181 protein-coding genes and 1 riboswitch (2 of these 182 running past the window's edge) are annotated in these 230,686 nt (G+C 66.6%); of the genes, 93 read left to right on the top strand and 88 right to left on the bottom strand.

The genetic code is table 11. The annotated features are described in order from the left end of the window. Nucleotides 1-1,285, bottom strand: partial view of an MFS transporter gene (locus ABV408_RS05210; protein WP_353981401.1) — the 5' portion only. 80 nt of this gene lie to the left of the window's left edge; only the first 1,285 of its 1,365 coding nucleotides appear in the window; it begins with the start codon at nt 1,283-1,285; its stop codon lies beyond the left edge, outside the window. A 544-nt stretch (nt 1,286-1,829) separates the two neighbouring features. Between ABV408_RS05210 and ABV408_RS05205 the strand changes: the two genes are divergently transcribed. From ABV408_RS05205 to ABV408_RS05190, 4 genes are all read left to right on the top strand, one after another. Beyond that, nucleotides 1,830-3,170, top strand: coding sequence for an MFS transporter (locus ABV408_RS05205; protein WP_353981398.1), 1,341 nt, complete (start codon nt 1,830-1,832; stop codon nt 3,168-3,170). 221 nt (nt 3,171-3,391) lie between these two features. After that, nucleotides 3,392-4,675 (top strand): 3-dehydroquinate synthase, encoded by a 1,284-nt coding sequence (locus ABV408_RS05200; protein ID WP_353981397.1) that lies wholly within the window; start codon nt 3,392-3,394, stop codon nt 4,673-4,675. Then, the gene (gene eboE, locus ABV408_RS05195) at nt 4,662-5,879 is read left to right on the top strand and encodes a metabolite traffic protein EboE (protein WP_353981396.1); all 1,218 of its coding nucleotides are present in this window, start codon (nt 4,662-4,664) and stop codon (nt 5,877-5,879) included. Before ABV408_RS05200 ends, eboE begins: the two co-directional genes overlap by 14 nt. Beyond that, nucleotides 5,822-6,718: a UbiA family prenyltransferase gene (locus tag ABV408_RS05190; RefSeq protein ID WP_353981395.1), complete on the top strand. Its 897-nt coding sequence runs from the start codon at nt 5,822-5,824 to the stop codon at nt 6,716-6,718. The genes eboE and ABV408_RS05190 overlap by 58 nt, the downstream gene beginning before the upstream one ends. Nucleotides 6,719-6,804: 86 nt before the next feature. Here ABV408_RS05190 and ABV408_RS05185 read toward each other — a convergent pair whose 3' ends face one another. After that, nucleotides 6,805-8,235 carry a nucleotide pyrophosphatase/phosphodiesterase family protein gene (locus ABV408_RS05185; protein WP_353981393.1) on the bottom strand — a complete coding sequence of 477 codons (1,431 nt, stop codon included), beginning with the start codon at nt 8,233-8,235 and terminating at the stop codon, nt 6,805-6,807. Nucleotides 8,236-8,685: 450 nt separating this feature from the next. Here ABV408_RS05185 and ABV408_RS05180 point away from each other — a divergent pair, with 450 nt between their 5' ends. The 9 genes from ABV408_RS05180 (at nt 8,686) to ABV408_RS05140 (ending at nt 16,347) form a co-directional block, all read left to right on the top strand. Continuing rightward, a complete protein-coding gene (locus ABV408_RS05180) occupies nt 8,686-9,588 on the top strand; it encodes an EboA domain-containing protein (RefSeq protein ID WP_353981392.1) in 903 nt (300 codons plus the stop codon). 3 nt (nt 9,589-9,591) lie between these two features. Continuing rightward, nucleotides 9,592-10,509, top strand: coding sequence for a TatD family hydrolase (locus ABV408_RS05175; RefSeq protein ID WP_353981390.1), 918 nt, complete (start codon nt 9,592-9,594; stop codon nt 10,507-10,509). Nucleotides 10,510-11,130: 621 nt separating this feature from the next. Next, nucleotides 11,131-11,808: a LuxR C-terminal-related transcriptional regulator gene (locus tag ABV408_RS05170; RefSeq protein WP_353981389.1), complete on the top strand. Its 678-nt coding sequence runs from the start codon at nt 11,131-11,133 to the stop codon at nt 11,806-11,808. Between the two features lie 9 nt (nt 11,809-11,817). Beyond that, nucleotides 11,818-12,339, top strand: a complete 522-nt coding sequence (locus tag ABV408_RS05165) for a CsgE family curli-type amyloid fiber assembly protein (RefSeq protein ID WP_353981388.1) — start codon at nt 11,818-11,820, stop codon at nt 12,337-12,339. A 1-nt stretch (nt 12,340) separates the two neighbouring features. Then, nucleotides 12,341-12,763, top strand: a complete 423-nt coding sequence (locus ABV408_RS05160; RefSeq protein ID WP_353981387.1) for a curli assembly protein CsgF — start codon at nt 12,341-12,343, stop codon at nt 12,761-12,763. A 32-nt stretch (nt 12,764-12,795) separates the two neighbouring features. Continuing rightward, a complete protein-coding gene (locus ABV408_RS05155; RefSeq protein WP_353981386.1) occupies nt 12,796-13,629 on the top strand; it encodes a CsgG/HfaB family protein in 834 nt (277 codons plus the stop codon). Between the two features lie 127 nt (nt 13,630-13,756). Beyond that, nucleotides 13,757-14,494, top strand: coding sequence for a hypothetical protein (locus tag ABV408_RS05150; RefSeq protein WP_353981384.1), 738 nt, complete (start codon nt 13,757-13,759; stop codon nt 14,492-14,494). 62 nt (nt 14,495-14,556) lie between these two features. Continuing rightward, the gene (locus tag ABV408_RS05145) at nt 14,557-15,270 is read left to right on the top strand and encodes a hypothetical protein (RefSeq protein WP_353981383.1); all 714 of its coding nucleotides are present in this window, start codon (nt 14,557-14,559) and stop codon (nt 15,268-15,270) included. 159 nt (nt 15,271-15,429) lie between these two features. Continuing rightward, nucleotides 15,430-16,347: a lysophospholipid acyltransferase family protein gene (locus ABV408_RS05140; protein WP_353981382.1), complete on the top strand. Its 918-nt coding sequence runs from the start codon at nt 15,430-15,432 to the stop codon at nt 16,345-16,347. Nucleotides 16,348-16,532: 185 nt separating this feature from the next. On the opposite strand, the gene ABV408_RS05135 is transcribed toward ABV408_RS05140, so the two are convergent. The 3 genes from ABV408_RS05135 to ABV408_RS05125 all read right to left on the bottom strand — a co-directional run bounded on the left by ABV408_RS05135 (nt 16,533) and on the right by ABV408_RS05125 (nt 19,411). Further along, nucleotides 16,533-17,417 (bottom strand): NAD(P)-dependent oxidoreductase, encoded by an 885-nt coding sequence (locus tag ABV408_RS05135; protein ID WP_353981381.1) that lies wholly within the window; start codon nt 17,415-17,417, stop codon nt 16,533-16,535. Between the two features lie 162 nt (nt 17,418-17,579). Then, nucleotides 17,580-18,443, bottom strand: a complete 864-nt coding sequence (locus ABV408_RS05130) for a pirin family protein (RefSeq protein ID WP_353981379.1) — start codon at nt 18,441-18,443, stop codon at nt 17,580-17,582. A gap of 83 nt (nt 18,444-18,526) precedes the next feature. Beyond that, a complete protein-coding gene (locus tag ABV408_RS05125) occupies nt 18,527-19,411 on the bottom strand; it encodes a LysR family transcriptional regulator (RefSeq protein ID WP_353981378.1) in 885 nt (294 codons plus the stop codon). Nucleotides 19,412-19,522: 111 nt separating this feature from the next. Between ABV408_RS05125 and ABV408_RS05120 the strand changes: the two genes are divergently transcribed. After that, nucleotides 19,523-19,948 (top strand): VOC family protein, encoded by a 426-nt coding sequence (locus tag ABV408_RS05120; protein ID WP_353981377.1) that lies wholly within the window; start codon nt 19,523-19,525, stop codon nt 19,946-19,948. Between the two features lie 138 nt (nt 19,949-20,086). Here the strand turns inward: ABV408_RS05120 and ABV408_RS05115 are convergent, their stop codons facing one another. Then, nucleotides 20,087-21,388, bottom strand: a complete 1,302-nt coding sequence (locus ABV408_RS05115; protein ID WP_353981376.1) for an MFS transporter — start codon at nt 21,386-21,388, stop codon at nt 20,087-20,089. A gap of 142 nt (nt 21,389-21,530) precedes the next feature. On the opposite strand from ABV408_RS05115, the gene ABV408_RS05110 reads away from it, so the two are divergent. From ABV408_RS05110 to ABV408_RS05095, 4 genes are all read left to right on the top strand, one after another. Next, nucleotides 21,531-22,421, top strand: a complete 891-nt coding sequence (locus tag ABV408_RS05110) for a LysR substrate-binding domain-containing protein (RefSeq protein ID WP_353981375.1) — start codon at nt 21,531-21,533, stop codon at nt 22,419-22,421. A 137-nt stretch (nt 22,422-22,558) separates the two neighbouring features. Next, nucleotides 22,559-23,701 carry an anhydro-N-acetylmuramic acid kinase gene (locus ABV408_RS05105; RefSeq protein ID WP_353981374.1) on the top strand — a complete coding sequence of 381 codons (1,143 nt, stop codon included), beginning with the start codon at nt 22,559-22,561 and terminating at the stop codon, nt 23,699-23,701. 67 nt (nt 23,702-23,768) lie between these two features. Further along, a riboswitch (TPP riboswitch) is annotated at nt 23,769-23,901 on the top strand. A 103-nt stretch (nt 23,902-24,004) separates the two neighbouring features. Next, complete coding sequence (thiC, locus tag ABV408_RS05100) at nt 24,005-25,882, top strand: phosphomethylpyrimidine synthase ThiC (protein WP_353981373.1); 1,878 nt, start codon at nt 24,005-24,007, stop codon at nt 25,880-25,882. Between the two features lie 180 nt (nt 25,883-26,062). After that, complete coding sequence (locus tag ABV408_RS05095) at nt 26,063-27,313, top strand: dicarboxylate/amino acid:cation symporter (RefSeq protein WP_353981372.1); 1,251 nt, start codon at nt 26,063-26,065, stop codon at nt 27,311-27,313. Nucleotides 27,314-27,407: 94 nt separating this feature from the next. Here the strand turns inward: ABV408_RS05095 and ABV408_RS05090 are convergent, their stop codons facing one another. From ABV408_RS05090 to ABV408_RS05045, 10 genes are all read right to left on the bottom strand, one after another. Further along, nucleotides 27,408-27,596: a CsbD family protein gene (locus tag ABV408_RS05090; RefSeq protein WP_353981371.1), complete on the bottom strand. Its 189-nt coding sequence runs from the start codon at nt 27,594-27,596 to the stop codon at nt 27,408-27,410. Nucleotides 27,597-27,773: 177 nt separating this feature from the next. Further along, on the bottom strand, nt 27,774-28,052 hold the full coding sequence (locus ABV408_RS05085) for a peptidylprolyl isomerase (protein ID WP_035475297.1): 279 nt from the start codon (nt 28,050-28,052) through the stop codon (nt 27,774-27,776). Nucleotides 28,053-28,132: 80 nt separating this feature from the next. After that, on the bottom strand, nt 28,133-28,441 hold the full coding sequence (locus ABV408_RS05080; protein WP_353981370.1) for a glutathione S-transferase N-terminal domain-containing protein: 309 nt from the start codon (nt 28,439-28,441) through the stop codon (nt 28,133-28,135). Nucleotides 28,442-28,617: 176 nt separating this feature from the next. After that, entirely contained in the window at nt 28,618-29,172 is a 555-nt protein-coding gene (locus tag ABV408_RS05075; protein ID WP_353981369.1) for an EF-hand domain-containing protein, read from the bottom strand. A gap of 47 nt (nt 29,173-29,219) precedes the next feature. Beyond that, complete coding sequence (locus ABV408_RS05070; protein ID WP_353981368.1) at nt 29,220-29,906, bottom strand: transglutaminase-like cysteine peptidase; 687 nt, start codon at nt 29,904-29,906, stop codon at nt 29,220-29,222. A 60-nt stretch (nt 29,907-29,966) separates the two neighbouring features. Beyond that, entirely contained in the window at nt 29,967-31,886 is a 1,920-nt protein-coding gene (locus ABV408_RS05065; protein WP_353981366.1) for an EAL domain-containing protein, read from the bottom strand. Between the two features lie 31 nt (nt 31,887-31,917). Continuing rightward, nucleotides 31,918-33,261: a TolC family outer membrane protein gene (locus ABV408_RS05060; protein ID WP_353981365.1), complete on the bottom strand. Its 1,344-nt coding sequence runs from the start codon at nt 33,259-33,261 to the stop codon at nt 31,918-31,920. A gap of 44 nt (nt 33,262-33,305) precedes the next feature. Next, a complete protein-coding gene (locus ABV408_RS05055) occupies nt 33,306-34,703 on the bottom strand; it encodes an HlyD family type I secretion periplasmic adaptor subunit (protein WP_353981364.1) in 1,398 nt (465 codons plus the stop codon). Further along, complete coding sequence (locus ABV408_RS05050) at nt 34,693-36,894, bottom strand: type I secretion system permease/ATPase (protein WP_353981363.1); 2,202 nt, start codon at nt 36,892-36,894, stop codon at nt 34,693-34,695. The genes ABV408_RS05055 and ABV408_RS05050 overlap by 11 nt, the downstream gene beginning before the upstream one ends. 67 nt (nt 36,895-36,961) lie before the next feature. Next, a complete protein-coding gene (locus ABV408_RS05045; protein WP_353981362.1) occupies nt 36,962-59,512 on the bottom strand; it encodes an Ig-like domain-containing protein in 22,551 nt (7,516 codons plus the stop codon). A 267-nt stretch (nt 59,513-59,779) separates the two neighbouring features. Here ABV408_RS05045 and ABV408_RS05040 point away from each other — a divergent pair, with 267 nt between their 5' ends. Both ABV408_RS05040 and ABV408_RS05035 read left to right on the top strand, forming a co-directional pair. Next, nucleotides 59,780-60,988, top strand: coding sequence for a pyridoxal phosphate-dependent aminotransferase (locus ABV408_RS05040; protein ID WP_353981361.1), 1,209 nt, complete (start codon nt 59,780-59,782; stop codon nt 60,986-60,988). Nucleotides 60,989-61,020: 32 nt separating this feature from the next. Further along, the gene (locus tag ABV408_RS05035) at nt 61,021-62,139 is read left to right on the top strand and encodes an aminotransferase class V-fold PLP-dependent enzyme (RefSeq protein WP_353981360.1); all 1,119 of its coding nucleotides are present in this window, start codon (nt 61,021-61,023) and stop codon (nt 62,137-62,139) included. 268 nt (nt 62,140-62,407) lie between these two features. Here ABV408_RS05035 and ABV408_RS05030 read toward each other — a convergent pair whose 3' ends face one another. Together ABV408_RS05030 and ABV408_RS05025 are read right to left on the bottom strand one after the other, a co-directional pair. Next, on the bottom strand, nt 62,408-63,400 hold the full coding sequence (locus tag ABV408_RS05030) for an adenosine deaminase (RefSeq protein WP_353981359.1): 993 nt from the start codon (nt 63,398-63,400) through the stop codon (nt 62,408-62,410). 125 nt (nt 63,401-63,525) lie between these two features. After that, nucleotides 63,526-64,167: a LysE family transporter gene (locus ABV408_RS05025; RefSeq protein WP_353981358.1), complete on the bottom strand. Its 642-nt coding sequence runs from the start codon at nt 64,165-64,167 to the stop codon at nt 63,526-63,528. Nucleotides 64,168-64,213: 46 nt separating this feature from the next. Here ABV408_RS05025 and ABV408_RS05020 point away from each other — a divergent pair, with 46 nt between their 5' ends. Continuing rightward, nucleotides 64,214-64,780, top strand: a complete 567-nt coding sequence (locus ABV408_RS05020; RefSeq protein WP_353981357.1) for a DinB family protein — start codon at nt 64,214-64,216, stop codon at nt 64,778-64,780. Here the strand turns inward: ABV408_RS05020 and ABV408_RS05015 are convergent. The 5 genes from ABV408_RS05015 to ABV408_RS04995 all read right to left on the bottom strand — a co-directional run bounded on the left by ABV408_RS05015 (nt 64,769) and on the right by ABV408_RS04995 (nt 70,785). Next, nucleotides 64,769-65,488, bottom strand: a complete 720-nt coding sequence (locus ABV408_RS05015) for a haloacid dehalogenase type II (RefSeq protein ID WP_353981356.1) — start codon at nt 65,486-65,488, stop codon at nt 64,769-64,771. The genes ABV408_RS05020 and ABV408_RS05015 overlap by 12 nt on opposite strands. Nucleotides 65,489-65,541: 53 nt before the next feature. Then, complete coding sequence (locus ABV408_RS05010) at nt 65,542-67,122, bottom strand: PucR family transcriptional regulator (protein ID WP_353981355.1); 1,581 nt, start codon at nt 67,120-67,122, stop codon at nt 65,542-65,544. Then, complete coding sequence (locus ABV408_RS05005; RefSeq protein WP_353981354.1) at nt 67,122-68,573, bottom strand: NAD-dependent succinate-semialdehyde dehydrogenase; 1,452 nt, start codon at nt 68,571-68,573, stop codon at nt 67,122-67,124. The genes ABV408_RS05010 and ABV408_RS05005 overlap by 1 nt, the downstream gene beginning before the upstream one ends. Nucleotides 68,574-68,817: 244 nt before the next feature. Next, the gene (locus ABV408_RS05000; RefSeq protein WP_353981352.1) at nt 68,818-69,594 is read right to left on the bottom strand and encodes a DeoR/GlpR family DNA-binding transcription regulator; all 777 of its coding nucleotides are present in this window, start codon (nt 69,592-69,594) and stop codon (nt 68,818-68,820) included. A 243-nt stretch (nt 69,595-69,837) separates the two neighbouring features. Next, complete coding sequence (locus ABV408_RS04995; protein WP_353981351.1) at nt 69,838-70,785, bottom strand: nucleoside-specific channel-forming protein Tsx; 948 nt, start codon at nt 70,783-70,785, stop codon at nt 69,838-69,840. Nucleotides 70,786-71,110: 325 nt separating this feature from the next. On the opposite strand from ABV408_RS04995, the gene ABV408_RS04990 reads away from it, so the two are divergent. From ABV408_RS04990 to ABV408_RS04955, 8 genes are all read left to right on the top strand, one after another. Then, nucleotides 71,111-72,382, top strand: a complete 1,272-nt coding sequence (locus tag ABV408_RS04990) for a NupC/NupG family nucleoside CNT transporter (protein ID WP_353981350.1) — start codon at nt 71,111-71,113, stop codon at nt 72,380-72,382. A gap of 255 nt (nt 72,383-72,637) precedes the next feature. Further along, complete coding sequence (deoC, locus tag ABV408_RS04985; RefSeq protein ID WP_353981349.1) at nt 72,638-73,411, top strand: deoxyribose-phosphate aldolase; 774 nt, start codon at nt 72,638-72,640, stop codon at nt 73,409-73,411. Between the two features lie 73 nt (nt 73,412-73,484). After that, the gene (gene deoA / locus ABV408_RS04980; RefSeq protein WP_353981348.1) at nt 73,485-74,816 is read left to right on the top strand and encodes a thymidine phosphorylase; all 1,332 of its coding nucleotides are present in this window, start codon (nt 73,485-73,487) and stop codon (nt 74,814-74,816) included. Continuing rightward, complete coding sequence (locus ABV408_RS04975; protein WP_353981347.1) at nt 74,813-76,054, top strand: phosphopentomutase; 1,242 nt, start codon at nt 74,813-74,815, stop codon at nt 76,052-76,054. Before deoA ends, ABV408_RS04975 begins: the two co-directional genes overlap by 4 nt. A 1-nt stretch (nt 76,055) precedes the next feature. Next, nucleotides 76,056-76,787, top strand: a complete 732-nt coding sequence (gene deoD, locus ABV408_RS04970; protein WP_353981346.1) for a purine-nucleoside phosphorylase — start codon at nt 76,056-76,058, stop codon at nt 76,785-76,787. Next, entirely contained in the window at nt 76,780-77,214 is a 435-nt protein-coding gene (locus tag ABV408_RS04965) for a cytidine deaminase (protein WP_353981345.1), read from the top strand. Before deoD ends, ABV408_RS04965 begins: the two co-directional genes overlap by 8 nt. Nucleotides 77,215-77,369: 155 nt before the next feature. Next, the gene (locus tag ABV408_RS04960; RefSeq protein ID WP_353981344.1) at nt 77,370-78,485 is read left to right on the top strand and encodes a J domain-containing protein; all 1,116 of its coding nucleotides are present in this window, start codon (nt 77,370-77,372) and stop codon (nt 78,483-78,485) included. Further along, nucleotides 78,478-78,882, top strand: a complete 405-nt coding sequence (locus tag ABV408_RS04955; protein ID WP_353981343.1) for a hypothetical protein — start codon at nt 78,478-78,480, stop codon at nt 78,880-78,882. Before ABV408_RS04960 ends, ABV408_RS04955 begins: the two co-directional genes overlap by 8 nt. Here ABV408_RS04955 and ABV408_RS04950 read toward each other — a convergent pair. After that, entirely contained in the window at nt 78,879-79,094 is a 216-nt protein-coding gene (locus ABV408_RS04950; protein WP_353981342.1) for a DUF3820 family protein, read from the bottom strand. The two genes, ABV408_RS04955 and ABV408_RS04950, sit on opposite strands and share 4 nt — an antisense overlap. A gap of 217 nt (nt 79,095-79,311) precedes the next feature. Between ABV408_RS04950 and ABV408_RS04945 the strand changes: the two genes are divergently transcribed. The 3 genes from ABV408_RS04945 (at nt 79,312) to ABV408_RS04935 (ending at nt 84,137) form a co-directional block, all read left to right on the top strand. Next, nucleotides 79,312-80,901, top strand: a complete 1,590-nt coding sequence (locus tag ABV408_RS04945; protein WP_353981340.1) for a BCCT family transporter — start codon at nt 79,312-79,314, stop codon at nt 80,899-80,901. Then, nucleotides 80,898-82,970, top strand: coding sequence for a CocE/NonD family hydrolase (locus ABV408_RS04940; protein ID WP_353981339.1), 2,073 nt, complete (start codon nt 80,898-80,900; stop codon nt 82,968-82,970). The genes ABV408_RS04945 and ABV408_RS04940 overlap by 4 nt, the downstream gene beginning before the upstream one ends. Nucleotides 82,971-83,204: 234 nt before the next feature. Beyond that, the gene (locus ABV408_RS04935) at nt 83,205-84,137 is read left to right on the top strand and encodes a LysR substrate-binding domain-containing protein (protein ID WP_353981338.1); all 933 of its coding nucleotides are present in this window, start codon (nt 83,205-83,207) and stop codon (nt 84,135-84,137) included. Nucleotides 84,138-84,414: 277 nt separating this feature from the next. On the opposite strand, the gene ABV408_RS04930 is transcribed toward ABV408_RS04935, so the two are convergent. Together ABV408_RS04930 and ABV408_RS04925 are read right to left on the bottom strand one after the other, a co-directional pair. Continuing rightward, nucleotides 84,415-84,573 (bottom strand): hypothetical protein, encoded by a 159-nt coding sequence (locus ABV408_RS04930; protein WP_353981337.1) that lies wholly within the window; start codon nt 84,571-84,573, stop codon nt 84,415-84,417. 288 nt (nt 84,574-84,861) lie between these two features. After that, complete coding sequence (locus tag ABV408_RS04925; RefSeq protein WP_353981336.1) at nt 84,862-87,099, bottom strand: mechanosensitive ion channel domain-containing protein; 2,238 nt, start codon at nt 87,097-87,099, stop codon at nt 84,862-84,864. A gap of 229 nt (nt 87,100-87,328) precedes the next feature. Between ABV408_RS04925 and ABV408_RS04920 the strand changes: the two genes are divergently transcribed. Together ABV408_RS04920 and treF are read left to right on the top strand one after the other, a co-directional pair. Then, nucleotides 87,329-88,093: a 3-oxoacyl-ACP reductase family protein gene (locus ABV408_RS04920; protein WP_353981335.1), complete on the top strand. Its 765-nt coding sequence runs from the start codon at nt 87,329-87,331 to the stop codon at nt 88,091-88,093. 38 nt (nt 88,094-88,131) lie between these two features. Further along, entirely contained in the window at nt 88,132-89,691 is a 1,560-nt protein-coding gene (gene treF, locus ABV408_RS04915; RefSeq protein ID WP_353981334.1) for an alpha,alpha-trehalase TreF, read from the top strand. A gap of 220 nt (nt 89,692-89,911) precedes the next feature. Here treF and glgB read toward each other — a convergent pair whose 3' ends face one another. The 10 genes from glgB to ABV408_RS04865 all read right to left on the bottom strand — a co-directional run bounded on the left by glgB (nt 89,912) and on the right by ABV408_RS04865 (nt 109,409). After that, nucleotides 89,912-92,134 (bottom strand): 1,4-alpha-glucan branching protein GlgB, encoded by a 2,223-nt coding sequence (gene glgB / locus ABV408_RS04910; RefSeq protein WP_353981333.1) that lies wholly within the window; start codon nt 92,132-92,134, stop codon nt 89,912-89,914. Nucleotides 92,135-92,179: 45 nt separating this feature from the next. Continuing rightward, the gene (glgX, locus tag ABV408_RS04905) at nt 92,180-94,402 is read right to left on the bottom strand and encodes a glycogen debranching protein GlgX (protein ID WP_353981332.1); all 2,223 of its coding nucleotides are present in this window, start codon (nt 94,400-94,402) and stop codon (nt 92,180-92,182) included. 117 nt (nt 94,403-94,519) lie between these two features. Next, on the bottom strand, nt 94,520-94,972 hold the full coding sequence (locus ABV408_RS04900; protein WP_353981331.1) for a DUF2934 domain-containing protein: 453 nt from the start codon (nt 94,970-94,972) through the stop codon (nt 94,520-94,522). Nucleotides 94,973-95,088: 116 nt separating this feature from the next. Beyond that, nucleotides 95,089-97,740: a malto-oligosyltrehalose synthase gene (gene treY, locus ABV408_RS04895; protein ID WP_353981330.1), complete on the bottom strand. Its 2,652-nt coding sequence runs from the start codon at nt 97,738-97,740 to the stop codon at nt 95,089-95,091. Continuing rightward, complete coding sequence (gene malQ / locus ABV408_RS04890) at nt 97,737-99,839, bottom strand: 4-alpha-glucanotransferase (RefSeq protein WP_353981329.1); 2,103 nt, start codon at nt 99,837-99,839, stop codon at nt 97,737-97,739. Before malQ ends, treY begins: the two co-directional genes overlap by 4 nt. Continuing rightward, nucleotides 99,836-101,662, bottom strand: a complete 1,827-nt coding sequence (treZ, locus tag ABV408_RS04885; protein WP_353981328.1) for a malto-oligosyltrehalose trehalohydrolase — start codon at nt 101,660-101,662, stop codon at nt 99,836-99,838. Before treZ ends, malQ begins: the two co-directional genes overlap by 4 nt. Then, nucleotides 101,659-102,948 carry an alpha amylase C-terminal domain-containing protein gene (locus tag ABV408_RS04880; protein WP_353981327.1) on the bottom strand — a complete coding sequence of 430 codons (1,290 nt, stop codon included), beginning with the start codon at nt 102,946-102,948 and terminating at the stop codon, nt 101,659-101,661. The genes treZ and ABV408_RS04880 overlap by 4 nt, the downstream gene beginning before the upstream one ends. After that, nucleotides 102,945-104,450 (bottom strand): glycogen synthase GlgA, encoded by a 1,506-nt coding sequence (glgA, locus tag ABV408_RS04875; RefSeq protein WP_353981326.1) that lies wholly within the window; start codon nt 104,448-104,450, stop codon nt 102,945-102,947. Before glgA ends, ABV408_RS04880 begins: the two co-directional genes overlap by 4 nt. 481 nt (nt 104,451-104,931) lie before the next feature. Then, nucleotides 104,932-108,111, bottom strand: a complete 3,180-nt coding sequence (locus tag ABV408_RS04870; protein WP_353981325.1) for a multidrug efflux RND transporter permease subunit — start codon at nt 108,109-108,111, stop codon at nt 104,932-104,934. After that, a complete protein-coding gene (locus ABV408_RS04865) occupies nt 108,111-109,409 on the bottom strand; it encodes an efflux RND transporter periplasmic adaptor subunit (RefSeq protein WP_353981324.1) in 1,299 nt (432 codons plus the stop codon). Before ABV408_RS04865 ends, ABV408_RS04870 begins: the two co-directional genes overlap by 1 nt. Nucleotides 109,410-109,588: 179 nt before the next feature. Between ABV408_RS04865 and ABV408_RS04860 the strand changes: the two genes are divergently transcribed. Then, nucleotides 109,589-110,215, top strand: a complete 627-nt coding sequence (locus ABV408_RS04860; protein ID WP_353981323.1) for a TetR family transcriptional regulator — start codon at nt 109,589-109,591, stop codon at nt 110,213-110,215. 86 nt (nt 110,216-110,301) lie between these two features. Here ABV408_RS04860 and ABV408_RS04855 read toward each other — a convergent pair whose 3' ends face one another. From ABV408_RS04855 to ABV408_RS04845, 3 genes are read right to left on the bottom strand one after another with little or no spacing between them, the layout of a single operon-like run. After that, nucleotides 110,302-111,144, bottom strand: a complete 843-nt coding sequence (locus ABV408_RS04855; RefSeq protein WP_353981322.1) for a fructosamine kinase family protein — start codon at nt 111,142-111,144, stop codon at nt 110,302-110,304. After that, nucleotides 111,113-112,957: a monovalent cation:proton antiporter-2 (CPA2) family protein gene (locus ABV408_RS04850; RefSeq protein ID WP_353981321.1), complete on the bottom strand. Its 1,845-nt coding sequence runs from the start codon at nt 112,955-112,957 to the stop codon at nt 111,113-111,115. Before ABV408_RS04850 ends, ABV408_RS04855 begins: the two co-directional genes overlap by 32 nt. A gap of 33 nt (nt 112,958-112,990) precedes the next feature. Continuing rightward, entirely contained in the window at nt 112,991-114,199 is a 1,209-nt protein-coding gene (locus ABV408_RS04845; protein ID WP_353981319.1) for a GNAT family N-acetyltransferase, read from the bottom strand. A 164-nt stretch (nt 114,200-114,363) separates the two neighbouring features. Between ABV408_RS04845 and ABV408_RS04840 the strand changes: the two genes are divergently transcribed. Beyond that, nucleotides 114,364-114,657, top strand: coding sequence for a DUF4190 domain-containing protein (locus tag ABV408_RS04840; protein ID WP_242495500.1), 294 nt, complete (start codon nt 114,364-114,366; stop codon nt 114,655-114,657). 62 nt (nt 114,658-114,719) lie between these two features. Beyond that, nucleotides 114,720-115,892: a nicotinate phosphoribosyltransferase gene (gene pncB, locus ABV408_RS04835; RefSeq protein WP_353981318.1), complete on the top strand. Its 1,173-nt coding sequence runs from the start codon at nt 114,720-114,722 to the stop codon at nt 115,890-115,892. Between the two features lie 56 nt (nt 115,893-115,948). Here pncB and ABV408_RS04830 read toward each other — a convergent pair whose 3' ends face one another. The 4 genes from ABV408_RS04830 to gap all read right to left on the bottom strand — a co-directional run bounded on the left by ABV408_RS04830 (nt 115,949) and on the right by gap (nt 120,138). Then, nucleotides 115,949-116,755: a dienelactone hydrolase family protein gene (locus ABV408_RS04830; protein WP_353981317.1), complete on the bottom strand. Its 807-nt coding sequence runs from the start codon at nt 116,753-116,755 to the stop codon at nt 115,949-115,951. Nucleotides 116,756-116,975: 220 nt separating this feature from the next. After that, entirely contained in the window at nt 116,976-118,256 is a 1,281-nt protein-coding gene (locus ABV408_RS04825) for a PAS domain-containing protein (protein WP_353981316.1), read from the bottom strand. Nucleotides 118,257-118,311: 55 nt separating this feature from the next. Continuing rightward, nucleotides 118,312-118,620 (bottom strand): hypothetical protein, encoded by a 309-nt coding sequence (locus tag ABV408_RS04820; protein WP_353981315.1) that lies wholly within the window; start codon nt 118,618-118,620, stop codon nt 118,312-118,314. Between the two features lie 516 nt (nt 118,621-119,136). After that, nucleotides 119,137-120,138, bottom strand: coding sequence for a type I glyceraldehyde-3-phosphate dehydrogenase (gene gap / locus ABV408_RS04815; RefSeq protein ID WP_207031336.1), 1,002 nt, complete (start codon nt 120,136-120,138; stop codon nt 119,137-119,139). A 244-nt stretch (nt 120,139-120,382) separates the two neighbouring features. Between gap and edd the strand changes: the two genes are divergently transcribed. From edd to ABV408_RS04790, 5 genes are read left to right on the top strand one after another with little or no spacing between them, the layout of a single operon-like run. Beyond that, nucleotides 120,383-122,245, top strand: a complete 1,863-nt coding sequence (edd, locus tag ABV408_RS04810; RefSeq protein WP_353981314.1) for a phosphogluconate dehydratase — start codon at nt 120,383-120,385, stop codon at nt 122,243-122,245. Further along, on the top strand, nt 122,242-123,201 hold the full coding sequence (glk, locus tag ABV408_RS04805) for a glucokinase (protein WP_035476040.1): 960 nt from the start codon (nt 122,242-122,244) through the stop codon (nt 123,199-123,201). The genes edd and glk overlap by 4 nt, the downstream gene beginning before the upstream one ends. After that, the gene (locus ABV408_RS04800) at nt 123,198-124,106 is read left to right on the top strand and encodes a D-hexose-6-phosphate mutarotase (protein ID WP_353981313.1); all 909 of its coding nucleotides are present in this window, start codon (nt 123,198-123,200) and stop codon (nt 124,104-124,106) included. Before glk ends, ABV408_RS04800 begins: the two co-directional genes overlap by 4 nt. Further along, nucleotides 124,099-124,974 carry an aldo/keto reductase gene (locus tag ABV408_RS04795; protein WP_353981312.1) on the top strand — a complete coding sequence of 292 codons (876 nt, stop codon included), beginning with the start codon at nt 124,099-124,101 and terminating at the stop codon, nt 124,972-124,974. The genes ABV408_RS04800 and ABV408_RS04795 overlap by 8 nt, the downstream gene beginning before the upstream one ends. 57 nt (nt 124,975-125,031) lie before the next feature. Further along, nucleotides 125,032-126,000, top strand: coding sequence for a carbohydrate kinase (locus ABV408_RS04790; RefSeq protein ID WP_353981311.1), 969 nt, complete (start codon nt 125,032-125,034; stop codon nt 125,998-126,000). Here ABV408_RS04790 and ABV408_RS04785 read toward each other — a convergent pair. Beyond that, nucleotides 125,974-126,870 carry a LysR family transcriptional regulator gene (locus tag ABV408_RS04785; protein ID WP_353981310.1) on the bottom strand — a complete coding sequence of 299 codons (897 nt, stop codon included), beginning with the start codon at nt 126,868-126,870 and terminating at the stop codon, nt 125,974-125,976. The two genes, ABV408_RS04790 and ABV408_RS04785, sit on opposite strands and share 27 nt — an antisense overlap. A 143-nt stretch (nt 126,871-127,013) precedes the next feature. Between ABV408_RS04785 and ABV408_RS04780 the strand changes: the two genes are divergently transcribed. From ABV408_RS04780 to ABV408_RS04770, 3 genes are read left to right on the top strand one after another with little or no spacing between them, the layout of a single operon-like run. Then, nucleotides 127,014-127,751, top strand: coding sequence for a CoA transferase subunit A (locus ABV408_RS04780; protein WP_353981309.1), 738 nt, complete (start codon nt 127,014-127,016; stop codon nt 127,749-127,751). Nucleotide 127,752: 1 nt separating this feature from the next. After that, complete coding sequence (locus tag ABV408_RS04775) at nt 127,753-128,400, top strand: CoA transferase subunit B (protein WP_353981308.1); 648 nt, start codon at nt 127,753-127,755, stop codon at nt 128,398-128,400. Beyond that, on the top strand, nt 128,393-129,586 hold the full coding sequence (locus ABV408_RS04770; RefSeq protein ID WP_353981307.1) for an acetyl-CoA C-acetyltransferase: 1,194 nt from the start codon (nt 128,393-128,395) through the stop codon (nt 129,584-129,586). Before ABV408_RS04775 ends, ABV408_RS04770 begins: the two co-directional genes overlap by 8 nt. Before the next feature lie 176 nt (nt 129,587-129,762). Here ABV408_RS04770 and ABV408_RS04765 read toward each other — a convergent pair whose 3' ends face one another. The 4 genes from ABV408_RS04765 to zwf (ABV408_RS04750) all read right to left on the bottom strand — a co-directional run bounded on the left by ABV408_RS04765 (nt 129,763) and on the right by zwf (ABV408_RS04750) (nt 133,542). Next, entirely contained in the window at nt 129,763-130,533 is a 771-nt protein-coding gene (locus tag ABV408_RS04765; protein ID WP_353981306.1) for a 3-hydroxybutyrate dehydrogenase, read from the bottom strand. 93 nt (nt 130,534-130,626) lie between these two features. After that, nucleotides 130,627-131,292, bottom strand: a complete 666-nt coding sequence (locus ABV408_RS04760) for a bifunctional 4-hydroxy-2-oxoglutarate aldolase/2-dehydro-3-deoxy-phosphogluconate aldolase (RefSeq protein WP_353981305.1) — start codon at nt 131,290-131,292, stop codon at nt 130,627-130,629. A gap of 72 nt (nt 131,293-131,364) precedes the next feature. Beyond that, entirely contained in the window at nt 131,365-132,039 is a 675-nt protein-coding gene (gene pgl, locus ABV408_RS04755) for a 6-phosphogluconolactonase (RefSeq protein WP_353981304.1), read from the bottom strand. Nucleotides 132,040-132,057: 18 nt separating this feature from the next. Continuing rightward, nucleotides 132,058-133,542 (bottom strand): glucose-6-phosphate dehydrogenase, encoded by a 1,485-nt coding sequence (gene zwf, locus ABV408_RS04750; RefSeq protein ID WP_353981303.1) that lies wholly within the window; start codon nt 133,540-133,542, stop codon nt 132,058-132,060. 235 nt (nt 133,543-133,777) lie between these two features. Here zwf (ABV408_RS04750) and hexR point away from each other — a divergent pair, with 235 nt between their 5' ends. The 18 genes from hexR to ABV408_RS04660 all read left to right on the top strand — a co-directional run bounded on the left by hexR (nt 133,778) and on the right by ABV408_RS04660 (nt 151,838). Next, complete coding sequence (gene hexR / locus ABV408_RS04745; protein ID WP_353981302.1) at nt 133,778-134,638, top strand: transcriptional regulator HexR; 861 nt, start codon at nt 133,778-133,780, stop codon at nt 134,636-134,638. Between the two features lie 118 nt (nt 134,639-134,756). Continuing rightward, nucleotides 134,757-135,608 carry a putative selenate ABC transporter substrate-binding protein gene (locus ABV408_RS04740; protein WP_353981301.1) on the top strand — a complete coding sequence of 284 codons (852 nt, stop codon included), beginning with the start codon at nt 134,757-134,759 and terminating at the stop codon, nt 135,606-135,608. A gap of 6 nt (nt 135,609-135,614) precedes the next feature. Continuing rightward, nucleotides 135,615-136,307, top strand: coding sequence for an ATP-binding cassette domain-containing protein (locus ABV408_RS04735; protein WP_353981300.1), 693 nt, complete (start codon nt 135,615-135,617; stop codon nt 136,305-136,307). Continuing rightward, nucleotides 136,304-137,800 carry an ABC transporter permease gene (locus tag ABV408_RS04730; protein WP_353981299.1) on the top strand — a complete coding sequence of 499 codons (1,497 nt, stop codon included), beginning with the start codon at nt 136,304-136,306 and terminating at the stop codon, nt 137,798-137,800. Before ABV408_RS04735 ends, ABV408_RS04730 begins: the two co-directional genes overlap by 4 nt. A 698-nt stretch (nt 137,801-138,498) precedes the next feature. Next, nucleotides 138,499-139,188: a beta-ketoacyl synthase chain length factor gene (locus ABV408_RS04725; RefSeq protein ID WP_353981298.1), complete on the top strand. Its 690-nt coding sequence runs from the start codon at nt 138,499-138,501 to the stop codon at nt 139,186-139,188. A 197-nt stretch (nt 139,189-139,385) separates the two neighbouring features. After that, a complete protein-coding gene (locus ABV408_RS04720) occupies nt 139,386-139,652 on the top strand; it encodes a phosphopantetheine-binding protein (protein WP_353981297.1) in 267 nt (88 codons plus the stop codon). 10 nt (nt 139,653-139,662) lie between these two features. Continuing rightward, nucleotides 139,663-140,244: a hypothetical protein gene (locus ABV408_RS04715; RefSeq protein WP_353981296.1), complete on the top strand. Its 582-nt coding sequence runs from the start codon at nt 139,663-139,665 to the stop codon at nt 140,242-140,244. Next, complete coding sequence (locus ABV408_RS04710) at nt 140,231-141,961, top strand: AMP-binding protein (RefSeq protein WP_353981295.1); 1,731 nt, start codon at nt 140,231-140,233, stop codon at nt 141,959-141,961. The genes ABV408_RS04715 and ABV408_RS04710 overlap by 14 nt, the downstream gene beginning before the upstream one ends. Beyond that, entirely contained in the window at nt 141,951-142,715 is a 765-nt protein-coding gene (locus ABV408_RS04705; RefSeq protein WP_353981294.1) for a glycosyltransferase family 2 protein, read from the top strand. The genes ABV408_RS04710 and ABV408_RS04705 overlap by 11 nt, the downstream gene beginning before the upstream one ends. Next, nucleotides 142,712-143,719, top strand: a complete 1,008-nt coding sequence (locus ABV408_RS04700; protein ID WP_353981293.1) for a glycosyl transferase — start codon at nt 142,712-142,714, stop codon at nt 143,717-143,719. Before ABV408_RS04705 ends, ABV408_RS04700 begins: the two co-directional genes overlap by 4 nt. Before the next feature lie 49 nt (nt 143,720-143,768). Beyond that, a complete protein-coding gene (locus ABV408_RS04695; RefSeq protein WP_353981292.1) occupies nt 143,769-144,359 on the top strand; it encodes an outer membrane lipoprotein carrier protein LolA in 591 nt (196 codons plus the stop codon). Beyond that, the gene (locus ABV408_RS04690) at nt 144,356-146,707 is read left to right on the top strand and encodes a hypothetical protein (RefSeq protein WP_353981291.1); all 2,352 of its coding nucleotides are present in this window, start codon (nt 144,356-144,358) and stop codon (nt 146,705-146,707) included. The genes ABV408_RS04695 and ABV408_RS04690 overlap by 4 nt, the downstream gene beginning before the upstream one ends. Continuing rightward, complete coding sequence (locus ABV408_RS04685; protein ID WP_353981290.1) at nt 146,700-147,959, top strand: NAD(P)/FAD-dependent oxidoreductase; 1,260 nt, start codon at nt 146,700-146,702, stop codon at nt 147,957-147,959. The genes ABV408_RS04690 and ABV408_RS04685 overlap by 8 nt, the downstream gene beginning before the upstream one ends. Further along, on the top strand, nt 147,956-148,540 hold the full coding sequence (locus ABV408_RS04680; protein WP_353981289.1) for a DUF3261 domain-containing protein: 585 nt from the start codon (nt 147,956-147,958) through the stop codon (nt 148,538-148,540). The genes ABV408_RS04685 and ABV408_RS04680 overlap by 4 nt, the downstream gene beginning before the upstream one ends. Then, on the top strand, nt 148,537-149,721 hold the full coding sequence (locus ABV408_RS04675; RefSeq protein WP_353981288.1) for a beta-ketoacyl-ACP synthase: 1,185 nt from the start codon (nt 148,537-148,539) through the stop codon (nt 149,719-149,721). Before ABV408_RS04680 ends, ABV408_RS04675 begins: the two co-directional genes overlap by 4 nt. 66 nt (nt 149,722-149,787) lie before the next feature. Further along, nucleotides 149,788-150,264 (top strand): hypothetical protein, encoded by a 477-nt coding sequence (locus ABV408_RS04670; RefSeq protein WP_353981287.1) that lies wholly within the window; start codon nt 149,788-149,790, stop codon nt 150,262-150,264. 73 nt (nt 150,265-150,337) lie between these two features. After that, entirely contained in the window at nt 150,338-151,114 is a 777-nt protein-coding gene (gene fabG / locus ABV408_RS04665) for a 3-oxoacyl-ACP reductase FabG (RefSeq protein ID WP_353981285.1), read from the top strand. Nucleotides 151,115-151,232: 118 nt separating this feature from the next. Beyond that, on the top strand, nt 151,233-151,838 hold the full coding sequence (locus tag ABV408_RS04660) for a hypothetical protein (RefSeq protein ID WP_353981284.1): 606 nt from the start codon (nt 151,233-151,235) through the stop codon (nt 151,836-151,838). Between the two features lie 86 nt (nt 151,839-151,924). On the opposite strand, the gene ABV408_RS04655 is transcribed toward ABV408_RS04660, so the two are convergent. The 7 genes from ABV408_RS04655 to ABV408_RS04625 all read right to left on the bottom strand — a co-directional run bounded on the left by ABV408_RS04655 (nt 151,925) and on the right by ABV408_RS04625 (nt 158,767). Then, nucleotides 151,925-152,281 carry a RidA family protein gene (locus tag ABV408_RS04655; RefSeq protein ID WP_353981283.1) on the bottom strand — a complete coding sequence of 119 codons (357 nt, stop codon included), beginning with the start codon at nt 152,279-152,281 and terminating at the stop codon, nt 151,925-151,927. Nucleotides 152,282-152,355: 74 nt separating this feature from the next. Continuing rightward, nucleotides 152,356-153,213, bottom strand: a complete 858-nt coding sequence (locus tag ABV408_RS04650) for a universal stress protein (RefSeq protein WP_353981282.1) — start codon at nt 153,211-153,213, stop codon at nt 152,356-152,358. Between the two features lie 105 nt (nt 153,214-153,318). Then, entirely contained in the window at nt 153,319-154,806 is a 1,488-nt protein-coding gene (locus ABV408_RS04645) for a SulP family inorganic anion transporter (RefSeq protein WP_353981281.1), read from the bottom strand. A gap of 463 nt (nt 154,807-155,269) precedes the next feature. Continuing rightward, nucleotides 155,270-155,698, bottom strand: coding sequence for a manganese-binding transcriptional regulator MntR (gene mntR, locus ABV408_RS04640; RefSeq protein ID WP_353981280.1), 429 nt, complete (start codon nt 155,696-155,698; stop codon nt 155,270-155,272). Between the two features lie 75 nt (nt 155,699-155,773). Then, nucleotides 155,774-157,051, bottom strand: a complete 1,278-nt coding sequence (locus ABV408_RS04635; protein WP_353981279.1) for an Nramp family divalent metal transporter — start codon at nt 157,049-157,051, stop codon at nt 155,774-155,776. A 205-nt stretch (nt 157,052-157,256) separates the two neighbouring features. Beyond that, the gene (locus tag ABV408_RS04630; protein ID WP_353981278.1) at nt 157,257-157,961 is read right to left on the bottom strand and encodes an HAD family phosphatase; all 705 of its coding nucleotides are present in this window, start codon (nt 157,959-157,961) and stop codon (nt 157,257-157,259) included. Nucleotides 157,962-158,071: 110 nt separating this feature from the next. Beyond that, nucleotides 158,072-158,767 carry an HAD family hydrolase gene (locus ABV408_RS04625; protein ID WP_353981277.1) on the bottom strand — a complete coding sequence of 232 codons (696 nt, stop codon included), beginning with the start codon at nt 158,765-158,767 and terminating at the stop codon, nt 158,072-158,074. A 181-nt stretch (nt 158,768-158,948) separates the two neighbouring features. Here ABV408_RS04625 and ABV408_RS04620 point away from each other — a divergent pair, with 181 nt between their 5' ends. Next, entirely contained in the window at nt 158,949-159,956 is a 1,008-nt protein-coding gene (locus ABV408_RS04620) for a GlxA family transcriptional regulator (RefSeq protein ID WP_353981276.1), read from the top strand. Here the strand turns inward: ABV408_RS04620 and ABV408_RS04615 are convergent. From ABV408_RS04615 to ABV408_RS04605, 3 genes are all read right to left on the bottom strand, one after another. Further along, nucleotides 159,940-160,410, bottom strand: a complete 471-nt coding sequence (locus ABV408_RS04615) for a thioesterase family protein (protein ID WP_353981275.1) — start codon at nt 160,408-160,410, stop codon at nt 159,940-159,942. The genes ABV408_RS04620 and ABV408_RS04615 overlap by 17 nt on opposite strands. Next, on the bottom strand, nt 160,410-161,381 hold the full coding sequence (locus ABV408_RS04610) for an L-carnitine dehydrogenase (protein ID WP_353981274.1): 972 nt from the start codon (nt 161,379-161,381) through the stop codon (nt 160,410-160,412). The genes ABV408_RS04615 and ABV408_RS04610 overlap by 1 nt, the downstream gene beginning before the upstream one ends. A gap of 100 nt (nt 161,382-161,481) precedes the next feature. Beyond that, on the bottom strand, nt 161,482-162,363 hold the full coding sequence (locus ABV408_RS04605; protein ID WP_353981273.1) for a 3-keto-5-aminohexanoate cleavage protein: 882 nt from the start codon (nt 162,361-162,363) through the stop codon (nt 161,482-161,484). Nucleotides 162,364-162,667: 304 nt separating this feature from the next. Here ABV408_RS04605 and argC point away from each other — a divergent pair, with 304 nt between their 5' ends. Beyond that, nucleotides 162,668-163,612: an N-acetyl-gamma-glutamyl-phosphate reductase gene (argC, locus tag ABV408_RS04600; RefSeq protein WP_207031432.1), complete on the top strand. Its 945-nt coding sequence runs from the start codon at nt 162,668-162,670 to the stop codon at nt 163,610-163,612. Between the two features lie 15 nt (nt 163,613-163,627). Here argC and ABV408_RS04595 read toward each other — a convergent pair whose 3' ends face one another. Both ABV408_RS04595 and ABV408_RS04590 read right to left on the bottom strand, forming a co-directional pair. Then, nucleotides 163,628-164,131, bottom strand: coding sequence for a cupin domain-containing protein (locus ABV408_RS04595; protein ID WP_353981271.1), 504 nt, complete (start codon nt 164,129-164,131; stop codon nt 163,628-163,630). A 137-nt stretch (nt 164,132-164,268) separates the two neighbouring features. Further along, nucleotides 164,269-164,964 carry a DUF4396 domain-containing protein gene (locus ABV408_RS04590; protein ID WP_353981270.1) on the bottom strand — a complete coding sequence of 232 codons (696 nt, stop codon included), beginning with the start codon at nt 164,962-164,964 and terminating at the stop codon, nt 164,269-164,271. Between the two features lie 473 nt (nt 164,965-165,437). Here ABV408_RS04590 and fucP point away from each other — a divergent pair, with 473 nt between their 5' ends. Both fucP and ABV408_RS04580 read left to right on the top strand, forming a co-directional pair. After that, nucleotides 165,438-166,727: an L-fucose:H+ symporter permease gene (gene fucP / locus ABV408_RS04585; RefSeq protein ID WP_353981269.1), complete on the top strand. Its 1,290-nt coding sequence runs from the start codon at nt 165,438-165,440 to the stop codon at nt 166,725-166,727. Nucleotides 166,728-166,862: 135 nt separating this feature from the next. Further along, complete coding sequence (locus ABV408_RS04580) at nt 166,863-167,474, top strand: LysE family translocator (RefSeq protein WP_353981268.1); 612 nt, start codon at nt 166,863-166,865, stop codon at nt 167,472-167,474. Here the strand turns inward: ABV408_RS04580 and ABV408_RS04575 are convergent. From ABV408_RS04575 to ABV408_RS04565, 3 genes are all read right to left on the bottom strand, one after another. Next, nucleotides 167,392-168,297, bottom strand: a complete 906-nt coding sequence (locus ABV408_RS04575; RefSeq protein WP_353981267.1) for an AraC family transcriptional regulator — start codon at nt 168,295-168,297, stop codon at nt 167,392-167,394. The two genes, ABV408_RS04580 and ABV408_RS04575, sit on opposite strands and share 83 nt — an antisense overlap. An 88-nt stretch (nt 168,298-168,385) precedes the next feature. Beyond that, nucleotides 168,386-169,183 carry an MBL fold metallo-hydrolase gene (locus ABV408_RS04570; RefSeq protein WP_353981266.1) on the bottom strand — a complete coding sequence of 266 codons (798 nt, stop codon included), beginning with the start codon at nt 169,181-169,183 and terminating at the stop codon, nt 168,386-168,388. A gap of 90 nt (nt 169,184-169,273) precedes the next feature. After that, nucleotides 169,274-170,242 (bottom strand): DMT family transporter, encoded by a 969-nt coding sequence (locus ABV408_RS04565; RefSeq protein ID WP_353981265.1) that lies wholly within the window; start codon nt 170,240-170,242, stop codon nt 169,274-169,276. A 94-nt stretch (nt 170,243-170,336) separates the two neighbouring features. Between ABV408_RS04565 and ABV408_RS04560 the strand changes: the two genes are divergently transcribed. Continuing rightward, nucleotides 170,337-171,248: a LysR substrate-binding domain-containing protein gene (locus ABV408_RS04560; RefSeq protein WP_353981264.1), complete on the top strand. Its 912-nt coding sequence runs from the start codon at nt 170,337-170,339 to the stop codon at nt 171,246-171,248. Between the two features lie 51 nt (nt 171,249-171,299). On the opposite strand, the gene ABV408_RS04555 is transcribed toward ABV408_RS04560, so the two are convergent. The 5 genes from ABV408_RS04555 to ABV408_RS04535 form a co-directional block, all read right to left on the bottom strand. Then, entirely contained in the window at nt 171,300-172,571 is a 1,272-nt protein-coding gene (locus ABV408_RS04555; protein WP_353981263.1) for a PIG-L family deacetylase, read from the bottom strand. 184 nt (nt 172,572-172,755) lie between these two features. Then, nucleotides 172,756-173,697, bottom strand: coding sequence for a DNA/RNA non-specific endonuclease (locus tag ABV408_RS04550; protein WP_353981262.1), 942 nt, complete (start codon nt 173,695-173,697; stop codon nt 172,756-172,758). 82 nt (nt 173,698-173,779) lie between these two features. Further along, complete coding sequence (locus ABV408_RS04545) at nt 173,780-175,489, bottom strand: thiamine pyrophosphate-dependent enzyme (protein WP_353981261.1); 1,710 nt, start codon at nt 175,487-175,489, stop codon at nt 173,780-173,782. 266 nt (nt 175,490-175,755) lie between these two features. Then, the gene (locus ABV408_RS04540; protein WP_353981260.1) at nt 175,756-177,147 is read right to left on the bottom strand and encodes an amidase; all 1,392 of its coding nucleotides are present in this window, start codon (nt 177,145-177,147) and stop codon (nt 175,756-175,758) included. A 147-nt stretch (nt 177,148-177,294) separates the two neighbouring features. Beyond that, a complete protein-coding gene (locus tag ABV408_RS04535) occupies nt 177,295-177,621 on the bottom strand; it encodes a YrhK family protein (protein WP_353981259.1) in 327 nt (108 codons plus the stop codon). A 155-nt stretch (nt 177,622-177,776) separates the two neighbouring features. Here ABV408_RS04535 and zwf (ABV408_RS04530) point away from each other — a divergent pair, with 155 nt between their 5' ends. The 3 genes from zwf (ABV408_RS04530) (at nt 177,777) to ABV408_RS04520 (ending at nt 181,670) form a co-directional block, all read left to right on the top strand. Then, entirely contained in the window at nt 177,777-179,375 is a 1,599-nt protein-coding gene (gene zwf / locus ABV408_RS04530) for a glucose-6-phosphate dehydrogenase (RefSeq protein ID WP_353981258.1), read from the top strand. A 156-nt stretch (nt 179,376-179,531) separates the two neighbouring features. Continuing rightward, nucleotides 179,532-180,491, top strand: coding sequence for a Gfo/Idh/MocA family oxidoreductase (locus ABV408_RS04525; protein WP_353981257.1), 960 nt, complete (start codon nt 179,532-179,534; stop codon nt 180,489-180,491). 39 nt (nt 180,492-180,530) lie between these two features. Continuing rightward, nucleotides 180,531-181,670, top strand: coding sequence for an MFS transporter (locus ABV408_RS04520; protein ID WP_353981256.1), 1,140 nt, complete (start codon nt 180,531-180,533; stop codon nt 181,668-181,670). A gap of 44 nt (nt 181,671-181,714) precedes the next feature. On the opposite strand, the gene ABV408_RS04515 is transcribed toward ABV408_RS04520, so the two are convergent. Next, the gene (locus ABV408_RS04515; protein WP_353981255.1) at nt 181,715-182,545 is read right to left on the bottom strand and encodes a LysR substrate-binding domain-containing protein; all 831 of its coding nucleotides are present in this window, start codon (nt 182,543-182,545) and stop codon (nt 181,715-181,717) included. A 156-nt stretch (nt 182,546-182,701) separates the two neighbouring features. Between ABV408_RS04515 and ABV408_RS04510 the strand changes: the two genes are divergently transcribed. Beyond that, nucleotides 182,702-183,310, top strand: coding sequence for a glutathione S-transferase (locus ABV408_RS04510; protein WP_353981254.1), 609 nt, complete (start codon nt 182,702-182,704; stop codon nt 183,308-183,310). 130 nt (nt 183,311-183,440) lie between these two features. On the opposite strand, the gene ABV408_RS04505 is transcribed toward ABV408_RS04510, so the two are convergent. From ABV408_RS04505 to ABV408_RS04480, 6 genes are all read right to left on the bottom strand, one after another. Further along, complete coding sequence (locus ABV408_RS04505; RefSeq protein ID WP_353981253.1) at nt 183,441-184,610, bottom strand: iron-containing alcohol dehydrogenase; 1,170 nt, start codon at nt 184,608-184,610, stop codon at nt 183,441-183,443. Nucleotides 184,611-184,737: 127 nt separating this feature from the next. Then, nucleotides 184,738-185,328, bottom strand: coding sequence for a GNAT family N-acetyltransferase (locus ABV408_RS04500; RefSeq protein WP_353981252.1), 591 nt, complete (start codon nt 185,326-185,328; stop codon nt 184,738-184,740). After that, nucleotides 185,325-186,272, bottom strand: coding sequence for a cyclodeaminase (locus ABV408_RS04495; protein WP_353981251.1), 948 nt, complete (start codon nt 186,270-186,272; stop codon nt 185,325-185,327). The genes ABV408_RS04500 and ABV408_RS04495 overlap by 4 nt, the downstream gene beginning before the upstream one ends. A gap of 58 nt (nt 186,273-186,330) precedes the next feature. Continuing rightward, nucleotides 186,331-187,317 carry a hydroxyectoine utilization dehydratase EutB gene (gene eutB, locus ABV408_RS04490; RefSeq protein WP_353981249.1) on the bottom strand — a complete coding sequence of 329 codons (987 nt, stop codon included), beginning with the start codon at nt 187,315-187,317 and terminating at the stop codon, nt 186,331-186,333. A gap of 133 nt (nt 187,318-187,450) precedes the next feature. Next, entirely contained in the window at nt 187,451-188,851 is a 1,401-nt protein-coding gene (locus ABV408_RS04485) for an aminotransferase (RefSeq protein ID WP_353981248.1), read from the bottom strand. A gap of 211 nt (nt 188,852-189,062) precedes the next feature. Continuing rightward, nucleotides 189,063-190,526, bottom strand: coding sequence for an NAD-dependent succinate-semialdehyde dehydrogenase (locus ABV408_RS04480; RefSeq protein ID WP_353981247.1), 1,464 nt, complete (start codon nt 190,524-190,526; stop codon nt 189,063-189,065). A gap of 410 nt (nt 190,527-190,936) precedes the next feature. Between ABV408_RS04480 and ABV408_RS04475 the strand changes: the two genes are divergently transcribed. The 4 genes from ABV408_RS04475 to ABV408_RS04460 are packed head-to-tail and all read left to right on the top strand — an operon-like array spanning nt 190,937 to nt 195,226. Further along, the gene (locus ABV408_RS04475; protein ID WP_353981246.1) at nt 190,937-192,031 is read left to right on the top strand and encodes an aromatic ring-hydroxylating dioxygenase subunit alpha; all 1,095 of its coding nucleotides are present in this window, start codon (nt 190,937-190,939) and stop codon (nt 192,029-192,031) included. A 13-nt stretch (nt 192,032-192,044) separates the two neighbouring features. Beyond that, entirely contained in the window at nt 192,045-192,764 is a 720-nt protein-coding gene (locus ABV408_RS04470; protein ID WP_353981245.1) for a GntR family transcriptional regulator, read from the top strand. A 28-nt stretch (nt 192,765-192,792) separates the two neighbouring features. Continuing rightward, nucleotides 192,793-193,803 carry a PDR/VanB family oxidoreductase gene (locus tag ABV408_RS04465; protein WP_353981244.1) on the top strand — a complete coding sequence of 337 codons (1,011 nt, stop codon included), beginning with the start codon at nt 192,793-192,795 and terminating at the stop codon, nt 193,801-193,803. Between the two features lie 34 nt (nt 193,804-193,837). Further along, nucleotides 193,838-195,226, top strand: coding sequence for an MFS transporter (locus tag ABV408_RS04460; RefSeq protein WP_353981243.1), 1,389 nt, complete (start codon nt 193,838-193,840; stop codon nt 195,224-195,226). Between the two features lie 127 nt (nt 195,227-195,353). Here ABV408_RS04460 and ABV408_RS04455 read toward each other — a convergent pair whose 3' ends face one another. The 3 genes from ABV408_RS04455 to doeA all read right to left on the bottom strand — a co-directional run bounded on the left by ABV408_RS04455 (nt 195,354) and on the right by doeA (nt 198,197). Continuing rightward, nucleotides 195,354-195,827 (bottom strand): Lrp/AsnC family transcriptional regulator, encoded by a 474-nt coding sequence (locus ABV408_RS04455; protein ID WP_353981242.1) that lies wholly within the window; start codon nt 195,825-195,827, stop codon nt 195,354-195,356. Further along, entirely contained in the window at nt 195,824-196,849 is a 1,026-nt protein-coding gene (gene doeB, locus ABV408_RS04450; RefSeq protein WP_353981241.1) for a N(2)-acetyl-L-2,4-diaminobutanoate deacetylase DoeB, read from the bottom strand. The genes ABV408_RS04455 and doeB overlap by 4 nt, the downstream gene beginning before the upstream one ends. Nucleotides 196,850-196,997: 148 nt before the next feature. Then, the gene (gene doeA, locus ABV408_RS04445) at nt 196,998-198,197 is read right to left on the bottom strand and encodes an ectoine hydrolase DoeA (RefSeq protein WP_353981240.1); all 1,200 of its coding nucleotides are present in this window, start codon (nt 198,195-198,197) and stop codon (nt 196,998-197,000) included. A gap of 249 nt (nt 198,198-198,446) precedes the next feature. On the opposite strand from doeA, the gene ABV408_RS04440 reads away from it, so the two are divergent. The 6 genes from ABV408_RS04440 to ABV408_RS04415 all read left to right on the top strand — a co-directional run bounded on the left by ABV408_RS04440 (nt 198,447) and on the right by ABV408_RS04415 (nt 206,440). Beyond that, nucleotides 198,447-199,853 (top strand): PLP-dependent aminotransferase family protein, encoded by a 1,407-nt coding sequence (locus tag ABV408_RS04440; protein WP_353981239.1) that lies wholly within the window; start codon nt 198,447-198,449, stop codon nt 199,851-199,853. Nucleotides 199,854-200,280: 427 nt separating this feature from the next. Next, nucleotides 200,281-201,594 (top strand): MFS transporter, encoded by a 1,314-nt coding sequence (locus ABV408_RS04435; protein WP_353981238.1) that lies wholly within the window; start codon nt 200,281-200,283, stop codon nt 201,592-201,594. A 609-nt stretch (nt 201,595-202,203) separates the two neighbouring features. Beyond that, nucleotides 202,204-203,136, top strand: a complete 933-nt coding sequence (locus ABV408_RS04430) for a glyoxylate/hydroxypyruvate reductase A (protein WP_353981237.1) — start codon at nt 202,204-202,206, stop codon at nt 203,134-203,136. 201 nt (nt 203,137-203,337) lie between these two features. Further along, nucleotides 203,338-204,621, top strand: a complete 1,284-nt coding sequence (locus ABV408_RS04425; RefSeq protein ID WP_353981236.1) for an MFS transporter — start codon at nt 203,338-203,340, stop codon at nt 204,619-204,621. 118 nt (nt 204,622-204,739) lie between these two features. Beyond that, a complete protein-coding gene (locus ABV408_RS04420; RefSeq protein ID WP_353981235.1) occupies nt 204,740-205,414 on the top strand; it encodes a hypothetical protein in 675 nt (224 codons plus the stop codon). 99 nt (nt 205,415-205,513) lie between these two features. Further along, nucleotides 205,514-206,440 (top strand): lysine exporter LysO family protein, encoded by a 927-nt coding sequence (locus ABV408_RS04415; RefSeq protein ID WP_353981234.1) that lies wholly within the window; start codon nt 205,514-205,516, stop codon nt 206,438-206,440. A gap of 151 nt (nt 206,441-206,591) precedes the next feature. Here ABV408_RS04415 and ABV408_RS04410 read toward each other — a convergent pair whose 3' ends face one another. Next, complete coding sequence (locus tag ABV408_RS04410; protein WP_353981233.1) at nt 206,592-208,181, bottom strand: carbohydrate porin; 1,590 nt, start codon at nt 208,179-208,181, stop codon at nt 206,592-206,594. Nucleotides 208,182-208,653: 472 nt separating this feature from the next. Between ABV408_RS04410 and ABV408_RS04405 the strand changes: the two genes are divergently transcribed. From ABV408_RS04405 to ABV408_RS04370, 8 genes are all read left to right on the top strand, one after another. After that, a complete protein-coding gene (locus tag ABV408_RS04405; RefSeq protein WP_353981232.1) occupies nt 208,654-209,919 on the top strand; it encodes an ABC transporter substrate-binding protein in 1,266 nt (421 codons plus the stop codon). Nucleotides 209,920-209,958: 39 nt separating this feature from the next. Beyond that, a complete protein-coding gene (locus ABV408_RS04400; protein ID WP_405049938.1) occupies nt 209,959-210,945 on the top strand; it encodes a carbohydrate ABC transporter permease in 987 nt (328 codons plus the stop codon). Then, on the top strand, nt 210,942-211,784 hold the full coding sequence (locus tag ABV408_RS04395) for a carbohydrate ABC transporter permease (protein WP_035470798.1): 843 nt from the start codon (nt 210,942-210,944) through the stop codon (nt 211,782-211,784). The genes ABV408_RS04400 and ABV408_RS04395 overlap by 4 nt, the downstream gene beginning before the upstream one ends. A gap of 86 nt (nt 211,785-211,870) precedes the next feature. Further along, nucleotides 211,871-212,995, top strand: coding sequence for a sn-glycerol-3-phosphate ABC transporter ATP-binding protein UgpC (locus ABV408_RS04390; RefSeq protein ID WP_353981230.1), 1,125 nt, complete (start codon nt 211,871-211,873; stop codon nt 212,993-212,995). Beyond that, a complete protein-coding gene (locus ABV408_RS04385) occupies nt 212,992-214,287 on the top strand; it encodes an ABC transporter substrate-binding protein (RefSeq protein ID WP_353981229.1) in 1,296 nt (431 codons plus the stop codon). Before ABV408_RS04390 ends, ABV408_RS04385 begins: the two co-directional genes overlap by 4 nt. Before the next feature lie 52 nt (nt 214,288-214,339). Further along, nucleotides 214,340-215,953, top strand: a complete 1,614-nt coding sequence (locus ABV408_RS04380; RefSeq protein ID WP_353981228.1) for a glycoside hydrolase family 13 protein — start codon at nt 214,340-214,342, stop codon at nt 215,951-215,953. A 150-nt stretch (nt 215,954-216,103) separates the two neighbouring features. Beyond that, a complete protein-coding gene (locus ABV408_RS04375) occupies nt 216,104-217,123 on the top strand; it encodes a LacI family DNA-binding transcriptional regulator (RefSeq protein ID WP_353981227.1) in 1,020 nt (339 codons plus the stop codon). Between the two features lie 173 nt (nt 217,124-217,296). After that, a complete protein-coding gene (locus tag ABV408_RS04370) occupies nt 217,297-218,307 on the top strand; it encodes a LacI family DNA-binding transcriptional regulator (protein ID WP_353981226.1) in 1,011 nt (336 codons plus the stop codon). 21 nt (nt 218,308-218,328) lie between these two features. On the opposite strand, the gene ABV408_RS04365 is transcribed toward ABV408_RS04370, so the two are convergent. Further along, complete coding sequence (locus ABV408_RS04365; protein ID WP_353981225.1) at nt 218,329-218,874, bottom strand: gluconokinase; 546 nt, start codon at nt 218,872-218,874, stop codon at nt 218,329-218,331. A 360-nt stretch (nt 218,875-219,234) separates the two neighbouring features. On the opposite strand from ABV408_RS04365, the gene ABV408_RS04360 reads away from it, so the two are divergent. After that, nucleotides 219,235-220,581, top strand: coding sequence for a gluconate:H+ symporter (locus ABV408_RS04360; protein WP_207031529.1), 1,347 nt, complete (start codon nt 219,235-219,237; stop codon nt 220,579-220,581). Between the two features lie 194 nt (nt 220,582-220,775). Here the strand turns inward: ABV408_RS04360 and ABV408_RS04355 are convergent, their stop codons facing one another. The 8 genes from ABV408_RS04355 to ABV408_RS04320 all read right to left on the bottom strand — a co-directional run bounded on the left by ABV408_RS04355 (nt 220,776) and on the right by ABV408_RS04320 (nt 229,037). Next, nucleotides 220,776-221,915 (bottom strand): polynucleotide adenylyltransferase, encoded by a 1,140-nt coding sequence (locus ABV408_RS04355; protein ID WP_353981224.1) that lies wholly within the window; start codon nt 221,913-221,915, stop codon nt 220,776-220,778. 8 nt (nt 221,916-221,923) lie between these two features. Next, the gene (gene glpE, locus ABV408_RS04350) at nt 221,924-222,250 is read right to left on the bottom strand and encodes a thiosulfate sulfurtransferase GlpE (protein WP_051895652.1); all 327 of its coding nucleotides are present in this window, start codon (nt 222,248-222,250) and stop codon (nt 221,924-221,926) included. A gap of 20 nt (nt 222,251-222,270) precedes the next feature. After that, on the bottom strand, nt 222,271-223,104 hold the full coding sequence (locus tag ABV408_RS04345) for a symmetrical bis(5'-nucleosyl)-tetraphosphatase (RefSeq protein ID WP_353981223.1): 834 nt from the start codon (nt 223,102-223,104) through the stop codon (nt 222,271-222,273). 81 nt (nt 223,105-223,185) lie between these two features. After that, nucleotides 223,186-223,569, bottom strand: coding sequence for a Co2+/Mg2+ efflux protein ApaG (gene apaG, locus ABV408_RS04340; RefSeq protein ID WP_353981222.1), 384 nt, complete (start codon nt 223,567-223,569; stop codon nt 223,186-223,188). Further along, nucleotides 223,566-224,387 (bottom strand): 16S rRNA (adenine(1518)-N(6)/adenine(1519)-N(6))-dimethyltransferase RsmA, encoded by an 822-nt coding sequence (rsmA, locus tag ABV408_RS04335; protein ID WP_353981221.1) that lies wholly within the window; start codon nt 224,385-224,387, stop codon nt 223,566-223,568. Before rsmA ends, apaG begins: the two co-directional genes overlap by 4 nt. A gap of 70 nt (nt 224,388-224,457) precedes the next feature. Further along, the gene (gene pdxA / locus ABV408_RS04330) at nt 224,458-225,510 is read right to left on the bottom strand and encodes a 4-hydroxythreonine-4-phosphate dehydrogenase PdxA (RefSeq protein WP_353981220.1); all 1,053 of its coding nucleotides are present in this window, start codon (nt 225,508-225,510) and stop codon (nt 224,458-224,460) included. Between the two features lie 12 nt (nt 225,511-225,522). Beyond that, the gene (locus tag ABV408_RS04325; RefSeq protein WP_353981219.1) at nt 225,523-226,482 is read right to left on the bottom strand and encodes a peptidylprolyl isomerase; all 960 of its coding nucleotides are present in this window, start codon (nt 226,480-226,482) and stop codon (nt 225,523-225,525) included. 92 nt (nt 226,483-226,574) lie between these two features. Then, nucleotides 226,575-229,037 (bottom strand): LPS assembly protein LptD, encoded by a 2,463-nt coding sequence (locus ABV408_RS04320; RefSeq protein ID WP_353981218.1) that lies wholly within the window; start codon nt 229,035-229,037, stop codon nt 226,575-226,577. 325 nt (nt 229,038-229,362) lie between these two features. Between ABV408_RS04320 and ABV408_RS04315 the strand changes: the two genes are divergently transcribed. Continuing rightward, complete coding sequence (locus ABV408_RS04315; protein WP_353981217.1) at nt 229,363-230,397, top strand: phosphotransferase; 1,035 nt, start codon at nt 229,363-229,365, stop codon at nt 230,395-230,397. Next, nucleotides 230,394-230,686: the beginning of an N-acetylmuramate alpha-1-phosphate uridylyltransferase MurU gene (gene murU / locus ABV408_RS04310; RefSeq protein WP_353981216.1), read on the top strand. 376 nt of this gene lie beyond the right edge of the window; the window shows 293 of its 669 coding nt (coding positions 1-293); its start codon is at nt 230,394-230,396; its stop codon lies off the right edge, out of view. The genes ABV408_RS04315 and murU overlap by 4 nt, the downstream gene beginning before the upstream one ends.

Raw genomic sequence — 230,686 nt, 5'->3', positions numbered from 1 at the left:
TCTCCACCTCCGGGACGACCTGGGACAGATCCTCCTGCTGTTCATGCTCGGTCGCCCCCTGCACCAGCGCCGCGGTCACTACCAGCTCGGCCCCGACCACCGACTGCGGCGGGTTGGAGGTGAAGGGTGCCACCGGTGCCGGCGCCGGACGACGGCTACGCCGCCAGACGAAGAACACCACCAGACAGCCGCCCAGACCGAGCAGCGCCACGAACAGCCCGGCATCGCCGACATGCGTCATCAGCGGGGTGATCAGCGGCGGGCTGAGGGTGGCGCCGAGGGCGTTGATCAGCAGCAATCCCTGGCTCATGCGCACCAGGGCACCGGCCGGGGCGCGGTCGGCGGCGTGGCTCACCGCCACCGGATAGAGCGCGAACACCCCGCCGCCGAGCAGAAACAGCGCCCCCGCCAGCAGCCACGGTAGCGGCGGCAGCAGCATCATGCCCAGACACAGCGCGGTCATCGCCACACCGATCAGGATCAGCACGATCTGGCGGTCGTGGCGATCCGACCAGCGGCCGATTGGGTACTGCAGCAGCATGCCGCCCAGAATCAGCACCGCCATCATCTCGCCGATCTTCTGCACGTCGAGGCCGCTGCGCTGCAGATAGAGCGGCAGCAGACTGTAGATCGCCGAGATCGCCAGCCCCGAGCCGAAGCAGCCCACCACACCAGTGGGCGTAACCGTGATCAGACGCCACGGCGAGAGCGGTTCGGCGTGCTCGATCAGCGGCGATACCCGGGGGATCATGCCCAGCGGCAGCACCGACAGCGACGCCAGGATGGCGATGATCATGAACGGCTGGCTGGCACCGGCACTGTCGGCCACGCCGAGCAGCAGTTGGCCGATCACCCCGGCGCCGTAGAGCGAGATCATGTAGAGCGCCAGCAGGCGCCCGCGGACGCGGGTATCCGCCGCCGTCAGCAGCCAGCTCTCGATCACCAGATAGACGCCCAGGGTAGCCCAGCCGCCGATCATGCGCAGGGTGAACCACAGCCCCGCATTGAGCCACAGCCCCTGCAGCAGCACGGTCACCGCCACCAGCGAGGCAAAACAGGCGTAGGCGCGAATATGGCCGATGCGCAGCAGCAGGCGGTCGTTGAACAGCGCCCCGATCGCCAGGCCGATGTAGTAGGCCGCCGAGACCCAGCCGATGGTAGTCACCGACTCGCCGGCGGCGTCCAGGCGCAGGGTGATCAGCGAGGCCAGAAAGCCATTGCCGATACCCAGGATGAACAGACCCAGAAGCGGCGCCAGCGCCATGGAGAGCAACTGCGGAGACATCGACGAACCCACCTTGCAACCGGTTCCGGCCCGGCGGCACAGGTGACGCCGCCGGCGACCGAAGAAGCCATAGAATGAGACACTCTGTAATGCGAAACCCTGGACTGAGAAGCCTTGGAAAGCAGGCGTCCGGGCAGTATCGGGCGAGCGCACTATACGCCGCACCCGGCAGCCGAAAAAGCCGAATAGCGGCAAAAAATCCCCCTAAGGCGGCGGCTGAGAGGGTGTTTACAAATTCGGCGAGCGAAGGCAAGACAAGGCAAAATCGGTCGAAAAAGCGGAGTTTACACGGGGTAAATGAGCATTTTACTCGCTCCGCTCGCCCTTCGGGCCGTCCTTCGGACGTTCTGAACGTGGTTCAGTGAGCCGATTTTAACGCCGTATCGCCGAGCGCAGACATTTTGTAAGCACCCTCTGACATTGACCAGGGTCGTTCTCCCCACGCCCAAGCGAACGTCGGCGCAGGTCGAGAAGAATCTGCGTATACTATTCTGTTAGCGCGCTAGCTAGATAGCTTCTCCCCGCATCGACCGCAAAGGACACCATGCCCACCGCCGACAGTGCCGCATCAACCCCCGACGATCCGTCACGCGTCGATCGCACTACTACCGATGATGGCCACGCCGCGGCAGCGGTCTACCGTCAGCCCGGCTTCGCCGCCTTTCTAGTCTCGCGCCTGGCCGCGGTGTTCGCCATGCAGATCCAGGCAATCGTGGTGGCCTGGCAGGTCTACGACATCACCCGTGACCCGCTGACGCTGGGCTATGTCGGCCTGGCCCAGTTCCTGCCGATGGTCGTCCTGCTGCTGCCGGCGGGTGACCTGGTCGATCGCTTCGACCGCAAGCGCATCCTGCAGCTCAGCTGGCTGACCCAGGGCGTGTGCAGCGCCTGTCTGATCGCGCTCTCGCTGCAGCGCCCCGAGAGCGCACTGCCGTTCTACGCCGTACTGGTGCTGTTCGGCGCAGCGCGGGCGTTTACCGGCCCCACCCTGCAGAGCCTGCTGCCGCAGATCGTGCCACGGGCGCAGCTGGGCAAGGCGATCGCGCTCAACTCCTCGATCATGAAAATCGGGGTCATTGGCGGCCCGCTGCTCGGTGGGTTGCTCTACACCTTCGGTGCGCCGCTCACCTACAGCGTGGTACTGACCTGTTTCGTGACCGCCCTGCTCGGCCTGTTCGCGGTGCCGGTACGCTACGCCGTCGAACGCCTGCCGCGGGATGACACCGCCTGGCAGCGCTTTACCGCGGGCATTCGCTATATCCGCAGCAAGCCGGTGATTCTCGGGGTGATCTCGCTCGACCTGTTCGCGGTGCTGTTCGGCGGCATCGTGGCGCTGCTGCCGGTCTACGCTCATGAGATCCTGCACGTCGGCCCCGAGGGGCTGGGCGCGCTGCGCAGCGCCATCGCCATCGGCGCCCTGCTGATGGGGCTCTATCTAGGGGTACGTGCCATCAACCGCCATGCGGGGCTGACGATGTTTGCAGCAGTGGCAGTGTTCGGCCTGGCCAACCTGGTGTTCGCGCTGTCGCACTGGTTCTGGCTCTCGTTCGGCGCCCTGCTGATCGCCGGCGCTGCCGACATGATCAGCGTCTACGTGCGTCTGACGCTGCTGCAACTGGCAACGCCAGACGAGATGCGCGGCCGGGTCAATGCGGTCAACATGCTGTTCATCGGCGCCTCCAACGAGCTGGGCGAGTTCGAATCCGGGGTCACCGCGGCCTGGTTCGGCACCGTGCCGGCGGCGGTGATCGGCGCTGTCGGCACTTTGGGGATCGTCGGGCTATGGATGTGGGCCTTCCCGGTGTTGCGCCGCGCCGACCGGCTCGATGATGTCGAGGAGGAAAGCGCCGAATCCAAGCCCGCCGCGCCGGCCAGGCAAAGCTGATTCGGCGGCGGCTCGCTGGCCAGGCAAGGCTGATTCGGCGGCGGCTCGCTGGCGCTCTCTCATGCCGTGGCACCATGCGCGGCTCATCCTGCGTAGCAGAAGAACCATTCTTGTCCCGCCTCGGGTCGAACGCGGAAGCTAGGCGCTAACCCGGCGAGGCCGCCCTGGAGGACAAGACGGCCCGCCGATGTCGTGTCGACTCTCTACGCAGGCACCGCCCCATGAACCGCCCCGCAGTCTCCTTCTCTCCCGGTGGCGGCAGCGCCATCGATGCCTTGTCGCTGCCGCTGGTCGACGCCGCTCGCCCCACCGATCACGGTCTTGAAGCCAGCGTGATCCACTGGCAACACTTTCAGGTCACCTACGACTATCCGGTGGCCTTCACCCGCGAGCTGCTCTCCCCCGACAATCCGCTCCTGGCGGAGGTTGTCGCGCGCCGAGAGCCGGAGCTGCGCCACCGCTGCCTGGTCTATGTCGATGCCGGCGTGGCCGCCGCCTGGCCGGATCTTGGCCGGCGTCTGGCGCGCTACTTCGAGGTCCATGCCACGCGCATGACGCTGATCGCGCCACCGATCACAGTGGCCGCGGGGGAAGCGATCAAGGCGAGCCTGGCAACGGTAGAGCGCATGCTGGACGACCTGCGTCAGCATGCCGTCGATCGCCACGCCTATGTGATCGCCATCGGCGGCGGCGCCGTACTCGATGCTGTCGGCCTGGCCGCCGCCGTGGCCCACCGCGGCGTGCGCCTGATTCGTCTGCCGACCACGGTGCTGGCACAGAACGACAGCGGCGTCGGGGTGAAGAATGCGGTCAATTTCCGCGGCACCAAGAACTTCACCGGCACCTTCGCCCCGCCCTGGGCGGTACTCAACGATCTCGACTTCCTGGCCACGCTGCCGCGCCGCCAGCGCCTGGCCGGGATCGCCGAGGCGATCAAGGTGGCCCTGATCCGTGACGCCGCCTTCTTCGACTGGCTCGAGGCCAATGCCGAGGCGCTGGCGACCTTCGATGCCCGCGCCGAGGCCTACATGATCCAGCGCAGCGCCGAGCTGCACCTGGCGCAGATCGGCCGCGGCGGCGACCCCTTCGAACAGGGCTCGTCACGGCCGCTGGATTTCGGCCACTGGTCGGCCCACAAGCTGGAAGCGCTGACCCATCACGGCGTCAGCCATGGCGAGGCGGTGGCGATCGGCATTGCCCTCGACACCCGCTACTCGGTACTCGCCGGCCACCTGGCGGCGAGTGATGCGCGGCGAGTGATGCAGCTACTCGAACGTCTTGGCCTGCCGCGCTATCACCCGCAGCTGCTGGAGCTCGATGACCTCGGCCAGCCGGCGCTGCTCAGCGGTCTGCGCGAGTTCCAGGAGCACCTGGGGGGCGAATTGACGGTCACCCTGCTGGCCGCGGTCGGACGCGCTGTCGACGTCCATTCGATGGATCACGCCCTGGTCGTCTCGGCGATCGAGTGGCTACACACGGAGATCGCCCAGCATGCAGCTGCCTGACGATCTGGGTCAGTTGACCTACTGCCTCAACGTGCACCCGACCCAGACCTGGGATGAGGTGCGCCGCGCCCTCGAGGGGCCGGTGGCCTATGTGCGCCGTACGCTGGCGCCGGATGTCTCTTTCGGGCTCGGCCTGCGCCTCTCCGCCCAGGCGCTGGAGGAGCTGCGCGCGCCGGAAGCCCGTGCCGAACTCAAAGCGATCCTGAGGCGTCACGATTACCGCCTGGTCACCATGAACGGTTTCCCCTTCGGCCCCTTCCACGGCGTGCCGGTGAAGGCCGCGGTCTATCAGCCGGACTGGAAGCAGCGGGCACGCCTCGACTACACCTGCTGGCTCGCCGATCTGATGACGGAGCTGGCCCAGCCCGGCGACATGCTCAGCCTGAGCACCGTACCCGGCACCTATGGGCCACTGACCGCGGGCGCCGAGGCGGCCATGGCCGACAATCTGCTCAAGTGCGTGGCGCACTGCGTGGGGTTGCTCGAACGTACCGGCGTCAGCGTGGCCATCGCGCTGGAGCCGGAGCCCTGCTGCTTTCTCGAGACCATCGAGGGGACACTGGCGTTCTTCCATAACTACCTGTTCTGCGACAGCGCCGCCGCCCGCGTGGCCGAGCTGAGCGGACTCTCCCTGACCCAGGCCCAGGCGGCGCTGCCGCGCCACCTCGGGGTGTGCTACGACGTCTGCCATGCGGCGGTCGAGTTCGAGGACCCCACGACCAGCGTCGCCGCTCTGCGCGACGCAGGTGTGCCCATCCATAAGCTGCAGTTGAGCGCGGCGCTGCGCGTGCCGGCGCTCGATACGGCGACCCGTGAAGGGCTGGCGAGCTTCTGCGAACCGACCTATCTGCATCAGGTCGTGGCGCGCAGCGCGAGCGGGCTGATTCGCTACAGCGATCTTCCCGAGGCGCTCGCGGACCCGCAACGATCCGATGGCGAAGAGTGGCGCGTGCACTTCCACGTGCCGATCTTCGTCGCCGACATCCCGCCCTTCTCGACCACCCAAGACTTTCTCGTCGAGATCCTGGCCCTGCATCGCCGTCAGCCGATCTCGACGCACCTGGAAGTGGAGACCTATACGTGGCAGGTACTACCCGAAGCGCTGCGTCGCCAGCGGCTGGAAGTGGCAGTGGTGAAGGAGCTCGAGTGGGTGCGACAGCAGTTGGGCGTCAGCGTCGACGCCGAGGCGCTGACGTCTGGCTGAGGCTGGGCCGGGTCTCCAATCTACCCACGGTATGGAGCAATGCCCTGGCCGGTGCGCTGCTGGCCGGGGCCAGCGGATCGTTCGCATCCGGCCTGGTGGTGCTGACCGCACTGACGCTGTGCTATCTCGGCGGCATGTATCTCAACGACGCCTGCGACGCCACCATCGATGCGCGGGAGCGCGCCGACCGCCCGATCCCTAGTGGCGAAGTCGGGCGCGCCACGGTCGCGCTGATTGGCCTGGCGCTGCTGGCCGCTGCCGTGCTGCTGCTGTTCACCACCGGCGCCGCAGCCGGCACGGCGGGCCTGGCGCTGGCTGCGGCGGTGCTGCTCTATGACCTGCGACACAAACGCGTGAGCTGGAGCCCGCTGGTCATGGGGGGCTGCCGCCTGCTCTGCTATCTGGTCGCAGCGCTCGCGCTGGGTGGCCAGCTCGGCGCACCGCTATGGCTGGGGGCGCTGGGGCTGGCTTGCCATGTCATCGGCCTGACCTATGCCGCACGTCAGGAGGCCTACGACCGTCTAGGCGCGCTGTGGCCCCTGGGGGTACTGGCGGTCCCGCTGCTGCTCACGCTGGCCGCGGTACTGTGGATGCCGGGCACCGCGCTGCTGGCCACGCTGCTGTGGCTGGGCTATCTCGCCTGGGGGTTGCGCTGTCTCACCTGGCTGCGCAGGCGCGCCCCCGGCGACGTGCCGCGGGCGGTGGTCGGCCTGATTGCCGCGATCTCACTTTACGATGCGGTGCTGATCGCCACCCTGGGTCAGCCGCTGCTGGCCCTGCTCGCGGTCTGTGCCTGGGCCGCCACGCTGCAGTTGCAGCGTCTCTCTGCCGGCACCTGAGCCGAGCGCAGTGAATCACCGCGCCCGGCCTGGATCATCACTGGCCGGTGCGCTGGCCGTCTCCTCGACCAGCACACGGCGCCGGATCAGATCGTGGTCGCCGCCGACTCGCGTTCATCCGCAAGGCGGGCCTCGGTGCCGAACACGTGCGCCAGCATCAGCGCCTTGAACTCGGTCGCCTTGACCGATCCCGTCGGCAGCAGCCCGGCCTCGGAGGAGATCACCAGCGGCCCCATCCCCGGGTCGTCGGTCACCCTGCCGTGGGAGCCCTTGACCAGCGTCGTCTGCGTCGACGAGATCACGTCCAGTAGCTGGCGCATGCCGAGCTTGCGTTTGAACACCCGCCAGCCCGCCGCCAGTTTGGGCGCGCGCAGCGCCGGATCGAAGAACAGCTCCACCGGGTCGTAGCCCGGCTTGCGGTGGATGTCGACGGTACGCGCATAGTCAGGCGCCCGCGCCTCGTCGAGCCAGAAGTAGTAGCTGAACCAGCGGTCCGGCTGGCTGATCGCCACCAGCTCGCCCGCATTGGGGTGGTCGAGCCCCTCCCGGCGTTTCTCGCGGTCGCCCCACACCGCTTCGACTCCTGCCAGCCCTTCGAGCAGCGCCCTGACCCGGGGCAGATCCTGCGGGTCGCGCACATAGACGTGAGCCACCTGATGATCGGCGACCGCAAACGCGCGCGAGGCGCCAGGGTCGAGCTGCTCCTGCTTGCCCTCGCGTCTCACCGCGAGGTGGCCGGCCTGGCGCAGCGCCCGATTGATATGAACCGCGTCCTGCACCGGGGTGATGCCGTACTCGGAGACCACGATCACACGGCGCCCATCGCGCTCGGCGTCCGCGATCAGCTCGCCGCACAGGGCATCGACCTGAAGCAGATCGCGCTGCAGCTCGGGGTGATCGAGATCCGGCCCGAGACGCTGCAGGTTGTAGTCGAGATGCGGCAGATAGGTCAGCGTCAGCGTTGGATCACGCGTTGCCATCACGTGGCGAGTCGCATCACTGATCCAGCGGCTAGCGTCGATGTTGGCCAGCGGCCCCCAGAAGGAGAACAGCGGAAAGGTGCCCAGCCTGGCGTCGAGCTCGTCGTGCAGTTCGGGGGGGTAGGTGTAGTGATCCGGCAGCTTGCGCCCGTCGGCGGGATAGCGCGGCCGCGGCGTCGCGCTCCAGTCCGCCGAGGCGTACATGTTGTACCACCAGAACAGCTTGGCGCAGGTGAAGTCGGCATTGCGCAGCCGCCCCGCCTCCCACACCTTCTCCCCCGCCACCAGACGATTGGATTGACGCCACAGCCAGACCTCGGCGAGATCGCGAAAATACCAGCCGTTGGCGACGGCGCCATGCGCTGCCGGTGGCAACCCGGTGAGCAGCGTCGCCTGGACACTGCAGGTGACCGCCGGGGTAACCGTCTCGAGTGGGCGTAGCCCGCCCCGGCGCGCCAGACGTTGCAGATTCGGCGTATGTTCCCCCACCAGATGGGGGCTCAAGCCGACGACCAGCATGACCAGTGTCTTGTGCATTTTCGTTCTCTCTCGAGGGCATTCCCGCCGCCGGAACCGGCCCCTATCCGTGTCTCCCCGCGGCGGTGACACCCGACATGTCGATATTGCCGAAGCGCGCTATCGCACTCCAGCGTGCTCGCCGAGGCTGCGATCGAGACTGCATATCAGCCCGCCGACTCGGGCTCAATCGACAACCGCCGGGGCGAGGCAAATTGAGCCTTCGGGATGAAGAAAGGCATGCCAGGGCAGCGCTTTCGGCTCACGCCATTAGCCAAAAAACATGGTCACCGGCCGCCTCGATTCGGCACCAATTCTCCAGATAATTGAGGTAGGGGCTCGCCGCGACAATCGATAGAGTGATTGTCGACATCGAACCGAGGCGATATGCGCCTGCCCGCCTTCTCCCAAGCCATAGTCACAAAACAGAGTCACAAAACAGAGTCACCAACCACCGCCAACAGGATGCCCATGACCGAGCCCCTCCACAGTCGAGCGACGACAGCGTTATCGCCTTCGGCAGCAGACCTGCTGTGCCGCTGGGTCGTGCGTCAGGCGGCGGCGCAGGAGACCTGGTTTCTCGACGCGCTCGAGCGTCTGCAGACGAGTGCCGACGAGCGTGCGCTGCACCTCTTCCTGGGGCAGGTGCCCCGACGCCTGGGCAAGGCAGATCTCGAGTTGACCCCCCAGGACCTGACCGCTGCGCATACCGTGCTGCCGGGCTGGTCTCCGCTCGGCTGGAGTCTGGATGGCGCGGCGCGGGTCGCCGGGCTGCTGACGTTCCGCGGCCAGCGCCCGTTCGCGGCGCTGTTCGAGGATCTCGTGCGCACTGCCGACGCCCGGGAGCTGATCACCCTCTATCGCGGCCTCTCGTTCTACCCCGAACCGGCCTCATTGAGCACTCTGGTCGGGGCCGGGCTGCGTTCCAACATGCGTGCCGTCTTCGAAGCGATCGCCCATGGCAACCCCTATCCGCGTGACCATTTCGACCTTCACCGCTGGAACCACATGGTGCTCAAGGCGCTGTTCATCGGCAGTCGGCTGGCCCCGATCGTGGGTATCGATCAGCGCAACAACCCGGAGCTGGCGCGCATCCTGCTGGACTACGCCGACGAGCGCTGGGCCGCCGGTCGCGTCGTCACGCCCGAGCTGTGGCGCTGCGTCGGCCCCTGTGCCGATGCGCTCGGCGCCTACGCTGCGCTGCAGCGCGCCCTGACGGGATCACCCGCCGAGCGGCTGGCCGCCGGGCTGGCGCTCTCCCAGACCGATACGCCATCGGCCCGTCATCTACTGACCTCCGTGCCGGAGACTGCGGCCCTCATCGGTACCGGTCGTGTCGGCTGGAGCAATCTCCACCACTACGAGGCAATCTGAACGATGTATATCGACCCGCATGCGCATATGGTCTCGCGCACCACCGACGATTACGAAGCGATGGCCGCCGCCGGCGTGGTCGCCCTGATCGAACCGGCATTCTGGGTCGGCCAGCCGCGCACCTTCGTCGGCACCTATGTCGACTACCTGTCGTCCTTGGTGGGCTGGGAGCGCTTCCGCGCCGGACAGTTCGGTATCCGCCACTACTGCACCATCGGACTCAACTCGAAGGAGGCCAATAACGAAGCGCTGGCAGAGGGCGTGATGGAGTGGCTGCCACGCTTCGCCATGAAAGAGGGCGTGGTGGCGATCGGCGAGATCGGTTACGACGAGCAGACGCCGCTGGAAGAGAAGTATTTTCGCGCCCAGCTGGCCCTGGCCAAGGAGCTGGCGCTACCGGTGATGGTGCACACCCCGCATCGTGACAAGAAACGCGGTACCTCGCGCTCGATGGATGTGTGCGAAGAGATGGGCCTCGACCCCAGTTGGGTGGTGATCGATCACAACAACGAAGAGACCGTTCGCGAGACGCTCGACCGCGGCTACTGGGCCGGCTTCTCGATCTACCCTTCGACCAAGATGGGCAATGCGCGCATGGTCGAGCTGCTGCGCCACTACGGCGGCGATCGGATCATCGTCGACAGCGCCTGCGACTGGGGCATTTCCGACTGCCTCGGGGTCGCCAAGACCGCTCGCCTGGCACTCGCCAGCGGTATCGACGCACAGGTGGTGCGCCAGGTCACCTATGCCAACGCCCTGTGCGTCTACGGCAAGAGCGGACAGATACACGAATCCGATTGGCTCGATCCGCCGGAGATCGACCAGCGCACGCTCTACGAGGGCAACTCGATCCTGCGTGGCGGCCGTGAACCCCGCATCGAACACCCCCGGCAGGCCGCAGACGACCTGCTGATCGACTGACACCACGACAGCCCCGCGCATCGGCCCGCCCGCGCATCCCGCGCTGGCGCGCCGACAGTCTGGCAACCCGCGCAGGGTCAGCCGCATCCCCCGCTCTCGACGCCCTTCATCTCCGCCTCACCCCACTACGGAGACTATCGCCTCGCGCCGTAAACGCTCCGACCACGCTACGGTGACGCCGTGTCGAGCCATTGCATCGCCTATCTCGCACTTCGATCGCACAGACACCGACGCCCCGCCAAGACTCGCCTCTCTCTGCTGTGTGGAGTACGGCCGAACACCATCCTCCGGTCCCAGCAGATCACGCCGGCGACTCAGGTGATACGCATTGAAACAATTAGGCGATTAATTCGCACCAGTGAAGAAATGCAACCAGGGAGAATTCTTTGAATATCGACTAAGGTCGGCATCGAGCGGCTGCCCGAATTTACCTCAGGAAAACCACAACCAGCGGTATCCAAAGGGAAAAAATGATACTTAGGACGGAAAGTACTAGAAAAATACCAATCCGCGGAACTTTATCTTCCTGAAAGCCGGTGCAACAATTCGAAACACAAAAAGCCAGCCACACAAAATAACCAGAATATTTACCGTCTAGGCGACGTACGCCAGGGGAATATCATGTCAAGCCCAGAAGCCTCGATGCTGATCGTGACCAGCGAGACAGCGCAGTCGACCCTGCTCGCGATGAGCCTCTCTTCTCATACCGGGATGAGCTATCGCCTGGCGGGCCCACAGGAGCCGCGCAAGGTCTCTGGCGCCAGCTTCGACATCGTCCTGATCGATCTGAGCCAGGTCGATCCCATTCTGTTCCAGAAATGGGAAGAGAGCCTGGCCGGCCAGGGCGACGGTGAAGCCCAGATCTGCGCCTTCAACGCCAAGAACGACACCCACGCGCTAGACGCGGTCTCGCTGTCACATATCCGCGGTGTGTTCTTCCAGCAGGATACGCCAGAGCTGATGGCCAAGGGTCTGAAGCAGATTCTGCAGGGTCAGATCTGGCTTTCGCGCAATCTGATGAGTCTGCTGATCGACAAGCTGCGCCGTCAGAGCATGGACGCCTACCGCATGGAAGGCTATCTGACCCACCGCGAGCGCCAGGTAGTCGGGCTGGTCGGGCTGGGCGCCACCAACGCGCAGATCGCCGAGAAGCTGTTCCTGAGCGAGCACACGGTCAAGACCCACATCTACAACATCTTCAAGAAGATCGGCGCACAGAATCGGGTCCAGGTGGTGTGCTGGGCGCGCGACCATCTGGGCGCGCTGCCCAACCTGTCACGCCCGCGAACCAAGCATTGACCACGCGCCATGAACGCCTACCGCCATACTCCCGGAGCAAGACTTCTGGGTCTGGGCCTGCTGGGGCTTCTGGCGCTGAGCGCGGGCAGCCTGGCCCAGAATGGGGTCGAACCGGACGCCGCCAAGGCCCCCGACACTCCTAGTGTCAGCATCGATGAGAAGAACCCGCAACGTGCGCTCGACAAGCAGTTCAACCTGCAGCGCCCGGAGCTCTCCGGCATCATCATCGACCGCACCCTGACCATGGCAGGCCGCACCTTCTACCGCAGCTTTTCCCAGGCGGCCATGCGCGACCCGATCGTCGCCAGCGCCGAACTCACTGTCAGCGAGCGCCCGGACCCGCGCTGGGGTAGCCAGCTGTGGATCGCCGAGCGCAATCAGATCTACTTCAGCACCCAGCTTTCCCCACGGATCAGCGAAGCGGATCGCTACGCCGACGAAGCGGTCCGTGTCGTCCAGGAGGCGATATTGCGCCGTCGCATCGCACAGTCGCTCCAACCCAGCCTAGACCTCTCAGATGAGGAGTTGTGACATGCGCAATCTCGTTCCGCTCTCTCTCGCCCTGGCGCTGGGCGCACTCGCGGTCACCTCGACGAGCAGTGCCGGTGAGCTGATCTATCGCCCGATCAACCCGTCGTTCGGCGGCGACCCGTTCAACGGCAGCTACCTGCTGGGCAAGGCACAGGCCCAGGATACCCACAAGGATCCCAGCCTCGATGACTTCGGCGGCCTGTCGCCCACCGACCGCCTGGTGCAGAGCCTGCAGAGCCGGCTGATCTCGCAACTGCTCTCGGATGTGAGCTCGGGGGACGTCAGCACCGGCTCCTATGACAGCAACGATTTCGGGGTCGTGGTCAGCGACGAAGGTGGGCAGCTGGTGATCACGGTCACCGACAAGGCCACCGGGGACATCACCAATATCAACGTGGGCGGGCTGTCGGCTGGCGGATTCTGAGCCATCACGACACGACGCAGGGGAACCACAATATGTACAAGCTCATCGCTGCGGTAGCGACTGCCGCACTGCTCTCCGGCTGCGCCGGTATGGTCGCCAATGTCGACGGTCTCGAGGGTAAACCGCCCACACTGACGCCCCGCGGGGCGACCTGGCAGGATCTCAAGGCGCTGCCTCGCCCCGCCGGCAAGATTCTCGCTGCGGTCTACGATTTTCGCGATCAGACCGGGCAGTACCGACCGGCACCCGCCAGTACCTTCTCTACCGCAGTGACCCAGGGCGCCGCGGCGATGCTCACCGGTGCGCTGGCCAATTCGGGCTGGTTCACGCCGCTGGAGCGGGTCGGCCTGCAGAACCTGTTGACCGAGCGCCGCATCATCCGTGCCGAGCAGGAGCGCTTCAACCGGCCGGACAATCTACCCTCGCTGCGCTCCGCGTCGGTGCTGCTGGAAGGCGGCATCATCGCCTACGAATCCAACGTGCGCACCGGCGGGCTGGGCGCCGAGTACTTCGGCATCGGGGCCTCGGGGCAGTATCAGGTCGATCAGGTAACGATCAATCTACGCGCGGTCGAGATCTCCAGCGGAGAGGTACTGGCCAACGTCACCACCACCAAGACCATCTACTCCAAGGAGATCCGCGCCGGCGTCTTTCGCTTCATCGACTTCCGGCGCCTGCTCGAGGCGGAAGCCGGCCTGACCACCAACGAGCCGGTACAGATGGCGGTGATGTCGGCAATCGAGTCCGCGGTCATTCATCTGATCGCCGAGGGCGTGCAGGACCGACTCTGGAATCTCGCTGACGGCGTCCCCCTGGAGAAGACCGTACTCGCCGACTATCTGAACGAGAGCGTACCGATGATGTAAGTCCGGGTCATGGGCTGGCGCGGCTTGTCAAGTCGCGCCAGCCAAGACAATCAGTACGATTTAGCCTCCCGACGTCGCATCGATGCTCCCAAAACCTCTTCTATTACTCACTTTTTATGACACGCTATTGACAGCCGCCACCTGGCGGATTTTTTATTATCACTTCTCTCAAAAAATCCCCGATTCATCCCCCCAAAGACACCAGAATTATCATACCGCCAAATCCCTCCGCATCCCGATGTATCATCTTTGGACTTGCAGCGATATTGCTTCTACGGATTCACGCGACATCGCACGAAAAATCCAGGCCATCGAGGGTGCCATCATGCGTCATACAGCATTCATCACTCACCCGATTTTCAGCATCTCTATCTTGCTGATTCTGGCCACATTACCGGCGATCTCCATGGCATCCGAGGCGGGTGAGCTCGATGACAACCTCTCCCGAAACCGTTATGAAAAACAGATCATTTCTCAGTCGGATTCGTATAGTGAGGCCATCGCTTCGCCAGGCGTCAATCGTGCATCAGTGGTGCAGTTCGGTGGCGATAATCGCGCCCGCATCGAACAGCAGAATGGCCGCCGCGAAGCAGCCAACGCGGCCAGTATTCGTCAGTCCGGCTACGCCAACGATGCCCTGATCGACCAGCGCGGCGGTTTCAACGACGGCGCGATCGATCAGGCCGGGCACTCGCTCGACGCCAAGCTGCTGCAGCAGGGCAGCGGCTACGACGCCAAGATCAATCAGCGCGGCGCCAACGGTGCCGTGACGATTCAACAGTCGGGAACAGGCCACCGAGCCATCACCGTCGACCAGCTGTCGCGGTCGGGTAGCGGCGCAACGGCCACCATCGTGACCTACTGATGGCTGCCTCGGCAGCCGTACAGGGGAACGCAAGGCGGTACTCAGAGAACCAGGGGAAAATCATGAAAATCAAGATGTCACTATTCGCAGCTTCCATCGCCATGGCCATGAGCGCCGCTGCCCTGGCGGACGCGACGCAGCAGCATTCTGATGGCAATACCAACCCGTCCAACACCTTCCAGTCCTCGCGTGACGCGATCGACGCCATGGCCGGCTTCAACGGCAATGCCAGCAATGCCGCCGAGTCGTTCATCGATCAGAACGGTGACGGTAACGACGCCAACGTGGTGCAGAGCGGCAATCAGTGGTCGCGCGTCACCCAGCAGGACGACAACAACGTGGCCCGCGTGCGCCAGGAGAGCGGCACCGAGAACGAGTCGAGCATCAGCCAGAAAGACCCTGCCAACCTGGCCAAGGTCACCCAGGCCGGCTACAGCAACGACTCGATCGTCAGCCAGCAGGGCTTTGCGGGCCACGCCTACAACGACGCCTACGTCACCCAGAACGGCGACCTCAACGACAGCTACATCATGCAGCGTGGCTGGGCGAACGAGTCGAACGTGAACCAGCAGGGCGACCAGCTGGATAGCGACATCCTGCAGGGTGGTGGCTACAACAAAGCCGTCGTCACCCAGACCGGCTATGGCCACGACTCCTACGTCAGCCAGACTGGCTGGAGCAACAGCGTCAACCACAGCCAGTCCGGCGGCTGGCAGAACTTCGCCCAGACGGCACAGAACGGCAACGGCAACGTGGCCAGCGTCACGCAGTACTGAGCCCCGCTCCCGCAGCGCGCCAGAACAGCCCAGCCGGCAGCCGCCGGCTGGGTTTTTGCGTTGGAGATCATCCGGCTATTCTCACCAGGCCCTAGAACCCCGGCGGTGCCACAGGCAAAATGCACGGCCACACTCGCCGAAAGATCGACCCTTATCCGGATGAAGAGATCGTTCAACGCCACTGCCATTCATGGGCTCTGGCGACTACTCTCGAGCTGGCGCCCGAGCACACTGTGGCGCCTGGCGGGCATTGCCAGCCGCGTGCTCTACGCCGTGTCGCGCCGCGAGCGCCACGTGTCGCGGCGCAATCTGGAGGTCGCCTTTCCCGCGGACACGCCGGCCGAGCGCCGCCAGCGCGTTCAGCAGAGCCTGCACCACTCCGCGGCCACCATGCTCGAACTCGGCTTCGCCTGGATTGGCGACCCGCAGCGCGTCGAGGCGGCGATCGTCGACGTGCACGGGCGCGAACTGCTCGATGACGCACGGGCGGAGAACCGCGGCGTGATCGTGCTGGCGCCCCACTTCGGTAACTGGGAGGTGCTCAACTTCTGGCTCTCCAGCCACTTTCCCTTCACCGCCATGTACGAACCGCCCAAGATCGCCGATCTCGATCCGGTGATTCGTCACGGCCGCGAGCGCATGGGCGCCGAGCTGGTGCCGACCAATTCTCGCGGTGTGGCCGCCCTGCTCAAGGCGCTGAAGCGCGCCGAGGCGATCGGCATTCTGCCGGATCAGGAGCCGGACTGGGGCAGCGGCGTCTTCGCCGACTTCTTCGGCCGCCAGGCCTACACCGCCACCCTGCTGCCCAAGCTGGTGGCTCGCACCCAGGCGCGAGTGGTCACCGGGGTGGCGCGCCGGCTACCTGAAGGGCGCGGCTTCGCGATCCACTTCCTGGCCGCCGACGAGCGCGTCTACGCCAGTGACGAGGCGACCTCGGCGACCGGCGTCAACGCCTGCGTCGAGACCGCCATCGCGCTCGATCCGGTGCAGTACCAGTGGGAGTACAAGCGCTGGAAGAAGACACCGGAAGAAGAGCAGAAGATCCCCGACTTCCGGCGTTTTCGGCTCTATCGCTAGGCTTTGTACGAAAACTACCTGCGCTCGGCAATACGGCGTTAAAAATCAGCTCAGAATGCTCATTGACACCCCGTAAACTCCGCGTCTTCGCCGATTTTTGCCTTGTCTTGCCTTCGCTCGCTGACTTTTCGTACAAACCTAGTCCTGAATCGCCCATATCGGCAGAGTAGCGGATAGAGAAACGCCTAGCGCGCGTCGAGATTACCGCGCCGCGCCGCAGTCTCGGCCAGCGCCGCCCAGTCCTTGTCGGCATCGCCGTGGGCCATGGCGTCGAGCAGGCTGTCACGCAGCACGCCGGCGAACGGCAGCGGCACCTGGCGCTCCTGCGACGCTGCCAGCGCCAGGCTCACGTCCTTGAAGCCCCACGCCATCTTCATCCCCGCTGGCGTATAACGTGCCTCGCGAATCATCTTGCCGTAGCCCTGATAGGCCGGCGCAGCGAACAGCGTGCTGGTGACGATCTCTAGAAAGGTATCGGCCTCGATACCGTAGGCACGGGTCAGCGCCGAGGCCTCGCCCATCGATTCGATCGCCGTGGCCAGCATGAAGTTGGCCGCGATCTTGACCACGCAGCCGCGCTCCGGTGCCTCGCCCACCGGCCACAGCCGCTGCCCCAGCGCCTCCAGGACCGGCGCCACACGTTCCTGCGCCGCCGCCGCCCCGGCCACGATGATGTTGAGCTTGCCCGCGGCAGCCACGTCCGGACGACCCAGCACCGGGGCCGAGACATAGTGCGAACCGAGACCTTCATGCAGCGCACTCATGGCCCGCGCCAGGCCCGGTGATACCGTGGCCATGTTGACGTGCACGCTGTCCCGGGGCAGCGCTTCGAGCGCCTTGGACGCCACCAGCACCTCGTGCACGCTGTGGTCATCGGGCAGCATGCTGATCAGCACTTCACACTTGGCGGCCAGTGCCCGCGCCGACTTGGCCGCCTTGGCGCCTTCGGCCACCAGCGCCTCTACCGGCGCCGGCGAGCGGTTCCACACCGTCACCGCATGGCCGGCCTTGAGCAGCTGCGCTGCCATCCCCTGGCCCATGGCTCCCAGACCCACGAATCCTACGTTCATTGCTGTCTCCCGATACGCGATTGACGCTGAACACTCGCTCGATGCCCGACCTTCGAGGGTGTTTACAAAATGCCTGCGCGACGCGCCCGATGGCAGCGCCATCGCCCCGTGGCCGAGCCCTCACCGGAGCCTAGACAGCCGGCGCACCATCCGCCATGCCGATCACGCCAGACCGCCGAAGCGCCCGGCCTGGTAGTCATCGATAGCCGCCACGATCTCCTCCCGGGTATTCATCACGAACGGGCCATGGGAGATGACCGGCTCATCGATCGGGTCGGCGTGACCGAAAAGTAGCCGGGTGCGCCCCGAGGCGGCCAGTGCGACGCCATCACCGGCGTCATCCAGCTCGATCAAATGCTGCGGTTTCACCACGCTTCCGGCCACCGCCACCTCCCCGTCGACCACGTAGAGAAAGATCTGGCGTCCCGCTGGCACCGGCAGCTCGACCTCGGCGCCCGCAGCGAGCGTCAGCGTCGACATGAACACCTCGGTCAGGCTCTCGATAGGCCCGCAGTGGCCCTCGAACTCACCGGCTATCAGGTTCAGCTCAACGCCAGTGGCCGGGGCAATCGTCGGAATCGACTCCCGCTGCAGCCCGGTGTAACGCGGCTCGCTCATCTTCAACCTGGCCGGCAGGTTGATCCACAGTTGCAGGATCTCCAACGGCCCACCGTCACGCAGGAACTCGGGCGGAGAGATCTCGGCGTGGACGATGCCGCTGCCGGCGGTCATCCACTGCACGCCGCCAGCGTGAATCACGCTCTGGTGGTCGGCACTGTCGGCGTGGGCCAGCGAGCCTTCGAGAATGAAGGTCACCGTTTCGAAGCCACGGTGCGGATGCGGGCCGAACGGCAGCCCCCGGTTGTGGGCCGGATAGACCTGGGGCCCGTGATGATTGAGAAACAGAAACGGATCGAGCTGCAGCAAGCGCGGCCCCGGCAGCGGGCGCCGAGTGGTCAGATCGCCGATATCGTCACGGATGGCCGGGTGCTGGACAACGACGCCGCGGGGAACGAGGGTAGACATGAGAAGCTCCTGAATGGCGTTAGAGGGCAGTCTAGGCCACAGATGGGGCGAAAAAAGCGAATGATTTTCTCCCAATCATTGCATCAGTTCGTCGACAGCGGCGTGCCAGCCTCGGCCAGCAGCGCCTCTTCGACCAGCGCCACCAGCGCGGACTGTTCCGGTGGCAGACGCGACACCATCACCAGCTCACGGTGGAAGACACGTTCGCCGAGCGACAGCACGCGCACCGGCAGCGGCGACTGCAAGCACCACATGCCGGTACGCGGAATCAGCGCCACGCCCAGACCACAGGCCACCAGACGCGCAATGGCATCGATCTCGTCGAGCTCGAGCCGAATCTCAGGGCGCAGCCCCTGACGCTCGAGAAAGCGCACCACCTGACGCCCGCCGAACGAGCCGCGGTCGTAGAGCACCAGCGGATGGCGCATCAGCAGTGCTTCCAGGGTCGTTTCCTGGCTGGCCGGCGGGGCAATGAGCACGAAGGGCTCGCGGGCGACGACGCAGGCGTGCAGGTCCCGCGGCAGCGCGAACGGCGGTTTGACGATCAGCGCCATGTCCAGATCGCCCTTGTCGACCTGATCGAGCAACGCCAGCGACACCCCGGGTACCACCCGCGTCATCACGCCCGGTGCACGCGCCGCCAGCGTCGCGAGAATCGCCGGCAGGCGTCCGCTCTGGACGCTGGCGATGGCGCCGAGATGCCAGTCGCCGCTCAGTTCGTCGCCGGTGGAAGCGCGAATGCGCGCGGCCAGCTCGAGCATGCTCTCGGCCTGCGGTAGCAGGCGCCGCCCCGCCGCGTTGAGGCGCACGGCACGCCCGGTGCGCTCGAACAGTGGCTCACCGATGTCCGCTTCCAGGTTGCGAATCTGCGCACTCACCGCCGACTGGGTCAGCCCCACCGCACCGCCGGCGGCCGAAAAGGTGCCGTGGCGCACGACCGCCAGAAAGGTCTTGAGTTCGCGCAGCATGATGTCGCCCTGAATCCATGATTTTCGATATCAGACTGCAATATTATCCGCTTTCCATCGATTTTTTTCGCCATCAAACTGAGCCGACACACAACACGAGGAGCGCACACCATGTCACTGTCCCCCTTCCACCTCGCCATTCCGGTTCACGACCTGCCCGCCGCACGCAAGTTCTACGGCGAAACCTTCGGTCTGAGCGAAGGCCGTTCCAGCGAGCAGTGGGTGGATTTCGACTTCTACGGCCACCAGCTGGTGATCCACGAGCACCCGCAGACGCCTTCTCAGCAGGCGGCACACACCAACCCGGTCGACGGCCACGATGTACCGGTGCCGCACTTCGGCATCGTCTTGAGCTGGGATGAGTGGGAAGCCCTGGCCGAGCGCCTGAAAGGCTTCGGCACCGAGTTCGTGATCGAACCCTATGTGCGCTTCAAGGGGCAGGTCGGCGAACAGGCCACCATGTTCCTGCTCGACCCCTGCGGCAACGCGCTCGAGTTCAAGGCCTTCAAGGACATGAGTCAGCTGTTCGCCAAGTGAACCTGGCGGCATCGGTCTCGCCGGTTAGCCTCATTCGAGTGAACGCCCGAACGAGATAGCCAGAGAGAGATAGCCCGGATGAAACAGCCCGGATGAAACAGCCAGGGGCCGGTCAGTGACCGGCCCCTGGCGTTGGTGTCACCCGGCCGCGCCGGGCGCTTCCAGGCGGCGCAGGCAGAGCACGCCGATCATTAGCGCCACGAGCAGCAGTCCCCCGATGAACAGCGCCACGCCGTGCCAGCCGCCCCAGTACCAGAAGGCACCGCCGAGGGTGCCGGCGACACTGGAGCCCAGATAGTAGCTGAACAGATAGAGCGAAGACGCCTGTCCCTTGGCTTGCCGGGCACGCTGCCCGACCCAGCCGCTGGCCAGCGAATGGGCGGCGAAGAAACCGAAGGTAAAGATCAGGATGCCGACCAGAATCAGACTGATCGACTCGAGCAGGGTGAGCGCCAGCCCCACCAGCATCATCACGATGAACAGCCAGAAGATGCGCGGCCGCCCCAGGCGATCGGCCAGCGAGCCGGCCCAGGCCGAGCTGTAGGTGCCGGAGAGATAGGCGATGGAGAGTAGCCCCACCAGCGCCTGACTGACCTGATAGGGCTCCGCCAGCAGACGATAGGCGATGTAGTTGTAGAGGGTGACGAAGCCGCCCATGAGCAGGAAGGCTTCGAGGAACAAAAGCGGCAGCCCGCGATCCTTGAAGTGCACCGCGAAGCCGGAGAGTACGCTGCGCGCATTGAACGGCCGCGGCGTGAAGTGACGCGACGGTGGCAGCCAACGAATGAACAGCAGCGCGGCAAGCAGCGCGACCAGGCCGATGATCGCCAGCGTCCAGCGCCACGGCACCCAGTCCACCATCACCCCGCTGATCAGGCGTCCACTCATCCCGCCGATGCTGTTGCCGCTGATGTAGAGCCCCATCGACAGCCCCACATAGCGCGGATGGATCTCCTCGTTGAGATAGGTCATCGCCACCGCGCAGAGCCCCGACAGTGACAACCCCGCCAGCGCCCGCATCACCAGGACTCCGGACCAGCTCGGCATCAACGCCGCCAGCAGCGTGCAGGTCGAGGCCGCCAGCAGTGCCACCGACATGATCGACTTGCGCCCCACGGCATCCGAGATCGGCCCGGTGATCAGCAGACCGATCGCCAGCATGCCGGTGGCGACCGAGAGCGACAGACTGCTGGTCGCGGCGTCGATGCCGAAGGCGTCGGAGAGAATCGGCATGATCGGCTGCACGCAGTAGAGCAGCACGAACGTCGAGAAGGCGCCCAGGAACAGTGCCAGCATGGTGGGCCGATAGCCGCGCCGGCCGCGCTCGATGAAGGCGCCCTCGGCGGCCTCCGCCTCGAGACGCTCGGCGGTGTCGTTCAGCGATCGGTTGGCATCCAAGGTGGCATCGCGCAGCGGCGCAAGGGGGCGGTGGCGGGGCAAGTCGAGACTCCTGATGAAAGCGGCCGCGCGCTGGCTGCCGCGCGCCGGTGCAGGCCTCAGCATAAGCCCGCGCAAGCCTTATTTCGAATATATGATTCGTAGTTTTTGATAGGCTATAAGTATCATTCCCGCGGACGAGACCATGGAACTGCGAACCCTGCGCTACTTCGTCGCCGTGGCCGAGGAGCTGCACTTCAGCCGCGCCGCCGCCCGTCTGGGCATCTCCCAGCCACCGTTGAGTCAGCAGATCAAGGCGTTGGAGGAGGAGCTGGGGGGGCGGCTGCTGGTACGCACCAATCGCCGTGTGGCGCTGACCGCCGCGGGCGAGCTGTTCCTCGTCGAGGCGCGCGAGGTGCTCGCCCGCGCCGAGCGTGCCTCGCGGCTGGTCTCTCGCATCGGCCGCGGCGAGAGCGGCCAGTTGCGTATCGGCTTCACCACCTCGGTGCCGCTGACCCCGCTGCTGCCACGCACGCTGACGCAGTATCGCCAGCGCTACCCCGACGTCGACCTGCGCATGCACGAGCTCAACAGCCAGCGCCAGATCCCCCCGCTGCTGGAGGGCGATCTGGATATCGGCATCATGCGCCCGGCCACGCTTCCGCCGGAGCTTTCAGCCTTCACCCTGATCCGCGAACCGCTGGTGGCCGTGGTCAATGCCCAGAGCGAGCTCGGCGCGGCCGATACCCCGCTGAGTCTGGCCGAGCTGGCCACCCAGCCCTTCGTCTACTTCTCGCCCGCGGCCGGTACCGGTCTGCTCGACCAGTTCAACGTGCTGTTCGCCCAGCGCGGGCTGACGCCGCGTCTGGTCCAGGAGGTCGGCGGCCCCAATACCATCATCAGCCTGGTCGCCAGCGGACTGGGTGTCTCGCTGCTGCCCGAGTCGTTCCGCCATATCCATATCGATAACGTGCGCTACCGTCCGATCAGTGATGCCGACGCGCGCTCCGAGGTGTGGCTGACCCATCCGCGCCATCACCTGACGCCACAGGCGCAGCACTTCATTCAGATCGTGCGCGATGCCATCGCCGGCTGAACCGCCGCGCGCCGGCTTTGCGCGGCCGCCCGCAGCCGGTAGAGTCTGCGCCAGACCCGCTCGCGCCGAGCCAGCTCATCACGACGCGTGCGTCATACCGTCGTCATACCCGCTTCATGCACACAGGAGACGCCACCATGCAATCCGGCTGGAGCCTCGGTCTCATGACCGGCACCGTGCTCGATGGCAACATCGATATCGCCATGCTGCGCAGCGATGGCGATACCATCGACGAGTTCGGCCCCTACGAGCTGGTGCCCTACGCCGAGGATATTCGCCCGCTGCTGGCCGAGGCCCTCGAGGCCGCCCGGGCGTGGAACTTCGAAGGCCCCGAGCCGGCGATCTTCCGCCGCGCCGAGGCCGCGCTGACCGAGGCGCAGTCCACCGCCGTGAGCGACTTCCTCGCCCGGCACGGCTTCCGTCCCGAACAGCTCAGTGCGGTCGGCTTCCACGGCCAGACCGTGCTCCACCGCCCGCCGGTGGCGGGGCGCCGCGGCGCCACTCGCCAACTGGGCGATGGCCAGCTGATGGCACGCCTGGTGGGCAGCGACGTGGTCTACGACTTCCGCAGTGCGGACGTCGAGCGCGGCGGCCAGGGGGCACCGCTGTCGGCGGTCTATCATCGCGCGCTGCTGCAACGCCTGGGTGCCGGCGCCGAGAGTCTGGTGCTCAACCTCGGCGGTGTCGCCAATCTCTCCTGGTGGGACGGCGAGCCATCCGACCAGGGGCGTCTGATCGCCTTCGATACCGGCCCCGCCAACGCGCCGATCGATGACTGGGTGCGCCAGCACACCGGCGCGGCGATGGACCGCGACGGCCTCATCGCCGCCCGCGGGCAGGTAGATGAGCAGCGGCTTCAGACACTGCTCGAACACCCCTACCTCGCCGCGCCCTACCCCAAGTCGTTGGATCGCTTCGACTTCCAGGCGGAGATGGCCGCAGGGCTGACGCTGGAAGATGGCGCCGCCACCCTGACCGCCTTCACCGCCGCCGCCGTGGCCCGGGCAATGGCCCTGCTGCCGCAGCGGCCCGAGCGGATCGTGGTGTGCGGCGGCGGGCGCCGCAACCCCACGCTGATGCGCGAACTCGCCCACCGCACCGGTGCCGAGGTGCAGCTCGCCGATGCCGTCGGCTGGCGCGGGGACGCGATCGAGGCCGAGTGTTTCGCCTACCTGGCCATGCGCTCGCTGCGCGACCTGCCGCTGAGCTTTCCGCTCACCACCGGCGTGGCCGCGCCCCAGCCCGGTGGCAGGCTGGCACGGGCCAACGCACCCGCTTGACCCGCTCTCTGCGCTCCCCCAGACTGGCCGGGATGTCTGCGCCCGGCCACTCGCCGGGCGCCGGCATCGACGCTTGACGGGGTGCCGGTGGAACCGGCTGAGATCGTCCTGCGCAGTGCCCTCCCGGGCCCGGCGCCACGACGGATCCCGACGAACCTGATCCGGCTAGTACCGGCGTAGGGATCAAGCGGAGGTCGGTGCTATCGGTCCACGCTCTCGGTCCGCGCTCACGCCCCATCCAACCTCCCCCCGCCTACGCTGTGCGCCGGCCTGACTTGAGTCATGCACTGGAGCACGCTCGACATGAAATCTCCCCAGTTCCTCTCGGATACGGCCAGGGTCGACAGCGCCGCCATCGCCCCGCTGCCCGCCTCGACCAAGATCTACGTCGCCGGCTCACGCCCGGACATTCGCGTACCGATGCGTGAGATCGCGCTGTCACCGACACCGACCCGCGACGGCTTCGCGCCCAATGCCCCACTCGCGGTCTATGATACTTCCGGTCCCTATACCGATCCGGAGATCCAGATCGACATTCGCCGCGGGCTGCCGGAGGTACGCCGCGCCTGGATCGACGAACGCGGCGATACCGAGTGGCTCGAGGGCCCCAGCTCCACCTTCGGGCGCCGGCGCGCGGAGGACCCGCGGCTCTCGACCCTGCGCTTTCAGCTCGCACGCACCCCGCGCCGTGCCCGCCCGGGCACCAACGTGACCCAGCTCCACTACGCCCGCCGCGGCATCATCACCCCGGAGATGGAGTTCATCGCCATTCGCGAGAACCAACGCCGGCGCGAAAGCCAGGGCGAGGCAGCCGACCCCAGCCTGGATCACCAGCACCCCGGCGAGGCGTTCGGCGCCCATCTGCCCGCGGAGATCACCCCGGAGTTCGTGCGCCAGGAGGTGGCTGCCGGGCGTGCCATCATCCCGGCCAACATCAACCATCCCGAGAGCGAGCCGATGATCATCGGGCGCAACTTTCTGGTGAAGATCAACGGCAACCTGGGCAACTCAGCGGTGACCTCGTCGATCGAAGAAGAGGTCGACAAGATGACCTGGGGCATCCGCTGGGGGGCGGACACCATCATGGATCTCTCCACCGGGCAGAACATCCACGAGACCCGCGAGTGGATCCTGCGCAACTCACCGGTCCCGATCGGCACCGTGCCTATCTATCAGGCGCTGGAAAAGGTCGATGGCGTGGCCGAGAACCTGACCTGGGAGATCTTCCGCGACACCCTGATCGAGCAGGCGGAACAGGGGGTGGACTACTTCACCATTCACGCCGGCGTGCGTCTGCACCACGTGCCGCTGACCGCCAGGCGCGTCACCGGCATCGTCTCGCGCGGTGGCTCGATCATGGCCAAGTGGTGTCTGCATCACCACCAGGAGAGCTTCCTCTACACCCACTTCGCCGAGATCTGCGCGATCATGCAGGCGTACGACGTCGCCTTCTCGCTGGGCGACGGTCTACGCCCGGGATCGATCGCCGATGCCAACGATGCCGCCCAGTTCGCCGAGCTGGAGACCCTGGGCGAGCTCACGCAGATCGCCTGGCAACACGATGTCCAGGTGATGATCGAAGGCCCCGGCCACGTGCCGATGCAGCTGATCAAGGAGAACATGGACAAGCAGCTCGCCTGCTGTGCCGAAGCGCCCTTCTACACCCTGGGCCCGCTGACCACCGATATCGCCCCGGGCTACGACCACATCACCTCCGGCATCGGTGCGGCACAGATCGGCTGGTACGGCTGCGCCATGCTCTGCTATGTCACCCCCAAGGAGCACCTGGGCCTGCCCAACAAGGATGACGTCAAGACCGGCATCATCACCTACAAGATCGCCGCCCACGCCGCCGATCTGGCCAAGGGCCACCCCGGGGCCCAGCGCCGCGACAACGCACTCTCCAAGGCGCGCTTCGAGTTCCGCTGGGAGGATCAGTTCAATCTCGGCCTCGACCCGGACACGGCGCGGGCCTTCCACGACGAGACCCTGCCCAAGGCATCCGCCAAGGTGGCGCATTTCTGCTCCATGTGCGGGCCCAAGTTCTGCTCGATGAAGATCACCCAGGAGGTGCGCGAGCGCTTCGGCGACGCCGCGCCGCCCAGCGATCGCGAAGCCGGCCTGCAGGCGCAGGCGGAGCGCTTCCAGCGCGAGGGCGGCGAACTCTATCGCGAGGTGTGACGACATCGCTGCTGCCACGCGCCGAGCGGCGCGTGGCAGCAGCGGGCGCCACACGCGACTTTGGTCGCAATCGGGTTATAGCGTATCCCGGTTGTGAATGGACGGATCGCAAACGTCTGCGGGATGGGTAGAATGCGCGCTTTTGCCCCCGGCAATCTGGCCTGCGCAAGGAGCCCGTGAATGACAACGAACAATGCCCGACCCAACCTGTGGCGACGTATTCCGCTGTGGCAGAAGATCATCGCCGGCCTGCTGCTGGGTATTCTCGCCGGCGCCCTGATGGGCAAGGACGCCAGTCTGTTCAAGCCGCTCGGCGACATCTTCATCAACGGCATCAAGATGCTGATCGTGCCCCTGGTGTTCTCCACCCTGGTGGTGGGGATCACCGGCATGCGTGACCCGCAGAAGATGGGCCGCGTGGGTGCCCGCACCATCGCGCTCTACTTGATCACCACCGCTTTCGCCATCGCCATCGGTCTGGTCGCGGCGACGCTGTTCCAGCCGGGGGTCGGCGCCGACGCCTCGATGAGCGCCCCACAGCAGGCGGGCGAGGCGCCCTCGCTGATCGACATCCTGGTCGGTCTGGTGCCCAACAACCCGCTGCAGGCGATGATCGAGGGCAACATCCTGCAGATCATCGTCTTCGCCATCGGCCTGGGTATCTCGCTGATGCTGATCGGCGACAAGGGCGAGCCGGTGGTGCGGGTATTCGAGAGCTTCGCCGAGGCGATGTACAAGCTGACCGCGATCGTCATGGCGTTTGCGCCGTTCGGCGTGTTCGGCCTGATCGCCAACGTCTCGGGGCAGTACGGGCTGGACGTGCTGCTGCCGCTGGCCAAGGTGATCGGCGTGGTCTATCTGGCCTGCGTCGTGCACGTGCTGGTGGTCTACAGCGGCCTGATCGCGCTGCTCGGCCGACTCAACCCGAGCCGCTACCTGCGCGGAATCGTCGACGCCCTGGTGGTGGCGTTCTCCTCGGCCTCGTCGTCGGGCACGCTGCCGGTCTCGATCCGCTGCGCGCAGAAGAACCTCGGCGTCTCAGAAGGGGTCTCCAGCTTCGTGCTACCGGTGGGCGCCACCATCAACATGGACGGCACCGCCATCTATCAGGGGGTCGCTGCGCTGTTCGTCGCCCAGCTGGTGGGCGTCGATCTGTCGATGACCGATTACGGCATGATCATCCTCACCGGCACTCTGGCCTCGATCGGCACCGCCGGGGTGCCCGGCGCGGGGCTGATCATGCTCTCGATCGTGCTGGCCCAGATCGGCCTGCCGCTGGAGGCAATCGGTGTGGTTGCCGGGGTCGATCGTATCCTCGACATGGCGCGTACCAGCGTCAACGTGGCCGGCGACCTGATGGTCACCACGCTGGTCGGCAAGAGCGAGCAGGAGCTGGACCTGGCCATCTACAACAGCGACAACCGTATTTGACGCGCGAGCGCCCGGCGCCCACGCCTGTCACAAGCACCCTCCATAAACGCAACGGCCCCGACAGATGTCGGGGCCGTGCTGATGACGGGTCGGATCAGTGACGCGGTTTGGCGGCGTCCTTGAGATCGCCCTTGGCGGACTTGAGATGCCCCTTGGACTGCTGGGCCTTGCCCTTGCCCTCCAGCTCGCGATCCTTGGTCGCCTTGCCGGCCACTTCCTTGACCTTGCCGGCGACCTTGTCGATGGTACCTTCGGCCTTGTCGGCTTTCGAACGCTGAGTCATGACATTCACCTCGCTGACGTGGGACTTCCCTTTCACGCCGCGAGCAGCGACTGCTCGCTGCCTCGCGTTCTCTGAAGATAGACCGATATGGACGTCGTCAAGATGAAATACGCGTAACGTTTTGTGCCGCCCCGTCGCCGCCGGGAGACGTATGCCACCCGGCGGGGCGTGCCATGCTCAACCGCGCGAGGTGACTTCCAGCAGGTGATAACCGAACTGGGTCTTGACCGGGCCGTGGACTTCGTTGAGGGCGCCGTTGAAGACGACTTCGTCGAACTCCTTGACCATCTGGCCACGACCGAAGGTACCCAGCTCGCCACCCTGGCGGCCAGAGGGGCACTTGGAGTGCTGGCGTGCGACCTCGGCAAAGTCGCTACCGGCTTCGATCTGCTGCTTGAGCTCGAGACACTGCTGCTCGCTGTCGACGAGAATGTGGCGGGCGCTGGCCTGTGCCATACGGTCACTCCTGGAACGATGAATGAAGATCGTTCATTTTACGGAAAGCCGAGGCGCCGCGTCACCGCCCGATTGCGTTCTCAGCCACCGAAGCGCTGCTCGAGGTAACGATTGATATCCGCCGACTCGTACATCCACTCGATACGGCCATCCTCGTGGGCGATACGCAGACACGGCACCATGCCGCGTCCGCCGCCGGCGATCAGATCGCGCCGGTGGTCGGGGTCGCGTTGAATGTCGCGCAGCTCGATCGGCACGTCCAGGCGTTCGATCTGGTGGCGCACGCGCACGCAGAAGGGGCAGCGCTGGAAGTGGTAGAGCGCCAGTCGTGTCGCGGCCTCGTTCACTGCCGCCTGGTCTTGTGCCGAGCGTGTTATCGTCGCAGACATGGGGTGCAGCCACCTCCTGAGCCATTGGAACATCGTTATTCCCATCGCTGACCGGCCTCTCGTGTGGGGCCGTCCTGCGATAGCGTAGCCGCTGACGACCTGCCTGCGACAGCCCTCTCGCACACGCCTGTCGTCTCCTCTATCGCACCGTACTGGCGAACGCCCCCGGATCGGAATCAGTTGGCACTGCCGCTGGCGGTGCCCTCGCCGTCGCTCATGCCATCGCCGGCTGCCGCGTCATCGTCGATCAGTAACGGCACCTCGATAGGCGCGTTGTCCGGCACGCTGATGGTCGCCGGCGTCGGCGCGTCGCTCGGCGCCGGGTGGTAACGCTCGGACGCTGGCTCCGGTGGCAGGCGGTAGCTGTCATCCACCACCGGTTGAGTGGTGCGCAGATCATTGGGCAGCGTCAGCGTCGACTGCACCAACGGCGTGGCGAATTGGGCCCGGAACTCCTGGCGTGACAGATGACCGTCACCGTTGAGATCCAACGTGTGCCAGTTGCCGCCGAGCCCCAGCGGCTCGACGTCGAGCGGGGTCAGATAGCCGTTGCCATCATGATCGGCGGCATCGAACAGCTGGTCGGCACTGACCGCCACCGGCCCCTGTACCGACGGGCGTTCGACCACCACGTCGTGGCCGACCTGCGGCGACGCGCAGGCGCTCAGCAAGCCCGCGGTAGAGACCAGCGCCAGGCTGGCCCAGCACGACCGATTCGTTCCCTTGTTCATCGTTTTCTCCCTCGAAACTTGCTATGGATCTAACGCCAGATGGGTGATCACTGCCGCGGATCGCGCAGCGTGCCCCGCTCCAGGCGCTGCTGCCAGTTCTGCCACAGGCTCAAGCGACTGGCATCGCCGACCTGGCGCCCGCCGCCCCCGAGTTTGCTGATCCACAGATGACTACCATTGAAACTGTAGATAGGTAGCAGGTCGTTACGTTGCGACGCCGGCTCGATCCGCTTGTCGATATTATCGAGCACCACCGGGGGCGTGGTCGGTGTCGGTGCCCAGGTCACGACCATGTGAAACTGGTCGTAGGGGATGTACTTGACGTAGTGCAGCCGCAACTGGTCTTCCGGCACCCCCAGCTCGCGCAGGGTCAGGTACTTGGCCATGGCGAAGTCCTCGCAGTCGCCGGCGCCCACCCCCAGGAACTCGAACGGCGTGGCCCAGTAGTCCTTGACGTGCCAGACATCGATATCGTCGACGAAGCGCAGCTGATTGAAGAAATCGTTGACGCCCTTGAGCTGGATCTCGACCGATCGCCCTTGCAGCCGGTCGATCAGCACCGGCCACTGCCGGATACGCTGCCAGCCCGCCGCGCCGTAGAGCCTGACGACCTCCGACTGTGGCGGCAGACGCGGCAGCGCCTCGACCGCGGCCTGGCCGCCGAGCAGCCCGACCAGGCACGCCAGCACCAGCCAGGTGGCCACGCTGCCGGCCCGGCGAGGCTCGCCAGCCATGCCCCGGTAACGTCTCTCGCCGCGCCGGCGGCACCATGCCGCCCACTGTGTAGCCACGCCTCAGTCCAGTACGAGCGGTGCGGTCGGCGCCAGGTACCCCTGGTAGCCGTCGGCCCCCACCTCGCTGACCCGCTGCCGCTGCTCGTCGGACTCGACGCGGGTCACGATGACTCGCGACTCCACCTGGTGCGCCGCCATGCAAAGACTGCGCAGGAACTCGGTATCGACCTCGTCGCGCACGAAGAAGCCCTGGTCGATCTTGACGTAGTCGGGCCGCAGCCGTGACAGATAGGCCATCGCCTGGAGGTTGCGCGCGAAGCGGTCGACCCCGCACCGGGCGCCCAGCCGGTGGGCGAGGCGGAAAAGCTGCTGCACCACGTCGAGGTGCTCCAGGGCGATCTCCTCGCTGACCTCCAGATCGAGCATCGCGGCGACCCGCGGATGCCCTTCGAGCCAGGCGACCAAGGCACGATACGCCTCGGGCTCCGCCAGCGAATCGGCGGTGAGGTTGACCGCCAGGCGCCCGCGCACCCTACCGGCCAGACCGTCGAGGCTATCGAGTACGCTGCGGTCGAGCCGGGCGCCCAGGCGGAAATGATTGAGCACCGGCAGGAACACATAGGCCGGGTGCTGCTTGTCGCCCTCGTTGAGACGCACGAACACTTCCCGATGCAGTTCGCTGCCATCGGCCAGCAGCACCGGCTGCGCCACCAGGCTGAGATCACGCTCGACCAGCGCGCGCTCGATCACCTGTCGCCACTCCTGACGCCCACGCGCAGCCAGGGTGTTCTCCGGACGCACCACCACCCAGCGCTGACCCAGCTCGATGGCATCGCGCAGGGCGCTGTCGGCACGGGCCAGCACACCCTCGCGGTTCATGCCGGCGTCGCGCAGCACCACCCCGGCACGGGTGTAGTGCTGGCGCGTCTCGGAGAGCGGGTTGGCATCGACCAGATCATCCACCCGGTCGAGGGTGTCCGCCAGCCAGCGTTCGCGCGTGTCGTCATCGCAGTCGGGGAGCACCAGCGCGAACTCCTCGGCCGAGAGCCGCGCGGCCTGAACCTTGCGCCCCCCCAGCTGCTCGCCCTTGAGGCCGTGGCCGATCGCCCGGATCGCCTGGTCGCGCGCCTCGAAGCCGTCGCGCCGGTAGAGCTCCTGGAGGTGGTCGATGCGCAGGATCACCAGCGCACCGCCCTCGGGGGCCGATAGCCACTCGTCGAGCACCCGGGTCAGATAGGCACGATTGCCCAGCTGCGAGACTGCGTCCTGCTCGGTCATGCGCTGCAGCCGCACCACCTGCTCGGCCTGCTGGTCGAACTGCTGGTTGAGACGCTCGCCGAGCCGGTTGACCGCCTCGGTGATGCCGCGCAGCTCATGGACACGGCTGGGCGCCAGGGGCTCGTCGAAGCCGTCGATCTGCATGTCGGAGATACGCCGTGACAGCCGGTTGAGCGGCCCCAGCAGTCGCTTGAAGCCGATCACGCAGAGCACCACCACCCCGAGCATGCCGATCGCCAGCCAGCTCAACAGCTTCAACGCCAGTGACCACAGCTGGTCGTAGGCGCCAGCGCTGTCGGAGACCACGCGGATACTACCCAGCGCCGACCAGCCGCCGCTGATCTCACGCTCGCTGATCGCATTGGGCAGTGCTACCGCCCGCTGGAACCAGGTCGGCGTGGTACTGACTCGCTCAGTGGAGATCACCAGCGGCTGATCGCGCCCCACCGCTTCCAGTCGCAGCTCGCGCATCGCGCCGCCGTCGGCCGCGGCGCGCATCAGGGTTTCCGCACTGGTCCAGTCGCCGATCTCGACGAACGGTACCAGCGACAGACTCAGCGCCTGAGCCAGATTGTCGACGTCGGCCTGCTGGCGCTCGGCCAGCGAAGCGCGGGTCTGATGGACTTCGATGGCGAAGATGCCCGCCGAGAACAGCAGCAGCAAGCCCACCATGATGGCAACCGAGCGCCGAAACAGGCTCATAATATCCTCTCCTTACTCAATCCTGAGGTACTCAACCCTGAGCCCCGGATGCGGCGGTGCTCGGATAGCGTTCCCCGACATCGGCGATCAAGCCGACATCCACCTCCAGCGTATCCAGCAACTGGCCGGTGGCGGCGAGCAGGCGGTAGTTAGCGCGGCGCAGCGAGAATTCGGCCTCTACCTGGGAACGCTCGGCGTCGTAGAGTTCGGTCTCGCTGTCGAGCATGTCGAGTAGCGTGCGCCGGCCGATGTCGAACTGCTTGCGGTAGTTGATCCGGGTCTGCTGACTGGCGTCGACGTGACGGTCCAGAAACGGCAACTGGCTGGAGAGATAGTCGCGAGCATTCCAGGCCAGGCGTAGCTCGTCGCGAATCTCGCGCAGCGAGCGGTCGCTGTCGTAGCGCACCGCGCGCAGGGCATCCTCGCGCGAGCGCATCTGGGCCAGATCGATGCCGCCGCGATAGAGGTTCCACGACATCACCAGGTCGGCGTTCCAGTCGTCGGCGCTGTCACCCTGGAAGTCGTAATCGCGGCTGGCCAAGCGGCTCGCCTCGGCACGGAAGGTGGGCAGGAAATCCCCACGCTCGGCGGCCACTTCGTGCTGAGCGGCGGCGATCGAATGCGAGGCGGCGACGACCAGCGGATTCTGCGCCGTGGCCATGGCCATGGCGGCATCGAACGACTGCGGAACCCGGCTCATGTCGGCCGCCGCTGGCAGTGTCAGGTTGCGCGGCATCTCCCCCACATAGCGCAGGAAGGCCGAGGTCGCGTCGTCGAGGTTGTTGCGTGCGGCGATCAGGCTCGCCTGCGCCTGGGCCATGCGCCCCTCCACCTGGATGGTGTCGGTGGCCGTGCCCGCGCCCAGATCGGAGCGGCGGCGAATATCGGCGGCGATACGCTGATGGGTGTCGACGTTGCGCTGCGCCAGTTCCACCAGACGCTGGCTACGCAGTACGTCGAGATAGGCCTGGATCGTGGTCAGCCCGACCTGATTGGCTACCGCTGCCACCTGCCAGCGCTGGTAGTTGCTCTCTTCGTCGGCCTGACGAATACGCTCGATGGTCGTGTTGCCATCCCAGATCAGCTGCGACAGTGTCAGCTGTGCACGCCGGTAGCTGTGGGCGTCGCTATCCCGGGAGACGCCGCTGGTCTCGCTCTCGTTGGCGCCGTACCCGACACGCCCTTCGAGGCTCAGCGACGGCAGATAGGCACCGCGCTGGGCCCGCGCATCGTCGAGATTCTGCTGGTAGCGTGCCATCTCGGTGCGCGTGGTGGGGTACTGCATGACCGCTTGGGTCACGGCTTCAGTCAGGCTCTGCGCCTGCACGCTGCCCGCCAGTGCGGCTACCCCGACGCCTAGGATCCATTGCCTCATGATTATCATGTCTCTCCGTTGTAATGTCCCCTTCCCGGGCACCCTCAGCGCTCGCGCATCGCGCTCTGCTGGGCCCGCAGAATCGGCTTGAGCAGATACTGCAGAATGGTCTGGCGGCCGGTGATGATATCCACCGTGGCCTGCATGCCGGGAATGATCGGTAGGTCGTCGCTGTTCTTGCCGAGATGATTGCTGTCGGTGCGCACCGTGACCACGTAGTAGGTATTGCCCTTGTCATCCTCCTCGGTATCCGGGCTGATCCGCAGCACCTTGCCCTTGAGCCCGCCGTAGATGGTGAAGTCGTAGGCCGAGAGCTTGACCGTGGCTGGCTGCCCCGGCTGGATGAAACCGATGTCGCGCGGCGCCACCTTGGCTTCGACCAGCAGCTTGTCCTCGATCGGCACGATCTGCATCAGGCTGGCACCGGGATCGATCACCCCGCCGATGGTGTTGACGTTGATCGACTGCACCTTGCCGCGGACCGGGGAGGTGATCAGGGTACGGTCGACCCGGTCCTGCAGACTGGCGCGCCCCTGCTGCAGGCTGTCGAGCTTGCCGCGCGCCTCGCTCAGGGCATCGGCACTGCGCGAACGGAACTGCTGGGCCACGTCACGGCGCTTGCTGATCGCCTCCTGCAGCTCAGACTGCTTGGCCGGGATGGAGAGCTGCGCCGACTCCAGCTCGCCGCGCTGGTCGTTGACCTGGCGCTGCAGATTGAGCAGATCCACCCGCGAGACCACGCCCTCCTTGACCAGTGGCGCGGTGATGCCGAGCTGCTGGCGCGAGAGCTGGTAGCTGCGCGACAGCGACTCCGCCTTGGCACGCAACTCCTGCAACTCCTGCTGGCGCTGCTCGATCTGCGCCGCGGCCTGGTCGAGCTGCGAGCGCAGGCCATTGATGCGTGCGCTGTAGGCATTATCAGCGGCGGAGTAGATGTCCGTGTTGGTCTTCTGGAAGGTGTCGCTGACCGGCAGCGGCTGGGTCGACACCGAGACCTGGTCACGCCAGCTATCGGCACCGGGTTTCACCGTCACCGAGGCCATTTCGGCTTGATACTGCGCCACCGTCGCCTGCAACCCGGCCAGGGTCGACTCGCGTTCAGCGAGATCGGAGCTGGCCCGGGTCGGATCGATGCGCGCCAACGGCTGGCCGGCATCGACGAGATCCCCCTCCTGCACGTAGATATCGCGCACGATGCCGCCCTCGAGGTTCTGAATCGTCTGCAGCCGCGACGAGGGCACCACCTGCCCCATGCCGCGGGTCACCACCTCGATACTCGAAAGCCCCGCCCACACCAGAAAGGCGACGAAGAACGCCAGCAGCAACCAGATCAGGATGCGCGAGCGCCAGGGCGTGGCCAGCAGCGTCGCGGCGCTGGCGTCATCGGCCAGCTCCAGCTCCTGGGCCGTCGGTCGCGGCCACTTGAGCACGTTACCCGCCATGTCTGACCTCCGACGCCCGCGCCGAGGCCATTTCTGACGGCGCCTGCACACGTCCTTCGTTGAGCGCCTTGAGCACCGTCGGCTTGGGGCCGTCGGCGATCACACGGCCGCTGTCGAGCACGATGATGCGCTCGGCGACCTCGAGCATCGCGCTCTTGTGGGTCACCAGCACCAGAGTCTGGCTGCGCGGCAGCTCCCTCAGCGTGCGCCGCAGCAGCGCTTCGGCGCGGTTGTCCATGTAAGAGCCAGGCTCGTCGAGCAGCAGCAGCGCCGGATTGCTGAGAATGGCGCGGGCCAGCAGCACCGATTGACGCTGGCCGCTTGACAGCAAGCGCCCGCCCTCGCCCACCTGGCGATCGAGCCCGTCCGGGTCACGCCGGGTGAAGTCAGACACCCCGCTGATGTCGGCCGCACGCTGGATCGCTTCGTCGCTGGCATAGGGCTGGCCGAGAATGAGGTTGTCGCGGATCGAGCCGAAGAACAGCGTACTGTCCTGACCGGCGAAACCGATATGCCGGCGTACATCCGCCGGATGGACCTGATTGATGTCGAGACCATCGATGCGCACGCTGCCTTCGGAGGCGCGATAGAGGCCGCTCATCAGCCGCTGCACGGTGCTCTTGCCCGCGCCCATGCGACCGATGATCGCGACCCGCTCCCCCGGCTCGATGGTGAACGAGACATCGCTGAGCACCTCGGGGGAGTCCTCGCCGTAGCGGAAACCGACATGATCGAACTCGATCCGCATGCTGAGGCGGTCACGATGGACATAGTTCTTGTCCGCCTCGACCTCGTCGGGCAGCTGCATGATCTGGTCGATCGCCGCCATGGCACTCCGGGTCTGACCGAACCGCGTGATCAGCAGCGCCATCTGCGCCAGTGGCTGCAGAGCTCGCCCGGTGAGCATGACGCCGGCGATCAGACCGCCCATCGACAATTTGCCTTCACTGATCAAGTAGACCCCGAGCACCACCAGACACACGGTGGAGAGCTGGTTGATCGTGGTGGTCAGCGACGATACCGAGGTCGAGAGATTGCGGCTCTTGACCCCCCACTTGGCGATCTCGCCGACGGCGCGCTCGTAGCGCCGCTGGGTCTCGCCCTGGGCGTTGGCGAGCTTGATACTCTCCAGCCCGGCCACGCTCTCGACCAGCCGCGCGTGCTTCTCGGTGGCCAGCCGCGACCCCAGCTCGATCGAGCGCTTCAGCGGCCACTGGATGGCGATCGCATAGCCGATCAGGATGATCAGCGCGACCAGTGGCACCAGGACCAGGGGGCCGCCGATGATCCACACCACCAGCAGGAACAGCAGCGCGAACGGCAGATCCACCAGAGTGGTCATGGTCATCGAGGTGAAGAAGTCGCGTACCGAGTCGAACTCCTGCAGGTGCTTGACGAAAGCCCCGACCGAGACCGGACGCGCATCCATGCGCAAATTCATCACCTTGGCGAAGATCTTGGCCGACAGCAGCACCTCCGATTTCTTGCCGGCGGTGTCCAGAAACCAGGCGCGCACTTGCCGCATCAACAGGTCGAAGCCGACGATGATGCCCATCCCGGTGGCCAGTACCCAGAGGGTGTCGAAGGCCAGGTTGGGCACCACCTTGTCGTAGACGTTCATGGTGAACAGCGGCGCCGCCAGGGCAAACAGATTGACCAGCAGCGAAGCGATCAGGACGTCGCGATAGATCGGCGTGGAGAGCTTGAGCGTCGACCAGAACCAGTGGCCGTCGGCCAGCTTGACCGTCTCCGGCGCGCGCGCGTCGAAACGGTGCTCGCGGCGAACATAGATGAGCTGCCCGGCGGCCTGTTCGCACAGCGAGGCCATGTCGACCTCCTGGGTGCCATCCGCCTCGGGCAGGTAAACCGTCGCCTGTTGGCGCTTCGCATCGCGCTCGAGCAGCACCGCGGCACGGCGCCCCTTGAGCACGACGATACACGGCAGCAGGATGTCGGCGACCCGATCAGGGCGCTGGCTGACGAGCTTGGCCGACAGCCCGGCGCGCTGCGCCGCACGCGGTACCAGAGCGAGCGTCAGACGCCCTTCGTCCAGCGGCAATCCATCGCTGATCACGTCGCCCGAGCGCGGGACGCCATGAAAGCGCGAAAGGAACACGAGCGACCCCAGCAGCGGGTCGCTCTCTTTCTCGCCTAGCGGATCGGGACGAAGGGGTGTCGGTTCATCAACCAAACCTCGAATCTCCTGTGATGCCATGGCCGTGACCATTCATTATGGCACGCCTCAACTTGTTGCCCCCTTAACCGTCCATGTTCGTCTTCAGGTTGCCGTGATCCAGCAGCGTCTTGATGATCTCGGTATCGGAGCCGCCCAGACTGGTCATATCGACGTTGCTGAAGACGATTTTCTGGGTCACTGCCCCGTTGGGCCCGTCGGTCTTGATCTCCAGCGTCGAGCCACCGCCGGTGGCATTACCCGGCGCACCGCTGGCCTCACCCTTGACGAAGTGCAGCTGCTGGGACGCCAGCGACGCCAGATCGGCGTTGGAGAGGCTCGAACTGCCGATATCGAGCATGTCGGAGAGATCCAGCCGGTCTCCACCGTCGCCGCCCTTGAAGTCGGTAATACGGTCAACCGCCGGAACGCTCGAGGAGCCCTGGTCGCCACGCATCCAGGCGAAGGTATCGCTGCCGTCCCCACCGGTGAGAATGTCGTTGCCCTTGCCGCCCTCGAGGCGATCGGCCCCTGCACCGCCATCGAGGATGTCGTTGCCGGCGCCGCCGCTCAAGGTATCACGACCGACACCGCCGCTCAGGGTATCGTTGCCTTCGCCGCCGCGCAGGATGTCGTTGCCGTCGCCACCGGTGAGGATGTCGTTGCCCTTGCCGCCGATCAGCACGTCGTCGCCCTTGCCACCATTGAGCGTCGTACCGCTGTCGTTGGCCATCAGGGTGTCGTTGCCGTCGCTGCCGGTCAGCGTCTGCCCGCGATGATAGTCGACGGTGACCGCTGCCGTATCGGTGGTGCCATCACTACCGGTGAGCGTGTAGTCGGTCCTCAGCGTCGTGGTCATGTCAGCGGCGTTGGCATAACCGATCTTCATCGATAGGTCGTAGGTCTCGGCACCATAGCCGTCGAGTAGCCCCGAGCCGCTATCCTTCACGTTCATGACGGCAACGGTATAGCTCTTGTCGGCGCCGCTCGTATTGGTGAAGGTGCCGCCGTTGGCCAGCGCGCTGAAGTAGTTATCTCCGGCGCCCCTATAGGCCAGCGCCACACTGGCAGCGACATTGGTCGCCAGGGTCAGGGATTCACCGGCACGCAGGGTCAGCGTCATGAGATCGTTGGCGTTGCTGCCGAATCCGAACAACGCACTACCCGCCGCCAGGCTCCCTCGCACCACGGTCGCGGCGGTGTTGGTCGCCTGGGCTGCGGTAGAGAAGCTGCCACGATCGAGCGCGAAGCTGTCGACGCTGCGCTTGTCCTGAACCTGTACGCTGGCCGCGGTGAAATCGGATGCACGATCCTTCCAGCCGGTGGTCAGTGTCAGCCCGTTGGTGGTCGCCGTGGTACCCGCCGCGATGGCGTCATTGGCGAGCAGCACGTCGGCACCGATGCTCAGGCTCGGGCTCAGGATATTGGTGATGATGTGGTCATCGTGCGCCGAGGTAACCCCGTTCTTGACGTTGATGTTCATCACCCCGCTGGCGGTGTCACCATCGGCGTCACTCAGGGTGTAGCGAATGGCATCGGTGCCGAAGCTGCTCAGCTTCGCCGTGTAGCGATAGCTGCCATCGTCCATGTCCATGATCAGCTTGCCGCCCAGCTCGGTGGTGATACCGAGCTTGTGCGAACTGCTGTCGTAGGTGTAGCTGACAGTGCTCGACGAGGCGCTGATGGCGCCGCTGCTCTTGTCGAAGGTGAAGGTCACGCCGTCGACCGCCAGGCTCTTGACGAAACCGCCATCGCCGCCCATCAGCGACAGCCCGTGAGCGCTACCACTCAGCAGGCCGTCCTGCAGCAACGGCATCTGCACCGTCCCCGAGACAACGTCATCGAGCGCATTGAGATCGCGGATGATCACGGCATTGGTATCGTCTCCGGTGCGGCCATCGTAGGCCACCGGATTGAGATAGGTCTGACTGACGTCACCACCGATCCCCAGCGCCAGGGAATCGATACCGTTCTTGCCAAGGAACGCCTTCCAGGCGGCCTCTTCGCTGGCATCGATACCATCGCCCAGATTGACGTTCACGGTATCGCCCGGGTTGGTCTGTGATGCCGTCGGATAGGCGCTCGACAACGTGGGTTGACCGTCGGAGAAGAAGTAGGAGACGTTCTGCACGTCGCCAGTCAGCTTGCCGCTGCCGTTCCAGGCGTTCTGGGCGTTGCTCAGCGCATAGTCGTAGTTGGTGCCGCCATTGGCCTGCAGCGCGTCGACGACCTTGAGCGCATCGGCGACCGTCATCCACTGTTTGGGCGAGCTGTCGAGCTGATCGGAGAACGGCGCCAGCGCCACCTTGACGTTACCGATGTCATCGTAGCGGCCGAGCATGTCGCGAATCGACTGCTGCAGCACCTGCAACCGCGTCTGCTCGACACCATCCACCGTGACTCTGTCGTTCATGCTGGCCGACGTATCCACCACCAGCAGTACGTTGGTGTTGATCGCCCCCTGCACGAAGTTGACGTCACGCGTGCTGGCTATCGGCGAGTCGTCCTCGACGGTGACGCCGATGCTGCTGTTGGCGCTCAAGCTACCATCGCTGACCTTGACCCCGAGATTGAAGCTCAGGGTGTCTTCGCCGCTCTTCGGGTGATCGACCCCGGCTTTCAGCGTGACCTGATACTGGCCATTGGCGTCGATGGTGGCGCGAATCACCTCCTTACCACCGGCCGAACCAATCAGCGTGCCACTGTCGCTGCCACTCCAGGTGATCGCGGTGCCTCCGGAGGTCAACGCCGTGGTCGGCGCCGTCAGCGTATAGGTCAGCTTGTCGCCATCGACATCGGTGGCGACCACACGGCCACTGGCGGTCGCTGAATCGGTCGTGTCGGACGTGCCCTGGGTATCCGGCGCACCGCCCGGTAACCCCTCTTCGGAGACGGTGGCGCTGTAGCCCTGCGCCACGATCACCGGCGCGTCGTTGACCGGATGCACGGTGACCGGAATGGCCACGCTGGTCGTCGCGCTGTCGCCGTTGCTGCTCTCGGTCGACGTGACCGCAGCGGTCAGGTTGATCGTGCCGTTGTAGTTGGCCGCCGGTTTGAGGGTCAGCGTATTGAGATTCCAGCCACTCAGATCCACGCTGGTGCTGCCGCTGCCGCCGATGAAGGTATGACTACCATCGCTCAGCGTCGCGCCTGCCGGAATACCGCTCAGCCTGACGCCGCTGAGCGTCTCCGAGCCATCGGTGTCGGTCAGTGCCGTGGCGATCTTGGACAGATGGATCACCGAGTCCTCGTCACCTTCGTTCATGGCGTAGAGCTGGTAGTAGCCATTGCCATGGCCATCGCTGCCGAGCAGCCCGGAGTGGTTGACGTTGGCGGCGTCGAGCGCGCTGACATCCTGCATCAACACGTAGTTGGCGGTATTGAGAGGCTGCGGGGCACTGCCGTTGACGCCGACGTTGAGACTGTAGTTACCCTCGCCAGCCTGGTTGTGATGATAGAGATCCAGGGTGTAGTAACCGCTCACGCTGGGCTGGAACGAGCCCGAGTAGGCACCAGCGGAACCGCCCCAGGTCGCCTGGGCAACCACGTTGCCACCGACCAGCAGGCGAATACTGTCGTCGCCGACCCCGCTGAAGGCATAGGTCTTGCCCGCTTCCAGATACATCAGCCCAGAGAGATGCGTCGCGGTTCCTACGGCGACGTTGCTATTGGCAGCGTTGGTGGTATTGCCACTGCTCGCCGGCGTGCCGGCAGCGTCGATCGTCGACTGCAGTGTCGCCGGATTGGCACCGCTACCGTCGCTCCCCAAAGCAAGGTTGGTAAAGGTCTCCTTGAGCAGCCCACTACCGTTGACGTTGTTACCACTCAGCGTCAGCGAGGGTGCATCGGCCACTGCCGTCACATTGATCATGGCCGTCGCCGGCGTGGCGTCCTTGCCCCCCAGGTTGTCGATCGCCGTGTACTTGAGTGAAGTCGTGCCAGACCAGTTGCCATCGGGTTTGAAGTAGACCGTCGCCCCATTGTTGCTGGCTGACAGTGTTGCACCGGTGGCCAACTGCTGGGTGCCCGCGGCATCGCTGTAGAACTTGCCGTTGGCCCCCAGAGCCGTGAGCTGGAAGCTCGCGATCGTGCCATCGGCATCCGTACCCGACAGATTGACCGCGATCAGGGGTGACGGATCTTCACTACCCGTGACGCTGACATCGCGTGCTTCCGGCAGCTCGTTGGTACCCGCGATAGTCACCGAAATCGTCTTGGTGGTGCCGTCGAGGGTGTTCACGGTGAAGTTCTCGACCTTGGTCTCACCCGCCTTCAGATACTGCACGGCACTGTTGGCCACGCTGTAGCTCCAGTTGCCTCCGGCGGTGATGGTGAGTGTGCCCAAGGTGCCGGCGGCAGCACTGGCATTACCCGGCACGAAGGCACTCTGCGCATAGTCGGCATCGGTGACCGTCAAGGCCCCGTTGGTCGTCAGATTACCTGCGGCGTTGACGTTGGTATCCTCGGTCACCGAGCCGGTGGCAGCACCGCTGATGACCGGAATGTCGTTGGTGCCGGTCACCGTCACGGTCAGCGTCGAGGTGGCAGTGCCGCCCTGACCGTCACTAACGGTATAGCTGACCTGTGTGGTGTCCTGCTGACCCGCGGCCAGGCGATCGAACGCCGTGCCCGGGTTGAAGCTGTACGAACCGTCCGCGTTCAGCGTGAAGGTGCCGCCGTTGGAACCGGCGATGGCCTGGCCCACGCTGCCCGACACGCCATTGACCGCGCTGACGCTCAGGGTGCCGCCATCGACATCGCTGTCGTTGGCCAGAACGCCCTGGGCCGCGGCAACATTGAGCGCCACGTTCTCTCCGGTGGTGCCTGTGTCAGCGCGGGCGACCGGCGCGTCGTTGGTACCGGTCACTGTCACGGTCAGCGTAGAGGTGGCAGTACCGCCCTGACCGTCACTGACGGTGTAGCTGACTTGGGTGGTGTCCTGCTGACCCGCAGCCAGGCGATCGAACGCCGTGCCCGGGTTGAAGCTGTAGGAACCGTCCGCGTTCAGCGTGAAGGTGCCGCCATTGGAACCAGTGATCGCCTGGCCGACGTTGGTGTCGCTATCGTTCACCGCACTCACCGTCAGCGTCCCGCCATCGACATCGCTGTCGTTGGCCAGCACGCCCTGGGCGGCGGCAACATTGAGGGTGGCGTTCTCACCGGTGCTCTGCGTATCGGCCACCGCTACCGGCGCATTATTGGTGCCGGTCACGGTGATGGTCACCGTCTGCGGGGCACTCACCCCACCGTCGTTATCAGTGGCGGTATAGGTGAAGGTGACGTTGCGGCTTTCACCCGCGGCCAGGCCATCGAAGTCGGTACCCGGATTGAAGGTGTAGCTACCGTCGCTATTAAAGCTCAGCGAACCGTTGTTGTTACCAACACCATTGACCAGTTGGTAGCTCTCGACCGTACCGTCGACATCGGTGGCGGCCGGTACCTGAGCGCTCAGGGTGGCGTTTTCACCGGTGGTCTGGGTGTCGGCCTTGGCGACCGGCACATCGTTGGTGCCAGTGACGGTGATGGTCACCGTCTGCGGTGCGCTGACGCCACCATCGTTGTCGGTGGCGGTGTAGCTGAAGGTGACGTTGCGGCTTTCACCCGCGGCCAGACCGTCGAAGTCCGTGCCTGGAGTGAAGGTATAGCTGCCGTCGCTGTTAAAGCTCAGCGAACCGTTGTTGTTACCAACACCATTGACCAGTTGGTAGCTCTCGACGGTGCCGTCGACATCGGTGGCCGCCGGCACCTGGCTAGTCAGCGTGGCGTTTTCACCGGTGGTCTGGGTATCCGCCTTGGCCACCGGCACGTCGTTGGTGCCAGTGACTGTGATCGTTACCGTCTGCGGTGCACTGACACCGCCATCGTTGTCGGTCGCGGTGTAGGTGAAGGTGACGTTACGGCTCTCGCCGGGGGCCAGACCATCGAAGTCGGTACCCGGGGTGAAGGTATAGCTGCCGTCGCTGTTGAAGCTCAGCGAACCGTTGTTGTTACCAACACCATTGACCAACTGATAGCTCTCGACGGTGCCGTCGACATCGGTGGCTGCCGGTACCTGAGCGTTCAGGGTGGCGTTTTCACCTGTGGTCTGGGTATCCGCCTTGGCGACCGGTACGTCATTGGTGCCGGTTACCGTCACGGTCAGTGTCGAGGTGGTAGTGCCGCCCTGACCGTCGCTTACGGTGTAGCCGATCTGAGTAGTATCGGTCTGGCCCGCGGCCAGACGATCGAACGCCGTACCCGGGTTGAAGCTGTAGGAGCCGTCCGCGTTGAGCGTGAAGGTGCCGCCGTTGGAACCAGTAATCGCCTGGCCGACGTTGGTGTCGCTATCGTTCACCGCACTCACCGTCAGCGTCCCGCCATCGACATCGCTGTCGTTGGCCAGAACGCCCTGGGCCGCGGCCACATTGAGGGTGGTGTTCTCACCGGTATTGCCAGTATCGGCTTTGGCCACCGGGGCATCGTTGGTGCCGGTCACGGTGATCGTCACCGTCTGCGGCGCACTCACCCCACCGTCGTTGTCGGTCGCGGTGTAGCTGAAGGTGACGTTACGGCTCTCACCCGCGGACAGGCCATCGAAGTCGGTACCCGGGGTGAAGGTATAGCTGCCGTTGCTATTGAAGCTGAGGCTGCCGTTGCCCTGGCCCACGTCGGTCGCCAGCTGGTAGCTCTCGACCGTGCCATCGACGTCGGTAGCCGCCGGCACGCTACCTTGGAGCACCTGGTTCTCACCGGTGGTCTGGGTATCGGCCTTGGCGACCGGCACATCGTTGGTGCCGGTCACGGTGATGGTCACCGTCTGCGGGGCGCTGACGCCACCATCGTTGTCGGTGGCGGTGTAGCTGAAGGTGACGTCACGGCTCTCACCCGCGGCCAGGCCATCGAAGTCGGCCCCCGGGGTAAAGGTGTAGCTGCCGTTGCTGTTAAAGCTCAGCGAACCGTTGTTGTTACCAACACCATTGACCAGCTGGTAGCTCTCGACGGTGCCATCCACATCGGTCGCTGCCGGGACACTGCCTTGGAGCACCTGGTTCTCACCGGTGGTCTGGGTGTCGGCCTTGGCGACCGGCACATCGTTGGTGCCAGTGACGGTGATGGTCACCGTCTGCGGTGCGCTGACGCCGCCGTCGTTATCGGTGGCGGTATAGCTGAAGGTGACGTTGCGGCTTTCACCCGCGGCCAGGCCATCGAAGTCCGTGCCCGGGGTGAAGATGTAGCTGCCGTTGCTATTGAAGCTCAGCGAACCGTTGCCATCGCCGACGCTCTGCACCAGCTGGTAGCTTTCGACCGTGCCGTCGACATCAGTGGCTGCCGGAACCTGGCTAGTCAGCGTGGCGTTCTCACCGGTGCTCTGGGTATCCGCCTTGGCGACCGGCACATCGTTGGTGCCGGTCACGGTGATGGTAACCGTCTGCGGGGCACTCACCCCACCGTCGTTGTCGGTGGCGGTATAGCTGAAGGTGACGTTACGGCTTTCACCCGCAGCCAGGCCGTCAAAGTCCGTGCCCGGAGTGAAGGTGTAGCTGCCGTTGCTGTTAAAGCTCAGCGAACCGTTGTTGTTACCAACACCGTTGACCAACTGATAGCTCTCGACCGTACCGTCGACATCAGTGGCCGCCGGGACACTGCCTTGGAGCACCTGGTTCTCACCGGTGGTCTGGGTATCGGCCTTGGCGACCGGCACATCGTTGGTGCCGGTCACGGTGATGGTCACCGTCTGCGGTGCGCTGACACCGCCATCGTTATCGGTCGCGGTGTAGCTGAAGGTGACGTTACGGCTCTCACCCGCGGCCAGACCGTCGAAGTCGGTACCCGGGGTGAAGGTGTAGCTGCCGTTGCTGTTAAAGCTCAGCGAACCATTGTTGTTACCAACACCATTGACCAGTTGGTAGCTCTCGACGGTGCCATCCACATCGGTAGCAGCCGGCACTTGGCTAGTCAGCGTGGCGTTTTCACCGGTGGTCTGGGTATCCGCCTTGGCGACCGGCACATCGTTGGTGCCGGTCACGGTGATCGTCACCGTCTGCGGGGCACTCACCCCACCGTCGTTGTCGGTGGCGGTATAGCTGAAGGTGACGTTACGGCTTTCACCCGCAGCCAGGCCGTCAAAGTCCGTGCCCGGAGTGAAGGTGTAGCTGCCGTTGCTGTTAAAGCTCAGTGAACCGTTGTTGTTACCAACACCGTTGACCAACTGATAGCTCTCGACGGTGCCATCCACATCGGTAGCCGCCGGAACCTGACTAGTCAGCGTGGCGTTTTCACCCGTGGTCTGGGTGTCGGCTTTGGCCACCGGCACGTCGTTGGTGCCAGTCACGGTGATGGTCACCGTCTGCGGTGCACTGACGCCGCCATCGTTATCGGTCGCGGTGTAGCTGAAGGTGACGTTACGGCTTTCACCCACGGCCAGACCATCGAAGTCGGCGCCCGGCGTGAAGGTGTAGCTGCCGTTGCTGTTAAAGCTCAGCGAACCGTTGTTGTTACCAACACCATTGACCAACTGATAGCTCTCGACGGTGCCGTCGACATCGGTGGCTGCCGGTACCTGAGCGTTCAGGGTGGCGTTTTCACCTGTGGTCTGGGTATCCGCCTTGGCGACCGGTACGTCATTGGTGCCGGTTACCGTCACGGTCAGTGTCGAGGTGGTAGTGCCGCCCTGGCCGTCGCTCACGGTGTAGCCGATCTGGGTAGTATCGCTCTGACCCGCGGCCAGACGATCGAACGCCGTACCCGGGTTGAAGCTATAGGAACCGTCCGCGTTGAGCGTGAAGGTGCCGCCGTTGGAACCAGTAATCGCCTGGCCGACGTTGGTGTCGCTATCGTTCACCGCACTCACCGTCAGCGTCCCGCCATCGACATCGCTGTCGTTGGCCAGAACGCCCTGGGCCGCGGCCACATTGAGGGTGGTGTTCTCACCGGTATTGCCAGTATCGGCTTTGGCCACCGGGGCATCGTTGGTGCCGGTCACGGTGATCGTCACCGTCTGCGGCGCACTCACCCCACCGTCGTTGTCAGTGGCGGTGTAGGTGAAGGTCACATCGCGACTCTGGCCGGCGCCCAGACCGTCGAAGTCTGCACCCGGGGTAAAGGTGTAGCTACCGTCGCTATTGAAGCTCAGAGAGCCATTACCATCGCCGACGCTCTGCACCAACTGGTAGCTCTCGACCGTACCGTCGACATCGATGGCCGCCGGGACACTGCCTTCGAGCACCTGGTTCTCACCGGTAGTCTGAGTATCCGCCTTGGCGACCGGCACATCGTTGGTGCCGGTCACGGTGATCGTCACCGTCTGCGGGGCACTCACCCCACCGTCGTTGTCGGTGGCGGTATAGCTGAAGGTGACGTTACGGCTTTCACCCACAGCCAGGCCGTCAAAGTCCGTGCCCGGAGTGAAGGTGTAGCTGCCGTTGCTGTTAAAGCTCAGCGAACCATTGTTGTTACCAACACCGTTGACCAACTGATAGCTCTCGACCGTACCGTCGACATCAGTGGCCGCCGGGACACTGCCTTGGAGCACCTGGTTCTCACCGGTGGTCTGGGTATCCGCCTTGGCGACCGGCACATCGTTGGTGCCGGTCACGGTGATGGTAACCGTCTGCGGGGCACTCACCCCACCGTCGTTGTCGGTGGCGGTATAGCTGAAGGTGACGTTACGGCTTTCACCCGCAGCCAGGCCGTCAAAGTCCGTGCCCGGAGTGAAGGTGTAGCTGCCGTTGCTGTTAAAGCTCAGTGAACCGTTGTTGTTACCAACACCGTTGACCAACTGATAGCTCTCGACCGTACCGTCGACATCAGTGGCCGCCGGGACACTGCCTTGGAGCACCTGGTTCTCACCGGTGGTCTGGGTATCCGCCTTGGCGACCGGCACATCGTTGGTGCCGGTCACGGTGATGGTCACCGTCTGCGGTGCGCTGACACCGCCATCGTTATCGGTCGCGGTGTAGCTGAAGGTGACGTTACGGCTCTCACCCGCGGCCAGACCGTCGAAGTCGGTACCCGGGGTGAAGGTGTAGCTGCCGTTGCTGTTAAAGCTCAGCGAACCATTGTTGTTACCAACACCATTGACCAGTTGGTAGCTCTCGACGGTGCCGTCGACATCGGTGGCCGCCGGCACCTGGCTAGTCAGCGTGGCGTTTTCACCGGTGGTCTGGGTATCCGCCTTGGCCACCGGCACGTCGTTGGTGCCAGTGACTGTGATCGTTACCGTCTGCGGCGCACTGACGCCGCCATCGTTGTCGGTCGCGGTGTAGGTGAAGGTGACGTTACGGCTCTCGCCGGGGGCCAGACCATCGAAGTCGGTACCCGGGGTGAAGGTATAGCTGCCGTCGCTGTTGAAGCTCAGCGAACCGTTGTTGTTACCAACACCATTGACCAGTTGGTAGCTCTCGACGGTGCCATCCACATCGGTAGCAGCCGGCACTTGGCTAGTCAGCGTGGCGTTTTCACCGGTGGTCTGGGTATCCGCCTTGGCGACCGGTACGTCATTGGTGCCGGTTACCGTCACGGTCAGTGTCGAGGTGGTAGTGCCGCCCTGGCCGTCGCTCACGGTGTAGCCGATCTGGGTAGTATCGCTCTGACCCGCGGCCAGACGATCGAACGCCGTACCCGGGTTGAAGCTGTAGGAACCGTCCGCGTTCAGCGTGAAGGTGCCGCCGTTGGAACCAGTGATCGCCTGGCCGACGTTGGTGTCGCTATCGTTCACCGCACTCACCGTCAGCGTCCCGCCATCGACATCGCTGTCGTTGGCAAGCACGCCCTGGGCCGCGGCCACATTGAGGGTGGCGTTCTCACCGGTGCTACCGGTATCGGCCACCGCTACCGGCGCATTATTGGTGCCGGTGACGGTGATGGTCACCGTCTGCGGGGCACTCACCCCACCGTCGTTGTCAGTGGCGGTGTAGGTGAAGGTCACATCGCGACTCTGGCCGGCGCCCAGACCGTCGAAGTCTGCACCCGGGGTAAAGGTGTAGCTACCGTCGCTATTGAAGCTCAGAGAGCCATTACCATCGCCGACGCTCTGCACCAACTGGTAGCTCTCGACCGTACCGTCGACATCGATGGCCGCCGGGACACTGCCTTCGAGCACCTGGTTCTCACCGGTAGTCTGAGTATCGGCCTTGGCGACCGGCACATCGTTGGTGCCGGTCACGGTGATGGTCACCGTCTGCGGTGCGCTGACACCGCCATCGTTATCGGTCGCGGTGTAGCTGAAGGTGACGTTACGGCTCTCACCCGCGGCCAGACCGTCGAAGTCGGTACCCGGGGTGAAGGTGTAGCTGCCGTTGCTGTTAAAGCTCAGTGAACCGTTGTTGTTACCAACACCGTTGACCAACTGATAGCTCTCGACCGTACCGTCGACATCAGTGGCCGCCGGGACACTGCCTTGGAGCACCTGGTTCTCACCGGTGGTCTGGGTATCGGCCTTGGCGACCGGCACATCGTTGGTGCCGGTGACGGTGATCGTCACCGTCTGCGGTGCACTGACGCCGCCATTGTTGTCAGTGGCGGTGTAGCTGAAGGTGACGTTACGGCTCTCACCCACGGCCAGGCCATCGAAGTCGGCGCCCGGGGTAAAGGTGTAGCTGCCGTTGCTGTTAAAGCTCAGCGAACCGTTGTTGTTACCAACACCATTGACCAGTTGGTAGCTCTCGACGGTGCCGTCGACATCGGTGGCCGCCGGCACCTGGCTAGTCAGCGTGGCGTTTTCACCGGTGGTCTGGGTATCCGCCTTGGCCACCGGCACGTCGTTGGTGCCAGTGACTGTGATCGTTACCGTCTGCGGTGCACTGACACCGCCATCGTTGTCGGTCGCGGTGTAGGTGAAGGTGACGTTACGGCTCTCGCCGGGGGCCAGACCATCGAAGTCGGTACCCGGGGTGAAGGTATAGCTGCCGTCGCTGTTGAAGCTCAGCGAACCGTTGTTGTTACCAACACCATTGACCAGTTGGTAGCTCTCGACGGTGCCATCCACATCGGTAGCAGCCGGCACTTGGCTAGTCAGCGTGGCGTTTTCACCGGTGGTCTGGGTATCCGCCTTGGCGACCGGTACGTCATTGGTGCCGGTTACCGTCACGGTCAGTGTCGAGGTGGTAGTGCCGCCCTGGCCGTCGCTCACGGTGTAGCCGATCTGGGTAGTATCGCTCTGACCCGCGGCCAGACGATCGAACGCCGTACCCGGGTTGAAGCTGTAGGAACCGTCCGCGTTCAGCGTGAAGGTGCCGCCGTTGGAACCAGTGATCGCCTGGCCGACGTTGGTGTCGCTATCGTTCACCGCACTCACCGTCAGCGTCCCGCCATCGACATCGCTGTCGTTGGCAAGCACGCCCTGGGCCGCGGCCACATTGAGGGTGGCGTTCTCACCGGTGCTACCGGTATCGGCCACCGCTACCGGCGCATTATTGGTGCCGGTGACGGTGATGGTCACCGTCTGCGGGGCACTCACCCCACCGTCGTTGTCAGTGGCGGTGTAGGTGAAGGTCACATCGCGACTCTGGCCGGCGCCCAGACCGTCGAAGTCTGCACCCGGGGTAAAGGTGTAGCTACCGTCGCTATTGAAGCTCAGAGAGCCATTACCATCGCCGACGCTCTGCACCAACTGGTAGCTCTCGACCGTACCGTCGACATCGATGGCCGCCGGGACACTGCCTTCGAGCACCTGGTTCTCACCGGTAGTCTGAGTATCCGCCTTGGCGACCGGCACATCGTTGGTGCCGGTCACGGTGATCGTCACCGTCTGCGGGGCACTCACCCCACCGTCGTTGTCGGTGGCGGTATAGCTGAAGGTGACGTTACGGCTTTCACCCACAGCCAGGCCGTCAAAGTCCGTGCCCGGAGTGAAGGTGTAGCTGCCGTTGCTGTTAAAGCTCAGCGAACCATTGTTGTTACCAACACCGTTGACCAACTGATAGCTCTCGACCGTACCGTCGACATCAGTGGCCGCCGGGACACTGCCTTGGAGCACCTGGTTCTCACCGGTGGTCTGGGTATCCGCCTTGGCGACCGGCACATCGTTGGTGCCGGTCACGGTGATGGTAACCGTCTGCGGGGCACTCACCCCACCGTCGTTGTCGGTGGCGGTATAGCTGAAGGTGACGTTACGGCTTTCACCCGCAGCCAGGCCGTCAAAGTCCGTGCCCGGAGTGAAGGTGTAGCTGCCGTTGCTGTTAAAGCTCAGTGAACCGTTGTTGTTACCAACACCGTTGACCAACTGATAGCTCTCGACCGTACCGTCGACATCAGTGGCCGCCGGGACACTGCCTTGGAGCACCTGGTTCTCACCGGTGGTCTGGGTATCGGCCTTGGCGACCGGCACATCGTTGGTGCCGGTGACGGTGATCGTCACCGTCTGCGGTGCACTGACGCCGCCATTGTTGTCAGTGGCGGTGTAGCTGAAGGTGACGTTACGGCTCTCACCCACGGCCAGGCCATCGAAGTCGGCGCCCGGGGTAAAGGTGTAGCTGCCGTTGCTGTTAAAGCTCAGCGAACCGTTGTTGTTACCAACACCATTGACCAGTTGGTAGCTCTCGACGGTGCCGTCGACATCGGTGGCCGCCGGCACCTGGCTAGTCAGCGTGGCGTTTTCACCGGTGGTCTGGGTATCCGCCTTGGCCACCGGCACGTCGTTGGTGCCAGTGACTGTGATCGTTACCGTCTGCGGCGCACTGACGCCGCCATCGTTGTCGGTCGCGGTGTAGGTGAAGGTGACGTTACGGCTCTCGCCGGGGGCCAGACCATCGAAGTCGGTACCCGGGGTGAAGGTATAGCTGCCGTCGCTGTTGAAGCTCAGTAAACCATTGTTGTTACCAACACCATTGACCAGTTGGTAGCTCTCGACGGTGCCATCCACATCGGTAGCAGCCGGCACTTGGCTAGTCAGCGTGGCGTTTTCACCGGTGGTCTGGGTATCCGCCTTGGCGACCGGTACGTCATTGGTGCCGGTTACCGTCACGGTCAGTGTCGAGGTGGTAGTGCCGCCCTGGCCGTCGCTCACGGTGTAGCCGATCTGGGTAGTATCGCTCTGACCCGCGGCCAGACGATCGAACGCCGTACCCGGGTTGAAGCTGTAGGAACCGTCCGCGTTCAGCGTGAAGGTGCCGCCGTTGGAACCAGTGATCGCCTGGCCGACGTTGGTGTCGCTATCGTTCACCGCACTCACCGTCAGCGTCCCGCCATCGACATCGCTGTCGTTGGCAAGCACGCCCTGGGCCGCGGCCACATTGAGGGTGGCGTTCTCACCGGTGCTACCGGTATCGGCCACCGCTACCGGCGCATTATTGGTGCCGGTGACGGTGATGGTCACCGTCTGCGGGGCACTCACCCCACCGTCGTTGTCAGTGGCGGTGTAGGTGAAGGTCACATCGCGACTCTGGCCGGCGCCCAGACCGTCGAAGTCTGCACCCGGGGTAAAGGTGTAGCTACCGTCGCTATTGAAGCTCAGAGAGCCATTACCATCGCCGACGCTCTGCACCAACTGGTAGCTCTCGACCGTACCGTCGACATCGATGGCCGCCGGGACACTGCCTTCGAGCACCTGGTTCTCACCGGTAGTCTGAGTATCGGCCTTGGCGACCGGCACATCGTTGGTGCCGGTCACGGTGATGGTCACCGTCTGCGGTGCGCTGACACCGCCATCGTTATCGGTCGCGGTGTAGCTGAAGGTGACGTTACGGCTCTCACCCGCGGCCAGACCGTCGAAGTCGGTACCCGGGGTGAAGGTGTAGCTGCCGTTGCTGTTAAAGCTCAGTGAACCGTTGTTGTTACCAACACCATTGACCAGTTGGTAGCTCTCGACGGTGCCATCCACATCGGTAGCAGCCGGCACTTGGCTAGTCAGCGTGGCGTTTTCACCGGTGGTCTGGGTATCCGCCTTGGCGACCGGCACATCGTTGGTGCCGGTCACGGTGATCGTCACCGTCTGCGGGGCACTCACCCCACCGTCGTTGTCGGTGGCGGTATAGCTGAAGGTGACGTTACGGCTTTCACCCGCAGCCAGGCCGTCAAAGTCCGTGCCCGGAGTGAAGGTGTAGCTGCCGTTGCTGTTAAAGCTCAGTGAACCGTTGTTGTTACCAACACCGTTGACCAACTGATAGCTCTCGACCGTACCGTCGACATCAGTGGCCGCCGGGACACTGCCTTGGAGCACCTGGTTCTCACCGGTGGTCTGGGTATCGGCCTTGGCGACCGGCACATCGTTGGTGCCGGTGACGGTGATCGTCACCGTCTGCGGTGCACTGACGCCGCCATTGTTGTCAGTGGCGGTGTAGCTGAAGGTGACGTTACGGCTCTCACCCACGGCCAGGCCATCGAAGTCGGCGCCCGGGGTAAAGGTGTAGCTGCCGTTGCTGTTAAAGCTCAGCGAACCGTTGTTGTTACCAACACCATTGACCAGTTGGTAGCTCTCGACGGTGCCGTCGACATCGGTGGCCGCCGGCACCTGGCTAGTCAGCGTGGCGTTTTCACCGGTGGTCTGGGTATCCGCCTTGGCCACCGGCACGTCGTTGGTGCCAGTGACTGTGATCGTTACCGTCTGCGGTGCACTGACACCGCCATCGTTATCGGTCGCGGTGTAGCTGAAGGTGACGTTACGGCTTTCACCCACGGCCAGACCATCGAAGTCGGCGCCCGGCGTGAAGGTGTAGCTGCCGTTGCTATTGAAGCTGAGGCTGCCGTTGCCCTGACCCACGTCGGTCGCCAGCTGGTAGCTCTCGACCGTGCCGTCGACATCAGTGGCTGCCGGAACCTGGCTAGTCAGCGTGGCGTTTTCACCGGTGGTCTGGGTATCCGCCTTGGCGACCGGTACGTCGTTGGTGCCGGTCACGGTGACCGTCAGCGTGGCTGTAGCAGTACCCCCCTGGCCGTCGCTGACGGTGTAGCCGATCTGCGTGGTATCGCTCTGACCCGCGGCCAGACGATCGAACGCCGTACCCGGGTTGAAGCTGTAGGAGCCGTCCGCGTTGAGCGTGAAGGTGCCGCCGTTGGAACCAGTAATCGCCTGGCCGACGTTGGTGTCGCTATCGTTCACCGCACTCACCGTCAGCGTCCCGCCATCGACATCGCTGTCGTTGGCCAGAACGCCCTGGGCCGCGGCCACATTGAGGGTGGTGTTCTCACCGGTATTGCCAGTATCGGCTTTGGCCACCGGGGCATCGTTGGTGCCGGTCACGGTGATCGTCACCGTCTGCGGTGCGCTGACGCCGCCATCGTTGTCGGTGGCGGTGTAGCTGAAGGTGACGTTACGGCTCTCACCCACGGCCAGGCCATCGAAGTCGGCGCCCGGGGTAAAGGTGTAGCTGCCGTTGCTGTTAAAGCTCAGTGAACCGTTGTTGTTACCAACACCGTTGACCAACTGATAGCTCTCGACGGTGCCATCCACATCGGTAGCCGCCGGTACCTGAGCGTTCAGGGTGGCGTTTTCACCGGTGGTCTGGGTATCCGCCTTGGCGACCGGCACATCGTTGGTGCCGGTCACGGTGATGGTCACCGTCTGCGGGGCACTCACCCCACCGTCGTTGTCGGTGGCGGTATAGCTGAAGGTGACGTTACGGCTTTCACCCGCAGCCAGGCCGTCAAAGTCCGTGCCCGGAGTGAAGGTGTAGCTGCCGTTGCTGTTAAAGCTCAGTGAACCGTTGTTGTTACCAACACCGTTGACCAACTGATAGCTCTCGACGGTGCCATCCACATCGGTAGCCGCCGGAACCTGGCTAGTCAGCGTGGCGTTTTCACCCGTGGTCTGGGTGTCGGCTTTGGCCACCGGGGCATCGTTGGTACCGGTCACGGTGATGGTCACCGTCTGCGGTGCGCTCACCCCACCGTCGTTGTCGGTCGCGGTATAGCTGAAGGTGACGTTGCGGCTTTCACCCGCGGCCAGGCCGTCAAAGTCCGTGCCCGGAGTGAAGGTGTAGCTGCCGTTGCTGTTAAAGCTCAGCGAACCGTTGTTGTTACCAACACCATTGACCAACTGATAGCTCTCGACGGTGCCGTCGACATCGGTGGCTGCCGGAACCTGGCTAGTCAGCGTGGCGTTTTCACCGGTGGTCTGGGTATCCGCCTTGGCGACCGGCACATCGTTGGTGCCGGTCACGGTAACCGTCAGCGTGGCTGTAGCAGTACCCCCCTGGCCGTCGCTCACGGTGTAGCCGATCTGGGTAGTATCGGTCTGACCCGCGGCCAGACGATCGAACGCCGTACCCGGGTTGAAGCTGTAGGAGCCGTCCGCGTTGAGCGTGAAGGTGCCGCCGTTGGAACCAGTGATCGCCTGGCCGACGTTGGTGCCGCTATCGTTCACCGCACTCACCGTCAGCGCCCCGCCATCGACATCGCTGTCGTTGGCCAGAACGCCCTGGGCGGCGGCCACATTGAGGGTGGCGTTCTCACCGGTGCTACCGGTATCGGCCACCGCTACCGGCGCATTATTGGTGCCGGTGACGGTGATGGTCACCGTCTGCGGGGCACTCACCCCACCGTCGTTGTCAGTGGCGGTGTAGCTGAAGGTGACGTTACGGCTTTCACCCGCGGCCAGACCGTCGAAGTCCGTACCCGGGGTGAAGGTATAGCTGCCGTTGCTATTGAAGCTGAGGCTGCCGTTGCCCTGACCCAAGTCGGTCGCGAGCTGGTAGCTCTCGACCGTGCCGTCGACATCGGTCGCTGCCGGGACACTGCCTTGGAGCACCTGGTTCTCACCGGTGGTCTGAGTATCCGCCTTGGCGACCGGCACATCGTTGGTGCCGGTCACGGTGATGGTCACCGTCTGCGGTGCGCTGACACCGCCATCGTTATCGGTCGCGGTGTAGCTGAAGGTGACGTTACGGCTCTCACCCGCGGCCAGGCCATCGAAGTCGGCGCCCGGGGTGAAGGTGTAGCTGCCGTTGCTGTTAAAGCTCAGCGAACCGTTGTTGTTACCAACACCATTGACCAGCTGATAGCTCTCGACGGTGCCATCCACATCGGTGGCTGCCGGGACACTGCCTTGGAGCACCTGGTTCTCACCGGTGGTCTGAGTGTCGGCCTTGGCGACCGGTACGTCATTGGTGCCGGTGACGGTGATCGTCACCGTCTGCGGTGCACTGACGCCGCCATTGTTGTCAGTGGCGGTGTAGCTGAAGGTGACGTTACGGCTTTCACCCGCAGCCAGGCCGTCAAAGTCCGTGCCCGGAGTGAAGGTGTAGCTGCCGTTGCTGTTAAAGCTCAGCGAACCGTTGTTGTTACCAACACCGTTGACCAACTGATAGCTTTCGACCGTACCGTCGACATCAGTGGCCGCCGGGACACTGCCTTGGAGCACCTGGTTCTCACCGGTGGTCTGGGTATCGGCCTTGGCGACCGGCACATCGTTGGTGCCGGTCACGGTGATCGTCACCGTCTGCGGTGCGCTGACACCGCCATCGTTATCGGTCGCGGTGTAGCTGAAGGTGACGTTACGGCTCTCACCCGCGGCCAGACCGTCGAAGTCGGTACCCGGGGTGAAGGTGTAGCTGCCGTCGCTATTGAAGCTCAGTGAACCATTGTTGTTACCAACACCATTGACCAGTTGGTAGCTCTCGACGGTGCCATCCACATCGGTGGCGGCCGGTACCTGAGCGCTCAGGGTGGCGTTTTCACCGGTGGTCTGGGTGTCGGCCTTGGCGACCGGCGCATTGTTGGTGCCAGTGACGGTGATGGTCACCGTCTGCGGCGCACTCACACCACCGCCATTGTCGGTGGCGGTATAGCTGAAGGTGACGTTGCGGCTTTCACCCGCGGCCAGACCGTCGAAGTCGGTACCCGGATTGAAGGTGTAGCTGCCGTTGCTGTTGAAGCTGAGGCTGCCATTGCCCTGACCCACGTCGGTCGCCAGCTGGTAACTCTCGACGGTGCCGTCGACATCAGTGGCTGCCGGAACCTGGCTAGTCAGCGTGGCGTTCTCACCGGTGCTCTGGGTATCCGCCTTGGCCACCGGCACGTCGTTGGTGCCGGTTACCGTCACGGTCAGTGTCGAGGTGGTAGTGCCGCCCTGGCCGTCGCTCACGGTGTAGCCGATCTGGGTAGTATCGGTCTGACCCGCGGCCAGACGATCGAACGCCGTACCCGGGTTGAAGCTGTAGGAGCCGTCCGCGTTGAGCGTGAAGGTGCCGCCGTTGGAACCAGTGATCGCCTGGCCGACGTTGGTGCCGCTATCGTTCACCGCACTCACCGTCAGCGCCCCGCCATCGACATCGCTGTCGTTGGCCAAAACGCCCTGGGCGGCGGCCACATTGAGGGCGTCGTTCTCACCGGTGCTACCGGTATCGGCCACCGCTACCGGCGCATTGTTGGTGCCAGTAACGGCGATGGTCACCGTCTGCGGTGCGCTGACGCCGCCGTCGTTATCGGTGGCGGTATAGCTGAAGGTGACGTTGCGGCTTTCACCCGCGGCCAGACCGTCGAAGTCCGCACCCGGGTTAAAGGTGTAGCTGCCGTTGCTATTGAAGCTCAGCGAGCCGTTACCATCGCCGACGCTCTGCACCAACTGGTAGCTCTCGACCGTACCGTCAACGTCGGTCGCCGCCGGAACCTGAGCGTTCAGGGTGGCATTTTCACCGGTGGTCTGGGTATCGGCCTTGGCGACCGGCACGTCATTGGTGCCAGTGACTGTGATCGTTACCGTCTGCGGTGCGCTGACGCCGCCATCGTTGTCGGTGGCGGTATAGCTGAAGGTGACGTTACGGCTTTCACCCACGGCCAGGCCATCGAAGTCTGCGCCCGGGCTGAAGGTGTAGCTGCCGTTGCTGTTGAAGCTGAGGCTGCCGTTGCCCTGACCCACGTCTGTCGCCAGCTGGTAGCTCTCGACGGTGCCGTCGACATCGGTAGCTGCCGGGACACTGCCTTGCAGCACCTGGTTCTCACCGGTGGTCTGGGTGTCGGCTTTGGCCACCGGGGCATCGTTGGTACCGGTCACGGTGATGGTCACCGTCTGCGGCGCGCTGACGCCGCCATCGTTATCAGTCGCGGTATAGCTGAAGGTGACGTCACGGCTCTCACCCGCGGCCAGACCGTCGAAGTCGGTACCCGGATTGAAGGTGTAGCTGCCGTTGCTGTTGAAGCTGAGGCTGCCATTGCCCTGACCCACGTCGGTCGCCAGCTGGTAACTCTCGACGGTGCCGTCGACATCAGTGGCTGCCGGAACCTGGCTAGTCAGCGTGGCGTTCTCACCGGTGCTCTGGGTATCCGCCTTGGCCACCGGCACGTCGTTGGTGCCGGTTACCGTCACGGTCAGTGTCGAGGTGGTAGTGCCGCCCTGGCCGTCGCTCACGGTGTAGCCGATCTGGGTAGTATCGGTCTGACCCGCGGCCAGACGATCGAACGCCGTACCCGGGTTGAAGCTGTAGGAGCCGTCCGCGTTGAGCGTGAAGGTGCCGCCGTTGGAACCAGTGATCGCCTGGCCGACGTTGGTGCCGCTATCGTTCACCGCACTCACCGTCAGCGCCCCGCCATCGACATCGCTGTCGTTGGCCAGAACGCCCTGGGCGGCGGCCACATTGAGGGTGGCGTTCTCACCGGTGCTACCGGTATCGGCCACCGCTACCGGCGCATCGTTGGTGCCGGTGCCGGTGCCGGTTCCGGTTCCGGTTCCGGTTCCGGTGACGGTGATGGTCACCGTCTGCGGCGCACTCACACCACCGCCATTGTCGGTGGCGGTATAGCTGAAGGTGACGTTGCGGCTTTCACCCGCGGCCAGACCGTCGAAGTCCGTGCCCGGGTTGAAGGTGTAGCTGCCGTTGCTGTTGAAGCTGAGGCTGCCGTTGCCCTGGCCCACGTCGGTCGCCAGCTGGTAGCTCTCGACCGTGCCGTCGACGTCCGTCGCCGCAGGGACAATGCCTTGGAGCACCTGGTTCTCACCGGTGCTCTGGGTATCCGCCTTGGCGACCGGCACATCGTTGGTGCCGGTCACGGTGATGGTCACCGTCTGCGGCGCGCTGACGCCGCCGTCGTTGTCGGTCGCGGTATAGGTGAAGGTGACGTTGCGGCTTTCACCCGCGGCCAGGCCATCGAAGTCGGTACCCGGGGTGAAGGTGTAGCTGCCGTTGCTGTTAAAGCTCAGCGAGCCGTTGCCATCGCCGATGCTCTGCACAAGCTGGTAGCTCTCGACCGTGCCATCCACATCGGTAGCTGCCGGCACGCTACCTTGGAGCACCTGATTCTCACCGGTGGTCTGGGTATCCGCCTTGGCGACCGGCACGTCGTTGGTGCCGGTCACGGTAATCGTCACCGTCTGCGGCGCACTCCCCCCTCCGTCGTTGTCGGTCGCGGTGTAGGTGAAGGTGACGTCGCGGCTCTCACCCGCAGCCAGACCATCGAAGTCCGCCCCCGGGTTGAAGGTGTAGCTGCCGTTGCTATTGAAGCTGAGGCTGCCGTTACCCTGGCCGACGTCGGTCGCCAGCTGATAGCTCTCGATGGTGCCGTCGACATCAGTGGCTGCCGGAACCTGGCTAGTCAGCGTGGCGTTTTCACCGGTGGTCTGAGTGTCGGCCTTGACCACCGGCGCGTCGTTGGTGCCGGTGACGGTGATGGTCACCGTCTGCGGCGCGCTGACACCGCCGTCGTTATCGGTGGCGGTATAGGTGAAGGTGACGTTGCGGCTTTCACCCGCGGCCAGACCGTCAAAGTCCGTGCCCGGGGTGAAGGTGTAGCTACCGTTGCTATTGAAGGTCAGCGTGCCGTTGCCGTCGCCAACGTTCTGCACCAGCTGGTAGCTCTCGACCGCGCCGTCGACATCGATCGCCGCCGGCACCTGGGCGGTCAGGGTGGCGTTCTCACCGGTTCTGCCGGTATCAGCCACCGCTACCGGCACGTCGTTGGTACCTGTGACTGTGATCGTCACCGTCTGCGGTGCGCTGACGCCGCCGTCGTTATCGGTGGCGGTGTAGCTGAAGGTGATGTTACGGCTCTCACCGGGGGCTAGAGCGTCGAAGTCGGCACCAGGGGTGAAGGTGTAGGAACCGTCGCTATTGAAGCTGAGACTGCCGTTGCCCTGCCCCAGGCCGGTCGAGAGCTGGTAACTGACAATAGTACCATCGGCATCGGTCGCCGCCGGGACCTGGCCATTCAGCGTCGCGTTCTCACCCGTAGATTGGGCATCGGCGCTCGCTACCGGATTCTGATTGGTTGCCGGCCCCTCGAGATCCCCTGACGCATCAGCAGGTGCAGGCGAGAAACTTGCCGGCGTGACCCCCGGCGCGCCGGGGTCCGCGAAGGCAGCGTTATAGCTATAGCTGCTGCTCTCCTCACGACCCACCCGAGCGATATCGAACGAGTTGGAGAAACCGCCCTCACCCGAGAGGCTGCCGCCACCGCCGCCACCACCGCCCGCATTACCGGCGGCCGGCGCCTCCTGAATGGCTGTCGGGTCGACACCCGCCGCGATAGCGGCCTGCAGCGCGGCGACATCACTACCGACGCTGCCGGCATCCGTCACCATCAGCGTGGGAACGTCCTCGACGACCTGGAGAATCAGCGGCTGTCCCGCATTGAGCGGCAACACCGTACCGTCCGCCAGAATCAGCCTGCCACCATCTGGCGCCACCAGGGTCGCGCCCTCGGGAATTGCCATGCCCGGGATCAGCAGCTTGCGCGGATCCAGCTCAAAGACATTGCCATCAACCCGAACCACGGTGAGCAGAGCGGCCATCGAACTTCCCCCAATTGTAACCAGACTCGATCGCGCAACCCGTGGTTACGCTATTTTGGCGAAATGTAACTCTTCTGTGCGCGCACGCAAGACTAATTTATTAATCATTTGCCATGTTTTCATTAATCTTAGCCTAGAATTTGTAAAATGCAGGAAAACCAATTTGTTATAGCTTGTTAGCGGGCGAACGCTCGAGGCGATTAGTTAGCCAGCTCGCGACTTCCTCGATATGATCGAGCAAGACGACTCCAAAAGGCGCCCAACACCATGCCCGACGTGATTCCCGCTGCCCTGCAGCCGTTCTGTTCCTCCCGGGTATGCGATATGCCCGACAATCAGATCGTGACCGTGGCGGACCTTGCGCGGCATGACGACAGCGTGGTCCGCCTGTGGATCGGCGAAGGCGATCTGCCCACGCCCGCTCCCATTCGCGATGCCGCCATTGCTGCCCTCGAAGCGGGCGATACCCGTTATGGCTACTCCCAAGGCACGCCTGGCCTGAGACAGGCACTGTCGGACTATCACCGGCGTCACTGGAATGTGGAGGTGTCCCCCGAACGCTTCTGCGTCTCGATCGGCGGCATGAACGCGGTGGTCATGGCCATGCAGGCCATACTCGACGAGGGCGACGAGGTAATCATGCCCTCGCCGGCCTGGCCCAACGCCAAGCAGGTGGTCGCGATCTGCGGCGGCGTCAATGTCGCGGTCGCGTTCGACTTCCATACCGATGGCGCCATCACGCTCGATCTCGACACCCTCTTCGCCGCGGTCACCGAGCGCACGCGGGCGATCTTCATCAACTCGCCCTCCAACCCCACCGGCTGGCGCATGCCCCGGACGGACATGCAGCGACTACGCGACTTCTGCCGCGAGCACGGGCTGTGGATCATCGCCGATGAGGTCTACAACCACTTCGTCTACGATGGCCAGGGACCGGCACCTTCCTTTCTGCAGCTGTGCGACGACACCGACCGTCTGCTGGTGACCAACACCTTCTCGAAGAATTGGTGCATGACCGGCTGGCGTGCCGGCTGGGTCGTCTGCCCCAGCGGCATGGAGACCCTCTTCGCCCGGCTGTGTCAGTACAACACCACGGGTGTCGCTCCCTTCGTGCAGTACGCCTGCCAGGTGGCACTCGAGGCCGGGGATGACTTCATCGCCTATCAAATCGCCCGCTGCCAGGCATCGCGGGATATCCTGGTCCAGGGGCTGGAAGCGCTGGACAACGTCACCGTATTCGCACCCCAGGGCACCTTCTATCTCTTCTTCAAGGTGCACGGGCTGCCGGGCACCAGCCTCGAGCGCGCAGTACAGTTGCTGCGGGACGCCAAGGTCGGCGTGGCTCCTGGCAGCGCCTTCGGCCCCGAAGGAGAGGATTACCTGCGCATCTGCTTCGCCATCGACCCCGCACTGGCCGAGGAGGCGCTGGCGCGCCTGGTGCCTTATCTGCGCACGCTGCCCGCCGTCGCGCGCTGATTTCCATTCATTCTCTATCAAGGAGCCCGCCCATGCCGGCACTTCGCCCGGACGTCGACCCCGATGGACTGCTGGAATACTCGGTCGTCTATACCGACCGCTCGCTCAACCATATGTCACAGAGCTTTCAGCAGGTCATGCGCGAGCTCTCACGCCTGTTGAAGCGTACCTACAACGCCCACAGCAGCATCATCCTGCCCGGCAGCGGCACCTTCGGCATGGAGGCCGTGGCGCGCCAGTTCGCCACCGATGCCCGCTGTCTGATCGTGCGCAACGGCTGGTTCAGCTACCGCTGGACCCAGATTCTCGACCAGGGCCGCATCGCCGCCGCCACCCAGGTACTCAAGGCCCGGCGCCAGGGCAGCGAGTCTCAGTCGCCGTTCGCCCCAGCGCCGATCGACGAAGTGGTCGCCGCCATCCACGCAGAGCGCCCGGCCGTGGTCTTCGCTCCGCACGTCGAAACCTCAGCCGGGGTATTGCTGCCGGATGACTATCTACGCCAGCTGGCCGAGGCGGCGCACGCGGTCGACGGCCTGCTGGTGCTCGACTGCATCGCCTCGGGCACCGCTTGGGTCGATATGCAGGCGACCGGTGTGGACGTGCTGATCAGCGCCCCGCAGAAGGGCTGGAGCGCCTCGCCCTGCTGCGCCATGGTGATGCTCAGCGAACGTGCGCGGGCGCACATCGAGCACACCAGCAGCAGCAGCTTCGCCGCCGATCTCAAGCGCTGGCTGGGAATCATGGAAACCTATGAGAATGGCGGTCACGCCTACCACGCCACGCTACCGACCGACGGCCTGACGCGGCTCTACCACACCATCCAGGAGATGGAGCAGGACGGCTTCGATACGCTCGAACAGGCGCAGTGGACACTGGGCCGACGGATCCGCGCACTGTTGGCCGAGCGCGGCTATCCCAGCGTCGCCGCGGCAGGGTTCGAGGCGCCAGGCGTGGTGGTCAGCTATACCCGGGAGAGCGATCTGGTTCCGCGCTTCGCCGCCCAGGGCGTGCAGATCGCTGCCGGCGTGCCGCTGATGTGCAATGAAGGGGACGATTTCCAGACCTTCCGTATCGGCCTGTTCGGGCTGGACAAGCTGGAAGATATCGATGGCGCGGTGAGCCGCTTCGCGCAGGCGCTGGACGCGCTCTGAGCCGACCGGGCCGAAGCAAGCGCCACAACGACAAGGGCGCGGTATCGAAGACTCGATACTGCGCCCTTGATAGCCTGAGCCATACTGCCAGCCCTGCCAACCTTGTCAGGCCATCACGCCATTAGGGAAACGCTGAATAAATCGCCGAACGAAATGAAGGGCAAGGCGCCCGGAACGCAGAAAGCGAGACATAACATAGGGTTAGGCGAGCTTTCGAGTACCGCGTAACGCAGCCATTCGCTCGTGCAGGCATTTATGCAGTGATTCCTTAGCAGGCGTCGAGCTGAGCCCGCAGTGCCGCCCGCCGCGTCTCCGACATGAAGGCGACATCGATGGCATTGCCCGCCAGTTGCTTGAACGTCTCGCGATCCCAGGCGAAAGCTTGCTCGCAGGCGAGGTAGTTCTCCAGCACGCCACCACCGAAATAGGCCGGGTCGTCGGAGTTGAGCGTCACCTTCAAACCCTGTTCGAGCATCTGCGGCAAGGGGTGGTCGGTCATCTCCGCCACCACCTTGAGCCGCACGTTGGAGAGCGGGCAGACGGTCAGCGGCATCTGCGTCTGGCGCAGCCGCTCGACCAGCGCCGCATCCTGCAGACAGGCCACGCCGTGATCGATGCGGCAGACGTCGAGCACATCCAGCGCTTCGCTGATATAGGCCGCCGGGCCCTCTTCACCGGCATGTGCCACCCGCGGGATACCTAGTGCCTTGGCGCGCTCGAACACCGCGCTGAACTTGGTCGGCGGATTGCCCACTTCGGCGCTGTCCAGGCCCACCGCATCGATCGTCTCGTAGTAGGGCGCCGCCTTTTCCAGCACCTCCATCGCCTCCGCGGCATCGCGATCGCGCAGGAAGCTCATGATCAACGCACTAGTCATGCCCCACTCTCGCTCGGCCTGGCGCCGGGCACGATTGAGTCCCTCGAACGGTACCGCCAGCTCGACGCCACGGTTCAGGTGCGCCTGCGGGTCGAAGGAGAGCTCGACGTGCACCACGCCCTCGACGTGAGCACGTTCGAGGTAGGCCATCGCCAGGTCGAAGAAATCCTGTTCGGTGCGCAGGACCCGCATGCCCTGATAGTAGAGGTCGAGAAACGACTGCAGATCGCTGAAATCATACGCCTCGCGCACCTCATCCACCGTGGCGTAAGGCAGGCTCACACCGTTGCGCGCCGCCAGCGAGAACATCAACTCTGGCTCCAGCGACCCCTCGATGTGTAGATGCAGCTCGACCTTGGGTAGATCACGTAGCCAGGTTTTCACGCGCGTTCCTCAGCAGTTGAATGGGTGCAAGCAGGATGCCCAAAACCCCGACGAGAGGCAAAGGCTCGGCGTGGATCGCAGTCTTGGGCCGAGCGGACCCAGGCCAAGGGTGAGAGCGGCCAGGATCAGCTCGATACCCGCGTCATCAGCACCTTGAGGCCCAGCGCGATCATCGCCGCGCCGAGCACGCGGTCGATCCAGTGGCTGCCCCGCTGGAAGGCACGCTGGATGCGCGGTGTCGACAGCAACAGCGCCACCGCCGAGAACCAGCCCAGCTGCAGCAGCATGATCCAGGCGCCATAGATGGCGATCTGGTAAAGCGGCATCGCCGGCGACAGCACGATGGTGAACAGCGCCACGAAGTAGATCGGCGCCTTGGGGTTGAGCGCATTGCACAGGAACCCGGTACCCACGACGCGCCAGGCCGAATGTGGAGCGTCGGGTACCGAGCCGGCAACCACACCGGCCTCGTTGAGCGTCGGGCGCGAGCGCAGCCCCTTGATGCCCAGATAGAGCAGATAGGCGCCGCCGAGGAGCTTGATCGCCCACAGCGCCTCGGCCGAATTGGCGATCACTGCTGCCAGCCCGAAGGCGGAGTAGACGATATGGATGGAGAGGCCGAGCGCGATGCCCAGGCTGCACAAAAGCCCCACCCGCCGGCCACGACTCAGCGTCTGCTGGGTGACGAGCACGAAATCCGGCCCCGGCGAGGCCGCCGCCAGCAGATGGACGAAGGTGATCACCACCAGACCGTGTAGCATTTCCATATCGACTCCAACGATGACGTCGCGACAAGCGTGAGGGATTTCCGCCATGATCGAACACTTTCGCCACCAAGCCTACTGCAACCTTTGGTCCAATCACCGCCTGCTCACGGCCTGTGCCGGGCTTTCACAGGAAGCACTGTACGCCGAGCGCAGCAGTTTCTTCCCCTCGATCCACGCTACGCTCAACCATATTCTGATCGTCGACGCCTACTACATCGATGCCCTCGAAGGCGGCACCTTGGGGCTCGGCGCCTTCGACGATGAATTGCCCCACGCCACCATCGCCACCCTGCAACCGGCCCAGGAAGCGCTCGACCGACGTCTGATCGCGCTGTGCGAAGGCGCCACGCCCGCGTGGCTGGCGCAAGAAACCGTCCTGGTCCGCCGCACACATCGACAGCATGAGCCCATCCATCGCGTACTGGCGCACCTCTTTGTCCACCAGACCCATCATCGCGGCCAGGTCCATGCCATGCTCTCGGCCACCGACATCGCGCCGCCTCAGCTCGATGAATTCTTCATGCGCGAGGAAGCCCCACTGCGCCAGGCCGAGTTCCGCACCCTCGGCATCGACGAAACCCAGGTCTGGCGCTCGAGCGACTCAGCCCACTAGCTCGCGGTGCGCGTCCGCCAGGGCCGCCATGCTGTCGAAGCGGAAGTCGATCCGCGGCATCTCGCCCGGGTCCATGGTCGCGCCGAAGCCCTGCTGATCGTGGCGGCGGTAGATCCAGCAGTTGGCCAGACCATACTGGTTGGCCGGCTGATGGTCGTGAAACAGGCTCTCCGCGGTATGCAGAATCCGCGTTTTATCGATGCCGCGCTGGCCGAGCTTCTCCAGCAGATAGTCGAAATTGCGCGGCGAAGGCTTGTAGGAGCCGATGTCCTCGGCGGTATAGACCGCATCGAACTCGACCTCCAGCTTGCGCTGACTGTAAGCAAAGCTTTCGTTGTCGACGTTGGAGAGCACCACCAGCTTGTAGTGCTGCTTGAGATAGCCGAGTGCCGCCGCGCTATCGGCAAAGGCTGGCCACTGCTTGACGAAGTCGCCGTAGGCCAGGCACTCGTCGTGGGTCACCGTCACGCCCCACTCCTCGGCCAGCCGCTTGTAGACCACCGCCAGCAGCCAGCGATATTGCAGATGCGGGGTGTAGCGCTGCTGGCTCGACTCGTGGCGCGCATGCGCCTCGAGCACCTGATCGCGGCTCAGGCTCAGTTGGGTACGCTCGAGCAGCGGCTGCAGCCCCGCCACCATGCCGCTCTCCCAGTCGATCAGGGTGCCGTAGACATCGAAGGTCAGGGTATCGAAATCGGTCAGTTGCATCGCTCGGCCTCTTGTCGGTAGTCGTCATTAGGCTCGCCGGTAGTGGCAAGCGCTCAGTCGTCCTTCAGCGCCCACAGGCGCATCGCCACCTGCAGCTGCAGGCGCACCTCGGTATCGTCGAGATCCATGCCCAGCGCCTCGCGCAGACGCTCCAGCCGATAGCGCAGGGTGCTGATATGGATATCCAATGCCCGCGCGGTCTGCGCCAGATGAAAACCGTGGTCAGCCAGCGCCGTGAGGGTAAGGCGCTGGCTGGTGCCCCGTTCGCCCGGATCGAGCGCCTCAGTGATCCGCGCCAGAAACAGCCGGCGGGCATCGTCGTCCCCCTCCAGCACCCGGCTGAACAGCATCGATTCGAAGTCGCGCAGCTCCCCCGGTCGCAGCGCAGCGGTCAACCGCGCCACGTCATCGGCGCCTTTGGCGGTCTCCGCAGCGCCCCGCACCAGCCGGCTGACCGCCATCGCCGATTCGCCATCGCCCAGCCGCCGCCATAGCGCCGCGGGCGAGACCTCGCTGCGCAGCAGAAACAGCAGCTGGTTGAGCGAGACCGAAATCAGCGGCGGCTGCTCGATGCCCTGCAGATAGCGGCTCAGACGGCGCTCCCAGCGCTCCCGCCGGGAGAGCCCCTCGGGGCTGAGCGGCACCGGCTCGTTGAGCAGAATGGCACACACCTGATACGCCGCCTGGGGCTCCCAGCCCTGCAGGGTGGCACGCTCCAGCGCCGCCGGCGTGGCTTCGAAACGCCCCTCCAGCAGCGAGTCGACGAAGGCGTAACCCAGCCGCGACTCCTGGGTCTGAAGCGCGCGCTGATGCGACAGATGCAGCGCCGAGATCAGCGCCGCCTGCTCCGCCGCGCGGCGCTCCAGCTCGCTCACCCGGGCGCCGGACTCATCGATCCACAAAAGCGCCGCCCGCGCCTCCTGGATGCGCACCGGGCAGGCCAGCCAGCGCTGCCCGTCATGGGCTGGATCGTCCAGCGAGCACGCCTGGCTCCCCGGCACCGCTTCCGCCGCCTGCTGCGCCGCCGGCGTCGGCAAGGGCCAGGCGTCACGTTCGCTGCTGCCGCCCAGCCACTCGCCCTCGAGCCCGGTGAACAGTACCGCCCGCCCGAGCAGATCGCTCAGTGCGACGGCGATATCCCTCAGGCTGCCGGCGGTCAGCGCCGAACGGGTGAGATCGCGATGAATGCGTTCGGCGCGCGCGATCAGCTGCCCCTGGCGGGCGATCAGCCAGGCGTGCACCTCCTCGGTGATCTGGCTGAAGGGCACATCCCAGGGTATCTCCAATAGCGGAAAGTCGAGCGCTTCGGCGACCTCGCGGCTGGTGGCCGGAAACGCCGACAGAAAACGCGGCACCGCCAGTGCCACGCCGGCCAGCCCCTTCTCCGCCAGCGCCTCGATCAGGGCGCGCTCCGCCGCCGGCTCATCCGGCCAGTGGTAGCCGGTGGTCAGCAGCAGCTGACCCGGCTGGACCCAGGCGATGATATCCGGGTGGTCGACCATGTGGACCCAGCGCAGCGGCCGCGAGAGCGAACGCTCCCCGGCCACCACGCGGGCGTGACGCAACTTGGTCTCGCGCAGCGCCGTGGCCAGATCCAGCTCCGCTGCCGGCGGCACCGAGGACGCCTCGACCATCAAGTATCCAGGCGCGTGGAGACGAACTTGCAGTCGAGGTACTCGTCGATGCCGTAATGGCCACCCTCGCGCCCGAGACCGCTGTCCTTGACCCCGCCAAAGGGCGCATGCGGTACCGACGGTGCGCCGTCATTGACGCCGACGATGCCGTAATCGAGCGCCTCGGAAACGCGCGCCGCGCGGCCCAGACTGCGCGTCCATAGATAGGCCGCCAGGCCGAACGGGGTGTCGTTGGCAGCGGCGACCGCCTCCGCCTCGTCATCGAAGGCGATCAACGGTGCCACCGGACCAAAGGTCTCCTCCTGCATGATGCGCATCTCCGGCGTCACCCCGGCCAGCACCGTCGGCGCTACGTAGAGACCGTCGACCTGCGGCGCCGGCGTCAACCGCTGCGCGCCCTTGGCCAGGGCATCGTCGATGTGCGCCTGGGCCTTGTCGCGACCCGCCTGGCTGACCAGCGGCCCGACCTGGGTCGCCTCGTGCTCGGGATCACCGATCGTCAGCGACCCGGCCGCGGCGGCCAGACGCTCGGCAAAGGCATCGAAGAGACCGCGCTGGACATAGATTCGGTTGGTACAGACACAGGTCTGTCCACCGTTGCGGAACTTGCTCGCCATCACCTCGGCCACCGCGGCGTCGATATCGGCATCGTCGAAGACCAGGAAAGGCGCGTGTCCGCCCAGTTCCAGCGACATGCGCTTCATGGTGGCGGCGGACTGGGCGTAGAGGCGCTTGCCCACCGGGGTGCTGCCGGTGAAGGTGAGCTTGCGAATACGTGAATCGGCCATCAGCACCTCGCTGATCGCAGCCGGACGCTCGGCGGTGATCACCTGGAACACCTCGGCCGGGCCACCCACCTGACGCCACAGCTCGGCCAGCATCAGCGCCGTGATCGGGGTCTGCTCGGCAGGCTTGACGATCACCGAGCAGCCGGCCGCCAGCCCCGGCGCCACCTTGCGCGTGATCATCGCCGCCGGGAAGTTCCACGGCGTGATCGCGAACACCGGCCCCACCGGCTGGCGCAGCACAGACAGGCGCTTGTCCGGATGCGGGCTGGGCAGGATGTCGCCATCGATGCGCTTGGCCTGCTCGGCAAACCACTCGATGAAGCCGGCCGCGTAATCGACCTCGCCACGGGCTTCGCGAATCGGCTTGCCCATCTCCCGGGCCATGGTCAGCGCCAGGGTCTCCTTGGCCTCGAGCATGGCCGCGTGCCACGCCTTCAACAGCGCCGCCCGCTCGAACGGCGTGGTCCGGCGCCACTGCTCGAAGCCGCGCTGGGCGTTGTCTGCCGCCACCTGCGCAGCTTCGGCGCCACAGTCGGCGACCTCGGCGATGGGCTCACCGCTGGCCGGCGAACGCAGCGTATAGCGCGCCCCCGCCTGGCTGTCGTGGTCGGCGATGGCGGCGGGATAGAAAGGTGCACTGGCGGAGGGAACGGGCAAAGACATGATAGGGCTCCTGCGGCAGACATCGGGCGGACATTCCCGCGGCACACCGCGGAATATCCGCTCCGAAGACGATAAGGAAAACGGTTACCCGGATGGTAAGTACCCGGCCGGCCAAAATCTTCCTATGAAAAGCAGGAATATCTCAACTCATTACCGTATCAATCGCAGAAATCAGAGGGTCAGCCAAGGCCTGACACGCGGGCAGCGTCAACACAGAGCCTTTCATACCCTGCCTTCAGGCGGTTCAGACCACGCTCACCGGTGGTCCATCCGCCGCGGCGACCCGCGCCTGCCAGGCACGCCCCGGCTCGCCGCTGGTGATCACCGCATCGAACTCGGCAAGCTCGGCGAAGAAGGCCGGGCGCATCACCTCGAGCTTGCTCTCGTCGGCGACCAGGATGCTGCGCTCGGCGTGTTCGATGGCTGCCTGCTTGGGCGCCACCTCATGGAAGTGGAAGCAGCTGGCGCCTTTGTCGATCTGCACCCCGGCGGCCGAGATGAACGCCTTGTTTATGCCCAGACGTCGGATCGCCGTGGTAACGTCCTGACCGCCGAAGGATTGCGACGCCGGATAGTAGAGTCCGCCCAGCACCACCAGGCGCATGTTGGGCATGTCGCGCTGGCTGAAGGCGTTGGCCACATTGAGCGCATAGGTGACCACGGTCACGCTCGACTGACGCGGCAGCTGTGCGCACAGCGACACCAGCGTGGTGCCGCAGTCGATGAACAGCGTATCGCCCTCCTCCACGCGTGCGGCGGCCTCCCGGCACAGCCGCGCCTTGGCCGCGGCGAAGTGATCCTTCTGGGTATCGAGATGGTAGGCGGCGGCGAACTGCGGATTGTCAGCCATCACCAGATGACCGCCGAACGAGGCAATGGTCCCGCTGCTGGCGGCAATATCACGCCGAATGGTCATCTCCGAGACACCGCACAGCGCCGCCGCCTCGGCGAGTGGCAGGGTGCCGGCACGCTTGAGCGCCTCGCTCAGCCGCTCGAGACGCTGCGCACTGCGTCCGTTCATAGGCTCGCTCTCCCCCACCCCATCGCCATCATCACTGATTCTCGCTCGAAGCCAATCCACTGCCGCCCTGATGTCATGCCAACCTCCGTGTCATGCCAACCCCCATCTCATGCCAACCGCGTCACATCAGACTCCCGTGTGAGCGAATGGCGTACAGCACAAGGCACGCGTACCGCTGCCGCCCAGACACATCGGGGAGCCCGCAGGCTCCCCGATGACACGACGGATCGACGAGCAGGCCGATCAGAACTGCCAGCCGACCCCCAGGTAATACCCCCAGCCGGTGGAGCGCAGCTCGAAGCTCTCGCCACTGGCATTGGGGAAGGGCGCGGTGACACCGTCGTTCCACTGCCCGCCATTATGGAAGTAGCGTGCCACCGCCATGAAGCGCAGGTGGGTGAACTGGTACAGCAGCACGTTGGTGGCCACCGTCGACTCGTTGGTGCGCACCGAGTTGCCGTCCCCCAGGTCCGAGCCGAAGTCGTGGTTGGTGAAGCCGACATACACCAGCGAGGCACCGTTGTCGAACGTCCCCAGCGGGTAGGAGTAGTTGAGCTGGGCGCGATAACCGTCCCAGGAGTTCTCGTTGGCGGCGCCGTAGTTCTCCCACTGGCGACGCTTGTAGAAATTGAACGAGAGCCCCAGCGGCGAGCCGGTGTCGATATCGGTCCCCAGACCCGCATAGAGGGTGTTCTGGCGATTCTCGCTGTTGTGGCCCCAGTCGAGGATGTAATCGAAAGCGACGAACCACTCCTTGAACGGCCCGATGCTGAGGTCCTGCCCGGTCATGTCGTCGATCGACAGCCGCGGCTCGAGCTCCATGAAGACCGGCGAGCCCTTGTCGAAGATGCCTCGGTCGGGACGATTGCCGATGCCGAAGAACTTGGGAAAGTCGATATAGCCGTAGAGATCCAGCGGCCCCTTGCGGCCGAAGAATTCGTATTCGAGATAGATATCGTCGATCTGCTGCGGGCCGAAGCGAATGTTCTTGCTGCCGATGACGGTCAGGTTCTGGTGGTACCAGTCGGAGAGATAAGGCCCGTCCGTAGTCTCATCCACCGCCTGCGGCCCCTCGGCCGGTGTTTCCTGCTCGATCACCGGCGCACTGCCCTGTTCGCTCGCGTCGCCGGCCGCCCATGCCGGCGTGACCGCCAGCCCCCACAGCGCCAGCAGGATGCTGGCCTTGCTCATGCCGTTCCCGTTCATGTCCTTTCCCATGCCTCGTTGTTGTCATGGCGTCATTGTTATCGCGCCAGGATTGTTGTCGCGGCGTCACTGCCGGTGCGCCTCAGCGCCAGGTTCATCTCCGCCCTGCCAGCGCCGAGCGCAGGGTGCTCTGCTCGGCGCACAGCCCGGCCGCCGCGGAGCGGCCAGCAAAAAAAGGGTCGGTGACGCCGATCACTCTATGGCGTTGTCAGAATAAAAACAATAAGTGACTGGACAAACATAAAAATGTTAAAAAGCGCACACAGAACCGCAATTCCCCCTCTCCGAGACCAACACCAAGGACAACAACATGACACTCATCATGGGTCTGGTCGGCGTCGTCGTTCTGCTGCTGATCGCGCTCGCCTTCTCGAGCAATCGCCGGGCGATCCGCCTGCGCACCGTGGCCGGCGCCTTTCTGATTCAGGCCGGCATCGGCGCCTTCGTGCTCTACGTGCCAGTGGGCAAGAGCGTGCTCGGAGCCATCTCCGGGGCGGTCAGTCAGGTCATCAGCTACGCCAACGACGGCATCGGCTTTCTCTTCGGCAATCTCGCCGACCCCAGCAACATCGGCTTCGTCTTCGCCATCAAGGTGCTGCCGATCATCATCTTCTTCTCCTCGCTGACTGCGGTGCTCTACTACCTGGGCATCATGCAGTGGGTGGTACGCATCCTCGGCGGCGCGCTGCAGAAGGTACTCGGCACCTCGCGCACCGAGTCCCTCTCGGCCACTGCCAACGTCTTCGTCGGCCAGACCGAAGCGCCGCTGGTGGTACGGCCATTTCTCGCCAACATGACCAAGTCCGAGCTGTTCGCGGTGATGTGCGGCGGGCTCGCTTCGGTGGCCGGCTCGGTACTCGCCGGGTATGCCGAGCTCGGCATCCCCATGGAGTACCTGATCGCGGCGTCGTTCATGGCCGCCCCTGGCGGGCTGCTGTTCGCCAAGATCCTGATGCCAGAGACCGAGACCCCGGACGACCACACCGGCCAGGCCAAGGAGGTTCTCGAGGCCGAGGACAAGCCGGCCAACGTGCTCGACGCCGCGGCCACTGGGGCTTCCTCGGGGCTGATGCTGGCCGCCAACGTGGGCGCCATGCTGCTTGCCTTCATCGGCCTGATCGCGCTGATCGACGGCATCCTCGGCGGTGTCGGCGGCTGGTTCGGCGTCGATTCGCTGAGCCTGTCGATGATCCTCGGCTGGCTCTTCTCACCGCTCGCCTTCCTGCTCGGCATCCCGTGGCACGAGGCCACCCTTGCCGGCTCCTTCATCGGTCAGAAGCTGGTGGTCAACGAGTTCGTCGCCTACATCAACCTGGCGCCCTATATCAGCGGCGACACCCTGGTGGCGGAGACCGGCAAGGCGATGTCGACACACACCGCGGCGATCCTGTCGTTCGCCCTGTGCGGCTTCGCCAACCTCTCCTCGATCGCGATTCTGCTCGGCGGCCTCGGCACGCTGGCACCCAACCGTCGCCACGAGATCGCCCGCTACGGGCTCAAGGCGGTGCTCGCCGGCACCCTGTCCAACCTGATGTCGGCGACCCTGGCGGGGATCTTCCTGGCCCTGGCCGGCACCGCCTGAGCCCGCCGGCCCGACACGAGCCGGGGCGGCAGCGACCGACGCCGCCCCGCTCCCACGCTGCCGCCCTCTCTTTCTCTCTGTGCGTAGCTCTGTCTGAAAAACCGGCGAACGATGGCAGGACCGGGGCGCGTAGCTAAGGCAAAAATTGACGAAAGAGCGGAGTTTACGAGGTGTAAATGAGCATGTTGAGTCAATTTTTAACGCCGTATGGGCGAGTGCAGGCATTTTTCAGACAAAGCGTAAGGAGATAGCCGGATGAAGACGCTCGAACAGGCCGCCAGCCAGGCGCTGGCGATGATGGATCTGACCTCGCTCAATGCCGACGACGACGACGCACGCATCGAAGCGCTGTGTCGGCGCACGGCGACCGAGTTCGGCTCGCCGGCGGCGGTGTGCGTCTACCCTGCCTTCATCGACGCCGCCGATCGCCAGCTGCGCGAACTGGGGCTGCGCGACCAGGTACGTATCGCCACGGTGACCAATTTCCCCGATGGCAGCGTCAACGCCGAGCGCGCCGCGCGCGAGACCCGAGCGGCGGTTGTCACCGGGGCCGACGAGGTCGATGTGGTATTCCCCTACAAGGCGCTGATCAACGGCGACACCGCCTCCGGCCGGGCGCTGGTCAGCGCCTGCCGCGAGGCCTGCGACGACAAGCTGCTCAAGGTCATCCTCGAGACCGGCGAGCTCGAGCGCCCCGCGCTGATCCGCCAGGCGGCCGAGATCGCCCTCGATGCAGGTGCCGACTTCCTCAAGACCTCCACCGGCAAGGTCGACATCAACGCCACCCTCGAGGCCGCCGAGATCATGCTCTGTACGATCCGCGACAGCGGCCGCGACGTGGGCTTCAAGGCCGCCGGCGGTATTCGCACCAGCGAAGACGCCCAGGCCTACCTGGCGCTGGCCGAGCGCCTGATGGGTGCGGACTGGCTGACCCCGGCACACTTCCGTTTCGGCGCCTCCGGGCTGCTCGACGCGCTGCTCGCCACGCTCTCGGGCAAGGCCGCCACGCCGGCGGACAGCGGCTACTGAGTCGAGCGGAGAGGACGAGCAGAGAGAACGAGCAGAGAGGACGAGCGGTGACGATGGCCCACGAGGAGCGACGATGCTGATTCAGGAGATCATTCGACGTAAGCGCGACGGCCAGACCCTCGATCGACAGATGCTCGATCTGGTCATGCGTGGGATCGCAGACGGCACCATCGGCGACGCCCAGATCGGCGCCTTCGCCATGGCGGTCTATCTCAATGGGATGCGCGAGGCGGAGACCACCGCGCTGACCGAGGCGGTTCGCGACTCCGGCCAGGTGCTGCGCTGGGACGACCTCGATCTCGCCGGCCCGGTGCTCGACAAGCACTCCACCGGCGGCGTCGGCGACCTCGTGTCGCTGGTGCTGGGCCCCTGGATCGCCGCCTGCGGCGGCCATGTGCCGATGATCTCCGGGCGCGGCCTGGGCCATACCGGCGGTACCCTGGACAAGCTGGAGTCGATCCCCGGCTACAATGTCACCCCCAGCGAAACCACCTTCCGTCGCCTGGTACAGGATGTCGGCGTCGCCATCATCGGCCAGACCAGCGCGCTCGCCCCCGCAGACAAGCGCCTCTACGGCGTGCGCGACGTCACCGCAACGGTGGAGTCGCTGCCGCTGATCGTCGCCTCGATCCTGGGCAAGAAGCTCGCCTGCGGCCTGGGCAGCCTGGTGATGGATGTCAAGGTAGGCAGCGGCGCCTTCATGCCGACGCCGGAAGCCGCCCGCGAGCTGGCCGAGGCGATCGTCGCCACCGGCTGCGCCGCCGGCACCCCTACCAGCGTACTGCTCACCGACATGAATCAGCCGCTGGCCCGCTGCGCCGGCAATGCTCTGGAGGTAGCGGCGGCGCTCGAGGTACTGCGCAGTGACGACCACCACAGCCGGCTCTACCGGGTGACACAGGCGCTGGCCAGCGAGATGCTGATCCGGTCGGGGCTGGCCGGTGATACCGAAGACGCCTCACGGCGTCTGGCCCAGGCCCTCGATAGCGGCGCCGCGCTGGAGCGTTTCGCACGCATGGTCCATGGCCTCGGCGGGCCTGCCGACTTCACCCAGCGCGCCACGCACTATCTGCCCTCGGCGCCGGTCGTGCACGAGATCGCCGCCCCCTGCGACGGCGTCGTGCACGCCATCGACACCCGCGCACTGGGGCTCGCCGTGGTCGAGCTGGGCGGCGGGCGGCGCAACCCCGATGACACCATCGACCCGCGGGTGGGGCTATCGCATATCGCCGAGCTGGGCCAGACGCTCAGCGCCGGTGAGCCGCTGCTGCGGGTTCACGCCGCCAGCGCTGAGGCAGCCGAGGCCCTGAGCGCGCGTCTGGTCGACGCCTTTCGTCTGCAGGCGGGCGCGGCCGAGATACCGCCGCTCGTTCACGCCACCCTGCGCCAGGAGGATCTGCCATGAACGCATCCGTCACTCCCCGCCGTGCCGTGCTGCTGGTGCTCGACTCCTTCGGGATCGGCAACGCGCCCGACGCCGAAGCCTTCGGTGATGCCGGCGCCGACACCCTGGGGCATATCGCCCGTTATCGTGCCGACGCCGGACGCCCGCTCGCACTGCCCAATCTGGCGCGGCTCGGTCTCTATCATGCCCATCATCGCGCCACCGGCAGCTGGGCCGCCGGAGTGACACCACCGGCGGAGCCGGCGGGGGGCTGGGCCTGCGCGCGCGAGATCTCTTCGGGCAAGGACACCCCCTCCGGCCACTGGGAGATCGCCGGCGTGCCGGCACTGTTCGAGTGGGGCTACTTCCACGCGACCGAGGAGAGTTTCCCGCCCGAGCTGCTGGCGGCGCTGATCGACCAGGCCGAGCTGCCCGGGATACTCGGCAACTGCCATGCCTCCGGGGTGCCGGTGATCGAGGCCCTCGGCGCCGAACACATCGCCAGCGGCAAGCCGATCGTCTACACCTCGGCGGATTCGGTGTTCCAGATCGCCGCCCATGAGCACCATTTCGGCCTCGAACGGCTCTATCGGCTGTGCGAGATCGCGCGTGAACTGCTGATGCCCTACAACATCGGCCGAGTCATCGCCCGCCCCTTCGTCGGCGAAACGCCGGACACCTTCGAGCGCACCGGCAACCGCCGCGACTACGCCCTCGAGCCGCCCACCCCAACGGTGCTGCAAAAGCTCCACGACGGCGGGGGACAGGTGCTCGGCGTAGGCAAGATCGGCGACATCTACGCCCACTGCGGCATCAGCGAGGTGCGCAAGGCGCACGGCTTCGAGGCGCTGTTCGCAGAGACCCTGAAGGCGATCGACGATGCGCGGGCCGCCGCCGTGGATACGCTGGTGATGACCAATTTCGTCGACTTCGACACCCTCTACGGCCACCGCCGCGACCCCGAGGGCTACGCCAGTGAGCTGGAAGCCTTCGACCGCCGCCTGCCCGAGCTGCTGGCCAAGCTCAGCGCCGATGACCTGCTGATCCTCACCGCCGATCACGGCAACGACCCGACCTGGCGCGGCACCGACCATACCCGCGAGCAGGTGCCGGTGCTGCTCGCCAGCGGTGGCCCCAGCGGCGACCTCGGCGCCCGCGACACCTACGCCGATATCGGCCAGACCCTGGCCGAATTCTTCGGCCTGGACGCCATGGACCACGGCACCTCGCTGCTGGCCGCACGACCTTCAGGAGACTGACATGCCAACCCCGCACATCGAAGCCCGCGAGGGCGACTTCGCCGACACCGTGCTGATGCCGGGCGACCCGCTGCGCGCCGAGTTCATCGCCGAGACCTTTCTGGAGGATGTCGCCTGCGTCAACCGCGTGCGCAACATGCTCGGCTTCACCGGCACCTATCGCGGCCGCCGCGTCTCGGTGATGGGCAGCGGCATGGGCATACCCTCGCTCTCCATCTACGCCAAGGAGCTGATCACCGAGTACGGCGTCCAGCGCCTGGTGCGCGTGGGCTCCTGCGGCGCGGTGCGCGACGATGTCGACGTCAACGATATCGTCATCGGCATGGGTGCCTGCACCGACTCCGGCGTCAACCGCACCCGCTTCGGCGGCCACGACTTCGCCGCCATCGCCGACTTCGCCCTGACCCGCCATACGGTGGACGCCGCCCACGAGCGTGGCATCCGGGTCAAGGTGGGCAACCTATTCTCGGCGGATCTGTTCTATACCCCGGACGACGCCTTCTTCCACACCATGCAGCGCCACGGCATCCTCGGAGTGGAGATGGAAGCCGCCGGGCTCTACGGCGTGTGCGCCGAGTTCGGTGCCCGCGCGCTGACCGTGTGCACCGTCTCCGACCACATCCTCAAGCACCAAGCGCTCGACGCCCAGACCCGCCAGACGGGGTTCGCCGAGATGATGGCGATCACCCTAGAGGGTCTGCTGCGCGACGACCAGGAGCCGAGCCATGACTGACCCCTGCGACATCGCGGTGCCCGAGAGCATTCGCCAGGCTGCACTCGCGGTGCGTGCCAACGCCTACGTGCCCTACTCCGCTCATCCGGTGGGGGCGGTGCTGATCAGCGCCAGCGGCCAGACCTATGTCGGCTGCAACGTCGAGAGCGCCAACTACAAGGGGCTGTGCGCAGAGGCCAGCGCCATCGCCGCCCTGGTCTCCAACGGCGAGCAGCGCATCCGCGAACTCTACGTGATCGGCCCCGGTGAGCACCTGTGCACTCCCTGCGGCGACTGCCGTCAGCGCATCCGCGAGTTCGCCACCCCCGAGACTGCGATCGTGGTCCTCGACGGCGACGGCCAGCCACTCAAGCGCTACACCATGGACGCGCTGCTGCCCGACTCCTTCGGCCCGGAGAATCTCGCCAAGCGCTCGGGCATGCGCTGAGGCGCAGCGTCGATTGGCCGCTGCTTCCGAGGCTGACGTCGGGGGGGGCGATTTGGGTATACTCGGCGACAAACAACAGCTAACCGATGCGCCGCATCGGCTCATGCGGAACGCCCATGGTCGCCACCGGCTTCTCAGCCTTCGAGTCGCTGCTCGTGAAGAGCCCCCATCAGCGTGAGAGCGCCGAGCTCTTGCTGCTGTGCTGGGTCTTTGCCAACAAGCACGTGCCGCTCGATGAAGACCGCCGCTATCTCGAGCGTCTGGCCGCGCGCGCGCATCATCGCCGCGATCTGGAGACGCTGCTGGCGGCGGCCAGGCGGCAGGATCTGGGCGACGTTCAGCTCGCCGCCGAAGTGCTGACCAAGGAGCAGTCCGGGCCGATCATCGCCTTTCTGCGTCAGGCGGTGGTTGTCGCCACCAGTGACGGTGCGCTGAGTCTGCGCAACCACCATATCCTGCGCTTTCTGGCCGATCTCTGCGGCGTCTCGCCGGACACCTTGCGCGCCATCTACCGCGAGGTCACCGGGCGCGCCCTGGCCGCCCCCGAGGATCTCAGCCACCGCAGCCACTGGCAGCCCGCCGAGCCGGAAGCCGAGGACACCGCAGAGGCCGATACCGGCTCGACCCAGGCGCACGCCGGCGAGCCCCGCGCCTCCTGGCGTGACCGGGTCCGGCGCCTGGCCGAGAACCAGTGGCGCGAGCACAAGCAGCAACAACAGTGGCGACGCCAGCAGGCGCAACAGGCCCGCGAACGTGAGCAGCAGCGCGAAGCCGCCGCACAGGCAGAGCGCGAACGCCGCGCCCAGGCCCACGCCAAGCGCCAGGCCGAAGCGGAGGCACAGCAGCGTGAGCAGGCGCGGCAACAGGCCGAGGCACAAGCCCAGCGCCAGCGCGAGGAGACCGCGCAGCGTCAACGCCGGGAACAGCAGCAACGCCAGAATCAGGAGCGCCAGCAGCAGCGACATGATCAACGACAGCGGCAGGAGCAGGAACGCCAGCAACAGCGCGAGCGCCAGCAGCGGCGTCACGAGCAGGAGCAGCGCCAGCGCGCCGGCCTGCAAACGCCGTCCTATCCGATCCGCCGCGCGCTGATCGAACTGGAGCTGGATGCCAATGCCTCACCCCGCGAGATCAAGCTCGCCTACCGGCGCCTGGCTCAGCGCCACCATCCCGACCGTTTCCATGGCCAGAGCGAGTGGCGGATCACCCTCGCCTCGCAGCGCTTCCAGCGCATCAAGAACGCCTACGACCTGTTGATGCAGCATGCGTGATCTCTATCTACGTCTCGGCGTCTCCCCCACCGCCAGCGCGGAAGAGATCGAGCGCGCTATCCGCGACTGCGCCAATCAGTCGCTCAAGGCGGATGCCCAGGCCGCGCTCGGCTCGCCCGAGCGCCGCGCCGAGTACGACGAGATGCACCAGCTGCTCGGCGATATCGGTCGCCTGCGCGCCGGCCTGGGCCTGACCCACGCCCCGCACTGGCACGGCGACGCCGCCAACGACTTCTCGCCGCCCGGCGCCCCCACCACCCGCCAGGCGCAGCTGACGCGCAAGCTCGACGTCGCCCTGGAGCAGTACCAGCGCCGCCGACCCCGCCGCCTGTGGCTCGCCGTGGCAGTCAGCGTGGGGCTGATGGTGGCCCATCTGCTCGGCAGGCTACTGGCTTAACCGCGGCGGCGCAGCGGTTCGAGCAGATCGCTGAGGCCGTTGTGGTCGATCTCGTGCATCAACGCCAGGAGCTGGCCGATCTCGCCGCGGGGAAAGCCCTCGCGGGCGAACCAGGCCAGATAGGGGCCGGGCAGATCGGCGATCAGACGGCCTTCGTACTTGCCGAACGGCATGCGCACGCTCACCAGTTTTTTCAGATCCTCGGGTTCCATCGTCGCTCCTGGGTCGGTCCGCCATTTCGCATGCGGCCCATCCTACCGGGATCGTCGCGCCGCTGCCTGCCTGCTCGCCCGGCATGCGTCGGGCGCATACCCCCATGCCTAGACAGCGCTTGAAGGGCGCCCGGCAGAAGCAGTTAGGGTATATCCACATGACGACAGCGCATGCTGCGCGCCTGCCGCCACACGATAACGATAACCGGAGATGGGTATGCAAACCTCGCTGCGGCCGCTGGTGTTCTGGCCGACCTTTCTGATCCTGCTGGGCGCCGTGATCGCCAGCTATGTCGATCTCGACGCCTTCCTGGCCACCGCCAGCGCACTCAACGCCGCGGTACTCGACAACTTCTCTTGGCTGTTCAGTCTCGGCAGCCTCTATCTGCTGATCATGGCGCTGATCGTCTACGTCTCGCCCCTCGGCCGCGTGCGCATCGGCGGCGCCGAGGCCACCCCGCTGCTCTCGCCGCTGCGCTGGTTCTCGATCACCCTGTGCACAACCCTAGCAGTGGGGGTCCTGTTCTGGACCACCGCCGAACCGCTCTATCACTACATGGGGCCACCGGCGTCCTCCGGCATCGAGGCCGGCTCAGGTGACGCCATGCTGTTCGCCATGTCGACCCTGTTCCTGCACTGGTCGTTCACGCCTTACGCGATCTACGCCGTGCCGGCGCTGATCTTCGCCCTGGCCTTCTACAACCTGCGCCTGCGCTTCTCGATCTCGAGCATGCTGGAGCCGCTGTTCGGGTCACGAGTGAAGCGCTGCGCCGGGTTGATCGACGCGATCTCGCTCTACGCCCTGGTCGCCGGCATGGCGTCGTCGCTGGGTACCGGCGCGCTGACCCTGGCCGGCGGCGTGGGCCAGTACCTGGGCGGCGAGACCAGTCCGCTGCGCCTGGGCGTGATCATCGCCGTCATCGTGGTCACCTTCGTGCTCTCCGCCGCCAGTGGCCTGCAGAAGGGTATCGCCCGGCTGTCGTCGCTGAATGCGGTGCTGCTGCTGCTGCTCGGCGCCTTCGTGTTCGTGGTCGGCCCCACCGTTTTCTGTCTGGCCCTGGGGGTGGAGTCGTTCGGCGTCTACCTCGACAACTTCTTCACCAAGAGCCTGTTCACCGGCGCCGCGGGCAACGATCAGTGGCCGCAGTGGTGGTCGATCTTCTACTGGGCAGTATGGTTCGCCTGGGCGCCAGTGGCGGCGCTGTTCCTGGGCAAGATTTCGCGTGGTTACACGGTGCGCCAGTTCCTGCGCGTGAATCTGCTCTACCCGGCGCTGTTCGCCTGCGTCTGGATCCTGATCTTTTCCGGCACTGCGCTCTACTTTCAATCACACCTTGGGCAATCACACCTGGGCGCCGGAGAAGGCGGCGTCGACCTCTACGCCGTGCTCGATCAGCGCGGGGTGGAAAACGTGCTCTACGAGCTCTTCCGCCACCTGCCACTGTCCCAGGTGTGGGTGCCGCTGCTGCTGTTCATCGCCTATATCTCCTACGTAACTGCCGCCGACTCGCAGACCGACGCCATCGGCAATCTCTGCACCCGCGGTCTGACCGCCGACTCCGATCTCAACGCCGGGGTCGCCATGAAGGTGATCTGGGGCGTGATCGTCGGCACCGTCTCCTGGGTGATGGTCAGTTTCGTCGGTATCGACGGCATCAAGATGCTCTCCAATCTCGGCGGCCTGCCGTCGATGCTGATCGTGCTGCTCGCCTCCGGCTCACTGTGGGTGTGGCTCAAGCACCCCGAACGGCTCGGCGCTGTGGCGACACCTTCGACTCCTTCCCGCACAGCCAAGGACCAGGCATGAAGATCAAGCAGGATTTTCCCCACCGCGTTCGCGAGATCGAGAATCAGTGGATCACGCTCGCCGACGGTACCCGACTGGCAGCCAGGATCTGGTTACCCGAAGGAGCCATCGGCACACCGGTTGAAGGAGCCATCGGCACACCGGGCGAAGACGCCGAAGCGACCCCGGTGCCGGCGATTCTCGAGTACCTGCCCTACCGCAAGCGCGACGGTACCGCGGTGCGCGACGAGCTCACCCACCCCTGGCTCGCCGGCCACGGCTACGCCTGTGTGCGCGTCGACATGCGCGGCAACGGAGAGTCCGACGGTTTGATGGAGGACGAGTACGCGCCCCAGGAGCAGGCCGATGCGCTGGAAGTGATCGACTGGATCGCCGCACAGCCTTGGTGCAGCGGCAAGCTGGGCATGATGGGTATCTCCTGGGGGGGCTTCAACAGCCTGCAACTGGCCGCGCTCAGACCCGAGCCGCTCAAGGCGATCATCACCCTGTGCTCCACCGACGACCGCTACGCCGACGATATCCACTACAAGGGCGGCAACATGCTGCTGGAGAACCTGGGCTGGGCGGCGACCATGCTGAGTTTCTCGGCTGCCGTGCCCGATCCTGCGCTGGTCGGCGAGCGCTGGCGCGAGCTGTGGAAGCACCGCCTCGACAACATGCCGCTGCTGGCCGAGACCTGGCTGCGCCACCAGCAGCGCGACGCCTACTGGCAACACGGCTCGATCTGCGAGAACTATGCCGATATCGAGGCCGCGGTCTACATGATCAGCGGCTGGGCGGACTCCTACGTCAACACCATCCCGCGGATGATGGAGCACCTCTCCTGCCCGAAAAAGGCGCTGCTCGGGCCCTGGATGCACAAGTACCCCCACTTCGCGATCCCCGACCCGGCCATCGGCTTCCTGCAGGAGGCGCTGCGCTGGTGGGACTACTGGCTCAAGGATATCGACACCGGGATCATGGACGAGCCGCCCTGCACCTTCTATCTACAGGATGGCTTGCCGCCGGCGCCCAAGTATCTCGAGCGTCCGGGCCAGTGGGTGCAGACCAGCGCCTGGCCCGCCCCGGCCGAGGAGATCGCGTGGCAGCCGCTCGTGCTGGGTGATGCCGGCCTGGCACCGACAGGGCGTCTGAGCGCGGCGCGCGCGATCGCCTCGCCGCTGACCGCCGGCGCGCTGCAGGGTGAATACATTCCGCTGTGGTTCGGCGCCGACTTCCCGCCGGATCAGCGCCGCGACGACGGACTGGCGCTGACCTTCGACTCCGCGCCCTACGCCGAAGGGCTCGATCTGCTCGGCCAGCCGCGACTGCGTGCCAGCCTGAGCAGCGCCGAAGATTGTGGCCAGCTGCATGTGCGCCTGTGCGACGTGGCCCCCAGCGGCGAGAGCGCGCTGATCAGCTACGCCACCCTCAACCTCGCCCTGCGCGACGACCCCGCCACGCTCACCCCGCCGGTACCCGGCGAGCGCATGGAGATCGACCTGGCACTGGATCTGATCGGTTACCGGCTGCCCCCGGGGCATCGTCTGCGCCTGGCGCTCTCCAGCGCCAGCTTCCCCCTGGTGTGGTCGCCGCGGCGGCGCGCCGATCTCACCCTCGAGGCCGGCACGCCGACGCTGTCACTGCCGATCTGCCAGGCGCCCTACGTGCCGATGCCGTTCGAGCCACCGGAGAGCGCGCCGCCGTGCCGGATCGAGACCCTGCGCCCGGGCCATCCCCGGCGCACCCTCAGTGAGGATGTCGGCAGCGGCGAAGTGACAGTGACGGTGGAGGACGACATGGGCGATATCCGCTTCGAGGATCACGGCCTGCGCGTCGAGCAGCGCGCGAAAGAGGTCTATTCGAGCCACCCCAGCGACGCCACCCGCACCCGCGCCGATATCGAGTGGATCTATCGCGCCAGTCGTGAGGAGGGCGCGGGCCAGTTCTCGGTGGCGGTGAACAGCCGCTATCACCTGCACTGCGACGAGACCACCTTCTACCTGAGCGCCGAGCAGATCGCCCACGAGGGCGAGACACTGATCAGCGAGAAGCGCTGGACGCGCGAGATCCCGCGTCGCGCCATCTGAGAGGGTGTTCACAAAATGCCTGCGCTCGACAATACGGCGTTAAAATCGGCCTCAAAATGCTCATTTACCCCGTGTAAACTCCGCTTTTTCGACCGATTTTGCCTTGCCTTGCCTTCGCTCGCCGAATTTGTAAACACCCTCTGAGTGTCCTGGCCCAGAGCCTCATACGCCGGCGGTAACGTGGATGACTCGTGCTATGCTCCGGAGCCGAGAGACCTCGGTTCCGGACGCCCCATGCCCACTCGCGACGTGCTTCCCCCGCTGGCCTGCCTGCGCGCCTTCGAGGCGGCCGCGCGCCATTCGAGCTTCACCCAGGCCGGCAGCGAGCTCAGCCTGACCCAGAGCGCGGTCAGCCGCCAGATCAAGCGCCTGGAGGCAGATCTCGGCCGACCGCTGTTCGAGCGTCAGCACGACGGCCTGCGCCTGACGCCGGCCGGGGATCACTACTTCCGCGTGGTGCAGCGGCTGCTGCGCGAACTGCGCGACGAGACCGCACGCCTGCGCCGGCGCGGCGACGACCGCCAGTTGACGCTGGCCTCGAGCCCGACCATCGCCTCGATCTGGCTCGCGCGGCAGTTGCCCGATTTCCAGCAGGCGCACCCCGAGATCGAGATTCGCATACTCACCGTCGAGGACCCCTATCGGCTCGATCTGGCCGAGTTCGATCTCGGCATCTACTACCACATCCCCCACGAGGTCGACCCGCCCGGACTCGAGGCCAGCCCGATCTTTGCCGAAGAGCATGTCGCCGCGGTGTGCAGCCCGGCCTATCTGGCTCGCCACGGCGGGATCGCCGACCCCGCCGACCTGCTAGCCCGCCATACCCTGATGGTGGTGGAGGATCACTACCGTGACTGGCTGACCTGGGAGCACTGGTATCGCGCGCTCGGCTTCGCCTGGCAGCCGCCGCTGCACACCCTGCGCGCCAACAGCTTCCAGCTATTGATGAACGCCACCCTCGCGGGTCAGGGGGTCACCCTCGGCTGGATGCGTCTGCTCGCAGCCGAGCTCGATCAGGGCCATCTGGTCCAGGCGCTGCCCGATAGCCTGCCCAGCCGCGGGCGGCTGGCGCTGCTGACGCCGACCCACCGCCACCTGACCGAACCGATGCGCGCCTTTCGCGACTGGGTGCTGGCCGATGCCGGCCCTGCTCGCTCGCATGAATGACGACGCCACTACGCCATACGCAGGCCGTAGCGCGAGCCGAGACAGCGCGAGTGAGACGATGACGCCGTATGAGTGAGACGGAGAGAAAGTAGGATAGAAAGAAAGTGAGTTAGAAAGGAAAGTCGAGCGGGGAGGCGCGAACGCTAAGTGCCTCGCCGGATCGTGCAAGCCGCGCCATGACGGCGCGGCCTAGCGTATGCAAACAACTACCGTCTGCAAACAATCCGAGCGAGGCGATGCCGTAAGCGCAGTAACGCCATCGAGGACAGTGCGTGCCTCAGGCGCGCTGACGCGCGGCGTTCGGCATATCGTCATTGGCACCGACGCGCTCGCGCGCCACCGGCGTGTTCTTGTCGCTGCGGCACAGGCGCAGCGCCACGAAGAGCCCAAAGGCGCCGAAACCGAAGGCGATCGCGAAGATGCTGAGAAGAGTCATGGTGTGCCCTGCCTGTCGGTTCGTTGCCTGGTGGCCACCGCGCGCGCGGCGGTGGCGATCGTTACCCTGCGTTATCGTCCGGATACACAAAAACTTGAATCCTGACGCAGAGTAGCAAGTTGGCAGCGATTATTTACCTTTCACGACTGCTTTCGCAACACGACTTTGGCCAAATCCCGCGGATCACTCCGTTGCCGCACCCTGCTCAGCGCCCTCGCGACGCCCTGCCGCCGGATAAGCCCACATCATCTAGCGGTTGTAAAAGGCGTTCTTAGCACTGGACACACCTTACTGCGGATCGGGCACGCCAGGATTGGTGATCGCCTCGCGCTGCGATGCGTCGGACGGCGTATCCCCCTGCGCCGCACGGCTCTCCTCCATCACCACGCTCATGCGCGGCATGCCCAGGTCGAGTCCCTGCTCATCGAAGCGCTGCTTGAGACGCAGATTGAACGCCCGCGCCACATCCCACTGCATGACCGGTGCGGTGCGCATGCGGATGCGCAGAATGGCGGCGCCGGCATCGAAGCTCTCGATTCCCTGTACCTCCAACGGCGACCAGATGTGGTGGCGCATCATCGGGTCGTTGCGCAGCTCGTCGGCAATACTGCGCATGGTCTCGATCGCGTCGTCGATCTTCATCTGATGGCCGATGCGGATACGCAGCAGCGCAATGCCGAACTCGCGCGAGTAGTTCTGAATGCCCTGGATCTGGCTGAATGGAATGATGTGCACGATCCCGTCCAGGTCACGCAGCTTCACCGTACGAATGCTCAGCGCCTCGACCGTGCCCATGTGGCTGCCGAGGTTGACGAAATCGTCGATCGCCAGCGAATCCTCGATCAGGATGAACAGCCCGGTGATCAGATCCTGCACCAGCGTCTGGGCGCCGAAACCCACTGCCAGACCGATCACCCCGGCCCCCGCCAGCAGCGGGGTGACGTTCACGCCGAGATTGGCCAGGGCGATGATCACGGCGACCACCGCGATGGTGACGAAGATGGTATTGCGCAGCAACGGTGTGATCGTCTGCGCCCGGGCACTGGCATTGGCGCGTCGGCCGTGGCGCCGGCTGCTCTTGCGCAGAGCGTGCTGGACCGCGGTATCGGCCAGGATCCACACCAGCCAGGCGATCAGGAAGGTCAGCCCCAGCCCCAGCAGACTGCGGGCGATCTGCTGGCCGATGCCGGCACTACCGCCCACCGCCCACAGCGAGGTGCCCCAGACCCGCATCGCCAGCTCGAGGAAAATCAACCACGCCAGCAGGTGAGCCAGGGTGAAGCCGAAGCGGATCAGCCGCGCGGTATATTCGGAGACCCGCTTTTCCTGGGTCTTCTCACGCTGGCGGTGGATCAGCCCGGAAACCACCAGAGTGGCGATCATAACCCCCGCAGTCACCAAGGCCCGGAAGAAGGCGCTACGCGAATCCTCGGCCGAGGTCACCATGGCAATCAGCGATACCGCCACCATGACCAGAATCGGAATGTGCCAGATGCGACTGAACAGACGCAGCAGCTCGGTCGTCGCGCGGCGCTCCTGGCGCTGCGTATAGGGTCGGTTGCACATCAGGTGACGGAAAGGCCGCCGAAAGACCATCACAAAGGCGGCCAGCACAAGCGCCGCACAGACGTTGGTCAGCAGTGACACGAACGCCATCAGCCCACGCCCCAGCGGCTCCACCACCGCAGCCGAGTTGGAGGCATCGCCCAGCGCCACCAGGGCGCCGAGGGTAAACAGCCAGGGCGCGCCGCGCTGGCGCAAGATGCGCAGCGCGGTATGCCGATGCCCGCTGCCGAACAGTGAGAAGACGATCTCGCACACCGCGGCAAACACCGCCCCGCACAGGGTGATATAAGCCGTCACCATGGCCAGGGTGACGCCGATGGTATTCGAGGTCGCCTGGTGCACCGCCACCAGCGCCACCCCAAATCCCAGCGCCAGCGGCACCACCCGCCGCGCCAGATGACGCACCAGCATCCAGGTGGTGGGCTCCTGTGGCAGCGCCCAGAGCAGCCCCAGCCGTTTGACCAGCGCGCGCCACAGCGCCGCCACCCCCAGCGTCACCCCGACCCACAGCGCAGTGACCCAGAGCAGATCGAGCAGCGCCATGGGCACGCGCGCACCATCACCCCAGAGCCGCTCCAGATCGTTGCCGGCCTGTTCGACCCGATAGCCCCAGTAGTTGATCGGGTTGTTCAGACCGTCACGCTCGAGCACCGAGAACGACTGCGCCAGCGCCCCCAGCAGGCCGCCGGCGGCAGGCTCGTCCTGGGCTTCGGCGGCGGTCGCCTGGCGCAGCTGCTTGAGGCTCGCCAGCAGGGCCTGGCGCTGCTCGCTGTTCTCCAGCGTGGCGATGATCTGGTCCAGCGAACTCTCCAGCTCCTGGGCGCTGGGCGCCTGCGAGGTCGCGGCGTGCTTCTCTTGCGCCCCGACCAGCGAGGCCAGGGATTGCGCCATGACCGGCTGGCTCAGCGCGACCAGCAGCGCCAGCAGCACGCCCAGGCCCCCTCGTATCCATGCTCTCACAGCGACTCCTGTCATCGTCTCTTGCGGACCCCATCATGCTACCCGCGAGGCGTGCGAACAACGCCGCTGGCCCGGCATGGCGCGACATCGACGCCATCCCGGCGCAAGGCGTCGCCGCGTCATCGGCGCAGATGCTCTATCTTCAACTCCAAGTCTTACGACTTTCCCCAGGCCTTACGCCTTTCCCCACGTTCCGGGCCGTATCCGGTCCCCATAGCAGGAGCAGCACATGCGTCTCGCAGGCAAGGTAGCACTGGTCACCGGCAGCACCCAGGGCATCGGCCGCGCCATCGCCGAACGCCTGGCCCAGGAGGGCGCCGACATCGTGGTCAGCGGCAGCCGCCCCTCCGAGCGCGCCGAGGAGACCGCCGAGCGCGTGCGTCGCCACGGCCGCCGCGCCGCGATCGTCACCGGCGATATCTCCCAGGTGGAGACCAACCGCCGGCTGATCGACGACAGCGTGGCGGCTCTGGGCCGGCTCGACATTCTGGTCAACAACGCCGGGCTGGAGATCGAGGCGCCCTTCTGGGAGGTGACCGAAGCGGATTACGACAAGGTACTCGATACCAATCTCAAGGGGGTATTCTTCACCACTCAGGCATTCGTGCGCTATCTGCGCGGCGTCGGCCGCGGTGGGCGGGTGATCAATCTGAGCTCGGTGCACGAGGATCTGCCCTTCCCCGGCTTCACCAGCTACTGCCTGGCCAAGGGCGGGCTGCGCATGCTCACGCGCAACCTGGCGATCGAGCTGGCGCCGCTGGGAATCACCGTCAATAGCGTCGCCCCCGGGGCGATCAAGACGCCCATGAACAGCGCCCTCGACGAGGATCCCGAGAAGCTCGGGCATCTACTCGGCAATATCCCGCTCAACCGCCTTGGGCGCTCGGAAGATGTCGCCGGCGTGGTGGCGTTTCTCGCCTCCGAGGATGCCGATTACATGACCGGAACGTCCTTGCCGGTAGACGGGGGCCTACTTTGGCAGTATGAAGAGTAGATCCACTTTACCGCTGAGCGTGCCGCAGAGGACCGATGATGCCGACAAGCCTCCAGGCCACCACCGACAGGGACACCTACCACGACGCCGCCGTCACCCCGCATGATCGCTTCGGCGAGCTGTTCGAAGCGGTAGCTCTGGCGCACCTGTTCGAGGACTCGAAGACCTTCGCCGACAGCGTGCCGCGCCAGCCGCCGCAGCAGATCATGCAGGCCTACGTGGACGAGCGCGACCATCCCGATTTCGATCTGCGCGCCTTCGTCGACGCCCACTTCGAGGAGGACCCGATCGCCTGCAGCGGCTACGAGGCGGACACCAGCGACGACATGGTGACTCATATCGACCGCCTGTGGCCCGCACTCACGCGCAACTCCCGCGAGCATCCGCTGTGGTCGTCGCTGCTCTCGCTCTCCCACGACTATGTGGTGCCCGGCGGGCGCTTTCGCGAGTTCTACTACTGGGACTCCTACTTCACCATGCTGGGGCTCGCCGCCAGCGGCGAGGATCACCTGCTGTGCGCGGTGGCCGACAACTGCGCCGATCTGATCGCACGCTACGGCCACATGCCCAACGGCAATCGCAGCTATTATCTGAGCCGCTCGCAGCCGCCGATCTTCTCGATGATGGTGGCACTGCTCGAACAGCGCGGCCAGCGCCGTGCGGTCGACTATCTGCCGCAGCTCAAGCGCGAGTATGCCTTCTGGATGCATGGCGAGGCCCAGCTCAAGCCCGGCGAGATCCATCGCCGCTGCGTGCGCCTCGACGACGAGTGCTGGCTCAACCGCCACTGGGACGACCGCGCCACCCCGCGCGAGGAGTCCTATCGCGAGGACTACGAGCTGGCCCAGGCTTCGTCGCGGCCGGCAGAGCAGGTCTACCGCGATCTGCGCGCCGGCGCCGAAAGCGGCTGGGACTTCAGCGGCCGCTGGCTCGACGATACCCGTGAGCTGCACACCATCCGCACCACCGCCTTCATTCCGGTCGAGCTCAACTCGCTGCTCTACCACCTCGAGTATCTGCTCGGGCAGCTGTGCGCCGATGTCGGCGAAGAGTCCGAGGCCGGGCACTATCGCGAGCGTGCCGAACGCCGGCGCATGGCGATCGACCGCTATCTGTGGTGCGAGGAGCGCGGCGCCTACTACGACTACGACTGGCAGCGCGGCTGCCGCAGCATCCATCTCACCGCGGCCTGTGTGGTGCCGCTCTACCTGCAGCTCGCCTCACCCGGCCAGGCCGAACGCGTGGTCAACGTGGTGACGCAGCGCCTGCTCGCACCCGGCGGGCTGGTCACCACCGAGATCAACGACAGCGGCCAGCAGTGGGACCACCCCAACGGCTGGGCGCCGCTGCAATGGATGGCGATCGAAGGCTTTCGCCACTACGGTTTCCACGACGTGGCGGAGGACCTGACCGAGCGCTGGCTGTCGCTGGTCTACGATCTCTATCGGCGCGAGCACAAGCTGGTGGAGAAGTACGTGCTCTACCCCGGGGCCGAGTTCGCCCGCGGCGGCGAGTATCCGCTGCAGGATGGCTTCGGCTGGACCAACGGTGTCACCCGGGCGCTGCTGGCACAGCGTGACGGCATGGTCGTCGGCTAGGTTCTTACGAAAACTACCTGCGCTCGGCAATACGGCGTTAAAAATCGGCTCAAAATGCTCATTTACACCCAGTAAACTTTGCGTTTTCGCCGATTTTTGCCTTAGCTACGCGCCCCGGTCTGGCCTTCGCTCGCTGACTTTTCGTACACAACCTAGGATCTATGACGGACCGCGGAGCGCGGTAGCGCTCACCCGGGCCGGGGCTCGGCCCGGACGAACCTCACGCCGGCGGCAGCAGTGCGATCACCGCCAGCGGCGGCAGCGTCAGCACCAGCGACTGCGCCTCGCCGTGGCAGGCGGTCGCTTCGCTCTCGAGGCCACCGGCGTTACCGATGTTACTGCCGCCGTAGTGCTCGGCATCGGAGTTGAAGCGCTCGGTCCAGTGCCCTGCGGTGGGCACCCCGATGCGATAGCCGGTCAGCGTCCGTGGGGTCATGTTGGCCACCGCCAGCACCCGCTGGCCTGCGCCATCCAGACGCCACCAGGCGAACACGCTGTTGACGTTGTCGTCGCCGATCACCCATCGGAACCCCCTCGCCTCGGTATCGCGGGCGTGGAGCGCCGGGCGCTCGCGATAGAAGGTGTTGAGATCGCGCACCAGACGCTGAATGCCGGCATGACTGGGGTACTGCAACAGCCACCAGTCCAGCTCGCGGTCGTGGCTCCACTCCCGCCCCTGGGCGAACTCGCAGCCCATGAACAGCAGCTTCTTGCCCGGATGCAGCCACATGAAGCCGAGATAGGCGCGCAGGTTGGCAAAGCGCTGCCACTCGTCACCGGGCATCTTGTCGATCAGCGAGCCCTTGCCGTGCACCACCTCGTCATGCGAGATCGGCAGTACGAAGCGCTCGTTGAAGGCGTAGACCAGACCGAAGGTGAGCTGGTCGTGATGGAAGCGGCGATAGAGAGGATCGTGGCTCATGTAGCTCAGGCTGTCGTGCATCCACCCCATGTTCCACTTGTAGCTGAAGCCCAACCCCGCCTCTGCCACCGGCGCGGTGACCCCGGGCCAGGCGGTCGACTCCTCGGCGATCACGACGGCACCGGGCACCTCCTCGGCGACCACCTGATTGAGGTGCTGCAGGAAACCCATCGCCTCCAGATTCTCCGCCCCACCACGGTGGTTGGGAATCCACTCGCCCTCGCGCCGCGAATAGTTGCGATAGAGCATCGAAGCGACCGCGTCCACTCGCAGCCCATCGATATGGAAATGCCGCAGCCAGTGCAGGGCCGAGGCGAGCATGAAGCCGTGCACTTCGCGCCGGCCCAGGTTGTAGATATAGGTGTTCCAGTCCTGGTGATAGCCCTCGAACGGGTGGGCATACTCGTACAGCGCAGTGCCATCGAAGCGCGCCAGCCCGTGGGGGTCGGAGGGGAAGTGGCCGGGCACCCAGTCGAGCAGCACGCCGACGCCGGCACGGTGACAGGCATCGATGAAGGCGGCGAACTCGGCCGGCGTGCCGAAGCGCCCGCTGGGGGCGAACAGCGACAGCGGCTGATAGCCCCAGGAGCCGCCGAACGGATACTCCATGATCGGCATCAGCTCGATATGGGTGAAGCCCATCTCGACCACGTAGGGGATCAGGGTGTCGATCAGATCGGGCCAACGATAGATCTCCCCCTCTTCACCGCCGTGCTTGCGCCACGAGCTCACATGCAGCTCGTAGATCGAGATCGGGGCGTCGGCCGCCTGATGTTCGCCGCGGCGGGCGAGCCAGGCGTCGTCATCCCAGGCAAAGGGCGTGGCGTCCGCCACCACCGAGGCGGTCAGCGGCGGCGCCTCGGTGGATAGCGCCACCGGGTCGGCCTTGAGCAGTGACTCGCCGTTGACGTCGATCAGCGCGAACTTGTAACGCTCGCCGGCCCCGAGCGCGGGAATGAAGATCTCCCACACCCCCGCCGGATAGCGACAGCGCATGCCGTGGCGACGGGTGTCCCAGCCGTTGAAATCCCCCACCACCGCCACGCGCTGGGCGTTGGGCGCCCACACCGCGAAACGCACCCCGGCGACGCCGTCGCAGGTCATCACCTGGGCTCCCAGGCACTCGCCCAGACGCCGATGCGTGCCCTCGCCGAGCAGATGCAGATCGATATCGCCGAGCAGCAGCGGGAAGGCGTAGGGGTCGGCGCAGAGCTGCTCGCCGTCGGGCCAGCGAATGCGCAGGCGGTAGGCGCTCGGTGCCGCCAGTTCACCCACGAACAGCCCCTCGATGGGCCCTGCCCGACACCGCCCCAGTGAGCGTTCACTATCGCGACAGACCAGGGTCACCGATTCGGCGCCGGGCAAGTAAGCGCGTACTTCGACCTGGCCATCGTCACGCGCGTGTGGGCCCAGCAGCGCGAACGGGTTGGCGAGCGTGCCGCGCGCCAGCGCTTCCAGATCGGCGGCCGCGAGGCCCGCGGGGTGCGCTGCCCGGGCCGAGCTTGGTTCACGGCGGGTCATACCCACTCCTCGTCGATGCGTGGCGGCTGCGAGCGTCGCCGGGTATCAGGCTGCGGCATCGTCGCTCTCCTGCAGTTCGAACAGCGACAGACTGCGCGTGGCGACCCGATACTCGCTACCGATCTCGCAGCTCACGTCCGCCGCCGCTGGGTCGAAGGTATCGATGCGTCGCACCCAGGCCCTGCCACCCGGCACCGCCGGCAGCACGAAATCGCAGTCGGTGTCGCCGGCATTGAGCGCCAGCAGCACCGTGATGTCGTTGCCGCGGCGGCAGATGCCGGTGGGCTGGGCGTGACCGTTGAGAATCACCCCGATCGCCTTGGCCTCGGCATCGTGCCAGTTGTCGACCGTCATCTCCTCGGCCGCCGGGGTGAGCCAGGTGACATCCTTGATGTTGAGCGACTCGTTACGCTTGCCGTTCATGAAACGGCCACGCTGCAGGATCGGATAGTGCCGGCGCAGACGGATCAGCTGACGAGTGAAGGCGAGCAGCTCGCGCCCCTCGTCGGAGAGATTCCAGTTGACCCAGCCGATCTCGCTATCCTGGCAGTAGGCGTTGTTGTTGCCACCCTGGGTGCGCGCGAACTCATCGCCGGCCAGCAGCATCGGGGTGCCCTGGGAAAGAATCAGGGTTGCCAGCAGGTTGCGCATCTGACGCATGCGCAGCGCGCGGATCTCGGCGTCGTCGGTTTCGCCCTCGACGCCGTGGTTCCACGACACGTTGTCGTCATGACCATCGCGGTTCTCCTCACCGTTGGCCTCGTTGTGCTTGTCGTTGTAGCTGACCAGATCGCGCAGGGTGAAGCCGTCGTGGGCGGTGATGAAGTTGATCGACGAGAACGCCTTGCGCCCACGGTGATCGAACAGATCGGCCGACGCGGTGAGCCGGTTGGCGAAGGCCGCCAGACGCCCCTCGTCGCCGCGCCAGAAGGCGCGCATGTCGTCGCGGAAGCGGTCGTTCCACTCTGCCCAGCCGGGCGGGAACTTGCCCACCTGATAGCCTCCGGGGCCGCAGTCCCAGGGTTCGGCGATCAGCTTGCACTGCGACAGCAGCGGGTCCTGGCGGCAGGCGTCGAGGAAGCCGCCGCCCTCGTCGAAACCATCGGTCTCGCGCCCCAGAATGGTCGCCAGGTCGAAACGAAAGCCGTCGACCCGCATCTCCTGGGCCCAGTAGCGCAGCGAGTCGGTGACCAGCTGCAGTACCCGCGAATGCGACAGATTGAGGGTGTTACCGGTGCCGGTATCGTTGATGTAGTGGCGCGGCTCGTCGGGCATCAGGCGGTAGTAGGAGGCGTTATCGATGCCGCGCAGCGAGAGCGTCGGGCCCATCTCGTTGCCCTCGGCGGTGTGGTTGTAGACCACGTCGAGCAGCACCTCGATGTCGGCGGCGTGGTAGCGCGCCACCATCTGCTTGAACTCGCTGATGCTCTCGGTCGCCATGTAGCGCGGGTGCGGCACGAAGAAGGCCAGGGTGTTGTAACCCCAGTAGTTGTGCAGTCCGATCTCCTGCAGGTGACGGTCGTCGGCGAAGGCGTGGATCGGCATCAGCTCCAGCGACGAAATGCCCAGCGACTTGAGATAGTCGATCACCTCCGGCACCGCCAGCCCCGAGAAGGTGCCACGCAGCTCCTCGGGTACCGCCGGGTGACGCATGGTGTAGCCGCGCACATGGGTCTCGTAGATCACGGTATCGCTCCACGGCACCAGGATCTCGGTCGAGCGCCCCCAGGTGAAGGCAGGATCGATCACCCGACAGCGCGGCATGAAGGGTGCACTGTCGCGCTCGTCGAAACTCAGATCGCCCTCCTCGTGACCGATGGTGTAGCCGTAGAGCGCATCGTCCCACACCAGCTCGCCCACCAGCTGCTTGGCATAGGGGTCTATCAGCAGCTTGTTCGGATTGAAACGGTGCCCGGCCTGCGGGTCGTAAGGGCCGTGCACACGATAGCCGTAGAGCTGGCCCGGCCGCGCGTCGGGCAGATAGCCGTGCCACACCTCGTCGGTGTACTCCGGCAGCGAGATACGCTCGACCTCGTGCTCGCCACTCTCATCGAACAGACACAGCTCGACCCGGGTGGCATGGGCCGAGAACAGCGCGAAGTTGACGCCCAGACCATCCCAGGTCGCCCCCAGCGGATACGGAAGCCCTTCCTGGATGCGCGAACTCTGCACCAAACCGCCCTGGATCGCGATGCCACTGCTCTCTGCCTCTCCACCGCGCAGGTCGACTTCGAACCGGGCGCCATTCTCGTACTCATTCTGTCTCATGCATGACTCTCCGGGAGAACCTTGGGCATTGTCTGGATACTGCCTGCGCGCTTCGGTTCGACGGCCCGCGTCGTGACGATCGGGTGTGTCCCGATCTCAGCTTGCGTGTCGTCAGCCTCAGGCGCCGTCGTCGGGCTTACGCGGCTTGCGCGCGCGCGGCGTCTTGGGCTTGGCCGCCGCACCGGCGTCGGATGCCGGCTTGGCCGCGGGCTTCTTGGCTGCGGGCTTCTTGGCGCTAGGCTTGCGCGGCGCGGGCTTCGCTGGCGGCTGGTCCGGATGCACCTCGACGCCGGTGTCCGCCTCTTTCAGCGCTTCGGTCTCGGGGTCATCCAGCGGCAGACGCTGCTCGTCGATACCCTGCTCGTCCGCTTCGAGCGGCAGCTCCTCGCCCTCGTAGATGGGCGACTCCTCGTGCGCTGGCTCCCACTCCTGCTCTTCTTCGCGCGCGTTCTCGGCCTCGACGATGCGCTCGGCCATGGCCCAGTGGCGCGCCTCCTGCCCCTCCGGTCGCCCTTCCGACTCCCAGATCCGGTAGGCCAGCATTCTGACTCTCTGCTCGCGATTGCTCATGACGATCTCTCCCTATGCGAATTGACGAAGATGAGGCGATCCCTGCCTCGCGGTGAACATGGGTCGGTGGCCGACCCGCCCTTCAAGCGTAGCGGCTCTGAGGCGTGAGGCCGCCCTCAAGGCGTCGCGACTGTCGACGTGGCGTGCCACAGCCAGGCGCCGCAGGGAAAATCCGCCAGATGGGTCGAAAGCGCCAGACCATCGGCGGGCGCGGAGGTCGCGGCCAGACACCCAGTTCCGCCCCCCTCGAGCCCCAGCGCAGCGAGTTCGACGCGAGTATCTCCCCACGCCAGAGACGCCCCAGCGGACGCGACCAGCAGCGCCCGCGGCAGGCGCGGCACCACCACGACCAGCGTAATGTCAGCGCTGCGCCGGGCCAGCGCGATGACATGCTCGGCGCGCTGGCCGGTGACCCCGAGAGGCACGTAGTCACCGTCGAGAAACAGCGCCGGCCACTCGGCGCGCAGTGCCAGCAAGCGTCGGATCAGCGCCTGCTTGACCGCGCCGTCGTGCCACTGCGCCCAGGCCGCCGACGGCGTGACGTCGACGCCGAGCGCCGCGCGCCGCGCGGACATATCCACCGGGCGCCGGTTGTCCGGGTCGACCAGCGACTGGTCCCAGAACTCGGTGCCCTGATAGAGATCCGGCACCCCCGGGGCGCACAGCTTGAGCGTACACTGGGCCAGACCATTGATCGCCCCGGGCAGGTCGAGCGCCGCCGCCAGCGCCGCCAGTTCGCGGGTCAGCTCGCCGCCATCCAGGGCGCGCTGCACCGCTGCCGCCGCGGCTTCCTCGTAGGCCACGTCGGGGGCCAGCCAGTGGCTGTGCAGCTTGGCCTCGCGCAGCGCCTTCTGCTGCCACGCCATCACCCGCTCGGCAAACGCCGCCAGGCCGTCGCGGTCTTCGGCCGCGAGCCCCAGGGGCCAGGCCGCCAGCACGATCTGCAACAGCATCAGACGGTCACCGCCGCTGACCCCCGCCGCGCCCAGGCGCGGGTCAGCGGCGAGTTCATGCAGCTGTGGTATCAGGTCCTGACACTCGCTCAGCGCAGCCAGGCGCGCGCGCACGTCCTCACCGCGCTTGTGGTCATGGGTCGCGGTGGCCAGCAGGCTGTGCGGGAAGCGCGCCAGGCGCGCGCGGTTGGCCGCATGTAGATGCGAGACCGGATAGGCGAAGTGAGCCCCCTCGCAGCCGACGTCGTTGCGCGACAGGAGCACCGCGCTGCGATAGCCGGCAGTATCTTCCACCGCCTTGGCCGCCAGCGGCGAGGTGAGCTGCTGGAAGGTGGCGATGGCGCGCAGACGCAGCGCCTGCTCGGGCGCCTCGCGTGTCTCCGGGGCGACGCCGCCGAGCCAATCGTCGAGGGTCGCCAGCCAGGCGGCGTCGGCCGCACTGAGCCGGGTGCGGGCGCTCTCGAGAGCGTGGTCGAAGTCGGCGGCGTCGGCCTGTGGGCGGCCATGGCGATCGGCGTAGCTGCGATAGACCGGATAGCCGATCGCCAGCGCGCCGAACACGCGGCGCAGCGCCGGTTCGCTCAGCTCGCGCGTCGCCGGCAGGTGGCGCGCCAGGGCGCCGAGGGCGGCGACACAGCGCTCGAATTCCGCGCATAGCGGGCCGGCCAGCATTTCGCGGCGGGCGACGGCGACCTCGGCGGCGAAGTCGCCGCTGCGCCCACTCACCTCGCGCCACAGCGCAGCGAACGGCGCCTCACCCGCGGGGTCGTGCTGAACGCCGGAAACCACGTCGAGAAACTCGTAGCCGGTGGTGCCGTCGACACCCCAGTCGCTGTGCAGCGCTTCGTGCCCGGCGAGAATCTTCTCCACGTAGAGCGGGATGCGCGTCTCACCGCGCTCGGCGGCGATCGCATCCAGGCGTTCGCGCAGACGCCGCGCATAACCGCGTGGATCGACCAGGCCATCGATATGATCGACACGCAGGCCGTCGATCCAGCCCCGCGCCACCAGCCCCAGCACGGTGTCGTGACACAGCGCGAAGACGCGTGAATCCTCGACGCGCACCCCAGCCAGCTCGGTGATATCGAAAAAGCGCCGCCAGTTGAGCGCATCGTTGGCGCTGCGCCAGTAGGCCAGTCGATAGGCCTGGCGCTCGAGCAGCGCATGCAGCCGCGCGCGGCCGCTCTCGTGGCGACTGTCGAACGCCGCCAGCGCCGCCTGTATCGGATCGGGTTCGGCGTCTTCGGGAGAGGATGCCTCGGCCCCGCCCAGGGCGAACAGCGCCGCGCTGTGAGCCGGGTCGATGGGGAAGCGGTGCTCGTGATAGCGCACCTCGAAACGCTGCGCCGTCTCCGACCAGTCCAGCGTCAGCTCGCCCGCGGCGAGCACGTCCACATAGCGTTCGCCGAGCAACGGCAGCAGCAGCTTGCCGTCGAGATCGGCGCGGCCCCAGTCGACGTCGAAGCAGTCGGCGAACTCGCTGGCGCGGCCGCGGGCGAGCATGTCCTGCCACCAGGGGTTGTCCGCGCCGATCGCCAGATGGTTGGGCACGATGTCGGCGACGATGCCCATGCCGCGGGCGTGCAGCGCCTCCACCAGTGCCGCCAACCCCGCCTCACCGCCCAGCTCGGGATCGATGCGGGTCGGGTCGACGCCATCGTAGCCGTGGGGCGAGCCGGGGCGCGAGGTGAGAATCGGCGACAGGTAGTAGTGGCTGACGCCGAGCGCGGCGTAGTAGTCGACCTGAGCGCACGCGGCGGCGAAGTCGAACCCGGCGTGCAGCTGTAGCCGCACCGTAGCCCGGATCGGTCTCATGATGACACTCCTTGTCGGGACCCGGCGTGACCGCGCAGGTCTTGGATCTGCGCCAGACGGCGGCGCAACGCTTCCTGCGTCACCAGTTGCGCCACCGGCAGCGGTAACCGGCGGCGCCAGTTGGGGTGCTCATCGAGGGTTCCGGGCAGATTGGGCTGCTCGGTCAGTGCCAGCAGGTCCTCCAGCGGCAGCAGTGTCAGCGGGGTCGGGGTGGCGGCGATATGGCCGAGCGCGGCATCCACCACCGCGGCCGGCGCAGCCGTCTCGGCAATGCCGCAGACCGCAGCCAGCCGCGCCCGATCACGCTGGCGCTCGGCATCGAGGGCGGCCCGGGTCTCACCCTCGCCGAACAGCCCCAGTCGTTGGCGCCAGTCGAGATCGCGTCCCTGCCACCATCCGGCCACCGTCGGCAGGTCATGGGTGGTGGTGGTGGCCAGCACGCCCTGACGCCACGCCGAGGCGGCCAGGAAATCGTCGCCGTCGCGTTCGAACCAGAGCACGCCGATACCCAATACCCCGCGGCTGGCGAGCTTGTCGCGCAACCCCGCCTCCACCGTGCCCAGATCCTCGCCGATCACGATCGCCCGGTGGCGCCAGGATTCGAGGGCAACCAGACGCAGCAGGTCGTCGAGAGGAAAGCGCAGATAGGCGCCGTGATCGGCAGGTTCGCCCCGGGGGATCAGCCACAGCCGCGAGAGCCCCAGGATATGATCGATACGCAGGCCGCCGGCATGGGCAAAACCGGCCCGCAGCATGGCGATGAAGCCTTGATAGCCGGAGTGCACCAGCCCACTCGGCGAGAAGGCCGCCACGCCCCAGTCCTGGCCGCGGGCATTGAACGCATCCGGCGGCGCACCGACGCTGAACTCGGTCAACAGCTCACCGGGAAAGCTCCACGCCTGGCTACCGCAGGGGTCGACCCCCACCGCCAGATCGGCGATCAGACCGATCGCCATGCCGGCCTCGCACGCCCGCTGCTGCACGCGCTCGAGCCCGGCTGCCATCAGCCACTGCAGAAAGGCAGCAAAACGCACCGCCTCGACATGGCTATCGGCGAAGGCATCCACCTCGGCGCTACGCGGATCGCGCCACGCCGACGGCCAGTGTCGCCAATCGCGCTCCTGGGCTTCGGCCTGGAGCACCTCGAAGCGACAGTGGCGTTCCAGCGCCTCCCCGCCTTGCTGACAGAAGGCTTCGAACTGCGCCTGCCAGTGCTGAGCCTCCTCCGCTTGCATCACGTGATGGTAGAGGCGCTCGAGCTGGGCCTGCTTGAGCGCGACGCTGGCCGGCCAGTCGATCAGCGCCGCCTGCGAGCACCGGTCCTGGGCCGCGCGATCGGGGGCTGCCGCCCAGGCCACGGTGGCGGCATCGAAAATGCACTCGGGGGCCGCATGCCAGACGTTGTAGAACAGCCGGCTGGAGGGGGCGTAGGGGCTGTAACGCTGGGGGTCGGCAGCGAACAGCGCATGGATCGGGCTGACGGCCACCGCATCCGCGCCCTGTTCGGCAAGCCCGGCGCACAGCTCGTCGAGCGCCTGCAGGTCGCCGATCCCGGTATCGTTTTCGCGCCGGAGCGAGTAGAGCTGCACCGCCACGCCCCAGAGCCGTGCCGCAGCCCCCTCGGCGCGCACGTCGGCGGGCGTGAAGCAGCGCGCGGGCGCCACCGCCAGAGTCCGCGTGAGCCGCTCGCCGCGGCTGTCGACCAGGGTCAGGCGGTGATAGCCGCAGGCGTCGATCGGCGGCAGGCAGCCCGCCGCATCGAGCTCGCCGCCGAGCGTCTCGCCGCTCTCCAGGCGCAGGGTGAAGCCGATCCCTGCCGCCTGAACGAGCGGTACCGGGAAAGCCACATCGGCATCGGCGATCAGCAGTGACGGCAGCACGGGCCAGCGGTAGGGCGCGCTCTGCTCGCGCCAGCGGGCGAGGCTATCGCTCACCTCGGAGGCATCTGCCGCCGGCCACCCCAGCCGCGCCAGCATCTCACGCTGACGCGCGGCGTCGAGCGTACAGTGGCTGCCGTCGCTGGCCTCCCACTTGAGGATCAGCCCGACTGCCTCGGCCAGTGTCCGTAGTGCAGCGTCGTCGGTATCGCGCGCGCTCATGCCGTGGTCTCCCGGGCATCCAACCACACTACGCAGCGCCGCGGCGGCAGTTGCCCCACGCTCAGCGCCGCGGCCACGTCGGCGTGCGAGGCGACCAGCAGTGGCGCCGACGCGGCGAGACCCACCGCGGCCTGCCCCAGGTTGATGGCAATACGCAGGGTACTACCGTCTCCCAGCCACCAGCAGGCATCCACCGCGGCGTCACCGATCATCTCACTGCGCTGCGCCCGGGCACCGGCCAGGCGCGGCACCACCCAAGCGTGGCGCAGGCCCAGCCAAGCTGTGAAGCGCTCGCGCTGGGCGCGATGCTCGGGGCGCTCGGCCTCGGCCGTGTCGAGACAGGCAGCGGCGAAAGTGCTCTGGGCGTTGGGGTCGGGAATGCGCTCGCGCTGGGCCGGATCCTGGAAGGCAGCGAACTCGGCGAACTCACGCCGCCGCCCTTCGCGCACCGCATCGGCCAGCGCATCGCGATGGTCGGTGAAGAACAGAAAAGGCCGCCGTGATCCCCACTCTTCGCCCATGAACAGCAGCGGAATCTTGGGCGACAGCAGCAACAACAGCGTGGCGGCGGCGAGCGCGTCGGCATCGGCCAGCTGGCTCAGGCGCTCGCCGAGGGCGCGATTGCCGATCTGGTCATGATTCTGCAGAAAATCGATGAAGGCTGTCGGTGCCAGCCCAGCGCTGGGTTCACCGCGCGCTTCGCCCTTGCGCGTGGCCTGCCCCTGGAAGACGAACCCCTCGCCCATCGCGGTGGCGAGCTTGGCCGTGGCGTCGCCGACGAAATCGGCGTAGTAGCCCTGCGACTCGCCGGTCAGCAGTACGTGCATGACGTTGTGCCAGTCGTCGGCCCACTGGGCGCTGTAGGCGTCACCGCCGAGCAGACTCGCCTGGTTGTGCTCGTTCTCCAGCATCAGATGCACGTGGCGCCCGCCGCCGGCCCGCGCCCGCAGGGTCGCGGCCATCTCGAGCAGGAAGTCGCGGTCGCCGATGGCGTGTACCGCATCGAAGCGCAGGCCGTCGACGCGATAGTCGAGCAGCCACATCAGCGCATTGTCGATGAAGAAGCGGCGCACCTGAGGGCGCCGGAAATCGATCGCCGCCCCCCAAGGCGTGGTCACGTCGTTCCGGAAGAACGCCTCGGCATAGTGGGGCAGAAAGTTGCCGTCGGGCCCGAAGTGGTTGTAGACCACGTCGACGAACACCATCAGACCATGGGCGTGGATGGTGTCCACCAGCGCCTGGAACGCCTGCGGGGTACCGTAGTAGGAGGCTACGGCGTAGGGCTGCACGCCGTCGTAGCCCCAGTTGCGGCTGCCCGGGCATTCGGCCAGCGGCATCAGCTCGATCGCCGTGACCCCGAGCTTGACCAGCGCCGGCAGCCGCCGCTCGAGCCCGGCCATGCCGCCGATGGCACCGAGGTGAACCTCGTAGATCACGCACGCTTCCCAGGGGCGGCCGCGCCAGTCCGGCTGCTGCCAGGCATAGGCGCCGGGGTCGACCACCAGCGACCAGCCGTCGACCCCATCGCGCAACGCCCGCGACGCGGGGTCAGGCACCGCGAGCCCGGTGTCGTCGTCGCCGACGAAGACCCGGTAGCGGTAGGCACTGCCCACCGGGCAGTCGAGCCGGGCGACGAACTCCCCCGCCTCGGCTGTATCCATCGCCACCGGCGCTCGCCCCTCGCACTCCAGCATCACTCGCACGGCACTCGGCGCCCAGAGCCGGAAGGAGACGCCACCCGCGGGATCGCAGTGGGCGCCGTAGCGCGGTATGAAGGCTTCGCCACGGGCGTCTGGCGAAGACGAGGCTGATGGCGCACTCATGGGGTGTCTCCATGCCAGACTTCATGGCGTAGAAAGAGCGTAGCCATTGGCGGCACCGTCAGCGTCAGCGACTGCGCCTGGCCATGGCTGGGTTCGGGACCAGCCTTGAGACTGCGTCCGTTGCCCACGTTGCTACCGGCGTAGAAGACGCTGTCGCTGTTGAATATCTCGCGCCAGCGGCCGCCCTCAGGGACACCGAAGCGATAGGTCTGATGCACGCAGGCCTGGAAATTACTGACACAGATCAGCGTCGCATGGCCGCTGTCGGCATGCCGCGCAAACACCACTACGCTGTTGTGGCCATCGTCGGGCACCAGCCACTCGAAACCGTTGTCGCCGTCGTCGCGGATCTGCAACGCCGGCTCGTTGACGTAGAGCCGGTTGAGGTCGGCCACCAGCCGCAGCATGCCGGCGTGCCGGCTCTCGAACAGCAGCGGCCAGTGGATCGCCTCGGGGAAGCGCTCGGCCAGCACCTGGCCCAGCTCGACGCCCATCCCCAGCCACTTCTCGCCGGGCAGCGCCCACATCATGCCGAGTGCCGCCCGCAGGGTGGCGAAACGCTGCCAGGCGTCACCATGCACGCGCTGGCGCCACGCGCCCAGGGGCACCGTCGGCGCCGGTAGCTGTGCCAGCAGACCACGCCCCTTGGGCGCCGGCGTCAGGGCCGCGATCCACTGGGCGTGATGCCGACAGCGCGACAGCGGCGGACGCGCCAGATAGTCGCTCATTGCTGCCTGCCAGGCGGGCCGAAAAGCGAGGATCACATCGGCCCGGCCGTCATCGACGAACAGCCGGCAGCAGCCGGCCTGGGCCTCGTCGGCCGGCGTGTACACGCCGTCGACGTGCAGCCGACGGCAGCGCTCGAGGCTCTGGGCCGTGCCTGTCGGCTGACTCACCACCACCCCGACACCCGCGATATGACAGGTTTCGACCACACCGCGGATCGTAGCGTCGCCTTCGGCCAGCAGCGCCGCATCGAAGGCGACATGGGTAAAGCCGAGATCCGCCACGTAGGGCACCAGCTCCTGGATCAGGGCGTCCCAGCGCAGCGGTGGCGAGAAGCGCGAGGCATACCACTCGGCGGCATCGAGACAGTAGAAGGCGAGCGGCAGATCTCCCTGGTGGCGCGCGCCGCGCACCCGCATCCAGTCGCCGTCGTCCCAGCGCCAGTCGCTGTCGTCGGGCACGCCAGGCGGCGGCGCCATCGACGCCATCAGCCACCAACGCAGAGCACCGAAATCGTAGGCCGCGGCGGCGGACGTTGCACCGCTGTCGACGCCACTCATCGGACGCTGCCGTGGTAGCTACCGGTGGCGGGCGTGGTCTCCGCCAGCAGCTCGGCGTAGAGCCGACGATAAGGCACCACCGCCTGGCGCCAGTGCAGACGCCCGGCCATGGCGGCACGGCGCATGGCGTAGAACAGGTCGGTGGCATGGAACAGATCGAAGGCGCGGCGCAGCGTGGCGCGATACGCCTCCAGGGTCATCTCGTCGAACAGCAGCCCATTGATGCCGTCCTGAATGGTGTCGGCAAGGCCACCGGTACGATGGGCGATCGGCAGCGAACCGAAGCGCTGGGCGTAGAGCTGGCTCAAGCCACAGGGTTCGAAGCGTGACGGCATCAGCAGGAAGTCACTGCCGGCGTAGATCTGGCGCGCCTCGCCCTCGTCGAAACCGATATTGACCCCGATCTGGCCGGGATAGCGCGCCGCCAGGGCCACCAAGGACTGCTCGATGGCATATTCACCGCGCCCGATCACGACTAACTGTCCGCCGGCACCGACCAGGGTGTCGGCGATCTCGCAGGTGAGGTCGAGCCCCTTCTGGGCCACCAGCCGGGAGACCACCGCGAACAGCGGCCCGCCGCTCGGGTCGAGCCCGAACATGCGCCGCACGCGTTGGGTGTTGGCACGCTTGCCGTGCCAGTCGTTGATGCCGAAGTTGGGCGACAGATGGGTATCGTGGCGCGGATCCCAGCGGTCGTCGATACCGTTGAGCAGGCCGCTGAGCCGCCCCTCCAGCGCGCGCTTGGCGAGCAGGCCATCCAGCCCGCAGCCGAACTCGGGCGTGGTGATCTCGCGGGCGTAGTTGTTGCTGACGGTGGTGACGTGGGAGGCGTAGGAGAGCCCCGTTTTCATGAACGAGAGCTGACCGTAATACTCGACGCCATCGATGTGGAAGGCGCTGGGCGGAATGCCCAGCGGCTCCAGGCGATCGGCCCCGAACACGCCCTGATAGGCGAGATTGTGGATGGTGTAGACCGAAGGCACGTAACGCCGCCCCAGCCAGCGCACATAGCCGGCGGTGAGGCCGGTGGCCCAGTCGTTGAGATGCAAAAGATCCACCTGCCACTCGAGCAGCGCCGGATCGTTGACGATCGCCGCGGCGGCCAGGGCCAGACGCGCGAAACGGATGTCGTTATCGGCCCAGCCGACGCCGAAGTCGTCACCGTAGGCATTGCCGTCCCGATCGTAGAGCGACGGGCACAGCACCAGATAGACGATCAGCCCGTCATCGCACACCAAGCGCCCAATTTCGCAGGCCGGCAAGGCGTGACTGGCAGGCAGCTGTGCCACCCGTACGATAGGCTTGCCGGCGGTCAGAATCTGGCGGTAGCCGGGCATCAGCACGCGTACATCGTACCCAGGCTTCAGCGCACGCGGCAGCGCCGCGGAGACATCGCCAAGCCCACCTGCCTTGATGAAATCGGCTATCTCGGTGGTGACGAACAGGACACGCCGGTCGCGCCCGGGGGCGACCGGCCGCAGTCGCGGCAAGGATGTCTGCATGCTTGGCCCACGCGGCACGGAGTCACGGGAGAGCGGCCGTTCGCTCGGGTCATCGTGTTGGGCTCTTCTTCCCTGAACCGCGGCCTTTACCATGTAAAGCCTCCCGAAAACCTGCGTCAGCCTGCATTGACGATCTGGGCCGCACCCTGATCCTGCGCGCTCGCACACGGCAGTCGCGATAACCGGTGTTAATCCGTCCAACGCGAGGTGCGAGCCAGACCAATAGCGCATTGACGTGACACCTCGACGATGCCAACGCGACCCGGCCCTACTAGGTATACGGCAGCACCGGATGAGCGTCAAAACGTCTTTTCGCCAGCGTTATCGGCGCCTGTGGCGCGCGCAAGAAAAAAGGCAACCTCCCTGTGAGGTTGCCTCTATTTAAAGGTAGTCGATTTGGCGTTGGGCGTGATCGCGAATGCGTCATCGCCTGCGCCGCGCGCGTCAGTGAACGCGTCGGCGCAGTCTCATGCGCCCTGCCTCAAGAGCGCTGCCCGTCGGCATCGGAGCCCTCATGCTGGCGCTTGAGCTTGGTACTGAGCCACAGCGTCACGCGCATGATCAGCACATAGGCCGCCGGCACGAACACCGTCGCCAGCAGGGTGATCGAGATCATGCCGCCGACCACCGGCGTACCGATCTGTTGCCGGCTCGCCGCGCTGGCTCCGGAGGCGAGTGCCAGCGGCAGGGTGCCGCCGATGAACGCCAGCGAGGTCATCACGATGGGCCGGAAACGCTGGCGTGCCGCCACCTTGGCCGCCTCGATCACCGAGAGCCCCGCGTGCTTGCGCTGCTGCTCGGCGAACTCGACGATCAGGATGGCGTTCTTGGCCGCCAGCCCCACCACCACCAGTAGCCCCACCTGCAGGTAGACGCTGGTGCTCAGACCCGCGAGATGTACCGCCAGGATGGCGCCGATGAAGGCGAACGGCACCGCCGAGACCACCGCCAGCGGTAGCGTCCAGCTCTCGTACTGGGCGGCCAGGATCAAGAACATCATGACCACGCCGAAGGAGAGCGCCAGGGTCGCCGCGGTGCCCACGTTGGCCTGCTGATAGGCCTCCCCGGACCAGCCCATGGCGTAGTCGGAGCCCAGCGTCTGTGCCACCACTTCCTGCATCGCCTGGACCGCCTGGCCCGAGCTGTAGCCCGGCGCCGGCCCGCCGGCGAACTGGGCTGCCGGATAGACGTTGTAGCGCTGGAGTACCGTGGGTGCATTCTCGCGGGTCAGCGTGACCAGCTCGGAGAGCGGGATGCGCTGGCCGTCGCCGCCACGCACGTAGACCTTGCTGATGTCTTCCGGGTTGCGACGGAAGTCGTCCTCCGACTGCAGATAGACCTGGAAGTTACGGCTGGACCGGGTGAAGTAGTTGACGAAGGCGCTACCGAAGGTGCTCGCCAGGGTCGTGTTGAGATCGGAAATGTCCACACCCAGACTGCGCACCTTGTCGGTATCCACAGTGGCGCGATAGACCGGCACGTTGACATCCAGGGTCGAGAACGCCTGGCCGATCTCGGGGCGCTGATTGGCCGCCTGCATGATCTTGCCGGCCGCCGCCGCCAGTTGCTGCGGCGAGTCGCCGCCGTAGGACTGCAGGTAGCCGGTGAAACCGCCGGTGGGCGAAAGCCCCTGGATCGGCGGCATGTTGAAGGCCATCGTCTGGCCGCCCTGGATCTGGGCCCCGATCTGCATGATCTTGCCGATCAGTTGGTCCGCAGTCACGCTGCGTTCGGACCACGGCTTCATGGTGACGAAGACCGTCCCCTTGGCGGTGTTGGCCGAGCTCGACAGGATGTCGAACCCAGGGATGCCGACCACGTAGTTGATCCCCGGCACCTCGTCACGCAGTCGCGTGCTCAGCTCCTGGATATAGGCATCGGTGCGCGATACCGAGGCGCCCGCCGGCAGCGTCACCGAGGCCAGCGCCACGCCCTGGTCCTCGGTCGGCAGCAGGCCGCTGGGCAGCTGGGAGTAGATCGTCCACGACAGCACGCCGACCCCGACCAGCCCCACCACCACCAGCCACAGCTGATGAATGAGGAAGTTGGTGATCGCCATGAACAGGTCGGTGACCTTCTCGAAGCCCTTGTTGAACCACTCGAACGGCTTCTTGATCGCACGCACGACCTTGGATTCGCGGATGCGCTGATGGTTCTGCAGGAAGATCGCGCTGATCGCCGGCGTGAACGACAGCGCCACCAGCGCCGAAATCGCCACCGAAATGGCGATGGTGATCGCGAACTGCTGATACATCTGCCCGGTCAGACCACCCATGAAGCCCACCGGCACGAATACCGCGGTCATGATGAACGAGGTCGCGATGACCGCGCCGGAGACCTCTTTCATCGCCTCCAGCGCGGCGCTGAAGGGCGTGGCCTCCTCGTCCTCCTGCATGATGCGTTCAACGTTCTCGATCACCACGATGGCGTCGTCGACCACGATCCCGATCGCCAGGATCATCCCGAACAGCGACAGCAGGTTGATCGAGAAGTCGAGCAGATACATCCCGGCGAAGGTACCCACCACCGAGATCGGCACCACCGACATCGCCACCAGCGTCGAGCGCCAGCTCTGCAGGAACACGAACACGATCACCGCCACCAGCAGCAGCGCCTCGATGAAGGTGTGCTCGACCGAGTTCACCGAGGCGTCGATGAACAGCGTGGTGTCGTAGGGGATCTCGTAGTCCAGCCCCGGCGGGAAGCGTTGCTTGAGCGTCGCCATCTCGCTCTTGACCTCACGCGCCACGTCGAGGGCATTGGCCCCGGGCTGAAGGTAGATGGCAATGGGGGCGATCGGCTTGTTGTTGACGTAGCCCTGGATGCCGTAGGTGTTCTTGCCCAGCTCGACCCGAGCGACATCGCTCAAGCGCAACGAGGAGCCGTCGGGATTGGTGCGCAGCAGAATGTTGCGGAACTGATCGACGCTGCTGAAGCGCCCTTCCGTGGTGATGGTGTAGGTGTAGGGCGAGGGATCGCTCTGCGGCTCGGCGCCGATCTTGCCCGCGGCCACCACCGCGTTCTGCGCGCGGATCGCCGACGACACCTCGGCCGGCGTCAGGTCGTACTGCGCCAGCTTGTCAGGGTCGAGCCAGATACGCATGGCGAATTCCTGACTGCCGAGTACCTCGGCCTGCCCCACCCCCGGCAGCTGCTTGAGCGCATCGGTGATGTTGATGTTGGCGTAATTGGTCAGGTAGAGCGAGTCATAGGCATCGCTGGCCGAGGTGACGGCAACGAACATCAGCACGCTGGACGCGCGCTGCTCCACCGTCACCCCCTGCGACTGGACCTCGCTGGGCAGCTTGGAGAGCGCCTGCTGCACCCGGTTGTTGACGTTGATCTGCGCCGTCTGCGGGTTGGTCCCGATCTTGAAGTAGACGCTCATCGACATCTGACCGCTGTCGGAGCTCGACGAGGTCAGATAGATCATGTTCTCGGTGCCGTTGATCTCCTGCGCCAGGGTCGACGCCACGGTGTCGGAGACCGTCTGCGCACTGGCCCCGGGATAGGTCGCCGAGACGCTGATCGTCGGCGGCACCACCTGCGGGTACTGCTCGATCGGCAGGGTCCGCATCGCCATCAGGCCAATCAGGATGATGATGACCGAGATGACCGTGGCGAAGATCGGGCGCCTGATGAATACGCTGGAGAAATTCATCAGTTGGCTCCGTTCTGGCCGCCATCGGTCTGGGCCCCTTGGGTGCCTTTACCGGCCTGGGCCCCTTCGGCGCCCTCACCACCCTTGGCATCGGCCTTCTGCGAGGGATTCTCGCCGGCCTTGTCCTGGGGCTGCTCCGCGCTGCCGGAGAACGGCTGCGGGTCGATCTTGTCACCGGGCGAGACGCTGCCGATGCCCGAGACCACCACGCGGTCGCCGCTGTCGAGACCCTGGGTGATGATCTGCCAGTCGCCGGCGACCTCCCCCAGCGAGACGAAGCGCGCCTCGACCTTGCCTTCGGCGTCGAGGACATACACCTGCGGCCCCTTGAGTCCCTCAGTCACCGCCACCGCGGGCACCGCGAAGACGCCGTAGCGCTTGACGTTGGGCAGGGTGACACGCACGAACTGACCGGGCAGGAACAGGCCATCCTGATTGCGGAAGGTGGCTTCGGCCTGAACCGTGCTGGTGCTCTCGTCGACACGCGAACCGAGGAAGTCGAGCTCGCCGGCGAGCTTGAGCGGCTCGCGCGTGGCCGAGCCGGTGGACGGCGCGGTGAGCACCGCGGCGTCGGCCTCCTTGGCGCCGCGCTGGCGCTGGCGGCGCAGGGCAAAGGCGTCATCCGCGGGCAGCGAGAAGCGTACCTCGATGGGGTTGAGCGGCGTGATCGTCGCCAGCTGCTGGGGCGGCTGCACCAGGTTGCCCACGTTGACCTCGCTCAAGCTGATCATGCCGCTGACCGGGGCGTTGACCTGGGTATAGCTCAAGTCGATCTGGGCGCTGTCCAGCGCCGCCTTTGCCTGGGCCAGCGATGCCTGGGCCGTGCGCAGATCGGCCTGGGACTGATCCCGCTGCTGCTGGCTGACCGAGTTCTGCTTGTAGAGACGCGTGTAGCGCTCGGCATCGCGCTGCGCCCGGTAGAGCTCGGCCTGGGCACTCTGGACGTCGGCCTGGCGCTGTTCGACGGTCGCCTTGTAGGGGGCGGGTTCGATGGTGAAGAGCTTGTCGCCCTTCTCCACCAGACTCCCCTCGCGGTAGTGACGTGCCTCGAGAATCCCCTCGACACGTCCCATCACGGTGACCTCCTGGTCGCTGCGAATCATGCCCGGGTAGGTCTTGGACAGCCCGATATCGCGCGCCTTGACCTCCAGCACCTGGGCCTGGGTCGGCGGCTTCTGCTGCCCCTTCTGTTGGTCACCGGCACTGGATGACTCGTCACCGCCGCAGGCGGACAGTACGAGCGAGAGCAGTATCGCGCCACCGATACCGATGGGGCGATTCATGAGTGTAGGGCGCATGAGTCTCCGTCCTGGAAAGAGTGCCTAAGGGAATGTAGCGAGCTTACAGGCATACATACATGAATGTAAACTTGCCAACGAATGGGGTATTCTCGCGCCAAGGACTCGACGCCAGCCCGCAAGCACCGAGAAAGATCGAGCCACACGCCGCCTCTATCAACGCTCATGACGACACCACCATGCCGAAACGCACCAAGGCCGAGGCCGAAGCCACCCGCGAGGCGCTGCTCGACGCCGCCGAGATCGTCTTTCTGGAACGCGGCGTCTCGCGCGCCTCACTCGAGCAGATCGCGCGCCAGGCCGGCATGACCCGTGGCGCCGTCTACTGGCACTTCAAGAACAAGTCAGACCTGTTCCAGGCCATGCTCGACCGGGTCAAGATGCCACTGCGCCAGTTACTCGACGAGGTCGAGGATCCCGAACGCCCACACGCACCGCTCACGATCCTCCGCCTGGCGTGCCTGCACGCGCTGGAGCGGCTGCAGCGTCCGCGCTCCCAGCGGGTGCACACCATTCTCTTTCATCGCTGTGAATCCTCCGGCGATATCGACATGCTGGGATTGCAGAGCCATCTGGCCAAGGAGTGCTACGACACCATGGTCGAGCGCCTCGAACAGGCCCAGCGCGACGGCGCCCTGGGCGAGGGCATCGACCCGCAGATCGCCTGCCGCATGCTGATGTCGATGTTCGGCGGCCTGATGCACGACTGGCTACGCGACCCGACCCAATACGAACTGGCCGAGGTCGGCCCACGCATGATCGAGACCCTCTTCGCACGTATCGCGCGCCTGCCAAGCGAGGGCTGAGCGCACCATGCCGTCGGATAGGTTTGGCTACTGTAGCCGAACCTGGGCCGATGCGCGCCCCGAGCGGATCGTCTCGCGCTCCCGGTTCAGCCCGCCAGCACACGCGCGGCGGCCCTCGCCACGCCATCGCGATAGCCGGCGCCGAACAGGTAGAGGTGATTGAGCAGCGGATAGAGCTGGAACAGCGCTTCGCGGCGTGGCCAGTCGGCCGGGCGCCGGCCGTCCCAATAGGCCTCGTGGAAGGCCGCCCCCGGATCGCCGAACAGGCTCAGCATGGCCACGTCGACCTCGGGATAGTGACGATACACCGCCGGATCGATGATCGCCGGCCCGCGCGGCGTGAACAGCACATTGCCCGACCACAGATCGCCGTGCACCAGCGACGGCGGCCGATCCACGAGCCAGCTCTCCAGCGTCGTGGCGATCCGTTCGACCCGGGTTGCCAGCGCGGCATCGAGCAGGTCCCGGTCGCGGCAGGCGCGCACCAGCGGCAGCAGCCGGCGCTCGCGCTGGAAAGCGCGGCCATCGGCCAGCGTGGCGTTGGGCTGCGGCGTGAGCCCGCAGGCGTTGTCGCGCGCCCAGCCGTGATCGGCATCCGGGTCGCGGGTGGCGGCATGCAGCAGCCTCAGCCCCTCGCCGAGCCGCGCGCCATCGCGCGGCCCGCTGACGTCGAGCGCTTCCATCACCAGCAGATCCCCGGCCAGCGCCACCACCCGCGGGACCACCAGAGCCTCGGCCGCCGCAGCCAGGGCGGCGAGCCCGTCGGCTTCGCCGGCGAGCCGCTCGGGCCGGTCGCACTTGACGATCAGCGGCGTGGCGGCCGCCAGACGCCACACGCCGGCACCGCTGTCGCCGCCGGAAAGCGGCGTCAGGTCGCCCCGGAAGGCGTCATCGAGTTCAGCGAGACGTTGCGCGAGTGTCTGCGTCATCGGTGTCTTCCTCACTGTCGTTGGCGACTTGTTCTTCATCGCCGGCCTTGCCGCGGCCGCGGTCGAGCTCCTGCTGAAACAGCGACTTGAACTCCTCCATGGCGGCCTTCTCGGTGGCCATCAGCTGCTCGGTGTCGTTGCGATGGGTATAGGTATCCTTGAGCAGCTGGTTGTCGAACTCGCGGAAAGTACGCACCGCATTGATCGCATTGGAGCTCGGGTAGCCCATGCCCTTGAGCACCTCGACGCTCATCTCCATGCTTGAGGCGAAGGTTTCGCGCACCACGCCATCCACGCCCAGCTCCATCAGCTTCCAGGCGTGATGACGATTGCGCGCGCGGGCGTGAACCTTGAGATGGGGGAAGTGCGTCTTGGCCAGACGCGCGATGGTCAGCGCGGCATGCTCGTCGTCCACCGCGATCACCAGCAGCTGCGCCTTGTCGATGCCCGCCGCGCGCAGCAGGTCCAATCGCGTGGCGTCGGCGTAGAAGATGCGCGAGCCGAAGCGGCGGATGAACTCGACCTGGGTGATGTTGGGGTCCAGCGCGGTAAAGGCGATGCCCTGCATCTTGAGTGTGCGCCCCACCATCTGGCCGAAGCGGCCGAGACCGGCGATCACCACCGGCGGGGTCTCGTCGCCGAAGTCGGTGTCGAAGGGGCGCGTCTCCTTGAGCCGGTTGCCCAGCGTCTCGCCCAGCTGATAGAGAAACGGCGTCGCCGCCATGCTCAGCGTGACCGCGGCGATGCACAGGCTGGCGATGCGCTGGTCGATCACCCCGGCGGCGACGGCGGCGGTGAGCAGCACGAAGTCGAACTCACCGCCCTGGGCGATCACCGTCGCCAGCCGTGGAATCTCCGTGCGCGGCAGCTTCGCCAGCAGTCCGATCGCCGCCAGCACCAGCATCTTGACCAGGGTCATCGCCAGCGCCAGGCCGATCACCAGCAGCACGTTGTCGAGTACCAGGGCAAGATTTACCGACATCCCCACGGCGATGAAGAACAGCCCCAGCAGCAGCCCCTTGAACGGCTCGATGTTGGCCTCGAGCTCGTGGCGATAGGGGGTGTCCGCCAGCATCACCCCGCCTAGAAAGGCGCCCAGCGCCATCGATAGTCCCGCCCACTCCATCGCCAGCGCCATACCGAGGACCAGAAACAGCGCGGCGGCAGTGAATATCTCATGGATGTCGCTACGTGCGATCAGCGCCAGCACCCGCGGAAACACCAGCCGCCCGAACACGATCGCGGCGACCACGATGGCGACGCTGCGCGCCATGATCCAGATATCGTCCGGGGCGGCATCCACGCGCCCGGCAAGAAACGGCAGCAGCGCCAGCAGCGGAATCACTGCCAGATCCTGGAACAGCAGCATGGCGAAGGCACTCTGGCCGTGTGGCGTGGCCAGCTGGCGCCGCTCGTTGAGCACCTGCAGCGCGAAGGCGGTCGACGAGAGTGCCAGCGTCAGGCCGAGAAAGATCGCGATACTCGGCGCCAGGCCCAGCAGCAGGCCGATGGGTGTCAGCAGCGCAGCACACCCGGCAAGCTGCATCGCCCCCAGTCCGAACAGGCGCTTGCGCATCGACCACAAGCGTCTGGGCTCCAGCTCGAGACCGATGATGAACAGCAGCATCACCACGCCGAATTCGGAGAAGTGCAGCACCGTCTCGGGCTCGGAGATGAAGCCGCTCACCGAGGGGCCGGCGATCAGCCCGATGCACAGATAGCCCAGGATCGAGCCCAGCCCCAGGCGCTGGAACAGCGGTACCGCGATGATCGCGGCGCCCAGCAGCACGGCGGCTTCAGTGAGAAAATCCATTGCTTGTCGGTCCTCGTCACGGCGTGGGCGCCGTCAATCCTCGTGATTCGCCGCGGCATCATCGCCTGCCGGTGTCTGGCGAAAGGGAAGCCGCCCGCGGCACTGCTCTAGATACGCCTCGACATAGGCGCGCTCCTCGCGGCAGAACTGCGCCACCGCTTCGCGGAAGCCTTCATGTGCCAGATAGTGCAGCGACCGGCTCAGCGCCGGGGCGAAGCCGCGGGTGAGCTTGTGCTCGCCCTGAGTGCCCGGGTCGAAGCGCGAAAGCCCGCGCGCCAGGCAGTGCTCGATGCCCTGGTAGTAGCAGGTCTCGAAGTGCAGAAAATCCACCTCCACTTCGCTGCCCCAGTAGCGTCCGTATAGGGTGTCATCGCCCTCGAAGCAGAGCGCCGCGGCCACAGCACGGCCATCGATGCTCGCCCTGACCAGCATCATCGCATCGCCCAGGGTGTCACGCAGTCGGGTAAAGAAGTCGCGATTGAGATAGGGGTGCTGGCCGCGTTCCAGATAGGTCATGCAGTAGCAGCGGTAGAACTGGTCCAGCGCGGCCTCGTCGATCGCCGCGCCGCTGAGGCGCTCGAACACGAAGCCCTGCTCCGCCAGCCGCCGGCGCTCGCGCCGGATCTCCTTGCGCTTGCGTGAGCTCATCCCCGCGAGGAAGCCCTCGAAGTCACCATAGCCGGCATCGCACCAGGTGAACTGTACCGCGCAGCGTTCGAGCAGCGGCGCCCCGAAGCCCGCCTGCCACGCCGCCACTTCGGCGTCACCGGCGAACAGCAGATGCCAGCTCTGCATGTCGCTTGCCCGCAGCACCGGGCCCAGCGCCGCGATCACCGCCGCATGCGACTCGTCGGCGACCACGCCCAGGCGCGGCCCGCTCGCCGGCGTGAACGGGATCGCCGACAGCGACTTGGGGTAGTAGTCGCCGCCGGCGCGCTCCCAGGCATCCGCCCAGGCCCAGTCGAACACGTACTCGCCGCGCGAGTGCCACTTGGCGTAGCGCGGCAGCACCGCCACCAGCCGCGCGCCGCGATAGACCAGCAGATGGTCCGGCGTCCAGCCGGTCTCGGTGCAGGCGCAGCCGCACGCCTCGAGCGCGACGAGAAACTCGTGCCGCAGGAACGGGTAGCCCGTACCCACCACCGCGTTCCAGCTGGCCGCCTCCAGCGCCGCCAGGCTGTCGAGCCGCGTCACCCGCAGCGCGTCCTGCGGCGTTTCCTGACGCTCTCCCTGCTGTGCCATGTCGACTCCCTCTTCGATATTTGCCGCCCGTGCCACTCGCACCGTCGCGCCGCGCTGACAGCCTAGTCGATAGCCCGCAGGGCGCGGCACCGAAAACGTCGAGAGCATGCGGCAAGCGTGCGATACTCTGGGGCATCGCCAACGACGCCATGACGATGGATACCATGAACGACCTGCACCCCACTCCGCCGCCGTCACCGCCCGGCCCTACCAACGTGATGGCGCTGGTCGCCTTCGCGCTCAGCGTGCTCGGCACCCTGGTACCGCCGGCGGCGCTGGGCGGGGTGGTCTGCGGTCATCTCGCCCGCCACCAGATCCGGGCGCGCCAGGAATCCGGCGACAGCTGGGCACTGGCAGGGCTGATCCTGGGCTATCTGCTGATCCTGCTGTCGCTGGCCGGGATTTTGCTGTTCGGCGGCTTCGTCGCGACAATGTTCGGTATCATGGCCTTCATGTAATCGCCGCGAGCGACCCGGAGAGCACCGGCTCAGCGACTCGACCACGCCGTAGACGAGACTTCATGCTAACTTCGCTTCTGGACAACGACTTCTACAAGATCACGATGCAGAACGCCGTGATCAAGCGCTTCCCCTATGCGCAGGCGCGCTATGCCTTCATCAACCGCGGCGAGCACGCCTTTCCCGAGGGCTTCGGCGAGGCTCTGCGCAGTGCGGTCGACGCCATGGCCGACCTCACCCTCAGCGAGGACGAAAAGCGATATCTCGAGCAGACCTGTCCCTATCTCGACCCCACCTATCTCGATTTCCTCGCCGGCTTCCGCTACAACCCCGCCGAGGTCACCATCGTCCAGCACGGCAGTGAGCTGTCGGTGACCATGGAGGGGCTGTGGTATCGCACCATTCTGTGGGAAGTGCCGCTGATGGCGCTGATAAGCGAGCTCTGGTATCGCCTGCGCCAGGTGCCACGTGACGACGATGCCACGGTCGAGACACGCACCCGGAGCAAGATCGAGCAGTACCAGCGCCTGGGGCTCAAGATCGCCGAGTTCGGCACCCGGCGACGCTTCTCCTTCGACGTTCAGGATCGTGTGGTAGGCGCCCTGCGTCACCACGGCGGCAGCGCCTTCAGCGGGACCAGCAACGTGATGCTGGCCATGCGCCATGGGGTCAAGCCGATCGGTACCCACGCCCACGAGTGGTTCATGTTCCATGGCGCGCGTTTCGGCTTCAAGATGGCCAACAGCCTGGCGCTGGAGCACTGGGTCGACGTCTATCGCGGCGATCTGGGGATCGCCTTGACCGATACGTTCACCTCGAAGGCGTTCTTCGAGAGTTTCGACAAGAAGTTCGCCAAGCTCTTCGACGGCGTACGCCACGACAGTGCCGACCCGATCGACTTCGCCTCCCAGACCATCGCCCACTACGAACGCCTGGGCATCGACCCGCGCAGCAAGACCATCATCTTCTCCGACGCCTTGACCCCGGAGCGGGTCGAGCGGATCCATGCCTTCTGCAAGGATCGGATCGGCATGGCCTTCGGCATCGGCACCAACTTCACCAACGACGTCGGCGCCACGCCGATGAACATGGTGATCAAGATGGTCGAGGCGCGCCCGGAGGGGCAGCACTGGCTGCCAGTGGTCAAGCTCTCGGACGTGCCCGACAAGCACACCGGCGACCCGGAGATGATCGCCCTGGCCCAGCGCGTGCTGGCGCTCAATCATCGCACCTGAGCTGAGCCTGCACCTGGTGGGCAGCGCCCGCGGTCACTGACCGCGGGCGCCCGGGGCTATTGGTTTAGCGTCTTGTCCAGGGTCAGCAGCGCCGCTTGCCAGGAGGCCGCGTCCGCCGCCGCGTTGTAGCCCAGCGGCAGGTCGAACTCCTTGGCCAGGGCGTCGGCGCCGGGATTGGTAAAGGCGTGGGTCGCCCCCGGATACTCCACCACACGCACCTTGGCACCGTCCTTCTCCAGGGTCGCCGCCATGTCGGCCAGCGCCTGCTTGTCCACCAGCGGATCGTCCTGGCCGTTGTAGATCCGTACCAGGCCGTCGAACGGCTGCGGCTGACTCACCGCCTGAGTGGGGCTGCCGTGGAAACTGATCGCGGCGTCGATCGGCATGCCTGCCAGCGCCATGTTCATCACCACGCCGCCGCCGAAGCAGTAGCCCATGGCGGCGATGTGCTCGCCATCCACCGCCGGGTGCTGACGCAGCGCTGCCAGCGCCGCGTCGAGCCGTGCCCGCGCCGCCGGCCAGTCCTGCATCACCTGACTGGAAAACGCCTTGGCGTCGTCGGGATGCTGCGCAACCTTGCCATCGCCGTACATGTCGACCGCCAGGGCGACGAAGCCCAGTGCCGCGAGCTGATCGGCGCGCTGCTTGATGTAGTCGTTCAGCCCCCACCACTCGTGCACTAGCAGTACCCCGGGTCGCGGCTGGTCGTCACTGGCGTTGTAGGCCAGGTAGCCCTTGTAGGTCTGACCCCCGGTGGTGTATTCGAAGGTCTCGCCCTGCACATGGGGACCCACGACCTCATCGGCCCACAGCGGCAGGCTCATCAGGCTGACGAACATGGCCAGCAGCAGTCGTCCCATCATCGTTCTCCTTGCGTTGACTGCGGGCCGGCGACGCCAGGGTGTGGTCATGACGCGCCGCTCCCGTTTTCCTCGTGCTCCGATTTCTCGCTTGCCCCGCTTTGCTCTCGTATTCCGAGTGCTGACGGTCCCGATCGCGACTTCTCCCCCGGCGGCTCACGCCTGCCGGTCAAGCGGCTCTCCGGCACTGACGATCGGCCACTACCCATGATCGGGGTGGTGATCAGAGTGCCTGCTGGACACGATTGCCGCCATGAGTCATCGCCGACTCGAGCCCGCTGTGGGCACGCGCCAGGAAGGTCTCGGGCGGCTCGCCCTGACGACGCTCGGCCACGCCCAGACTAACCGAGAACGCCAACCAGTGGCCATGGAACTCGACCCGTGTGGTGCCGAAACGCGCCCGCAGCCGCTCGGCGATGGCCGAGGTCTCCTGCAGCGACTTGCCGCTCAGCAGCAGCGCGAAACCGCGCGCGTCGAGGCGACCGAAGCTGAACCGCTCGCGCAGGGTGGCGCGACACATCTCGCCGATGCAGGCGAGGACCAGATCGCCACCTTCGCGCCCCCAGCGGGTGACGATATCGGCGAAGCCGTCGACCTCGAACACGATCAGCGACAGCCGCCCGTGGACGTCACCCATCGCCACCGCCTGACGCAAGAGCCCCAGAAAGGCGCGCTCATTGAGGGCCGAGGTGAGTTCGTCGGTGGCATCATAGGCATCCCATTGCAGCGCCTGGCGGCGGCGCTCGGTGATGTCTCGGGCCACCGCGACCCAGCCGGGGGAGACGCTGGTAATGGCGTCGCAGTCGGCGGCGAAGTGGATCTCGCACCAACGGTAGCTGCCGTCACGGTGACGCAGACGCAGCTCGAGCAGCGCCGCTCCCGCAGTCACCGCCTGCTCGTCGAGCGCGCGCTGTACCCGCGGCGCATCCTCGGGCGCCATCAATTCGAACAGCGAGCGCCCGGCGAGCGCATCGGCGCTGACGCCCAGAACCTGCCCCACTGCCCCAGCAGCGGCGCGGCAGACGAGATCGGCATCCAGCGCCAGCAGCACATCGGGGTTGTGCGCGAGCAGCGCGCGCGAGGCACCATCGCCGGCGCTCGCCTCGGTCACCCGCTCGAGCACACCGACCAGCGCCACGGCCTGCCCCTCGGCATCGCGCTGAATGCTGAGGGTATCGGCGATGCGACACGAGGTGCCGTCGACGTGGCTCAGCGTATAGATCAGGGTCACCCGCGTCTCGCCGGCGTCGAGCGCCGCCTGCAGCCGCTGGAGCGCCTGCAGCCGGCTGGCTTCGGCGATCGCGCTCAGCCAGCGCTGCGGATGGTCGAGGTAGTCGGCAGCGGGATGCCCACCCAGGTCGGCGACCGCCTCGGCAACGAAGCGGACTTCCCCCAGCCACCAGCCGGGGTCGGTCACGTAGACGGCAGCCGGTATGGCGCTCAGCCACTGCTGCGCCTCGTCGCTCGGCTTGCTCGCGCCGACCAGGGCATCGGATCGATTCATGCTCCAATCTCATGTTGCCGCAGCGACTGGCGGCGCAGTGGGTAAAGACGGGTTGTCAGCGCAGGCCGGCACGTCGCCGCGGTGCGATTTCGGTATCCCGAGAGGTGTCGCCCGTCGTCGATCCTGACGCATCGGTGGCGAGATTGGCTGCGGCATAACGCCGCTCGCAGGAGGCGGCCAGTTGACGCAGATCATCGACGCTCAGCTCGATGCGCTGGATGCCCTGCTGGCCCTGCCACAGCACGAAGACCACCGGCACGCGGCGCGCTTGGTCTACCCCCACGATGCGCCCGAGCCGTTCTCGACCGGGTTCGCGAAGCGTCTCGCCGATCAGGCGATGAGCGTTGAGGATCGTCTGTTGCATGGCACTGCCAACCTCGGCGCGGCGTTGAATGATAATGAATTAGAAGATTAGAGCCGTCTTACCTTAGAGGAGAGAGTCGCGTCAGGCCAAGTCTCAGGCACACATCTAAGTATAATTCAATTTTCCTGACTTTATCGGCAGCTGCTAACAGAACTTGAATCGATATTGCCCTGACTACCGACCTCTCGACGCGCGATAGATAGGAGGCTTCCCGCGGATCGCAGTCATGGTACCAGCCCCGGCGTCCACTGCCAGCCTCGCCGCTTCACGACTCGTCACCACTCGTCACACCAGGACGTATGCCATGAAAGGCCTATCGGCGGCGGCAGGCAAATGATGAGCGCCATCGGCCATGATGTCGGTCCGCTGACAACCAGAATGTCGGCCCGCCGACCACCAGGCCAAAAAAATGGCGCTCCTGAGAGCGCCATTGGGAACTGCCTTGAGGGACTACCGACTCGGGGGACTACCGAAACGTCGTGGCGTGGTTCGCCGACGCCGTTCGGCAGCGATGGGTCAGGCGGTCGCCTGCATCGCCAGCGCGGTATCCAGCATGCGGTTGGAGAAGCCCCACTCGTTGTCGTACCAGGCCATGACCTTGACCAGACGACCGTTGACGCGGGTGTGGTTGGCGTCGAAGGTCGAAGAGTTGGGGTCGTGGTTGAAGTCGATCGAGACCAGCGGCTGGGCGTTGACTGCCAGCACCGGCGAAGCGGCGGCGGCCTTCTCGACGATCTGGTTGATCTCCTCCTTGCTGGTGTCACGGCCCGCCGTGAAGGTCAGGTCGACCAGTGAGACGTTGATCACCGGCACGCGCACCGCCAGGCCATCCAGCTTGCCATTGAGCTCCGGCAGCACCAGGCCCACGGCGGCAGCGGCACCGGTCTTGGTCGGGATCATCGACTGGGTGGCGCTGCGCGCACGGTACGGGTCGGAGTGGTAAACGTCGGAAAGATTCTGATCGTTGGTGTAGGCGTGCACCGTGGTCATCAGACCATTCTCGATGCCCACCGCGTCCTGCAGCGCCTGGGCCACCGGTGCCAGGCAGTTGGTGGTACAGGAGGCATTGGAGACGACGCGATGCTCGGCCTTGAGCACCTGCTCGTTGACACCGAACACGATGGTGGCGTCGGCATCGGGGCTGGGTGCCGAGATCAGCACGCGGGCGGCGCCGGCTTCGATGTGCTTGGCCGCCGCAGCGCGCTTGGTGAACAGCCCGGTGCACTCCATCACCAGGTCGACGTCGAGCGACTGCCACGGCAGTTGACCCGGATCGCGCTCGGAGAGGATGCGAATGCTGTCACCGTCTACGCTCAGCGTATCGCTGTCGTGATCCACCTCGAAGCCGAAGCGGCCATGCACGCTGTCGTGACGCAGCAGATGGGCGTTGAGCGCCGGGTCGCCCAGGTCGTTGATGGCGACAACCTGGATGCGATCGCGGTAGCCGTTCTCGTAGAGCGCGCGGAGTACGTTGCGACCGATACGGCCGAATCCGTTGATGGCGACACGCAAAGTCATGGTGCTCTCTCCTCTCAGATGGCGAAACCCCGAGCGGGACGGGGCGATCGATGGGTCACGAGGCCGGGGCACAGCGGCGACCCGGGGCTGCCTCGAAGCCTGAACTGACGATAGTCCGTGACTGCTGACAGTCTAGAACATCGCGCCATGAAAAAATATTACCCCGAAAGACTAATACCAACGCCGCATTCACGGCCACCGGGCATTTTTTTTGGTAAGTTTACCAAACAACCACGATAGCTCGATGAGGCAGACCCTGATGCTCAACTCCACGATCGACCGCGTGACTCGACGTATCGAAGACCGTTCCGCCGACCGTCGTCGCCTCTATGAGGAACGCATGGCGCGCCAGCACCGGCGTGGCGTGCATCGCGGCGAGCTCTCCTGCGGTAACCTGGCCCACGGCTTCGCCGCCTGCGGCGCCGGCGACAAGAACAGTCTCAAGCTGATGAACAGCGCCAACATCGGCATCGTCTCCTCCTACAACGACATGCTCTCGGCGCACCAGCCGCTCGAACACTTCCCCGAGCTCATCAAGCAGGCCGCCCGTGGCATGGGCTGCACCGCGCAGTTCGCCGGTGGCGTGCCGGCGATGTGCGACGGCGTCACCCAGGGCCAACCCGGCATGGAGCTGTCGCTCTTCTCCCGCGACGTGATCGCCATGGCCACCGCGGTGGCGCTGTCGCACAACATGTTCGATGGCGCGCTCTACCTCGGCGTATGCGACAAGATCGTGCCGGGGCTGTTCATCGGCGCGGCGCGCTTCGGCCACCTGCCGGCGCTGTTCGTCCCCGCCGGCCCCATGCCCAGCGGCCTGCCCAACAACGAGAAGTCGCGGATCCGCCAGCTCTACGCCGAAGGCAAGGTCGGCCGCGAGGCGCTGCTCGAAGCGGAGTCGGAGTCCTATCACAGCCCTGGCACCTGCACCTTCTACGGCACCGCCAACTCCAACCAGCTGATGCTGGAGATGATGGGGCTGCACCTGCCGGGCACTTCCTTCGTCAATCCCGGCACCCCGCTACGCGACGCCATCACCCGCTACGGCACCGAGCAGGTCATTCGCAACAGCGAACAGGGCGGCGATTACCACCCCTTCTATCGCCAGATCACCGCCAAGGCGATCGTCAACGCGATGATCGGCCTGCTCGCCTCCGGCGGTTCGACCAACCACACCCTGCACCTGGTGGCGATGGCGGCGGCGGTCGGCATCACCATCACCTGGGACGACTTCGCCGAGCTGTCGACGGTGATCCCCAGCCTGACCCGGATCTACCCCAACGGTCAGGCCGACGTGAACCACTTCCATGCCGCCGGTGGGGTCAGCCTGCTGGTACGCGAGCTGCTCGGCGCGGGCCTGATGCATGCCGACGTCAAGAGCGCCTTCGGTACCGATATGCACGCCTACACCCAGGAGCCGTTCCTCGATGGCGACCAGCTGGTGTGGCGCGAGGGCACCCGCGAGAGCCTCGACGAGGAGGTGGTACGTCCGGTGGCCCGAGCCTTCTCCCCCACCGGCGGTCTGGCAGTGCTCGACGGCAACCTCGGCCGCGGCGTGATCAAGGTCTCGGCAGTCAAGCCGGAAAGCCGTCGCGTCGAGGCGCCGGTGCGCATCTTCGACGACCAGAGTCAGGTCAAGGCGGCGTTCGAGAGCGGCGAACTCGATCGCGACGTGATCGTGGTGGTGCGCTTCCAGGGCCCACGGGCCAACGGCATGCCCGAGCTGCATCAGTTGACGCCCTTCCTGGGTGTCCTGCAGGATCGCGGCCACCGCGTCGCTCTGGTCACCGACGGGCGCATGTCGGGCGCCTCGGGCAAGGTCCCGGCAGCCATCCACGTCACTCCGGAGGCGGTCGACGCCGGCCCGCTGGCCTATCTGCGCGACGGCGACGTGGTCAGACTCGATCCGGACAAGGGTGAACTTCACGCGCTGGTCGACGCCGACGAGTGGGCCGGTCGCGAACCTGCAATCTGCGACCTGGATCATTATCATCACGGCATGGGCCGCGAACTCTTCGCCGGCTTCAGACAATTGGTCGGCGGCGCCGAGGACGGCGCCGCCGTCTTCGGCGGCTTCGACGCCGCCGATCTGCCTGGAGGGCATTCATGACCACACTCGCCTTGGTCGGCGATATCGGCGGCACCAACGCCCGCTTCGCCCTGGTCGCACCCGGCAGCGTCGAGCTGCAGGCGATCGAGACCCTGCCCTGCAATCACTACGCGGGGCTGGTCGAAGCGATTCGGGCCTACCTCGAGAAGGTCGGCGCCGAGGCCCCGCGCGAGGCCTGCCTGGCCTTCGCCTGCCCGGTGCACGAGGATTGGGTCAAGATGACCAACAACGACTGGGCGTTCTCCAAGAAAGCGGTCGCCGAGACGCTGGGGCTGGGCACCTTCAAGGTCATCAACGACTTCACCGCCCAGGCCCTGGGCATTCCGCATATCGATGCCAAGGACCTCACCCCGGTGGGTGACGGCGAGGCCGAGCCGCGCCGCCCGCGGCTGGTGATCGGCCCCGGGACCGGCCTGGGCATGGCCGGCCTGGTGCCGAGCCAGCGCCACTGGATCCCGTTGACCACCGAGGGCGGCCACGCCACCTTCGCTCCCACCGACGAGCGCGAGCGCCAGATACTCGACTTCTTTCGCGCCCGCTATGGCCGGGTTTCGATCGAGCGCCTGCTGTGCGGTCAGGGGCTGCTCGATCTCTATCTCGCCCACGCCGCGCTACTGGGCGCCACCCCTGCCTACAACTCCCCCGCCGAGGTCACCGGCGCAGCACGCGCCGGTGACCGGGTCGCGCGCGAGACGCTGATGCGCTTTCTCAAGATTCTGGGCAGCGTGTGCGGCGACGCCGCGCTCACGCTGGGCGCGCTGGGCGGGGTCTATCTCTGCGGCGGCATCACCCCGCGCCTGATCGAGTGGCTGCCGCGCAGCGATTTCCGCCGCGCCTTTGCCGACAAGGGCCGCTTGAGCGCTTACACTGCCGGCATCCCCACCTGGGTGGTGACGGCGCCGTGGACCGGCCTGCTGGGCGCGGCGGAAGCTCTGCACAACGAGGAAGTGACATGATTCCCGATACGCTCGCCGATCTGATCGCGGCGACCGACGGCCAGCGCGAGGCGACCTGGGAGGGCCGCCGCGTGCTGCTGATCAATGCCGACTGGGGCCAGCTCGCGCTCTCGCTGCAGGGCGCGCAGGTCCTGCACTTCTTGCCTTTCGACCGCGAAGCCGCAGGCCGCCGCCCGGCGCCCGGCCCCGAGGATGGCTGGCTCTGGGTGACGCCCACCCCGCAGGCGATGCCGGGGGCGATCCGCGGCGGTATTCCGCTGTGCTGGCCGTGGTTCGCCGACGAATCGCCCGACGGCCAGGGCCCCATGCATGGCCCGGCACGCACCGCCGAGTGGCGCCTGGACGCGGTCGACGAGGATCTCTCGGGCAACGGGGTCGAGATCCATCTCTCGCCACAGGAGCGCCTGCACGACGAGCTGACCCCCAACGCGGTGGTCCACGCCAATGCGCAAAGGCTCAGCGTCGAGCTGTTCACCCGCCACACCGGCACCACGCCGGTCAAGCTGACCGGGGCGCTGCACACCTACTTCGCGGTCGCCGATACCCATCGCTGCCGCGTCGAGGGGCTGGCCGGGGCACGCTATCTGGACAAGCTCGAGCGCTTCGCCGAGAAGCAGCAGCAGGGCGAGCTGGGCGTACGCGGGGCGCTGGATCGGATCTACCAGTCCAACCGCCCGGTGGTGCTCGATGACGGCCAGCGGCGCCTGCTGATCACCAAACAGGGCAGCGACTCCACCGTGGTCTGGCATCCGGGCGAGGGCCTGCCGGGAGACACCCCCGCGGCGGTCGGCCAGCGTTTCCTCTGCGTCGAGGCCGCCTGCACCCGGGTCGATCCGGTCTGGCTGGTGCCCGACGGGCAGCATCTGCTGGCCACCACCATCGTCAAGGCCCCCGATCATGACTGAGACGCCGGTGTTCGACGTCCCCTTCATCCTGGGCATGATGCGCCTCCACGAGCGGCCCGAGTTCGCCGATCCCGACACCCTCGGCGACTGGCTGCAAAGGCGTGTCGATCAGGGGCTCACCTGGTTCGACCATGCCGATATCTATGCCGACCAGCAGTGCGAGCAGCGCTTCGGCGACGCCCTGCGCCGCCGGCCGGCGCTCAGGGCGCAGATCCGCATCGTGACCAAGGGCGGCATCGTGCCGCCCGGGCGCGACCGCTCGCCGTTCGGGGTCAAGCACTACGACACCTCCGCGGACCATCTCAGCGCCAGCATCGACGGCTCCCTAGCGCGACTGGGGGTCGAGCGGCTCGACCACTATCTGCTGCATCGGCCCGATCCGCTGATGGACGCCGAGGCCACCGGCCGCGCCCTGGATGCCGCCATCGATGCCGGCAAGGTGGGTACGGTGGGGGTCTCCAACTTCCTCCCCGAGCAGTGGCGCCGCCTGCAGGCGGCGATGCACCACCAGTTGGGGGCGCATCAGCTGAAGCTGTCGCTGGCCCACCCGGATGCGCTGTTCGACGGCTTCTATGACGCCATCGTCGCCGACGGCCTCGCCCCGATGGCATGGTCGCCGCTGGGCGGCGGCTCGGTTTTCGAGGACGTGCTCGGCAGCGCGCTCTCCCAACTCGCCGAGCGTCTCGACTCGACCACCGCGGGGCTCGCACTGGCCTGGCTGCGGCGCCTGCCGGGGCGGCCGATCCCGGTCATCGGCACCTTGAACGAAAAGCGTATCGAAAGCCTGCTGGCGAACGGTAGTCTCGAACTCGACCGCCCGACCTGGTTCGCGCTGCTCGAGGAAGCACGCAGCTACCGGGTGCCCTGAGCACCGCCGACGCTGCGTGGCCACCCCGGACCTCATGCCATGGAGATCCCCAACACCATGACCCCCATCATCGCCTTCGGCGAAGCCCTCGTCGATATGCTCTCCAGCCGCCTGGGCGACGACACCGGGCCCGAGACCTTTACCCCCTACGCCGGCGGTGCCCCCGCCAACGCGGCCGTGGCCTGCGCTCGTCAGGGCCTGCCCAGCGTGTTCCTGGGCATGATCGGCGATGACCGCTTCGGCGACTTCATCGTCGAGGCGCTCGACGCCCACGGTGTCGACACCCAGCACGTGGTGCGCACCCGCGCCGCGCGCACCGCCCTCGCCTTCGTCTCCCGCGATCGCGAGGGCGAGCGCCAGTTCGACTTCTATCGCCCGCCGGCGGCGGATCTGCTCTACCGTCGCGAACACCTGCCCTCGGGGATTTTCGCCGAGCCGGCACTGGTGCACCTGTGCAGCAACAGCCTCACCGACACCGAGATCGCCCGCACCACGCTGGATCTGGCCAGCATCGCTCGCCGTGGCGGCTGCGTGATCAGCGTCGATGCCAACCTGCGTCCACTGCTGTGGCCCCAGGGCCGGGTCGATGTGGCGCTGGTCGAACAGCTGCTCGAACGCGCCCACCTGATCAAGCTGTCGCGGGAGGAGCTCGACCAACTGCGCGGCGAACGCAGCGCGGAGGAGTGGATCAGCGCCCGGCTGGCCCGCGGTACGCGCCTGATCGTGATCACCGACGGCCCCGGCCCGGTGGAAGCATATCTCGCCGAGCGCCGGCTGCAGGTGTCGCCGCCACAGGTCAAGGCGGTCGACACCACCGCCGCGGGGGATGCCTTCATCGGTGGCCTGCTGGCTTCGCTGTCGCGCGCCGAGGTCACCTGCGAAACGCTCAGCGACTGGCTCGCCGATGAGGCCCAACTGGAAGAGGCACTCATCTTCGCCGCCCGCTGCGGCGCCTTCACTGCCATGCGCGCCGGCGCTTTCGCCGCGCTGCCGGGCAGCTCAGACCTCGACGACCTCCCCACCTGAGCCCACCACCAGGGCGTGAAAGGCGCTCGCGGTGGAAGAGAGCTGCTGGTCGGCGCGGGTGACGACGCCGACCGGCCGCTCGACGATCGGCGCGGAGAGCGCCAGACAGCGCACCCCCAGCGCCTCCATCTGATCGCGACACAGCGCCGGCACCGCGCTCACGCCCAGCCCCTTGCCCACCAGCTGGCCCACCGTCGCCAACTGGTGGCTCTCGAACGCTACCGGCAGGCTCAGTCCGTGCTGCGCCAGCTGGCGTTCCAGCACCACGCGCACCTGTGACGGCCGCTGCAGGGTGATGAACGGATACTCGAGCAGTGACGCCCAGGTAACCTCGCCTGCTGCCGCCAGCGCCGAATCCGGCGGCACCGCGGCGACGAAGCGATCGAGGTAGAGCGGCGTGAAGGCCAACGCCTGCTGCGCTGGCGGCGCGAAGGCGATCCCGAACTCGACCCGCTGGGTCAGCACCATCTCCACCACCTGCTCGTTGATCACGTCATGGATGGTCACGCCGATCCGCGGATGGCGCTGGCGGAACGCGGCGATCAGCGGTGGCAGGCGGTTGGAGGCGAACGACGGCATGGCGGCGATCGCCAGATGCCCCTGCTGCAGGTGGAAACGCCGGCGCATGGCGTCCTCGACGTCGTCCCACTCCGCCAGCAGCCGCCGCGCCAGCGGCAGCAGCGTCTCCCCCTCCGGCGTCAGCCGCACCTGGCGCGTGGTGCGCGAGAACAGCGCCCCGCCGAGCTGCGACTCCAGCGATTTCACCGCCAGACTGAGCGCCGACTGGGTCACATGCAGCCGCTCACACGCCTGGGCGAAGCTCAGGGTCTGGGCCACCGCGAGAAAGGCACGGAGCTGTTTGACGGTCATCAAAACGCCTCATTAATGAGAAAACCTCGATAATTATCGGCGAAAATAAATTTAATAACAGCGCGAGGAGCGGTCATAGTCATAGGCATAGCGCGCGTCATGACTCGCACAAGACAACATCAACGCTCACACCGAGGCCCACCATGACCCAAACCGCCGCAACGCAAGAGAGCCGCCCGCGCGGCAAGTGCTATCCCAGCGCGCAGGCCGCGCTCGATGGCTTGATCGAGGATGGCATGACCCTGGCCGTCGGCGGCTTCGGCCTGTGCGGTATTCCCGAAGCGCTGATCCAGGCCCTGCGCGACAGCGGCAAGCGCGAGCTGACCGTGGCCAGCAACAACGCCGGCGTCGACGGCTTCGGCCTGGGACTGCTGCTCGAATCCCGCCAGATCAAGAAGATGCTCTCCTCCTACGTGGGTGAGAACAAGGAGTTCGAGCGCCAGTACCTCTCCGGCGAACTGGAACTCGAGTTCTGCCCCCAGGGCACCCTGGCCGAGCGCCTGCGCGCCGGCGGGGCCGGGATCGCCGCCTTCTACACCCGCACCGGCTATGGCACCAAGATCGCCGAAGGCAAGGAGGTGCGTGAGTTCGACGGCGAGCATTACGTGATGGAGCGCGGCCTGCCAGTGGACGTGGCGCTGATCAAGGCGCAGGTCGCCGACCGCGCCGGCAACCTGCGCTTCAACAAGACCGCGCGTAACTTCAACCCGCTCGCGGCCATGGCTGGCCGGGTGTGCGTCGCCGAGGTCGAGGAGATCGTCGAAACCGGCGCCCTCGACCCCGACGACATCCACCTGCCGGGCATCTTCGTCCACCGCCTGGTGCACAACCCGAACCCGGAGAAACGCATCGAGAAACGCACCCTGAGGGAGGGCAACTGAGATGGCCTGGAACAAGGAAGAGATGGCGCAACGCGCCGCCGGCGAACTGCGCGACGGCTTCTACGTCAATCTGGGGATCGGCCAGCCGACACTGGTGGCCAACTATATCCCCGAGGGCATGGAGGTGTGGCTGCAGTCGGAGAACGGCCTGCTCGGCATCGGCCCCTTCCCCACCGCGGAGACCGTCGACCCGGACCTGATCAACGCCGGCAAGCAGACCGTCACTGCCCTGCCCGGCTCGAGCTACTTCGACAACGCCGAGTCCTTCGCCATGATCCGTGGCGGCAAGATCAATCTGGCGATTCTCGGCGCGATGCAGGTCTCGGCCAAGGGGGACCTGGCCAACTGGATGATCCCGGGCAAGATGGTCAAGGGCATGGGCGGCGCCATGGATCTGGTCGCCGGGGTCCAGCGCGTGGTGGTGCTGATGACCCACACCGCCAAGGGCGAGCACAAGATTCTCGATGAGTGCAGCCTGCCGCTGACCGGCGTCGGGGTGGTCGATCGTATCATTACCGATCTCGGCGTGATGGACGTCACCGGCCAGGGCCTGGCGCTGGTCGAGCTGGCCCCCGAGGTGACCTTCGAAGAGATTCGCGAGGCCACCGGCTGCGAGCTGATCGACCAGCGGGAGACACAGCATGCCTGATACCAGCCACGACCGCGATGCGGTCATCGTCGCCGCCACGCGGACCCCCATCGGCACCTTCCAGGGAGCGCTTTCCAGCGTCCCCGCCGTGACCCTGGGCGCCACGGTCATCCGCCGGGTGCTCGACGGCATCGACCCGGCCAGCGTCGACGAAGTGATCATGGGCCACGTGCTACGCGCCGGCCTGGGCCAGAACACCGCGCGTCAGGCGGCGATCGAAGCCGGTCTGCCCGACAGCGTGCCGGCGATGACCATCGACAAGGTATGCGGCTCCGGGCTCAAGACGGTGCACCTGGCGGCCCAGGCGATCCGCTGCGGCGATGCCGAGGTCGTCGTCGCCGGCGGCATGGAGAACATGAGCCTGGCGCCCTACGTGCTGCCCAAGGCGCGCACCGGCCTGCGCATGGGCCACGCCGAACTGATCGACAGCATGATCCAGGACGGCCTGTGGGACGTTTTCAACGACTACCACATGGGCATCACCGCGGAGAACCTGGCCGAGCAGTACGCGATATCGCGCCAGGCCCAGGACGCCTACGCCGCCGAGTCCCAGCGCCGTGCGGTGGCCGCCCGCGACGCCGGACGTTTCGACGCCGAGATCACCCCGGTAGAGGTGCCCCAGCGGCGCGGCGACGCCATCGTCGTCGAGCGTGACGAGCAGCCGCGTGAGGGCGTCAGCGCCGAGTCGCTGGCCCGGCTCAAGCCGGCCTTTCGCAAGGAGGGAACGGTCACCGCCGGCAACGCCTCGGCGATCAACGACGGCGCCAGCGCGCTGCTGATCATGAGCGCGGCGCGCGCCCGCGAGCTGGGCCTGCCGGTGCTGGCGACCATCCGAGCCTGTGCCAACGCCGCGGTCGACCCTGCCACCATGGGTATCGGCCCGGTGCCGGCGACCCGGCGCTGTCTGGAACGTGCAGGCTGGACGCTCGCGCAGCTCGACCTAATCGAGGCCAACGAAGCCTTCGCCGCGCAGACCTTAGCGGTGGCCAAAGAGCTCGGCTGGTCGGCCGACAAGGTCAACGTCAATGGAGGCGCCATTGCGCTGGGCCACCCGATCGGCGCTTCGGGCGCGCGCGTCTTGGTCACCCTGCTCCACGAAATGCAACGCCGCGACGTCGCGCGCGGGCTGGCCACGCTGTGCATCGGCGGCGGCCAAGGTGTCGCCACGGCGATCGAACGCGGCTGATCCCGGCCCATGGCGGCCCGCGAGGCTCTCGCGCCTAGGTACTGTCTGAAAAGTCGACGAGCGAAGACCAGTCAAGGCAAAAATCGGCGAAAACGCGGAGTTTACGGGATGTAAATGAGCACTTTGAGCCGATTTTTAACGCCGCATGGGCGAGCGCAGTCCTTATCAGGCAGTACCTAGCGGGCCGTCCACCCTAGATCGATCCCCCAGTCGGCTCCGGTCACTGCCGCCGCGCCGTCGGAGACCAGATAGGCCACCAGCTCGGCGACTTCGGCGGGCTCGATCAGGCGCTTGACCGCCGCCCCGGCGAGCATGATTTTCTCCACCACCTCGGCCTCGTCCATGGCGTTCAGACGCGCCTGGTCAGCGATCTGCTTCTCCACCAGCGGCGTGCGCACATAGGCCGGGCAGATGGCATTGGCGGTGATACCGTGCTCGCCGCCTTCCAGCGCCGCGGTGCGGGTCAAACCGATCAGGCCGTGCTTGGCGCTGACGTAGGCCGCCTTGCCCGGCGAGGCCACCTTGGCGTGGATCGAGGCGACGTTGACGATCCGCCCCCAGCCGCCGCGCTGCATGTGGGGCCACGCCGCCTGGGTGAGCAGAAAGGGGGCGGTGAGCATCAGATCGATGATCTGGCGCCACTTCTCTTCGGGGAAGTGGGCGATATCGGCAACGTGCTGGATACCGGCGTTGTTGACCAGAATATCGACCCCGCCGAATGCCTCGACCGCAGCGTCGATGGCGCCGCGGCACTGGGCGCCATCAGTCAGGTCCGCCTCGAAAAAGCGCGCACCGGCCGCCTCGGCGACTGCCCGACCGTCGGGATTGAAATCCACTGCCAGCACGCGCTGGCCGCGTGCGGCCAGGGTCTCCACCACCGCCCGCCCGATACCGCTGGAGCTGCCGGTGACCACCGCCACGCGGGGCGTCTCAGACGTAGCACTCATGGCAACACCTCCTCTCTCGACGTTCGCTCATCGATTCTCGAGGCGAGTCCGATGTGACGGCAGATGGCCTCGAAGACTTGCCCGCAAGCCGGTCTAGCGCGGATAGCGCTGCGTCGCCTCGCGGGTCAGGCGCGTGATCTCTTCCCAATTCTGCTGGTCGATCAGCGCCTTGGGCGCCATCCACGAACCGCCCACACACATCACGTTGGGCAGCGCCAGATAGTCGGCGGCGTTGTCCACGGTCACCCCGCCGGTGGGGCAGAACAGCGCCTCGGGCAGCGGCCCGCCGAACGACTTGAGCGCCTTGGCGCCGCCATTGGCCTCGGCAGGGAAGAACTTGAAGCGGCGATAGCCGCGCTCCCAGCCGGTGACCACCTCGGAGACCGTGGCCACCCCGGGCAGCAGCGGTACCTCGCTGGCGATGCCGTGCTCGAACAGCGCCGGCGTGGTGCCTGGGGTAACCACGAAGTCGACCCCGAGCTCCTCGCAGATGCGGTACTGCTCGACACCGAGCACGGTGCCGGCACCCAGGGTGACTTCCGGCAGGGCTTCACGGATGCGCTGCATGGCCTCCACCGCGCAGTCGGTGCGCAGGGTGATCTCAAGCACGTCGAGGCCGCCGTCGACCAGCGCCTGCGCCAGCGGCACGGCGTGGTCGAGACGCTCGATCACCAGCACCGGAATGATCGAGGTGGCGCGACAGATGGCGTCGAGACGATCGGTCTGCGCCTGTGGCAGGAGACGGGGGGCGGATGACATGACAAGGTTCCTCGTTGAATGATCGGTGACGGGTGCCCGGTAGTCGGTGAGCCCCGAGCATCGGCGCCCCGCTCAGGGCGCCCAGTAGATCGCCAGCGGGCAGCTGAGAAAGGCCCGGATCGGCAGTTCGCGCACGTCGTCTCCCGCCAGTGCCCGGGCCAGCACCGTACGCTTGGCGTCGCCGACGATATGCAGCGCGTGGCGCCGGGCGGCGTGCAGCCGCGCGGCGCTCAGGGTGAGGCGGGGATGGCTGGCGCTGGGCGCACGCACTGCTACCACCGCTTCGTCGCTGCACAGTGCCAGCCCCAGCTCGAGACTATCGGGGAACAGCGATGCGGTGTGGCCATCACCGCCCATCCCCAGCACCACCAGGCTGGCCGGCCATGGCAGGGTATCCAGACGCGCGGCGACGCTCGCCGCGCCCTCTTCCGGCGTGGCGTGGTCGCTGGTCAGCGGATGCAGGATCGCCGCTGACGCGGGCCCGGTCAGCAGCGTTTCGCGCAGCAGGCGCGCATTGCTGTCCGGGTGGTCGGCGTCGACCCAGCGCTCATCGGTCAAGGTGATATCGACCCGCGACCAGTCGAGCGACTGCGCGGCGAGGCTGCGCAGGAACGGCGTCGGCGTGGTGCCACCGGAGAGCACCAGCAGCACCCGCGGCTGGCTGGCGAGGTCGCTCGAAAGCGCCGCCGCGGCGGCCTCGGCGAGCTGCGCGCCGAGGCGGTCACGACCGCTGTCAGTAGTCTTCATACTCAGCAGTCTTCATGATCAATAGTCTTCATACCAGGAGCGCCCGTCCTGGGTGATCATGGCGATCGACGCCACCGGCCCCCAGGAGCCCGCCGGATAGCGCCGCGGCGGAATATCGCGCTTCTCCCAACCGTCGATCAGCTGGTCGACCCACTTCCAGGCGTACTCGATCTCGTCACGACGCACGAACAGATACTGCTGCCCCTTCATCACCTCCAGCAGCAGACGCTCGTAGGCATCGGGAATACGCGCCTTGGGGAAGGCGTGGTTGAAGTCGAGGTGCAGCGGGCCCGGGCGCAGACGCATGCCCTTGTCGAGCCCGCCATCCTTGGTCAACACCTGCAGCGCAATGCCCTCTTCCGGCTGCAGCCGGATCACCAGCTTGTTGGCGGCGAGATTGCGCTGGTCGGGATCGAAGATGTAGTGCGGCTGCTGCCGGAAGTGAATGACGATCTGCGACAGTTTCTCCGGCATGCGCTTGCCGGTGCGCAGATAGAACGGTACGCCGGCCCAGCGCCAGTTGGAGACTTCGAGACGCATGGCGACGAAGGTCTCGGTGGTGCTCGAGGTGTTGGCGTCGTCCTCTTCCAGGTAGCCGGGCACGTTCTCGCCGTTGATGGCACCGGCGACGTACTGGCCACGCACCACGTGACGATTGAGCGCCTCGCCCTCGATTGGCTTGAGCGCCTTGAGCACCTTGACCTTCTCGTCGCGGATGGCGTCGGCGTCGAGGTTGGCCGGCGGGTCCATGGCCAACATGGTGAGCAGCTGGAGCAGGTGGTTCTGGACCATGTCGCGCAGCTGGCCGGCCCTGTCGAAGTAGCCCCAGCGCCCTTCGATACCGACCTGTTCGGCCACGGTGATCTCGACGTGGGAGATCTGACTCTGGTTCCACTGGTTGCCGAACATCGGGTTGGCGAAGCGCAGCGCGATGAGGTTCTGCACCGTCTCCTTGCCCAGATAGTGGTCGATGCGGTAGATCCGCGTCTCGGGGAAGACCGCGCCGATGGCGTCGTTGATCTCGTGGGAGGAGGCAAGGTCGTAGCCGATCGGCTTCTCGACCACCACGCGCGAGGTGTCGTCGAGGCTGCCGCTACGCTCCAGGTTGGCGCAGATGGCGCCGTAGATGCTGGCCGGCACCGCCAGATAGATGGTCAGCGGGCAGGTGTCATCGGCGCTGCGGGCGTGCCAGTCACGGATCTGCTCATAGCCCTCGACGGTATCGAAGTCGAGCTGGCAGTAGTCCAGGCGCGCCAGGAAGCGATCGATGCAGGCCTGATCCTGCTCCTTCGGCTTGACCCGCTTCTTGAGCATGCCCAGCACCGTGTCGCGGAAGCTGTCGGCGTCGTGCTCGCGTCGGGCCAGGCCGAGAATGCGCGTCTGCTCGCCCAGCAGACCATCCCGGTCGAGATGGTAGAGTGCCGGGTAGAGCTTGCGTAGCGCCAGATCACCCAGCGCCCCGAACAGCGCCAGATCCACGTTGGGCGTTGCCTCTCGAGACATTGCCTCTCTCCGCTTGTGTGGTTAATTTACGAATAAAATACGCCATTCCGGGCCGAGTTGACACGCGACTTGCGCATCATATGCCTGCGACAGCGGCCGATTCGGTCACTAACTTACCGCTTGCGGTCGCGCGCTCGGCCGGCATCGCTTGGCGCCACCGGCGCCGCGGGCTAGGATGCAGGGTTTGTGTCAAACCGTGATGGCACGCCCCGCTGCCAGGAGACTCACCGCTAGCATGGCCAACCACGATCTCATCGCCCGGATCCGAACGCGGATCGACGAGCTGAACCGATCGGAACGCAAGGTCGCCGACGTGATTCTGCGCGACCCCAATGCCGCGATTGGCATGAGCATAGCCACTCTGGCACAGGCTGCCACGGTGAGCGAACCGACCGTCAACCGATTCTGCCGCAACTTCGACACCAAGGGTTATCCCGACTTCAAGATCCAGCTGGCGCAGAGTCTGGCCGGCGGTACACCCTATGTCAGCCGCAGCGTGGAGAGCGACGACGACGCCGGCGCCTACACCGACAAGATCATCGGTGCGACCATCGCCGCCCTCGACGAAGCACGGCGTACGGTCGACCCCAAGCGCATCGAGCGTGTGGTCGATCATCTCTCGCAGGCGCGTCAGATCAACTTCTTCGCCCTCGGCGCCTCGGCCCCCGCCGCCTTCGACGCCCACAACAAGTTCTTCCGCTTCAATCTGCCGGTCTCGGCGCACAACGACGTGCTGACCCAGCGCATGATCGCCGCCGCCGCCCATACCGGCGACGTCATCGTGGTGATCTCCTATACCGGGCGCACCCGCGAACTGGTCGAGGTGGCTCAGCTCGCCAGCGACAGCGGCGCCACGGTGATCGGCATCACCCGCGAGGGCTCGCCGCTGGCCGAGGTGTGCACCGACCTGCTGCCGGTCGATCTGGCCGAGGACACCGAAGTCTACATGCCGATGGCCTCGCGCATGATCCACATGGCGCTGATCGACGTGCTGGCCACCGGCGTCACGCTGCGCCGCGGCAAGTCGTTCCTGCCACATCTGCGCAAGATCAAGGAGAGCCTGCGCCCGACCAAGTTTCCGCCCGCCAAGGAGTGAGGCGCACGGTGCGGTATCTTAAAGATCGGGGGCAAAAGCGGTTATCATGCATGCCGAGGTACGGTCGCGCGCCTGCCCGATGACACGCCTATTCGACTCCCCTATTCGAGGTCACGCCATGCGCTGGTTGTTCGCTCTGGTCCTGATGCTGGTCGGCAGCGTCTCGCAAGCCGACACTTTCCGCTTCACCGCGATTCCGGACGAGGACCAGTCGCGCCTGGTCGAGCGCTTCTCCAAGGTCGCCGATTACCTCTCGGACAAGCTCGGCGTCGAGGTCGAGTACGTGCCGGTGACCTCCTACGGCGCGGCGGTGACCGCCTTCCGCAACGACCAGGTGCAGCTGGCCTGGTTCGGTGGCCTCTCCGGGGTTCAGGCCCGCCGTCTGGTGCCCGGCTCCCAGGCCATTGCCCAGGGCCAGGAGGACGCCGAGTTCCGCAGCTACTTCATCGCCAACACGCAAGCCGACATCGCCCCTTCCGAGACGGCGCTGCCCGAGGCGGTGCGCGGCCACAGTTTCACCTTCGGCGCCAAGACCTCGACCTCGGGGCGACTGATGCCTGAGCACTTCATCCGCCAGCGCTTCGATGCGGCTCCCGACAAGGTGTTCTCGCGGGTCGGCTTCTCCGGCGACCACTCGCGCACCATCGCCCTGGTCGAGTCCGGCACCTATGACGTCGGCGCGGTCAACTTCACCGTATGGCAGGCGGCGGTGGCCGATGGCCGCGTGGACACCGACAAGGTCGCAGTGATCTGGAAGTCGCCCACCTATCCCGACTACCAGTGGACCCTGCGCGGCGACGTCGACGCGCGCTACGGCGAGGGCTTCAGTGCCAAGGTGCAGAAGGCGCTGCTCGAGATGACCGACCCCGCCCTGCTCGAGAGTTTCCCGCGCTCCGGCTTCATCCCGGCCAGCAACGCCGACTATGCGCCGATCGAAGAGGTCGGTGAGTCGATCGGCCTGCTGCGCTGAGACCGCGTGACACTCCTTCGCTTCGACGGTGACGACCTGGGGCACGCCGACCGGGTCGTGCTGCCGGGGCTGTCGCTGACCCTGGAACACGGAGAGCAGGTGGCGCTGTTGGGCCAGAGCGGTGCCGGCAAGTCGACTCTGCTGAGTGCGATCCGCGCCCGGCTCGAACCGCACGCCGCCTGGTGCCCGCAGAGCCACGGCCTGGTGCCGCTGCTCTCGGTCTACCACAACGTCTATATGGGCCGGCTGGAGCGCCACGGCGCCCTGGCCAACCTGCTCAACCTACTGCGGCCGAATCGTGACGCCTGGCAGGCGGTCGAAGCGCTGTGCGCCGAGCTCGGCCTCGACGGCCTGCTGCGCCGTCCGGTGGAGCGTCTCTCCGGTGGGCAGCGTCAGCGCGTGGCGATCGCCCGCGCGCTCTATCAGCAGCGCGACGTCTTCCTGGGTGACGAGCCGCTGGCCAGCGTCGATCCGCACCAGGCCCTGCGTCTGCTGCAGCGGATCCAGCGCCAGCACGCCACCAGCGTCATCGCGCTGCATCAGCACCGCCTGGCGCTGAGTCACTTCGACCGGGTGATCGGGCTGCGCGACGGCCAGGTTCAGCTGGATGCCGCCAGCCGTGAGCTCACCCTGGCCGATCTCGACGCGCTCTACCCCGACGCCGCGGCCGCCTCGACCAGCGTCGCCACCTCTGCATGAGCGCGGCACCCGGCTGGCTGCGCGGTGACAGCCCCGGCCTCACCCTCGCCCGGCGCTCACTGGCGCTGGTGACACTCTGTCTGCTGCTGCTGCCGCTGGCCGACCTCGAGATCACCGCCGCCGACCCCTGGGCGGAGCTGTGGCGCATGGCCCGCGGCCTGGCCTGGCCCGACTGGCTGGCCCTGGAGAACCCGCTCCACGCGATCGCGCTCACCGTCAGCGTGGCGCTGTGGGGTACCTTCCTCGGCGCACTGCTGGGGTTCCCGCTGGCGCTGGTCTTCCCGCGATCGCGCACACTGCGCGCCCTGTGCGCCTTCGTCCGCGCGATCCACGAGCTGTTCTGGGCGCTGCTGTTCCTGCAGGTGTTCGGCCTCTCGGCGGTCACCGCGCTGGCCGCGCTGGCGATCCCCTACACCGGCATCTTCGCCAAGGTCTACGCCGAGATCCTCGAGCTGACCCCGCGCGCGCCCTCGGCTGCGCTGCCCGCCGGTGTCGATCGCCTGTCACGCTTCATCTATGCCGAACTGCCGCTGGTGTGGGAGCGCCTGGCGAGCTACACCCGCTACCGTTTCGAGTGCGCCATGCGCGCCAGCGTGCTGCTCGGCTTCGTCGGTCTGCCAACGCTGGGGTTCTATCTCGAGAGCGCCTTCCGTGAGGGCCGCTTCGGCGAGGCCGGGGCCCTGCTGTGGATATTCTACCTGCTGATCGCGACGCTGCACTGGTGGGGGCATCGCCGCCTGCTGCCGCTTCTGCTGATCGCCGGGCTCTACTGGCTCGGGCCCTGGCCCGACGTCGATGGTGCGCTGCTGTGGCGCTTCGTCAGCCACGACCTGTGGCCGGCCCCGCTGCTCACCGGCGACCTGACAGGGCTGCTGGCCTGGGTGCGCGACATGCCGGACCTGCTGCCGGCGATCGGCAACACCCTGCTGCTGGCGCTGATGGGGATGGTGGGGAGTCTGGTGCTGGCGCTGCTGCTATGGCCGCTGGCCAGCCGCCATTTCGGCAACCGCGCCAGCCGCGGGCTGGGCCGCCTGGCGCTGGTGATGGTGCGCTCGACCCCGGAGCTGATGCTAGCATTCGTCTTCCTGCTGCTCTTGGGGCCGTCGATGCTGCCGGCGTGGCTGGCACTGGCGCTGCACAACGGCGCGCTGATCGCCTTTCTGGTGGCGCGCCACGCCGACGGCCTCACCCCGGGCATGCCCGGGCTGCCGGCCTCGGGGCGCTACGCCTACGAGCTGCTGCCGCGGCTCTACCCCAACCTGCTGGCACTGCTGTGCTACCGCGCCGAAGTGATCCTGCGCGAGACCGCCCTGCTGGGCATGCTCGGCGTCGCCACGCTGGGGTTCTACATCGACTCCAGCTTCGAATACCTGATGTTCGATCAGGCACTCTTTCTGCTGCTGATCACCGCCGGGCTGAACATCGCGGTCGACGCCGCCGCCCGCCGCTTCCGCCCCCGCGAGGTGCCGGTCGACGATCCGTGCAGCCGCTGACCCACGGCCACTGATGCGTTGCGCAAAACGGCTGTCCGTAGAAAACGATATCCACAAAAAAACGATGTCCAAAAAAACAATGCCCAGCGAGAAGCCGGGCATCCAAGAGAACCTATCGGGTCGAACCCTTCACTCGACGGCATCGCAACTTGCCGCCTTGCCGCGCTTCCCTGCGGCGGCACGCCATCCCTGGCGTGGGCGCTTCCTGCGCATGAGGCCTTCCTGACCTCTAAGTTTACCTAGGCAATGATAGCACCACGTAAAATCCTTGTACAACATTTTTACGCTCGGGTTGGCAAGCGTCATCGGCATGCGTAGGCTTGGCGGATCGCAGCCACCGCTAATTTAAGGTTGTCTGTTGACTATGCAGCCGGCCGGCGCAGCGTATGGCGTACCGAGGAGGGAAAAGGGCAGCTCGGTTGGCGGCGTACCAGACCGGTGCCACCCGTTAGTTAACCCAGATCAAGTCGGCACGCGGTGACTGAGGGTAGGCTTGCCAGGCCCGCGGAATCGTCCTTCCCGGGCGCGCCGGGCTCAGGCCCGGCGCTTTACGCCCCGCTTGATCCCCGCACGCCGCGCAAATGCATAAACCTTGCACGGAGCCTGGCGCATTTTCCGTTATGATGCGTCGATCCGTGACACGGATGTAACACTCGTTTTCACGCTCGTTTTCACGACCAGGACTGTCGACACCGCGCATGACGGAGCTATTCGTTCAGGAGTGGCGAGGCTGGACCCCGCACCGCGAAGCGGCCGGTGAGGCGCGCCTGGAGACCAGCGCCAAGCCCGCTGGCACGGCAATTCCATCGATGCTGCGCCGCCGCCTCAATCTGATCGGCCGCGCCGTGTGCGACATGCTGATCGCGCTCGACCCGGCGGCCGAGCTGGATGTGCTGCACGCCTCACGCCACGGCGACGGCGAGCGCACGCTGGAGATGCTCTACGCCATCGATGCCGGCGAGCCGCTGTCACCGGCACGCTTCGGCCTGTCGGTACACAACGCCATCATCGGCGTCTACTCGATCGCCAGCGGCAATCGCCGCAGCCAGCAGGCGGTGGCCGCCAGCGGCGCGGAGTGGGCGGCACTGATGGCCGAGGCGCTGGGGTACCTCAGCGACGGTACCGAGCGCCTGCTGGTGGTGTTCGGCGACCAGCCGGTACCGGCACGCTTCGCCGACTTCGCCCCGCATACGCCAGCGGCGGCGGTGGCCCTGGTACTGGGCACTGCGCCCACCCCGGGGGCGCGACGTCTCACGCTAGCGGCGGCTCCCGACACCGTTGGCGAGGCGCTGCAGCCGCTCGATGTGATCGACTGGCTGATGCAGCGGCGTGGGCCGCTGAGCTGCCCCATGGCCGGGCGCACCTGGACACTCGCGCCGGACGCCTGACCGCGCCCGGCGATAGGTAAGCACAGGGTGTGTACGAAAAGTCGGCAAGCGCTGGCAGTTTTTGTACAACACCCTATATCGCGCGTCACCCCGACGCGCACAGGCCGGCGTAGAACCGGCAGCAGGGCGGGGCCACGCGCCATGCGCGGCACCGCGAAGATGGTGGCAAGGACACTGGTGACAAGGAAAGCAAGACCATGACCACGACAGCGCTGGAACACGAACTCAAAGAGATGATCATCGAGACCCTGGAGCTCGAGGACGTCACCCCCGCGGATATCGATCCCGACGAGCCGCTGTTCGTCGAGGGGCTGGGGCTCGATTCGATCGATGCCCTGGAGCTCGGCCTGGCGCTGCAGAAGCGCTACGGCATCACCCTGGAGTCGGATGCCGAGTCTTCACGTCAGCACTTCGCCAACCTGAGGAGCCTGGCCGCGCTGGTCGAAGCGCGTCGCGCCAGTTGAGGCGTTGGTCGTGATCTCCCGCGGCCGCGCCGGGCCGCAGCGTCTGTTCTGGTGCCTGGCGGCACTGCTCGGTCTGGCCTGGCCCTTCGTGGTTCACGCCCTGCTGCCGCGCCTCGGTGCCTGGCCGCTGCTGCTGGCGCTCGCCGTCCTGGCGTGGTGGCGTCTGCCCGCCGCCCACCGCCGCTGGGGCCTGGGCCTGCTGCCGCTGCTGGCGCTGGTGCTGTTCACCGATAGCGCCGAGCTGGGCCTGCGGCTGTGGCCATTCGCGCTCAATCTGGCGCTGCTGATGCTGTTCGCCCACGGGCTGCGTCATCCGCCTCCGCTGATCGAGCGCCTGGCGCGACGCCAGCAACCGGACCTGCCGCCACATGCGGTGCGCTATACCCGCCGCGTGACCCAGGCCTGGTGCGTGTTCTTCGCCGTCAATGGATCGCTGGCCCTGGCCACCGCACTCTACGCCGACATGACCCTGTGGACCTGGTACAACGGCGGTATCGCCTATGCGCTGATGCTGGCGATGTTTGCCGCTGAGTGGGCCATTCGCCAGCGGGTCAAGAAGCGCCACGCCGAGGAGTCGCATGCGTCACCTTGAACTCCAGGCACGCCCCTGGCGCGAACGCGAGGCCGACGCGCGTATGGCCTGGCGCCCGCCCGCCGATAGCGCCGCCGGCTGGGTCAGCATGGACGCCTGGCGCCAGCGTATTGGCGCCTGGCAGACGCTGCTGGCGCGCCACACCGACGGCAGCGGCGCCTGGCTGCTGTTCGACCCCGATCCGCTGGAGTTCAGCGCCGCGCTGGTGGCGATCTGGGAGCGCGGCGAGCAGGCGATCCTGCCCGCCGATGATCAGCCCGCCACCCTGGCCGCGCTGCGCGACTCGGGCCAGCCGCTGGGCACCCTGTCCGGCGGTACGCGCGCCGGCGCCGACCGCGCCCCCGAGTGGTCGGACCAGCCGTTGCCGGCAGTGGCGCTGACCCTGTATACCTCGGGCTCCACCGGCGAGCCGCAGCGACTCGACAAGCGCTTCGTCCAGCTCGATGCCGAACTCGCCACCCAGCGTGCCCTGTGGCCCTACACCGAAGATCTGGTGATCGGTCAGGTCAGCCACCAGCACATCTACGGGCTGCTGTTCCTGATCCTGCGCCCGCTGGCCGAGGGAGTGCCCTTCGCGACCCGCCCCTGCCCCTACCCGGAAACGCTGCACGCCTGGCTCGCCGCCTGCGCCGAGGCTCAGTTGCAGGCAGCGCTGGTCAGCGCACCGCCGGCGCTCTCGAGGCTACCCGCTACCCTCGACTGGCCCGCAGTGCGCGCCGCTCAGGGGCGCATCTACAGCTCCGGGGCGCCGCTCTCACGTGCGGCCAGCGACCTCGCCCTGGGGCTGCTGGATAGCCCGGTGCACGAGGTCTACGGCAGCTCCGAGACCGGCGGTATCGCCTGGCGCGTGCAGCAGCAGGGCGAGACCTGGCGCCCCTTTCCCGGGCTCGCCATCGAGAGCGACAGCGAGCAGCGCCTGTGGCTGCGCTCGCCGCACCTGGCCGAGCCGCAGACCTGGCAGCGCCAGGCCGACCGTATCGCCCTCGATCCGAACGGCGGCTTTCGCCTGCTCGGGCGCGCCGATCGCATCGTCAAGATCGGCGGCAAGCGCCTCTCGCTCACCGCCATGGACCGCGCGCTGGGCGAGCTCGAGGGCGTCCGCCGGGCACAGACCGTGACCCTGAACCGGCGCGAGCTGCGCCTGGGCGCGATCATCGAGCTCGACGCAAACCACCTCCCCCACGATCACGCCAGTCACCGTGCCACCGTCAAGCGCCTGCGCCGGGCGCTGGCGGAGCGTTTCGAGACGCCGGCACTGCCGCGCTACTGGCGCTTCGTCGAGGCCTGGCCGACCAACGCCCAGGGCAAGCTCACCGCCACGCTGCGTGAGCGCCTGTTCGCCGACCTCGACGACCGCCGTGCGCCGCGCTGGCTGGGTGAGCGCGCGCTGGAAGACGGCATCGAGGTGACCCTGGAGGTGCCCGAGCACTGCCGCTATGTCGATGGTCACTTCGACGCCCAGCCAGTGGTGCCGGGCGTCACTCTGGTCCACTGGGCGATGCAGCTGGCGCGGCGCCTTTTCGCGCTCGAGGCCGACTTCGCCGGGCTCGAACGGCTGCGCTTCCCCCAGCCATTGCTGCCGGGGGACCGCTTCCGCCTGACGCTGGCCCGGCGGCGGATCAAGGCGCGCGAGAGCCTGACGATCACCTGCGAGAGCGCCCGCGGCCAGCACGCCAGCGGCCGCCTGATGCTGACGGAGAGTCACGATGTCGCTTGAGACGCCCGCCACGTCGGCCCGGGTCGGCGTGCTGATTCCGGTCTACAACCACGCTGGGGCTATCGGGGAGACCTTCGCCCGTCTCCAGACGCTGGGGCTGCCGATCATCCTGGTCGACGACGGCAGCGACGCCGAGTGCGCCAGGCTGCTCGACGAGCTGGCGCGTGCCGAGGCGACCACCCTGGTGCGCCTGCCGCACAATCGCGGCAAGGGCGCCGCGGTACGCGCCGGGCTGGCGCATGCCCAGACGCTGGGGCTCACCCATGCGCTGCAGGTGGATGCCGACGGCCAGCACGAAGCCGCCGACCTGCCACCCTTCGTCGCCGGTCTCGACGCCGCCGACGAGATCCTGCGCATCGGCTATCCACGCTTCGACGCAAGCGTACCCAAGCACCGTTTCTACTCGCGCTATCTCACCCACGGCCTGGTGTGGCTGGCGACTCTGTCGCTGACGCTGCGCGACACCATGTGCGGGGTCAAGCTCTACCCGGTCGCGGCGGTCAACCGCCTGGTCGCACGCCACCCCTGCGGCGACCGCATGCAGTTCGACAGCGAGCTGCCGGTGCGCTGGTACTGGCAGGGCGGGCGGGTCGAGAATCTGCCGGTGCGAGTCCGCTACCCGCTGGATGGCGTCTCCCACTTTGCCCTGTGGCGCGACAATCTGCTGCTCGCCGGCATGCACGCGCGCCTGCTGATGGGCATGCTGATCCGTCTGCCCGTCCTGCTTCGCCGCCGCCTGGGAGCCCCTTCATGACCCCCGCCAGCAGCAATCCCAACCACTGGTCACGGATTCGCGAGTCCGGCAGCGCCGCCGGCGTGCGCACCATGGTGTGGATTCGCCGCCACCTCGGCCGGCTGCCGTTCCAGTTCATGCTGACCCTGGTGATCGCCTACTTCTATGTCGCCCACGGTCTGCACCGGCGCGCCTCGCACACCTATCTGGTCAGGCTCTGGCGCCATCTCCACGGTGCCCCGCCACGGCGGCTCACCTGGCTCAGCCTGCGCCACTTCCGCAGCTTCGGGCAGAGCCTGATGGACAAGATCGACGCCTGGAGCGGTATTCCGCCCCGGGTCGAATTCGCCGAGGGGGCGCGTCAGCGCTTTCTCGATGCCGTCTCCAGCGGCCGCGGCGGGCTGATGTTCGTCTCCCACGTCGGCAACATGGAGATCTGCACCGCGATGAGCGACCTGCGCGAGGATTTCCGCGCCACCCTGCTGATGCATACTCGCAACGCCCAGCAGTTCGACGCCGTGCTGGCGCGTTCGACCCATCGCGAGAATCCCCCCGAGATCATCGAGGTCAGCGAGATCACGCCATCGACGGCGATGCAGCTCGGCCGGCGTATCGCCGAGGGCGGCTTCGTGGTGATCGCCGCCGACCGGGTGCCGATCAGCGACAGCGGGCGGGCGCGCACGCTGCCTTTTCTGGGCCACCCGGCGCGCTTCCCCGAGGGACCGTTCTGGCTCGCCAGCCTGCTGCGCTGCCCGATCTACACCATCGGCTGCTTCCGCCATCGCGACGGCTACCGGGTCGAGTTCGACACCTTCGACGACACCCAGCAGCTCGGCCGCCGCCAGCGCGACGCCTGGATCGGCGATGCCATGCAGCGCTACGTCGCCTGGCTCACGCGCCAGTGCGCGAACACCCCGCTGCAGTGGTTCAACTTCTTCCCGTTCTGGCTCGACTGTGCCGACGCCCAGCCGAACGCCGCGGATGACGCCTCGACCGCCACCCAGGCCGACACCCCGCGCGACTGATCTGAGTGAAGAACTCTGCGCCCGCCACCGCCTGCCGAAGGAGTGCCCCATGTCCCAGCCAACCCTCGCTCACCGCGCCCGCCGCCTGCTCCCGCTGCTGCTCGCCTGTCTGTGTCTGGCTGCGCCGCTCGGCGCCTACGCCTTCGACCTCGCCTCGCTGCAGCAGCGCCTGGCGGCGACACCCTCGCTGGCCGGCAAGTTCACCCAGCAGCGCCGCCTGGCGGATCTCGGCACGAGCCTGGATAGCAGCGGCCGCTTCAGTTTCGTGCGCGGCCAGCGCGTGGTGTGGCAGCTGGAACGCCCGGTCGAGGAGCGCATCGAGCTGACCCCGGAAGCGATCGTCAACGGCAGTGGCGACCGCACCCCGCCCGGCGGCGAGCAGGTCGCACGGCTGTTCCTGCAGCTGCTCGAGGGCGACTGGCAGGCGCTGGCCTCGCGCTTCGAGATCGCCCTCGCCGGCAATGCCGAGGCGTGGCAGGTGACGCTGACACCCAAGGCCGCGGCGCTGCGCGAGCGAATCGCCAGTATCGCCCTCGACGGCGGGCGCTACATCGATCATCTGACCCTGCGCACGCCCAGCGGTGACACCCTGGCAGTACGCCTGTATGACCAGCACCCGCTGACCGGCGGCGCACCATGAACTCCCCTGGCGAACGCCCGCCGCGGGCCACCGCCTGGCGCTGGCTGGGCTGGCTCTGGCTGGGCGTGCTCACGCTGTGCGCGGTGTGGCTGGGCTGGATGCTGCGCCACGGCCTGCCGGCGGACACCGATCTCACCGCGCTGCTGCCGGCGGATCGCCAGGTGCCGCTGGTCGAAGCCGCCGACCGCCAGCTGGGCGAGGGCTTCGAGGATCGCTTCCTGATCCTGTTGCGCGCCGACGACCGCGTCGCGGCGACCCAGGCTTTGGGCGATGCGCTGGAGACGCTGGTCGACGATGGACAACTCGCGCGAGTCGACTGGCGCGAGCTGGATCTGGCCGATGCCGACCCGCACGACTGGATGGGGCCCTGGCGCTACCGGCTGCTGACCCCCGCCTGGCAGCAGGCGATCGATCGCGACGGCGGCGAATCGCTGGTCGACCCGGCACTGCGCCGGCTGTTCTCGCCGGCGGCGCGTCCCGACCCGGTGGCGGACCCGTTCGGCCTGCTCGATGCGTGGCTGGCGCGTCAGCCGCAGAGCCCGATCGATGCTGCCGACGGTCTGCTGACGCTGGATGCCCAGGGCCAGCACTACAGCGTGCTGATCGGCCGGCTCGCCGGCTCGCCCTACGCGCTGCCCATGCAGCAGGCGCTGCACGCGACCCTCGAACGCTTTCAGCAGGCGCATCCCGAGGCCCAACTGCTGCGCTCCGGGCTGGTGTTCCACGCCGCCGCCGGCGCGCGTCAGGCGCGTCACGAGATGTCCACCATCGGTGCCGCCTCACTGCTCGGCGTGCTACTGATCATCGGCTTCGTGTTCCGCTCGCCGCGGGTGCTGGCGCAGCTGCTGGTGCCGCTGGTGACCGGCTCGCTTTTCGCGCTGGCACTCACCCTCGGGCTGTTCGGGCGCCTGCATCTGCTGACGCTGGCCTTCGGCGCCAGCCTGATCGGCATCGCCATCGACTACGTGCTGCATCTGCAGTGCGACCGTGCCATCCACGGCCGCGCCTTCCGCCTGCGGCGGCTGCTGCCGAGTCTGACCCTGGGGCTGATCTCGAGCGTGATCGCCTACGTTGCCCAAGCGCTGACACCGATGCCGGGGCTGCGCCAGATGGCCGCCTTCGCGGCCTTCGGGCTGATCGGCGCCTGGCTCACCGTGGTGCTGTGGCTGCCGCGCTTCAAGCTCCACGCCAGCCCCTTCACCGCGCGCCTGGCCGAGCGCTGGTGGCGACTGTGCCAGCCGCGCCGGCGGCTGCCGCCGTGGCTGGCACTCGTGCTCGCGCTGGGGCTGATCTTACTGTGCACGCTGCGTTTGACCAGCGATGACAGTCTCGCCCTGCTCAACCCCTCGCCGGCGGCGCTGATGCACGACGAGGCCCAGGTCCAGCAGCTGCTCGGCCGCGACACCGGCAGCCGCTACTTCCTGATCCGCGCCGCCGATACCCAGGCGCTGCTGACGCGTCTCGCGGCGCTCGATCAGCGCCTCGACCGCGCCATCGCCGACGGCCTGGCGATCGACTATCAGTCGCTGGGGCGCAGCGTGCCCAGCGCCGCCGAGCAGGATGCCAATCTGGCCCGGGTGCGCACCCTCTACGGCGCCCCGCTGGAGACCCTGATCCAGCGCGCCGGGCTGCCGACGGACCTCACCCAGGCCGCCCGCGCACGGATCGACGACGCCCCGCGTCTGACGCTAACCGACTGGCTCGCGACCCCTCTGGGCCAGCTCCAGCAGCGGCTGTGGCTGGGTCAGACCGAATCCGGCGAGGTCGCCGCCAGCGTGATCGTGAGCGGCGCCCGCAGCGCCGCCATCGCCGACGAGCTCGCCGCCATCGCCGACGCCCAGCCTGGCGTGATCTATGTCGACCGGGTGACGCGTATCGGTAGCCTGCTGGGCGAGCTGCGCCGCCACACCGCTGGCTGGATCGCCGCGGCCATGGCGCTGATGACGCTGGCCCTGATCTGGCGCTACCGCGGCCGCGCCTGGCGCGTGGTGGCACCGCCCTTCGGCGCCACCCTGATCGTGCTGGCGGTGTTCGCGCTGACCGGGGTGCCGCTCAATATCTTCAATCAGCTGGGGCTGCTGCTGGTGTTGGGGATCGGCCTGGATGCCGGTATCTTCAACGTGGAGTACGCCAGACAGCCCTCCGCCTGGCTGGCGATCACCCTGTCGACCCTGACCAGCCTGCTGGCCTTCGGCATGCTGGCGTTCAGCGCCACCCCGGCGCTGCACTATCTGGGCCTGACCTGTCTGATCGGTCTGGCCAGCGTGTGGCTGCTGGTACCCTGGGTGCGCCCGCGCGAGCCCGCCAGCGCCCCCCACGCCCACTCCGAGGAGAGCACGCATGCGTGATCGCGATCACGATGTCATCGTCATCGGCGCCGGCCCGGCCGGCGCCACCGCCGCGTCCCTGCTGGCCCGGCGCGGCCACCGCGTGCACGTGGTCGAGCGCGCGCACTTCCCGCGCTTCTCCATCGGCGAGAGCCTGCTGCCCCAGTGCATGGGTGACCTCGAAGCGGCCGGGCTGCTGGAGACGGTGCTCGCCGCCGACTATCAGCCCAAGAACGGCGCCGCCTTCACCCGCCACGGGCAAGCCACCGCCATCGATTTTCGCGACAAGTACTCGCCCGGCTGGGGCACCACCTTCCAGGTCGAGCGCGCCGATTTCGATCAGCGCCTGATCGAGGCCGCCCGCGGCCATGGCGCCACTCTCGAGTTCGGGGTCAGCGTCGATGCCTTCCACCCCGACCCGCAGCGCCCCGGCGTCACCCTGCGCGACGAGGCCGGTGAGGTGCGCGAGCTACGCGCCGGCTTCGTGCTCGACGCCAGTGGCTACGGCCGCGTGCTGGCGCGGCTCGAAGGGCTCTCCCGCGAGCCGCGCCTGGAGCCGCGCATGGCACTTTACACCCATGTCGACGAAACCATCGACGACCCCGACTACGACCGCGAGAAGATCCTGATCGGGGTCCACCCGCGGGACCCCGCGATCTGGTACTGGCTGATCCCGTTTCGCGGTCATCGCGCCTCGGTCGGCGTGGTCGGCGATATCGCCAGCCTCAGCGCCTACGGTGACACCCCAGAGGCGCGCTGGCAGGCGCTGATCGCAGAGGAGCCACGCTTCAGCGCCCTGCTCCAGGGTGCCACCCCGCGGCGGGCCGTGGGCGAACTCAAGGGCTACGCCGCCGATGTCGAGCGCCTGCACGGTCCCGGCTATGCGCTGCTCGGCAATGCCGGCGAATTTCTCGACCCGGTGTTCTCCTCCGGTGTCACCATCGCCCTGCGCTCGGCGAGCCTGGCCGCACCGCTGGTGGCGCGTCAGCTCGACGGCGACACGCCCGACTGGGACGCCGAGTTCGAGCACCCGCTGCGCGAAGGCATCGCCACCTTCCGCGACTTCGTCGACGGCTGGTACGACACCCGCCTGCAGACGATCATCTTCCACGACCAGGCCCCGCCCGAGATCCGCGCGCGCATCAGCGCCATCCTCGCCGGCTACGCCTGGGATCGCAGCAACCCTTTCGCCAGTGCCTCGCGCCGGCATCTCGATACGCTATCGGCGCTCTGTCGCCTGCAGGCCGCACAGCGCGCCGAGGAGATGCCATGAAACGCTTGCCGCGCGTCCGTCGCCCACTCGCGCTGGCGTTGCTCGGCGCGCTGCTGCTCGGCCTCTCCGCCTGCAGCCTGTCGCCACCGGTCTCGCCTTCGCCGCCGCTGGCGGCTGCGGTCACTCCCGAGACCCTGGCCAGCCGCCTCACCTTCACGCCCGACGAGGGCGAAGCGCGCACGCTGATCGCCTTCATCTGCATCTCCCCCGAGGCGCTGCGCGCGGTGCTGGTGACACCCTACGGCCAGCGCCTGACCACCCTGGTGCGCGACGCTCAGGGCGCGCGCTTCGAGGCCGGCGACGCCCCGGGCGAGCCGCCGCTGCCGATCCCACCGGCCTGGCTCGCCTCGCGCCTGGAGTGGAGCCTGTGGCCACGCGCCGCGCTGGAACGCGCCTTCAACGGCAGCGCCTGGCAGGTCACCGAGCATGACGATCAGCGTGACATCCGCTACCACGGCCGCCTCGCCGCCAGCATCACCCCGCAGCCCGATCCCGCGCGGCCTCGGACCCTGACCCTCGACGACCGCCAGGGCGGCTACCGCCTGACCATCACCCCACTCGATCAGGGAGGCACCCCATGAGCCCCCCGTTCGCCTGCCGCCTGTCGCGGCCCGGGGTGGTGTGCTCGCTGGGCAGCGACCTCGAGACCATCGCCGCGGCGCTGTTCAGCGGTCAGCGCCAGCTCGCCATCAGCGACGACTTCACCCCCGGGCGGGCGCTGCCGCTGGGTCGCGTGACCCGGCCGTTACCCGATGACAGTCATTGGGAGAGTGATCAGCGCAGCCGCAACAACCGCCTGCTGGCCCTGGCGCTGGACGCGCTGGATGATGCCCTGGAACCCCTGCTGGCACGGGTGAACCCCGCGCGTATCGGCGTGGTGATCGGCACCAGCACCTCAGGGATCGGCGAAACCGAAAGGGCCATCGCCGAGAGCGGCCACGATGGCCCGCTGCCGGCGAGCTTCGCCTACTCGCGCCAGGAGCTCGGCGCGCCGGCACGCTTCGTCGCCGAGCGTCTCGGCCTGGGCGGGCCCTGCTATGCGCTGTCGACCGCCTGCAGCTCCAGCGCGCGGGCCCTGGCCAGCGCCCGCCGCCTACTCAAGAGCGGGCAGTGCGACGCGGTGATCGCCGGCGGCGCCGACAGCCTGTGCCGGCTCACCGTCAATGGCTTCGCCAGCCTCGATGCGGTCAGCGATGCCCCCTGCCTGCCGTTCTCGCGCCAGCGCCGCGGGATCAATCTGGGCGAGGCCGCAGTCCTGTTCGTGGTCACCCCGGAAGGCGGCGGCATTCAGCTCAGCGGGGTCGGCGAGAGCGCCGATGCCCACCATATCTCGGCGCCACGCCCCGACGGCAGCGGCGCCGTGGCGGCCATGCAGCAGGCGCTGACGATGGCCGGGCTGGCCCCGGAGGCGATCGACTATCTCAATCTCCACGGCACCGGCACCGCGCTCAACGACCAGATGGAGGCCACCGCGGTCAGCACCCTGTTCGCGCGACCGCCTGCGTGCAGCTCGACCAAGGCGCTGACCGGCCACACCCTAGGCGCGGCCGGCGCGCTGGAGGCCGCCTTCTGCTGGCTGGCACTGACCCACGGCCGGCTGCCACGGCACGTCTACGACGGCGACTACGACCCCGAGCTGCCACCGCTGCCACTGGTGGGCCATGCGCCCGCGCCGGACGCACCGCCGCGCCATGCGCTGAGCAACAGCTTCGCCTTCGGCGGCAACAACGCCAGCCTGCTGCTGAGTCGTGACGATGTCTGAATGCCAATCCCAACGGGTCCCTGCACGCACCGTATCGACCCACTGCCCACCTGCGGAGGGTCACCCGTGACAGCGACGACCGCGCATCTGCCCTGCGCCATCGCCCCCCTGGTGCCCCACGCCCGCGGCATGTGCCTGCTGACGCGCCTGCTAGAGGCCGACGCCGAGGGTGCCATCGCCGAGGGCGAAACCCGCCCCGATGATCTGTTCGCCGAGGCTGCGGGGCTGCCCGCCTGGGTCGGCATCGAGTGGATCGCCCAGAGCGTGGCGGCCTGGGCCGGCTACCACGCCCGCCGCCGCGGCGAGTCGCCGGCGCCGGGGCTGCTGCTGGGCAGCCGCCGCTACCAGGCTGCGCAGGCCCACTGGCCGTTCGGCCGGCGCATCCATATCGCCATCAGCATCGACTTCGTCGCCGACAACGGCGTGACCCAGGTCAATGGCGAGCTGCGCTGGGCCGACGGCTCGGCCAGCCTGGCCAGCGGCAGCCTGACACTCTATCGCCCCGCCGGACTCACCCTCCCCGGCCAGCCGCCGGCCACCTGAACGGCCGCCAGACCCGACTCACTTTCGTTTAGATACTCGCTTTCGTTTCGACACCTTATCGCCTGGAGCGCGCATGGATCGCCCGAGTAACCCCCAAGAGACCGTTTCCCCCTCAGGCGAGCGTGGCGCCGACACCATCCTGGTGACCGGTGCCAACCGCGGCATCGGCGCTGCGATCGCCCGGCGCCTGGCTCAGGACGGCTTCGACCTGGCGCTGCACAGCCGCCGTGACGGCGACGATATCGCCCAGGTAGCGGCGGATGCCCGCGCCGCCGGCGCCCAGGTGCGCCTGCTCCAGTTCGATGTCACCCAGCGCGAGCGGGTCAAGACGCTGCTGGAAGCGGACATCGCCGCCCACGGCTGCTACTACGGGGTGGTGTGCAACGCCGGTATCGCCATCGACAAGCCCTTCCCGGCGCTGGAGGACGAGGACTGGGACAGCGTGCTAAAGACCAATCTAGACGGCTTCTACAACGTCCTGCGACCGCTGGTGATGCCGATGATCCAGCGCCGTCGTCCGGGGCGTATCGTCACCCTCTCCTCGCTCTCGGGGCTGATCGGCAATCGCGGCCAGGTCAACTATAGTGCAGCCAAGGCAGGCATCATCGGCGCCACCAAGGCGCTCGCGGTGGAGCTGGCCAAGCGCCGCATCACGGTCAACTGCGTCGCCCCCGGCTGGATCGAGACCAGCATGACCGAGGCGCTGTCGCGGGAGGAGATTCGCAAGCTGGTGCCGATGCAGCGCCCCGGCGAACCGCACGAAGTGGCGGCCACGGTCAGCTTTCTGTGCTCCCACGACGCCGGCTATATCACCCGGCAGGTGATCGCCATCAACGGCGGCATGTGCTGAGAGTGCTGAGACAGGCGGCCAGCGTTCAAGCGCCGGGGCCGCCGGCCGATAATGCCTCGTTGGACGAGGGCCAGTGGCCCTCGCTCATCGAGACCATTCCGCGGAGTCGAGAGTCGAGATGAAAGCCGGCGTTTCCATCGCATTGATCGTCATCGTCATGCTCGCCCTGTGCGGCGCGGGCCTGTACGCCAGCGACCTGCACTGGCCGCTACCGCATGCCGCGCTGGCGCCGCTGGGGCTATTCCTGCTCAGCATAGTGCTGGCCGGCTGGCTGTGCCTGAGTCTGGTGCTGGTCGCGCGCGGGCAGAGCCAGCAGCAGCGGGCCCTGCACGAGAGCCAGCAGGCGGTCCAGCGCCAGCTCGAAGCGGCCGAACTGACCCAGTTGATGAGTCAGTTCAGCCGCCACGCCGAGGCGCTGCTGGACAAGGAGAGTCTCGACCCCAACAAGCGCAGCGTGATGCGCTGCCTGGCGGTGGATGCCTTGCGCGGTAACACCGGCCGCGGCGATACCACCTACACCCGGCTGGCACGGCTGTTCGAGTGGCTGGATGCAGAGGCCGCCTTGCAGGCGCAGGACCCGCATCGCCAGCGGCTGATGGTGCCGACTCTGATGCAGTACGCCGAGATCGCCGGCCAGCTGTGCCGGGTCGGCGAGAGCCGGCCGGAGAAGCTCACGCACTTCCTCGCCCACCAGCCGCCTGCCCCCAGCCGCGAGGCGGAGTGAAGACTCACGCGAGATCTGGCCTCGCCGCCCGCCTTCACGCCGCCTGAACGGGAGACGAGAATCGTGCACCGGGGGAAAGACGCGGCTTACTTGATCGCCGCGGTGACGGTGATCTCAACCTTCAGTTCGGGGGCCGGCATCGGCGCGGTGATACAGGTGCGTGCCGGGGCATGGCCCGCCGGCACCCAGGCGTCCCATACCGCATTCATGGCGGCGAAGTCGGCACCATCGGCGAGATAGATCGTCGCTGAGAGCAGGTGCTCGCGGTCGGAGCCGATCTCCTCCAGCAGCGCATCCACCCGCGACAGCATGCTGATCGTCTGGGCGGTGATATCGCCCTCACGGGCCTCCGGGCCGCTGACCTGACCACACAGATAGGCGGTGCCGTTGTGGATCACGGCACGGCTCATGCGGGTCTGGGTGTCGTGGCGTTGGATGGTCATGGATGTTCTCGCTCCTGTGACTCGCCGCGCGATAGGCGCGGCATGTTGATTGCGTGGCGCGGCAGCCGCCAGGGTCAGCGCAGTATCAGGGTGGCACTGCGCGAATGTCTGAGCATCGCCGTGGTGGTACTGCCCACCAGCAGCTGACGGATACGCGAGTGGCCGTAGGCCCCCATGATCATCAGATCGATGCGCTCGCGCTCGGCGTAATGCCCCAGCACCTCGTCGACGTCGCCGGCGAGAATCTCGCCCTCGGCCTCGACCTGCCCCTCGCGCAGCCGCGTCAGCGCCCAGTCGAGCTGGGCACGCTGGTCATCGGTCCCGGCGCCGACCATCACCACGTGGCACACCAGACCGTTGAGCAGCGGGCTCTCGGCAATCATCTCGACGCCCTTGCGGGTGGTCTGACCGCCATCGAAGGCGAGCAGCAGACGCTGCGGCGCCTGGAACTCGGGCGGCGTGACCAGGATCGGCGTATGCAGTGCGCGCACCACCCGCTCCAGATTGCTGCCCAGATGATCTCGTGCCTCGGCCACGGACTCGCCGCGCTTGCCCAGCACCACCAGCCGGGTCTGCGCCTCGCGCTCACTCAGCGCCTCGAGCAGATCGCCGTGGCGCAGCGCGGTGGCCACCGCCAGCGAGCCGGACGCCTCGGCCTGCGCCTTGGCCGCCGCCAGCAGCTCACGCCCGTGCTGCTGGGCGAGCTTGGCACGCTCCTCGTCGAGCCGAGTCAACTGCTCACGCAGATGCTCACGGCTGCCCAGGCCGATGTGGCCGCTGGTGTCGCGCTCGGCGCCGTTCTGCCCGCGGCTCAGCACGTGCAGCAGTTCGAGCGGCGCGCCGATCCGCGCCGCGGCCCACGCCGCGGCGGCACACACCGCCGGCGCGTGGCTGGAGTCGTCGATACAGCCGAGAACCTGACGTTCACTCATGGCATTCTCCTGTTGCCTGGCACCCGCTACCCGAGACTATCACGCCCCTGGCCGGCGGGGTTGTCGTCGCGACGCGCTGGCGTCGCCTGCATCCTGCGGGGCCGCTCAGTGCCCCATGAGTTTCTCCACTGCATCCGGCTTGTCATGCACGGCGAAGCGGTCGACCAGGGTGGCGCTGGCCTCGTTGAGCCCGATCACCTCGACCTCGGTACCCTCGCGGCGGAACTTGATCACCACGTTGTCCAGCGCGCCGACCCCGGTGATATCCCAGAAGTGGGCGCGGGAGAGATCGATGCGCACCCGCGGCACCGCCTCCTTGAAGTCGAAGCTGTCGGTGAAGCGGGTCGAGGAGGCGAAGAACACCTGACCGATCACCTCGTATTCGCGGGTCTCGCCGTCCGGGTCCATGCGGCTGCCGATATACAGAATCTGCCCCACCTTGTTGGCGAAGAACAGCGATGCCAGCAGTACCCCGACCAGCACGCCGATGGCCAGGTTGTGGGTTGCCACCACCACGATCACCGTAGCCACCATGACGATGTTGGTCGACAGCGGATGACGGCGCAGGTCGCGGATCGACTCCCAGCTGAAGGTACCGATCGAGACCATGATCATCACCGCCACCAGCGCGGCCATGGGGATCTGCGAGACCCAGTCACCCAGGAAGACCACCAGGATCAGCAGGAAGACCCCGGCGACCAGGGTCGAGAGGCGGTTGCGGCCGCCGGATTTCACGTTGATCACCGACTGCCCGATCATCGCGCAGCCGGCCATGCCGCCGAGGAAGCCGGTGACGATGTTGGCCAGCCCCTGACCCTTGCACTCGCGGTTCTTGTCACTGGGCGTATCGGTCAGCTCGTCGACGATGGTCGCGGTCATCATCGATTCGAGCAGGCCGACCACGGCGATCGCCAGCGAATAGGGCAGGATGATCCACAGCGTTTCCAGGTTGAGCGGCACGTCCGGCAGCAGGAACACCGGCAGCGAGTCGGGTAGCTGACCCATGTCGCCCACGGTGCGGATATCCATGCCGCTGAACATGTAGACCGCGGTGAGCACCACGATGCAGACCAGCGGCGACGGCAACGTCTTGCCCACCACCGGCACGTAGGGGAACAGATAGATGATGCCGAGCCCGGCGGCGGTCATGGCGTAGACGTGCCAGGTGACCCCGGTCAGCTCCGGCAGCTGGGCCATGAAGATCAGGATCGCCAGCGCGTTGACGAAGCCGGTGACCACCGAGCGTGAGACGAAGCGCATCAGCGCGCCGAGCTTGAGGTAGCCGAACAGGATCTGGATCACACCGGTCAGCAGGGTCGCGGCGAGCAGGTACTGCAGCCCGTGGTCGCGCACCAGGGTCACCATCAAAAGCGCCGTGGCGCCGGTGGCCGCCGAGATCATGCCCGGGCGGCCGCCGGCGAAGGCGATCACCACCGCCATCGAGAACGAGGCATAGAGGCCGATCTTGGGATCGACGCCGGCGATGATCGAGAATGCGATCGCCTCCGGAATCAGCGCCAGCGCCACCACGGCGCCGGCCAGCACGTCCGCACGGACGTTGGAGAACCAGTGTTGTCTTATCGTGTCGAGCATTGAAGGATCCACTCAGGGTCATGCCGCGGGGTCGGTAGCGTTGCGACGACCGGCACAGACGGCGCGAGCGCCAGCGCACGGCGGCCGATCTGCCACCCAGGGCACGCGGCTTGGCTTGGGTTCTACACGGTCGAGTGCAAAACGCTTGGGTTCACAATGAGAATCGGTGATACGAACGGAAACGGACCTGCGTGGCCCAGCCGGATGGCGGGTCGGCAAGTCGAGCGCGAGCGCGGCTCACGCGGAGGGGGTCGACGCTAGGGTGGCGTCATGCGAACGGTGGCGCGTGTCATCGTTGCGTGCCTGTCGGTGCCATGTCTCTGGCGAAGCGCAGAAGGTGCCTCGCCTTTCCTGGCGTGCCGCGCCGCCGCTCATCGCGATCGGCGGGGTCGATGACCCGCGGGCGGGGCGACAACGCCGGCGCAGTCTAACACCAAAGTGGTAATCAGCCCAGCCGTGGGCATCAGCGCGAGCCCGTGCGCGACTCCAGAAAGCGCTGCATCGCCTCGACGGTGGCATCGCTGCAGTGGTGCTCGATCCCCTCGGAGTCCGCCTCGGCGACGTGCGCCGGGACGCCGAGGGCGAGCAGCGTGGCCAGCACCAGCTGGTGACGCGCCTCGACCTTCTCCGCCAGTGCCCGCCCCTGTTCGGTCAGGAAGACTCCGCGATAGGGGCGCGCTTCGGCCAGGCCATCGCGCTTGAGTCGTGAGATCACCTTGGAAACCGCTGCGGCACTGACGCCGAAACGTTCCGCCAGATCGCTGGCGCGGGCCTCGCCATGATCCCGATGCAGCTGCGCGATCTCCTCGACGTAATCTTCCACCAGCTCCTGCTGATGATCGAGACGGGTGCGCTCGAAGCGGGCGTAACGCGGTCGGGGTGTTCCTGACATGGTGTTCTCATCGACATCGAATGGGGTGAACGGTCACGCGCCAGCGGCACCGCCCGTTCACGGCACGTAGAGAGCCTACAGCAACTCGAAGACCAACACATAACCATTCAACAGGATGATCACCCCGGCCACCACGCAACCCAGCAGCGTGACCCAGCGCCGACTGACCAGATTGCCCATCACCCCGCGACGCGCGGTGAACTGGATCAGCGGCACCAGGGCGAAGGGGATGCCGAAGCTGAGCACCACCTGGCTCGCCACCAGCACCTGCTGCTCGGGCAGGCCGAGCATGATCACCGCGATCGCCGGCAGCATGGTCAACAGCCGGCGCAGCCAGATGGGGATGGTGAAGCCGACGAAACCCTGCATCACCACCTGCCCCGCCATGGTGCCGACGATCGACGACGACAGCCCCGCCAGCAGCAAGGTGAAACCGAACAGCGTGCTCGCCAGCTCACGGTTCATCAGCGGCGCCAGCAGCTGGTAACTCTGCTCGATCGAGGCCACGCCGGTGCGTCCGCTGTCGAAGAACACCGCCGCTGCCAGCGCCAGCATCGAGAGATTGATGACCCCGGCCACGCCCATGCCGATGATCACGTCCCAGCGGTAGAAGCGCATCGCACGCTTGCGCTCGTCGTCGGTGGTGGCCGGAATGCGCCGTTGGGACAGCGACGAGTGCAGATAGATGACGTGGGGCATCACCGTGGCGCCCAGAATCCCGGCGGCCAGGAAAACCGCGTAGCCATCCGGGAACTGCGGCACCAGCATGCCGGTGAGCGCCGGCCCGGCATCGGGCCGCCCCATCAGGATCTGGGCGATGAACCCCGCCGCCACCGCCAGTAGCATGCTGCCGATGATCACCTCGAGCAGGCGAAACCCATAGCGCTGCATGGTCAGCGCCGCGTAGGTGACCGCGCCGGTGAGCAGCGCGCCTTCGAGCATCGAGAGTCCGAACAGCAGATGGAACGCCAGCGCCGCGCCGAGGAACTCGGCCAGGTCGGTGGCGATCGCCACCAGCTCGGCCTGGACCCAGTAGAACCACACCAGTGGCCGCGGATAGCGCTCGCGGATCATCTCCGCCAGATTGCGTCCGGTGGCCAGCCCCAGGCGCACCGACAGCGTCTGGATCAGCATCGCCATGAGATTGGCCCACAGCACCACCCACAGCAGGGTGTAGCCGTAGCGCGAGCCGGCCTCGATGTTGGTGGCGAAGTTACCGGGATCGATATAGGCGACCGCGGCGATCAACGCCGGGCCGAAAAAGGGCAGGAAACGCATCACCAGCGACCGCTGCCGTGCCGGCGCCGACGGGTTCGCGCGTGCCGCGCGGGCGTCACTCACACTGTTGAACACGCTGACCTCGGGACATCGACGGCCGGGCGAGCCCGCGCCATCAGCGCTTTGTCGCCCGGGTTATCAAGTTAAACCATGGTTGATAAAATATACCCGAGTTATCGAAAGCGCAACGGGGCCGCGCGATGAGTTGTCTCAATCAGAGTGATAGATGTCTGCCAATGACGGCGATGCCGACGTCGAGCCCAGGCGCCGTCCGACACCCCTAACGCCACTCGAGAATCGGCCACCCGCGCGCCTCGGCGGTAGCCCGCAGGCGGGCGTCCGGCTGGGTGGCGTGGGGATGGTCGACGAACTCGAGCAGCGGCAGGTCGTTGTAGGAGTCGCTGTAGCCCCAGGTCTCCCAGCCCTCGGCGAAGCCGGTGTCGTGGGCCTCGAGCCACTCGGCGAAGGCGTCGAGCTTGCCCTGCTGATAGGTCTGGATGCCGGTGGGCTCGCCGGTGAAACGCCCCTCGGCATCCAGCTCGGGCAGGGTGGCGAGCGCCCCGTCGGCGCCGACGAAACGCGCGATCGGCTCGACCAGATGGTGCATCGAGGCCGAGATCACCAGGGTCGCATGGCCTTGCTCGCGGTGCTCTCGGAGCCGTTCGACCCCGCCCTGCATCAGCCTGGGTGCCACCGCGCGCTGGACGAACGCCTCGACCTGCTCACGCACCGTGTCGCGCTGGCGGCCGATCAGCGGGCCGAGGGTGAAGCGCAGGTGCTCGGTCATGTCCAAAGTGCCGGCGTGATACTGAAGGTCCTGCTCGCGCATGCGCGCCAGCAGCGCCTCGCCCTCCTCGACCCAGCCACAGGCGATCACCCATTCGAGCCAGAGATGGGTACAGTCGCCGTCGAGCAGCGTGTCGTCGAGATCGAAGATGGCCAGCGCGCTGGGCTGCTGCGCCGGAGAAGCGGATGAAGTGACCAAGCGGAACTCCCGTAGCGGTCGCGGAAAAGGGCCCGCTCAGCATACACGTTCGCACTCGCAAGCCAACGCCTACGGGCACCCGACGCCATCCGTCCAGGGTTTGACGCAGCCTAGCCCTCACGTGCGAACCACCCTGCACACTGGGTCGCCAGGGCGTCGAGATCGGGCGCCATCAGATCCGGTGGGTCACCCCAGGATTCGAACGCGCGCTGGGGGTCGCGCTGGAGCCAGGCGGCACGCAGCCCTGCGTAGCGCGCGCCGATGATTTCCGCAGGCTCCGCCGAGATCAGCCAGGTGGCCTCCGGGCGCGAATGGGTGCGCGCGCGCAGATGGGCGTAGAGTGCAGCGTCCGGCTGGAAGCGCCGCACCTCCTCGGCGCTGACGATATCCTCGAACCGATCCGCAAGGCCTGTATTGTCGAGCAGTAGTTCGATGTCGTAACGGCTGGCGTTGGAGAACGCCACGCAGCGTACGCCCAGCCCGCGCAGGCGGGTCAGCGCGCCGGGGGCATCGACGAACGCCGGCAGCCGACGGCAGTGCGCCAGCAGCGCCTGCTTGCTCTCCTCACCCAGCCGCGTGCCACGCTCGCGGTCAACGGCTTCCAGCGCCTCGTGCTGAATGCGATGAAAGTCGGCGTAGGCGCCCATCAACCCGCGCCGGTAGGTGAACTCGGACTGCTTCTCGCGCCAGCGTCGATTGAATACGGAGGCCTCGGCCGCGCCCAGGCGCAGCGCCAGTAACGCCGACAGATCCTGGGTATCGACCAGGGTATCGTGCAGCGAGAAGGCGAAGAGCGGTGTGTCCATGCGGAATCCTTGGTAACGTAACGCCCCGTGGTTTTACGATAAGAGACGCACACACCCTTTTTACCCGGAAACGCCACGCTCGGCCCTAACTTCAGGCAAGTTCTCTCGGTTCGCGTTCGCGCCGTCACGCCTGGCTAGGCACCCCTCATGTCCTTAGAGACATGGCTGTGGAGACATACCCATGGAGAACAGCCTGGCACCGCCCATCACGCTGGGATTCGTGCTGATTCCCCGCTTCTCGATGCTGGCGTTCTTCTCCGCCGTGGAGCCGCTGCGTATCGCCAATCGTCTCGCCGGTCGCGCCCTCTACCGCTGGGTCCTGATCAGCGAGGACGGTGGGCCGGTCACCGCCAGCAACGACATGACCCTGCTCGCGGACTGCGACCTGAACAGCGCGCCGAGCCTGTCGCGGGTCGCGGTATGCGCCGGCTTCGAACCCGATCGCGGCCTGTCACGGCGCTTCTCCCAGTGGCTGCATCGCCGCGCCGGAGAAGGCGTGCTGCTCGGCGGTATCGACACCGGTCCCGTGCTGCTCGCCGAGATGGGACTGCTCGGCGGCCATCGGGTGACACTGCACTGGGAGAGTCTGCCCGCCTTCCGCGAGCGCTTCCCCGCCCTGGAAGCGGTCGAGTCGCTCTACGAACTCGACGCCCGCTGCTTCACCTGCGCCGGCGGCGCCGCCGCCATGGACCTGGCGCTGGAGCTGATCGCCCGCGACCACGGGCAGGCGCTCGCCGACGATACCGCCGAGCAGTTGATCCATGCGCGTCTGCGCCCGCGGGAGGAGGCCCAGCGGCTGCCCCTGGCCCGCCGCCTGGGCACCCACTGCCGCCCGCTGGTGGATGCCGTGGCGCTGATGGAGCGCCATCTCGAACAGCCGCTGGCGATCGCCGCCCTGGCCGCGCGGATCGGGCTCTCGCCGCGCCAGCTACAGCGCCTGTTCGACGCCGAGCTGGGCCAGCGCCCGCGCGACTACTATCTGAACCTGCGCCTGGATCGCGCACGCCATCTGCTCGAAGAGACCGAACGCGACATCCTCAGCATCGCCCTCGCCTGCGGCTTCGGCTCCGCCTCCAGCTTCGCGCGTGCCTACCGTCAGCGCTACGGGCATCCACCGCGGGCCGCGCGCCAGCCACGGCCCGACAGCCCCGAGGCCACCGCCGCGCCACATCTCAGCCGCGGCGGATAGCGATCCGCCGCCCCGCCGCGCTGGGCCAGTCGTCCCCCGCCCTGGGCAGCAGCGCAATGGCCGCCGCCACCGCCTCGGGAAAGCCGGCCGGGCGGCCACTGGCGACATCGATGCCCATCAGCATCTGCTCGCTGGTCGCCAGGGTGTTGCCCGCGGCGTCGTGGAGCGTGAAGAACACGTGCAGCCGCTTGGCATCGCTATCGAGCAGGCTCAGCGCCACCCGCAACGGTTCGCCCCGGTGCGCCTCGCGGCAGTAACAGAGGTGGGTCTCGAGGGTATAGAGCGTATAGCCATGCTCGCGGCGGCCGGCCGCGTCGAGACCGATACGATCCATCAGCGCCTCCACCGCCAGCGAGAACACCCGCGCGTACTCGGCGTCGTTCATATGCCCGTTATAGTCGACCCAGGCATCCGCCACCCGGGTCTGGTAGAGGGTCTCCGCCTGAGCCGCCATCAGATCCGCCCCTCGAGCCCTTCGGCTTCCGGCCAGTATTTCTGGGTCAGCGCGAGCAGCTCGGTGAGAAACGCATCGCGGCGTGTCTCCAGCTCGGCGACGCTGCGTCCGGCGGCCTGATGCTCGCAGCCATCGGCCACTTTATCGATCAGTGCTGCGGTCAGCTCGGGGGCTTCCAGCCGGGTCCACGGCAGTTTCAGCGCCGGGCCGAACTGCTGCAGCATGTGGCGCATGCCGCCCTCGCCGCCGGCGAGATGGAAGGTCAGGAAGGTGCCCATCAGCGACCAGCGCAGGCCGGCGCCGTAGACCACCGCAGCATCGATCTCCTCGGTTGTGGCAACGCCGTCGTTGACCAGATGCAGTGCCTCGCGCCACAGCGCCTCCATCAGCCGGTCGGCGACGTGACCTTCGATCTCGCGCCGCACCACCAGCGGCCGCATGCCCAGCGCGGCGTACTGCCCCTGGGCGCGTTCGATCACCTGGGTCGCGGTGTGCTCGCCCCCCACCAGCTCCACCAGCGGCAGCAGATAGACCGGATTGAACGGGTGCGCCACGATTACGCGGCCGGGCTCGCGGGTGCAGGCAGACTGCAGGTCGCTCGGCTTGATCCCGGAGGTGGAGGAGCCGATGACCACGTCCGGCGCGGCCAGGGCGTCGAGCTGGCGCAACACATCGTGCTTGAGCGCCAGCCGCTCGGGCACATTCTCCTGGATCAGCTCGGCGCCCTCGACGGCGGCGTCGAGGGAATCGACGAAGGTCAGCGCCGCGGGATCGGCGCCCTCGGCAAGCCCCAGCCGCTCCAGCGCCGGCCAGGCCCGCGCGACGAAGGCGCGAGTGCGCTCGGGCGCCGTGGCGTCGGGATCGAAAGCGGTGACCCGGCAACCGGCCGCCAGCGCCCGGGCGATCCAGCCATTGCCGATGACGCCGGTACCGATCACGGCAACGCTGCGGGGAAGTTCGGAAGCGTTCATCAAGACACTCCATGGCGATGCGAAACAGGATTGACGGCGAACGCGCACTCGGGAGATATCCCAGGCGCGTTCACGCATAACGGAGAGAGTCCGGGCGGAATCAGGGCTTGCGCAGTCCCAGCGACTCGCGGGTCTGCGCCGGCGTCTGCACCCTGCCGCCAAGGTTCTCGGCGAGGGTGGCGGCACGCTCGACCAGTTGGGCGTTGGTGGCGAAGACACCCTTGCTCAGGTAGAGATTGTCTTCCAGGCCGACCCGCATGTGTCCGCCCATGATCATCGACTGCGCCGCCATCGGGAACTGCTGGCGACCGATGCCGAAGGCGGACCAGATCGCCCCTGCGGGCAGCTTGTTGCGCATCGCCAGCATGGTTTCGGGGTCGGCCTCGGCGCCCCACGGGATACCCAGACAGAGCTGGAACAGCGGGTCGCCATCGATCAGCCCTTCCTCGATCAGCTGGCGGGCGAACCAGACATGGCCCAGATCGAAGCACTCGAGCTCCGGCTTGACCCCGGCCTGCTGGATCAGCCGCGCGTGCTCGCGCAGCCAGTCGGCGCTGTTGAGATAGATCATCTCGCCGAAATTGAGGCTGCCGCAGTCGAGGGTACACAGCTCCGGCAGCAGCGCGCCCACCGGTTCATGGCGCTGGGCCGGGGTCTGCAGGTCGGTGCCGGCGCGGCCATGAATGGCGCCATCGCGAATCTCGGGATATAGGTCGCCACCGCCGCCGGCGGTGATGTTGATCACCGCATCGACGTCGGATTCGCGGATACGCTCGACCACCTCGCGGAAGTGATCGGTCGAATGGCTGACGCCACCGGTCTGCGGGTCGCGCACGTGGAGATGAACGATGCTGGCGCCGGCGCGCGCCGCATCCAGAGCACTCTCGGCGATCTGGCGCGGGGTGATCGGCAGATCCGGGTGCTTGCCGGCGGTGTCGCCGGCGCCGGTGACGGCGCAGGTCAGAATGACGTCTCGGTTCATGCGGGCTCTCCCTGGCATGGCTCGGCAGGCTATGGCCGGGCGACGTGTGTTCGAAGGCGCAACCATGGCGGCCGGCCCTACAAGAGCCCCATTGTGGCGATGACACTGCGTCCGGAGTTGACACCAGGCGACGCCAGATCGACATCAAACGACGCACGCATCCCCTCTCGCCACCTACCCTGTCGCCGGGCGCCCGCGCCCTCACCGCGGCCTGCCCCTCACCGCCGCACGTGGCATGACACGGCGGCGCGAAAACCGCACAATGGAGGCTGACACCGCGACTCGAACACGACAGGAAAACGCCATGGCACACAGGGTCTACGTCGATGGACAGGAGGGCACCACAGGGCTGCGCCTGTTCGACTATCTCCAGGCGCGCAGCGACATCGAGCTGCTGCGCATCGATAGCGACAAGCGCAAGGACCCGGCCGAACGTGCCCGCCTGCTCAACGCCGCCGACGTCGCTTTCCTGTGTCTGCCCGACGCCGCCTCGCGCGAAGCCGCGGCGATGGTCGAGAATCCGGACACCTGCCTGATCGACGCCAGCACCGCCTTCCGCACCGCCGACGACTGGGTCTATGGCCTGCCCGAGCTAGCGCCCGGCCAGCGCGAGCGGATCCGCGCCAGCAAGCGCATCGCCAACGTCGGCTGCCACGCCAGCGCCTTCGTGCTGCTGGTGCGGCCGCTGATCGACGCCGGCCTGCTGCCGCCGGACTATCCGCTTTCCGCCTTCTCACTGACCGGCTACAGTGGCGGCGGCAAACAGATGATCGCCGCTTACGAGGCCGACCACGACGGCCGCCTGCAGGCGCCACGCCCCTACGCCATGGCGCAGGGCCACAAGCATCTGCCGGAGATGCAGCTGCACGGCCGGCTGGCCGCGCCGCCGGTGTTCTCGCCGATCGTCGGCCCCTTCCTCAAGGGGCTATCGGTGAGCGTGCCGCTACAGCTCGGCGCCCTGCCCGGCATCGACCCCGAGCAGCTGCTCGACGCCTACCGCGCGCACTATGCCGACGAACCCTTCGTACGCATCCTGCCGTTCGCCGACGAGGCCACACTCGACGGCGGCGCCTTCGATATCCAGGCGTGCAACGACACCAACCGGGTCGACCTGGGTGTGTTCGGCAACGCCGAGCGGGTGACACTGGTCTCGCGCCTGGACAACCTGGGCAAGGGTGCCGCCGGCTCGGCGGTGCAGAACATGAACGTGCATCTGGGGCTGGAAGACAGCGTCGGTCTCAGCGTCTGACGTCAGGGCAGCGCGTCAGACGCGCTGCCAGTGTGCGAGCAGCTCCCCGCCGACCGGGTCGGCGGGGGGCAGCGGTACCGCCGCGACGCGCGCGCAGGCCGCGGCGAACTGCGCCGGATCGCCCCGCTCCACCGCCCAGCGCTGCCCGGGCGGATAGGCACCCACCATGCAGAAATCGTCATCCGCCGACACGCAGGCGTGGGCCACACCCGCCGGCAGAATCAGCACATCCCCCGCCGCCAGGGGGAATCGCTCGCCCTGAGGCCCGCCCAGACGCGCCACCGCCTGGCCGCGAAACACTCCCAGCGCCTCGTGGGCGGTGGAGTGGAAGTGGTCGAAGGGATAGAGCCCGTAGCGCCACTCAGGCACCCAGCCGTGACGCGCGAACAGCGCCTCGGATGCCTCGGCGCTGGCAGCCGATATCACTTGCCGATAGATCAGCAGCGGCAGCGCCGAGTTGGGCATGCCGTGGGCCTGATCGCTATCGAAGCGACGTGTATCGGGGGATGGCGCGCTCATCGCTATCTCCTCCTTTTAGCGGGTGTCTCGGCTGTTACCCCGTCTAAGCACTCGAGAAGGGCGACCCGAGCCGGCGCGATCGGAAGCGACAGACCCGGGCGGCAGACCGGGGGGGAGGTGTGGCTCGCGCCGCCGGCTTACATGCCGTGCTTGATCCCGCGATTGATCAGTATCCAGTTGGCCGGATAGGAGGTGGCGAAGCCGATCAGCATGGCGATCTGCATCATGAACCAGAACGGCGCGGTGAAGGCATCGAGCTCGCCCATCCAGCCGTGCAGAGCGATCAACATCCACGCGTACATACCGATCTGGAAAGCGATCAACGACAGGGTATCGGCCTTGATCGCGTCCTTCAGCGCCTGTGCCGGACCGGCATCGCTCATCGCCCGAATCGGCAGATACTGGAACAGCACCCCGAACAGATAGGCGCCAACGAAGGCGAGAGCGAAGTGCCCCAGCACCGCCGAGCCGAGCAGGGCAAAGCCGGTGGCCGTGGCGATCGGCGCGGTGACCACGTCGCCCAGGGTGCAGCCGCCGCCACAGTGGGTCGCGGAGACGAACACGCTCTGCCACTTGGGCTTGTCGCCGTGATGATGCCCGTGGCCGTGCTGATCCGCATGGGCGTGATGATCGTGGCCAGCGTGCCCCTTCGGCGCCGCACGCCCCATCTTGGCGTAGGCCCACCAGCCGACGAGCGGCATGTACAGGCCGGTGATCGGCCAGGTGACATTCATGATGGACATCGGCTGTGGGCGCCTCGAGACATCGACGGCGATCACGAGCGCAGTGGCGATACCCAGCAGCAGAAAGCCCCAGGACCAGAGAGTCAGCATGGCATTGTCCTCCTTTACGATTCATCGATGCCGGATATTCCCATCCGAGCCATCACGTCCAACATGCCCTAGGTATAGAAACGCGCGGCGTCGCCCACAAGCGACATCCTGCACAGAGGTTAGAGAGCGACGCGCGCGGCGCCGGCAAGACTCCCGCCGCAAGCCGTTCGAAGTAGCGGCCGCAAAAAGACGTTGAATGACGTAATTCAATGCGCTCGTTTGCCCGCATTGGCGTCATTAACGCCGATATTGAATAAAGATTACGAAAACAGGAAGCACGCACTCCGGCAAGCGTCAATACCACCATGGTCCGGCGCATAGATACCGACAAGTTCCTTAACACTCTAATGATGAACGACTACTTTATAAGCCACCTCGCTTAATGCATCATCTCGCGCCAGCAACCGCGCTGACACGACGAGGTCGAGTCGGTAACGCTCCTTTCAGGACTTGTCATCACCAGGATTCCGCTCATGTCCGACATGCAACGCCCGAACTATCGCAGCGCGCTGGTCGTCGTCACGACTATCTTCTTCATGTGGGGGTTCATCACCTGTCTCAACGACATTCTGATACCCCACCTGAAGGCGGTGTTCTCGCTCAACTACACCCAGACCATGCTGATCCAGTTCACCTTCTTCGGCGCCTATTTCATCATGTCGTTGCCGATGGGTAAGGTGCTGTCCAGGATCGGCTACAAGAACGCCATCAGCCTGGGCCTGCTGATCGCCGCCGTGGGCGCGGTGATGTTCTACCCCGCCGCCAGAGCCCCCTCCTACCCTCTGTTTCTGAGCGCCCTGTTCGTGCTCGCCAGCGGGGTGACGATGCTGCAGGTCGCGGCCAACCCTTATGTCAGCCTGCTGGGCCCGGAAGGTTCCGCCTCCAGCCGGCTCAACCTGGCCCAGGCGTTCAACTCACTCGGCACCACGCTGGCACCGTACTTCGGCGGCATGCTGATTCTGGGCGCGGCGGTGCTGGGCGCCAGCGAGCTGGCCGCGATGTCCAGCGCCGACCGGATCGCCTATAAAGTCCAGCAGGCCCAGAGCGTGCAGCTCCCCTACCTGCTGCTGGCGGCGGTGCTCGCCATTCTCGCGATCGTGATCTACCTCTGGAAGCTGCCCAACTTCAAGGACCAGGCCCGCGACGACAGCCCCACCGAAAACGTCACCGCCGCCCAGGCACTACGCCATCCTCACGTGCTGTTCGGTGTGATCGGCATCTTCGCCTACGTCGGTGCCGAGGTATCCATCGGCAGCTTTCTGATCAACTACATCTCGCTGCCGGATATCGGCAACATGAGCGAGAGCAATGCCGCCAACTATGTCGCCTACTACTGGGGTGGCGCGATGGTAGGCCGCTTCATCGGGTCGGCCTTGATGCAGAAGATACGCCCCAGCCTGCTGCTGGGCCTGTTCGCCATCGTGGCGGCACTGCTCACGCTGACCACCATGCTGGCCTCCGGGCATACCGCCATGTGGAGTATCGTCGCCATCGGTCTGTTCAACTCGATCATGTTCCCGACCATCTTCACGCTGGGCATCGCCAAGCTCGGCCCGTTGACCAGCAAGGCATCGAGCCTGCTGATCATGGCCATCGTCGGCGGCGCCATCTTGCCGGTGGCACAGGGCGCGATCGCCGACACCGTGGGCATCCACCACGCCTTCGTGCTGCCGCTGATCTGCTACCTGTTCATCGCCTTCTACGGTTTTCGCGGCTCACGCGTCATAGAACCGCATTCGTCGGTCCGGAGCTCGCACGCCTGACACGCCGTACTCCGACACCTTCGACTTGGGTCGCGGGTGTCGGGGCAGCCGGCTGAGAGATCAAGATCGTTCAATCCTGACGCGCACGCTCCAGGTTAGCCTGCCGGCGATCCCCCTCGCTCAGGAGTGCCCAGCGTGTCTCTCTCCCTTGCCTTGTCGATGGCGGCCTTCGCCCTGGCCGCCTCGCTGTCGCCCGGTCCGGTCAATCTGGTCGCTTTCCATCTGGGGCTCAATCGCGGCCTGATACCGGCACTGCGCCATGTCAGCGGTGCCACCTGCGGCTTCAGCGTGCTGCTGCTGTCGATCGGCGCCGGCTTGCAGTGGCTGACCCAATGGGCAGCGCTGATGCACGCGATCCGCCTGGGTGGCGTCGCCTTCCTGCTCTATCTGGCGTGGCGGCTGGCGCGCAGCGACGGCGCCCTGACGCAGAACACCGCCGCACGCTCGCCCTCCTTCGTTGGCGGTGCGCTGATGCAGTGGCTCAACCCCAAGGCGTGGATCGCCTCGGGCGCCGGCATGGCCGCTTACACCGCCGGTGACCCGGCGCGGGCCGTCCCCTTCGCGCTGATCTTCTTCGGCGTCTGCTATCTGAGCGTAGGTAGTTGGGCGCTGCTGGGTGCCGGGCTGCGTCGACGGCTGCCGAGCCCTGAGCGAGTACGCTGGCTCAATCGCGGTATGGGACTGGCACTGCTGGTGAGTGCACTGATGCTGGCAACGATGTCACTGCACGGTAGCGGTGCGGCGTGATCGCGGTCAGCCGCTTGAAAGCGCGCTGGAAGTGGGCCTGATCGGCAAATCGACACGCCAGCGCCACCTCGGCGATCGGCTCGCCGCGCTTGAGCGCGCGCTGCCCCTGGCGCACCCGGCAGTCGGTCAGATAGGCATGGGGCGTGATGCCGTAACTGCGCTTGAAGCGGCGCACCAGATGCGCCGGCGAGACCCCGGCCACCGCGGCCAGATGATCGAGCGTCAGCGCCGCGCCACAGTGATCGCGAATATAGGCGGCCACCTCGGCCAGTGCTGGCGTGTCCGCCGGGGCCTGCCGGCGAAACAGTTCACCCCGCGCCATCAGTGCGCCGAACAGGCGTTCGCACTCGCCCGCCAGGGTGGCGGGGGATGCCGCGGCGCTGAACAGGCGCCGGGCAAGCGTCACCAGCGCCGCGTGCAGCGTAGGGTCGCGCCAATGATGCCAGGCCAGCGGTCGCCACCCACCGGCGAGATCGTTGGCGTGACGACGCTGCAGCGCAGCGAGCCAGTCCGGATCGAGATAGAACATGATATAGGACCAGGGCGCATCGCCACGCGGGTTGCAAGCGTGGACCTCGCCCGGGTTCATCGCCACCACGTCGCCGTGCGACACCATCCGCGTAGTGAAGTGCTCTCCCGGCACCTGGTATTCGTAGAGACTGCGTCCGCCGGTGACCGCCCCCAGCGAGACGCTGTCGTGACTGTGGCGGGCATAGCTGACCTCACGCCCGTCGCGGGTCTCGCGCAGCTCGAGGAAGCCGAGCGCCGGATGGCGCCAGAAGCGCCGACTGTCGCGCTCGGCCGGGATCGGCTTGGCAGGCATGCTCATCTCCACGATAGATGCTGTCAGGTGCCAGCATACACTGCCGCGAGACTCGCCGCCGGGCCGACCAACCGATCACACGATCACCTCAGGGTGTGAGCGCACGGCAGTGACGCTGCACCGACTCGGCGACCACGCGGTCGGCGTCGAGCAGGATCTCGCGTCCGGCGAAAGCCGAGTAGAGGCTGTCGAACTCGAGCCGGGCCAGACGCTCGCCCATGGCCGCGACACAGGTGGCATCCAGCGGCACGTTGTTGGGGTAGGACCACATGAACGAGGCCATCCGGTCCGGGGTCACCAGCAGGGTGTCACCACTCAGCAGCAGGCGGCGCGCCGGCCAGTGCAGCACGCTGGCGCCGGGGAAGTGCCCGCCCAGGCAGTGCACCTCCAACCCCGGCAGCGGCACGATCTGCTCCCCTTCCCAGAAGTGCAGCCGCGCGCTGGGCAGAGTGACCCAGTCACGATCCGCGGCGTGCACGTAGACCGGGCAGTCGAAGGTCTCGCCCCAGGCGGCCATGGTACTGAAGTAGTGCGGGTGAGAGAGCACGATGGCATCGACCCCACCGAGCCCATCGAGAATGTCCCGTGTTGCCTCGTCGAGCAGCGAGAGGCAGTCCCACAGCAGATTGCCGTGCGGCGTGCGCAGCAGGAAGGCCCGCTGGCCGATGGCGAAGCGCGGTGTGGTGGTGATCGCCAGCAGCCCCTCGGCGAGATAGCGGAAGGTATTGCTGTGGTCCGCCGCCAGGCGCCCCGGCGTGGTCCACTGCTGCCCCTCCACCGGCACGAACTGGCGCTCGTCCTCACATATCGCACAGTGTGCCGGCGGCGTTTCGCTGGCGGGGTACTGAATGCCACAGGTGGCGCACAAGAAACCCGGGTGATGCATCGCGACCTCCTCTTCGTCTTCATGAGCGATGGTGACATGCTCTTCCCTCAACATAGCTTGAGGTCAAGCCCTCGCCACCCCGGATCGACCTCAGCGCGTGCGGCGCGTCAGTGCCAGCCCACCGGCACTCAGGATCGCCGCCATGCCGGCCAGGGTCCGGGCATCCGGCACTTCGTCGAGGAGCCAGAATCCCCAACCGGCGGCGAACGGCAGGTAGGCGTAGTCGAAGATGCCCACCAGCGCCGAGGGCGCGACCTGATAGGCCCTGGCAACCCACGTATTGACCGCGACCATCAGCAGCGCATAGAGCCCGATGTGCCCTATGTGGGAGAGATCGAGCGGCTGCCAGCCCCGCCGCAGGAAACCATCGCCCTCGGGGGATAGCGCGATGACACCGAGCGAGCCGGCAAACCCCGCGAGCAAGAACCCCAGGTTGAGCCCCAGGGCCAGCAGCCACGGCGATACCTCCCGGCAGTGGCGCCGGGTCGTCACCATGGCCAGCGCATAGCAAAGCGCCGCCAGCAGGGGTAGCAGCATCGCCGGAGTGAATAGCGCGCCGCCGGGGTGCAGCACGACCAGCACGCCAGCGAAGCCGAGCAGCAGCGCCACGTTCTGCCGCCCACCCAGAGGCTCACCGCCTAGCCTGGCGAGCAGGGCGATGAACAGCGGCGTAGTGTAGATGCCGACCGCCGCCACGCTCAGCGGAATCCATGGCAGCGCCGCATAGAAGGCGATCCACATCGCCAGCAGCAGTGCGCTGCGCACCCCGATCCAGCGCCAGACCCGAGCCTCGCGGGGCAGCGTCCGCCCTTGCCGCCACCAGCCAACGCTCAGTAGGGGCAGCGACACCAGCGGTGCCAGTACCAGCAACTGCCACAGCGATAGCGTATGCCCCAGCGATTTGACCAGTGCATCGGCCAGTGACAGCAGCATCACCGCGCCGACGATCAGCGCCACGCCCTGGCCAGGCTTGTCTTTCTCGCCGGCGTTGGAGATGGTGGCAGTGACGCTGTCGCGCGGCGCCGCCTTATGCGCACTCGTCTCATGTCGGGTCTGCATGGTAACGGCCTCATCTGCGGGATGAGCGGGCAGGATCGCCCGCGCCAGCCCCGGCCGACAGCGATCTTTACGTCACCTTCCATGAGTCTGGATTATGCATGCCTTGAGCCGATCGCTACCGCCGCTGGCCGCGCTGCTGCCGTTCGAGGCCGCCGCCCGCTTGGAGAGCTTCACCCGCGCGGCCGAGGAGCTCCATCTAACCCAGGCGGCGATCAGCCGGCAGATTCGCGCGCTCGAGCGGGATCTGGGCGTTGCCCTGTTCGAGCGCCGCAATCGCGGCGTCTTCCTGACCCCTGCTGGCCGCAAGCTGGCCCACACGCTCAGCGAGAGCCTGGGGCAGATCGCCCGGCACGCCGACGCGATTCGCGGTGGCGAGCGCGGTCATCGGGTGATTCTTTTCTGTCAGTTATGCGAGGCGTTCTACTGGCTGATGCCTCGCCTGGCCGACTTCCATCGGCGTCATCCGGAGATCGATCTGAAATTGATCACCTCCACCCGCCCCCTGAGCGAACAGCGCGACCCGTTCGACGTGGCGCTGCAGACCCATGGCCGCCCCAGCGGCGGCCATACGCTGGCGTTCACCGCCAGCGATACGATCCTCCCGGTGTGCAGCCCGGCCCACCCTGCCGCGCAACGGGCCCAGCTCGCCCCGGCGGCACTGGCGACGTTCGAGCTTCTCCACCACCAGGCGGAGCCGGCGGAGTGGATGGGGTGGCGTGACTGGTTCGAGGCCGTGGGCGAGGCACCACCGGCCGAGCTCGGCGGCAAACGCTTCGATAGCTATCCCCTGCTGCTGCAGGCAGCGCTCTCCGGACACGGCATCGCCCTCGGCTGGGCGCGTACCACCCAGCGGATGATAGCGGCCGGCGAGCTGGTCACCCCGGTCAATGAACGGTTTTTCCAGCCCGACGCGATCGGTGTCTACGTGCACCGGACATCCACGCAGCGCCACGCCAGCCGCGCCCTGCTCGACTGGCTCGAAGACGCGCTGCAACAGGAAGGTTGAACGGTACTCGCCGCGCCTTGACGGGGTCGCCAGGCGCGGGGCCATGAGTGATCAGCAGGCGTCGTTGCGCCCGCACCAGGCCGCGACGAAGGCGTCGCAGGGCAGCGCGCGGAATAGCTCGGTGGAGCGGATCGCGGCCTGGAAGTAGGGGTCGCGCTCACGCGCGAAAGTGGGCACGAAGCTAGCCCGCCGTGCCCGCCGGCGCCGCTGTGGCCAGCCGGCGCGGGGCGAGAGGTCGCTCATGGCATCCAGCAGCAGCGCCTTGTGCTTTTGCATTTCGGTGGACAGCGGCCACGCCAGCGGTGTCGGCGCGGGCGTGAACAGGCGCTCGATGGCGATCTCGGCCGGCGGCATCCACGCCGGCTGGAATGCCGGGCCGGGAGGAAAGGCCTCGCGGTAGTGATTGGCATACAGCAGTACCGTGCGCGGCCGGTGGCGGCTGCCGTCGAGCGCCAAGGCAAGGGCCAGCGAAGCGGCACGGTGATCGGGATGCGGATCGAACTCGGGATCGGTCACCAGCAGTGTGACCGGCTGCAGGGTATCGATCAGTTGGCGCAGCGCCGCGACCACGTCGTCGCGCTCGAGCCGCTCGCCGCGGATCGGCGGCAGCGCGAGATGATTGAAGCGGCGCGCCTCACTCAGCGCAATGGCTGGACGCTGAGCGATGCCATCATGCACCAGCGCCCACCCGGCCCCATCGGGCACCCCGACCAGGGTCGAGCGCTCGGGCGGGATGCCCGACAGCAGCGGCGTGGCGAACACGTTCCAGCGCCGCCACTCGGCCTTGCGCCGGACTGCACTGTCGAGATCGTCGTCGAGCCCGCTCAGATACTGACGCTTGAGCCCTTTGAGCTGCTCGCCGCAGGAGAGCGTGACCAGATGCACCGACTCGGCATGATCGGTATAGATACCGCCAGCGGCGATCTCGGCGTCATCCGGGTGCGGGGCGACGATCAGGATCGGCCCCTCGATCGCCGGCTGCGCATGGCAGCTTGCCTGCGGCGCTACGGTCAGCCGGGCGCCGGAGAGAGCCAGGTTCAGCGTCACCTCGTTGGTACACGGCGGCAGCCGCCAGGCGATGCGCTGATCGCGGCGGCGCGCTTCCAGCGAGTAGGTGAGCGGCGCCTGCCCCGCGGCCGTGAGCGTCACGCTCGGCAGGCCACGGCGCCAGCGCGAACGCGGCGCCAGTGCCAGCGATATCTCGATCAGCCGGGTCTGCGCCGGGTCGGCGGGAAGCGTCAGTGTGGCAGCATGATGCTGCCAGTCGGTGGCCGTGATCGGCTGCTCGTTCGCGGCCTCCTCCGTCGCACCCGGCCCCGTCATTGCCTGACTCGACACGCTCTGACTCACACTCCCCTGACTCGGAATCGCCTGCCCCACCCTCGATTGCCGCATCGACCTCTGCCTCCCACGTGATGATCGCGCGCCCTGTCGGCGCGCTCGGGGCATGGTAAGGCAAGCACACGCGGGGGCAAGCGCTATCAGCGACGCCGTGCCGCTCTTGGCGTCACACGCGGATATCTTCGGGCCCGCGGATCTCCGCTTCGATCCGGGTGCCGGTGGCGCGCTCCTCCACGGAGAAGCCGTCGAAGTCGGAGAGTTCACCGAAATCGAGCTGGGTCAGCGCCTCGATCCGGGCGATGCTGCGCTGATAGGTGCGGTACTGGCCGAAAAAGAAGCCGGGCCCCAGCTCGTCGAGTTCGTCGGTCTGATCGATCATGTAGGCGGTGGCCGAGGGGCGGCCATCCTCGCCGCGGAAGGCGATCACCTTCCAGTAGGCTTCGGGGATACGTACGCCGCGGTAGTCGCGGTCGCTGGCGCGGAAGACCGGCCCGGTGAAGATGCACAGGCGCTGTCGATCGGCGCGGGCGTGCTCGAGTAGATAGTCCTCCAGCCCCAGCCAGGTGCGCTGGTTGAACGCCGCCATCTGCGGCGTGCAGTTGGTGAAGTGGAAGGTGTCGGCATTGGCCTGCTCGGCTAGCTCACCCCAGTTGGCCGAGGTGCGCCGCACCAGATGGCCGCGATCTAGCGGGTTGCGGGCGTAAAGTTCTTCGCCCGCCTGTAGCGCCGGGTCGATGCGCGGATCAAAGCGCCAGTCGTCGTTCTCGCGCGGCACGGAGACCAGCCGGCGGCCATCGAGATTGAGCGCGGTGAAGATCGCCAGCCGCCGCGAGCGTGACATCACCAGCGAGAAGTGGGTGTAGTCGAGACGCCCGTCATCGCGCCCGGGCACCGGGGTGACGTCCTCGGCGCGCTCGCCCACCGGCGTGGGCAGCGCCACTGTGAAGTCATCCAGAAAATCTTGCGCGAATCCCTGGCGGTCGGAGAGATCCTCACGCGCCGCCGTCGTAGCCGTCGAGACCCTCGCGGCCTGGCGCGACGCCACCAGCGCGCGCATGTCACGCAGCCCGCCGCGTGCGCGCTGGCTCGGTCTGATATCGTCGCTCATCGCTGCCTCCCGTCTTAGACTCGGCTCTCGGGGCACGGCCGCGGCACCTGCCGCAGCCGCGCGCTCGTCCACGCCTTCTCGCTCACTTCCAGAAGTTGTTCTTGACCAGATCGACCACGTCGCTCAGGCGCCCGTTGAGTACCGCCTTGCCCGAGTAGAGCGCGGTGGAGGCGACCTGACCCGGTTCGATCTTGGGCGGCATCACCAGCTCCATGCGGTTGACCTTGACGTCGAGCAGCGCCGGCCCATCGTGGGCCAGCCACGCGGCGATCGCCCCGTCGAGTTCGTGGCGCTGTTCGACCCGCTCACCCCACAGCCCCATCGCCTGCGCCATCTTGCCGAAGTCGGGGTTATCGAGCTCGGTATAGCTGTCGAGCAGCCCTTCGACCTTCTGCTCGATCTCGACGAAGCCGAGCGAGCCGTTGTTGAACACCAGCACCTTGACCGGCACCCGCTCCTGCTTGAGCGTGAGCAGATCGCCCAGCAGCATGGTCATGCCGCCGTCGCCGCACATCGCGATCACCTGGCGCTCGGGGAATGCCTTCTGGATACCGATCGCCTGGGGGTAGGCGTTGGCCATGGTGCCGTGGACCAGGCTGGAGAGCGTGCGACGCTCGCCGCGGGCGCGGATATGGCGCAGCATCCACACCATCGGGCTGCCGCCGTCGGCGGTGAAGAAGGCGTCGTCGTCAGCGGCGGCATCCAGCGCCACGGTCAGTTCCTGGGGGTGGATCAGCGCATCGTCCTGACTCTCGGGCTCGTCGTGGGCCAGCGCCTTGTGGTACTGCTCGCGGCATTTTTCCAGCCAGCGGGTGTCGCTCTGGGCATCGACGATCTGTGCCAGCGCCGCGCAGGTATCGCGTACGCTGCCGACCAGGCCGATATCGACCGGGTGGCGCTTGCCGATCTGCTGCGGGTCGATATCGACCTGGATGATGGTCGCCTTCTCCGGATAGAACTGGGTCCAGGCGAAGCTGCAGCCGAGCAGGATCAGGGTGTCGCAGTCGGCCACCGCGTGATAGCCACCGGCCAGGCCGAAGACCCCGGTCATGCCGACCTCGAAGGGGTTGTCCGGCTCGATGAAATCCTTGGCCCGCGATGTCCATGCCACCGGCGCGTTGAGCTTGGCCGCCAGCGCCAGCACCTCGGAACGCGCGTGTTCGCAGCCGAAACCGGCGTAGATCGAGATCTTGCCGCCGGCGTTGATCCGCTTCACCGCCGGTACCAGCTCCTCGGCGTTGGGGCGGACCACCGGATCGAAGCGATGGGCACGGTAGGGTAGATCCTGGCTCGGCGTCTGGGTGAACAGGTCGCCGTGTACCACCAGCACCGCCACGCCGTTCTTGGCCAGCGCCGTCTGCGCCGCCAGCGCCGCCATCCGGCGCGCCTGATCCGGGTTGACCACGGTTTCGCAGAAGACGCTGTACTGGGCGTAGATCGGCGCGGGATCGACATCCTGGGGAAAGCCGACACCACTGTCGCCGGTGGCCACCTGGGAGGCGATCATCACCACCGGGGAGCCGCTGCGATGCGCCTCGAACAGACCGTTGACGAAGTGCAGCGAGCCGGGGCCGCAGGTGCCGGCACACAGGGTCAGTTCACGGGTCATGTAGGCCTCGCCGCCGGCGGCGAACCCACCGACCTCCTCGTGGCGCACATGCACCCACTCCAGCTCGCTGCGGCGGATGGCATCGGTGAAGTGGTTGATGGTATCCCCGACCACGCCGTAGCAGCGCTTGGCACCGGCCTCGGCCAGGGTTTCGACGATGATTTCAGCGACGTTCTGACTCATGCAATGGCTCCTTCAACGACGTCGGCGGGGCTTTTCGCCATGACGCGGGGTAAGACCCGGCGCACCGGGTGATGACGTATCTTTATCTCGGATGCCACGGCCTCGCGGATTCAACAGCATCGAGGACGAAACGGCGCGGGGCGCTCATGGTGGATCCCGCGCGACTCGGCCCCTCTCTGGGACCGGCCTGCCGGTCTAAGCGTAGTCGCTGGTCGCACAACGGCTAGCCGTCGGGTTCGGGAGTACCGCCACGAGACGTCAACGCCTCACGCCTGGATCGCCGGGTCCGGCACCCGGGGAAAGCGCGGCGGATGCGCCTGCAGATAGGCGTGGCAGGCACGCAGCACACGGGCGTCGTCATGCTTGCCGCCGGCGAGCTGGAAGCCCACCGGCAGCCCCGCTTCGGTAAACCCGCACGGTACCGAGGCCGCCGGTTGCTGGCTCAGGTTGAAGGGATAGGAGAACGGTGCCCACTCCTCCCAGTCGCGCATGTCGCTGCCGGGTGGGACTTCGTGATTCACCGCGAACGGCGCGATCGGCACCGTGGGCGTCATCAGCAGGTGGTAGCGCTGGTTGAAGCGCTCCAGGCACTGGGTGAGGCTGGCGCGCTCGCGCAGCGCCTGGAACAGATCGAGTGCGCTGAAGCGCTCGGCCCGCTGGGCGTTGGCCGCCAGCCCCGGGTCGAGTCGTTCGCGCTGGCGCGCGTCGCAGTGGCTCCAGAAGTCCAGCGAGGCGGTGAACCAGAGCTTCTGAAAGATCTCGATCGGTGATTCGAACCCCGGATTGAGTTCCTCGACCTCGGCCCCCAGCGCTTCGAGATTGTGCGCCGCTTCGCGCACCCGGGCGGCGATCTGCGGGTCGACCTCGGCATAGCCCAGCGTCGGCGAGTAGGCGATACGCAGACCGCGCAGATCGCCACTCAGCTCGGCGCCCCAGTCATCGGGCTGACCGCGGGTGGCATAGGGGTCGCGATAGTCGTAGCGGCCGATCACGTTGAGCATGCTTACCGCATCCTCGACGCTGCGTGTCAGTGGCCCGATATGCGACAGCGACGGCTCGGTCGCCGGCGGCCACTGCGGGGTCCAGCCGTAGGTGGGCTTGAAGCCGAACACCCCAGTGAAGGCGGCCGGAATGCGGATCGAGCCCCCGGAATCGCCGCCCTGGTGCAGCACACCCAGATTGAGCGCGGCGGCGGCCGCGGCACCGCCCGAGGAGCCCCCCGGGGTCAGCCGGGTATCCCAGGGATTGCAGGTAGCGCCGAAGACCCGGTTGTCGGTCACCGCCTTCCAGCCGAACTCCGGCGTATTGGTCTTGCCCAGGATCACTGCCCCGGCCTCACGCAGCATGCGCGCCGGCGGGCAGTCGTGCTCGCAGAGCGCAGTGGAAGTGGTCAGCGAGCCCTCCCGGGCCGGCATGCCGGCGACCTCGGCCAGATCCTTCATCGACACCGGAATCCCGTCGATCGCGCTCAGCGGCCTGCCCTGCCCCCAGCGCCGCGCCGATGCCTTGGCTGCGGCCTCGGCACCTTCGTGATCGACATGTACATAGGCGTTGACGGCGTCGTTGAAGCGCTCGATGCGCGCCAGCGCCGCCCGGGTCGCCTCCAGCGGCGAGGCCTTGCCGCTCTCGAACAGCCGCTTGAGGGTGCCGGCGTCCATATTTCCCAAATCGCTGCCCAAATCGCTATCGTGATTCGCGCTGCTCATCCTGAACTCCCCGCTTGCGTCGATGACATCCTGTGACGCTTCAGGCTAGCAGTCAGAAGCCAACCGGCAATTCGCGATTGGCGCAGATAGCTGCCACCGTCAGAAATCGTGCGCGGCTTCCGGCGGCAACTGCGGCGTTTCGCGCAGACGTCGGATATGAACATGCCGCAGCAGCCGGATCACCGGTCTGATCAGCATCTCGAGGCTGCCGATCAGAAACAGCCAGGTGCCGTAGTAGGTCAACGCTTCGTAGAAGAAGAAAAAACTGCCGATCACGAACCAGATGCCGATCAGAATGTCGTTGATAATACTGACGACTTCGTAGCGCTTGCGGATCACCAGCTCTTCGTGACCGATATGCAGCGTCAGTGGCGGCAGAGTTTGCGGGTTGCTCTTATGCTGATAGGGAGTCTGCGCGTCCGGCATCTCTCTCTCCTCGGGCCAGTTTGGTTTTATCGTCGGGCGGCGGATCGTGATGCTTGCCTGGCAGCGGCGCCGGCAGCACACCGGCGCAAGACGCTGACAGCAGCGTAGGTGAATTGTAACGCCGGCGCGTCCGGCACCGAATGGAGACGACTTCCATGGCAGCATCCGCAAAGCGCCAATCCGGCGACATACCTGTCGCCGACGACACCACGCTGTTCATCTTCGGCGCCAGCGGTGACCTGGTGAAACGCCTGCTGATCCCATCGCTCTACCATCTCGATCGCGACGGTCTGCTCGACGACGCCATGCGTATCGTGGGGGTGGATCTCGCCGGGCACGACGATGACAGCTTCCGCGAGCATCTCCATACGTTTCTCGCCGACAAGGACGCCGCCAGCCACGCCGAGGGGCGCGCTGCCGATCTCGACCCGGAGACCTGGGCCACGTTCGCCCGCCGCCTGCACTACCGTCAGGGCGACTTCACCCAGAGCGACATCTACGCCGACATCGCCACGCTGATCGAGGAAGGCACCAGCGCCAATGCGGTCTTCTACTGCGCCACGGGCTCGCGCTTTTTCGGCGATATCGCCACCCGCCTGGGCGAAGCGGGGCTGCTCAACGAACGCGACAGCCAGTATCGGCGGCTGGTGGTGGAGAAGCCCTTCGGCCACGATCTCGAGTCGGCACGCACGCTCAACGCCCAGTTACTGGAGGTGATGCAGGAGCGCCAGATCTATCGGATCGATCACTTCCTGGGCAAGGAGACGGTGCAGAACATTCTGGTCGCGCGCTTCGCCAACGTGCTGTTCGAGCCGTTCTGGAACAACCATTACATCGACCATATCCAGATCACCGCTGCCGAGACCGTCGGCGTCGAGAAGCGCGCCGCCTTCTACGACCGCACCGGCGCCATGCGCGACATGGTGCCCAATCATCTGTTCCAACTGCTGGCGATGGTCGCCATCGAGCCGCCGGCGGCGTTCGGGGCCGACGCCCTGCGCAACGAGAAATCGAAGGTGCTCGAAGCGATCCGCCCCTGGACCTCGGAGGAGGCCGCCGCCAACTCCGCACGCGGACGCTACGCGGCCGGCAGGCTGGGCGACACCGAGGTACCCGGCTATCTCGATGAGGAGGACGTCGATCCGGACAGCCAGACCGAGACCTACGTGGCGATGAAGGTGATGGTCGATAACTGGCGCTGGATCGGTGTGCCCTTCTACCTGCGTACCGGCAAGCGCATGAGCGCCCGCGACACCGAGATCGCGATCTGCTTCAAGCCGGCGCCCTATGCTCAGTTCCGCGATACCGATGTCGAGCGCATGACGGCCAACTGGCTGATCATCCAGATCCAGCCCAACGAGGGCATGTGGTTCGATTTCCAGGCCAAGCGCCCCGGGCCGGAGCTCGAGATGGACACGGTCAAGATGGGCTTCGCCTACAAGGACTTCTTCGATCTGCCCGCGGTCACCGGCTACGAGACGTTGATCTACGACTGCCTCACCGGCGATCAGATGCTGTTCCAGCGCGCCGACACCATCGAGAACGGCTGGCGCGCGGTGCAGCCGTTCCTCGACGCCTGGGCCGAGAATCCCGAGCTGAGCGACTACGCCGCCGGCGAGGATGGCCCGCAGAGCGCACACGAGCTGATCGAGCGCGACGGGCGCCAGTGGCACCAGGTCGGCTCCCCCACCGGCCCCGGCGTGGCCCCAAGGCCGGGCAAGGAAGGGGCTAACCGCAGCGCACCGCGGGGCTGACGACGTTCGCGCATCGTCTCGTCGCGATGACCCGCCATTGTCTTATCCGTCGATCACGCCTAACCGACAGCGTCGACTGCGTGCCGCGTTCATGCCTCAAGGCCGGGGCATGGACAGCACTCGCGTCACGCTTTCCTGCGCACGAGGTCACCCGCCATGAAGTCCATCGCCATGATCGGCTGCCGCCATCCTCACTGGCACGACTATGCCGCTCGTATTCAGGCCACCCCGGGTGTCAGGCTGTCCCACCTCCTTGATAGTGATACACCAGCCCTCACCGATGCGCTTGCCAGCACCGGAACCGCTCGCCTCGATTCGGTGCAGCAGGCTGAGGAAATGGCGGCACTTTTACTCCTGGGCGAAACCGGTAGACATCTCGCCGACGTGCGTCACTGGCTGGCGGGGCATCTGCCGCTATTCATCGAAAAGCCACTGGCGACAGAGCGTGAGGATCTCAACGCCCTGACCACCGCTCTGCATGCCGCCCGAATCCCCTTCCATAGCGGCTTTTTCCTGCGCATGGAGCCCGCACTGATCGCCGCGAGACGGCTGATCGTCGGCGGCAAGCTGGGGCACGTCCACTACGTCAGGGTCCGCTTCAGCCACGACGGCGCACGTAGCGGCTGGCTCCGCGACGGTTGGCTCGTCGACCCAGAGCTGGCGGGCTTTGGCGGTTTCGGTGATCTGGCCATACATGCCGTCGATCTGATGCAGTGGTGGGGGCTCGCACCGCTGACAGCGCAGCGAGCGATGCTATGTCACGTCCTCGGGGAAACCCCGGGCGATGATTTCGGCGCGGGCTGGCTACGTCATCCCAAGGGATTGGCGATCATCGAAGCGGGTTGGGCGGCGGGCGACTGGCCCATGCTGGACATCGAGCTACTCGGGAGCCTGGGCGCGCTGCGCACCTGCGGGCACGAACTCAAGGTGCACTTCAAAGACACCTACCACAGCGAGACGCTTGGCACGCTGAGGCCCGATGCGGGCCTGGGGCTCGATCCTTTTCTCCACGGGCTCGTCAGCGGAGACTGGTCCGGGTGCATCGACATCGATCAGGCCGCCCGTGCCAATCACGTCGTTCTGGATCTGCTAGAGGTAGCGACGTCCGCGCACTGAGCGCTTGCGACATCGATAACATCAGCCCAAGGATCCTACATGCCTAGCCCCGTTCGCACCTGGAGCGCCGTTGCCGCCATGTTCTTTCTCAATGGCGGCCTGTTCGGCACCTGGGCGTCGCGCATTCCGCGCGTTACCGAGCTGCACGGTCTCGATGATGCCGGGCTCGGCCTGCTGCTGCTGGGCCTGGGCGTCGGCGCGCTGATCTCGTTTCCGCTGGCCGGGCGCGCCGCCGATCATTTCGGCGCGGCGCGCACCACCCGAACCCTGGCCATCGCCTGCGTCCTGATGCTGGGTCTGGTCGCCGCGGCGCCCACGGTGTGGTCTCTCGCCCTGGCACTGGTGCTGTTCGGGGGCGTTCAGGGCGCCATGGACGTGACCATGAACGGCTGGGCCGGCGAGGCCGAGCGCGCCCTCGACAAGCCGGTGATGGCCTCCTTCCATGCCCTATGGAGCCTGGGCGCCGGAACGGGCGCGGCACTCGGCTACTTGGCGACGCACCTGGCGCTCCCGCTGCTGTGGCACTTTCTCCTGGCGGGCGGGCTGATCTACGCGATCACCGCAGTGGTCGCCGCCGTGCCTTGGCCCGGCGAGCGCCGCCAGCCGCCCGCGGCGAAGCCCCGGCGGCTGCCGCTGCCGCACGGGGCGCTGCTGTGGGTCGGCGTGGTCGCCCTGTGCGCCTCCCTCGGCGAAGGCGCCGTGGCGGACTGGAGTGCACTCTTCCTGCTCGATGCCACCACAGCCAGCACGGCCCAGAGCACCCTGGGCTACACCATCTTCTCCACCGCCATGGTGATCACGCGGCTGATCGGCGCGGGGCTGATCCTGCGTCTCGGCACTACCACGGCGACGCGTCTCGCCGGCCTCTCGGCCGCCCTGGGCGTGGCTCTGGCAGTGCTCTGCGGCGAGCTGTATCTCGTCCTGGTCGGCTTCTTCCTGATGGGCATCGGCTATGCCCTGGTGATGCCGCTGGCGTTCTCACGCGCGGCCAACGACCCCGAGCTGCCACCCGGCGCCGCGATCGCCGGCGTCGCCACCCTGGGCTACGGCGGCATGCTGCTGGGGCCACCGCTGATCGGGTTCGCCGCCAGTGTGATCACGCTGCACTACGCCTTCGCCCTGCTCGGCGTGCTGTCGCTGTGCATCGTGTTCAGTGCCGCATCGCTCGAAAGCCGTTGACTTCCATGGACGCCACCGTGACGCCTTCGGCATCGCACACGGGGTCATCTACGCAGACACGAAAGATACTGCTCGACCTCATCTTCCAGCCAGTCGACGAAGGCAGTGACCTTGCCCTCGATTCGCCGGCCCCGAGGGAGAATCAGCCAGTAGGGGTAGGGATAGAAAACCGTCAGTGGACTCAACTGAACAAGCTCGCCACATTCGAGCCCCTGCTGCACCAGACTGCGTCGCTCCAGCGCCAGTCCCTGCCCCTGGCGCACAGCCTGTAGCAGCAGGTTGGAGTCATTGGTGCGCAGTCCACGCGTCACCGGTGGCGCTTCGACCCTCGCCAATCGACACCAAGGTGCCCAGGATTCCATACCCAACACCGCGGGTGCGGCGACAATCTCTTCTGGCGTCCACTCGCGCTTCGCACATGCAAACTCTGGTGAAGCAACGATCAACTGCTCATCATGAAAGAGTAGCTTCGTTTCGACATCGGCCCAATTGCCTTTCCCCATGCGTATCCCGATGTCGCTCCCTTCCTGGCGAAGATCGATAATCGCGAGGTCGGCCTGCAGGCGTAGCACGATATGAGGATAGCGCGCGCGAAAACTCGCGAGCCGGGGTATCAGCCAGGCGCACCCGAAGGAGGGTAGTAGCGATACCGTTAGCTCCGTGGTCTCTCCCCCGCTGCGAATCAGCTGTGTCGCTTCGGTAAGACTCGCCAAGGCATCGCGCACCTGCATGGCGTAGAGTCTGCCATTTTCGCTGACTCGAAGACGCCGTCCCTGGCGAATGAATAGCGCCACTCCCAGTAGATGCTCAAGCTGTTTGATCTGCTGGCTGACCGCCGAGTGCGTGACGCAGAGCTCGGTAGCAGCTCGGGTCACACTACCTAGCCGAGCCACAGCTTCGAAGCTTCTCAGACAGTGCAGAGGAGGCGCCCTTTCCATGTTAGCTCCACTAACGATATTGGCGGAAAAACAGCGCTATTCCGCGGGAATTTTCGAGATTATCGTTACGTTATCTAACAGAGGAGTCTAAACATGCAACTCTACGGTATGCTGGATTCTCCCTATGTTCGTCGCGTCGCCATTTCTCTGGCGTATTACGGGCAGGCATTCGAGCATCGGCCGCTCTCGGTGTTCGGCGACTACGCGGCTTTCGAGAAGATCAACCCAGTCGTCAAGGCACCCAGTCTAATGCTAGACGACGGCACCCTGCTCCTGGATTCGAGCCTGATTCTGGAGTATCTGGAGGCGATCTCCTCGCACTCCCTGCTACCCTCTTCTCTCGACGCCCGGGCCGCCGTACTGAATCGAGTGGGACTGGCACTGACCGTCTGCGAAAAAAGTATCCAACTCGTCTACGAGCACCATTTACGCCCCGCCGAAAAAAGACACCAGCCATGGATCGACAGAGTCAAACGGCAGCTAGAGGCGGGTTGCCGCCAACTGGATCAGCAGCAGTCCTCCATAGGAGATCACCCCGAGGAGATCATCACCCAGGCCGATATCAGCACCGCCGTCGCTTGGTCGTTTGTGCAGTTTCATTTCGGCGAGGAAATGCCGGCACCGGACTATCCCGCGTTGACCCGGCACATGACCGCGATGGAAGCACGCGAGACGTTCCGACGTCATCCGATCGAAGGCTGACATCGGGCCCGCCAGATATCGGCCCTGGCCTGACATCTTCGCGACGACTCTCGGCGAACGTAGCTGCGCGCCTCTTACCGGTGCCCCTTTCTGGCCCGCATGAAACGGCGCTGAGCCGTTGCAGCGCTGGCTACCAGAGCGAACGGTAGAGTTCGATCAGTTCCGCATGGCTCGGCACCCGCGGGTTGTTACCGGGTGAGCCGGAGGCCAGGGCCTGCTCGGCCATGGTGTCGAGCAGCGCCTCGAAGCGCGCGGGGTCGATGCCGTAGTCCCGCGGCGTGGGCACCGCCAGCTCCTGATTGAGGGCGACCAGCTCGGCGAGTAGCCGCTCGCCGGCGCGGGCGTCGTCATCGTTGTCGGTGGCCACGCCAATGGCGCGGGCGCAGGTGGCGTAACGTGCCGGCGCGGCGGCCAGCGAGAAGGTCGTGACCGCCGGCAGCAGCATGGCGTTGGACATGCCGTGGGGCACGTGAAAAGCCGCACCCAGCGGCCGGCTCATACCGTGTACCAGTGCCACCGAGGCGCTGGAGAAGGCCAGGCCAGCCAGGCTCGAGCCCAGCATCATCGCCTCGCGCGCCGCGCGATCGTCGCCCTGATGATAGACCCGGCGCAGATGGGGGCCGATCAGGCGCATCGCGGCCAGCGCATTGTGATCCGAGAAGGGGTTGGCCTTGCGGCTGACGTAGGCCTCGATGGCGTGGGTGAGCGCATCGATGCCGGTATCGGCGGTGACCCGCGGCGGCACCGAGAGCGTCAGCTCGAAGTCGACGATCGCGGCCGCCGGCATGAAGCCGATGCCCGGGCAGAGCATCTTTTCGCCGGCGACCTCGTCGGTGATGATAGTGAAACGCGTCATCTCCGAGCCGGTGCCGGCGGTGGTGGGGATGGCGACCAGCGGCAGGCCGAGCTGCGACGCCGCGCGCGGGAACTGGTAGTCGCGGATCTCACCGCCGAAGTGACCCAGTACGCCGATCGCCTTGGCCGAGTCGATGGGGCTGCCGCCACCCAGCGCGATCACGCCATCGAACGCGCCCTGTGCAGTGCCCTCGCGCATCAGCGCCACGCCGTCGAGGATCGAGGCCAGGGTGGGCTCCGGCACGGTGTCCGCGAACACGCGGTAATCGAGCCCGGCGGCCTCGAGCAATGCCTGGAGTCGCGCCACGTAGCCGAGTTCGAGCATCATCGGATCGGTGACCACCAGCGGCCGCTGCACGCCGAGTGCCGCGAGCACCCCGGCGAGACGCTCGAGCGCACCACCCCCGACTTCCAGAATGCGCGGCATCAGGATATTGCTGACCATCGCCTCTTCCTCTCGTTCACGCTCGTCGCCAGCATGCCACGCCACGATGCGGGCCGTCGTGGACCTGCCACCAAAGTGCAAGCGCGCAGCGGTCTCCCCCAGCGCTCGGGCGACGACGTGATCGCGCTCAGACCGGGCTGGCCAGCGTTCGCGCCATCAGTTTCTCCACCAGCGGCTGTGCGTCGATGGTGAAATCCTGATCGAGCCCCAGATCTCGCAGGCCGCAGCGCTGGTAGAAGCGAATCGCCGGCACATTGCCGGCGAGGACCCACAGCCCCAGGTCGCGGTAGCCCTGATCGAGACACCACTCCAGCGCAGCCTGCCACAGGGCGTGGCCGACGCCCTGGCGCTGCGCCCGCGGGGCAACGTAGAAGCCGTAAAGCTCGGCCCAGCCGGGGGTGAGTGAGCGCACCTCGGGCCGCGCACTCTCGCTCTGGCGAAAAGGGCCAACACTCACCCAGCCGAGCAGCGCGTCGGCCCGGGTGCCTGCCAGGGTGCCCGCCTGGGTATTGGCAGGCGTACCGACAAAGACCGCCGCCCCTGCTTCGAGCTGTAAGCGCCAGGCCGCGGCACGCGCGGCGACATCCAAGCTCGCCAGCGTGGTCTCGGCGATCAAGCCGCGGTAGTTATGTCGCCAGGCGTCGACGTGGATGGTCGTGATCGCCTCGGCATCGGCTGGGGTGGCACGGCGCACCACCACCGCACCCGCCCGGCTCACGACGTCAGCCGCGACAGCGCAAAGCCGGCGATGGCGGTGTCCTGCACCCCGGTGCCGGTGAGATCGCAGACGGTGATGGCGCTCGCCTCCCGGCGCGGCGACTGACCGCCGGCGATCACCTGGCCCAGCTCGTGAACCGTGAACGGCGGGCGATGGCTGGCATAGACCTTGAGCTCGCCATTGTGCTCGCTCTGGGCCCGAGTATCGGCGACGAAGGCGTCGGCGCGCTCCATCACCGAGGAGTCGAGCTCGCGCTTTTCGGGGCTGTCAGAGCCCATCGCCGTGACATGCACCCCCTCGCGCAGGTGTTCCCCAGAGAGCAGCGGCGTGCGCGACGGTGTGGTGGTGACGATGATGTCGGCATGGGTACAGGCCGCCCCGATCTCCTCGTGGACCTCGACCGCAAGGCCATAGCGCTCGCGCATGCGAACCGCATAGGCGCCGGCCTTCTCGGCATCCCGCGCCCAGACGTCGACCTGCTCGATGTCGCGCACCAGCCTGAGCGCGGTGACCTGCAGCTCCGCCTGCACGCCGGCGCCAAGGACGGTGACACGCCGGCTGTCGCTCCGCGAGAGATGCTTGGCGGCGATGGCGCCGGCCAGCGCGGTGCGTATGTCAGTGAGATAGCCCTCGTCGAACAGCACCGCCTCGACCAGGCCGGTCTTGGCCGAGAACACGATCATCAGCCCGTTGAGACTCGGCAGCCCCAGCTTGGGATTGTCGAAGAAGCCGGGGCTGACCTTGATCGCGAAGCGCGCATTGCCCTGAATATGCGCGGTCTTGACGTCGACCTCGCCATTGGACTCCGCAATTGCCATCGACAGGATCGGCGGCTGGACGACGTTACCTTCACCCAGCGCACGGAAACCGGCTTCGACCGCCTCCAGCGCGGCGTGATCCAGCGTGACGACATCCTGAATCTGCTGTCGGTCATAAAGCTCCATCGGGGTGTCTCCTGCGTCCATTCATTTGAATTCGCGTCAGCGCGCACTGGAATTCGCATCAGCGCGGCGGATAGTCCAGCAGGGTTCTCGCCCGCATCAGCGTCTCCGCATCCACGCCGTTGCCCGAGACGATCAGCGCCACCTTCTGGCCGCGGATGTCGAGAGCGTGCTCCTCGATGGCGGCGAGCCCCACCACTGCAGCACCCTCGACCAGCATCTTCTCCTGCTCGAAGAAGTGCAGCATGGCCCGGGCAATTGCCGGCTCCGACACCCGGTAGTGATCGTCCATCACCTCGCGCACCAGGGCGAAAGTACAGCGGTTGTCGAGCCCGATCCCGCCGCCGAGCGAATCGGCCAGCGAGGCTTGTTCCTCGACCTCCACCGGCTCGCCCGCCGCCAGGCTGTCGATCATCGCCGCGCCCTGCTCCATGCTCACCCCGGTCACCTGGATCTGGGGGTTGATGCCTTTGACGGCACGTCCGATACCGCCGAGCAGCCCGCCGCCGGAAAGACCGACCAGCACGCGGTCGAGCGCCGGCAGGTCCTCCATCAGTTCGAGTCCGATGGTGCCCTGTCCGGCCGCGATCAGCGGGTCGTCGAAGGGTTCGATCAGCGTCATGCCGTCGTCGGCGACCAGGCGTCGCGCCTCGACGAAGGCGTCGTCCTGGGAGCGCCCGATCACCCGAGCCTCGGCCCCTAGCGCTTCGATGGCGGCGACCTTGTTGGCCGGCACCAGCTCGGAGAGACAGATCACCGCCCGCGCGCCGAGGCGTTTGGCCGCCCACGCCACCGCGCGGCCGTGATTGCCGGTGGAGGCCGTGGTGACGCCGCGCTTGAGCTGATCCGGCGCCAGCGAGGCGATCTTGTTGAGCGCGCCGCGCAGCTTGAATGCGCCGCTCGGCTGCAGCGTCTCGAGCTTGAGATAGACCTCGGCGTCGAAGCGTGTCGAAAGGCTCTGGGAAAGGATCAGCGGCGTGCGCGCCGCCTGTCCGGCGAGTCGCTGGCGGGCCAGATAGATATCGTGCAGGGTGACTGGGTCGGACATACAGGCTCCCGAGGCGATCATGCGAAAGCGGCAGGGCTTTCACCCTGCCGCAGGCGCGTGTCGGTATCAATGCGCGACGCGGGGCTCATCCGTCTCGCCCCTTCGGCTCAGCGCTGCCGATCAGGTCGTGAGTTCACCCCTGCAGATCGCCGCTACGCGTCAGCTCGTCGGTCACCTTGTCGATGGCACGCTTGGCACGGGCGATCACCTCGTCGACCTGGCCACGGTCGATCACCAGCGGCGGAGCGAAGCCGAGGATGTCGCCGTTGGGCATGGCGCGGGCGATCAGGTTCTCCTCGAGCGCCGCCGCCGCGACCCGCGGGCCGACCTTGAGCGCCGGGTCGAAGGGGGTGTAGGCGCCCTTCTGCGGCGCGAACTCGAGTGCCGCCATCAGCCCCTGGCCGCGCACGTCGCCCACCAGCGGGTGCTCGCCGAAGGTCTTGGCCAGCTGGGCGTTGAAGTAGGCGCCGGTCTCGGCGGCGTTACCGACCAGATTCTCGCGCTCGATGATGTCCAGGTTGGCCATCGCCGCCGCTGCGCCTAGCGGGTGCCCGGAGTAGGTCCAGCCGTGGCCGATCGGGCCGAACTCACCGGTGCCATCTTCCAGCGCCTTCCACACCCGCTCGCCGACGATCACCCCGGAGAGCGGCTGATAAGCACTGGTCAGCCCCTTGGCGATGGTCACCAGATCCGGCTGGATGCCGTAGTGCTGGAAGCCGAAATCGCTGCCCAGACGCCCGAAACCGCTGACTACCTCGTCGCTGATCAGCAGGATGTCGTGGCGCTTGAGCACCGCCTGAATCGCTTCCCAGTAGCCCTCCGGCGGCGGAATGATGCCGCCTGTGCCGAGTACCGGCTCGCCGATGAAGGCGCCCACGGTCTCCGGGCCCTCGCGCTGGATCAGCGCCTCCAGCTGCTCGGCGCAGTAGGCGGAGAACTCGCGTTCGCTCATCTCGCCCCGGGGCCGGCGGTAATAATACGGGGCCTCGGTATGCAGCACGCCTTCGATCGGCAGGTCGAAGTGCTGATGGAAGGCGGGCAGCCCGGTGAGCGAACCGGCGGCGATGCTGGAGCCGTGGTAGCCGCGCTGGCGCGAGATGATCTTTTTCTTCTGCGGCCGGCCGGTGACATTGTGGTAGTAGCGCACCAGTTTGATCTGGGTCTCGTTGGCATCGCTGCCGGAGAGCCCGTAGTAGACCTTGTTCAAGCCATGACCGGCGAGCTTGGCGATGCGCTCGGAGAGCGCGATCAGCGGCTCGTTGGAGTGGCCGACATAGGTGTGGTAGTAGGCGAGTTCCTTGGCCTGGGCGTAGATGGCCTCGGCGATCTCGCTGCGCCCGTAGCCGATGTTGACGCAGTAGAGCCCGGCGAAGGCATCGATCATCTCGCGCCCGTCGCGGTCGACGATGGAGATCCCCTGGCCGCCGGTGATGATACGCCCCGGCGCATCGCCATGGGCGTAATCGCGCAGATGGGTGGAGGCGTGGAAGACGTGGCGGCGATCGTTGTCGATCAGGCTACGCGTATCGGTCATGACGTTTTCCTTACTGAAAGCGGAACCACCACCGCGACTGTCGATGGTGTTTGATGGGGGTTCCCGGCGGGCGCAGCGGTCACCGTGACCCTTGTGTGATACCCGCATGACAAAGCTATGCGACGCTGATGATGCGGCGCAACACCGTTCACGCGACAGCGCGTAGGCGCCGGGCGAGCGGGTGAAGCGCCGTCAGCGATTACACGCTGGCTCAAGAAGAGCTGGCCGAAGGCATACTCCCCAGGCAGTAATACTTGGTGTCCAGATACTCCTCGAGCCCCTGGGCCCCGCCCTCACGGCCGAGGCCGGACTGCTTGATGCCGCCGAAGGGAATCGGTGCACCGGTCATCTTGACGCTGTTGACGCTGACCATGCCGTACTCCAGCCCGCGCATCAGCTTCCAGATACGCCGCACGTCGTGGGTATAGACATAGGCGGCGAGGCCGTACTCGGTGTCGTTGGCCAGCTGGATCACCTCGTCGTCGCTGTCGAACACGCCGACACCCGCCACCGGCGAGAAGGTCTCCTCGCGGAACACGCGCATCTCCGGGGTGATGTCGGCGAGCAGCGTGGGCACGAAGAAGTTGGCCCCCGGCGCCGAACGCTCGCCGCCGAGCTTGCGCGCGCCGCGGCGCACCCCGTCCTCGACGATGCCCTGAGCCATCTCCACCGCGCGGCGGTGGATCAGCGGGCCGATATCGCACTCATCGAGCCCGTTACCCACGCTCAGCGCTTCCATGTGGGCGACGAAGCGCTCGATGAAGGCGTCGTAGATACCGCGCTGGACGAAGATGCGGTTGGCGGCCAGGCAGTCCTGCCCTGCGGTCTGGAACTTGGCCGCCACGGCTTGCTTGGCTGCGGCATCCGGGTCCATGTCGTCGCAGACGATGAAGGGTGCGTTACCGCCCAGCTCCAGCGACATGCGCTTGACGCTCGACGAACTCTGGCGCATCAGCAGCTTGCCCACCCGGGTCGAGCCGGTGAACGAGATATTGCGGATGCGGTTGTCACTGCACAGCACCTCGGAGACCGTCGCCGGGTCACCGGTAACCACGTTGAACACCCCGGCCGGGATGCCCGCGCGCTCGGCGAGTTCGGCCAGCGCCAGCGCCGAGTAAGGGGTTTCGTTGGCCGGCTTGACGATCACCGGGCAGCCCGCAGCGAGCGCCGCCCCCGCCTTGCGAGTGATCATCGCCAGCGGGAAGTTCCACGGCGTGAACATCGCCGACACGCCCACCGGCTCCTTGATCGTACCCAGGGCAGCATCGGGGATATGGCTGGGGATGGTCATGCCGTAGGCGCGCTTGGCCTCCTCGGCGAACCACTGGATGAAGCTGGCGCCATAGTCGACCTCACCGCGGGCATCCTTGAGCGGCTTGCCCTGCTCGCGGGTCATCAGATAGGCGAGATCCTCTTTGTGCTCGTGCAGCAGGCGGTACCAGGCGTTGAGCTTCTCGGCGCGCGCATTGACGTTGAGCGCCCGCCAGGCGGCGAACGCCTCCTCGGCGGCTGTCACAGTGGCGGTGATCTGGGCGGCTTCCAGCAGGGCACAGTGGCCCAGGGTCTCGCCGGTGGCGGGGTCGACCACCGCCTCCTCGCGACCCTCGCTGCCATGGGTCCACTTGCCGTCGACATAGGCGTACTGACGGAAAAGACGCGGGTCGTTGAGTTTCATGCTGTCGCCTCCTGCGGCGCTGAGGGCGTAACGGTCAGGCGGCGTCAGAGAGAAGTGTTTTCCTCTGGCGCTGCCGAGTGCTCCCAGCCTAAGGGTTAAGGCGCGCAGAAACTTTTTGTCCCGCCGCTCTGACACTTGCGCTTTTTTTCGAAAGCGCCGCGTTAACTTGCGGTTTTTTCGGCGCAAAGGGCAGGCGCCGCGACGGTATAGATACGTGTATACAGAACCCCCTGATATCTACATCTTTTGGCTAAAAAACGCACAAAATCGTCGCCAAAAAGAGCGCTCAGGCGTAAGCATGTATACACGCCGTGCCATCCACCCCCGATTTCCGGGCCGGCCAACCGCGTCCTGACCGCCACGCGAGCCGTCGGCCGACACCACGGCGTGAACCCGAGAGGAGATGACCCATGTCCAACCGTGGCTATCCGTTGAACGCCTGGTACGCCGCCGCCTGGGGCCATGAGATCCAGCACCAGCTCACGCCGCGTACCCTCTGCGAAACCGATCTGGTGCTCTATCGCCGCAGCGACGGTGAAATCGCCGCGCTGCAGGATGCTTGCTGGCACCGCCTGCTGCCGCTGTCGCTGGGCCGCCTGGATGGCGACAGCGTGGTATGCGGCTATCATGGCCTGGCCTTTGATCCCCACGGCCGCTGCACCCACATGCCGTCGCAGGAGACGATCAACCCTGCCGCCTGCGTGCGCAGCTTCCCGGTGGCCGAGCGCCACGCCCTGGTGTGGGTATGGATGGGCGATCCGGCCCAGGCCGACACCGCCACCATCCCCGACTTCCACTGGAACGCCGACCCCGCCCTGGCCGGCCGCGGTGGCACCTTCTACAGCCTGCAGTGCGAATACCGGCTGGTGATCGACAACCTGCTCGACCTCACCCACGAGACCTTCGTCCACGCCGGCAGCATCGGCCACGACTCGATCACCCGGGCGCCGTTCGACGTCACCCACGACGAGCGCAGCGTCACCGTCCAGCGCTGGATGCTAGACGGTGACGCGCCGCCGTTCTGGGCCCGCCAGCTGGGTCGCGACGTGCCGGTGGATCGCTGGCACAACATCCACTTCGAGGCGCCCTCGACCATCGTCGGCGATGTCGGCGTGGCCGAAGCCGGCACCGGCGCGCCCCAGGGCGACCGCTCCCACGGGGTGACCGGCTACTTCCTGGCGGCGCTGACGCCGGAGACCGCCACCAGCTGCCACTACTTCTGGAACTTCGTGCGCGATCACCACCTCGACGACCCCAACTGGACCGAATACCTGCACTACGCCCACGTCAACGACGGCCAGGGGGTCTACGACCAGGACAAGGCGGTACTCCAGGCGCAGCAGATCGCGGTCTCGAAGTATGACCGCCCGCCGTTCTACAACCTCAACATCGACGCCGGCGCGATGTGGGCGCGACGCATCATCGACCGCCTGATCGCCGCCGAGGAGACGCCGCCTGCCGGTGAGCAGGCGTCAGCGCCCAGCGTCTTCGCGCGCCAGGCCTGAGGAACGCACGACCATGCGCCAATCGCTGAAAGCGCTGTTGACCCTGCGCAACTGGATTCTCGACGGCACCCTTAGCGCCGGCGAGCGCCTGTGGGAACCGACCCTGGCGACCCGTCTGGCGGTGTCGCGCACGCCGCTGCGCGAGGCCCTGGTGCGCCTCGAACACGAGGGACTGGTCGAAACCGCCGAGCGCGGTGGCTATGCGGTGCGCGGCTTCTCGCCCGACTACCTCAAGCAGACGATCGAGATTCGCGGCACGCTGGAAGGGCTCGCCGCGCGCCAGGCGGCGGAGGCGCGCCACCCGGCGTCACGCCTCGAGCCGCTGCACCGGCTGGTCGAGCGCATCGACACCATCGTCTCCCGGGCGCAGCTCGACGAGGAGGCGCTGAATCGCTACGTCACGCTCAACGGCGAGTTCCACCAGCATCTGCTCGCCCTCGCCGAGAGCATGGCACTGAGCGAGGCGCTGGAGCGCATCGGCAATCTGCCCTTCGCCTCGCCCAATGCCTTCGTCATGAGCTACGCCCATTCGGCGTCCGCGCACCGCATCCTGTTCATCGCCAACGATCAGCACCGCTGTCTGGTCGACGCTCTCGCCACCGGCGAGGGCGCGCGCGCCGAACAGATCGCCCGCGAGCACGCGCGCATCGCCCAGCGCAATCTGGACAGCGCGCTCGCCCACCCCGCCGGGCTGGATGCCGTCAGCGGCGGTGCGCTGATCCGTCAACCTTGACCCCGCCGCGTGCGGCCAGGAGAGACCCATGAACCCCCGCAGCCTGCCTTCGGTCCACACGCCGCCCCGTTGGGCGCCGGCCACCCTCGCGCGCAGCCACGATCTGGGTAGCGACGTGCGCCTGTTCGAGGTGCGCCCCGACAGCGGCGCGACCGCACCCTATACCCCGGGGAGCCATCTGCCGCTGCAGCTCGACTTCAGCGGCCACCCCCAGACCCGCCACTACTCACTGCTCGAGGAGGCCGGCGATGCCGGCGTCTACCGCTTCGCGGTCAAGCGCCTGGCCCACAGCCGCGGCGGCAGCGAGCACCTGTGGCAGCTCGCCCCCGGCGATCCGCTGACCATCGCGGCACCGGCCAACCACTTCCCGCTGTCGTTCGCCAGCCCCGAGTACCTGCTGATCGCCGGCGGTATCGGTATCACTCCGCTCTACGGCATGGCGCTGGCACTCCAGCGCGCCGGTAAGCGCCTGCGCCTGATCTACGTCTCCCGGGACAGTGCCCGCGAGCACTTCGCCACGGCGCTCTCTGAATTGGGGGCGGCGCTGGAGGTGTACTCGGATTCGGCCAGCGCGGCACCGGCGATCGCCCGCGCGGTGACCGCCCTCGATCCGGCCGGAGAGGCCTACCTGTGTGGCCCGGCGGGCCTGCGCCGACAGGTTCGCGCGCTGTGGGAAGCCGAGGCGCGGCCACCCTGGGCGCTGCGCTACGAGACCTTCGCCAACGGCGGCGAGCGCCCGGAAGAGACCTTCGAGGTCAGCGTGCGCAATCTGGGGATCAGCTTCGAGGTGCCACCGCACCGCTCACTGCTGGAGTCGCTGCTCGATCACGACATCGAGGCACTCTACGACTGCCAGCGCGGCGAGTGCGGCCTGTGTGCGGTCGACGTGGTCAGCCACGAGGGCAGCATCGACCACCGCGACGTCTACTTCAGCGCCCGCCAGCACGCCGCTGACGACAAGCTGTGTACCTGCGTCTCGCGCATTGCCGGCCACGGCCGCGTGGTGATCGATACCAGCCGTCAGGGTATCCGCGACTGACGCGCGTCGTTTCACCCCCAGGAGGGAAAAGGGTATGACACTGGACACCGCCACTGAAGTCGATCCGCGCAAGCTACTCGACGAGGCCCCGATGGGGCGCGCCCAGGTTCTGGCCGTGGCGACCACGGTCGCACTCAATGCGCTGGATGGCTTCGACGTGCTGGCGATCAGCTTCGCCGCGCCGGGCATCGTCGCCGAGTGGGGAATCAACCGCGCCGAGCTCGGCGTGGTGCTGGCAATGGAACTGATCGGCATGGCCCTGGGCTCGATCCTGCTTGGCGGGGTGACCGATCGTGTCGGCCGGCGCCCGGTCAATCTCGGCTGCCTGCTGCTGATGGCAGTGGGCATGCTGATGGCGGCGCGCGCCGGTAGCGTGGCGGAGCTGGGTGCCTGGCGCGTGCTCACTGGCATCGGCATCGGCGGCATGCTCGCCTCGATCAACGCCACCGCCGCCGAGTACGCCAACCACAAGAGCCGCAACCTGTGCGTCTCGCTGATGGCGATCGGCTATCCGCTGGGCGCCATCGTCGGCGGCACCATCGCCGCCCAGCTACTGCGGCTGTTCGACTGGCGCGCGGTGTTCTACTTCGGCGCGCTGGTGACCGCGCTGATGATTCCGCTCACCGCCTGGCTGCTGCGCGAGACCGTGCCCTACCTCTACCAGCGCCGCCCTGCCGGGGCGCTCGACAGGATCAACCGCGAACTGCGCCGTCTCGGCCACGCCACGGTGGCACGGCTACCGGCACCGCCGGCCCGAAACGGCAGCGACTCGCCGCTGGCGCTGTTCGGCCCCTCGCTGATCCGGGTCACCCTGCTGCTGACGCTGGCCTACTTCATGCACATCGCCACTTTCTACTTCATCCTCAAGTGGGTGCCGCAGATCGTCGTCGGCATGGGATTCGACCCTGCCAACGCCGCCGGCGTGCTGGTCTGGGCCAATATCGGCGGGGCCCTGGGCGGTGCTCTGCTGGGGCTGCTCGGGCGCCATCTGCCGGTACGTCGCCTCACCGTCGCCGCCCTCTGCCTATCGGTCATCATGGTGACCCTGTTCGGCCATGGCGCCGACTCGCTGGCCGGCATCTCGCTGCTGGTCGCACTGACCGGCTTCTGCACCAACGCCGGCGTGGTGGGCCTCTATGCGCTGTTCGCTCAGCGCTTCCCCACCGCCCAGCGCGCCTCGGGCACCGGCTTCGCGATTGGCGTCGGCCGCGGTGGTGCGGCGCTGTCACCCATCGTGGTCGGCGTGCTGTTCACCCTCGATCTCGATCTGCAGGCGGTGGCGATCGTCATGGCTCTGGGGGCCGCGATCGCCGCGGTGGCCGTGCTGCTGCTCGGCCCCGAGCCGATTCAAACAGAGCAGCTCCGAGCCCAAGAAGACAATACCTCCCACACCCGGCTCACGCCGGATAGCCCGGGCGGCTAGCGATCCTGCCCGGCGTTCCCCCCCAACACAGAAAACCCGGCAAGCGCCGGGTTCTGATTTGACACACAGATTTGGCAAACAGACGCGAGGAACAGACCTGGCATCGAGACCTGATAAGCCCTGCCCCTCAGCCCTCGGGATCGGGCAGCGCCGGTGGCCCGTGACGCTTGACCGTCTTGGTGACGATATAGGTGAAATAGCGTTCGATACCGAGATCCGACACCAGCCAGGCGTCGATCAGGCGCTGGTAGGCGTCGATGCTCTCCAGCTCGATCTTGACCAGATAATCCATGCCGCCGCCGATGGCGAAACACTCGGCCACGGCGTCGCTCTCCTCGACCAGGCGCTCGAAGCGCGCGAGGCTCTCGGCATTGTGCTGCTTGAGTTCGATCTGAACCCACACCGGGGTCAGCTTGACCAGTACGTCGGTGTCGATCCGCGCGCTGTAGCCGCGGATCACACCCGCCTTCTCGAGCCGCTTGACCCGCTCCCAGCAGGGACTGACGGAGAGGTTGATCGCCTCCGCCAGGCGCGACTTGGTGATGCGCCCGTCGCGGCTCAGGATCGCCAGGATCTTGAGATCGTAGCGGTCGAGTTTCACGCTCTCTCCAACGACTGCACCACCTCGGCGACCACCGCGATGGTGTCACCCATGCCGACCTTGGCCGGGAAGCGCCGAGCGATCAGCACGCCATCACGCTGGGCGCGATACTCGACCGGGTCGGTACCGGTGCGGGTCATGTCATAGATCCGCGCCAGCACGTCGCCCTGCTTGACCATCTCCCCCAGCGATACCGTCAACTCGAGCAGCCCGGCGTGCTCGCTCTGCACATAGCAGCTAGCATCGGGCATGTCGACGTATATCATCGGCTCGTCGGCGCTCTCCAGCTCACCTTCGATCAAGCCGTAGTGGATCAGGAAGTTACGTACGCCGCGCTCGCTGATGGCCAGGCTGGCCGGGGTCGAGGTGCCGCCGCCGCCGAGCTCGGTGGTGACGAAGGTCTTGCCCTGGGACTCTACCGCAGTGTCGTAGAGCCGGGTGGCGTCGAGCTCGAACATCATCATCGCGTAGGGCGCGCCGAAGGCCACCGCGCCGCCCAGGCTGGCGCGCTCCTGGTTCAGATCGTCGAGGCGATGGGCGGCGGCGAAGGGCACGATATCCAGGGTGCGCCCACCGGAGTGCAGGTCGAGCGCGACGTCGCACATCGGCACCAGCACGCGGGTGAAGTAGTCGGCGATCTGGCTGGTCACGCTGCCGTCGGGGTCGCCGGGAAAGCTGCGGTTGAGGTTACCGCCATCCAGCGGCGAGGTGCGCTTGCCGGCTTCCGCCGCCGGCACGTTCATCATCGGTACGATGATCACCCGCCCGCGCACGTCACCCGCCTTGAGGCTGTTGGCGAGCTTCATCAGCGCGGTGATGCCCTCGTATTCGTCGCCATGATTACCGCCGGTGAGAAGCGCCGTCGGCCCTTCGCCGTTGGCGACCACGGTGATCGGGATCATCACCGCACCCCAGGCGGACTCGTCTACCGAGATCGGCAGCTTGAGAAAACCGTGCTGCACGCCTTGGGCGTCGAAGTCGACGCTGGCGCTGATCGGACTGGGACGCGGGGATGCGGACATGCGAACTCTCCTCACTGAAGCGGATGGCACGCCCTTGGCTCCTGGCCGCCGGACGCATCATCGAAAAATGACATTTCGTACAGAACCTCAGACCGCGTCGACGCGACACTTATCTGACAAACGGCTTATCGACGAACGGCTGGCGCGCCTATTTGACGAACAGCTGTCGGGGAAACTCGCACAGCGGTTCGGCGCCCTGCTCGGTGATCAGGATACTCTCGGTGATCTCCAGGCCCCAGTCGTCCATCCACATGCCGGGCATGAAGTGGAACGTCATCCCCGGCTCGAGGATCGTCTCGTCCGAAGGGCGCAGACTCATGGTGCGCTCGCCCCAGTCCGGCGGATAGCTGATCCCGATGGGGTAGCCGCAGCGCGCGCCACCGCGGTCGAAGCCGTACTTGTCCATCGCCGCGCCCAGCGCCAGCGCGATGTCGGCACAGCGGTTGCCGGGCTTGGCCACGGCGAGGCCGTTCTCGATACCTTCGAGCAGCGCCGACTCGCCACGCAGGAACTCCTTGGGCGGCGTGCCCAGGAACACTGTCCGCGACAGCGGCGCGTGGTAGCGCTTGTAGCAGCCGGCGATCTCGAAAAACGTCCCCTCGCCGCGGCGAAAGGGGGTGTCGTCCCAGGTCAGATGGGGCGCGGCGGCGTCGCTGCCGGTGGGCAGCAGCGGCACGATGGCGGGATAGTCGCCGCCATGCACCACGCCGTTGGGGTCGGTCCAGCCCTCGGTGCCGACGCGGTAGATCTCGGAGACCAGCTTGCTCTTGGCCAGGCCCGGCTCGATCATCTCCAGAATGCGCGAGTGCATGCCCTCGACGATGCGCGCCGCGACGCGCATGTAGGCGATCTCCTGGGGCGACTTGATCGCGCGGCACCAGTTGACCAGCGCAGTGGCATCGCTCAGCTTGGCGTGGGGCAGCTCCTTGACCAGGCTGGTGTAGGCCCGCGCCGAGAAGTAGTAGTTGTCCATCTCCACACCGATGCTGCCGGTGTGCCAGCCATACTCCGGCAGCACCGACTGAGCCAGGTACTCCATCGGGTGCATGTCCGGATTCTGCACATAGTAGTCCGGGTAGTAGCGCACCCGCTCCTCGTGCATCCAGCAGGTGCGCCAGGCGCCATTGGCATCCTGACGCCGGCCGTACCACACCGGCTCCCCCTCCAGACCCACCAGCACGCACTGATGGACATAGAACGACCAGCCGTCGTAGCCGGTCAGCCAGGCCATGTTGGAGGGGTCGCTGACGATCAGCACATCGAGACCACGATTGGCCATCGACACGCGCACCTTGTGCAAACGGCTGGCGTACTCTTCACGCGAAAAAGGCAGGGAAACCTGGAACATGGAGCCACTCGACTAACGGGACCGAATTATCAGGACGCAGGCTGCCAGCACGCCTCAGCTCTGTACGAAAACGACCTGCGCTCGCTGACGTTTCGTACAAACCCTAGCAGCGGCCTGTCCTACCGCTTGCCGACCGGATGTGAAATTGTCATGATCGATTCTCGCAAAAGTCAGGACAATTAGCGGTCAATGCATCAAGGCCGATAGTAGCATCGTCGCGCGTCCTGGCGTCAAAGGCTTTATTGCATCATGACAATCGACCTCACACCCTATCTATCGACCCAAGGGCCTAAGTATCTCGCGATCGCCCGCGCCCTGGCCGAGGCGCTGCGCCACGGTGCCATTTCGCCGGGTACCCGACTGCCCACCCACCGCGAACTGGCGGAGACCCTCGGGGTCAGCGTGCAGACCGTGTCGCGGGCCTACGAGCAGGCGGAGAAGAGTGGCCTGGTGCAGGCCCGGGTCGGCAGCGGCACCTGGATCCGCGATACCGAGGGCGATACCGAAAACGAGTTCCTGCGCGCGCCGGCCACCCTCGCCGACGACAGCCTGATCGATCTCTCGATCGCCCATCCGGTGTGTCTGCCCTCCCACCATCTGCGCTTTCGCGAAGCCCTGGCAGAGCTGGCGCGCACTGCCCACGCCGATGTGATCGGTGCCTGCCGCCCGATCGCCGGTCTGGTCCATCAGCGCGAGCGTGCCGACGCCTGGCTCCGAGAGCGGCTCGGGGTCCCCGGCGAGGTGGAGGAGCGGCTGCTCTGCAACGGTGCCGCCCATGGCCTGATGCTGGCGATCGCCACCGTGGTTCAGCACGGTGACGTGGTGCTCACCGAGTCGCTCACCGACCACGGCCTGATCTCGCTGGCGCGCACGCTTGGCTTCCAGCTGCGCGGGGTCGCCATCGACCGCCAGGGCGTACTGCCAGAGGCGCTGGAGGCAGCCATCGTGCGTCACCGCCCGCGGGCGGTGTGCCTCACCCCGACCCAGCTCAACCCGACCGGCGCGACCATGGAGAACGCGCGGCGCGATGCCGTGGCCCGGGTGCTCGAGCGCCACGGTGTGTGGCTGATCGAGGACGACGTCCACGCCCTGCTCGAACCGCCCGGGCTGACACCGCTCACCGCGCGCCTGCCGCTGCAGAGCTTCCATGTCACCAGCCTGACCAAGGCCACCGTGCCCGGGCTGCGCGCCGGCTATCTCAGCGTGCCCCGCGGGCAGATGCACCACACCCTGCCGCGCCTGCGCGCCACCAGCTGGATGGCGACACCGCTGGTGTTCGAACTGGCCGACTACTGGCTCGCCAACGGCATGATCGATACGCTGGCGCATGAACAGCGCCAACTGCTCGCCGAACGCCAATCGCTGACCGCCCGCCGCCTGGCCGGCCACGCCATCGATGCGCGCCCCAGCAGCCTGCACGCCTGGATCGCGCTGCCGTCACCGTGGCGCGCCGAGGAGCTCAAGCAGCAGGCGCGTCAGGAGGGCGTGGCGATCACCACCGCGCAACCGTTCCTGGTCGCGCAGACGCCGGCGCCGCAGCGGGTGCGTCTCAGCCTGGGCGCCGAGAGCGACCTGGGGCGGCTGGCCTACGCCCTCGACGTGCTCGCCCGGCTGCTCGGCGAAGCACCGCCGCCGATGCTGGAAATCGTCTACTGAAGCGGCTGCCGGGCGGCCCCTTTTCCCAGACTGTCCCCTTACCGAGATCGAGATACCGACGCTCTTGGTAGCGCTGCCTTTTCTGGAAAAAGCGAACGTTTTCATCCTCTTCGACCCGCGCAGCTTCGCACGACAGGCCTCCTGAGGCTGGCTGATCTTCAGCGGCATCTGTTGGGCGATCATCGGGGCGTCGTCGCGATCGCCCGGCCCGGCACCTGAGCCTGAATTCATGACAGTGAATTTTCTCGGTAACCAACTGTCACTTGCTATGTTCGGCCGGGCAACCGATACCGCGATGTGAGATGAGCGGTGTGCAGTCCAGAAATGCGCAGAGGCCCAATGCCATGTAGGGAGACCGAGCTTTCCACTGTTGCGGCTGACACTATCGGGATCTGGCTGATATGCCGGAACTCGAAGGAGGAAGATAATGCAGACATCCACTCAACACGCCTCCTCATCACGCGGCGCGTCACATTTTCGCTGGGTCATCGTTGCGATGCTCGCCGCGATCATCCTGATCAACTACATCGATCGCTCGGCCATCTCCTACGCGATCGGGCCGATGTCCAAAGAACTGAACCTCAGCGATGCCCAGCAGGGCATGATTCTCGGCGCCTTCGGCATAGGCTACGCCGTCACCACTCTGTTGGGCGGCATTCTGGTCGACCGATTCGGCGCGCGCATCGTACTGGCGGTCTCAGTCGTCGCCTGGGCAGTGGCAACGGCCCTGGTCGGCGTAGCCAGCAGTTTTCTTCTCATCCTTGCCGCGCGTGCCGCGCTCGGTCTGGCCGAAGGGCCGATGTTCCCCGGCCAGACCGGCGCCATTGCGCACTGGCTATCAGGACGGGAACGCGGACGCGCCCTCGGCTATTCGCTGGTCGCGGTGCCTGTCTCGCTGGCGATCGGCGCGCCGGTCGTCTCCTATCTCACCGCGATCACGGGCTGGCGCGAGATGTTCATTCTGCTCGGCGCCGTCAGCCTCCTGTGGATGCCATTGTGGTGGGTGCTGTTCCGCAACCATCCCGAAGACAGCAGCCGGGTGAATGCCGCCGAAATCGCCGTCATCGCGGACCCGCCAACGCCCACGCCAGACGCGCATTCCACCGATGCGCCGCGCGAGCGGACGAGTTGGGCAAGCTTATTGACGAACGGCACGCTCATGGCGAACAACTGGGCGTTCTTCGTGTTCGGCTACTTCCTGTTCTTCTTCATGACCTGGCTGCCGGGGTATCTGGAACGCACCTTCAAGCTGTCGATCACCAGCGTCGGTTGGTTCTCTGTCGCCCCCTGGCTTGCCGCTGCCTTGGCCCTGGTCCTGCTCAGCAATTTGTCGGATATGCTCTTGCGGCGCACCGGCAAGCTGCGCATTGCCCGAAGCTATCTGATTGCCGCCACCCAAGGTCTGGCAGCGCTGATGATCCTGCCGGTCGCCTTCACCGACAATCTGACGCTTGCGCTGGTACTGATCACCGTTGCCGTCGCCGCCTCCATGGGCGCGAACGCGGCCTTTTACGCCGTCAATATCGACGTCACTCGCGACCGTTCCGCCACGGCGCTGGGTATCATGGACTTCGGCTTCGCGATCGCCGGTTTTCTGGCTCCCGCACTCACAGGCTGGATCGTGGGGCAAAGCGGTGGCTTCACCGAGGCATTCATGCTGATGTCTGCCCTGGCGGCATCTTCTGTGATCATTACTCTCGTCTTTCATCGCCCAGACCAGCATCGTCTGGACAAGACATAGGCTGCATGAAGACAGGCCCCACGCCCGTCATCGGGTGCGGGGCAAGAGGAGATAATGGCAAGTCAATATGGGCTGGCGGGTTTACGTCGCTCGAACGGCCACTGAACGTTGGCCAGTCTTAGGCTTTGTGCGAAAACTACCTGCACTCGGCAATACAGTGTTAAAAATCGGCTCAAAATGCTCATTTACACCCCGTAAACTCCGCATTTTCGCCGATTTTTGCCTTGTCTTGCCTTCGCTCGCTGACTTTTCGTACAAACCCTAGCCATCGGCGTTTGTCTGAGCTGCTGACACTCATCCAACCTATCGAGCCATGCGACGCGCGCTGTTTCCATGCCGTTGCCGGGCGCTGAGCGTGTGCGGTTCCCGCGGGCATACAGCCGGGGCCACAGGTTTGACGAGCGGCGCGCGTCAGGCAGACTACGGAGCACGCTTCGTGTTCGTAGGTTTTGTTTTTCTGCGTGACACGAGCACCGGGTCATCGGGAACACGCCTTCGAGCTACCGATCACTCACATCGAACAGTTTTCTGTCTTTCCCTGGCTTGCCACTGCTGCAGCACGACTCCTGCCCGGCAACCGGCGTCCACCCACTGCGCCCAGGAGGCAACATGCAGGTACTGATCTATCACCAGGATGCCGCGCAGTGGCGCGACGTACTCGCCCAGCGCCTGCCCGAGGCCCAATTCCACCTGGGCGCCGAGCACGGCAACCCCCAGGTCGACTATCTGGTGGCGTGGAAGCCGCCTGCCTCACTGCTCGAGGAGCAGCGCTGGCTGCGCGGTATCGTCAATCTCGGTGCCGGGGTCGACGCCCTGCTCAACAACCCCGCACTGCCGCGCGAGATTCCCATCGTCAAGCTGCGCGACGCCGGCATGGGCGAGTTGATCGGCGACTACGTGCGCTACGGCGTGCTCCACTTCCAGCGCGACTTCGACCGCTACCAGCGCCAGCAACGTACGCAGACCTGGCGCGAGGTTCCGGTGGTCGACAAGCCCGCGTGGGGTATCGGTGTCCTCGGCCTGGGCGCGATCGGTACCCGCGTAGCGCAGATGCTGGCCGCCGACGGCTATCCTGTGCACGGCTGGAGCCGCTCGCCCAAGCAGCTCGAGGGCATCACCTGCCACCATGGCGATGCCGGCCTCGATGCCTTGCTCGCTCAGGTCATGACGCTGGTGACGCTGCTGCCGGACACCCCGGCCACCCGTCACCTGATCGACCGCGCCACCCTGGCCAAGCTGCCCGCCGGGGCCAGCCTGATCAATCCCGGGCGCGGCACCTTGATCGACGAAGCCGCCCTGCTCGACGCCCTCGGCAGCGGCGAGGCCGACGACGCCCATCTGCGCGGGGCGCTGCTCGACGCCTTCCCGCAGGAGCCGCTGCCGGCCGAGAGCCCGCTATGGCGCCACCCGCGCATTCTGATCACCCCGCACATGGCCGGCCCCACGCCGATCGGCGCCGCCGCTGATCAGGTCGCCGAGGCCCTGGCCCGGCTATCCCGTGGCGAGGCGGTCGAGACCATCGACCCCGATGCCGGCTACTGAACGTAGCCACCGACGACACCCGCCACCGCGATCGCGCCGCGGCCGAATCCAGCCGCGCCTGCGCACTTCACCCTAGCGCGGGTCTCATCCACACTGCGGTGAGCGCCCCTCGGGCTGGCTGCGGCTGAGCGACCGCGCCCCCGAAGCATCGATCAGGCCACAGGTCAGGCGTCGTCCACGAGCGCCAGAGAGGTGAAAGCCATGAGAAATATCTCCAGCACCAGCTTCGCGGCGTTCGGCGCGGTACTCATTGCCATCAGCTATGGTGTGGCGCGTTTCGCCTTCGGCCTTTTCGTCCCGCAGATCCGCGACGACCTGGCCCTCACCACCTATACGATCGGGGTGATCGGCGCGCTGCCGCTGGTGAGCTTCCTGCTCTCCACCGGCTTCGCCCCGGTGCTCGCCAACCGCCTGGGCGCGCGCTACGCGGCGATGATCTCGGCCAGCTTCGGCGTCGCCGGCCTAGCGCTCATCAGCCAGGCGGCGAGCGCCATCACCCTGGGTATCGGCGTCTTCTCCTGCGGTATCTGCACCGGGCTGATGATGCCGGCACTGACGACCGGCATGCAGGCCGTGGTCAAGCGCGCCCTGCATGCGCGGGTCAGCTCGTTCATGAATGCGGGCACCAGCATCGGCATCATGGTTGCCGTGCCCACGGTGATTTTGATGACCGGCGCCTGGCGCACGGCCTACCTCTCTTTCACCGCCCTGGCCATCGCCGGCCTGTGTGCCACCTGGTTCTTCCTGCCGGCGGTATCGCGGCTGACGCCCGCCGAGGCCGCCCCACCGCCGCCGCTCGGTGAGCTGCCGTGGTCGCGTCTGGTCCGCCTGTCGCTGTTCGCGTTCTTGATGGGCTTCGTCTCGTCGGCGTACTGGATCTTCGCCCCCGATCTGGTGATCACTCTCGGCGGCGGCTCGGCGGGCGCCACCGGCTGGCTCTGGTTCGCGGTGGGCGTGGCGGGCCTGGGCGGCGCCGTGGTCGCCGACCTCGCCGACCGCAACAATCCGCCGATCACCCAGGCGCTGATGCTGATGATGCTCGCCGCCAGCATGCTGCTGCTGGCAGCCAACCCGGCACAGCCCGGGCTGACACTCTTTTCGGCGCTGATCTTCGGGCTCTCCTATATGAGCTTGACCGGGCTCTATCTGATGACCGGTATCCGCCTGCTGCCGGGGCGTCTGTCGGCCGGCCCGGTGTTTCCCTTCATGGCCGTGGCGCTGGGACAGGCGACGGGTTCGCCGGTGATCGGGCGCTTGATCGATCTGTTCGACTACACCTACGCCTTCTCGCTGATCGCCGCACTGGGCATCGTCGTCGCCATCCTCTCGCCCTTCTATCCCGGCTATATCGCCGAGGCCCAAGAGGATCCCGAAGAGGAGGCGGGGCTGGAGGGCGCGTATGCCTACCAGCTCCAGGACGAGTCTGGCCAGCCGCTGGAGGACCCGGTGGACGATGCCCTGGAGGAGGCCAAGCCCACAGCGTGATCTGGGGCAGGCTGCCAAGGCCGGGTGCACAAGAAACGCGGCACCCGGTCTCGCCACAGGTGAACCTTTGGCCGAAACCGGCATCAACAGAGCCAAGCCTCCAGCCTGAGTCAAGACGATGCCCACTCTCACCTCGACGCTAGTGTCACTCGCCCTACTGCTGCTCGGTACGACCACGGCGCTGGCGCAAAGCGCACCGACGCCCTTCGTGGCCCACTACCGCCTGGACATCAGCGGCTGGCCGGATGCCACCATCACCCACCGCCTGAGCCAGCAAGGCGAGACCTGGGAGAGCGCGATGCAGGCCAGCATCAAGATCGCCCACGGCGAGGAGCGTGGGCGCTTCACCGTGACGGGCGATGACGTGCAGGCCCTCGACTACACCTCGGGCTACTCGCTGCTGGGGATCGGCGATGACTACCACCTGACCGCCAAGCAGCTGAAACGCCTGCCCGACCGCCAGACCGCGCTGTTCGAGCTCGCGCGTGAGGCCCCCGAGGCGCGCTGTCGCAGCGAACAGGTCTCGCCCTGTCAGTTGACCTATCAGGATTACAAGGGACGCGACAAGACGCTCTACTATCGGGTGACCGGTGAAGAGGACGTCACCACACCGGCCGGCAAGTTCCCGGGGGTCAGCGTCGATACCTGGGACGCCGACCCGGACAAGCGCGGCCGCCATCTGTTCCTGACCTTCGACCGCGACGTGCCCGGCCTGCTGCTGGCCAGCCGCTACGTGCGCGGCGGTGAGCAGCGCAGCCAGCTCAGCCTGCTCGATGTCAGCTTCCCGCGCTAAGGGAGTTGAATGACGTAGCGTCTCGAATTACAGTTTCGACTCGTCAACGGGCGCCCCTACAGGGCGCCCGTTTTCATTGTTCATGCCGCCGAGGTCGCCATGCTGCTGGGCTTGCTGTGGATACTGTTGCCGCTGATCGTCGGCTACCTGATACCGGTCCGGCACGCCGGCGTGCGCCGCGGCATCGACCGCGGCGTCAGCGCCTCGGTCTACGTCATCCTGCTGCTGATGGGCATCGGCCTGGGCGGGATGGAGAACCTGCTGGGGCAGCTCTCGACCATCGGCGCCACCGCCACCACCCTGTTCCTGGTGATCTCGCCGCTCAATCTGCTCGCCCTGTGGTGGCTGTCGCGGCGACCGCTGGCGCGGGTCGAACGCATCGCCGGTGACGATGCACCGCCGCTGAGCAAGTGGCAGGCAATGAAGGGCTCGGTGCTGCTGTGCGCCGTGGTCGCCGGCGGCGTGCTGCTCGGCGCCGGCATGCGTCTGCTCGGCTGGCATCCGGCGGCCCAGGCCGAGACCCTGGCCACCTGGACGCTCTACGCCCTGCTCGGCCTGATCGGCTGCCAGCTGCGCAATTCAGGGCTCGGGCTGCGCCAGATCCTGCTCAACCGACTGGGACTGGCAATCGCCGGCGTGGTACTGATGAGTTCACTGCTCGCCGGTCTGCTCGCCGCACCGCTGCTGGCGCTGCCCTGGAACCAGGGCATGGCGCTGGCCGCAGGCTTCGGCTGGTACTCGCTGTCGGGCATTCTGATCGGCGACCAGATCGGCCCCGTACTAGGGGGCGCCGCCTTCTTCAACGACCTGGCCCGAGAGCTGCTGGCCTTTCTGCTGGTGCCGCTGTTCATCCGCGGCGCGGTGCCGCTGGCGATCGGCTACAGCGGCGCCACGGCGATGGACTTCACCCTGCCGGTGATCCAGAAGCACGGCGGCATCGCTTGCGTGCCGGTGGCCATCGTCAGCGGCTTTCTGCTCTCGCTGCTCTCACCGCCGCTGATCCTGCTGCTGCTCTCGTTCAGCTGACCCCGCACCGCCTTTCATCTCTCACCCACCAGCGCCGTCCAGCACTGCCCAGCACGTCTGAAACGCGACACCCCGCCGATCATAATCGGCGGGGTGTCGGGTCACGCTGGCCCGCCGCTGACGGCGGGCTAGAGCCAGGTCGGCTCTCGGTCTAGAACCACACCTCCATCTGCGTACCGAAGGTCCACTGCCCGCCATTGAAGTTGTCTTTGCCCAGGGCATCGTCGCCGGCGAAGTTATTGAGCTCGCTATCCCAGTCGCTATAGCTTGCGAATACGCGGATCTCCGGACGCTGCCAGAAACCGCCCACCTGAGGCTTGAAGGTTGGCGCCAGGGTAAAGCGGGTGTAGCCGCCCTCCACCGCATTGCGCCCCTTGTAGCCCTTGGGATCGAGGTCCATCCACTGGTAGCTGGCTTCGTACTGCATCTCGAAGTTCTGGGTCAGCTCATTGGCGAAACGCAGGTTGAAAGTCGCCCAGTCGTAGCTGTCGCCGTTGGCGTAGCGGTCCTCGCTGGTCTGGGCCAGCACCGCCGGGGCCACGCGCCAGCGCGGCGCCACATAGGTGGTGCCGTAGAGCGCCAGCCGCGTGGTCTTGGCGTCGTCGGTCAGATTGCCGTCGGAGCCCAGCGCCTTGACCTCCGCCCCCAGCCCTTCACCGTGGAGCAGCGCCGCCACGGTATTGCCCTCGCTCACCCCGAAGAAGCTGTCACCGTGGTAGGCGAGCATGCCATGGAAGCCATGGTCGGCCGCCCTGGCGCTGCTGCCGGTATCGCGCTCGTCGTTATCGTTGGCGGAGAGACCGCTGAGCATCCACTGGAACGGGCCGACGTAGTTGTTGGTGGAGAGGATCAGGGCATCGGTGCTGCCGGTCAGATCCGGGTCTTCGCTGGTGACCACCGGGAAGTCGCTGAAGCTGCGCCCGTAGAGCGTGAGGTTGGTACTCCAGTCGTCATTGACCGCCACGTCGTAGACACCGGCACCGGTACCGGCGAGGAAGATGACATCGCTGTCGAGCCAGTGAATGTCGAAGTTGTTGCGGTCGAAGCGCTTGCCGGCCCAGATCTTGGCGTTCTCGAAAGGACCGGTGAAACTGGGCAGATCGCTGAACTCGACGAATGCCTGACGCACGTTGAGCTGCGACTCGTCGGCGGTCCAGTCATTGCTGGTGGTGGTGCCATCCGCCAGCATGATGCGGTAGAGCGACTTGGCGCCGTTATCGAAGGTCTGATTGTAGTTGAGCACGGTCTCGACATAGGTGTCCGGCTCGTTGCCCAGCCGCCCCACCGCACCACCGCTGGCGCCCGCCGGAGTCAGGTAGGGGCCGCCGGGGGCGCTCTTGCCATCGTCGCCGAGCAGCAGCCCGGAGCGGGCGTAGACGCTCAGCGAGAGGCCGTCGTCCCCGCTGTTGCCGGTCTCGGCGCTGCGACTCTCGGCCTGGCTCTCGACCGCGGCGAGGCGCGTGTCGAGCGACTGCTCCTCGAGCGAATCGAGCTTCTGCTCGGCCAGGTTGGCGCGCTGTTCGGCGGTGGCCGCACGCTGCTCGGCCGCCGCCACTCTGGCTTCGAGGGCCGCCAGGCGCGCTTCCAGGCTCGGATTCGACTGCGCCTGCGCCGCGGAGACGGCACCCAATGAGGCCAGCGCCACCCCGATGGCGAGTCCGGTCTTGCGAAATCCCGGTGTTGCCTGGCGCGCTGTGCGCGGGCGTGAACATTCGATCGAATCGACCGCTGATCTGGACATGACATGCTCCTGTTGTGGTTGTTGTCGTCCCCCTCGCCCGCCGGGCGCTTCTCCGCCGACTCGGCGGGAGCGCCGCACCGCCTTTCCCAGATCCGATTCCGGTCCCCTGCCCTGGCCCGGGAGTGGCGGCATTTGCGAGACGTGACGCAAGGCGGAACTTAAACGTTTAAGAGTCGCGTGAAAACATCGACAAAAGGCGCTTTGACCAAGGTCTAAAGCACTCGCCTCCGGGGTGTCCGACGCGCGGGTAGCTGTCTCAAAGCCGCACCACGACAAGCCTGTTTACAACCAAAGTCCGGGTTGAGCCGGCGCGAACAAGTGGCATAACTTGGCTGCGAACTTAAACGATTAAGACGCCGCCGGCATCGCCCCATGAATGGCCCCGCGGCCCCCGGCGCGAACCTCGGGCGCACGGCGATGACCACCGACGAGATCGCCCACAACAACAACCGGTACTCCCCAGGAGCCCAGGATGAAAACACGTTCTCTGCTAATGCTGGCGACCACCCTGACCATCGCGGGACAGGTCCAGGCCGCCGATCTCACCATCTCCTGCGGCGCGGTCGGCGCCGAGCTCACGCTGTGCAAGGAGGGCGTTGCGCGCTGGGAGGCCCAGAGCGGTCACAGCGTCGAGGTGGTCTCGACCCCCAACTCCGCCACCGAGCGGCTGTCGCTCTACCAGCAGATCCTCAACGCGCGCTCCGGTGATATCGACGTGTTCCAGATCGACGTGGTGTGGCCGGGCATGCTGGCGCCGCACCTGATCGACCTCAACGAGTACCTGCCCAAGGGCACCACCGATGACTTCTTCGAGGCCATCGTCGACAACAACACCGTCGATGGCCGGCTGGTGGCGATGCCGTGGTTCACCGATGCCGGGGTGCTCTACTACCGCAAGGATCTGCTGGATAAGTACGGCCTGGCGGTGCCCACCACCTGGGAACAGCTGACCGAGGCGGCGCGCACAGTCCAGGCCGGCGAGCGCCAGGCCGGCCACAAGGATTTCTGGGGCTTCGTGTTCCAGGGGCGCGCCTACGAGGGGCTGACGGTGGACGCGCTGGAGTGGATCGCCAGCTATCCCGACGGCGGCACCATCGTCGACGATGCCGGCGATATCACCATCGATAATCCACAGGCGGCGAAGGCACTGACTCTGGCAGCGAGCTGGATCGGCGACATCTCACCCCAGGGGGTACTCAACTACACCGAGGAGGAGTCGCGCGGGGTGTTCCAGTCGGGCAATGCGCTGTTCATGCGCAACTGGCCCTACGCCTGGGATCTGGTGCAGTCCGAACAGAGCGACATCCGTGACAAGGTCGGCGTGGTGGCACTGCCCGCCGGCGGCGCCGACGGCCACAGTGCGGCGGTGCTCGGCGGCTGGAACCTGGCGGTTTCGCGCTACAGCGAGCACCCACAGATGGCCGCCGACCTGGTCGCCTTCCTGACCTCTCCCGCAGAGCAGAAGCGCCGCGCCATCGAGGGCGCCTACAACCCGACTCTGCCGGCACTCTATAAAGACAAGGAAGTCCTCGCCGCAGTGCCCTTCTTCGGCACCCTCTACACCACCTTCACCTCGGCGATTCCGCGCCCCTCGGCGGTGACCGGCGACAAGTATCCGCGGGTCTCCAACGCCTTCTTCAACACCGTGCATGAAGTGCTCTCCGGCAAGGTCGACGCGGCCCAGGGTCTGGCGTCACTGCAGAGCGAACTCGAGCGCATCAAGCGGCGCCGCTGGTAAGCGGCCGGGAGGCAATCCATGGCTAATCGGCAACCCACGATGGCGCAGACGCCGGCCGCCCCGACACCGGGCGGCACGCTAGAGGCCAACCAACCGGTACGGCCGCGCCGCGAGCGCGGCACCCGGGTACGCCGGCGCCGGGTGCGCGCGGCCTGGCTGTTCCTGACGCCGATGCTGGTCGGCCTGGCGCTGGTCGCCGGCTGGCCGCTGGCACGCACCTTCTGGTTCAGCGTCACCGACGCCAGCCTGTCGAGCCTCGAGGGCGCCAACTTCATCGGGCTCGAGAACTACCTGGTCTACGACAACGGCTGGTACGGCATCCTCGCCGACCCGCTGTGGTGGCAGTCGGTGTGGAACACGCTCTACTTCGCGCTGGTGTCGGTATCGCTGGAGGCGGTGCTGGGGGTAATCGTGGCGCTGGTGCTCAACGCCCACTTCCGTGGTCGCACCCTGGTACGCGCGGCGATGCTGATCCCGTGGGCGATCCCCACCGTGGTCTCGGCCAAGATCTGGGCGTGGATGCTCAACGATCAGTTCGGGATCATCAACCACCTGCTGATGACCCTGGGGCTGATCGACGCACCGCTGTCGTGGACCGCCGATGCCAGCCTGTCGATGTGGGCGGTGATCATGGTCGACGTGTGGAAGGCGACCCCGTTCGTCGCCCTGCTGGTACTCGCGGCGCTGCAGATGCTGCCCTCGGACTGCTACGAGGCGGCCAAGGTCGACGGTATCCATCCGGTCCGGGTTTTCTTCCGCGTCACTCTGCCGCTGATCACCCCGGCCCTGCTGGTGGCGGTGATCTTCCGCGCCCTGGACGCGCTGCGTGTGTTCGACGTCATCTACGTGCTGACCTCCAACGCTGCCTCGACCATGACGATGTCGATCTACGCTCGCCAGCAGCTGGTGGAGTTCCAGGACGTGGGCTACGGCAGCGCCGCCTCGACGCTGTTGTTCATGATCATCGCGCTGGTCACGGTGGTCTATCTCTATCTCGGACGCCGCCAGCTGGGAGGTGGGTCATGACGCTGCGCAGACTCAAGGCCATCGCACTGAAAACCGGCTTCTGGCTGCTGGTGGCGGTGCTGGTGCTCTATGCCATCTTCCCCTTCTACTACGCCATCGTGACCTCGCTGAAGCCGTCGAGTCAGCTCTTCGAGGTGAGCTACTGGGTCGATAGCCTGGACTTCTCCAACTATGTCACCGTGCTGTCGCAGCCGACCTTCCTGGCCGCGATCCGCAACTCGGTAGTGGTCGCCCTCAGCGTGGTGCTCATCGCCCTGCTGCTGGGTCTGACCGCGGCCTGGGCGCTGGGCCGGGTGCGCTTTCGCGGGCGCACCACGGTGATGATGATCGTGCTGGGGGTGTCGATGTTCCCCCAGGTGGCGGTGCTGTCGGGGCTGTTCGAGGTGATCCGCACGCTCGATCTCTACAACTCCCCCGGCGGGCTGATCCTCAGCTACACCATCTTCACTCTGCCGTTCACGGTGTGGATTCTGACCACCTTCATGCGCCAGCTACCCGACGAACTCGAGGAGGCAGCGATCGTCGACGGCGCCTCGCCCTGGGTCACTCTGACCAAGGTGTTCATGCCGCTGTTGTGGCCGGCGATGGCCACCACCGGCCTGCTGGCCTTCATCGCGGCGTGGAACGAGTTCCTGTTCGCCCTGACCTTCACCCTGACCGACTCGCAGCGCACGGTGCCGGTGGCGATCGCGCTGATCTCCGGCGGCAGCCAGTACGAGCTGCCGTGGGGGCCGATCATGGCCGCCTCGGTGATCGTCACCGTGCCGCTGGTGGTACTGGTGGTGATCTTCCAGCGGCGTATCGTCTCCGGGCTCACCGCCGGTGCCGTCAAGGGCTGAATGCCTCTGGTGCTTTCCGCGACTAAAGCTGTTCGCCACCTGCTTTCCGCGACTACTGCTTTCCCCGTTTTCGGGTAGGAGAAACTATGGCTGGTCTGACGCTCGAACGAGTCAACAAGCGCTTCGGCAGCACCCAGGTGATCGACGACGTCTCGATGCAGATCGACAACGGCGAGTTCATCGTCTTCGTCGGCCCCTCGGGCTGCGGCAAGTCGACCCTGCTGCGCCTGATCGCCGGGCTCGAATCGATCACCCACGGCGATCTGATGATCGACGACCAACGAGTCAACAACCTGACGCCGCCGGAGCGCGGCATCGGCATGGTGTTCCAGTCCTATGCGCTCTACCCGCACATGAGCGTCTACGACAACATCGCCTTCGGCCTGAAACTGGCCAAGCAGGACAAGCAGACGGTGGACGAGCGGGTCCGCCAGACGGCCAAGATCCTGCAGCTCGACGAGCTGCTGGAGCGCCTGCCCAAGGCGCTCTCCGGCGGCCAACGCCAGCGCGTGGCGATCGGCCGGGCGATGGCCCGCGAGCCCAAGATCCTGCTCTTCGACGAGCCGCTCTCCAACCTCGACGCAGCGCTGCGAGTGCAGACCCGCAACGAGATCGCGCGGCTCCACGAGCGCCTGGGCTCGACCATGATCTACGTCACCCACGATCAGGTCGAGGCGATGACCCTGGCCGACCGTATCGTGGTGCTCAACGCCGGCCATGTGGAGCAGATCGGCACCCCGCGCGAGCTCTACGAGCGCCCGGCGTCGCGCTTCGTTGCCGGCTTCATCGGCTCGCCCAAGATGAACTTCATCCAAGTCACCGCCGAGGCCGACGCCGAGCAGGGCTGCCGCGTGGAGATTCCCGCCGTCGGTCAGCGCACGCTGCCACTGGCCTTCGCCACCGGTGGCGCCAGCGAGGCGACCCTGGGCGTGCGCCCGGAGCATCTGATCCCCTCCGCCAGCGAAAGCGGCAAAGGCCTCGAGATCGTCAACGTCGAGTACCTCGGCAGCGAAGCCTATCTCTATCTGGAGCGCGATGACGGCGAGCTGCTGGTGTGCCGCACCCAGGCGCCCAGCCCGTTCCAGCGCGGCCAGCGGGTGACGCTCGATTTCGATCCGACCCATGCCCATCTGTTCGACTCCGACGGGCGCGCGGTACCCCCGCACGAAAGTCGCGAATCCCGTTCTGAGCCGCAGGGGGCCGCCTCATGAGCCTCACGCCTCTCCACCGTTCAGTGCACAGGCCGCGCGGCTGGCGTGTCGCTCTGGGTCTGTTGGCCCTGCTGGGAGTCACCTCGACGGCCCAGGCCGCCGAGGTCGCCATCGCCTGCGGCGGTGGCGGCGACGGCGACTACTGCCCTACCGCGGCGCGCGCCTGGGCGGCGCAGAGCGGCAACAGCGTCAAGGTGGTGACCACCCCCAACGCCACCACCGAGAAGCTGGCGCTATTTCAGCAGCTGCTCAACAGCCACTCCCAGGATGTCGACGTGATGATGGTCGATATCGCCTGGCCGGGGCTGCTGGCACCGCATCTGCTCGACCTCGGCGAGGCCGTGTCGCCGGCCGAGCGCGAGGCCTTCTTCCCGGCGCTGATCGAGGCCAATACCGTCGATGGCCGTCTGGTGGCACTGCCCTGGTACACCGATGCCGGCCTGCTCTACTACCGCCAGGATCTGCTCGACAAGTACCAGCGCCCGGTGCCACAGACCTGGCAGGAGATGACCGACACCGCGGCCAGCATCCAGCAGGCCGAGCGCGCCGCCGGCGCCGACGAGATGTGGGGCTTCGTGTTCCAGGGCCGCGCCTACGAGGGCCTGACCTGCAACGCGCTGGAGTGGATCGCCGGCTACGACGGCGGGCGCATCGTCGAACCCGACGGCACGGTCACGCTGGACACCCCCCAGGCCACGGCGGCGCTGACCGAGGCAGCGAGCTGGATCGGCACCATCGCCCCGCGCGGGGTGCTCAACTACACCGAGGAGGAGGCGCGCGGCGTCTTCCAGAGCGGCAATGCGGTGTTCATGCGCAACTGGCCCTACGTCTGGTCGCTGGCCCAGCGTGAGGGCAGCCGGGTACGCGGCAAGATCGGCGTCGCGCCGCTGCCCCACGGCCCCGATGCCGACTCGGTGAGCACCCTGGGTGGCTGGAACTTCGCCGTCTCGCGCTACACCGACACACCGGAGGCGGCGATCTCGCTGGCGCGCTATATGACCAGTGCCGAGGTGCAGCGTCGCCACGCCCTGAACAATGGCATGAACCCGACCCGGATCGCGCTCTACGACGACGCCGAGGTGGTGGCGGCCAACCCCACCATGAGCGTGCTGCGCCCGGTGCTGATGAACGCCGTGGCGCGCCCCTCGGCGGTGACCGGCGAGGCTTATGCCCGGGTCTCCAACGCTATCTTCAACGGCGTGCACGCGGTGCTCTCCGGGCGCACCCAGCCGGCGGCGGCGCTCGCCGATCTCGACCAGACCTTGACCCGACTCAAGCGGCGGCAGTGGTGATCGCCACGCCGTCCCCCGACGCCATGATTCACCTTGTGACGAGGAATTCTGCATGACCCAGCAACAGTGGTGGCGCGACGCCGTCATCTATCAGATCTATCCGCGCAGCTTCATGGACGCCAATGGCGATGGCATGGGCGATCTCGCCGGCGTCACCGAACGACTCGACTATCTCGCCGCGCTGGGCATCGATGCACTGTGGCTGTCGCCGTTCTACCGCTCGCCCCAGGCCGATGCCGGCTACGATGTCTCCGACTACTGTGATGTCGATCCGCTGTTCGGCACGCTCGAAGACTTCGACCGCCTGCTGGCCGGGGCCCACGAGCGCGGCATGCGGGTGATCGTCGATCTGGTGCCCAATCACAGCTCCAGCGAGCACGTGTGGTTCCAGGAGGCGCTGGCCAGCCCGCCGGGCAGCGCGGCACGCGCGCGCTATCTCTTCCGCGACGGGCGCGGCGAGCAGGGCGAACTGCCGCCCAACAACTGGCAGAGCATCTTCGGCGGCGCCGCCTGGACCCGGGTCGACGACGGCCAGTGGTACCTGCACATGTTCGACAGCGCCCAGCCCGACTTCGACTGGGCCAACCCCGAAGTGGGTGACGAGTTCGAGCGCGTGCTGCGCTTCTGGCTCGCCCGTGGGGTCGACGGTTTCCGCGTCGACGTCGCCCACGGCATGATCAAGCAGCCGGGCCTGCCCGACTGGGACGGCGAGCAGGTGATGGTCGAGGGCGGCAACCGCGGCCCGATGTGGGATCAGGACGGCGTCCACGATATCTACCGCCGCTGGCATCGCATCCTGGCCGAGTACGGCGACGACCGCATGATGGTCGCCGAAGCCTGGCTCAAGCCGGAACGGGTGGCGCGCTACATTCGCCCCGACGAGATGCAGCAGGCGTTCAACTTCGACTATCTCACCGCCCACTGGGACGCCGCGGAACTGCGCACCATCATCGACCGCTCACTGACCATTACCGGTGAGGTCGGCGCCACCACCACCTGGGTGATGTCCAATCACGACGGCGTACGCCACGCCTCGCGTCTGGGGTTGTCGAACCCAGGCGCACGCCCGCAGAAGATCGGTATCGGCGACGAACAGCCCGACGAGGCGCTGGGCCTGCGCCGGGCGCGGGCGATCATCATGCTGACCCTGGCACTGCCCGGCTCCGCCTATCTCTACCAGGGCGAGGAGCTGGGCCTGCCGGACCATACCCGCATGCCCGACCACTACCGCCAGGACCCGGGCTTCCACCGCGCCGGCGGCGAGGATGGCGGCCGCGACGGCTGCCGCGTACCCTTGCCGTGGCGTGCCGAGGCCCCCGCCTTCGGCTTCAACGACAGCGGCGAACGCTGGCTGCCGCAGCCGGACAACTACGCCGACTACGCTGTCGATCGTCAGCGCGATCAGCCGGATTCGACGCTCACGCTCTATCAGCGGTTGCTCAAGCTGCGCCGCGACCATAACCTTGGGCAGGGCGAACTGGCGTGGGCACCGAGCCCGCGTGAAGACGTGCTGGTACTGACCAACGGCGACGTGCACGTGGTGCTCAACCTGGGCGACGCCCCGGTCGCGCTGCCGGCGGCATCGGTGCTCGCCCAGAGCCAGCCCGATGCGGTCAGCGACGCGACGCTGGCCGGCAATGCCGCGGTCTGGCTGCGCGCGACCTGAAGATGGAGTGACGGCCGGCGCCGCGGCCGTCATCCGCCCTCGACGAGGAGACTCGAGCATGTCCCCGGCCACGGCCCTCTCTGTACGGCGCCAGCAGTGCGCGACGCGGCGCCCCACCTACGGCCTGCGCGCGTGAGTCCGACCAAGCGCATGACGCTGAAGACGGTGGCCGCGCGTCTCGGCGTTTCCGCCGCCACCGTCTCCAACGCCTTTAACCGCCCCGATCAGCTCTCACAAGCCCGGCGTGAGGAGATCCTCGCCGCCGCCGCCGCGCTCGGCTATCACGGCCCCGACTCCCGTGGTCGCATGCTGCGCACCGGCCGTTCCGGCATCGTCGCCATGCTGCTGGCGGAGAACCTCTTCTACAGCCTGAGCGACAGCGTCGCCAGCGAGCTGATCGCGGGCGTCGCCGCGCAGCTGGATCAGCACGGCCACTCGCTGATGCTGCTGCCCGGGCGCCTGGAGCAGACCACCGGCGGCGTCGACATGGCCGACGGCGTCATCGTCTACGGCCTGCACGGCGCCTCCTCGCGCATCCTCGACCTGATCGCGGGGCGCCCCGCCGTGGCCATCGACATCGATCTGCCGGGTATTCCGGCGGTCAACATCGACAACTATCCGGCCAGCCTCGCCCTGACCCGTCACGCCCTGCGCCAGCCTACCAGGCGGGTCGCCATCGTCGGGCTACGCCTGACCCAGTCGCACGAGGGCCAGATCGGTCCCGAGGCGCTGCTGTCGGCCGATCTCACCATCACCCGGCGGCGCCTGGACGGGATCTTCAGGGCACTGACGGAGGCCGCCATCGACCCCGACAGCGTAGCGCTGTGGAACATCGACCAGAACACCTACGACGGCTGCGTACCGGTGGTCGCGGCGCTGCTCGACCAGCCCGCGGCGTCACGCCCGGACCTGCTGATCTGTCTCTCCGACCGTATCGCCCTGACCGCCATCGACCTGGCCGAGCGGCGCGGGCTGCGGGTGCCGGAAGATCTGCGCATCACCGGCTTCGACGGCATCGCCGAAGGTCAGCAGCGGCGACCCCGCCTGACCACGGTCCGCCAGGACAGCGCGGCCAAGGGCCGGCTGGCGGCAGCCATGCTGCTCGACCTCGAACCGCGCCGCTCACGCACCCTGGAGACCGAGCTGCTGATCGGCGATAGCGCACCCTGAGGCGGGCCTCACGGAGCCGATCGGCTACAACCATGGCCGCACAGCCAAGGCCATGGCGCCATGCTAGTCTCCCACGAAGTTACCGCTAACCATCATCACCTGACCCGCCTGGGGCGCGATGCTGCTCATCGCTCACCCGCGTCGGGCGCCGCCGCCGTGCTGGGGAGATCGTCATGCCGCGCCGAGCTTCGGGACGCGTCACGCTTCAGGATATCGCCGACCGGGTCGGAGTCACCAAGATCACCGTCTCGCGTGCCCTGCGCGAGCCGCAGCGGGTCTCGCTGCCGCTGCGCCAGCGCATCGAAGCGGCGAGCGCCGAGCTCGGCTATATCCCCAACCACGCTGCCGGCGCGCTGGCCAGCGGCCGCAGCCACAGTGTGGCACTGCTGATCCCGTCGCTCTCCAACGCGGTGTTCTCGGATATCCAGCGGGGCATCGAGGAGGGCCTGCGCGCTGCCGGCTATCAGTTGCTGATCGGGCATACCGGCTACTCGATCCTCGAGGAGGAGCGCCTGATCGACACCTACCTGGGTTATGGGGTGGATGGCCTGGTGCTCTCGGGAACCCGCCATACCGAACACGCCGAGCGGCTGCTGCGACGGGCCGGGGTGCCGGTGGTGGAGACGCTGGAGCTGACCCCGACGCCACTGGATATCAACGTGGGGCTCGATCAGACCGCCGCCGGAAGGGCACTGACGGAGACGTTCGTCGCCCGCGGTTACCGTCGGATCGGTTTTCTCGGCGCACGTATGGATCACCGCGCCCAGCTGCGCATGGCCGGCTGGGAAGCCGCGCTGCGCGCTGCCGATCTGTCCACCGAGTATTGCCTGACCACGCCGCAGCCGTCGAGCTATCGACTCGGCGGTGAGATGCTGGGATCGATGCTGCAGCGCTGGCCGGCGCTGGAGGCGGTATTCTGCTGCAACGACGACCTCGCCGCCGGCGCACTGTTCGAATGTCAGCGCCGCCGCCTGGCGGTACCCGAGGCACTCGCCCTGGCCGGCTTCAACGGGCTCGATATCGTGGAGGCGACGACCCCGCCCCTGGCCACGGTGGTGACCCCGCGTCGACGGATCGGCGAGGTGATCGCCGAACGCCTGCTGGCGCGCCTCGGCGGCCAGCCCTGCCGGCCGCACAGTGAAGATCTGGGGTTCGAAGTGCGATGCGGCGGCAGTATCGGTTAGGCGGCCAGGTTCCCGAACCGATCAGGAGGCGGCGCCATCGGCCCGAGTGGCATAGCGCTCGGCCAGCGCCTCGGCGGCACGCGCGACCACGGTCTCGATGCCGGCATCGATATCCACCGTCACCGCCTCGTCGTCGCCCGGCGCCTCCAGCGTGGCGAGCTGGCTGTCGAGCATCGCCTCGCCCTTGAAGAAGTGATCCTTGCGCGACTGGATGCGCTCGAGCAGCAGCTCGCGGCTGCCGCGCAAATAGACGAAGGTGAGCGCCGGGTCGCCCTGGCGCAGAATGTCGCGATAGCGGCGCTTGAGCGCCGAGCAGCCCACCACCAGGGTCTCGTCCGCTGTCCGCGCCGCGCCCAGGATCTCGCTCAGCCGGGCGAGCCAGCCGGCGCGGTCGTCGTCGGTGAGCGGCTCACCGCGCGACATCTTGGCCACGCTCGCCTCGGAGTGGTAGTCGTCGCCGTCGAGAAAACGCCCACCCAGATGCGCCGCCAGGCGCTGCCCGATTTCGGTCTTGCCGCAACTCGACACGCCCATGACGACGATGCGATGTCCCTGATTGGTTTTCATGCCTCGGACTCTTTTCGCTGATGAATCGGTCTGCTGATGGACCGGCCTGCTGATGAATCGTTCTACTGGCGGCGCGCGCCGCCGGATAAGACCACGTCGTCTAGCGGCTGAGAAAGGTGCTGTTAGGCGTACCCCTCACCTAGCAGCTTGTCTCTACGCCTTTAGGCGCATTGTTGCCGCCAACTTGTTACCGGTAACATTCATTCTCGCCAACTCCACACCGGAGCACAACGCCACCAAAGGCGCATAGCGTCACGCGGGATCTCGCCCGGCAGGTGCTGGATGCACCACGCCAGCGGCTATATCCGGCGCCGCTTCAGCGGTTAGTCAGTGCTTCGTTAACAAAGGGTTTTCATCCTCATGGACAGTCCCACCTCTCTGATCCTCGCCGCGCTGGGGAGCATCATCGTCCTTCTTTACCTGGTCATGCGTCTGCGCCTGCACGCTTTCGTCGCGCTGCTGGTGGTCAGCGGTGTCGTGGGTCTGGCGACCGGCATGGGCGTCGAGGAGCTGCTCGACACCATCGAGAAAGGCATGGGCGGTACCCTCGGCTTCGTTGCCACCGTGGTCGGTCTGGGCGCGATGTTCGGCAAGATGCTGGAGGTCTCCGGCGGGGTCGATCGCCTGGCCAGCACGCTGCTCGACAAGTTCGGCGAGAACCGCTCGCAGTGGGCGATGGGGGTCACTGGTTTCCTGGTCGCGATTCCGGTCTTCCTCGACGTCGCCTTCATCATCCTGGTGCCGCTGATCTATGCCCTCACCCGGCGCACCGGGCGTTCGCTGCTCTACTACGGCATTCCGCTGCTCGCCGGGCTGGCGGTGACCCACTCGTTCATTCCGCCGACACCCGGCCCGATCGCGGTGGCCAAGCTGATCGGCGCCGACCTCGGCTATGTGATCCTGTTCGGCGCCATCTGCGGCCTGCCCGCCATGATCATCGCCGGGCCGCTGTTCGGGCGCTGGATCGCCAAGCGCATCGACGCCCAGATCCCCGACTACATGGAGCTGCCCAAGGAGCCGGGCGATACCCGCGACCTGCCCAGCTTCAAGCTGATCCTGTCGATCATCCTGCTGCCGCTGGCGCTGATCGTGCTCAACACCGTCTCCGGCGTGATCCTGCCGGCGGACAGCCCGGTCCTGGCCGCGCTGACCTTCCTCGGCCACCCCTTCGTGGCGCTGACCCTGGCCACCCTGCTCGCCTTCACCTGCCTGGGCACGCGCCGCGGCATGACCCGCGAACAGGTGATGGAAGTCGCCACCAAGGCGCTGGAACCGGCCGGCATCATCATCCTGGTCACCGGCGCAGGCGGCGTGTTCAAGCAGGTTCTGATCGACTCCGGTGTGGGCGGCGTGATGGGTGACATCATGGCCGAGAGCGCGCTGCCGCCGATTCTGCTGGCATTCCTGATCTCCACCGCGGTGCGCGTGATCCAGGGCTCCGCCACCGTGGCCATGATCACCGCCGCCGGCCTGATGGCCCCGGTCATCTCTACCCTGGGCCTGTCGGGTCCGGTGCTCGGCCTGATCGTGATTGCGATCGCCTCGGGGGCCACCGTACTGAGCCACGTCAACGACTCCGGGTTCTGGCTGGTCAACCGCTACTTCGGTCTCACCGAAGCGCAGACCCTGAAGAGCTGGACGGTGATGGAGACCATCATCGGCCTGACCGGTCTGGTGATGGCGCTGATCGTGGGCCTGTTCGTCTAGGCTCTATACGAAAACTATCTGCGCTCGGCAATACGGCGTTAAACGTCGAACGCCCGCGGCGAGTGATCGCCGCGGGCGTTTTTGTCTGCGAGTGGCATGGTCTTCGAGGGAAATGATCTTCGCGGGGCATGGTCTGCGAAGGAAATGTGAGGGGTGCGGCGGCTGGCGCGCGGATGCCTACCTGCCGCCACTGTCTACGCCGTCTCCAGCGCCTCACGGATGGTCTGCTCCCGCCGCCGGGCCAGCTCCTGGCCGAGCTGCGGCCCGCGCAGGCCCTCGTCGAGCAGGGTCTGGGGCAGGATCTGAGAGGCCAGCCGCCAGGCCAGGGCGAGGTCCCTGGCCAGGGCCGGGTCTTCGTGGGCGATCAGTGCCAGCAACGGATCGAGGCGCTCCGGCCGACGCCAGGCGTCGATGCCGTCGAGCCAGGCCATGATATCGCCGGACCCTGCGACCTTGAGCCGGGCACAGCGGCTGCGCAGGTCGCGGGTGAGCGCCGCCTGGCGCATGGCGTCGCGGTAGCGGTTGGGCGCCTTGACGGCATCGTTGAGCGCGCGCTGGGCGCCCGCTTCGAGATGCTCGCCGAGACGCGCCCAGCGCCACACCGCCGGCTCGTCGAGATCGCTGGGCACGCTGCCCAGCCGCGCCAGTGCATTCGTCAGGGTGTCGTCGGCCAGCGGTGGCATCAGTACCACCAGGGCACCGCACGCATGCAGGGTCTCGAAATAGGCCGCGGGGTCGACCTCGGTCAGGGCCTTTTCGGTCTCGGTCCAGACGCGCTCGGCGACCAGATGCGCGATCTCGCCGCCGGCGACGAGCTGACGCATCAGCGCCAGGGTCTCGCCGGCGATGGTGAACCCCAAATGGCGGTAGCGGGCCAGAAAGCGCGCCGCGCGCAGCACTCGCAAGGGGTCCTCGACGAACGCCGGCGACACGTGACGCAGCACTCTGGCGTCGAGATCGGCGCATCCGCCGTAGGGGTCGACCAGCTCGCCGTCGGCGCCTTCGGCCATGGCGTTGATGGTGAAATCCCGCCGCGCCAGATCCGCCTCCAGCGTCACCTCGGGGCTGGCGTGGACCTCGAAACCGGTATAGCCGTGGCCGCGCTTGCGCTCGGTGCGCGCCAGCGCGTACTCCTCATGGGTCTGCGGATGCAGGAACACCGGGAAGTCGCGCCCCACCGGCTGGAAGCCGCGCTGGCGCATCTGCTCGACGCTGGCACCGACCACCACCCAGTCGCGGTCGCCGACCGGCCAGCCCAGGCGCGCATCGCGCACCGCGCCACCGACCAGATAGACCTCGAGACCGGCGAGATGGGGATCGTTGTCAGCGTGCATGGCGCCCCCTAGCGGCTGACCCGTTCAGGGTGACGATGCGCCCAGTCGACGAAGCCGCCATCCAGACTGTAGACCTCGCTGAAGCCCTGCCCGGCGAGCCAGGCGGCGGCCTGCTGGCTGGAGTGACCGTGGTAGCAGACCACCACCAGCGGTTGCGCAGTAGGTGTCTGCTCGACCAGCTCGGCGGCGCTGGAGTTGTCCAGATGACGGCTGCCGGGAATGTGCCCCTGGGCGAAGCTCAGTGGATCGCGGATATCGACCAGGGTGAGGCTGCGTCCTTCGCCCAGCCATTGGATGAGCGTGGCGGCGTCGAGATGTTCGAATGGATGTGGCATGTGCCCCCTCTGAGATGGCGTCAGCGTCGCAGCTGCTGCGACGGTTCGGCGATACGCTCGCCGCTGTCGAGGTCCAGCGCCGTGAGCGAGCCGCCCCAGACGCAGCCGGTGTCGAGCGCCTCGGCGCGCACCCGGGCCCCGGGCGTCTCTCCCTCCAGCGCGGCCCAGTGGCCGAACAGCAGGGTTAGCGCTTCCTCGCGCGGATGCTGGCGCGGATAGGTGAACCAGGGGGCGAAGCCCGCCGGTGCCGTATCGAGCCCCTCCTTGGCGCTGAAGTCGAGGGTACCTTCGGCGTCGATGAAACGCATCCGGGTAAAGACGTTGACGATGCTGCGCAGGCGATCCAGACCCGCCAGCTGCGGCGACCAGCGCGCCGGGCGGTTGCCGTACATCTCGGCGAGAAACTCATCGACCGCGTCGCCGCCGAGCACAGCCTCGGCTTCTGCCGCCAGCTCACGCGCCTGGGCCAACGACCACTGCGGCAGCAGCCCGGCGTGGGTCATCACCCGGTTGCGGGCCGGGTCGGCGACCAGCAGCGGCTGGACCCGCAGCCACGCCATCAGCGCATCCCGATCCGGCGCGTCGAGTATCTCGGCCAGGGTATCGTTGCGCTTGAGCTTGCCGTGACCGCGCGCCACCGCCAGCAGATGCAGGTCATGGTTGCCTAGCACTGTCTCCACCGCGCCTTCCAGCGCCATCACCCGGCGCAGGCAGGCGAGCGAGCCGGGGCCGCGGTTGACCAGGTCGCCGGCCAGCCACAGCCGATCGCGGGAGGGCGAAAAGTCGAGCCGCGCCAGCAGTGCATCGAACTCAGCGTAGCAGCCCTGCAGGTCGCCGATGGCATAAATGGCCATGGTCGTCGTCCTTCTCGATGGTCAGTCTGGATCGAAGGCTGGGGAGCCCTCTGGGATGAATGGGCCGGCACCCGGCGCGGCTCAGTGAACCTGGTTGGGAGTCGCCAGTCGGAACGGTGCAATGGTGACCTCGAAGGCCTCCTGGCTTTCGCAATCGATGCAGCCATAGCTGCCCTGCATCACCCCGACCGGGGAGGCCAGCACCGCGCGGCTGGTATAGCGGAAGCTGTGGCCGGCGGCGATCGCCGGCTGCTTGCCGACCACGCCATTGCCGCGCACCTCCTGCACCTTGCCGTTGCCCTGGGTGATCTTCCAGTAGCGCGACAGCAGCTGAATCTCGCGCGGCGAGCGGTTGTGTACCGTCACCGTATAGCTGAAGACATAGCGCGACTGCGCCGGGTCCGACTCGTCGGCGCGGTAGTCGGGCTCGACCTCGACCCCGATCTGCGCGGCCAGTTCGCTCATGCCTCGCGCTCCGTGACCCGGTTGGCAATGGCCACCAGCTCGGCCACTGTCAGCGTCTGCGGCCGACGGCCGGGGTCGATCCCCAGCGCCTCGAGTTCACTGGCCTCGACCAGCCCCTTGAGATTGTTGCGCAGCGTCTTGCGCCGCTGGCCGAAGGCGTCACGCACGATCTCGGCGAAGCGCGCCTCGTCGTGCGCCACGGCGGGCAGCTCGGCGTGGGGCGTCAGGCGCACGATGGCGGAGTCGACCTTGGGCCGCGGCACGAAGGCTTCCGGCGGCACCACGAACAGCGACTCCACCTGACAGTAGTACTGGGTCATCACCGACAGGCGTCCCCAGTCGGGCCCGCCAGGCTCAGCGGCGAGACGCTCCACCACCTCCTTCTGCAGCATGAAGTGCATATCGGCGACGGCGCCGCGCGCCGCCAGCAGATGGAAGATCAGCGGCGTGGAGATATTGTAGGGCAGATTGCCGACCACCCGCAGCGGGCGGCCATCCGCGGCCGCCAGCGCGGGGAAATCGAACTTGAGCGCATCGCCCTCGTGGATCACGAAGTCCGGGTAGGCGAAGAACTGCACCCGCAGGCCGGGGATCAGGTCGCGGTCGAGTTCGATCACTTCGAGCGCACCGGCGGCCTGGAGCAGCGGTTCGGTCAGGGCGCCCTGCCCCGGGCCGATCTCGACCAGGCGCTCCCCCGGGCGCGGCCCGATGGCACGCACGATGCGCGAGATCACGCCGGCATCGCGCAGGAAGTTCTGACCGAAACGTTTACGGGCTCGCGGCAGCGCGCCACGCGGATAATCGGCTGGGTTAGCCATTGACGACGAATTCCTTCAGAGACTGTTTACAGGAAAGCTGCGCTCAACAGCGGTGTAAACACCCTCTTGGTTAGAGAGATGAGTCAGTTGGGTTCCGAGTAGCCATCTCACAGGCCACTTCCAGCGCCACCCTGAGGCTACCGACATCGGCACGGCCGCTGCCGGCGAGGTCGAGGGCGGTACCGTGGTCGACCGAGGTGCGCACGATGCCCAGGCCCAGGGTGATATTGGCTGCCTGGCCGAAACCGGCATACTTGAGTACCGGCAGCCCCTGGTCATGATACATGGCGAGCACGGCGTCGGCGCCATCCAGATGGCGCGGAGTGAACAGCGTATCGGCAGGCAGCGGGCCGACCAGATCGAGCCCCTCGGCGCGCAGCCGCTCGAGGGTCGGAATGATGATGTCGAGCTCCTCGCGGCCCAGATGGCCATCTTCACCCGCATGGGGGTTGAGCCCGCTGACCAGGATACGCGGCGCGGCGATGCCGAAGCGCCGGGTCAGCTCGGCGGCGAGAATCCGCGTGACGCGGGTCAGGCTCGCGGCATCGAGCGCTTCGGCAACCCGTGACAGCGGCAGGTGGGTGGTCGCCAGGGCGACCCGCAGCGGGCGTGGGTGGGCGCTCGTCGAGGCGATCGTCGTGGCGAGCATCATCACCACCTCCTCGACGCCACAGGCATCGCGCAGATACTCGGTATGGCCGGTGAACCGCGGGTGGCCACCCTCGATGATCGCCCCCTTGTGCAGCGGCGCGGTGACCATGGCCGCGGCGCGCCCGTCGCGACAGGCAGCGATGGCGACATCCAGGGTCTCGAGCACGTAGTCGGCGTTGCCCGGGTCGAGCGCGCCGGGATGCGACGGCCGCCGCAGCGCCACCGGCCACACCGGCAGATGGCCATCCCGCGCGGGCGGTACCGGCGCGCTGGGGTCGAGCGGCTCGATCTCGACCGCCCAGCCCAGCGCCGCAGCGCGTGCCGCTAGCAGCTGCGGGTCGCCGATGACCACGACCCGCGCGGCCAGCGCCGGCCAACGCCGCGCCAGGGCCAGGGCCAGCTCAGGACCGATACCCGCCGGCTCGCCACTGGTCAGCGCCAGCAGCGGTGCCGCGGCCTGGGTCGACGCCATCAGACTACCCCATCACTGCTTGTCGAGGCGGTTGTCGACGTAGGCACTGGCGCGAATCTCCTGCGTCCACGCTTCGAGCTCGTCGTTGACCTTGCGCTGGAAGATCGCCTGGCTCGCCTGCTCGCGGGAGATCTGCTTGCCGTCGCCGCCGCGGGTATCGATCAGCTTGACCAGGTGGAAGCCACTGGGGCTGCGGATCGGCTGGCTCACCTCACCCTTGGCGAGATCGGGGATGACGTCGGCGAAGATGGTCGGGATCTGCGCCGCCGGACGCCAGCCCAGATCGCCGCCCTTCAGCGCCTGGGCATCGTCGGACTCGGAGACCGCCAGCTTGCGGAAGTCGGCGCCGCTCTTGAGCTCCTGATAGAGCTTCTCGGCCTTGGCCTGGGCCTGACGCACCAGATCCGGCGTCGGCGACTGCGGCACCGCGACCAGAATCTGGGCCAGATGATAGGAGACGTTGCTGTTCTGGCCGGCCTGCTCCAGGAAGCGGTCGATCTCGCGATCCGACACCGTCACCTTGTTGGCGACCTCGCGCTGCTGGACCTGACGAATCAGCAGCTCGCGGCGCACCTGCTCGCGTACCTCGGCCAGCGACTGCCCCTCCTTCTCCAGGCGATCGGCGAACTGATCCAGGGTCATGCCGTTGTTCTGGGCGATACCGCGCATGGTGGCATTGAGCTGGGTCTCATCGACGTTCAGCTTGCCCTTCTCGGCCATCTGCAGCTCGATCTGCTCGGTGATCATGCGGTCGAGCACCTGATGCTCGAGGGTCTTCTCCGGCGGCGCGGGGATATTGCTGGACGCGAGCTGGCTCTTGACCTGGGAGACCCGCTGCTCGAGCTGGCTCTGCATGATGGCGTCGTCGTTGACCACGGCGACGATACGGTCCAGCGGCACCACTTCGGCCATCGCCGACAGCGGCGACAGCAGCATGACCAGCGCCAGGGGAATCCACACTCTAGGACGCATGCCTACCTCTCTTGCTTGATGAAGAACGACTCTTGAGAATCACGGGTCTTGCTCGATCTCGATCGGCTGGCCCGGCATCCGCCGGGCCCGGCTCAGAACGTGGTGGGCTCGTAGCCCGGCACCGCGCTGGCGAAGTAGCTATCGGCGTTCTGCCCCACGCCACCGAGTCCCTTGAACACGAAGCGCAGGAACAGGCCGCGATCGGTGTAGTCATCGTCGATGGTGTAAGCGGTGTCGTTGTCGTCGACCCACTCGCGCCAGACCACCTGCACCGCGCTGCAGCAGCTGTTGAACTGCACCCCGGCCAGCGTCTCCAGATCACGCTTGTTGGTGTTGTCGTAGAGATAACGGCCGATCAGATCGAGCGACGAGGTCGCCTTGTAGGCGAACGAGACGTCGAAGTCCTCGCGGTTGTAGCTCAGTTGATCGTCGGCATCACTGGCCGGATCGAAACCTTGGAGCTGCCAACGGTAGCCAAGGTTCAATACATGGCCGGCCGGACTCAGATATTGCAGGTAGGCGGAGGCCTTTTCGGTCTGCGAGCGGTGATCGTCGTAGAACCACTCATAGCGCGAGCGCCACTGGTCGTTGATGCGCCAGTCGAGCTGGGTGATCACCGGCGAGCGGTCGCGGGTGCGCCGATAGTCGTCGTAGCGCCGCTGCGCCGGCGTGAGATTGTCGCTGTCGTCGAGCAGGGTGACATTGCGATCTTCGAAGTAGGCGCTCTGACCGACCGACAGTGCCAGTCGCTCGCGCCCGGTGTCATCCTCGAGGAAACGGGTCGAGGCGCCGTAGGAGAGCTTGTTGACGTCACCCACGCGATCGGCACCGGTGAAGCGATAGGGCGACCACAGCTGGCTCCACGAGATCGCCTGCTCGTCGGTGTCGAACACCGGATACTCGGACTGATCGCGCTCGGGGACGTAGGCGTAGTAGAGGCGCGGCTCGAAGGTCTGCTTGAAGCCCTGGTCGAATGCGGTCACGTCGCGCTGGAAGATCAGTCCCGAATCCAGCGAGTAGACCGGCACCGTGCGTGACAGGGTCTCGTCGCGCGAGGTGTCACGGTTGCCGTAGTCGAGCTCGTAGTTGGTCTGCCACAGTTGGAAGCGCGGCTCGAGGAAACCCCAGCTCGGCTGGGCGCGCCAGCCGATGGCCGGGGTCAGATTGAGGCGCGAGCCGTTGGCCGATTCACGCAGCGGTATATTGCGGGTGCGGTTCTCGTCCTCGTCGAACCAGTTGCCCTGGGCATCGACACCGTGCAGGTCACGCCAGAAGTAGGTGGCGTTGGAGTTCCACTCCTGATAGAAGCCGCTCTCCTGCTGCCAGCGCGCATTGGCGGTCAGGCTGGGCAGGCGATAATAGGGGCGATCGTTCTCGTCGATCGGGTACTGCATGCGCTGGTAGCCCTGGGCGCGGGCATCCAGATACCAAGTAGTGCCCTGGTAGGAGAGTCGTGCCAGACGCTCGAGGTACTCGGTGTCCTGCTCGGCGAAGTCGCTGCCGAAGTCGTCGAAGTAGCGGCCATCGCTGGCGGCGCCGTAGCGCAGCGCGTAATCCAGGCGGTCGGTGAAGTAGCCGTAGTGCTGATAGTCGACGAACCAGCGATCCTTGCCGTCGAAGGCATCCTTGGGATCGTTGGGATTATCGTTGTTGCCGCCATTATCGTTGGCCAGATAGGCGCCATCGATCGTGCCGCGATCGCTGCCGAAGAGATAGCGGAACTCGCCGCCCATCAGCAGGCCATGGTCGGTGATGACCCGTGGCGTGATGGTGGCGTCGTAATTGGGGGCCAGGTTCAGGTAGTAGGGCTGGCTGTAATCGAGACCATCGCTGGAGAGCCCCAGGGTCGGCCACAGGAAACCGCTCTGGCGGCGATCGTCGACCGGGAAGCGTACCCAGGGCCAGTAGAATACCGGCACGTCGCCCATCTCCAGACGCGCGTTGGTGGCAGTGCCGTAGCCCTGGGCGCGGTCGATGGTGACGTCGCTGCCGACGATCCGCCACAGCCGGCTGTCCGGCGCGCAGGTGGTGAAGCTGGCCTCGCGCATGCGATAGCGGCCGTCTTCGAGGCGCTGCAGCGCCTGGGCGTCACCACGCACGCGCTGGTCGTGGATCACGTAGTGGGCGTCGTCGATGCGCGCCGCGTCGCTGTCGAGCGAGACCTGGCCATCGTCGCCGCGCACCAGCAGGCCGGGATAGCGAATGGTCAGGGGGCCGTCGGCGAAGGCGGTGTCGCGGGCGGCGTTGACCCGCACCTGCGGCGCCTGCAGCTGGCTGTCGCCGCGCCGCAGCACCACTTCGCCACCCAGGATCGTCTCGCCGTTGTCGCCATACTCCGCGGTGGCGGAGTTGGAGAGGACCTCTTCCGGCGTGCGCCCTTCGGGCAGCAGATAGCCGGGCTGGACATAGCGTCCGCCGCACAGTGCGCCGGCCGGTGCCTGATCGCCCCAGGGTACCCAGTCCAGCTGGTCCGCCGGGAGCGGTGCCGGAGGGGCCGCCTGGGCGGTCGATGAAATCACGCCGGTGAGGGCAGTCCAGACCAGTCGCTTGCCCATGTCCTCTGTGTCCTTGCCGAGTGGAGCCGGTATTATACAGACCTCGACGGCACTTGCCGCGGGGTCGTTCCCTGTCTGTCTTCTGTCGCGCTCACCTGGTCACGCCCGTCTGGCGAAGCGTGAAGCGTGGAGGCGCTCGCAGCGCAATGAGTTGGCGGACTCGACCAAAGGCGGCAAACTGGCGCCGCCAAGGGAGTCTACCGCCCTCGCCGCCGGCAGGTCCGCGTTCCAACGTTATCGACCACGCCATCGGCCAAGCCTACGAGCGGCTTCAGCATGCGGTGCCATCCGCACCCCGTCAACTCGATCCACCCTGGGAGTTTCGATGAGTCTGCGCCTTGCCCAGCTGCGCACCTGGATAGCCCGGCAGCACGCCGTCGCCGCCGATACCTGCCGCTTCGAGCCCGTCGCCGGCGATGCCAGCCTGCGCGGCTACTGCCGGGTGCATCTGCCCGACGGCACCACGCGCATGCTGATGGACGCGCCACCCGAGCTCGAAGATAGCCACGCCTTCGTCGCCATCGGCCGCCACTGGCGCGCGGTGGGCCTGCCGGTGCCGGCGATCCACGCCGTCGATCTCGACCTGGGCTTCCTCGAACTCGACGATCTCGGCGACGACAGTCTGCACCACCATTTCGACGATGCCGAAAGTGCGCGGCGCGGTACGGACCAGGCCATCGAGCTGCTGCTGCGCCTGCAGCGGCTGGCCTCACCGGCCGAGCTGCCGCCCTACTCCGCCGCCTTCCTGGAAGAGGAGATGGAGCGCTTCCCCGACTGGGGCCTGGGGCGCTGGCTGGAATTGGAGACACCCGCCTGCTGGGCCGACACCAAGCGTCACCTGCTGGCGCGTATCGCGACGCTGCCCGAAGTCGCGGTGCACCGCGACTTCGATGCCATGAACCTGATGCTCGTCGACGGCGAGCTGGCGCTGATCGATTTCCAGGGCGCCCTGGCGGGGCCGCTCGGCTACGACCTGATCTCGCTGCTGCGCGGGCGCTACCAGCGCTGGTCGCGGACCGAGATGGATCGCTGGATCGCTGACTTCCATCGCCGCAGCCAAGCCGATTTCGGCACTCGCCTGCCGGATGCCGCCGCCTTTCGCGCCACGGTCGAGGCGATCGGCGCCCAGCGTCAGCTCAAGATACTGGGCCAGTTCTGCCGCCTCTGCCTGCGCGACGGCAAGCCGCGCTATCTCGACTGGCTGCCGCACTTCTATGCCCAGCTCGACGCTGGCCTCGAAGCGCTACCCGAGCTGGCCGAGTTCCACGCCTGGCTGCGCGAAATCTACCACCCGGCGATGCAGGCGCGCCTGGCCCGCCACCACGCCGAGCAGGCGCAGTCGAAGGGAGCCTCGGCATGAAAGCGATGATCCTGGCCGCCGGGCTCGGCAACCGCATGCGCCCGCTCACCGACCACTGCCCCAAGCCGCTGCTGCCGGTGGCGGGCAAGCCGCTGATCGAGCACCACCTGATACGTCTCGCGGCGGCCGGCTTCCGCGAGGTGGTGATCAACGTGAGCTACCGCGGCGAGCAGATCGTCGCCGCCCTCGGCGACGGTCAGCGTTTCGGCCTGCGTCTCACCTTCAGCCACGAGCCCACGCCGCTGGAGACCGCCGGCGGCCTGCGCCACGCCCTGGCGCTGCTGGGCGA

The organism is Salinicola endophyticus, from assembly GCF_040536835.1.
Classification (GTDB): domain Bacteria; phylum Pseudomonadota; class Gammaproteobacteria; order Pseudomonadales; family Halomonadaceae; genus Salinicola; species Salinicola endophyticus_A.
Note: the sequence above shows the minus strand (reverse complement) of the source record. Positions and strands in the feature narration are given on the sequence as shown.

Bases quoted from the DNA above. Each gene is read 5' to 3' on its own strand.
- ABV408_RS04505 (WP_353981253.1), bottom strand. From the start codon at position 184,610: ATGGTCAGCAATATCCTGATGCCGCGCATTCTGGAAGTCGGGGGTGGT.
- ABV408_RS05055 (WP_353981364.1), bottom strand. From the start codon at position 34,703: ATGGCGGGTAACGTGCTCAAGTGGCCGCGACCGACGGCCCAGGAGCTG.
- ABV408_RS05160 (WP_353981387.1), top strand. From the start codon at position 12,341: ATGCGCAATCTCGTTCCGCTCTCTCTCGCCCTGGCGCTGGGCGCACTC.
- ABV408_RS05140 (WP_353981382.1), top strand. From the start codon at position 15,430: ATGAAGAGATCGTTCAACGCCACTGCCATTCATGGGCTCTGGCGACTA.
- malQ (WP_353981329.1), bottom strand. From the start codon at position 99,839: ATGAGCGCGCGCGATACCGACGACGCTGCACTACGGACACTGGCCGAG.
- ABV408_RS05205 (WP_353981398.1), top strand. From the start codon at position 1,830: ATGCCCACCGCCGACAGTGCCGCATCAACCCCCGACGATCCGTCACGC.
- ABV408_RS05015 (WP_353981356.1), bottom strand. From the start codon at position 65,488: ATGCAACTGACCGATTTCGATACCCTGACCTTCGATGTCTACGGCACC.
- ABV408_RS04545 (WP_353981261.1), bottom strand. From the start codon at position 175,489: ATGAGTCAGAACGTCGCTGAAATCATCGTCGAAACCCTGGCCGAGGCC.
- ABV408_RS04325 (WP_353981219.1), bottom strand. From the start codon at position 226,482: ATGCGTCCTAGAGTGTGGATTCCCCTGGCGCTGGTCATGCTGCTGTCG.
- pdxA (WP_353981220.1), bottom strand. From the start codon at position 225,510: ATGGCGTCGACCCAGGCCGCGGCACCGCTGCTGGCGCTGACCAGTGGC.
- ABV408_RS04765 (WP_353981306.1), bottom strand. From the start codon at position 130,533: ATGAGTGCTACGTCTGAGACGCCCCGCGTGGCGGTGGTCACCGGCAGC.
- thiC (WP_353981373.1), top strand. From the start codon at position 24,005: ATGAAATCTCCCCAGTTCCTCTCGGATACGGCCAGGGTCGACAGCGCC.
- ABV408_RS05045 (WP_353981362.1), bottom strand. From the start codon at position 59,512: ATGGCCGCTCTGCTCACCGTGGTTCGGGTTGATGGCAATGTCTTTGAG.
- zwf (WP_353981303.1), bottom strand. From the start codon at position 133,542: ATGTCTCGAGAGGCAACGCCCAACGTGGATCTGGCGCTGTTCGGGGCG.
- ABV408_RS04625 (WP_353981277.1), bottom strand. From the start codon at position 158,767: ATGGACACACCGCTCTTCGCCTTCTCGCTGCACGATACCCTGGTCGAT.
- ABV408_RS05095 (WP_353981372.1), top strand. From the start codon at position 26,063: ATGACAACGAACAATGCCCGACCCAACCTGTGGCGACGTATTCCGCTG.
- ABV408_RS04435 (WP_353981238.1), top strand. From the start codon at position 200,281: ATGCAGACATCCACTCAACACGCCTCCTCATCACGCGGCGCGTCACAT.
- ABV408_RS04780 (WP_353981309.1), top strand. From the start codon at position 127,014: ATGACCCAAACCGCCGCAACGCAAGAGAGCCGCCCGCGCGGCAAGTGC.
- ABV408_RS04595 (WP_353981271.1), bottom strand. From the start codon at position 164,131: ATGAGCGCGCCATCCCCCGATACACGTCGCTTCGATAGCGATCAGGCC.
- ABV408_RS04785 (WP_353981310.1), bottom strand. From the start codon at position 126,870: ATGACCGTCAAACAGCTCCGTGCCTTTCTCGCGGTGGCCCAGACCCTG.
- treF (WP_353981334.1), top strand. From the start codon at position 88,132: ATGCCGACAAGCCTCCAGGCCACCACCGACAGGGACACCTACCACGAC.
- ABV408_RS04460 (WP_353981243.1), top strand. From the start codon at position 193,838: ATGACACTGGACACCGCCACTGAAGTCGATCCGCGCAAGCTACTCGAC.
- ABV408_RS04375 (WP_353981227.1), top strand. From the start codon at position 216,104: ATGACGCTGAAGACGGTGGCCGCGCGTCTCGGCGTTTCCGCCGCCACC.
- ABV408_RS05170 (WP_353981389.1), top strand. From the start codon at position 11,131: ATGTCAAGCCCAGAAGCCTCGATGCTGATCGTGACCAGCGAGACAGCG.
- ABV408_RS05135 (WP_353981381.1), bottom strand. From the start codon at position 17,417: ATGAACGTAGGATTCGTGGGTCTGGGAGCCATGGGCCAGGGGATGGCA.
- ABV408_RS04470 (WP_353981245.1), top strand. From the start codon at position 192,045: ATGCGCCAATCGCTGAAAGCGCTGTTGACCCTGCGCAACTGGATTCTC.
- ABV408_RS05020 (WP_353981357.1), top strand. From the start codon at position 64,214: ATGATCGAACACTTTCGCCACCAAGCCTACTGCAACCTTTGGTCCAAT.
- ABV408_RS04405 (WP_353981232.1), top strand. From the start codon at position 208,654: ATGAAAACACGTTCTCTGCTAATGCTGGCGACCACCCTGACCATCGCG.
- ABV408_RS04655 (WP_353981283.1), bottom strand. From the start codon at position 152,281: ATGACCATCCAACGCCACGACACCCAGACCCGCATGAGCCGTGCCGTG.
- ABV408_RS04615 (WP_353981275.1), bottom strand. From the start codon at position 160,410: ATGGCGGCTCAGGCGGAGACCCTCTACCAGACCCGGGTGGCGGATGCC.
- ABV408_RS05035 (WP_353981360.1), top strand. From the start codon at position 61,021: ATGCCGGCACTTCGCCCGGACGTCGACCCCGATGGACTGCTGGAATAC.
- ABV408_RS04685 (WP_353981290.1), top strand. From the start codon at position 146,700: ATGCGTGATCGCGATCACGATGTCATCGTCATCGGCGCCGGCCCGGCC.
- ABV408_RS05080 (WP_353981370.1), bottom strand. From the start codon at position 28,441: ATGTCTGCGACGATAACACGCTCGGCACAAGACCAGGCGGCAGTGAAC.
- pncB (WP_353981318.1), top strand. From the start codon at position 114,720: ATGCTAACTTCGCTTCTGGACAACGACTTCTACAAGATCACGATGCAG.
- ABV408_RS04520 (WP_353981256.1), top strand. From the start codon at position 180,531: ATGCCTAGCCCCGTTCGCACCTGGAGCGCCGTTGCCGCCATGTTCTTT.
- ABV408_RS04800 (WP_353981313.1), top strand. From the start codon at position 123,198: ATGATTCCCGATACGCTCGCCGATCTGATCGCGGCGACCGACGGCCAG.
- doeB (WP_353981241.1), bottom strand. From the start codon at position 196,849: ATGTCCGCATCCCCGCGTCCCAGTCCGATCAGCGCCAGCGTCGACTTC.
- ABV408_RS04540 (WP_353981260.1), bottom strand. From the start codon at position 177,147: ATGGACGCCGGCACCCTCAAGCGGCTGTTCGAGAGCGGCAAGGCCTCG.
- ABV408_RS04695 (WP_353981292.1), top strand. From the start codon at position 143,769: ATGTCCCAGCCAACCCTCGCTCACCGCGCCCGCCGCCTGCTCCCGCTG.
- ABV408_RS04740 (WP_353981301.1), top strand. From the start codon at position 134,757: ATGCGCTGGTTGTTCGCTCTGGTCCTGATGCTGGTCGGCAGCGTCTCG.
- ABV408_RS04315 (WP_353981217.1), top strand. From the start codon at position 229,363: ATGAGTCTGCGCCTTGCCCAGCTGCGCACCTGGATAGCCCGGCAGCAC.
- ABV408_RS04495 (WP_353981251.1), bottom strand. From the start codon at position 186,272: ATGGAGCTTTATGACCGACAGCAGATTCAGGATGTCGTCACGCTGGAT.
- argC (WP_207031432.1), top strand. From the start codon at position 162,668: ATGGCACACAGGGTCTACGTCGATGGACAGGAGGGCACCACAGGGCTG.
- ABV408_RS04370 (WP_353981226.1), top strand. From the start codon at position 217,297: ATGCCGCGCCGAGCTTCGGGACGCGTCACGCTTCAGGATATCGCCGAC.
- ABV408_RS04860 (WP_353981323.1), top strand. From the start codon at position 109,589: ATGCCGAAACGCACCAAGGCCGAGGCCGAAGCCACCCGCGAGGCGCTG.
- ABV408_RS04935 (WP_353981338.1), top strand. From the start codon at position 83,205: ATGCCCACTCGCGACGTGCTTCCCCCGCTGGCCTGCCTGCGCGCCTTC.
- ABV408_RS04390 (WP_353981230.1), top strand. From the start codon at position 211,871: ATGGCTGGTCTGACGCTCGAACGAGTCAACAAGCGCTTCGGCAGCACC.
- ABV408_RS04395 (WP_035470798.1), top strand. From the start codon at position 210,942: ATGACGCTGCGCAGACTCAAGGCCATCGCACTGAAAACCGGCTTCTGG.
- ABV408_RS05185 (WP_353981393.1), bottom strand. From the start codon at position 8,235: ATGCACAAGACACTGGTCATGCTGGTCGTCGGCTTGAGCCCCCATCTG.
- ABV408_RS04920 (WP_353981335.1), top strand. From the start codon at position 87,329: ATGCGTCTCGCAGGCAAGGTAGCACTGGTCACCGGCAGCACCCAGGGC.
- ABV408_RS04525 (WP_353981257.1), top strand. From the start codon at position 179,532: ATGAAGTCCATCGCCATGATCGGCTGCCGCCATCCTCACTGGCACGAC.
- ABV408_RS04945 (WP_353981340.1), top strand. From the start codon at position 79,312: ATGCAAACCTCGCTGCGGCCGCTGGTGTTCTGGCCGACCTTTCTGATC.
- ABV408_RS04575 (WP_353981267.1), bottom strand. From the start codon at position 168,297: ATGCCTGCCAAGCCGATCCCGGCCGAGCGCGACAGTCGGCGCTTCTGG.
- glgA (WP_353981326.1), bottom strand. From the start codon at position 104,450: ATGCAGACATCCTTGCCGCGACTGCGGCCGGTCGCCCCCGGGCGCGAC.
- ABV408_RS04415 (WP_353981234.1), top strand. From the start codon at position 205,514: ATGCTGCTGGGCTTGCTGTGGATACTGTTGCCGCTGATCGTCGGCTAC.
- ABV408_RS05075 (WP_353981369.1), bottom strand. From the start codon at position 29,172: ATGAACAAGGGAACGAATCGGTCGTGCTGGGCCAGCCTGGCGCTGGTC.
- ABV408_RS04480 (WP_353981247.1), bottom strand. From the start codon at position 190,526: ATGAAACTCAACGACCCGCGTCTTTTCCGTCAGTACGCCTATGTCGAC.
- ABV408_RS04900 (WP_353981331.1), bottom strand. From the start codon at position 94,972: ATGAGCAATCGCGAGCAGAGAGTCAGAATGCTGGCCTACCGGATCTGG.
- ABV408_RS04790 (WP_353981311.1), top strand. From the start codon at position 125,032: ATGACCCCCATCATCGCCTTCGGCGAAGCCCTCGTCGATATGCTCTCC.
- ABV408_RS04710 (WP_353981295.1), top strand. From the start codon at position 140,231: ATGCGTCACCTTGAACTCCAGGCACGCCCCTGGCGCGAACGCGAGGCC.
- ABV408_RS04825 (WP_353981316.1), bottom strand. From the start codon at position 118,256: ATGAATCGATCCGATGCCCTGGTCGGCGCGAGCAAGCCGAGCGACGAG.
- deoC (WP_353981349.1), top strand. From the start codon at position 72,638: ATGAAGACGCTCGAACAGGCCGCCAGCCAGGCGCTGGCGATGATGGAT.
- ABV408_RS04550 (WP_353981262.1), bottom strand. From the start codon at position 173,697: ATGAGCGACGATATCAGACCGAGCCAGCGCGCACGCGGCGGGCTGCGT.
- ABV408_RS05175 (WP_353981390.1), top strand. From the start codon at position 9,592: ATGTATATCGACCCGCATGCGCATATGGTCTCGCGCACCACCGACGAT.
- ABV408_RS04795 (WP_353981312.1), top strand. From the start codon at position 124,099: ATGACTGAGACGCCGGTGTTCGACGTCCCCTTCATCCTGGGCATGATG.
- ABV408_RS04535 (WP_353981259.1), bottom strand. From the start codon at position 177,621: ATGCCGGACGCGCAGACTCCCTATCAGCATAAGAGCAACCCGCAAACT.
- ABV408_RS05105 (WP_353981374.1), top strand. From the start codon at position 22,559: ATGCAATCCGGCTGGAGCCTCGGTCTCATGACCGGCACCGTGCTCGAT.
- ABV408_RS04565 (WP_353981265.1), bottom strand. From the start codon at position 170,242: ATGCAGACCCGACATGAGACGAGTGCGCATAAGGCGGCGCCGCGCGAC.
- treY (WP_353981330.1), bottom strand. From the start codon at position 97,740: ATGAGACCGATCCGGGCTACGGTGCGGCTACAGCTGCACGCCGGGTTC.
- ABV408_RS04430 (WP_353981237.1), top strand. From the start codon at position 202,204: ATGCAGGTACTGATCTATCACCAGGATGCCGCGCAGTGGCGCGACGTA.
- eboE (WP_353981396.1), top strand. From the start codon at position 4,662: ATGCAGCTGCCTGACGATCTGGGTCAGTTGACCTACTGCCTCAACGTG.
- ABV408_RS04965 (WP_353981345.1), top strand. From the start codon at position 76,780: ATGACTGACCCCTGCGACATCGCGGTGCCCGAGAGCATTCGCCAGGCT.
- ABV408_RS05180 (WP_353981392.1), top strand. From the start codon at position 8,686: ATGACCGAGCCCCTCCACAGTCGAGCGACGACAGCGTTATCGCCTTCG.
- gap (WP_207031336.1), bottom strand. From the start codon at position 120,138: ATGACTTTGCGTGTCGCCATCAACGGATTCGGCCGTATCGGTCGCAAC.
- deoA (WP_353981348.1), top strand. From the start codon at position 73,485: ATGCTGATTCAGGAGATCATTCGACGTAAGCGCGACGGCCAGACCCTC.
- ABV408_RS04385 (WP_353981229.1), top strand. From the start codon at position 212,992: ATGAGCCTCACGCCTCTCCACCGTTCAGTGCACAGGCCGCGCGGCTGG.
- ABV408_RS04420 (WP_353981235.1), top strand. From the start codon at position 204,740: ATGCCCACTCTCACCTCGACGCTAGTGTCACTCGCCCTACTGCTGCTC.
- ABV408_RS05155 (WP_353981386.1), top strand. From the start codon at position 12,796: ATGTACAAGCTCATCGCTGCGGTAGCGACTGCCGCACTGCTCTCCGGC.
- fucP (WP_353981269.1), top strand. From the start codon at position 165,438: ATGTCCGACATGCAACGCCCGAACTATCGCAGCGCGCTGGTCGTCGTC.
- ABV408_RS04360 (WP_207031529.1), top strand. From the start codon at position 219,235: ATGGACAGTCCCACCTCTCTGATCCTCGCCGCGCTGGGGAGCATCATC.
- ABV408_RS04400 (WP_405049938.1), top strand. From the start codon at position 209,959: ATGGCGCAGACGCCGGCCGCCCCGACACCGGGCGGCACGCTAGAGGCC.
- ABV408_RS05065 (WP_353981366.1), bottom strand. From the start codon at position 31,886: ATGAGCCTGTTTCGGCGCTCGGTTGCCATCATGGTGGGCTTGCTGCTG.
- ABV408_RS04650 (WP_353981282.1), bottom strand. From the start codon at position 153,213: ATGAGTGAACGTCAGGTTCTCGGCTGTATCGACGACTCCAGCCACGCG.
- ABV408_RS04850 (WP_353981321.1), bottom strand. From the start codon at position 112,957: ATGGATTTTCTCACTGAAGCCGCCGTGCTGCTGGGCGCCGCGATCATC.
- ABV408_RS05165 (WP_353981388.1), top strand. From the start codon at position 11,818: ATGAACGCCTACCGCCATACTCCCGGAGCAAGACTTCTGGGTCTGGGC.
- pgl (WP_353981304.1), bottom strand. From the start codon at position 132,039: ATGAAGACTACTGACAGCGGTCGTGACCGCCTCGGCGCGCAGCTCGCC.
- hexR (WP_353981302.1), top strand. From the start codon at position 133,778: ATGGCCAACCACGATCTCATCGCCCGGATCCGAACGCGGATCGACGAG.
- ABV408_RS04855 (WP_353981322.1), bottom strand. From the start codon at position 111,144: ATGACGCAGACACTCGCGCAACGTCTCGCTGAACTCGATGACGCCTTC.
- ABV408_RS04930 (WP_353981337.1), bottom strand. From the start codon at position 84,573: ATGACTCTTCTCAGCATCTTCGCGATCGCCTTCGGTTTCGGCGCCTTT.
- ABV408_RS05010 (WP_353981355.1), bottom strand. From the start codon at position 67,122: ATGGTCGAGGCGTCCTCGGTGCCGCCGGCAGCGGAGCTGGATCTGGCC.
- ABV408_RS04425 (WP_353981236.1), top strand. From the start codon at position 203,338: ATGAGAAATATCTCCAGCACCAGCTTCGCGGCGTTCGGCGCGGTACTC.
- rsmA (WP_353981221.1), bottom strand. From the start codon at position 224,387: ATGGCTAACCCAGCCGATTATCCGCGTGGCGCGCTGCCGCGAGCCCGT.
- ABV408_RS04955 (WP_353981343.1), top strand. From the start codon at position 78,478: ATGCGTGATCTCTATCTACGTCTCGGCGTCTCCCCCACCGCCAGCGCG.
- doeA (WP_353981240.1), bottom strand. From the start codon at position 198,197: ATGTTCCAGGTTTCCCTGCCTTTTTCGCGTGAAGAGTACGCCAGCCGT.
- edd (WP_353981314.1), top strand. From the start codon at position 120,383: ATGAGGCAGACCCTGATGCTCAACTCCACGATCGACCGCGTGACTCGA.
- ABV408_RS04510 (WP_353981254.1), top strand. From the start codon at position 182,702: ATGCAACTCTACGGTATGCTGGATTCTCCCTATGTTCGTCGCGTCGCC.
- ABV408_RS04680 (WP_353981289.1), top strand. From the start codon at position 147,956: ATGAAACGCTTGCCGCGCGTCCGTCGCCCACTCGCGCTGGCGTTGCTC.
- ABV408_RS04950 (WP_353981342.1), bottom strand. From the start codon at position 79,094: ATGGAACCCGAGGATCTGAAAAAACTGGTGAGCGTGCGCATGCCGTTC.
- glk (WP_035476040.1), top strand. From the start codon at position 122,242: ATGACCACACTCGCCTTGGTCGGCGATATCGGCGGCACCAACGCCCGC.
- ABV408_RS04660 (WP_353981284.1), top strand. From the start codon at position 151,233: ATGAAAGCCGGCGTTTCCATCGCATTGATCGTCATCGTCATGCTCGCC.
- ABV408_RS04820 (WP_353981315.1), bottom strand. From the start codon at position 118,620: ATGCAACAGACGATCCTCAACGCTCATCGCCTGATCGGCGAGACGCTT.
- ABV408_RS04555 (WP_353981263.1), bottom strand. From the start codon at position 172,571: ATGACGGGGCCGGGTGCGACGGAGGAGGCCGCGAACGAGCAGCCGATC.
- ABV408_RS04995 (WP_353981351.1), bottom strand. From the start codon at position 70,785: ATGAGCAAGGCCAGCATCCTGCTGGCGCTGTGGGGGCTGGCGGTCACG.
- ABV408_RS04760 (WP_353981305.1), bottom strand. From the start codon at position 131,292: ATGTCATCCGCCCCCCGTCTCCTGCCACAGGCGCAGACCGATCGTCTC.
- ABV408_RS04320 (WP_353981218.1), bottom strand. From the start codon at position 229,037: ATGGGCAAGCGACTGGTCTGGACTGCCCTCACCGGCGTGATTTCATCG.
- ABV408_RS04465 (WP_353981244.1), top strand. From the start codon at position 192,793: ATGAACCCCCGCAGCCTGCCTTCGGTCCACACGCCGCCCCGTTGGGCG.
- ABV408_RS04705 (WP_353981294.1), top strand. From the start codon at position 141,951: ATGTCGCTTGAGACGCCCGCCACGTCGGCCCGGGTCGGCGTGCTGATT.
- ABV408_RS04345 (WP_353981223.1), bottom strand. From the start codon at position 223,104: ATGGCCATTTATGCCATCGGCGACCTGCAGGGCTGCTACGCTGAGTTC.
- ABV408_RS05200 (WP_353981397.1), top strand. From the start codon at position 3,392: ATGAACCGCCCCGCAGTCTCCTTCTCTCCCGGTGGCGGCAGCGCCATC.
- ABV408_RS04610 (WP_353981274.1), bottom strand. From the start codon at position 161,381: ATGAACGCTTCCGAACTTCCCCGCAGCGTTGCCGTGATCGGTACCGGC.
- deoD (WP_353981346.1), top strand. From the start codon at position 76,056: ATGCCAACCCCGCACATCGAAGCCCGCGAGGGCGACTTCGCCGACACC.
- ABV408_RS04865 (WP_353981324.1), bottom strand. From the start codon at position 109,409: ATGCGCCCTACACTCATGAATCGCCCCATCGGTATCGGTGGCGCGATA.
- ABV408_RS05040 (WP_353981361.1), top strand. From the start codon at position 59,780: ATGCCCGACGTGATTCCCGCTGCCCTGCAGCCGTTCTGTTCCTCCCGG.
- ABV408_RS04700 (WP_353981293.1), top strand. From the start codon at position 142,712: ATGACCCCCGCCAGCAGCAATCCCAACCACTGGTCACGGATTCGCGAG.
- ABV408_RS05000 (WP_353981352.1), bottom strand. From the start codon at position 69,594: ATGAACGGACGCAGTGCGCAGCGTCTCGAGCGGCTGAGCGAGGCGCTC.
- ABV408_RS04355 (WP_353981224.1), bottom strand. From the start codon at position 221,915: ATGCACGCTGACAACGATCCCCATCTCGCCGGTCTCGAGGTCTATCTG.
- ABV408_RS04975 (WP_353981347.1), top strand. From the start codon at position 74,813: ATGAACGCATCCGTCACTCCCCGCCGTGCCGTGCTGCTGGTGCTCGAC.
- ABV408_RS04645 (WP_353981281.1), bottom strand. From the start codon at position 154,806: ATGCTCGACACGATAAGACAACACTGGTTCTCCAACGTCCGTGCGGAC.
- ABV408_RS04880 (WP_353981327.1), bottom strand. From the start codon at position 102,948: ATGAGTGGCGTCGACAGCGGTGCAACGTCCGCCGCCGCGGCCTACGAT.
- ABV408_RS04380 (WP_353981228.1), top strand. From the start codon at position 214,340: ATGACCCAGCAACAGTGGTGGCGCGACGCCGTCATCTATCAGATCTAT.
- ABV408_RS04720 (WP_353981297.1), top strand. From the start codon at position 139,386: ATGACCACGACAGCGCTGGAACACGAACTCAAAGAGATGATCATCGAG.
- apaG (WP_353981222.1), bottom strand. From the start codon at position 223,569: ATGAGCGAACTGGCCGCGCAGATCGGGGTCGAGGTCGAGCCCGACTAC.
- ABV408_RS04560 (WP_353981264.1), top strand. From the start codon at position 170,337: ATGCATGCCTTGAGCCGATCGCTACCGCCGCTGGCCGCGCTGCTGCCG.
- ABV408_RS04690 (WP_353981291.1), top strand. From the start codon at position 144,356: ATGAACTCCCCTGGCGAACGCCCGCCGCGGGCCACCGCCTGGCGCTGG.
- ABV408_RS04940 (WP_353981339.1), top strand. From the start codon at position 80,898: ATGAAGATCAAGCAGGATTTTCCCCACCGCGTTCGCGAGATCGAGAAT.
- ABV408_RS04440 (WP_353981239.1), top strand. From the start codon at position 198,447: ATGACAATCGACCTCACACCCTATCTATCGACCCAAGGGCCTAAGTAT.
- ABV408_RS05085 (WP_035475297.1), bottom strand. From the start codon at position 28,052: ATGGCACAGGCCAGCGCCCGCCACATTCTCGTCGACAGCGAGCAGCAG.
- ABV408_RS04770 (WP_353981307.1), top strand. From the start codon at position 128,393: ATGCCTGATACCAGCCACGACCGCGATGCGGTCATCGTCGCCGCCACG.
- ABV408_RS04730 (WP_353981299.1), top strand. From the start codon at position 136,304: ATGAGCGCGGCACCCGGCTGGCTGCGCGGTGACAGCCCCGGCCTCACC.
- ABV408_RS04840 (WP_242495500.1), top strand. From the start codon at position 114,364: ATGAACGACCTGCACCCCACTCCGCCGCCGTCACCGCCCGGCCCTACC.
- ABV408_RS04620 (WP_353981276.1), top strand. From the start codon at position 158,949: ATGGAGAACAGCCTGGCACCGCCCATCACGCTGGGATTCGTGCTGATT.
- glgX (WP_353981332.1), bottom strand. From the start codon at position 94,402: ATGAGACAGAATGAGTACGAGAATGGCGCCCGGTTCGAAGTCGACCTG.
- ABV408_RS05125 (WP_353981378.1), bottom strand. From the start codon at position 19,411: ATGCTGCGCGAACTCAAGACCTTTCTGGCGGTCGTGCGCCACGGCACC.
- ABV408_RS04590 (WP_353981270.1), bottom strand. From the start codon at position 164,964: ATGCTGACTCTCTGGTCCTGGGGCTTTCTGCTGCTGGGTATCGCCACT.
- ABV408_RS04725 (WP_353981298.1), top strand. From the start codon at position 138,499: ATGACGGAGCTATTCGTTCAGGAGTGGCGAGGCTGGACCCCGCACCGC.
- ABV408_RS04485 (WP_353981248.1), bottom strand. From the start codon at position 188,851: ATGACCGATACGCGTAGCCTGATCGACAACGATCGCCGCCACGTCTTC.
- ABV408_RS05005 (WP_353981354.1), bottom strand. From the start codon at position 68,573: ATGTCTTTGCCCGTTCCCTCCGCCAGTGCACCTTTCTATCCCGCCGCC.
- ABV408_RS04410 (WP_353981233.1), bottom strand. From the start codon at position 208,181: ATGTCCAGATCAGCGGTCGATTCGATCGAATGTTCACGCCCGCGCACA.
- glgB (WP_353981333.1), bottom strand. From the start codon at position 92,134: ATGACCCGCCGTGAACCAAGCTCGGCCCGGGCAGCGCACCCCGCGGGC.
- ABV408_RS04845 (WP_353981319.1), bottom strand. From the start codon at position 114,199: ATGGCACAGCAGGGAGAGCGTCAGGAAACGCCGCAGGACGCGCTGCGG.
- ABV408_RS04570 (WP_353981266.1), bottom strand. From the start codon at position 169,183: ATGCATCACCCGGGTTTCTTGTGCGCCACCTGTGGCATTCAGTACCCC.
- ABV408_RS05060 (WP_353981365.1), bottom strand. From the start codon at position 33,261: ATGAGGCAATGGATCCTAGGCGTCGGGGTAGCCGCACTGGCGGGCAGC.
- ABV408_RS04775 (WP_353981308.1), top strand. From the start codon at position 127,753: ATGGCCTGGAACAAGGAAGAGATGGCGCAACGCGCCGCCGGCGAACTG.
- treZ (WP_353981328.1), bottom strand. From the start codon at position 101,662: ATGAGTGCGCCATCAGCCTCGTCTTCGCCAGACGCCCGTGGCGAAGCC.
- ABV408_RS05145 (WP_353981383.1), top strand. From the start codon at position 14,557: ATGAAAATCAAGATGTCACTATTCGCAGCTTCCATCGCCATGGCCATG.
- ABV408_RS04605 (WP_353981273.1), bottom strand. From the start codon at position 162,363: ATGAACCGAGACGTCATTCTGACCTGCGCCGTCACCGGCGCCGGCGAC.
- ABV408_RS04675 (WP_353981288.1), top strand. From the start codon at position 148,537: ATGAGCCCCCCGTTCGCCTGCCGCCTGTCGCGGCCCGGGGTGGTGTGC.
- ABV408_RS04475 (WP_353981246.1), top strand. From the start codon at position 190,937: ATGTCCAACCGTGGCTATCCGTTGAACGCCTGGTACGCCGCCGCCTGG.
- ABV408_RS05120 (WP_353981377.1), top strand. From the start codon at position 19,523: ATGTCACTGTCCCCCTTCCACCTCGCCATTCCGGTTCACGACCTGCCC.
- ABV408_RS04990 (WP_353981350.1), top strand. From the start codon at position 71,111: ATGACACTCATCATGGGTCTGGTCGGCGTCGTCGTTCTGCTGCTGATC.
- mntR (WP_353981280.1), bottom strand. From the start codon at position 155,698: ATGTCAGGAACACCCCGACCGCGTTACGCCCGCTTCGAGCGCACCCGT.
- ABV408_RS05070 (WP_353981368.1), bottom strand. From the start codon at position 29,906: ATGGCTGGCGAGCCTCGCCGGGCCGGCAGCGTGGCCACCTGGCTGGTG.
- fabG (WP_353981285.1), top strand. From the start codon at position 150,338: ATGGATCGCCCGAGTAACCCCCAAGAGACCGTTTCCCCCTCAGGCGAG.
- zwf (WP_353981258.1), top strand. From the start codon at position 177,777: ATGGCAGCATCCGCAAAGCGCCAATCCGGCGACATACCTGTCGCCGAC.
- ABV408_RS05025 (WP_353981358.1), bottom strand. From the start codon at position 64,167: ATGGAAATGCTACACGGTCTGGTGGTGATCACCTTCGTCCATCTGCTG.
- ABV408_RS04870 (WP_353981325.1), bottom strand. From the start codon at position 108,111: ATGAATTTCTCCAGCGTATTCATCAGGCGCCCGATCTTCGCCACGGTC.
- ABV408_RS05110 (WP_353981375.1), top strand. From the start codon at position 21,531: ATGGAACTGCGAACCCTGCGCTACTTCGTCGCCGTGGCCGAGGAGCTG.
- ABV408_RS05130 (WP_353981379.1), bottom strand. From the start codon at position 18,443: ATGTCTACCCTCGTTCCCCGCGGCGTCGTTGTCCAGCACCCGGCCATC.
- eutB (WP_353981249.1), bottom strand. From the start codon at position 187,317: ATGTCCGACCCAGTCACCCTGCACGATATCTATCTGGCCCGCCAGCGA.
- ABV408_RS04830 (WP_353981317.1), bottom strand. From the start codon at position 116,755: ATGATGGGACGACTGCTGCTGGCCATGTTCGTCAGCCTGATGAGCCTG.
- ABV408_RS05090 (WP_353981371.1), bottom strand. From the start codon at position 27,596: ATGACTCAGCGTTCGAAAGCCGACAAGGCCGAAGGTACCATCGACAAG.
- ABV408_RS04365 (WP_353981225.1), bottom strand. From the start codon at position 218,874: ATGAAAACCAATCAGGGACATCGCATCGTCGTCATGGGCGTGTCGAGT.
- glpE (WP_051895652.1), bottom strand. From the start codon at position 222,250: ATGCCACATCCATTCGAACATCTCGACGCCGCCACGCTCATCCAATGG.